Below are 230,686 nucleotides of genomic sequence, written 5' to 3' on the forward strand. Positions count from 1 at the left end.
GTAACTATGGGTGATGGCTATTCATACGAAACAACTAGATGTCCTATTAAAATTGATGGTGAATTATTAATATCGAGTAAAGGCTCGCCGAAACTAGGAGAACATAACGCAAAAATATTAGAAGAATTAATAAATATCTAATGGAAAAGATAAGAATAGCTGTTCGGAAATTTGACCCTTTTGAAACTACACTTCAAAAGTTATGGGATGCTTTTTGTTTAGAAAACAATATATCTGTTGAAGCCGAAATGATTCCTTTAGAACTTCACGATTTATATGAACAAACCTTAACAAACAAGGGCTTAATAAATGGTGATTGGGATATTGCGCATTTAAATACCGATTGGATTTTTGATGCAGTAAATTCAAGAGCAGTTGAAAATTTATCACCATTAATAAGTCAAAATCCACCACAAGATTTCCCTGAAGGTTGGCATCATTCCCTACTCCACCTGCAAGAAATAAATAATCAAGTTTATGGATTACCGTTTCATGATGGTCCAGAATGTTTAATTTATAGAAAAGATTTATTTGAAAATACAACAGAACAAATCAACTTTAAAAACCAATATGGCTACAATTTACATCCACCAAAAACGTGGGAACAATTCACACATATAGCAGAATTTTTTAATCGACCAGAACAGAATTTATACGGTTGCGTTTTTGCAAATTATCCAGATGGACATAACATGGTGTTCGATTTTTGTTTACAATTATGGACGCGTGGTGGTTCGCTATTAAAAGACCATAAACAAATAAACATCAATCAACCTGAGGCTATTGAGGCATTAGATTTCTACAGACAAATAGTAAACAATCAAAAAACAACTCACCCAAAATCAAAAGAATTTGCTTCTGTAGAAGCAGGTATGGCATTTGCTACAGGCGAAGCTGCTATGGCTATTAATTGGTTTGGTTTTGCTTCAATGTGTGAAGTCATAGAAGCTTCAAAAGTAAAAGGTAAAGTTGATATTGCCCAATTACCTTCTAATGAGAATCACAATCCAGCATCCTTAAATGTATATTGGTTATATACCATAGGATCAGGAAGTAAACATAAAAAAATAGCCTATGATTTTTTACGATTTGCAACCACAGCCAAAAGCGATGAACTTCTAACTAACGAAGGTGGTATTGGATGTCGGAAATCGACTTGGAATGATCCAGAAATCAATAAAACGATTCCATATTACCATAAATTAAGTATGCTTCACGAAAATGCATTAACATTACCTCAAACCCCTGTATGGCCTAAAGTAGCAGAATTAATTGATGCTATGGTACTAGAAGCTATTAATGGAGAAATACCTTCTCAAAAACTTCTTGAAACAACTCAAACTAACATCCAAAAAATTATTTAAAATGAATGTTACTTACAAGCCTTTATTACCAGAAACGCAGCAACCAATTATAATTATTGGAGCAAGCGGTATTGTTAAAGACGCCCACTTACCAGCCTATAAAATGGCAGGATTCAAAGTTTATGGTATAACAAACCGAACCATATCTAAAGCGCATGTGCTTGCTGAAAAATATGACATAGAACATGTATTTGATACAGTTGCCGATGCTGTAAAACAGGCTCCAAAAAATGCGGTTTATGACATTACCGTATTGCCAGACCAATACATAGAAATTTTAGAGCAATTACCCGATGGTGCTGCTGTACTTATTCAGAAACCAATGGGTAATGATTATAAACAAGCTAAAGAAATTGTAGAAGTATGCGAACGTAAAAACCTTGTTGCAGCTATTAATTTTCAGTTACGATTTGCGTCCTTTGTGAGTGCTGCAAGAAATATTATTGAACAAGGACTTATTGGCGATTTATACGATTTAGAATTTAAAGTTACCGTAAACACACCATGGGAATTATTTCCGGTAATTAAACAGCATCCGCGTTTAGAAATACTATTTCATAGTGTTCACTATATAGATTGTATTCGCTCATTTCTAGGAAACCCTAAAAGTGTTATGGCAAAAACTTGGAAGCATCCTTTAAAGAATTTATCATCTTGCAGGTCTACCATTATTTTAGATTATGGAGAAAATATGAGTGTTAAAATAAACACCAATCATGACCACCAATTCGGATCTAAACATGAAGAAAGTTATATAAAATGGGAAGGCACTAAAGGCGCTATTAAAGCTAAAATGGGCTTGTTAATGAACTATCCACATGGTTTACCCGACAAATTTGAATACGCCCTACCTATTGATAAAAATAGTAACATTTATGAATGGGAAACAATAGATTTAGAAGGCTCTTGGTTTCCAGAAGCCTTTGTAGGCACCATGTCCAATTTAATGCGTTATAAAGAAGGTTCAGATAAGATTTTACATGCTAGTGTTCAGGATGTTTTAGATACCATGAAAGTGGTGGAAGCATGCTATTTAAGTAATACCAGCGGAGGCATTCAATTAAATGATTTAAATTAATTGGGCGTTACCTTTACAGGTCGGGCTTTACGCTGTATCTTTCTGCGAAGCAGTCCCGAACTAGTTTCGGGATCTCATTATCAAATGGCTTTAAGTTTATAAAGAAGTTGTAAGTGTAAATTTTCGCAAAAAGGATGTCGCTTCAATCCCTAACGCACATTGTAACTATAAAATAGCTTAACAGCTTAACAAATAAAGGCATCAAACAATTAAACAAATAACAAAGACTATGTATTTCAAATCAACATTTTTTGAAGATTATCAACTAGACAATAAACGTGTAACACTAGGAAGAACCATAACCGAAACAGATTTCGTAGTGCATGCAGGACATACAGGCGACTTTTTTCCGCATCATATGGATGAAGCATGGTGTAAAACACAACCTTTCGGACAACGTATTGCGCACGGAACCATGATTTTCAGTATAGGTATTGGTTTAACAGCTTCCGAAATAAATCCAGAAGCTTTTTCTAAAGGCTATGATAGAATGCGATTTGTAAAACCTGTTCATATTGGCGATACCATTCATTCAGAAGTCACCATTTCTAATAAAGGAGAAGCCAAAAGACCAGAAATGGGAACCGTAACCGAACATGTAGAAATCATAAATCAAAACGGTGAAGTTGTTTTGGTTTGCGACCATTTACTACTTGTTAAACGAAAACCTTAAAATGACCTATCAGATTAATATTCTGATACGTTTTAAATAACCAATTAACTAAATATATTAAAAATGAGTGCACCAAATTCTTTATTAGGAACGCTTCTTCATGCAGTAGGAGGTATTTCAGCAGCAAGTTGTTATTTACCTAGCACCAAAACAAAGGGGTGGTCATGGAACACCTATTGGCTAGCACAATCTATTTTTGCTTGGTTGGTAATGCCGATGCTATTAGCGTGGTTAACAGTACCTAATTTCTTTTCTATAATAGCAGAAGCACCTTCAAAACCCTTTTGGATGGCATTTTTTCTAGGAGGTATTTATGGCTTTGGTGGTATGTCTTTTGGTAAAGCTATTAACCATATAGGTTATTCTTTAACCTATACCATTGCTATTGGTATTTCAGCAGTTGTTGGAACCATAATGCCGCTCATGGTTTTTGGAGGCTTAGGAAATTTCTTTACAAAACCAGGAGGTGGTATTGTTCTTTTTGGAATGCTATTATCTATTGCGGGAGTTGTTATTTGCGGATGGGCTGGCTTTAAAAAAGAAAAAGATATAAATGCAGAAAAACTTAAGAGCGCAGGATTTAACATGATGTTAGGTTTGGTCTTAAGCATTATTGCAGGTGTACTTTCGGGCGTGTTTAATTTATCCTTAGAATTTGGACAACCAATTGCTGATATGGCAGCCGAAAATGGTGCAGGACATTTTGAAGGAAATGCTAAACTAGTAGTTTCTACATTAGGTTGTTTTGTTGTAAACTTCATTTGGTACATAGTTGTTGGTTTTAAACAAAAAACAATCCAAGAATTTTTACCTAAAAATAAGAATGTAACAACACAAGAACCGAAGAGTAATCTTTTAAGAAACTGGTTATTATCATCTTTAACGGGTATGTTATGGTGTTTACAATTTTTCTTTTATGGTTTAGGGCATGTAAAAATGGGCGAATTTCAGTTTGCAAGTTGGGTATTACACATGTCTATGCTAATCTTCTTCAGCTATATTGTAGGTGTGATTATGAAAGAATGGAAAAATGTAAAAAAAGAAACTTATGCCATTTTACTGGTTGGATTATTTGTTTTAATTGTATCGTTTTGTGTGACTAGTTACGGTAGTTATTAAGAGTTACGAATAGCTTTTTAGTCTGATTTTGAAGCATTTTACACGTATATTATCTATAAATTAACTAAAAATATGATGCACTTAATCCTGTTATAAAACACAATACTAGCGAAATATAATTTAGCTGTATAAAATTTAAATACGAATCTTTTTCTATATATTTGAGTAATCGATTACACACTACCTAGTGTTTGTAAATTCAAACTAAAAAAGATTATGATTAGTAAGTCAAATTGGATCAAAATCTCCTTAAAAATAATTCCAATTGCTTTAAGCATTGGCTTTCTTTATAATTGCAAAACTTCAAAAAAAAATCCAGAACAAAACGATACTACAGAATGGTTAATTGCTGATATATTAAAAACAAAATCTAATTCTATTCATAGCAATGGTCTACCTAAAATAGTTGAATCACCATATGGTGAAGCTGTTCAATTTAATGGTATTGATGATGCACTATTCATTAAAGAAATGCCTCTAAAATCATTAAAAGAATTTACCATAGAAATGATTTTCAATCCGTCATTAAATGCGCCATTTGAGCAACGTGTTGTGCATATAGGAAAGGTTTCAGATGACAGGATGCTACTTGAAATTAGAGCGATAGACAATAACTGGTATTTTGATGGTTTCGTGGCTTCAGGGGAAAACAAATTAGCTCTAATAGACGAGAACTTGCTTCATCCTCTTGGAGCGTGGTACCATGTTGCTCTAGTGGTTTCTAAAAATAGCCTTAGCACCTATGTAAATGGAAAACTCGAACTAACAGAACCTTATACTTTTAACCCTATTGAAACGGGACAGAGCTCTGTTGGAGTGCGGTTAAATAAACGTTCCTGGTTTAAAGGTGATATATATAAAGTTAAAATTTCTCCAAAACAACTTAAGCCAAAAGAATTTATGAGTTTTTAAAATTAATACGAATTGTTTCCCATTTGTTTCCAAATTCGTAGTATTTATTTGTATCAAAGCCAACCAAACTAATAAAACACCCATTAATAAATCTTGAAACCCAAGAAACCAATTTAATGGATGCTAAATAGGATAAATAAAAATAATAATTATGAAAATAGCTAACCACTATCTACTTCTTTTCATCATTTTAATTGTAGGACTAAAACTAGAGGCACAAGAAAAAACATCTAAAGAACAAGTATTAGAAACCATGTTCAAAGCAACCGAATTTATGGTTGAAAAGGCAAGCACTAATGGTGGCTATGTTTGGTATTATCTGCCCGATTTTTCACGTCAGTGGGGAGAAATGGAAGCTTATAAAACAATGATTTGGATGCAAGGGGCTGGAACAATTGGCATGGGACATCTATTTTTAGATGCTTATAGAGCTACCCTAAACGAATACTATTATGAAGCCGCTCAAAAAGCTGCAGCAGCGGTTATATGGGGACAAAGTCATGAAGGTGGTTGGAACTATATGGTAGATTTTGCAGGAGATCGATCGCTTAAACAATGGTATAATACAATAGGTAAAAACGGATGGCGCTTAGAAGAATTTCAACATTATTATGGAAACTCAACTTTTGATGATGATGTTACTACGGACGCTACACGATTTTTATTAAGAATGTATTTAGAAAAAATGGACCCTTCATATAAACCAGCTTTAGATAAAGCTATTAATTTTATTTTGATTAGCCAATATCCTAATGGTGGATGGCCTCAAAGGTACCCTTTAATGTATAATTATAGTAAAAATGGGTTTCCTGACTACTCATCATTCTATACATTTAATGACGATGTTATTTGGGAAAATATTAATTTACTTATTCAATGTTATTTAGTTTTAGGCGAACAACGATTTCTTGACCCAATTCATAGAGGTATGAATTTTTATAAAATATCTCAAGATAGCTGTGGCGCTTGGGGACAACAGTTAAATATGAAAATGGAAACAGCAAGTGCCAGAACCTATGAACCTGCTGCCTATTTACCAGGAGCAACTAGCGAAAATGCATTCCTTTTAATGAAATTTTATGAATTAACTGGTGATAAAACATTTTTAGAAGGTGTTCCCAAAGCTATTAGTTGGTTAGAAAAAGTAGCACTTCCTGCTGATAAAGTTGAAGGACATCGTACACATCCAACCTTTGTAGATGTTAAAACCAATAAAGCTATTTATGTACACAGAAAAGGATCTAACGTAAAGTATGGTAAATATTATATAGATGAAGATGATAAAAATTTATTATCGCATTACTACGGTAAAGGAGGCGTTCCTCTTGAAAAACTAAAAGAGGAGTACAATAAAATGTCACAGCTATCAGCTGAGGAAGTTTCTAAAGATTCACCTCTTAAACCAGCACAATTTAAATATGAAGGGACTCCTCAAAAATATTATAATTTAAATAGGTTTAGTTTTCAATTTAATGTTGATGAGGCTAAAGTAAAAGAAATTGTTAGCGCATTAGATGATCAAAATCGTTGGTTAACAACTAGAGCTTTTATTAGCAACCCATATATTGGAGATGGAAAAAAAACAGAACTCACTGATGCTTATAGCACTACAAGAGTTGGTGATGAAACAGACACCTCCCCTTTTCAAAACACAACAGATCAAAAATACATTTCAACAGGAAACTACATCAGAAACATGAAGCTTCTTATTAATTATTTAAAACCAGAGGTTCAATGATATAAATGAGTTTGTTGACATAATTAAAATAAAAACGGGAATAATCTTCACAATAATTTAACATCTAAAATTGTAACTTTGCGCTTTTGCCAATTTATGAGCCAATTTGATGATTTTATTGAAGTAAAAGGAGCCCGAGTACATAATCTTAAAAATATTGATGTATCAATTCCTCGTGAAAAACTGGTAGTTATTACTGGATTATCGGGTAGTGGAAAATCTTCATTGGCTTTTGATACTATTTATGCAGAAGGACAGCGCCGTTACATTGAAACATTTTCGGCGTACGCCAGACAATTTTTAGGTGGCTTAGAACGTCCTGATGTTGATAAAATTGATGGCCTCTCACCTGTTATTGCTATTGAACAAAAAACAACGAGTAAATCGCCTAGATCTACAGTTGGTACCATTACCGAGATATATGATTTTTTAAGGTTACTGTTTGCTCGTGCCAGTGACGCTTATAGCTATAACACAGGCGATAAAATGGTAAGTTATAGTGATGAGCAAATTAAAGAACTTATCATTAAAGATTTTAACGGAAAACGTATAAATATATTAGCACCTGTTGTCCGTTCCCGTAAAGGGCACTATCGTGAACTATTTGAGCAAATAGCAAAACAAGGTTTTGTTAAAGTTAGAACAGATGGAGAAATTAAAGACATTGTAAAGGGTCTAAAATTAGATCGCTATAAAACTCACGATATTGAAATTGTTATTGATCGTTTAAAGATTGATGATACTGCCGACAATGATAAGCGTTTAACCGAAACCATAAACACCGCCATGTATCACGGTGAAGATGTCCTAATGGTTTTAGATCAAGACACTAAAGAAACACGTTATTTTAGTCGAAATTTAATGTGTCCTACAAGTGGTATTTCATATCCAAATCCAGAACCTAATAACTTTTCATTTAATTCTCCAAAAGGAGCTTGTTATAATTGTAATGGTATTGGTGAATTATATCAGGTAAATGAAGACAAAATTATTCCAGATGATTCGCTTTCAATCAAATCAGGTGCTTTAGCTCCACATGGCACAGAAAAAAATAGTTGGATATTTAAGCAGTTTGAAATTATTGCACAACGTTTCAACTTTAAATTAACCGATGCTTATAAAGATATTCCTGAAGAAGCCAAACAAATGATTTTGTATGGTGGTAACGATAAATTTTCGGTTGAGAGTAAAATATTAGGCGTTACCCGAGATTATAAAATTGATTTTGAAGGTGTTGCTAATTTTATTGAAAACCAATACAATACAGCTGAATCAACATCTTTAAAACGATGGGCAAAAGATTATATGGACAAAATTAAATGTCCGGTTTGTGAAGGCTCTCGCTTAAAAAAGGAATCACTTTATTTCAAAATAAATAATAAGAATATAGCAGAACTTGCTAATACAGACATTGTTGAATTAGCCAATTGGTTTGAAGATTTACATAATCATTTATCAGAAAAGCAACTTAAAATAGCCGAAGAAGTAGTCAAAGAAATAAAATCAAGATTACAGTTTTTATTAGATGTTGGCTTAAATTATTTATCCTTAAATAGAAGTTCTAAATCGTTATCAGGAGGAGAAGCACAGCGTATTCGGCTTGCTACACAAATTGGTTCGCAATTAGTAGGCGTACTATATATTTTAGATGAACCTAGTATTGGCTTACATCAACGTGACAATGAAAAACTAATAAATTCGCTTGTGTCACTTCGTGATATTGGTAATTCGGTTATTGTGGTTGAACATGATAAAGATATGATTGAACGTGCCGATTATGTGATTGACATTGGTCCAAAAGCAGGGAAATATGGCGGAGAAATTATAAGCATTGGTACACCAGAAGAACTTTTAACCCACGACACTTTAACGGCCCACTATTTAAACGGCAAAAAAGAAATTGAAGTTCCTAAAAAACGTCGAAAAGGCAATGGGAAATTTCTAGAACTTAAAGGTTGTACGGGTAATAATTTAAAAAATGTATCGGTTAAATTTCCGCTAGGAAAAATGATTGGCGTTACAGGTGTTTCTGGTAGTGGAAAATCTACTTTAATAAACGAAACCTTATATCCTATTTTAAATGCTCATTATTTTAATGGTGTAAAAAAGCCAATGCCTTACAAAAGCATTAAAGGTTTAGAGCATATTGATAAAGTCATTGATATTAATCAATCTCCAATTGGTAGAACGCCTCGTAGTAACCCAGTAACGTACACTGGAACATTTAGTGAGATTAGAGCTTTATTTGCTAAAATCCCAGAAGCCATGATTCGTGGTTACAAAGCAGGTCGTTTTAGCTTTAATGTAAAAGGCGGACGATGTGAAACCTGTCAAGGTGGTGGCTTACGTGTTATTGAAATGAATTTTCTTCCAGATGTATATGTGGAATGTGAAACCTGCCAAGGTAAACGTTTTAACCGTGAAACTTTAGAAATTCGATATAAAGGAAAAAGCATCAGTGATGTTTTAAATATGACAATTAATGAAGCTGTAAGTTTCTTTGAACATATACCAAAAATTTACAATAAACTAAAAACCATCAAAGATGTTGGCTTAGGATATATTACATTAGGACAACAAAGCACAACCCTATCAGGTGGTGAAGCACAACGTATAAAACTAGCAACCGAATTAAGTAAACGAGATACAGGAAACACTTTTTATATTTTAGATGAACCTACAACAGGCTTGCATTTTGAAGATATTCGCGTATTAATGGTTGTTCTTAATAAACTAGCAAATAAAGGAAACACAGTATTAATAATTGAACACAATTTAGATGTTATTAAAACCGTTGATTATATTATTGATATTGGGTATGAAGGCGGTAAAGGTGGCGGACAAATTATTGTTGAAGGTACTCCTGAAGACGTTGTGAAACATAAAAAAAGTTATACAGCAAAATTTCTTAAAAAGGAATTGGAAGTATCTAAATTAAAAATAAACACATAAACTAATACATATGGTAACAGAACATCACCCTAAAGGCTGGAACGAAATAAAAACAAACGATTCTTGGGCTATTTTTAAAATTATGGGCGAGTTTGTCAATGGTTTTGAAAGAATGAGCAAAATTGGACCTTGTATTTCCATATTTGGTTCAGCAAGAACAAAACCAGAAAATAAATACTATAAACTAGCAGAAAGTATTGCCAAAAATATTGTAGAATCTGGTTACGGTGTGATAACTGGTGGAGGACCTGGTATTATGGAAGCTGGTAATAAAGGTGCACATTTAGGAGGAGGAACATCGGTTGGGTTGAATATTGATTTACCTTTTGAGCAACATGATAATCCTTATATCGATTCTGACAAAAGCTTAGATTTTGATTATTTCTTTGTTAGAAAAGTTATGTTTGTTAAATATTCACAAGGTTTTGTAGTAATGCCTGGAGGTTTTGGAACTTTAGACGAACTGTTTGAAGCTATAACACTTATACAAACTCATAAAATTGAAAAATTCCCTATAATTCTAGTAGGCACCGATTTTTGGACGGGACTTATGGATTGGGTTAAATCTACACTTTTAGAGAAATTTAGTAACATAAGCGCTAAAGATTTAGATTTAATTCATCTGGTAGATACTGAAGATGAAGTAATAAATATATTAGATGCTTTCTATAAAGATTCAAGTTTAAGTCCGAATTTTTAATACATCTTTTTTATGTTTTAATACACTTCATTTGAATTAAAAAACTAAACCGTCTTATTTTGCTATATTGCAGAGCCTTGAATAAATTATTAACCTTTTAATGTTATTTTAAATTGAAATTACGCCTTTTTATTTGCACCATATTTATCCTAATTTTCTTTGCAGGCTTTGGGCAAAATAAAATTGATTTAAAGGCTGTTTTTGATATGGAGTCTAAACAGATAAAAATATCACAAACTATTCAATACCAGAATACTTCAAATAATGTATTAGATACCATTTATTTAAACGATTGGAACAATAGTTATTCAACAAAAAAAACACCACTAGCCCTTAGAATTGCAGATGAATACAATAATGATTTTCATTTAGCAAAAAATGAGGATCGAGGTTTTTCTGTAATTACTTCAATCAAACAGGATAATGAATATTTAGAGTTTAATCAAATAAAAGGTCAAACAGATGTTATTAAAGTTATATTAAAAAAATCACTTAAACCCAATGACTCTTATACTTTAAAATTAGAATATTTAGTACAAATACCTAACGATAAATTCACAAGCTATGGCTATACAGACTTAGGGGATTTAAATTTAAGATATTGGTATATTACACCTGCTATTTATAATGGCGAATGGCAATATTATAGTAATAAGGATTTAGATGATTTATACATTCCAAAAGCTGATATTACATTAGAAATTGAATACCCACTTGGATATACTTTAACTTCAGAATTAAACACAAGTAGCAAGTCGGAAACTACTGAAAAACAAATAATTAAGCTAGAAGGAAAAAATAGAATTAACAACAAGCTATTTTTAAACAAAGCACCTAATTACAATACCATTCAAACAGAAGAATTCACCATAGTTTCTAATATTAATGATGAAGGTTTAGAGGTTATCGATAAAGTTTTAATTACTGAAAAAATAACAAAATTTATATTAAAAAACTTTGGAAAATACCCTCATAATAAACTTCTTTTAACAGATATTGATTATAATAAAGATCCCATTTATGGTTTAAATTTTTTACCTAAATTCATTCAACCCTACCCTAATCATTTTCAATACGAACTAAAATTATTAAAAATAGCATTACACAATTACTTTGAAAACACACTTTTAATTAATCCTAGAAAAGAACATTGGTTATTAGATGGTCTTCAAATTTTCTATCTAATGAATTATGTAGACGAGCACTACCCTAACATGAAATTTCTAGGATCATTCGCCGATTTTTGGGGAATGCGTTCTTTTCATGCGGCCGATATGCGTTTTAACGATAAGTATGTTCTTGTTTTTATGCTTATGGCTAGAACTAATAAAGATCAACTTTTAACCATGCAAAAGGATTCTTTATTAAAATTCAATAAAAACATTGCTAGTAAGTATAAAGCTGGGATTGGTTTTAAATACTTAGACGATTTTATTAATAGTCATGTATTAGAAAACACTATAACATCCTTTTTAACTCAAAATAAACTTAAAGAAACAACAACAAAAGACTTTGAAACCTTTTTAAAATCTAAAACAAATAAAAATATAGACTGGTTTTTTACAGATTACCTTACCACTCGAAAAAAAATAGATTTCAAAATAAAAAAAGTTATAAAAACGGATGACTCTATAACATTGACGATTAAAAACAAACGAGATAATAGTATGCCCATTTCGTTATACACTTTGAATAACGATAGTATTATTTCAAAAAGATGGATTGAAAACATAACAGAAAGCAAAACCATCACAATTCCTAGAGAAAATGCTAATAAGCTCGTTTTAAATTACAATGAAATTATACCAGAAGTAAATTTAAGAGATAACTGGAAATCATTAAAAGGCTTCTTCTTTAATAATAAACCATTACAATTTAGACTTTTTAAAGATATTGAAGATCCGCACTATAATCAAGTGTTTTTTATGCCTATAGCAGAGTTTAATAATATTTATGATGGATTCACACTAGGTATGAGAACCTATAATACCACCATTTTAAGAAAACTTTTTAATTATAAATTTGAACCTGTATACGCTTTTAAATCTAAATCCTTAACTGGTTCGGCAGCAATTTCTAAAATTCATTATTTACAAAATAGTGGTCTATATTATATTAATTATGGTGTTGTGGCAAGTTATTCCTCATATGCTCCAGATTTGTTTGTTAAACAAATAACACCATCCCTGACCTTTTTATTTAGAGAAAAAAATGATTTCAGATCTAATAAACGAAAATCATTAATTTTTAGATATGTAAACATTCAACGAGATAAAGATGCTAATAATATTTTGGCTAGTGACGAGCCAAATTATAGCATATTTAATGCACGGTATATACATTCAAACGACAACTTAATAAATTTTAAAAAATGGCGTACAGACCTTCAAATTGCTAAAACATTCAGCAAGGTATCTTTTAATTACGAATACAGAAGGTTGTTTCAAAGTAATAGACAATTAAACTTACGTATGTATGCTGGGGCATTTTTAAGTAATAAAAATGATGCTAGTTCAAATTATTTTAGTTTTGCTTTAGACAGACCAACTGATTACTTATTTGACTATCCCTATCTGGGACGATCTGAAGCTTCTGGTATTTTTAGTCAACAGTATATAACTGCAGAAGGTGGTTTTAAATCTAAACTAGATACACCCTTCGCAAACCAATGGATTACTGCTGTAAATAGTAGTACAACATTATGGAAATATATATTATTTTATGGTGATATTGGTCTAGTAAAAAACAAACATAAATCACCTCATTTCGTTTACGACTCTGGTATAAGAATTAATTTAGTTACCGATTATTTCGAAATTTACCTACCACTATACTCAAACTTAGGCTGGGAAATAGGGCAGCCTAATTATGATGAAAAAATCAGATTTAAGTTTACCGTAGACCCTCAAGCACTTTTAGGATTATTTAGAAGGCGTTGGTTTTAAACGAAACCAAATTACATAATTCACATAAAAAAAACAGTTTTATTAGTTTATTTATAGTTTAAGTTATTTTTATTAAATTATTTTAAGAATAATTCAATAATTTTGATGTTTATATAATTGCAAAAAAGAGAAACTTTGTCTACTTTTGCAAAAGTGAAACTATACTAAATATGCAAACAATTCCAGACTTGAAAAACAATATTTCATTTGAAGACTTTAAAACAGAGGTATTAAATGATTATAAAATTGCAATAACAAGCAGAGAATGTAGTTTACTTGGTCGTCGTGAAGTATTAACGGGAAAAGCCAAATTTGGTATTTTTGGAGATGGTAAAGAAGTTCCTCAATTAGCCATGGCAAAAGCCTTTTTAAAAGGCGATTGGAGATCAGGATATTATCGCGATCAAACTTTTATGATGGCAATTGGTGCATTAACTATCGAACAATTTTTTGCAGGTTTATATGCTAACACCAATTTAGAGTTAGAACCTATGTCTGCTGGTCGTCAAATGGGGGGACATTTTGTAACGCATAGTTTAAATGACAACGGTAGCTGGAAAGATTTAACTAAGCAATACAATTCTAGTGCTGATATCTCTCCTACTGCAGGTCAAATGCCTCGCTTGCTAGGTTTAGCACAAGCTTCAAAAATTTACAGACAAGTAGATGGGATTAATACTAATAATTTCTCAAACAAAGGAAATGAAGTTGCTTGGGGAACCATTGGTAACGCTAGTACAAGCGAAGGTCTTTTTTTTGAAACCATAAATGCTGCAGGTGTATTACAAGTACCTATGGTTATTAGCATTTGGGATGACGAATATGGTATTTCTGTGCATGCCAAACATCAAACAACAAAAGAAAATATTTCAGAAGTATTAAAAGGGTTTCAACGAAATAACGAACAAAAAGGTTTAGAAATTTTACGCGTAAAAGGTTGGGATTACCCTAACCTTATAGAAACATATCAAGAAGCTTCTACTATTGCTAGAGAAGAGCATGTACCTGTTTTAATTCATGTTTTAGAATTAACACAACCTCAAGGTCATTCGACCTCTGGTTCTCACGAACGCTATAAAAATGCTGAGCGATTAGATTGGGAAAGCAAAAATGATTGCAACGCTAAAATGAGACAATGGATTATTGAAAGCGGCATAGTTACCAATGAAGCTCTTATTGAAATTGAAAGAGCTATAAAACGAGATGTTAGAGAAGCCAAAAAAAATGCTTGGACAACGTTTTTAAAACCCATTCAAAAAGAACAACAAGAACTTCTTTCCATATTAACTCAAGTAGCATCATCTAGTGTTAATGGTGTATTTATTAAAAAACTTAAAAATTCGCTTGCTACCATTGATGAGCCAACAAGAAAAGATATATTATCTACTGCAAGAAAAGTATTAAGATATACTATTGGCGACATTTCATCTGAAAAAAAATTACTCAGTAATTGGGTTGATGCGCTTTTTGAAAAAGCACAGCCTAAATTTAGTTCACATTTATACTCTGAAACGAACCGATCTAATATTCTTATTAAAGAAGTAAAACCTAGTTATGATGATGATGCACAAGTAGTAGATGGTCGTATCATTCTTCGTGATAATTTTGATGCCATTTTCCAAAATCATCCCGAAAGCCTTGTTTTTGGAGAAGACACAGGTAATATTGGTGATGTAAATCAAGGATTAGAAGGCTTACAAGAAAAATATGGTGAATTACGTGTAGCCGATGTTGGTATACGTGAAGCAACTATTATAGGTCAAGGTATTGGTATGGCGCTTCGTGGATTAAGACCCATTGCAGAAATACAATATTTAGATTATATATTATACGCTATTCAAATTATAAGCGACGATTTAGCAACAACACATTATAGAACCAAAGGTAAACAAAAAGCACCGCTAATAATTAGAACAAGAGGACACAGACTAGAAGGTATTTGGCATTCAGGATCTCAAATGGGCGGTATTTTAAACTTAGTAAGAGGCATACACGTTTTAGTTCCTAGAAATATGACAAAAGCGGCAGGTTTTTATAACACACTTTTACAAGGAGACGATCCTGCAATTGTAGTTGAATGTCTTAATGGTTATAGGCTAAAGGAAAAATTACCTAATAATTTAACAGATATTAAAACACCAATAGGCGTTGTAGAAACAGTAAAAGAAGGTACAGACATTACTTTAGTATCTTATGGCTCTACACTTCGCATAGTAGAAGAAACAGCAAAAGATCTACTTTCTATTGGTATTGATGTTGAGATTATTGATGTACAATCACTATTACCTTTTGATTTAAAGCATGATATTGTTAAAAGTATTGCCAAAACCAATCGTGTAATGATTATTGATGAAGATGTACCAGGAGGTGCTTCGGCTTATATTTTAAATGAAATTTTAAATACTCAAAAAGCATTTAAATATCTAGATAGCGAACCAAAAACACTAACAGCTAAAGCGCATAGACCTGCTTATGGTAACGATGGCGATTATTTCTCAAAACCATCTGCCGAAGATATATTTGAAGCTGTTTATGAGGTAATGCACGAATTAAATCCAGCCGATTTTCCAAAATTAAGATAAAATCAAATCTTAATAAAATACATATAAACCATTACACTTGTGATGGTTTTTTTATATTTATAAACAAATGAAAATAATGGATAAAAACCCACCATTAATAACTAGAGATTGGTTAGCCATAGAACGAACAAAACTAGCTAACGAAAGAACTTTTTTAGCCTATTTTAGAACGTTTATTGTGTTTTTAGGAACAGGAATAACACTCCTAAAATTAGAGTTTTTTTCTGAAATTAAATCGTTTGGTATCATTTTATTAGCAATTTCTCCTGTAATATTAATTATTGGATTATTACGATTATTTTCAGTAAAGCGAACTATTAAAAAACATTATAAACTATAAATGAAAGCAGTCTCAGTAGTTACAATAAAGAAAGAATTACAACACCTTTCTTCAAATGAATTAATGGAGCTATGCTTACGTTTATCTCGATTTAAAAAAGAAAATAAAGAACTTCTTACCTATTTATTGTTTGAATCTGCTGATGAAGATGGGTATATACAAACTGTTAAAGCCTACATGGATGATGAATTTGAATTAATTAACAGAGATAGTTATTTTTACATTAGAAAAAGTGTTCGTAAAATTCTTAGAAATGTAAAAAAGTATATTAGGTATTCACTCAAAAAAGAAACAGAAGTAGAACTACTACTCTACTTTTGCCAAAAACTAAAATATTTCGAACCCAGTATTAAAAGAAGCACACAACTTCAAAACATGTATCATAGACAACTAGTGCTTTCTAAAAAAATTATAGCGTCTTTACATGAAGATTTGCAATATGATTATAATGTAATGCTTGAAGATTTGTAAGGTGTTAAAAACTTTTTATGTAGATATAAGATTACATATTGATTTTCTAAATTAAAAAAGCTAATTTCGTTTAACATATTAAAACGCTTACATATCAAGTCGTTACATAACATTATCAATATGAGAGGAATAATCGTTCTATTTTCGTTTATCATATCTATCACAGATGTAAACGCCCAGAAAAAGGTTAGTTATTTGCTTACCCCGCAAGCAGACTTAAATAAAGTAACAATTCAAATCACTTTTGATGAGCTTTCGGTCAGTGATGCTAATTTAGTAATTCCAAGAAGTGCACCGGGAACCTATATTCTGACAAACTACATAGCTTTTATTGATGATGTTGTTGGTTATACAACTAGTGGTAAGCAGTTGCCAGGGATGATAGGGGACGGAAGCTTCTTTACATTTGAAGAAAGTAATGATCTTCTGAATAAGGTGAGTTATACGGTCGACATACAAAAAATGGAAATTGATTTATTAGATGCCTCCACGAGTTCCAAAGCCAGAAAAGACTATATGGGACTGTTTGGGTATTCAGTATTTGGATTTATTGAAGGACTGGAAACAGAGGCCGTCAATCTAACGATCAATACCGACCCTTCATGGCCTATTTTTAGTACCTTAAGACCTGATACCAACCGAAAATACGGAACGGATAGTTATGAGGCTGAAAACTATGCCACACTGGTTGATGCTCAGTATCTCTTAGGTAAAGGCGTTCAGGTGATTCGAGTTGAAGAAGCACAAATTCCTTTATTTGTAGCGGCCTATGCTGCGACAACCTATGATTTGGAAGGTATCGGGAATACAGGTTTATTATCGCTGCAGAAACTTGCTGATTATTTTGGATACATTCCCATGCCTCATTACACCTTAGTTTATGAGTTTCTTAAACCAATTTCAGAAAGACATGACTATGGTTTTAATATGGAACATCTAAATAGCATGACAGCACACAGGGATATTTCCCAGGAATATAATCCCAATAGAGATTTAGGAACTATCATACACCATATTGGCCATTCATGGGTTCCATTAAGATCCTGGGGAGAAGGGTACCGACCATTTGCATGGCAAGTGGCCCCGCTAATCGAAACAATCTGGCTGAATGAGGGATTTATATGGTATGTTTCTTTCCAGCAAATCTTCAGCGACGAGGGAATATTAAATTGGTGGAAATCCAACATGGACAATGCTCCGGATTTTATAAAAAACAAAACCTTAAAGGAATTATCTCTTCTGGGTTCAACCCAATATGCCTCTGATTTTAGAATAGGGAAAAATCTTTTTTCAAGAGGAGCTTTAATGGCTTATGATTTAGATGAATATATTCAAAAACAAACCAACGGGGAAAAATCCTTTAAGGATGCTATGCTTGGATTGCTTAACTGGTCAAATGAAAATCAAAGAGCATTTAAATTCAATGAGATTGAGTCAATAATATCTCAGGCAACTGGTGTAGATTTAAGTCCGATATGGAATAAATGGCAAAATGTACCGAAATAAGTAAAACGTTATGTAACATTTTGTATAAGTAATGACAGGCAATGTATTTAATATCAGGGTTTGTAGCCGATCAAACTGCTTAGCAGTTTGACAGATAAGTATCACCCAATCTGCCACTACTCATAAAATTTACCGTTAAACGAACACATCATAATTTTTCAGTTAACAACTAAATTTAACATACAATAAAGCTTTTTAATATTTATTTTTTTTAACCTCACAAATTGCAACGCTTTGTTTGAATGCTAGCAGCAATATTTTATCTTTGCGTGCTTAATACGATAATGATTTATGAAGATTTCATACAATTGGATAAAACAATTCTTAAAAACAGATTGGACTCCAGAACAAACTAGCGAATTACTTACTGATTTAGGACTAGAAGTTGAAGGTATTGAAGCCTATCAATCTGTAAAAGGCGGATTAGAAGGTGTAGTTGTTGGCGAAGTTCTAACCTGTGTAAAACATCCAAACGCAGATAAACTTAAAGTAACGACTGTAAATATTGGTTTAGAAACTCCTATACAAATTGTTTGTGGTGCGCCAAATGTTGCGGCAGGACAAAAAGTACCTGTTGCTACTATAGGAACTACATTATATACTGAAGAAGGGGAAGCGTGGACTATTAAAAAAGGTAAAATTAGAGGCGAAGAAAGCCATGGTATGATTTGCGCCGAAGATGAATTAGGCTTAGGAAAATCTCATGATGGTATTTTAGTTTTAGATGATGCGCTAAAAGTAGGCACACTAGCTGCCGATATTTTTGATATTGAAAACGACCAGGTTTTTGAAATTGGATTAACACCAAATAGAGCCGATGCTATGAGCCACTTTGGAACAGCACGCGATTTAAAAGCTGGTTTGGTACAAAAAGATATTAATTTAGAATTAATTACGCCATCGGTAAGTGCGTTTCATGTAGATAGCCGCATTCTAAAAATTGACGTTGATGTAAAAGATAAAGATTTAGCTCCACGTTATTGTGGGGTTACTATTTCTGGTTTAAAAGTAAAAGAATCTCCAGCTTGGTTACAACACCGATTAAAAGCAATTGGTTTAAGTCCTATAAACAATATAGTTGATGCTACAAATTATGTATTACACGATTTAGGTCAGCCATTACATGCATTTGATGCTGTTAAAATTTCTGGAAATAAAATTGAAGTTAAAACGCTAGAGGCTGGTACTAAATTTGTGACTTTAGATGGTGTTGAACGCGAATTACATGAAGATGATTTAATGATTTGTGATGAGGATAAGCCCATGTGTATTGCCGGTGTTTTTGGAGGCATTAATTCTGGAGTTACAGAAACTACAACAAGTATCTTTTTAGAAAGTGCTTATTTTAATCCTGTTAGCATTCGTAAAACAGCTAAACGTCACGCGTTAAACACCGATGCATCTTTTAGATTTGAACGTGGTATTGACCCTAATATTACTGGATATGCATTAAAACGAGCTGCTTTATTAATTCAAGAACTTGCAGGAGGAGAAATTACAAGTGATATTATTGATTTTTATCCTAATAAAATTAAAGACTTTGAAGTTCGTTTAAGTTTTGAAAATGCAGAAAAACTAATAGGGGAAGAAATTCCTAAAGAAACTATTAAACAAATTTTATCTTCATTAGATATAAAAGTAAACAATGTTACAGAAACAGGATTAGGCTTAACGGTTCCTGCTTTTCGTAATGATGTAAATAGAGAAGCCGATGTTATTGAAGAGATTTTACGTGTTTATGGATATAATAATATAAAAACCACCGAAAAATTAAATGCATCTATTTCTTCAACCTCTCGCTTTGAAGATTATAAAATTCAGAATGTTATTGGTAATCAATTAGCTTCACAAGGCTTTTTTGAAATTCTTTCAAATTCATTAACAACGCCTAATTACGCTGCATTAAGTGAGCAATTAAAAGAAGAACATAATATTTCAATGCTTAACCCTTTAAGTAATGATTTATCTGTTTTAAGACAGTCCGTACTATTTTCAGGATTGGAAGCGTTGTCTTTTAACATTAACCGAAAACGAGCAGATTTAAAGTTATTTGAATTCGGAAAAACCTATCATGGGTATAATGATAAGCGTGAAGAATACAAACATTTAGGACTATTTGTTACAGGAAATCAATCGCAAGAAAATTGGTTATCACCATCTAAAAAAAGTGATTTCTTTTATCTAAAAGGAACTATTACTACTATTTTAGAACGTTTGGGTGTGTCTCGATTTAATGAAGCCCCAACAGGAAATGATTTGTTTAGCGAAGGTTTAAGTTTTAACCAAGGAAAAACAAAGTTGGTTGACTTTGGTATAATTAAGAACTCTATTTTAAAACATTTTGATATTTCACAAGAAGTATTATTTGCAGATTTTAATTGGGATGCCATTTTAGAAATTATTAAAAGAAATAAAATCACATTCAAAACCATTGCAAAATATCCAGCTGTTAAAAGAGATTTTGCTTTATTATTAGATGATAATGTTTCCTTTGAATCTATATATAAATTAGCAAAACAAAGCGAAAAACAATTACTTAAAAGTGTTAATTTATTTGATGTTTATCAAGGTAAAAACTTACCTCAAGGTAAAAAGAGTTATGCCGTTAGTTTTACGCTTCAAGATGAAAACAAAACGCTTAACGACAAGCAGATAGACAAAATAATGTCTAAATTACAATCTAGTTTTGAAACTCAATTGGGAGCAGAGTTAAGATAATTTTGAGGCTTAAAAACTATATTGTCTTTTTTATTGTTTTTGGTACTATTTTTAAAATAAGTGCACAACAAAATGTGCATAAAAAAGTCAAAATTATAGATACCACATCTATAGGTAAATTGGCTCTTTATGATTTAACGAAAAGTATTAAAAGTGTTGGCTATTCATTTTCTAGACCATTTCATTGGCAAAAAAAAGATTTAACAACACTAGGAGTTATTGCTTTTTCTGCTGTATCTATATCAACTATTGATGATGAAGTAAGTGCTCTTTTTATTAAAAACGAGCCCCATGTACCTAATTTATTTCAAGAAGTTGGTACGCGATTTGGAAGTCCTCAAGTCTATTTTATTTCAAACGCAGCATTATATGGCATAGGATTATTTACAAAAAACGAAAAATTAAGAAGAACGAGTGTTTTAATCATCTCTTCCTCTTTTACAACTGGATTAATACAAAGTTTCTCCAAAACTGCTATTGGTAGAGCTAGACCTGGAGGGGAATATAAAAGTAATAATTTTAAATTTTGGTCAAATGAACCCAAATTTCACTCATTACCATCGGGGCATACGGTATTATCAATAACGATGGCTCATGCCATCGCTAAGCAATTTAATAATACATGGTCTAAAGTTGGGGTTTATACTTTAGGGTCTATTGCTCCTATCTCTAGGTTATTTGCTGGAGCACACTGGTTAACAGATATTGGTGTCGCAACAGCACTAAGTATTGCTGTTGTAGATGGCGTTGATAAATTTTTGTTTAAAACAAAAGCTTATGATTTAACTAAAAAGCAAAAAACTATTTCTTGGAATTTAACTTATAGCGGAAACAAAATAGGCTTTATAGGTACTTTTTAAATCATAATGATGCGTTAAGTAATTACTTCTTAAATTACTATTTTATTCAAAAATGTTGTATCTTTAAAATAAGACTTTAATAAACGTTATCATGAACGATTCAAATTATATTAAAATTTATACTGGAGACTTAATCATTGTACAGCGTATAGTTTCTGAACTAGAAAAATTGAATATTATTCCTGTGCTTAAAGATCAAACTGACTCTGGTTTGCTAGCTATATTTGGAACATCAAATTCAATTCTTAAACAGGTTTACGTTCATAAAGATGAATTAGATAAATCTACTCCAATTATTGAAAGTATTACTTCGCAATTAAAAGATTAATTTGCTTTTTAATTACAAAAGGTTGCTCTGAATACATTCAAAGCAACCTTTTGTTTTATATTAACTCTTTAAAAAAATTAAATAGTATACATTTTGTCACGCAATTCTTTTATTTTTTTGTCTTGCATGTATTCATCAAATGTTGTGTAGCGATCTATTACTCCATTTGGTGTTAATTCTACTACTCTATTACCAACAGTTTGTGCAAACTCATGATCGTGTGTTGTGAATAAAATAGTGCCTTTAAAATTCTTTAATGAATTATTAAATGCAGTAATACTCTCTAAATCTAAGTGGTTTGTTGGCTCATCTAGCTGAAGTACATTCGCTCTAGTCATCATCATTCGAGATAACATACAACGTACTTTTTCTCCTCCAGATAATACGGATGATTTTTTGAAAGCCTCTTCTCCACTAAAAATCATTTTTCCTAAAAAGCCACGAATATTAACTTCTTCTCGCTCCTCTTCGGTTTGCGCCCATTGACGCAACCAATCTATAAGCGTTAAATCGTTATTAAAAAATTCGCTGTTATCTAATGGTAAATAAGATTGTGTTGTTGTTACACCCCAAGCAAACTTACCAGAATCCGCTTTTTCTTTATCATTTAAAATTTGATAAAATGCTGTTGTAGCTCTCGAATCTCTAGAAAAAACAACCACTTTATCTCCTTTAACTAAATTTAAATCAATATCTTTAAATAATAACTCACCATCAATTGAAGCACTTAAGCCTTCAATATTAAGAATTTGATCTCCAGCTTCTCTATCGCGTTCGAAAATAATAGCTGGGTAACGACGACTTGTTCTTCTAATATCTGCGATATTAAGTTTATCAATCATCTTTTTTCTACTTGTAGCTTGCTTGCTTTTGGCAACATTGGCAGAAAAACGACGAATAAACTCTTCTAATTCCTTTTTCTTCTCCTCAGCTTTTTTGTTTTGTTGTGCATGCTGTCTAGCTGCTAATTGAGAAGACTCATACCAAAACGTATAATTACCTGAAAAGTGATTAATTTTCCCAAAATCAATATCTGAAATATGTGTACAAACGGCATCTAAAAAGTGTCTGTCATGCGATACAACAATAACACAGTTATCATAATTTGCTAAAAAGTTTTCTAACCATGAAATCGTTTCATAATCTAAATCATTGGTAGGCTCATCCATAATCAAAACATCTGGATTTCCAAATAAAGCTTGTGCTAATAGCACACGTACTTTTTGTTTCCCGTCTAAATCGGCCATCAATGTATAATGAAACTCTTCTTTTATACCTAAGTTTGATAACATGGCAGCAGCATTACTATCTGCATTCCAACCATCCATCTCCTCAAAGCGCACTTGAAGCTCTCCTATTTTATCAGCATTTTCATCAGAGTAATCAGCATAAAGGGCATCTATTTGAGTCTTAATTTCAAATAAGGGTTTGTTCCCCATTAAAATAGTTTCTAAAACGGTATGTTCATCATATAAGTTATGATTTTGTTCTAATACCGACATACGCTTGCCCGATTCTAAGGATACATGTCCTGAAGTAGGGTCTTGTTTTCCTGAAATAATCTTTAAGAATGTGGATTTACCAGATCCGTTAGCACCAATAATACCGTAGCAATTGCCATTATTAAATGTGGTATTTACTTCATCAAAAAGAATGCGTTTTCCGAATTGAACAGAAAGGTTTGATACTGATAACATATGGGTTGTTTTATATTTAACTCAGATATTTTTATTATAAATATGAAGGACTTCATAAACTTTCAAATTAATAAGACTTACTCCTTGACATATTCCTTTTTTGAAAGTTTGTGCAAAAGTAAAAAAATCAATTGGTAAGACGAAACATAGTTTATCTATTTTTATGTAATACCCCTTTGGTATTAGCCATTTTAGTTATGAAACATTTAACAACGCATTAACAGGACTTTATAAATACAAGCTATATTTTTGTTAGTATTAAGTATGTAATACTTTGCAGAGGGACTTATGAAATTATTTATATCAATTTTTATAACATCAATTATACTTTTTGGATGCAAAAACAATTCTAATAAAGTAGAAGATAATAGTGCTTTTTTTGGTGGTGAAATTATAAATCCTAATAATAATTATATAACACTAATAAAATCTAAAACTGTTATAGACACTATTAAACTAGATGGAAGAAATAGATTTATAAAAAAAATTGATAACCTAAAAGCAGGTATTTACACTTTTAAACATGGTGGTGAATTTCAAATAGTTTTTTTAGAACCAAATGATAGTCTTCTATTAAGGTTAAACACTATAGATTTTGACGAATCTTTGGTGTTTACAGGCGTTGGTGCAAAAAAGAACAATTACTTAATTAATGATTTCTTAGAAAATGAAAAGATTGAAAAAAATATTTATAAGTACTGCCAATTAAATCCAGAATCCTACCAAAGAAAAATAGATTCATTAACTTTTTTAAAAAAAGAGAAACTTCTTGGTTTTGTTAAAAAATATAAACCGTCTGGTTTATTTCAAAAAATAGCAAAAACAAACAATGAATATAACTATTATATGAGCAAAGAAGTCTACCCACTTTGGCACCATGGTGATAGCAAGGAAAATATTTTAAAATCATTACCTAAAGATTTTTACAATTACAGAAAAAATGTAAGTTATAATGATAGCTTACTAAAAGACAATAATTTTATTTATAACAATTTTTTAAAGTCTAGCTTTAACAATCTTGCATTGCAAAAACATTTTGATCATCATCAAAATGACAATAAATTTAGAAGAAGTGATTTATGCTATAACATGGATAGACTTAATCTTATAGATAGCCTAGTAATTAATTCGTATATAAAAGAAGATTTACTATATCATTTCGCCGTAAACTATATAGCAAGAAGTCAGAATTTAAAAAATAATGATGTCATTTTAAATGCTTATTTAAAGAAAAGTAAGGATGAAAAAGGAAAAAAAATGATAACTCGTTTTTCTAATTCATTAAGCAACTTAAAAATAGGATCTGTTATTCCTGATGTAACCATTGTTAATTATAAAAATGATGAATTTAGCATGACTAATCTTGTTAATTCACCTACCGTTATAAGTTTTTGGTCTCACACATATTATGACCACTTTAAAGACAATCACATTAAAATAAATGATTTAAAGAAAAAATATCCTGAAGTAAAATTTATTTCTATTAATATTGATGACTTCAACATAAAAAAGTCAAAACAATTTTTAGAATCTAATCAATTTTCATGTAGTGATGAATATCGCTTTAAAAACCCTGAAGCTTCTATAGAAGCTTTTGCTATTCATCCTATGACAAAAACTATTTTAATAGATAAAAACAAAAAAATCAACAATAGTAATACCAATATATTTTCTAGAAATTTTGAGGAACAACTATTAGGTTTAATTAATAAGTAAACCTAGATTTTATAATGATTCATCAACAGTTTTTCATAAACTGTATCTGGCAAAATTCGTTTTAAAACAATAGAAAATTTCTGCATAAACTCCCCTACCTTGTAATGTACTTTAGGGTTTTTAGTATTTATAATTTTAAACACTTCTTTTGCCATTAAATTTGGATCACTACCATTATCAACATGTGTATTCATAAGATCTAAAGTATCACCATAAGGTTTTTTATAAGGAGAATCATCCAAAAGTGGGGCATGATATCTACCAGCAGCAATATTAGTAGCAAAATCACCAGGAGCTACATTTGTCATTTTAATATTAAAGCCTTTAATTTCCATTCTAAAAGCTTCGGTTAAAAGTTCTAAAGCACCTTTACTAGCACTATAAATACCTCTATAAGGCAAGCCCATATAACCAGCAATAGATGTAATATTTATTATTAAACCCGATTGTTGCTTACGCATTTGTGGCAAAACAGCTTTAATAACTTTTATGGGGCCGAAAAAATTAGTCTCAAAATTGGCTTTAATTTCTTCATCAGGAACTTCTTCAATTGGGCCTGTAATACCCGCTCCTGCATTATTTATTACAACATCTAATTGTCCTTCGGTATTAATGATAGTATTTACGGTTTGTAAAATAGTATCATTATGCTTCACATCTAAAGCTAAAATAGGAAATTTGCTGTCTGGATAATGATCTGGATTTCTACTCGTTCCATAAACTTTAAACCCTTTTTTACATAAAAACTCTCCTATAGATTTACCTATGCCAGAAGAACCTCCTGTTATTAAAACAACTTTAGCCATACTGTAATTATTTATTCTTTAAAAATACGATATTAATCATAAGATTCCCGCCTTTTGGACATGTTCAAAAACTAAAAAATCTTGATTCGCCAAAGCTTTCAAGATTTAAGTTTATTGTACAAAAAAAGGCAAGCTACCTACATCACACCGCTACGACCATTTACCTTTGCTTCGTTCCCGACCTGGAGGATTCAACAGGAGCTGGTTGTGTAGGACTTGCCGAGTGCAAAGATACAACCTTTTAAAATTTTCACAATGATTTTTTAAACTGATTTTAAATAAATATCTTGCTTGAAAATTTACAGTTCTTATGAAAATTATTAAATACTTAACAATCATATTTTTAAGTGGATTACTTATTGCTTGTGGATCAAATACAGGTCAGAAAAAAAATGATTTTTCTATTAAAACAAATGCAATAAAGGGTGATATTTCTAATAACGAAACCTTAAAACTCTCAATTGAAAACAAAAAAAATCATAAAATTGATTCTATAGCTTATACTATTGAAGGGAAACGAATAAGTGAACACATTACTTTAAAAAATCAAAAATTAGGAAAACAAACCATTCAGGCTATCATTTATTTTAATAATGAAAAACAAACCACAAATACCACGGTTACTATTTTAAATAACGAACCTCCAAAAATTTACACCTATAAAATAATTAATGAATACCCTCACGATATAACATCTTATACCCAGGGTATTGAATTTTTAAATGATAATTTATATGAAAGTACTGGTCAATACAAAGAATCTAAACTTAGACATGTTGATTATAAAACTGGAGAAGTATTAAAAAATATAGATTTAGCTGACGAATACTTTGGTGAAGGGTTAACAATATTACATGATAAAATTTATCAATTAACTTGGAAAGAAGGTACTGGATTTGTTTACGATGTTAATTCTTTTGATAAATTAAACAGTTTTAAATATGGTAATAGTAAAGAAGGCTGGGGACTATGTAACAATGACACTACAATATATAAGAGTGATGGTACCGAAAAAATATGGTTATTAAATCCTGACACTTTAGTTGAAGAATCTTATATCCAAGTATATACAAACAAAGGAAAAATTATAGGGATTAATGAAATGGAATGGATAAATGGAACCATTTACGCAAATCGTTATCAAAAAGATGGTGTTGCTATTATCAATCCTAAAAACGGCGCTGTAATAGGAGTTATAGATTTTTCTCCTTTAAAAAAATTAGTAACACAACATGCAGGTTTAGATGTACTTAACGGTATAGCTTATAATTCAACAACAAAAACAGTTTTTGTAACTGGAAAACGCTGGGATAAATTGTTTGAAGTTGAAATTATTGAGAAGTAATATTCACTTTTTTTTACATTCTAAAGTTTACCTTTTTTGCCTAAGGTATTAATGATTCTCTCTATTTATATTTCTATAATAATAAAATCGAAATTTTAGAACTAAACCAAAGCCTTTTTTGGGTAACTCCTAATTATTCTTCGAATGATACTTAAAAAACGAATAAGACACAGGAATAAACATAAAGCCTAGAATTACAAAAACTAAAAATGCTTTTTGTAAATTAAAAGCATGTGCTAAATACCCTATTAATGGTGGTCCTAATAACATTCCGAAAATGGCATACGTAGTTATTATAGATACTGCCATTCCTGGTGAATATTTTTTGGAAGTTCCTGCTAAAGATATTGTTACAGGAAAAATGGCAGCTGTTCCAAATCCAACCAAACAAAACCCTAATAAAGCTGACCAAAAATAAGGAAATAAAATAGCTATTAACATGCCTACCGAAATGAGAACAGAACTTAAAATATATGTTTTTTGTAAACCTATTTGATTTACTATTCGATCTGAAAAAAATCTGGAAAATGCCATGGTTAGCATAAACACAAGATAGCCATAAGTAAAGACCTCTTCGTTTACAACTTCTTTAAAATATACTCCACTCCAATCAAACATACCACCTTCACATATAGCTCCTAAAAATATTAAAATACCCAAATACAAAATAAACGGATCGGGCTTTCCTAGAATTAATTTATTTCCGGATGATGATTTATCATTCCTTAATGTGTATTTATATGCTATTAAGGCTATTAACAATACTAGTATTGAAATAATAAGTAAGTGTATTTGAATAGAAATATTCATTTTTACCATTAATGTAGAAAACCCTACTCCTATTAATCCTCCTGTACTCCAAAGTCCGTGAAAAGCTCCTACAACACGTTTTTCAAACTTTTGCTGTAAGGTTATAGATTGCGTATTTATAGAAATATTTATAATACGCATACAAAATGAAAAAAAACATACTGCAACTACTAGTAAAAAAGGAGTTGTTGCCAACCCTATTAGGGTTAGTGATATAGAAAAAAAGACAAAAGCTACTATTAATGGTACTCTACTGTCAAATTTTGATATTAACCAACCAGAAATAGGCAATCCTATTAGAGAGCTTATTGGCATAGCTAAAAGTATGGTTCCTAATTCAGCTTCATTAAAATTAAAAAAAGATTTTATTGTTGGAATTCGAGACGCCCAAGTAGCAAAACAAATACCTGATAAAAAAAAGTATGTGCTTAGTGCTATGCGCTGTTTAGTTCTTAATTCCATTTTACTTAACCAATTTTTTAAGCTGCAAAAATAATATAACAATATCTTATAGACTCATAAATAGATTCTTAATTATAGTTTGGCTAAATGATAATATTGACTCACAAAAAATAGCATTTAAAATAAGCATTTAATCACTATTAATTTTCTAAACGAGAAAATAACTTAATTATTAAAATGTGACTAAAATCATATTTTATTACATGTAATCTGACAAACTTTGCAGTGTTATTTAAAACCAATATAAGTTATGTTAATGTATAAAAACCCAAAATTAAAGTTACTCCGTCTATTAGTGTTATTCTTTTTTACGGTAAGCTTAAGTCAAGCCCAACAATACGATTTAAATAATAAAGAATCGGTTTTAACTGTACTAGGAACATCTAGTTTACATGATTGGCATATTACAAGTGAAAATCAGAGTGGGAAAATAGTCTTTACTAATCTTAATACCTGTGAAATTGAATCCCTTAATATTTCCATAATTGCTGAAAGCCTGAAAAGTGGAAAAAGTTCTATGGATAAAAACACGTACAAAGCGTTAAAAACAAATAAATATAAAGCAAACACCTTTCAACTAGTTAAAATAAAAGAGGTTAAATACAATGGTAATGGGAAGTTTTCTGTAAAATCTTTAGGAGATTTAACAATTACTGGAGTTAAAAAACAAATCTCATTAGATTTTAATATGAACATTACCAGCGATAAAATAAGTCTAGTAGGAGAGAAAAAAATAAAAATGACCGATTTTAATATCGACCCTCCTAAAGCATTGTTTGGTACTATCACAACTGGCGATGATTTAACAATAGAATTTTCAACCATATTTAGATAAATTTAAATTAATACTTAAATCGAAATTAACACTTAAACTTAAAAATTATGAAATCAACTTTAAAAAATGTAATCCTATTAGGAGTAATACTAACTAGTTTTAGTTTTTATGCTCAAAACAGAAATTTAGACAACTATAGACAACCCGATAAAGATGGTTTGCATGTATTTGAAGCCAAAAAAGATAGCGTATCAACTTTTAATGCTGTAAAAGTTAGATTGGGTGGTGCTTCTACATTGCAATATCAAGCCATAGACAATGATAATTCAAAAACTACACCTATAAAAGAAATTGGTAGTAACTTTAATTTAGCAACTGCTAATTTAGATTTAGATGTAGCACTTTATGATGGTGTAAGAATGCATTTAAGAACGTATTTATCATCAAGACACCACCACGAAACTTATGTTAAAGGAGGCTATTTCCAAATTGATAAATTAGACTTTATTAGTGAAGGCTTTATGAGCGATTTTATGAAGCACGCAACTATAAAAATTGGTCATATGGAAAACAACTACGGTGATGCTCACTTTAGAAGAAGTGATAATGCTCAAACGTTATTTAATCCATTCGTAGGGAATTTAATAATGGATTCTTTTACTACTGAAGTTGGAGCAGAATTGTTCTACCAATGTGATAGTGGATTTTTAGGAATGGTTGGTTTATCTAATGGTAAATTAAACCAAAATGTTAAAATATCTAACGGAACAACTGGTGGTGCTGCATTTTTAGCAAAATTAGGTTATGATAAACAAATCTCTGATGATTTTAGATTTAGATTAACAGGTTCTTTATATAATACAGGATATGCACAAAGTGTATATTTATATACTGCGGATAGAGCTGGCTCTAGATATTATGACATCTTACAAGCAGAATCAGCTAGTAAAGATGATTTTAGATCTGGACGTTTTGACCCTGGTTTCAAAAACAAAATTACTGCAGTTATGATTAATCCTTTCATAAAAACTGGTGGTCTTGAATTATTTGGAACTATAGAGTTAACTTCTGGAAAAGAATTAAGTGAAGATGACAGAAGAAAAACACAACAATATGCTGGTGAACTTATTTATAGATTTGGTAATAATGAAAACCTATACATAGGAACTCGTTATAATACTGTTAGTGCAGAATTATCAAGTGGAGATGATGTAACTATTAATAGATTTCAATTAGGAGCAGGTTGGTTTATGACTAAAAACATCCTAATGAAAGTAGAATATGTTAATCAAAAATATAATGATTACCCAACAGCAAATCTTCTTGAAGATGCTAAGTTTGATGGACTTACATTAGAAGCAGCAATAAGCTTCTAAAAAACAAAAATTAAATTATAATTACAAGTCTCAATTGCTAATGAGTTAGTTTAAATAAGATTATTTAAATTACTATAACTATTGAGACTTGTTTTAGTTTATACTATATTTATATAAAAAATGAGGGTATGAAAAAGAGTATCATTTTTATTTCAGCTATCTTTTTATTATCATTTACAACTAAAAAATTAGTAACAAATACTTCTATTTTAATAGTTCCTGAAAGCACGTTAATTGTAAAAGGAAAAACCAATGTCAATAAATTTGATTGTATTTATAATATTCAAAAAATAAAAAACCCAATCCCTGTTTTTTTTGAAATGAAAGAAAACAAAATGGTTTTTGAAAATACTGAGCTTGTTTTAGAAAATGAATGTTTCGATTGTGGTAATAAAATGATAAATAAAGACTTTCAAGACTTATTAAAATCAAAAACACACCCTGACATATTTTTAAAACTTAAAGAACTAGAAAAACTCAGTGAAAATGATTCTGTTTATCATGCTAATTTAGAATTAGAAATTGCTGGTAAAACAAAAGACTATCAGATAGCCGTAGTATTAGAACAAGAAAAAGATTTAATTGTTAAAGGTATTTTATTATTAAATATTTGCGATTTTAATATTGAGCCTCCTAAAAAGTTTTTAGGAATTATTACTGTGAATGAAATTATTGAAATTAATTTTCAATTACTTATAACAGAATCCTAATTCAATTATTTGTGTACAGCACTTTGTGCACATGGACAATCGCTAATACCTTGTAAAAAGTTTAATCCTATAGTCACAACATGAGTACCAGAATTATAAGCTGACAACTCATTAGTTGTTATTTGGTAGGCATAACCAAAATAGAAAATATTCTTCTGAAACCCTACCATTGGTCCTATATTTAAAGGTTTCAACAATTGATCGTTAAGAAAACGATACGATATTCCAGCCCAAACATAATCTTCATTTCTATTAAATTTACGTACTTTAAAATTTAAATCGGTACTAGAACGCTTATCACTAGCAAACATTTGGTAATATACCGAAGGCTCAAACTCTAAACCACTTTTTTTAGGTCCGTTAATGGTTAAACCTGAATATATTTGATAATTTAAAAGTAAGTTAGGTTCTGAAACTCTAATAGCCTCATCAAAATCTTTTTCTAAAAGATTATTGACATTAAAACTTAAAAAGAATCCTTTATTTCTATACAATACACCCACATCAAAATTGTTATTTGAAGTTCTTCTATCGTCTGTAACAAAAGGATCTAAAATTGGATTTTCATAAGTTGTATTAAAATTATTAATATCTATTCTGAAATTATTAATGTTATAAGAAATACCAAAAGACAAATATTGTTTAGAATAATAATCTAAAACAAGATGATGGGCAAAAGAAAATTTAAAACCTGTTTGAATGGTATTACCATTTCTATCATTATACATTGAAAATCCTACTCCTGAGCGATTTGAAATTCTAAAATCGCCATAAAGTGATTGATTATCTGGAGCTCCTTTAATACCTACCCATTGTGTAAGTCCGTTAGCTCTAATTTTTAAATTATCTCCAATACCTGCATAAGTTGGAGATACTACAAAATTATTATCTGCCAAATACTGAGTAAAAACTGGCAAATTCAACTCTTGTCCATAGCTATTAGCTATAAAAAAGAAAAGTAGATATATAATTGATTTCCGCATTTGTTTATTTTTATCTAATGGTTAACACCATTAATTTTCTTTATCTGTAAAGCGTAAAATGCCCTACAAACTCACGATCATCTTTTGTATCGTTTAGTTTAACAACATACCAATAATCTCCAGAAGGAAGCTCTGCTCCATTATATCTTCCATCCCATGTTTCTCCAACTCGTAAAGTAGCAATTTTACGACCATATCTATCAAAAATACTAAACTTTAAATCTTTGTATTGATTGGTACATCCTGGTCCCCATTCATCTAAATTTCCATCATTATTAGGTGTGAAATAATTTGGAATACATACATCTATATATTCATAATACTTTGTGGCAGTTGCAACACAACCAAAACGATCTGTTACAGTAACTGTATAATCACCAGATTCATAAATAATAAATGTGCTTTCGCTACCATAAGGTTCTCCATTCAATGTGTATTCATAATCACCAGATCCACCTGTAGCTACTGCTATAATCTGATTTAATTCTCCATCTTCTAATACCAACGCTAAAGGATCATATTGTGAAATATCAAAAAACTCTGTACGCTTAATACAACCATTTGTATGACTTACATCGATATAATGATTTAATCCTGGTGGTACATTTGTAAATATATTACTCGCTTGGTAGGCACCTCCATCTAAAGAATAACTAAAAGCTGAAAGATCTGTATTGCTTTCATCAACACTAACCGTTACCGTGTTAGTTGATAAATTATTTGTACAACCATATTCTATATCAAGTATAGGGTTAATTAGCACAGATTCTGGGAACGTAATATTCCATTCAGATTCACAGCCAAGTGCATCACTTACATAAACAACATGATCGCCTCCAGATAAATTTGGAAAATCAAACTGTGTTTGGGTTAATGTTCCTGTTGTATAAACACCACTAATATCATCTAAGGCCACATTATAAGGCAATTCACCACCTGAAATTTCAATACTAAATGATCCATTATTGTCACCATTACACAATTCTGGAATTATTGAATTTGGTACAATAGTAAGCGATACAGGTATAGGATCGTTAACTTCAAAATCAAAAAGAACATAACAACCTAATTCATCTTGTGCTAATGCTTGATAATTTCCTGATGCAAGATTTTCAAAAATTGGAGAGTCAAAAAATTGATTCAACTGTGGTGAAATGGCATATTTTATAATACCTGTTCCTCCTGTTGCGATAATTTCTAACAACCCATTATTTGCTCCCGAACATGTTACATCTGTAACTGTAAAATCAACATTTAATGGTAAATCAGGTTCTGTAATTGAAATCATTGAAGATGTTGTTAAACAATCTCCACTATCCACTTTTACTTGATACGTTCCTATTAGAAGCTCAGTAAAAACTCCAGGACTATCCTGTGTAGCAGTAGGAATATCATTTCCTCCTGCATCTTGAAGTGTATAAATATAATTACCTAAACCACCTTGGGCAGTTGCCACAATAACACCTGTAGCATCTCCAGCACAATTAATTGTCGCGTTGGTGATATCTAAATCTACTATTAATTCAGGTAGCTCTTCGATAACAATATCATTTGAAACTACAGACGTACAACCATTTGCATCTCTTACATAGTATGAGAATGTTCCCGGACTTACAGGGAATGTTACATCTGTTGTAAATGTATCTGGACTGCTAAATGATGCATCGCTACTATACTCATAAATTCCTGTTCCCCCTGTGGCACTTAAGGTCAAAGTCGTTTCTGTTGTTAAACAGGTTTGTGATGTTGCTTTTACTAAACTAGCAATTATTTGCTCTGGTTCTGCAATAGTAACATCGGCAGTTGTAAAGGCACAATTATAACCATCAGTTACTGTTACATTATAAGTCCCTGCTCCTAACCCACTAAATACTGGAGAAGTTTGAGGACCTGATGCGTTTACTGTTGGTGCAGTCATATTAAGGGTATAAGTATAATTACTTTCTTGACCACCTGTTACATTACTAACAGTAATGGTTGCGCTTTTATCTCCAAAACAAGACAATAAAGTAGTATCTGGTATTATCGTTGCATTGATTGGTAATGGATCTGTTAATACCACATTAACAGAAGCCTCACAACCTTGACTATCTCTTACCGTTACTGTATAATTACCAGCAGATAAGCCTGTAAAATTATATGCTGTTCCAAATGGTATTGTTTCAGTTCCGTTTAATTCTAATTGATACTCATAACCACCTGGCCATCCACCAGTAGCACTCGCTGAAATCGTTCCGTCAGCTCCAATACAAGTAATATCAGTGTGTGAGGTTTGAATTTCTAATGGTGCGTTTGGTGCTGTAATGGTCACATTCGTTGTCACTGTACAGAAAGGCGCATTCGTTAACGTCGCATTGATTATATAGGTTCCTGATACTAATCCACTAATGGTTACGGGACCTGAATCTGCTGAAGTTCCTGTGTTTACTGAAGCTCCCGAAGCATCTAACACTTCGTAAGCAAACGGACCAGCTTCATCCGTTGGTGTTGGTAGACGATCAACTAAGGTAAACGTTACACTACCGTTATTATCACTAAAACAGGTCACATCGGTAATGCTTTCAACATCTAATTCAAATGTATTTGGTTCAGAAACATAATGCACAGTTTGCAGACTACAACCTGTATCTGTATTTTCAACAGTAATAATATAGTTACCTACAGTTAAACTTGTAAAGCTTCCCGTATTATTCGTTTGGTTGTAAGACACATCAACACCTTCTATTGTAAATTGAAGTGTTGCAGCACCCGTAGCTGAGGCAGACACCGTAATATCTTCATTATTAACACATGAAATAGCTGTATCAATAGTAATATTAATTTCCTCTAATTCAACATAAGGAGTGATAACCGCTGTATTCGTTCCTAAACATCCATTTTCATCATATACGTTGATGGTATAATTTCCTCCTAGGAAATCTGCTTCATTATACACATTATTAGCACCCGATTGAACAATTGTTCCGCTTCTAATAAATTCGTAAATCACATAATTATTAGAACCACCTGTAACACCTGAAACTGTTATTGAAGCAAAGTTTGCTGCGTTAGTATCTGGTGTACATGTATAATCTACAACTGTTGGAGTTGGTACCACGATAACATTTGGCTCACCAACAGTTACATCTTCCTGAGCAACACAATTTCTACCTGAAGTTACTCGAACAATATATGTATTAGGTGCTAAACCAGTAAATACATTTGATGTTTGTGGAGCAACAGCTATCGGTGCAATAATCTCATAGGTATAAATAGGATTATCGTTAGTCGCTGGTAAATTCACTGTAATGGTTCCATCTGAACTTCCGTTACAACTCACATCGGTAGGTGTTGTTGTAAAAGTTACTGGTGTTGCTTCGTCTAACGTAATAGCTGCCGTATTGTTACAACCAGTATCAATATCTGTGATTGTAACCGTATATGTTCCAGAAGGAATTCCTGAAATTACATTTCCTGATATAGATCCTACATTCGGACTAATAGCATAGCTATAATTTCCAGAACCTCCAGTTCCATTGACTGTAATAACACCATCATCATCTGTACAACTTGGTAAGGTAGTTATTGCTGCATTTAAGTTTAAAGCAGGATAGATAGTTATAGGCGTTGCCATATCGGTGGTACACCCGTTACCATCTTTTACGGTTACTGTATAGGTTCCTGGTGTAGACACCGTAAAGGTTGGACTGGTTTGGAATCCTCCTCCAATAGAATAACTAAATGGCCCTACTCCTGTTGCACCTGAAACCGTAAATGTAAACGGATCTCCATTTAAATTACATTGATTATCTGTAATACCTAGAACCGTTACTGTTGGTAGTGCATCTGTATCAATAGTTATATTAATATCATCTGTACAACCATTCGCATCTCGTACCCAAGCTACCCAAGTTGTACTTATTGCTGGATCTAAAACAGCTGAATTACTATTTGAATAATCAGAATCAACTGCTGCCCCAGATACAATAAATGCATATTGATACGGTGATGTGCCTCCTGTAGCTTCAACCGTTACTTGAGCCCCAAAATTACAATTTGCATTAAAATTGGCAGCTTCAATAAGTGTTAATAGAGTTGGTTCACTAACGGTTACCGTAAATGTATCTGTACATCCTGTGGTTTCGTCGGTTACCTCTATAGTTTGATTCCCAACTGATAGCCCTGTTAAATTAATGGTTGTATCTGTTTGATTGGTAACAGGTCCAACACCATTAATAGTATAGCTATAAGTGGAACCAAAATTTGAAACTGTGAAATCTACTGAGCCATTTGCTTCTGCGTTACAATTAACATCACTAACCAATAAGCCTGACACTGTAATATTGGTAACAGAATCTATGGTATATGATTCTGTATAATAGCAGCCATTCGCATCAGTAACAGTAAACACATAGGTATCTGGTGCTAAACCTGTAAATATACCATTTGAAGCTCCCGTAGTATTTCCTGTCGCACTTACAGGTGAAATTATTTCATACGTTAATGCGCCAACACCATCTATTGCTGTTAATGTTACATCACTTGTTACAGCTAAACATGTTACTGGTGTAGAAACAAAAGTCAAATCTGTTGGAGCACTTAAAGGTTCGATATCGGCAGTTGCTGGAGTATCAACAATACATCCATTCACATCTTTAACCCATGCTGTAACTGTTCCTGGATTATAAGTTACATACGTATTTGTTGACGTATAATTAACACCATCGAAACTATAAGTATATGGTGCTGTCCCTCCGGTTGCTGTAACAGTAACTTCAGCCGGTGCTGTTACATTTCCTGTACCACAGCTTAAGGTTGTAGTCACTTGTGCATCCGCTACAACTAAATCTGGATCATCAACTGGTACTGCAACTGGAAGAGACTCACAATTTTTACTATCCCTTACTTGAATAGTATAAATCCCCTCAGCTAAACCATCAAATACATTTGACGTTTGCCAAGCGTCCCAATTTGTACCGCCATCATCACTTTTTCTATATTCATAAGGCGCAATACCGTCGGTAGCAGTTACAATAATACTACCATCTGCTCCATCGTTACAAGTCACATCGAATACTTGAGTTGTGAATGTTGGTGTGATGTTCGGTGTTACTGTAATGACATTAGATTCTGCTTGACAACCTTGATCGTCCGTTACTCTAAAAATATAGCTTCCTGCTTCATTCAGTCCTGTAAATACACCTGATGTCGCACCAGAAATATTTCCAGTTGCCGAAACCGGAGCTAATATTTCATAACTATATGTTCCAGAACCTCCTGTTACCGATAAGTTTATAATAGCATCGGCATCACAAGTTAAATCTGTATCTAAAAAGGCATCTAATAATAACGGCGGATGAACAATTAAAATTTCTGTATCAATACACCCATTATCATCTTTAATATTGAAAGTATACGTACCTGCTGCTGAAATTGTGAAATCTCCACTCGATTGATAAGCACCACCATTAACGTTATATGTGCGGTTTCCGTTGAAGGTTGTACCTCCTACTGTTGCTGTAAACGCATCCCCATCAAAACAATGTGAACTTGGACCTACTATTATTGGTTCTGCGTCTTTAATAATTTGAACATCTTCTTCGCTAGCAATACAACCGTAGGCATCACGAACATAAACATCATATAATCCTTCTGCTCTTTCAAATATATTAGTAGAAACCCAATTTGCATCATTTAAAGAACCTCCAGCAACCACAACCTGATATTGATATGGCGCAGTACCGAAACTTCCAGTAGCTCTTAAAACACCTAACTCATTACAATTTTCGTTTTTAAGAACTTGGGCGTCCAATTCTAATGCAACCGACGACTCTTTAATTTCAAAAATTTCTGAAGCTGATTCACACCCATCAAAAGAACCTGTACCATTTTCAATAAAAACAATATAATATTGTCCTACAGTTAAAGAACCAGGTATAGGTACTGTAACCGTTTCTGATGTTCCTGGGGTTACGGGTACATTTGCACTTGCTATAACCGAAACATTGCTATATGCCCTAAAAATTTCATAGTCCACAGAAGTTGTTAAACTATCAAAATTATTAATTGTAAATGTTACACTTCCGTCATTTTCTCCTATACAAGAAATATTATTAGGAGTTACTACAGATGTTAATGGTGAAGCTGATAATATAGGTGTATCTGCTGCTTTAACAAAATAACATCCAGTAGTCTTATCGTGAACTACAAAAGTGTATACTACGCCTGGTGTTAAATTGGTAAATGTTCTAATGTTTCCGTCTAAATCATCTGGATCGTACCATGTATTTGTATAAGGAATTGTGTTAAATTCCAAAATACCAAATTCATATTCGGAACCAGTTACCGAAGACAAAGCTTCAACAGTTGCAGTACCTCCATTTGTACAATCTGAAGAAACAGTCGTCACGTCAATCTCTAAATCTTCTGGAGGTGAAGCAATTATTATTTGTTTTTCTAAACTACAGCCATTAACATCAACTACATTAATTGTATAAATACCATAGTTTATAATTTCAAAGGTATAATTTTCTCTTGCTAATGCCGAATAAGGATTTCCTGTAATAACATCTCCAAAATTATTAGTAATATAATATGTTAATGGAAGAGTTCCTCCTGACACATTCTGTACTGTAATTTCCCCTAAACTTGTTCCATTACTGGGATCACAAGTAATATCTAATTTCGCCAAAGCAAAATCAATTACTTCTGGTTCTTCAATTTCAATCTGACCTGGTAAAGAAGTACAACCTTTGCTATCTCTTACCACATAATCATAAGTCCCCCCAACAACTCCAGTAAACATATTAGAATCCTGGAATGTTACACCTCCATCAATACTGTACGTAAACGGCGACTCACCAGCTGTAGCGGTTAACTGAATAAACCCTTGAAGATCGCCATTACAATTCGGGTCTCCATGTGTTTCAGTTGCCGTTACTATTACTGGCTCTGTAACTGTAACTACACCTGTTTGTTTTGTACACCCATTAGCATCGGTAATTTCAAATTGATAGGTATCTGCATCAGACGTATTATAAGTAAATGACGTTCCTGCAAATGCTATTGAAGCGCCATAAGCTCCTGCTCCTATTTTAACTCTATAAGTATAAGGTGCATTTCCTCCAGAAACCGTTACATCGATGGCTGCATCAGTTGGTATGGAACATGTTAAATCCTTTGTTAAAACAGCATTAGCTGTAATGGGTGCAAACACGTCTGTAGTTGTAGCACTCGTTGCAGTACAACCATTTCCATCTCTTATAGTAATCGTATAACTACCTGCTGCATTTACTGTAAAGGTTGGACTTGTTTGATATGATGCCCCACTATTTATACTATATGAAAGTGGTGCAACTCCAGATCCGTCAACAGTAAATGTAAAGCCTGAACTTACATCACATTGATTATTTACTATTACATTGTTTATTGTTGGATCGGCATCTTTAATAATAGTGACGGTAGTTATTGCAGGACAGTCGTTAGCATCTTTCACATATACATCCCAAACTAAATCTGATGCACTATTGGTATCTACAGTTATTACATTACTACTATTATAATCAAGTGCCGTTGGTGCTGATGAACCCGTTACAACAGCTGCATATTTATAATTAGGTGTTCCTCCTGTAGCTGTAACTGTAATTTGAGATTCAAAATTATTACAGTGTACATTTGTTGCTGTAGCTTTTGCGCTCACTGCAGCTGTCGGCTCATTGATAGTTACACTTTCTATAGCTGTACAACCTGTGTCGGTATCTGTAACAGTAACGCTATACGTTCCTGCAGTTAAATCTGATAAATTAATTACAGACCCCGTAACAGTATCCGTACCACCCGTTACTGTATACGTAAAATTCGTAGCATTAAATACTTCAAATTGTGCTGCTCCGTCATTTCCACCAAAACATAACACATCACTTAATTTAGTTGCTGTTAAAGCTATTTCAATAACAGGTTCTATAGTAAATGATTCATCATAATAACAATCGTTTTCATCAGTAACTCTGAATACATAAGTATCTGGAGCTAATCCTGGGAAAACATTTGATGTTTGCGGCCCAACAACAACTGGTGAAATAATTTCATAATTTAAAGTTCCTACTCCATTTGTAGCTGTTACTGTTACAGTAGAAGTTGTATCGATACAAGTTATTGGTGTAGCTGAAAAAGATAAATCTGTTGGTGGATCTAACTGTAATATAGTTAAAGAACCACCATTAGTACAACCATTAGCATCTTGTACAGAATATGTAATAACTTGGTCTGTACCATTATCATTTACTGTTAATGTATTATTTGAGCTATAACCAAATCCGTTGAAACTGTACAAATACGGAGCTGTTCCTGTTGTTGGAACAGCAATTGTTACGACCGCTGATTCTTTTGTATTGGTAGCACTACAACTAAACGCTGTTGCATCTGCCGTAACAACTAAAGCTGTTGGTTCGGTTATTGTTACGGTATCGCTGAAAATACATGCGTTGGCGTCTTGTACTTCATAAGTATAAGTACCTTCTCCTAACCCTGTGTATAATGATGTTGAAGAGAATCCTAATCCGTTGAAGTTATAAGTATATGGACCAACGCCATCGGCTGGAAAAATTTGTACTGAACCATCGCTACTTCCATAACATAAGGCATTTACAACTGTAGTTATAGCTGTTGGATTTTCAATAGGATTTACTGTAATTACATTTGATAAAGCTGTACATCCATTAGCATCAGTCACTTGAAATTGGTAAGATCCATCGACACCTGTAGTCAATGTGAAAGTATTTCCAGACAGATTAACGGTTCCTGAACCTTGAACTAGAGTTACCGAGTATGGCGCATACCCATATGAAATGGTTCCTGAGATTTCTGCATTTGGTGATACTGTACAATCTAATTCTTTCGTTAAAGTTGCAGAAATATTAACCTGATCGGCAATTGTTTCTGCCAGTAAAGTCACATCACAACCGTAAGCGTCTCTTACCGTAAACACGTAACTACCAGGTGTTAAATTACTGAAAACTGGACTTGATTGGAATGCACTTCCATTAACACTATATTCATAAGGTGTTTGTCCTCCTGATGCTGAAACTTCTAAAGTAGCTCCGTTAGCTGCATCGTAACAATAATCGGCATTAACAATAGATGCCGTTGGAGCTGTTGGTGCCGTTAAACTTATTGTCGTTGTAGCGGTACATCCGTTAGCATCAGTTGCTCTAATAGTATAATCTCCCACCGCTACATTGGTTAAAATACCATTAGCAGGGAATGTATTTACTACTGTTAAAGACGCATCTAATAATTCATACGTAAACGCTGGTGTTCCTCCTGTAGCTGTTGCGGTAACCGTAGAACCATCAAGACAGGTTACTGGTGTTGTTGTTGCTGATACACTTAATAGTGATGGCGCTATAATTTCAGCTTGTAATGTCGCATCACAAATTCCATCTGAACTATCATCGTAACGTACTATAATATTATAAGTTCCCTCTCCTAACCCTGTAATGACATAAGGAGACGTTGTTGTCGTGTTCCAGGTTGTACCGCCATCAATAGAATATTGGTATCCGTTAGTAGTATCGAAATTCTGAGCTGCAATGGTAATGCTTCCATCAGCAGCACTCGCACAGGTTACATTACTTGTCGATACAAGATCAGCTGAAAACGCCTGCCCTGGTTCAATAATAAATGGAAAATCAACCTGCTCAATACATGTTCTAGGTAATTGGTAAACCTCAATATCATCTACTGCAAAATCAATTCCATTTACTTGTGCTATTTCTAACCTTAAAACAAAATCCAAAGTCGTATTGTTTCCTGGGTCAATCGTTTTATTGTACTCTATCCAACCATTGGTTTTTGTTATACCTCCAGTAGATTCTGAAGATAAAGCAACCCCATTACTATCCTGTAACTCTACAGTAAGTGAAGCATCAGGTTGTGTATTCCCTACTCTTAGTAAATTAGTAGCAAAAAAGCGTACTTGAATAGGTTGGTTTGGAATAATATCATTAATCTGTTTTCTATAAACTACAGCATTGTTTGGTATGGCATATCCGGCATCAACGGCCAAAAACCTACCAGGAATACTACCAGAGGTGTGGTCTATCGGACTCCACCAACCAACATAAGGATTATTTCTAAGTTCATTGGTAACAGTATATTCTCCATTACCAAAAAGCCTGTTGCCATTACATTTTGTTGCTTCTACCTGTCTTTCAAAACAAAAATTAGAATTTACTCCGGGTGATGTCACATCGTCTCCATAACCAAAATCCTCAAATAACAAATTACTATAAGTTGGTACGGTTTCCAATTTATAAGTAACACTTATGGTATGGTTACCTTCTGGGACATCTAAAAATGTTGTAGGATCAGTTGTGTTTGTGTTTTCTACTCCATCTAATAGATAAGCATAGGTATAAGTTTCAGTTTCTGAATTTGTTACAGTTACCGTTGCATTGGCTGTACCATCACAATTATAATCAGGATCTGAAACATCTATAGTTGGCGCAACTGGTTCAGGCTCTAATACAATGCCAGGCATAGCATAGATACACCCGTTGGCATCTTTTATATATAATGTGTAAGTTCCTGAAACTACGTATGCTTCATTAGTTGTAATCCAAGTGGCTTGATTATCAAAGCTATATTCATATGGTGGCGTACCTCCTTGTGGATTAGTAATTCGCACTTTTCCTTCGCCGTTAGGACCACACCCAGCTAATTCCGATACACCAGCCGAAGCTGTTAAAGCTGTATCAGGTTGTGTTATAGTGATTTCTTCCACAGCACTAAAACACTCTGTACCATCTAATGAATATTTAATACTTACTGAATAAGTTCCTGCACCAAGATTTGAAAATGTTGAATTAGGTCCATAGTTAGCACCATTATCTATACTATATTCAATAGTATACCCATTAGCATTGGTTACATTAAACTGTATCTCTCCTGTATTATCTCCATAACATAATATATCTGTAGAGCTCATTGTATAAACTGGCTCTGGAATGCTTTCTATATATTGGGTTGTTGTTGCACTACAGTTATTGGAGTCGACAACCAAAATGGTATAATCTCCAGTGGTAGGTGCTAGTATTATAGGAGTATCTTGAAAATCTGTGGAACCATTTACATAATATAAATAAGGTGGTGTGCCTCCAACAGGATATACGGTTATTTCACCATCAGTACAGGTTATTGGTTTTGTAACTGCAGAGGTAGCTGTTAATACTGGAGGATTAATGATTTCAATATCATTAGTAAATGTACAACCATCATCTGTTGATACCGTATAAGTATAAATTCCTGAATTAAGATTAGAAAACGTATAATCACTTTCTAAAATTGGCCCAACACTATTGATTAATATTCCTCCCTGAGAAATGCTATAGTAATATTGTGGAAGCCCATCATTTACTGCTAATTTTATGCTTCCCTTATCCCCATTACAATTTGGTTGGGTAACAAATTCTGAAACACTAACGTCTCTTTGTCTAACATAAATACTAGGTGTTTCAAAAATACATGGATTAGAATCTACTTCTATTTGTCTAATATATACAGTATAATAATTAGGTGTGTTTATAGAAAATACATTAGACAATTGATATGGTCCCGTAGGATCTAAACTATACTCATAACCACTAGGAACACCTCCAACAGTTATTTCACCTGGCGTTGTACAATTAATGTCTTTAGCTGTAATAGTAGGAATTAATAAGTTTTTATAAACATTAAAATAGAAAATACTAAAACATCCACCAGGATAATTTATAACAATTCTGAACTGTCCAGAAGTATCGGCTAAGTAATTAGCCCCTGTAGCTACTTGATTCCATGTACATGCTGTATTTTCATTAGCACAATCATCAACAGTCAATTCGTCGCAACTGGTTTCATCCAGCTTTTCCCAAATAATAGATACTGCATCACTAATACCCGTAGTAATAGAACGTGAGGTATTGCCACCACATAAAAATATATATGGTAATACTTTACCATCATTAGGACATATTGGTAATAAATCTGCAAACGGGATAACCGGGTTTGTAATTGTATTACCATAAGGAATAACATTTATCACTTCATCTATGGATATACAGTTAGATGAAGTAACATCATTTACATAATATGTACCTGTACCTGTTGCAGTATATGTTTGACCTGTGCCTATTACCGGTGTTCCTGTTGGGCTTGTAGACCAAGAGTAACTATCATAACCAGCAGCAGCTGTTAATACCACACTAGAGCCACAGAGTACTTCATCTCTTTCGAAACTACAATTTGAAATGTCTACCAAAAAATTAGTGGATCCTGGTATACCTAAACATTCTGTTGTTGCAAAACTCCCTTCATCCTGTATTACAATAGGATTTATGACACCTCTATAAGTTGCAAAAGCTTGATTCTGAATTTCGTTAGAACAAGCTTGACTTAGGTCGTAACAATTAGGAACCACTTGAACCGCTAATCGTATTTTAAACGCAGGATCGTTAACTTCTACCGAACCATCTGGAATATTAAAAATAAGTGTTCTGGTAACAGGATCGTACGATTGTAATGTGGCACCTCCTGCATTCGTTAAATCTATATCGGTATTAGGATCAAAAACAATATTATCGGGAAGTACATCCTTTATGGTAAATTGTGTAACATTATCGTTACCAACACTTTCATAGGTGATTTCATAAAATAGGTTTTGCCCTAAGGTTACATCGGCTCCATCAATATCGTTTCCAGAAGTATCTAATACGACCTTGGTAAGATCAATATCTGGCGAAATAACATCAACAGCAAAAGCACTAAAAAATGCATAAATAGGATCTGCCTGTCCTTGTGCCACTTGTAACCTAAAATCGGCTGATGTAACATCGTTGTTTATATATTCTGGATTGGCATTTAAAACCTCTAAAAACCCTGTATCATAACCTAAAGTATTATTCCCTTCTGGGTTACGAGCAGTGGATACCCCATCAGTATTTTCTATTACAGAATTAAAAAAGTTATTTGCAGGTCCTCTTAAAGTTGTAGTCACCTCTTTACCATTAACTTCTAATTTATTTGCCTTTTGAGTTTTATCGCCATCTAAAGCACCATAAGCAAATTGCAAATCTATTTCACCAGAAAGAGGCGTTCTAAATCCTGTAACCGGAATCGTTTCCTGATGTCCTTTATAAAGGTGACTAAATCCATCAAAAAGTGTAAACGATTTAGTATGTAATTCAGGATCTTCGTAAATAACAATTAAAGACCACCCTGCGCTTAATCCTGTTGAATTATTAGTTCCTTCACTTGAAACTAAATTTGCTAAAGTATAAGTTCCTTCTATATCACCAAGACTAGATATAATATCCGTAACATTGGCGAAACAAGCATAAGGGGTATTTGCTGGCTCATTATTAAACGCTGTAATTGGATTTACAATAGCATCATAAATTACCTCACCAGATATATCTGTATACGTTGTACTACTTGGTAGTTTTAACTTAACATTCGTTATACTGGATCTATCATCACCACTTTTAAGCATTGCACTCCAGTATAAACCAGCAAAAGCCACTCGATAGCAAGTTGTTTCAGTACCATCTAAATGATTGGACAACAATAAATCTGCACTACTCGAACTGAACGTTGAAGTATCACCATCGATATCAATATATTGCATATTAAAATCCTCATTATTAGCTTTATCATCATTAAAATCTTCGTTGTCTTTCCCTAAAATATTGTTCCCTATTACAAGCATACTACCCCTAACTTCTATATTTTCCCTTACAGAAAAAGGCTTATAGGTTTGTGCAAAAGATTGCAAAGACAATAAAAGTAACAAAACAACAAGTCCATTGTTTACATAAGTAGTTTTTTTCATAGTGACTATATTTTAGTACTTCTCTTATACTTTGATAAATAAAAAAGAATATTACGCTTTATTTAATTGCTTAAAACTTTAAAAAATAGGCTTAATACTACAAACTAAGTATTTCGTCGTTTTTTTAAAGTTTTTAAACGGGATAAATATCGGTAATTTTTTTGTAACGATGAAAAAAGTAACTATAATTTATGCGTTTTATCGATAAAATTACTTGTTTAACAAGTAATTACCCAATATTTATAATATTATACTTACAAGTAATTAATTTAAGACATTTATAATGTTATGAGGTAAGTCTTAATTATAAAGAAGAAATTAGAATTTAATTTTCAATTTTAACCAAAGACATTTTACTATTATATGGTTTATTTTCTTTTGAGTCTATTGCTTTTTTAGCGGCATCTATGTAATCAAACTTATCATAATAAATATAATATTTACTTGTATTTACATCATAAAAGAAATTAATATTGCTCTGTCCAGCAGCCACTGCTTTTCTTAAAAATTCATCTCTTTTAGATGTGTCACTATGAACTGCAATTACTAAATAATAACCACTATCTTCATTACTAACAGCTTTTACAATTTTAATATTATTATTCAATTCTTCTCCAAAATCAAAATCTGATTCACCTAAAGGTACAGAACTTAATGGTGTGTATTTCTTTATTTGATTTAAAGTCGCTTTGTCTTTTTTATATCGATCTTCTTCATTGTCATAAGCAGCACGTTTTATTCTTCGTTTTCTTTCTATTTCGGTGGCTACTTTAACAGCATTTAATGTCTCCAGTAAACTTGCTCTTGTTTGAGTTAATTTAGATTGATTTGACTTTAATTCTTGTATCTTATTTTGATAAATCACATTTGTCACTTCTGTTTTATCGTTAACAATTTTTAATCTTTCATTATATAAGCTTTCTAATTCTGATATTTTAAGATCTTGAGATTTAATTAAAATATTAAGATCTTCTTTTAATACTTCTAAAGCTCTATTCTCTGCAGAAACACTTTTAAATGGTTTTGGTTTACTAACAATACCCTGTTCGCTTAAATCATTTTCTTCTTTTAAATCATCTAAATCTTGTTGCTTACTAGCTAACGTCTCTCTTAATTTAATCAATAAATCTTGTTGTTCAATTTTAGATTGCTCTGTTAACTCAATTAAACCTTTTATAGCTAAAGATTCTCTATCTTTTGCAACCTTAACTAGTAGACCCTCTAATTCTAATGTGTCCGCTTTTTGTTCAGCTATTTCTTTACGTCTGCTTTCTTCTTCAAGTCTTAATTTAAGCTGTTCTTCGGCTAATTTCTGTTTCGCCAATTGTTGCTTTTTTTCTTCTTCTAGTCGAGATTGCTCTTCTAGTTTTAATTTCATTTCCGCTTCTTCTTTAGCTAATTTTCTCTGAGCAATTTCTTCTGCTAATTTAATTCTAGCAGCCTCCTCTTCTTTTGCTTTTGCCTCTGCAGCTAATCGTTGTCTGTTCGCTTCTTTAAGTCGAGCTTGTTCTTCTTCTTTTAGTTTTGCTTCTGCTGCGGCTTGCTCTAATTTTCTTTTAGCTATTTCTTTTGCTTTAGCTTGTTCTAATGCTAATTTAATTCTAGCAGCCTCCTCTGCTTTTGCTTTTGCCTCTGCAGCTAATCGTTGTCTGTTTTCTTCTTTAATTCGAGCTTGTTCTTCTTCTTTAAGTTTTGCTTCTGCTACTGCTTGCTCTAATTTTCTTTTAGCTATTTCTTTTGCTTTAGCTTGCTCTGATGCTAATTTAATTCTAGCAGCCTCCTCTGCTTTTGCTTTTGCCTCTTCAGCCAATCGTTGTCTGTTTTCCTCTTTAAGTCGAGCTTGTTCTTCTTCTTTAAGTTTTGTTTCTGCTGCTTCTTGTTCTAATTTTCTTTTAGTTACCTCTTCTGCTTGAGTCTGTTTTTCTAATGCTAATTTAGCTCTAGCTGCTTCTTCGGATTTTAGCTTAGTTTCGGCTTCTAGTTGTTTTTTATTCTCTGCTTCAATTCTTGTTTGTTCCTCTAATTTTAATTTTGTTTGAGTTTCTTCAGAACTTTTAGCTATAGATTTCACATCATTTACTGCCTTAATTTTAGCTTCCCTTTTAGCTTTTGCTTCTGCAACTAATTTAGCTCTAGCTTCTAATTTTGCTTTTAATTTTTCTGCTGCATCAACCTTAGCTTGCTCTTTAGCTTCTGCTATTGCAGCTCTATCCACCCTTTCTTCGGTTGAAGGCTTTGATTTTGCAAATACACGTCTTGATTTTTTAGTTGAATTAAAAACGGCTTGCTCATCATCATCACCACTATAATCATATCTAAATACATTTTTAAATTTATAAGCTAGGGTAACTTCATGAGAATTTCCATAGGCTGATAAATCCCCTATAGCCTTTTCATAGTTATACTCTAATGAAATCTGATTCGTAATATTTAAACCTATTCCTGCAGAAACACCATAAAGTGTGTTATATCCTGCTTGAGCCCATATGCCTTTAGGAACTGTAAGCATCATAATTCCAGAAATAACCGTTTTTTCTTTTTTGAATTCTGACCTTACTAACCCAGAAAATTTACTTTCATCAAAAAAACCACGACTATTTAAATAACCTGTATACATAATATGACCTTGTATACTTTGTTCAGGATTATCTTCAATGATTTTAGAAGTTTGTAGATTATAAGAAACAAGATTGTTAATAGATACTCCAAAATCTATAAAACCAGTACCATAATTTATACCAGGATTTACAGTAAACATAGTATTTGATGGAATATTATTTAATGAAGAATCATCAAAATTAGTTATTACTTTGCCCGTATTTAATCCGCTTTTATAAACCCCTAAGTTCATACCAAACGTTAAATTACTATCTCTACCTAAAACAGCATTATAAGCAAAGTTTAATACACCTCCAAAAGTAGTTAGTACCCCGTAATTTTGCTGAAAAACAGATACTCCAGCTCCGATATTTTCTCTAAACCGACCTGCATAACTAAATAAATAGGTTTGAGGAGCATTATCAAACTGAACCCATTGCCTTTTATTGGTAAAACTTATATATTTATTTTGTTCTCTAACAAAACTAAAAGTAGGATTGATAGCATATCTATTAAACTTTAAAGAATTTCTAACGGGTAACTCAAACGCAACAACTCCCCCTTCTTGAGCATGAAATTGTTGCACAAAACAGAAAAATAAAATGATATGTAATAAATATTTTTTCATTTTATTTAACAACCGTTATAGAGCCTTTTCTTTTTTGATTGTTCTCTGTTGTAATTATATAATAGTAAACAGGGTTTATTGCTTTAAAATCTAACTGATTTATTGGCCAGTTATTTTGATAATCATTTGTTTTAAGAACAACATCTCCTTGGGCACTTATTATTATAACTTCAGTATTTGTGCCGCTAACATACTCTTGAGGTATTACCCAAGTATCGTTAACACCATCACCATTCGGACTTATTAAATTAGGAATGTTTGCAACACTTGGAAACGGTGTACTTACTATAAATAGAAATTCATTAGATGCCGAACAACCAGAAGTTTGACTAATAACAACTTTATAATTTCCTGCTTGTGTGGCTTCATAACTATTATTGGAAGCGCCAGATATAGCAACATCATTTAAATACCATATAAATTCAGGATTAACCGCTGATGTGGTTACTGTAGCAATTAAAGTTTCATTTTCTTCTATTGTATTAATATCTAAAACATCAATACTACTTGTAAACCCTGTATTCTCTAAATTAATAGAAGCACTGGTATTACAATCTCCTAAGTCAATATCTACCGAATATTCGCCAGCTTCATTGGTTTGGTACATTTGATTAGTTGCACCAGATATAGCTTCACCATCTTTATACCACTGATAACTATTCGCATTTATAGTACTTAAAGTTGTTGCGCCTTGACTTAAACAATATGGGTTGCCTAAGCTTGAATTAATTGAAGATGTCCCTCCAGTAGTAGATTCACTTATTGTTACTCGATTAGAATATGAATTTGATGTACAAGTTCCGTAATTTGTTTGTGCGAAATAAGTTCCCGGCTCATTAACCGTTAAAGTAGACCCCGAGGCTACAAAAACTGATGTTGTTTGACTTGTTTCTTTAAACCAATTAAAAGTAAGTGACGGATATTGTAAGGGTGAATTGTTTGAATCACTTCCAGGATTATCTATTGTCAACAAATAACTACCGCCAGAACAATACGCACCTGTAGAAATTAAATTATTAATTGTAAAAGGTTCATCTTGAATTTTATAATAGGCGGCAAACGAAATAGAGCCAGTACTACTAGCTACAGGATCTGTACTCTTTATTCTAAGTTTATAACTTTCACCTGCAATACTGGTTGGTAATGAAAACGTTAAATTAACTGGTGATGTTGTAATACTTCCTTGATTTGAAGTATAAATAGTTGTAGCATTTGAAAAACTACCTGCATCATCTGAAAGTTCAAGAATAAATTGATTTGTTGCTCCTAACGAAGCTTCAGGAGAAAAAGTAAACGATACATTATAGGTGTTAAAAGAAGGACTCGCACAAGCTTGAGTAAAACCTATACTTGGTGTACTAATAACTATTTGTGCTTCAGCAGTTTGAAATAAACATAAAAATACAAAAACCGATAAATTAATAATAGCTGAATTCTTCATTAGATATTAATTTTATTCATAAATAATAATACCTTGAGAGTTTTATTATCTTGGGTAGCAACCCCTTTTAATCATCAATTCCTAAATCTTCAGAAGCATAATGATCTTTAGATGCTATTATTTTATTAATTCGTAATCTAAAATCTGGTCTTTTGCTATTATTTATATCAATAAATGTTTCAGAATTATCACTTTTAGAATAAACATTATAGAAAGCACTATTACCATACCAGTTTTCTAAATCTTCATTATTTGAATTGTTTTCAATAAAAATATTTCCATTACAATTGTTAAAATACATATTAGCAAATTTGATTTTTTCCAAATTATCTTGATTAATCTGAATTTCATCTTCAAATAAAACTGCTGGATTAAACCCAGAAATAACACTTTTATCCATATCAAGAGATGCATTTTCTCCTATAAAAATAGCTTCCTTAACTAAGCCCATGTTAATATCAGACTTTAAATTATCACTATCATTCAATAATGTTAAATTTTTGGCAACAACTTCAGTTCCATTTTTTGTAAAATCTACCTGCTCTTTTTTATCGAAAGACAAAACCTGAATACATCTAGAACCCTCATTACTTGAAATATATGGAGATCTAATTGCTAATGAGTTATTTAATTTACATTTTGCACCAAAATTAAATTTAAAATCGTTACTGTTTGATTTATATGAAACAACTTTATTTAAACAAACATCACCACCCAAAATTTCGAATGAATCTCCAGCTGAATGACTTATCATTATGTTTTCGAAAACAGTTTCGCTACCCACACTAGCTAATAACAATCCATTAAAATACCCAGCTGCTTTTATTCTTTTACCCGCATATTCTATTCTTACATATCGTAATACTCCAGAGTTACTTTGATAATTATCTCCACCATAATTTGTGTTTGCATAAGCATCATGGGCTAATTGCGAATAAAAAGCTGACACAGACCCATTACCAAATTTATTGGTTGGCGCATCACCTAATAAAATTAATCCACCCCAGTCTCCTGCTCTTTTAACACTTCTGCTTGAAGTAAAAACAATCGGATCTGTTTCTAGACCATCAGCTATTATTGTAGCGCCTTTAGAAATAGTTAAAGATGCTTTCGAGTCATAATCACCTATTATAATAGTTCCTGGCTCAATTGTTAATGTCGCATTATTAGTTACAAAAACATCACCTAATAACAAATAGATATCTCTTTTAGATAGTGTTAAATCTTCGGTTATATTGCCTGCTAAAATTTGTGTTGGCTCACCATAATCATTCTGACTTGGTTTAAATTCAGTCCAATTGTATAACCAATTATTGGTACCAATTATTCCTTTTTCTTGTTGAGCAAAGATATTTCCTATTACTAAAAGAAATATTACTAGTGTTTGAATAAAATTTTTCATAAATAAATATTTATCATTAAGCAGATTTGGGCATCTATAATATCAATCAAAAATACAAAAAAACCCATGAAATACCAATTTTTTCGACAAAATACATAAAAACAATTAATTATTTTACAAATAATAGCCGATGAAATACATTGACTTATAAAAAAAGACGATATATTATACATGGTCTCTTTTTAAATAATTTATAAAAACTAATTATTAGTGAAATTCGCTATATTCATGTAAAGACTTCATGGTTTCTTCATAAAAAAGAATTGCTGAAATTAAATTATCGGTATCAGAATATGGCAAAATTCTTCTTTGAAATTCTCCGGTCGATTTTAAGAAATCATCAGTAGCTTCAAATTGATCATCTAATGATTTTCTATTATCACTATCATTGGGAATTCCTAAAGTAGTCATTGTAACACCTGGTTTCGTAGCAAAAGCAATATACGGTAATAACTTTACAAGACTTTCTATACGCTCTACATATAAAACAAGTAACTCCCCTTTTTGCATACGCTCAAGTTCTTCTTTATTATGATATTTTTTTATTGCTACAGCAGTAATTATACTTTTAGCTTCTTTCTTTTTTTGAGCAAAACCTATACCTGCTATCAAAAAAAAGCTAAAACTAAGTAACACAATTTTAATTTTCATATCTTAGATTTAAGGGTTTAAAACACAAATTTATGCAATTAATCGTTAAAAACAATCTTTTTGTCGATTTTTTTGTGTTTTTTTATTTTTAATAGAATATGGTCGAGAATTTCTTTAATTAAGTATATCTAATAAAAAATATTTCCCAACCCTATTCGCTTTGCCTTAGCCTAATACGTTGTAAAATTCCCTTTTAGGCTTTGCCTGAATATTGCAATAAATAATTATTGATTCATAATCATTTCATGATCGTATTGACAACATCCTGGTAAATTTTGATAGGCCTCGTCACTACCAAGAACTTTATCTGTGTCATAACCCGATGTAGCAATTGCTTTATGTATTGCCAGTTCATTAGTTTTAGAATCATCAAAAATGACATCTATTTTCTTTTTCTCAACATCCCAATTAGCACTAGATACGCCAGCTATATTATTTACTGCTTTTTCTATGGTGTTTTTACACATACCACAATTACCTCTAACGCCAAATGAAATATCGGACATAGCCATTTCTTTAGATACGTCTGTTGTTATCTTATTTTCTTGTTTGGTTTCGTTTTTACAACTTGTTAAACTCGTAGCTATTACTATAGCTATACTTAAAACTACTTTTTTCATTATTTAAAATTTAATTATTATTTATTATTATTCTATTACTTGTTTTACTTCTCCACAGGTAAGCATTTCATTACCAAAATAAGGATTGATTACTTTTTCTTCTTTACTTAACCAATATGCACCTTTATTATTATCTGCCATAGGGCAAAACTCTACAAAGACTTTTTCGTTAACTCCAAATAATTGAAGCGTATTTATTAATTGTGACGATAGATTCTTAAAATGAGCTCTTTGTACAGTAATATCTGATGTTTTTGAAATGGAATTTACTGATGTATTTATCCCATTTTCTAATGACATCCAATGATTATGAGCTTCTTTATTTGTTAATAGTTTCATATCAATTTTAGTCAAATCACCTAATAATATTTTTGATGCTTTTACTGCGTTTCTTGAATCATCTTTTACCAAAGCATCTCTTAATTTAATATAATCATTAAAAACTACTTGTAATTGATTTTGAAAATCATTTGACACTTTGATTCTTTTGTTTATTAAGGAATGATTTTTATTCTTTAATAAACCAGTCATCTCCATTCCAAGATGTCCTTCGTGACCAGTCATCACTTTGTCCGCATTTTTATTCATCATCGATTTTTTGCCTTGTAATTGAGCTACAGCATCAACTGTAAACGTTCCATTGGTTACAATTTCATCATCTTTATTTAATAAACCAGATAATACCTCATAACTATCCCCAATTTTATTCCCCAATGTAATTTCACGCATTTCAAAAACGGGTTGACTTGGATTTGCTTTTATATAAACAATTGAACGCTCTCCTGTCCATAAAACTGCAGTTGCTGGAATACTCAAGAGTTCATTTTTATTTACAATAATTCCTTTTACTTTACCTTCAACAAACATACCTGGTTTAAGTTCATCATTTTCATTATTAAGTACAACTCTTAATTTAACAGTTCTTGTTTTAGTATCTAGAACAGGATCTATAAAATCGACTTTTCCTTTAAACTCTTTATTAGCATATGCATGGGTTGTAACAATAATTTCTTCTCCTTTTTTAAACAAATCAATTTGATTTTCATAAACATCAAAATTAGCCCAAACAGTATTTAAGTTAGCAATTTTAAGCAACGGTTGCCCTTGTTTAATATAATTACCTTCTGCTACTAATTTTTCTAAAACTGTACCTGAAACGGTTGCATACATAGGGAGATTTTCTTTTACTTTCCCTGTTTCTTCAATTTGATTTATCTGACTTTCAGTCAATTTCCATAGCTTTAATTTATTACGCACTGATTTATATAATTCAGGTTGTGATGTTTTTAAAGAAAATGCCGTTAAGAGTTCTTGCTGAGCTGTATACAATTCTGGAGAATAAATAGTTGCTATCAATTGCCCTTTACGTACTTCTTCACCTGTAAAACTAACATTCAATCGTTCTATTCGTCCAGAAAAATAACTGACTTGAACCGAATTAGTCTCTTCATTTTCTATAATTTTTCCAGACAATTTGATAAAACTATTTTCTGTTTCAGCATTTCCAATAATAGACGTTTGTATGTTCGCTAATGCCATAGCGTTTTCTGTAAGTTTGAATTGATCTGCCAATAAACCTTCAGAATTACTTGTTGCAGGAATTAAATCCATTCCACAAATAGGACAATCGCCTGGTTCTGGTTGCATAATTTGTGGATGCATTGAACAAGTCCACATTTGATTACTTTCTGCTACTGCATCGTGGTTATGCTCTGATTTCGTATTTGATGAGCCACCAAAAAGTAACCAACCTAAAAGCAAACCAATTGCTAGAATTACTATATATTTTATATATTTTTTCATTTTTAAATATTTTAATTACTCAGTTTTAATATTCTAAATGCACCTTGAATCACTAATACAAAGACTATGATCCCTATTATTAAATCTGGCAACCCAGAGTTTAGCCATTTAACTAATATACCCGCCACAATAACGCCAAGATTAATAACTATATCGTTCGACGTAAAAATCATACTTGCTCGCATATGAGCTTCTTCACTTTTTGATTTTAGTAATAAATAAAAACAGATGCCATTAGCAATTAAAGCAAAAATTGAAACGATTATCATTGTAGAAAAAACAGGTAAAGCTTCAAGACCTAAAAATCTTCTTACAACTTCAATAACACCTATAATTGCAAGTGTTAATTGAAAGTAGCCTGCATATTTTGCAATTCTTTTCTTTTTTAAAATTGTGCCTCCAACCGCCAAAAGACTTAATCCATAAACAAATGAATCGGCTAGCATATCAAGACTATCAGCGATTAAACCCATCGACTTTGAAAAAAAACCAGTACTCATTTCAATTACAAAAAAAGCAAAATTTATAATCAAAACTATCCACAGAAGTTTTGATTCATTTGTTTGAGTTTCATTAAAAACAATGTCTGTTTCTTCTGTACTTAACTTAGATTCATTTAGGTTTAATTCTCTTATTGCCTTTTCAATAGTTTTTTCATTGTTAGTATGAAATACCACCAAAACCCTTTCCTTTAAATCAAATTCAAGCTGCTTAACGCCTTCAATATCATATAGCTTCATCTTAATTAGATTTTCTTCTGAAGGACAATCCATTTTTGATATTTTAAAAACTGTTTTAAACATTTCTCTAAATTTTAATAGTTCTTAATCTTAAGGCATTAGCAATAACAGATACTGAGCTGAAACTCATAGCTAATGCAGCAATCATTGGTGATAATAATATTCCGAAAAACGGAAATAAAACACCCGCTGCAATAGGCACTCCTATGGTATTGTATATAAGTGCAAAAAACAGATTTTGCTTGATGTTTTTCATTACGGCATCACTTAAATGTCTTGCCTTTACAATGCCGTGTAAATCGCCTTTAACCAAAGTTATCATAGCACTTTCAATGGCTACATCTGTTCCTGTACCCATGGCTATACCAACATCACTTTTAGCCAAAGCTGGAGCATCATTAATACCATCGCCTGCCATAGCAACTACTTTTCCTTCTTTTTGAAGTTGCTCTACTTTTTGCAATTTATCTTCAGGCAACATACTTGCTTTAAAATCGGATAAATTAAGTATAGAGGCTACAGCTTTTGCTGTGTTATGATTATCGCCAGTTAACATGATTACCGCAATCCCTTTGTCTTGAAGAGCTTTAATTGCTTTAGCACTAGTTTCCTTAATTTTATCTCCAATAACCACAAAGCCTACCACTGTTTTATCGATGGCTAGATACGATACTGTTTTACCTTGTTTTTGATGGCCAGCAACTTCTTCCTCCATTTGCGAAGTAATTTCAGCTTTTTCATATACCATCATTTTAGGATTACCTAATGCTACTTTTTTACTATTAATAGTAGCTTCTACACCTTTACCAGTAACCGCACTAAAGGCATCAGATTTTAATATTTCAACATTTTTTTCTTTACCATAATTAACAGTAGCTTGGGCTAACGGATGCTCACTATTACTGTTTATAGACACGATATATTTAAGTACTTCGCTTTCACTAAAACTATTATTAAAAGTGCCTACTTTTTCTACAGTTGGTTTTCCTTCGGTAATTGTTCCAGTTTTATCAATAATTAGTGTATCTACTTTATTCAACTTCTCTAGTGCTTCTGCATTTTTAATCAATACACCATTTTGAGCACCTTTACCCACGCCAACCATAACCGACATTGGTGTTGCTAAACCTAAAGCACAGGGACACGCAATGATTAAAACCGCAATAGCATTAACAAACGCATAAACATAAACAGGTTCTGGTCCCCAAATAGCCCAAATGATAAAGGTTATTAAAGAAATAACAACTACAACTGGCACAAAGTAACTTGATATTTTATCGGCTAAATTTTGAATGGGTGCTCGAGTTCTACTGGCATCATTAACCATTTGAATAATTTGAGAGAGTAAGGTGTCGCTTCCTACCTTTTCTGCTTTCATTAAAAAGGATTGATTTCCATTAATCGTTCCACTACTTACTTTATCATTTTTTGATTTATTTACAGGAATGGGTTCACCAGTAATCATAGATTCATCAATAGTTGTCTCGCCTTCAGTAATAATACCATCAACAGGAATTTTATCCCCTGGTTTCACTTTTAATATATCGTTTAATTCTATTTGATCAATACTGACTTCAACCGCTTCACCATCTACAATTTTTATAGCCTTATTAGGTGCCAATTTTAACAACTCTTTTACTGCTGAATTGGTTTTACTATGTGCTCGAGCTTCTAACAATTGACCCATTAAAACCAATGTTAAAATTACAGTTGCAGCTTCAAAATAGACATGTACTGCTCCAGATTCGGTTTTAAATTGTGTTGGAAAAAAATCTGGAAAAAACATTCCAAAAACACTAAATAACCAAGCAACGCCAGAACCAATCCCAATAAGCGTAAACATATTGAGATTCCATGTTTTTATACTTTTATAGGCACGTTCAAAAAACATCCAAGTTGCATAAAATACGACAGGAATAGATAATACAAACTGAATCCAATTCCAGTTTTTTTGTTCCATTACTTTATATAATGGATTATTAGGAAGCATATCACTCATGGCAATTAAGAACGTAGGCAAAGTAAAAGCCGCAGCTATCCAGAATTTTTTTAATAACTTCTTATAGGTTTTCTCTTCGGCTGAAAGATCTGGTTTAAGAGGCACTAGGTCCATGCCACAAATAGGACACGAACCAAACTCGTCTTTAACAATTTCTGGGTGCATAGGACATGTCCATTGCTCTAATGAGTGACTTGATAGATTTTGCTCTTCTACTAAATCCATCCCGCAAACAGGACAATCTCCTGGCTTGTCATAAGTTTTATCGCCTTCACAATGCATTGGACAATAAAATGTACCTGTTCCCTTTCCTTTAGGCTTTTCTTCTTTCTTTTCTTCTGAATGATGATGTGTTCCTAGTTTATGGATACTGTACCTGCCTCCATCTTTTTTTAAGGCTTCTTGAAAAGTATCCATTGGAATATGAGATTCCATTTCAATAATTGCTTCTGCTTTTTCTAAATCAACAGAAGCTTTCGAAACCCCTTTCACTTTAGAAAGCGTTTGTTCTACATGACTGCGACATCCATTGCAGGTCATTCCGTGAATATGATAAGTATGTTTCATTTTTATTTAACTTTATATATCAAAATTAAACAGATGCTGTTTGTTTAATTTTCACAATTCTGATTCTTATTTATACAATTTGGTCTAAAGATATTCTCTTCCAATTTTGCAAACTCTTATAATCGGACATTGACATTCCAGTAACAGCTTTAAACTGTCTTGCTAAATGACTACTTGTTTTATAATTTAAAGTATATGATATTTCTGAGAAATTTAATTGCCCCAGTTGTATAAACTCTTTTACTTTTTCAATTTTTAGATTGATGGTGTATTTCTCTAATGTAACACCTTCATGCTTACTAAATAACTTACTTATTGCAGTTTCTGTTTTACCAAATTCTTCAGCTAAAATTTTAAATAAATCCTCAGTTTCTCCTAATTCTATTTTATGAATAAGCTTTACTTTTATTTGCTCAATCAAAGTATCTCTCTCATTTTCAATAATTTGAAAACCTGTTTTTATTAGTGCTCTGTTTAAATTTTCACAATTACTATTTAGTCCTTTAATGGCTACAACTTTTCCTAATTCCACGGACTCTACCATATAATTTTCAGTATTAAAAATTGTTAAAACCGAAGCGATACAACGGTTACAAACCATATTTTTTATATAAATAGTTTCTTTCATTTTAATTACTTAAATAATTAATAATTGTGGTTTGTACATAATACGATTTCACCGATTCAATTTGATTCATTTCAAATTTCAATTGCAATTCTTGAATATCTAAAACATCATTAAAATCAATAGTACCTGTTTCATAGCTTTTTATTAATATTTTTTCGGCTTCTTTTGCCTGTTTTAAATTTTTAGTTTGCGTAGCATAAGTAATTCTTGCTGAAATCCTATCGTTTAAGGCTTTATCTAAAATAGTTTCTAATGTATTGAATCTCTCTTCTTTCTGTGCATTTATTTCCAGTTTTTTCAACGTATTCTGCTTGGTTTGTGACTTATACTTTTTATTGAATATTGGAATAGATAGTGATACCATTGGCATTACAATATCTTTTCCATTATCGCTAAAATTCATATCTGGACGCTTCTCTACATTGATATAATCTAACCCAAAACCAATCATCGGGTTACTATCTTTTTGATTAAGTAATTCCGATTGTTCTATTGATTGGTAAAGTTTATCGTATTTTAACAATTCAGGATGCACCTCCAAATTTTGAGAAGTCAGTTCAATATCTTCTGAAGGCATAATCAATTCATCTATAGTGTTTACCGCAATATTTTTATCCCGATTTAAGAGTTTATTGAAGTTGGTTTGTTCTGCTAAATACTGCTGCTCTAAAACTTGTTTTAATTGATCTAATTCATTTTGACGCATTTGTAATCGCAACACGTCAACCACAGATGCTTTTCCTACTTCAACAGATGTTAATGCTAATGTTTCATAAGTATCCAGTAATTTGATATTTTCGATTAAAACATTTTGTTTTGCTGTATTCGCGTATAAATTATAATAAGATTGCGATATAGAAGCCATTAATTTTCTTTTAGCAATTACAATGTCTTCATATTTGGCATCTGCTAAAGAAGACACATAATTTTCTCTAGCCGTAATATTACCAAACCAAGGTAACATTTGTTTTACCGATACTTTAAAACGTTGCGCGCCTGTTCGTGTTTCTGGTTCGCTCGCAAAATAACCAACACCAAATTCAGTATTTGGTAATGTATTTACTTCATTAACTTTTTCTGAAGCTATATTATATTGCAATTCAAACTTTTGAATTTCTGGATTACTTTTTAACGCTTCTTGAATAAAACCTTCTAACTGCTGCGCATTTGTAAAGTGAAACACTAAAAGTCCAATTATTATAAAAACCTTTCTCATTTTTTTATTCTTTTTAGTTGTAACTCTTCTCTCCAGCTATATAAAACTGGAACAATAAAATAGGATGTGATATCGATAATCATACCTCCAAAAATGGGGATTGCCATAGGAATCATAATATCGCTTCCTCTACCTGTTGAAGTTAACACGGGTAATAATGCTAAAACAGTCGTAACGGTTGTCATTAAACATGGTCTGATACGCTTACCTGCTGCCTCTAAAGTAGCACGATGAATTTGTTTTTTATCGGAAGGTTTTTCTTTATCAAAAGTTTGCGTTAAATAGGTTGCCATCACCACACCATCATCTGTTGCAATACCAAATAGAGCAATAAAACCTACCCAAACTGCCACACTTAAATTGATGGTTTTCATATTAAAAAGTTCTCGTAAATTCTCTCCGAACATACTAAAATTTAAAAACCAATCTTGACCATACAACCACATCATTATAAAACCACCAGCAAAGGCAACCGTAATTCCTGTAAAAATCATTAAGGATGTTGTTACGGAACGGAATTGAAAATACAGAATTAAAAAGATAATGAGTAATGCTAATGGCACGACAACCGATAAAGTTTTTTCAGCACGCAATTGATTTTCATAGGTTCCTGTAAATTGATAATTAATCCCTTTTGGAACTACTAATTCACCTAAATCTATTTTTTCCTGAATTAATGCTTGTGCATTTTCAACCACATTTACTTCAGCAAAACCATCTAATTTATCAAACAAAACATAACCTACTAAAAACGTATCTTCACTTTTAATGACTTGTGGACCCCGTTCGTAGCGAATAGTTGCCAATTCACTTAATGGAATAGGATTACCTTTTTCTACAGGAATATAAATACGTTTTAAATCCTCTGGATCACTACGCAACTCTCTTGGATACCGCACACGAATACCGTAACGTTCTCTACCTTCTACGGTTTGGGTTAAAACCATACCTCCAACAGCTACTTTTATGACATCTTGAACATCCTGTATAGAAATACCATATCTAACAATTTTTTCTCTGTCTATATCTATTAATAAATAAGGTTTTCCTACAATTCTATCTGCAAAAACAGCTTCCTGTTTCACGCCTTCAACTTCTTTTAAAACCGCTTCTAATTGCACTCCAAACGCTTCAATTTGTTTTAAATCTTGCCCTCTTACTTTGATCCCCATTGGAGCACGCATACCAGTTTGTAGCATAACCAATCTCGTTTCTATGGGTTGTAATTTTGGTGCTGAAGTAACGCCTGGTAATTTGGTAACGCTTACAATTTCCTTCCAAATATCGTCTGGTGAGTTTATTTCTGGACGCCAATTACGATAAAACTCACCATCACTATCTTCAATTAACTGAGACCTTTTAATAGAACCCATACTTAGCCAAGTCGAAGTACTCAAGTTATCATCATTTAAATGATTTGGATTTACAATTAAACGCCCATCTTTTAACTCAAATAAACCATCATCATTAACTTTATAACGTTGGCGCTTACCATTATTATTCAACATATATTCAGATTTATACTGAATAATATTTTCATACATTGATAAAGGCGCAGGATCTAAAGCCGATTCTGTTCTACCTGCTTTACCAACAACAGTTTCTACCTCAGGAATAGTAGCTACAGCCATATCTAATTGTTGTAATATACGTTTGTTTTCTTCTACACCAGAATGTGGCATAGATGTAGGCATTAGAAGAAAAGATCCTTCATTTAAAGAAGGCATAAACTCTTTTCCTGTATTTTTTAAAATATAAAAACCAAAAACAACGAGTGTTGTAGGAATGGTAAAAAACAATAACCTGTTGTGCAATGCCCAATTTAAAATTTGCTTGTAATAATTTTGAAATAACAAAAAAGCACCTAACAAACCAAAGCAAATAATTCCAACAAATAATAAACTTAACAGTATGCTTTTATCAACCCCCAAAGGTCTCCAGTATTCCGCTAAAAGACATACAATAGCCAATACAGAAATAACAATATTGATAAGATTTGCATTCTTATCTGTAAGTGTATTGTTTCGTTTTAAAAATGCTACAACTCCAAAACCAATCAATAAAATTCCAATCCAATACCCATAAAACATTGTGATAATTCCTAGAAATACTAACAGACCATTTATAACATAACTTGTAGTTTTTCTAAGATTTACTTTTTTAAATATAGAAGCAGCAAATGGCGGAATTAAAAATAGTGCAATAATAAGGGCTGCAATTAGTGCAAATGTTTTTGTAAAGGCTAATGGTCTAAATAATTTCCCTTCAGCACCAATCATGGTAAACACAGGAATAAAACTGATAATAGTAGTCATTACTGCGGTTACGATTGCTCCTGAAACTTCGGCTGTAGCATTATAAACAACAGTATTTATTGGAAGACTTTTGGTGTCTTCATCCATATGTCTTATTATATTTTCTGAAAGAATCACACCAACATCTACCATGGTGCCAATAGCAATAGCAATACCTGATAAGGCTACAATATTTGCATCTACATCAAACAATTTCATGGCTATAAAAACCATTAACACAGCAACAGGTAATAATCCAGAAATTAGCACCGAAGCTCTAAGATTAAACACCATAACTATAATCACTAAAATGGTAATTAATATTTCTAAAGTTAAAGCTTCATTAAGTGTTCCTAAAGTTTCTTTTATAAGTTCTGTTCTGTCGTAAAAAGGAACAATAGTGACTTGCGAGGTTCTTCCATCACTTAATACTTTTGATGGTAATCCTGCACTTAATTCATTTATTTTTTCCTTTACATTATTGATAACCGCCATGGGATTTGCACCATAACGAGCAACAACAACACCTCCAACAACTTCTGCCCCTTCTTTATCTAAAATACCTCTTCGTGTTGCTGGTCCTAAAGACACTTTAGCTATATCTTTGATTTTAATTGCTGTATAATCTTCAGATGCAACTACGGCATTTTCAATATCGGCAATGGACTTTACATAGCCCAAGCCACGAACTAAGTATTCGACTTTATTTATTTCTAATGTCTGAGCTCCAATATCTTTATTGCTTTCTTTTACAGCTTTTACAACTTGATTCAATCCAATATGGTATTGACGCATCAATTCCGGATTAACATCTACTTGATACTCTTGAACATAACCACCAATTGAGGCGACTTCTGATACGCCACTTGCAGACGACAACGCATATTTTACATAGTAATCTTCTATACTTCGTAACTCTTGCAAATCCCAGCCACCAGTAACATTACCACTACTATCACGCCCTTCTAATGTGTACCAAAAGATTTGACCTAAGCCTGTAGCATCTGGACCCAGAGCAGGATTAACTCCTTCAGGTAATAATCCGCTTGGTAATGAGTTAAGTTTTTCTAGAATGCGACTTCTACTCCAATAAAACTCTATATCTTCTTCAAAAATGATATAGATACTTGAAAATCCAAACATAGATGAGCTACGGATGGTTTTTACTCCTGGAATACCGAGTAATGATGTTGTTAATGGATACGTAATTTGGTCTTCTATATCTTGTGGTGAACGACCATCCCATTTGGTAAAAACAATTTGTTGGTTTTCACCAATATCTGGTATGGCATCAACAGCTACAGGGTTACTTGGTAAAAACCCTGTATCCCAATTAAAAGGTGCATTAACAGTTCCCCAACCAACAAAAAGGATGAGCATTAAAACTGCTACAAGTTTGTTCTCTATTAAAAATTTGATGCTTTTATTTAGCATTAGTTCTGATTATTAAACAGTTAGAAATAGTGTTGAGAAAACACCGAATACAGGAAATAATCCTAATGGAATACACCACAGGATAACAAAGTTTATTGTTTAAAAATCAAATTAAATAAGTCTCGTCAATCTTGTAGAGTTGCCTTATGACGAGTGGAGACGCATAATCTTTATATGAACTAACGTTTTCTTCTAAACCTTCAAAAAGATTGATATATGTGTAGAAAAATGAAGTAATAAAAACTTGTTGTTCAAAAGAAATGGTGTCAACTTGTAATTGTAATTCATCTTGACCACAAACAACTAGTTGTTCATCGTTACAGCAATTCTTTTTAGTAATAGCACATCCTTCGGCTGAAGGGGATTCCATTTCCATGCCACACCCTGCTGCTTTATGAAACATAGCAGTTTCAACTAGAGTATTGCCACAATAATGCATACTTAATGTAAAGGACATTGTAGAAAATAACACTACAAAAGCCATTGTAAAAGACATTATTTTATGGAATATTCGTTTCATAACTATATACAAATATATGAAATTAAAAAAACATGCCGTTTTGTTTAACAGAAGTTTAATGCTGTGCTACTTTCTATAGTATTTTTAAAGTTGATCTGTATTTACTACAAAAAAATTAGAGCGTTAATATTAAATGCTATTCTTAAGAAATTATTATATCTTTTATATCGAAAAAACCTCCTTTTTGCCTTCTCCCAAAATCTTGTTCCTCATTTTTAAAAGTTTACTGTTCTTTTTGAAATTATAATATTTCATCTATTCAGAATGAATTTTTAATTGACTAGTCAAACATGGCAATCTAGGCACTCATCCCACCATCAATAACCTGCAGTGTTCCCGTAATATATTTACTTTCGTTTGAAGCTAGAAAAACAACCAATTTAGCTATTTCATTTGCTTCAGCATATCTCCCAAAGGGTATTCCAGCTTCAAAGGCTTTTTTTGCCTCTTTTGGATTATCAGGCGAAATTTCTCTTTCAATTTCTCGCATCATCCTAGTATCTACAGGTCCTGGATGTATTGTATTAACCCTAATATTTCTATCTGCATTCTCCAAAGCAGCAGTACGCATTATACCTACCACAGCATGTTTACTGGCTACATATGCTCCCATTCCCTTAAAGCCTTTTATCCCGGCAACTGAAGAGGTAATAATTACACTTCCTCCGTCAGACATTTTAGGAATTACATATTGACATCCTAACCAGACGCCTTTTAAGTTTACAGCAATAACCTGATCAAAAGTATTTTCAGGATATTCTACAATGGATTTTGAAGTACCTTCAATTCCCGCATTATTAAAGAAAATATCAATTTCGCCAAATTTCGAAACTGTTTCATTTACATAATTTTTAGTGTCTTCTGATTTTGAAACATCTCCAACACAATAGGCGATATTTGGACTATCAAATTCATCTATTACCTTCTTTAAGGTCTGCTCTGTTCTTCCCACGAGCATAACCTTTGCTCCTTCAGATAAGAATAGTTTAGCCGTAGCTTTTCCTATCCCTCCTGCTCCTCCAGTAATTATTGCAACTTTATTTTTAAGCCTATTCATTTTTAACCAGGATATTGTTATAAATATTAAATTTACAATAGGTATGATTTTTAAGAAATGATATATATCAGGTGTACGAGGTCAATTATTCAGCTAATGATTAATATATTAATTATAGAAACAAATTAAAATCACAACTTTCTGGAGATCGAGAATAGCAAATCACAGTGAAAAATCTTTAAACAAAGAATGGGGTAATATTTTTTGTTTAAGAAAAAGAATTTGAGATGATTCGCATCTCTCTCTTAAATTTATCTTTTTAAAATAATACTTTCAAATAACTAGCACCCAAGTAATTAAATTAAAAACCTACTAATATAAGTTGAGCGACTTCTCTAACACTTAAAAAATATTTATTATTTACGGTGGATGAGGCCATGTATAAAATTTATGATGCATTAGAGTCATCTTTCAAATTAAATTCTGATACTTGGTTGTTCCTCATACAAGAAGAAGATCATCCCATATTGTTACAGCAAGTTGAAAAATTATTGAATGATGGTGGTAGCCTTGATTTGGAATTCAGAATTATCCGATCAGATTCAAGTATTCGACACATTCGATTATAAGCACAAATTTACCGTGATGACAATGGTAAACCTATTCCAATCATTGGTCCTAATTTAGATCTAACCAATAACAAAGAATATGGACTAACACTCGAATAGATTATCTTTGATATTTCACACAATATACGCAGACCTGTTTTTAATATTTAGGGCTTTCTAATCTAATTGAAATAGAAAATACAAATAAAACAGACCTTAAACAATTGACTACCCATATGAAGGAATCTGCTAAAGAACTTGATGACTTCACCACCAGCCTAAGTGATACCTACACAAAAAATAAATTATCCATGAAGGGTTCTTATGAGATGGACAATTAGGCTTTATTAAGAGAAATTAAGTCTCAATTAAAAACCTTTTCACATAAGAGTAACGAGCTGCCCTGTCAATATCCATGTTATCAATCGAAGAATTATTTACAAAATTGTCGCACTTATTTTTAATTTTATCAGGTAGAAAAATGCGTTCATCTAAAATTTCAGATTCACACATTTCAATCGTTTCAATAAAGAGAATAACGTCATTAGGAATCTGTTGGGATCTATTTTGTTTTCCTTCTAGAAATCTCAAAGCTTCAACAGCCAACGATAGGTTAATAATACTTTCTGAAATTGTGTTTTTTAAAAACAAATACTTTGTTATGTAGCTATCAATCATATTGTCATCCTTAAGTAATTATTTTTTATTACTGTATTTTTTTTGCGAAAATTGCTAATTAATAAAATCTATGAAGCCATTAATTCATTTTTTACTAAAGTCATGTGTTGATTTGAAATTGGTTTTGAAAAAGTATTTAAAACAGTATTAAAAAGACACACTTTTTCAAGCTCAAATGTGTCTATTGAAGATGAAGTCACATATACTTTAATTTTTTTAGACAGGTTTATTTTTTCTATCCTTTCCAAAAATTCCCAACCATTCATTATTGGCATGTATAAATCTAAAAAAACTATGATATCTCCATCAAAAGAAGAATTTGTTAAATAATTTAATGCCTCCAATCCATTTTCAAAACATAATGGATTATCATGAATCTGAGATAACATTAGCTTTTTTTTTAAGATAAATCTATTTACAGAATCATCATCTACAATTAATATATTTAAACTCATAATAGGATTTTTAAAAAAAGGATTTAATTAATTAACTAAAACTGTTATTGCTTAAATATATCAACATCTATTTATATACAAGTATGGTAATTAACAACTGGAAACTATCTGGAATAACTGTTTTCTTATATTATAAATAAATTACAGTTATTAATATTATCTCTAATAGAGTGATTAAGGAAGCTAAATTGTTTATACATAATCAATCTCAAAATAAGTAGTGCAGATGTTTATAGTTATTTAATTTAGTACATTTGATTTATACTCTAAAAAAATGAAAGAAAATGAAGATTTGTTAAGAACTAAGGCATTACAAGAATTAGACATCATGTATACACCTCCCGAAAAGATGTTTGATGATATTACAAGTCTTGCTGCTTTTATTTGCAATACCCCAATCGCATTAATTAGTTTAGTTGATAATAAAAATCAGTTCTTTAAATCCCATTATGGTTTAGATGTTGATCAAACACCAATCGATCAGTCTTTTTGTGCGCATGCAATAAAAAATGACGAAGATATTTTTATAGTTGATGATGCCACAATCGATAACAGGTTTAAAGAAAACCCATTAGTACTTTCAAACCCAAATATTGTATATTATGCTGGAGTTACTTTAAGTAATGATGAGGGTATTAAAATAGGAACATTATGTGTTATTGATAAATCTAAAAGGGCATTAAATAAAGATCAAATAAAGGCCCTTGAGCATCTTTCAAACCAGGTAATGCATCTTCTTAAATTAAGAGAGAGTAACATCGCTCTAAATTCCTATAAAGAAAAGCTTGACTATTCATATAAACGTAGCTCGGAGTTCTCAGCAATGGCTGCACATGATTTAAAATCACCCATAAATGGAATTAAATCATTTATAGACATGCTTAATGATAAGTACAACAATTTATGGGATGATAACGATGAACAGTATTTGAAATTTATTTTTGAGAATATTAAACGAATGAATAAATTGATAATTGGTTTATTAGATTATTCTAAAAGTGATATTGATACTATTAATAAGGAGCACATTGATTTAGAAAAATTAGTCAAAAAAGTTTTTGAATTATTAACGCAAGATCTATGCATAACAAATGCAAAACTAATTACTTCTAGCCTGCCAACTATTATATCCTCAAAAATAGCTATATCTACACTGTTTGAAAATTTGATTGGGAACGCTTTAAAGTTTCAAAAAGAAGGATGTAGCCCAGAAGTTAAAGTAACATGTCAAGAATCAGATTTTAAATGGACGCTTTCAGTTGAAGATAATGGAATAGGGATTGATGCCGAATATTTTGATATTATATTTAACCCTTTTAAACGTTTGCACAACCAAAGTGAATTTTCTGGCAGTGGTTTAGGATTGTCTACTTGTAGAAAAATTGTTGAGGGTCTTAAGGGTGAATTGAAGGTGAGTTCTGTAAAAAATGGAGGTACCATATTTGTTATTGAGCTACCAAAAAGTTAGCAAAAAATAAAATGTCTATATAACTCAGTTATTAACTGATATACGTCAATTAAAGCCATAATTGGGTCTTTTGTTAACTTACAACAAATTTTAACGAATAAATTATGTATATTTAAAATTATATCAACACTAAAAATCCAAATTTTATTTTTTGAAAAAAAGATCAAATAAAGACAAATATAAATGAGGTTAACAACGGCTATAATTATTGATGATGATGCTAATTCAGTTGCTTCGTTAAAGCAATTTGCGCTAGAAAATCATATAATTATTTCTATAGTTGGTTCTTCAGAAAATATTTCAAGTGGAATAGAATTAATAAAAACACATGAACCTGATTTAATTTTTTTAAATCCTACCGACAAAAATTTATTAGATATAAACTACATTAATGATTTGACATTCAACAGGCCAAAGTTTGTTTTTATTTCTACTGAAAAGCAAAAGGCATTTGAAGCCTATAAACAAAAAGCGATAGATTTTTTATTAAAACCATTAGCTACTAATGATATTATTTTATCTATATATAAGGTGAGCACTTATATTAAAATGGAAATGGCATTTCAAAATCAAAAAATCAAAGATTTAAATTCAATAAACTCTCTGTATTTAAATAATGATTACATATCTGTCGCCTTTATAGACAAAATAGAGTTAATTAAAAAAGAGGATATTATTTTTTGTAAAGCAGATGGTAAGTATACAGAGTTCAATCTGGTTGATGGCACTAAAATTTTATCAAGTAAAAATTTAGGCGAATATCAAGATGTTTTAGGTGATGTGTTTTTTTATAGAATACATCATTCCTATATCATAAATATTAAACATATCATAAAAATAACAAAAAAAGATGGCTACTATTGTGAATTTTCAAACAACGCAAAACTTCCAATAGCAAAAAGAAGGCAGGAAGGCTTCTCTAAATTTATAAATTTATAATAGTGTAGAATTTAAAAAAGATGAATTTAAAAAATAATATTATAATGATTATTGATGATAATGAGTTTGACTTGTATATCACGTCTCGCTTGATTCTAAGTAATCATTTAGCAGATGAAGTTTTAGAATTCGACTCAGGGCAGTTAGCAATAAATTATTTAGAATTAAATAAAGATAATTTACTAAAATTGCCAAGATTAATTTTTTTAGATATTTACATGCCTTTAATGAATGGTTTTCAGTTTATTGAACAATTTAAACTTTTACCTACTAAAGTTAAAGATTATTGTAAAATTTGTATAGTATCATCTACTGTTGATGACAAATATATATATAAAGCTAAAGTTGAAGAAAATATTAATCTTTTTACAAGCAAACCTATAACTGTAGATTATATTAAAAGTGTTTTGTAGCGTATTTTACTTTATATAAATATAGCTTTTAATTTTATAGATAATTCTTTAATCACCATTACTCGATTCTATTAAAAAAGGAGGCTAAATATTGTTTTTTTAGCGCTTTTAAATCACTTAAATTTATCGGTTTTACTAATAAATCTATGACATGGTTATAGGTTAATGATTTATCTTTATCCTTTGGATTAATCGATGACGTTATTAAGAATATAAAATATTTTGATTTAATATGTTTAGCTTCCAACTCATCTAAAAATTTCCAGCCATTCATTAAAGGCATATTAATATCTAAAAATATAGCATACGTAACTTCCGTATTTTGTTCATTATTTAAATAGTCTAGAGCATCCATAGCTTTTAAATAAATTTTTGGCTCGGAAAACCCTGCATGTATTAAAAACTTGTTTAATAAAAAACATGCTACGTCATCATCATCCACCACAATTACTTGTAAATCCATTTTATTCGGGTTTTGCTTTTGCTGAAGCATTAAACATTAATGTTTTGTTAGATATATCGTTTATTATTTTATCAAGCTCTACAGAAGATTTAATGATTTCTTTTAAACAATAAGAAACCTCATCTGAAACTTCGTCTTCACTTAAACTTAATAAATCTATTAAACCCATCATTCTAGCTAATGGTGCTCTTACTACATGAGATTGTATCCATGCTATTTCCTTTAATTTATTATTTTGTTCTTCAATGGCACTTGTGTGCTTAATTTTATCTGAAACATCATAAATTACAGATATATTTTGTTTATTAATCCCTAAATCATTTGTAAACACCTCTACATGAATAATCTCTCCATTCTTTTTTAAATGCCTAAAAACACCTCTAAAACCAGTCCTTTTAAATTGCATTAAGTTAATTTCATTTTCAGTAACCTCAAATAAAACGTTGCGATCTTCTTCATGATAAAGTTCATTTTTACTGAGTTCTAAAAATTCCTTTCTACTATATCCATAGGTGGTTATGGCTGCATCATTAACTTCTTCTATTTTGTAAGTTTTTTTATTGAAAACTAATATAGGTTGGGGGCTTAACTGAAAAAGGTTTAAATTTCTTTTAGATGAGTTCTCTAATTGTTCAACATGATGATGTCTATCAATATTATGAAGAATACTTTTATATAGTGTAAAACTATTAAGCTGATCTTTTAATATATAATCATAGGCCCCTTTTTTTACAACTGATAATATATAGGGCATATCAGAATAACCAGTTAATACAATTATTGGCGTTTTTTTGGAAAGTTTTAAAACAACTTTAATAAGACTATCTCCTTTCGAGTCTGGTAGATCTAAGTCTAATAATATAACATCATATTTTTTTTCAGGACTTAACAATAGGGCTTTGCCCTCTTTTAATGTAGTTGCAATATCTATAAAAGAATTTCTTAAATATTCATCTAAGTATTCTTGAATTAGTAAAAGATCTCCTGGATTATCTTCTATAAGTAAAATATTATATGTTTTTTTATCGAGAGACATTTACTGTTATTTACTTGGAAGTTTAACAATGCTTATCCAAAAATTTTCTATTTGTCCTATTGCTTTTATAAAGTCATCTATTTCTACTGGTTTCACAATATAACAATTAGCATAACTCCTGTAAGAACTCGTTACATCTTCATAAGAAGATGATGTGGTAAGTACTATAACTGGAATATGTTTTAAATGTTCACTCGATTTAATATGTTTTAAAACTTCTTGCCCATTTACTTTTGGAAGATTAATATCTAGCAAAATTAAATCAGGTTCTTCTTCATTTTGATAAGGAGCTTCTTTGTTTAAAAATTTAATAGCGGCCTCACCATCTCGAGCTATACTAACAGTATTTGCAAGCTTCACTTCTTCTAAAGCTTCTGTTGTTAACAAAATATCCCCTTCATTATCTTCAACCAAAAGGATGTGTACGTTTTTCATAATTATTGTTTTTTTATTGTAAATTTAAATATACTGCCTTGTTTTTTTGCTTTTTCAATCCAAATCTCCCCACCTAAGGTATTAATAATCTTTTTTGAAATAGCTAAGCCAATACCTGTTCCAGAGTATTCTTCTTTAGAGTGAAGTCTTTTAAAAATAACAAACACTTGGTCTGTATATTTTTCATCGATCCCAATACCATTGTCTTCAATTGAAAATTCCCAATGGGTTTTAATATCACTACAAGATATTATTATTTCTGGTTTTATATTTGGAACTTGATACTTTAAGGCATTACCCAATATGTTAGAAAACACATGTGTAAGTTCAGAATTATAAGAATTTATGATTGGTAATTCTTCTACTTTAATAGTTGCATTTAACTTGCTTATTGTGCGGTGATTAAAATTGATAACATCGTTTACCAATTCATTAACATCAACATTTGTTAACTTACTTTCTGTTTTACCAACTCTAGAATAATCTAGTAAATCAAGAATAATAGTTCGCATTCTTTTAGCACCATCAACAGCAAAATGAATGTATGTTTTGGCTTTATCATCTAATTTGTCTTCATATCTTTTTTCAAGAAGTGTTAAAAAACTAGTAATCATACGTAAAGGTTCTTGAAGATCATGAGAGGCTACATAAGCAAACTGTTCTAGGTCATCATTAGATCGAATTAAATCTAAAGATTTAATTTTTAAAATTTTATTTAATTGTCTTAATTTTTTAGTCTGTTCTTTTTGCTCAGTAATTTCATTCATGGCTCCTACCATACGTAATGCCTTGCCTTTCTTATCTCTTATTATTAAAGCATTGTCTTGTATGTATAAATAATCACCCTGATTTGATTTTACTCTGTATTTACATTTCCAATAGTCCTCTTCATTATTAAGAGCATTCATTAAACTTTTTCTAACCCGACTTCTATCATTAGCATGAATACATTTTCTTATAAAATAGTCGCTTTTAATTTGGTCATCTTCAAAATCATTTTTAATAAATTTACTAAAATTCTCTCCAAATAGGATACGGTTTTCTTTAATATCCCAGTCCCAAATTATATCAGCAGTAGCTTGGGTAGCAAGTCTAAATCTATTATTACTTTCTTCTACAGATATTGACAATAATTTTTGTTCTGTAATATCCTGTACCACCCATTCTCTAATCTTTTCGTTTTTTAAATTAAAGTCCTCAATTCCTGTAGTTAACTCAAACCACTTAATTCTGTCATCTGGAAGTAATATTCTATGCTCTATAAGAGCAACTTTATTTTCTACTTGTGCCTTAGTACTTTCTTCATAGAATTGTTGTTTATCTTCTGGATGTAACATGTTATAAAACAATTCAAATGACGGAGTCGTTTTATTTTCATCTAATTCTAATAAATTATAAATTTCGGTAGACCATGTTAAGGAATCTTGATCTAAATTATGTTTCCAATAGCCTAGTTTACCAATTTTTTGAGCTTTTTTTAATTGATTGTTTATTTCTTCCAATTTAATTGAAGCGAGTTTTTCTTCAGTAACATCAAATACGGCTGTATCCCAAACTGTTTCTTCATCATTACTAAAAAATATAGACCCACTTGCTGATAACCATTTTGTCTTGCCATTATCATTAATAATTCTATAGTCTGCTTTATATTCTGATAATTCTCTTTTAGATTTTTCAACAGCTGCTTGAACTTTCGTTAAATCATCAGGATGTATTTTATTCCAAACAAGCTTTATATTGTCGCCATCAAGAGAAAGGTCTTCTGGCAAGTCATATAGTTGGTTTAATTTTTTGGTGTAATACAATAGTTTACTTGTACCATTACTGTAAGCCACATACCTGAATACAGCAGCAGGAATGTTTTCATTTATTCTTTTTAATTGCTTTTCAGCTAATTTTTTGTCATTAATATCTATATGAATTCCAAAAGCAATAATAGGCTTACCATTAGTATCTTTTTTTATTGTTTTACCCTTGGATTGAATCCATAGATATTTCCCATCTTTTTTACGCATTCTAAATTCAACATCTAGAATGTTATCATGCTTTATAAGAGCATTATAGTAGTTATCTGAAGCTATGGAGATATCGTCTGGGTGTACCAAATCTACCCAGGTTTGAAAATTAGTTGGTTCTAATTCAGATAATTTATATCCTAATAATTCCGCCCATCCATTACTAAACTGGCATACATTGGTTGTAATATTCCATTCCCAAGTAGCCAAACCAATAGCATCAATACCTTTTTTAAGATTTACATTATCTAATAGTCGTTTATTTTTTGCTTCATCAATAAATAGTTGGCTTTTTCTTAGTTCCAGCAATTCAATGATTTGCTGTGCTATAATTTTTAAAGCATCTTTTTGGGTGTTACTAAGTTTTTTTACCTGAAAGCCATATAAACAAATACTTCCTAATAGATAACCATCTGCATTTATTAAAGGATAGCCAGCATAAAAGGATAATTTAGGGTTATTAACAATAAACGGATTTTGAGACACGCTGTTATCTTTGCGAAGATTTGAGATTTCTGTAACCTTATTAGGGGTTTTTAAAATATGATTACAAAAAGAATTTTCAATAGGATTTTCTGTAAAATCGATTCCGTAACGAGATTTAAAGTATTGATTTTTATCATCCATAAAGGTGATTAGGGCTATAGGAACATCGCAAGTCATTGCCATTAATTTAGCAAGGTCATCAAATTTCTTTTCTGGAGGTGTATTAAGAATACGGTATTTTATTAGTTCCCCTAATCTGTTTCTGTTTTCAAAAAATTCGTTTCCATCTCTCATTTAAACTTCCATTAATTATTTTAGGTTATTTTTTTTCGATAAACAAAAAAGTGATTATTTTTTATAAAAGAATCTAAAAAAAATTCATTTAATGAACTTGATTTTTTCTTTTACTTGAGTTAATTACAAGTCGATTGAGAGAAGGATCTATGTTAAAACAATAAAAATTAATTTAATTTACTATTCCAACAATATGAAATATAATAAAAAAAGTCTAAAGAAACTACATAACTGTAATTTTTCAGTTTAAATATAAAATGATCTCTTATTTTTAATTACTATTTTTTTAATTAAGTCTATGAATTATATCTTTTAATTTGTCTTTAGTAATAGGTTTAATAATATAATCAGAAACCTCATTAATTGTTTTCGCACGCAAAATATCTCGAGGCGAAATAGATGAGGAACAAATATAAATTGTAACCTTTTTTGCCAGTTTTGGATGGAGTTTAGAGAATTCTTCAAGAAATTGCCAACCATCCATTATAGGCATACTTAGGTCTAAAAAAATGATTTCGGGTAATGCGTCTTCATTATTTTTCATTTCTTTTAAAAATATTAAAGCATCTAAACCATTGCTAAAAACCATAATTTGGTCAACAAGATTGGTTTTCTTAATCGCTATTTTTGTTAATAAAACAAAAACATCATCATCATCAACAAGTGTTAAGTTTTTTATCTTGTTCATGCTTTTTGGTTTTTAAACTCTATAAAAAAAGTACTTCCTTTATCTGGTTGGCTCTCAGCCCAAATTTTTCCATTCATAGCTTCCATATGGGTTTTTGTAATAAATAAACCAAATCCTTTCGCATCTGGATGTTTGTGAAATGTTTTACGGATTTTAAAAATTTTATCCTTGTGTAACACTAAATCAATACCTAAACCATTATCAGTTACAGATAATATGACCTTATTATTTTCTGCTTTTATAGTTTTTATTATAATTACAGGCTTCCTAATAGGAGATTTATACTTTAGTGCGTTACTTATTAAATTGGTTAGAATACTTTCTATATATTTTTCAGGAAAATAAATTGTTGAGGCTTGGTTTAAGTCAAATTGAATATCTGCATCATACTCTTGAATTTGAGTTTCAAATCCTCTCAATATTTTATGTAAACAAGTTTTTAAATCTATCTTGTCCACCTGTATTTCTGTATCGTATGTCACTTGTATAGATTCTACCAATTCATTAAAAACATCCATTAAATGATTCACAACCGGCTTTATTTTCGAAAGCATTTCTTTCCGTTCTTCATCATCTTGACTTATTTCAATATAATCTACTAGCATTGATATATTTATCAAAGGCGCTCTTAAATTATGCGAAACAATATTACAGAAATCGATAAGTTGTTCATTTTTAAATTCCAATATTTTGGTGTGTTCTATAGCCTTTGCATGATTTCTCTTTATTTCTTCTTCTCCTTTTTTTCTATCCGTTATATCAGACCGAATAGCAACATATTGGTATGGCTTGTTATCCGCATTTAAAAAGGGAACAATCGTTGTATCGACCCAATAGGCACTACCGTCTTTCGCTCTGTTTTTAAGTTCACCTTTCCATACCTTACCATTGGCAATAGTTACCCAAAGTTCCTTGATAAATTCCTTTGAATGATACCCCGAATTTATAATGCGATGGTCTTGACCTATGAGTTCATTAAGCGAATATTTTGATATTTTACAAAAGTTTTCATTTACATGAGTAATAATTCCTTTTTGGTCAGTAATTGCCAAGATAGAAGATTGGTCTAAAGCATACTTATAATCGGAAATTTCTTTTAAGGTCTTTTTAATTTCTTCTTCTCCATTTTTTCTGTCCGTAATGTCAGACCGAATGGCAACATATTGGTATGGCTTGTTATCCGCATTTAAAAAGGGAACAATAGTAGTGTCAACCCAATAAGTTGTGCCGTCCTTCGCTTTGTTTTTAAGTTCTCCTTTCCACACCTCACCATTGGCGATGGTAGTCCATAGTTCCTTGATAAACGCCTTTGAATGATATCCTGAATTTATAATGCGATGGTCTTGACCTATTAGCTCTTTAACCGAATACTTTGATATTTTACAAAAGTTTTCATTTACATGAGTAATGACTCCTTTTTGGTCGGTAATTGCTAAAATAGAAGATTGGTCTAAGGCATATTTATAATCGGAAATTTCTTTTAAGGTCTTTTTAATTTCTTCCTCTCCATTTTTTCTATCCGTAATGTCAGACCGAATGGCAACATATTGGTAAGGCTTGTTATCTGCATTTAAAAAAGGAACAATGGTAGTGTCAACCCAATAAGTAGTACCGTCCTTCGCTTTGTTTTTAAGTTCCCCTTTCCACACCTCACCATTGGCGATAGTAGACCAAAGATTCTTAATAAACGCCTTTGTATGATATCCTGAATTTATAATACGATGGTCTTGACCTATCAGCTCTTTAACCGAATATTTTGATATTTTACAAAAGTTATCATTTACATGAATAATAATTCCTTTTTGGTCAGTAATTGCCAAAATAGAAGATTGATCTAAAGCATACTTATAATCTGCTATATTATTCATGATAATTGGTCAATTATAATTGGTATCTATTAATAGTTTACTGAGGTATTAATCAAATTTTTACTTGTTTTTCTAATTGATGCTAAAGGCTTATATAGAGTATGTTATTGATTGAAAATCAACTATATTTTTATGTATCTACAAATATTAGACTTTATTTTATTTACGTAAAATAGTATAAAAAAGATTTTTCTTTCAAATAAATATAAGAAAAAAATTATATGAGAATTATGTTTATATGAAATTTAACAGGTTTAATTAGATATTATTTTTAATAATTAAGGTTTTCGTTTGCTTGTCGCTTCAAACTTTTGTAAAAATATAGTCATTTATTTTTGTCCAAGAAATAAGTGGTCTCTAAACTATCTGTATTCGACGTCTAATTTATTTGAAATTACTAATTAATTATGGTGAAGTTTTCTATGAATAGAATTGCTTGCCCTATGTTTATAAACAAGATTTTATACTTTTATATACTTTATAAAATAAACCAAGGAAGCTTATTAGGCTTCCTTGGTTCTGTAAATTGCTATTATTAACTTTTCGTCTCTCACATGAAAAATTAAACTTTTGTGAGTATAATATTAGTTCAATTTTTTCTCATTCAAAACAACAAAGTAATAAGTGGTAAAGTTTCAGAATAAATGGTAAAATTAGTTATTTAAAATTATCAATTGGTTAGTGTCTATTCTTTTTGCTCTTTATAAAAAGTCAAATTCTAACTAAAGCTTACCACTATTAATAAGGGAATGCTATTTAAGCAGCTAACTTTTTCTTTAGCTCTTCAATTTTATCCAAAGTAAGTGGCTTTTCATAGTAAGCAATTATAGAGGAGTAATTTTTCGCTTTTTTTCTATCTTCAGGTCGTAAAGATGATGTTAGCATGGCAATCTTCACATGTTGGCAAAGTGACCTTTCATACTTTTCTTTTAAGAATTCCCACCCGTCCATTACTGGCATATTGATATCTAAAAAAATAATGTCTGGGCAAATGTTTTCTAGATAATTGCAGGCATCCATTCCGTTAAGTGCCTCATCTACAAATTCAATACCTGCACTTTTCAAAACTAATTTATGTATAAAATTAGTTGATTCATCATCTTCTATCAATAATACTTTGCAATTCATATCGTTTCATTATTTAGGTAAACATTAAACATAGCTCCTTTTTTTGGCTTACTTGTAACTTCAATTTTCCCTCCGTGCGTATCTATAATAGATTTAACAATATACATTCCAACGCCTGCTCCCTCCACATGATTGTGCAACCGTTTGAATAATCCAAATACCTTTTCTTTATATTTCTCGGAATCAAAACCAAGTCCGTTGTCTTTTACTTTTAAACATACCCTTTTATTATGCATAGTGGTTTTTACTTCTATTTTCAGTGCCTTATCTGGGTCTTTGTACTTCACCGCATTGGTAAGAAGGTTTTGCATGATGCTTTTTAAATGTAGAGACGGGTAATCAATTTCTGGGCATTCTGAAAAATCCACATTGATTATAGCTTCTGCTTTATTAAGTTTCTCATTAATACCCTCTTTTATTTCACTAAATATTTCATCGAATTGTAGCCTTATTTTCTTATCTTTTAATGTTGTTTTAAAATTAATAACATCATTTAATGAAAATACCGTTTTTTGAAGTTGTACAATACTTTTTTCTAATTGACCGAACAACTCTATTCTGAGTTGATCTGTAATAGTATCCGTATTTATCATATCCATGATAAGGGAAAGATTAGTAATCGGGGCTTTCAAATCGTGTGCAGCTACATAAGAAAAATCTTCTAGTTCCTTGTTTTTTAATATAATCTCTTTGGAGTACCTTTTTACTTTAGCAATCTCATTTTCCAATGCACTATTGATTTCCTGTAATTGCTTTTGCTCTTGCTTGCGCTGTGTAATATCTTGAATGAATACATGTACCAATGGAATATCCCTTAACATAAAACGACATGGTGTAGCCTCAGCTATAAAAATAGACCCATCTTTTCTTTGAAAACTTGTCTCCACACTTAACTTCATCTCATGTTCCATCTTTTTTAAAACCTCATTTGAATGTCCAAGTTCTTCCACAACATGAAGGTCTAATATACTCATATTAAGTAGTTCATTTCTAGAAAAACCAAACTGCTCGACGGCACTATCATTGGCATTCATAATATTCATCTCCATATCATGCACTAAGATTGGAATAACCGTTAATTTAAATATCTGTTTGAAGATATCACCACCTGTATCAATCTGCTGAAAATCTTTCATTGGCTTTGATATTTATATTAAGATATTATATACCGTTTGATTTAAACGGTTGTTTAAAGTGTTATTAACGATAAAAAAATGAAAGTATTTTCTACTAAAATAACTAAATAAACTAAACAAACAAACATTTATGAAAGTATCAATATGTTTTAGGAGATTAATTTTTTAAAGAATAAATTATATAAGCCCCATAAATATTAAGTAAAATATCAAAAAAAGTCAATTGTTATGAATTTCTAAACAGTATAAAAACTTCCAATTGTTGAAACTAAGGTAATAACAATTTTGAAGAAAAAAAAGAATAGTGAATCAGAGAAAAAATTGTAACCATATTATATAGTTACCTTTTTTAAACATTTTTTGAGAAAATTTTAATAATTTAGAATCTTACGTTAGGTAGTAGCGTATTGAACTTGAGCGCGATTTTAACAAAAAATGAGGTAGTGAAAGAATATGAGAATGATATTAATACTTGATTAGACACCAAACTATAAAGGTATTTTGTTAAATACTATTATTTTTAAATGATACAAAAATTGAATTAGGAAAGCAAGCTACTATACTGAACACTAATTTTAAGGCATAAAAATGGTTAATACCAATGATGAATTAGAAAAATATAAAAACCAACTAGAACAACTCAAGCGTGTTCAGGAAGCAGGAAAAGTAGGTTATTGGGCCGTATATGCTGGAAATGAGTTTTTGGAATGGTCTGCGGAAACCTACAAACTATTCGATATACCATTTGGCAAATCTATTACTTATGAAGACATGCTCATTTATGTCCATCCAGATGATAAAGATTATGTCAATGAAAAGTGGCAAATGGCTACTAAACATGGTGAATATGCTGTAGTTTATCGCATTATATCTGCTAAGCATAATATAAAGTGGATAGAAACTTTTGGAGATGTGGTGTTTGATACTGATGGAAATTTTATGCAAGCTTTGGGGATTGTGAGAGACATCACAGCACAGAAAGAAGGAGAAATAAAAAAGGTAGCTTTGACAAAGTTTCTAAAACGATCCCAAAAAATTGGTAAGCTGGGTAGTTGGATAATAAAGGCATCATCAACACCATTTTTCGAGTTGAACGAAGAGGCACAGATTATGTTTGGTTGGCCCTTAGGAAAGCTTATCAGTATTGATGATTGGATGTCTGCTATACATGCTGATGACCGTAAACATGTGATGCAATCTTGGGATAAAGCCATTAAAGAAGGTGAAGAATATGATATAGAATACAGAATCATTGCTAACAATTCTACTAAATGGATTAAAGCCGTGGGTGAAGCGGAGTTTGATTCAAATGGAGAATTCGTTCAGGCAATAGGTATCGTTAAAGACATTACTGAACATATTGCGCAACAAGAGAATTTAAGCATTGCCAAAGATCAAGCGGAGGCGGCTAACAAATTAAAATCAGAGTTTCTGGCGAATATGAGTCATGAAATAAGAACACCTCTTAATGGTGTTATTGGTTTTTCTGAATTACTCATGAAGACTTCCTTAGACGAGACACAAAAACATTACATGACTACCCTCAACGAATCCGCTCACAATTTAATTTACATCATTAATGATATTCTTGACTTGTCAAAAATTGAAGCAGGTAAAATGGAACTGGCGGAAGAGAAAGTGAATTTATTTGAGCTTATCAAGCAGGTTAAAAACATGTTTAGTTATCAAAATCAAGAGAAAAAAATTAATTTTCATATAAAAACTGGAACCAATTTACCTCGCTATGTATTAACTGATGGCTTGCGACTACAACAAGTGCTAATAAATTTGGTGAGCAATGCTATTAAGTTTACCAAAGAGGGTGAAATTGAGCTCAGTTTACAGTTGATGCATACAAACTCCCAAGCTGCGCATATGTTTCGTTTTTCCGTTCGTGACACCGGCATTGGTATTAGTACACAAAATAAGAACAAAATATTTGAGGCATTTACTCAAGAAGATTTGTCAACTACTAAGCAATATGGTGGGGCTGGGCTTGGTTTGAGTATTTGTAATGGAATATTAGCTATGATGGATTCCAATCTTCAATTAGAAAGTGAAATTGGAAAAGGAAGTCAATTTTATTTTGATGTTTCTTTTAAGCCTATTATGGAAGAATCAAGTAATTCAAAAGTTTCTAATAATATTAATCAGCGGCATGGAGATATACTTATTGATAAAGATTTGAAATCACTTGCCATTAAAATTCTGGTTGTTGACGACAATGATACAAACATTTTTCTAGCAGAAGTACTCATTCAAAATATTTTGCCTAATTCGACAATTCTCAAGGCCTATGATGGAAAAATGGCTATTGAACTATTTAAGAAAAACAAGCCTGATTTTATATTAATGGATGTTCAGATGCCAATTATGAATGGCTATGAAGCCACCGCTAAAATTAGAGAAATTGAAAACACACTCTTTTTAAATCAAAAAAGCTATAAAAGTATTCCAATAATAGGAATTACTGCAGGTATAATGAGAGATGAAAAGACAAAATGTTTAGAAGCTGGAATGAACGATTTTATGGCGAAACCTATTATTAATAATATCTTTATATCCTTAATTAGGGAATGGGTTTTACGCTGATTTTATAAAAAACTAATTTTAAAAAATAATGGTGAATTTTAATAATAAGTTTGCTGTAATTACTTCCCGATACAGAACATAATCTTATAATGTTTATAACACTTTATTGCTTTATGGTACAAATTTGGTACAATTTATTTCAAAGCTTTTCAAAATAAATTAATAAAAAACTGAAGACATATTAATGAGATTTGTAAAATAAAACTGATTCAATCAGGATTCTAACTATTTGCTCAATCCCCTCCTATTGTGGATTTCATATTCCAAAATAAGCAAAAAACGAACATTTGTTGAAATACCAATCTATATTTTCTATTCTAAAATTAATGCTATTGTATGTGAAATTCAATTTAATTTTTGAATTTATATAAGTAAAAAGCCGAACCTTTTAACTTTAAAATTAGAAAGTCTTCGAGCTTTTTTTATTTTGAAGAATATTTAATCTACTGTAGACTATCTACTTCTTGAAATTGAAGGATTAATTTTAAACATTTTTATTTCAGTTCTCTTAAAGTGTATTTACATTTAAGGGTTTTGTTAAAAACCTCTTCACATGAGAATAGCGCGCTGCCTTATCAATATCCTGCTGGTCGTTCGAGGAGCTAAGCATAAAAATATTACATTTATTTTTAATAGTATCTGGTAAACGGTCATATTCATTCAAAAATTCAAACCCATCCATTTCGGGCATTCTAATGTCAAGAAATATATAATCAGGAATTCGCTCAGGCTCATTTTGTACCTCTTCTAGGAATTTTAATGCATCAATGGCCGATGACAGAACAATAATGTTTTCAGCAATTTTATTTTTCAAAAGTAAATGTCTTGTTATATAACTGTCAATATTATTGTCATCAATCAGTAATATAGTTGTTGTTTTCATGATTATTTAAATTAAGAATGGTGATTGTAAATTTTGAACCAACCGATTTTTCTGATTCAATTATAATGTTTCCTTTCAGCTTATCAATGGTTTCTTTTACAATGTATAAGCCAAGGCCTGAACCTGTGGACTGTGTCGATGCCCGATAAAACATTTCGAATATCTTTGCAGTATCTTTTACTGCAATACCTATGCCGTTATCTTCTATAATGATTGTTGCACTATTTTTATCTGACAGAATTGATACATTAACAAATGATTTTTCTTTTGCTGCATCTTTGTATTTTATGGCATTGGATATCAAATTATTCAGTATAACGCTTATTCTTCTCTTGTCTGAAATGAATTCTGTGGCTTGCTTAACGTCAACATTTAGCTTAAACTCGTTATTTTCATCCATGAATTCATGTTTTACAAATGCTTCCTGAACCATCTCTTCAAATACAATGTTATCCTTTTCTAATTCTGTCCGTGCATTACGCGAATAGTTCAGAATATCCTCTATGAAATTATCCAGTTTTAAAACACTTTGTCTCATCATGCCCATATATTCCATTTGCAAACTATTGCTAGAATCAATATCATCGGTCGTCATGTCTATCAAACCAAGTAAAGAAGCTAACGGGGCTCTTAAATCGTGTGATGCACTGTATACAAAGCGATCTAATTCAGTGTTGGTTTTTTGGAGTTCTCTATGTTGCCTTTCAAGATTTTGTTCTACAATTTTCCGTTCTGAAATGTCTCGAACAAAAGCACAACTAAATTCTTTATCTCCAAATTTTATATAGTTGGATCTTATCTCAACTGGAAAAGAGGAACCATCTTTTCTTAGCTGTGTAGTTTCTATGGAGATAGAATGCTTTTCACGTAGCTCAGGAAAAAAAGTAGACCATAATTCAATGTTGAAGTCTGGATCAATATCAGGAACTGACAGACTTAACAATTCTTTACGGGTATAGCCAAGTGAATTGGATGCTGCCTCATTAACGTTAACTATTTTGGCATCAGATGACATCCAAAAAATGGCATCACTGGCATGATCAAATACAAATTGGGTTAATTCTAACTCCTGCTTAATTCTTTTACTTTCTGTAATATCTTGGCATGTACCTATTGCTCGTGTAGGATTACCATTATTGTCTTTCAAAATTTTCCAACGCTGCTCTATTACCTTTACCTTAAGCGATGTTGTTACAATACGATGTTCAAATACATTTATAGAAGAATTTTCAAATGAACTTTTGAACACTAAATCCACTTCAGTACGATCCTTATGGTGCACATATTCTAAAAAGTTTGAGTGAGACGGTTTATGGTTATCCATATCTATTTCAAATATTCTGAAAATCTCATCAGACCATATTACGCTATGGGTATTCAAATCCATTTCCCAATTACCCATTTTTGAAATGGTTTGAGCTTCATTTAATCGAGCTTCACTTTCTTCTATCCTTTTGCGTGATAGTACCTGTTCTGATACGTCCACCGCAAAGAAAAGAATCTTATCTGTTTTTCCCCCATTTCCAATATGTGGCTGGTATAGAAAATTTAAATATCTGTCAACAGGTTCACCGCTACTATTAATATCTAATTTAACAAGCATTTCATTAGCAGAAAATGCTTTGCCTGTTTTGTAAACTTTATCTAACATTTCAATAAACCCTTGCTCCTCAACTTCAGGCAAAACGTCTTTTACTAATTGACCAATAATATTCTTTTTGCCAATTAATTTTAAATAAGGCGGGTTAGCCATTTCAAACCTGTGATTGGGCCCTATTAATACGCCCATACCTGAAGGCGCTTCAGTGAACAAATCAAAGAATTGCTGCCTCTCAATTTCAAAAGCCTTTTCCAATCTTTTTTTCTCAGTAACATCTCTTGCAATCCCATATCTTACTTGGTGTTTTTCATCCCAGCGGGCAGACCATTCAATTGGTACTAATGTACCATCTTTACGAACATACCTGTTTTCAAAATGCATAAGGTCGTTACCTGTCATGACATTATCTGCGGTTAACTGTGTATTCTCACTATCTTCATGATAAACAAAATTGATGAGGGGTTTGCCAATAAGTTCTTCAGGCTTATATCCCCACACAGCTTCGCTAGCAGCACTTACCTTCAAGAAATTTCCTTTTGCATCTACTGCGCAAATAACATCCAATGACGAATCCATTATTTTAGTAATATCATTTAGGGCAAGTTGAAGTTTATTAGAGGTGCCCATAAGTTCGTCTACCGCAAGTTTACGCTCAGTAATGTTAACATGTGTAACCACTAGCATGGCGTTATCACTTTCAAATCTTTTTACGCGCATTCCAAACCATCGCTGCTCGTTAGGAGCATGGCAAGGGTATTCAAGATAGAAATCATTTTTTTTCCCTTGCAATACATCCATCATCCCTTTCAAAGTATCAGATGCAACCTCATCACCGCTTTCAGCAGATTTCCTACAGACCTCAAAATAATTACTACCCACCCCAGTGCGCAGTAAAGTAGCTTCTCCGTTATTAAATGCAAATTGCTCCCAAACATCATTAGTAGCAATAATACTTCCAAAAGTATCAATAACAGCAATGTGAGCGCTTAAAGAATTAAGGACGCCTAAATTAAATGTCTCACTTTTACGAAGTAATGTTTCTGTTTTTTTTCTCTCTGTTATATCCTGCGAATGGCATGCCGTTCCAATAACTTCCTTCCCTTTAAAAATAGGGTAAAAAGAAATTTCAGACCAAATCTCAATCGGACTATTCGTATATTCAACCTCTGTAAATGTATCTCCCGTAAATGCACGCTTATAAAATATTTTGTACCTCTTCCGCTGTTCTGGGTTTAATAATGTGCTAAGTATATTAGTCCTCTTTGTAATTATCTTGCCCAAATTAAGCTTCATGGCCTCATCAAAACGCTCATTGGAAGTAATCAAATGGAAATCTTTATCTACACTCCACATTAAATCTTTCGTGTTATTAATTAGAGCATGCAAATTGTTTTTATCAAACTCCTTTTCAATATCATTCAATTTCTTTTCAGAAATATCTCGGAAATTAGAAACCAACCCATTTAACTGAGGTACATTAAAATGGTTGGTAACCGTTCCATCACACCAGATCCAACTTCCATTTTTATGAAGTCTTCGATGCTCAAAATGAAATGATCCACCAAGTTTTTGTGATGTTTTATTACGTTTTTTTAGATACTCTTTTAAATCTTCTGGATGAATAAGATTCTGTGGATATTTATTTAAATATTCCTCTTTAGTATACCCTAATATCTTTTTAATAGATGGACTTCCATACACAATCTTACCCTCCTTGCATGAAATGGTATTTATCTCAGTACTTTTCTCAATCAAGAAGCGAAAACGGTTTTCATGTTGTAAGATCAACTGTTCTTTTTGCTTTTTTGCTTTTTCAAATAAATCAAGAGCAAAGGAAATATCTTTGGTCATTGTTACTAATAAAGCAATTTCTTCCTTTTTGAAATAATTTAATTCAGAAGCAAACAAATTAAAAGTTCCGATAATTTTATCTTTCTTTTTAATTGGCACAATCATACATGAAAGTAACCCCCGATCTGCCATAAATGGCTTCATGTTTTCTAATGGAAAATCATGCTCTATATTATTGCAGACATAATATGTGCTTTTACCCAATATAATTTCTTGAAAGCCAATATCTGGTTGGGATATATCAAAAAACATACGGACATCTTCAGCAGACATACCTCGTTGCTCAACAAGTTTGATTTTCTTGTATGCTCCATCCGGTATTCCTATCCATGCCATTTTGAATTCACCATGTTTAATAGCAATTTGACATACATTTTTGAAAAGTGATTCTTTATCTTTTAAGCGTGCAATTTTTTGATTAATCTTGCTAATAAAGGCAAAAAGGCGGCTAATCCTTATTATTTTTTCTTTTGCATGTTTTAGTGATTGATCAATAAAAACCCGCTCATTGACCCAACTTTTTTTTCTTTATTGAGATTAGCGAGTTTTCTATTTGCAATGGATAGATCTGTAGCTCGTTTAGCTATCCGTTTATTTTGTAATACAAGTTCTTTATTGGCAATGATTAGCTTCTCATATTCTAATATATTGGTCATTATTTATTTTTTAAAAATTATTTTGAATCCGTTACCGAGGAAACTGGCATAAAGTGAAAAAAACAAATAATCTATCGAGAGTATTAAATAGTTAGCTTATCATTTTATGGAATAAAATATGTGTAAAGTGGCATAGGCCAAACAAATATAAATCAAAGATAATCTATATGAAATCAATAATTTTACATGATTTCATCAGAAAGTTATATATTTAAAGTTATTGTTGCGTTTCATGCTTAAATCACGTTCGCTTTCGTTTTCATAAGGTAAAGAAATGAAGGTATAAAAACAGATAAAGGGTCTTTGTATCATATATACCAACTTTTTTAAAGTTTAAAAAATTTTCTTCTATATATGGTTCCTGATTGTATGGCCTTGTTTAATTCGAACGGAAGAACATAGGATTTAGTGACATTCATCCTACCAAGTTTAATAATTCTTTAAACGCCCTCCAATGGTTTTTAATGAAGCCATTAATTTTTCAAGCGCATCATTCACCGCTTTTTCTAAAGTATTAGCATGGCTAGTAACAGCAATGGGTTGTCTGTTTTCAATCCGGGCTTCGAGCATGCAACGTTTATCATTCTCTCCTTTTTTCTGACTATTTTCGTCTGAAAGATGAACTTCAATTCTAGTTATATTATTGCTAAAATTCGAAAGTTCGGCTTTTAATATTGAGTTCAAATAACTTTCAAGTCTTTCATTTCCAGCTATATTTTTATCGGTATTTAATTGAATTATCAAGATTTTTTTGTTTTAAAGATTATTTATAAAAAATATGTGTTTTAATTAATTCATCAATATTATTTTCAATGCTTTTTTTTGACCGCATTACCAAAAACTTTATAGACCTTGATGATTTTGTTTAACTTAAACAAAAAATGGTACAACTTTAAATATTAATATTGCTAATTATAACAAAAAATAACAAAATAAGGGTTATAATAGTTAAACCTATTAGAACAAGCCTCATTATTCTATATTTTAAAAAGATTAACTCCATTGAGGGATTTGTTTTTAATTTTTTTTAAATCATTTTTTTTGCCAAAAATTTCTTAATTGGAGATGATTGGATGGCATGAATATATTACACCGTTGTTAATTAGTACTCTTCCAATATTAATGGCATTGCAAAGATCTATCATTAGTCCTGTAAGGCTGTTACATAAAATTTTAAAATGATTACATAACTCGCAGATATCTTCAGCTTGTAGTACTTTTTTGGTATTTTTATTTTTTGATTTCTGTTAGCGCTAAGCTTCTATCTATGATTCTTCCTTTTTTTAATCTATTTATATTAGTGTTCCAGATGAATTTTTGAGATACTCATAAAAGGTCAGTTAACTTTTTATCCTTAGTATTTAATATTACTGAAAAAAAAAGCAGACATCTAAGTCTGCTTTCTAATGCCGGATTAGATTACTCGCTTTGATTCTCTAACCAACGATCAAATTAACACATAACAAAGATGCTTTAAAAATTACAAATTAGGTTATACCTTTTTCGGGGAGATTTACATAATTCGCAGATGTTAAATAAAAAAAAAGCAGACCGTTAGGCCTGCTTTTTAATTTCAGATTAAGCTATTCACTTGGGGACTTTTAACTGACAAACTGATTAATAGCTTTAACAAATATAATGTAAGACATATAAAATTAATTACATTCTTTTGGATAAGGTTTACATAAAACACAGATTTTGATTATCACAAAAAAGTTTTCTAAACAGTCCTTTTAATTTTTGATAAGTTTAGTCAATGATGGATGACTTAGCAACAAAATGCTTGATTAGTTTTATAGTGTAACTAATTTCAAAAGCGTTTTATTTTTTTTGTTACTATAAGATTTGAAAAGAAGCCTATCTCAAATCTTTTCTCTAAACTCTTAATGGCTTCAAGATACTCCACTAAGTTTCTTTTATAATATTTTCGTATTTCCTCATCTTTGCTATTCTGATAATTATCACTAAAAGCTGCTTCTCCTCTTTTAATTGTTTTAGCCTCTGCTTTATCAATATTTTTTTAAAGCACTGTTTACCATTTTATTATATCAATATAGTTTGATGTAGTTTATATAATTACTTTCCGACACAATATGTAACGCCCCTTGATACACCCTACTTTGGAGGTTACGAGGTGTAAAAATGATGTAAACTTTTGATTACTTTTGATATTATTATAACATCTATCTTACAAATTCGCTTTTTTTCTAATATTAGCTACTATACTTTTTAAATCGAATTTGATTTGTCTTATACTCAAAAATTAATGTAATACGATGTACTAGATTCATTACCTTAAACTTTAAAATTTTACTGCACTAACTTTTTAAATCCTTTGTAGTCGTTGGTTTTGATGTTTATTGCAATCATATCTCATTCAAATCCTTGCGGTCTTTTTTTTAAATTTTTACATCTCTAAGCTCTATAAATTATTTTTATGACGGCTCCATATTCAATAACTAAAGCATTAAAGGATTTTTTTAAAGCTATGTTTTTAAAATACGCCCATAAACTTCTTATAACGCCAGCGTGTGTTACAATAGCTATTCGATTATAATCATTTGGTATATCTTCTAAAAATGATATTCCTCGATTTTGAAGTTCTTGGTAAGACTCTCCGTTATGCGTTGGTTTATTCACCCAATCATCATACCAAGGCTGTATCTCATTATGCGGTATATCGGTCCATTTTTTAAGTTCCCACGAACCAAAATTAAGTTCCTTTAAGCGATTATCTAGTGTAATATCTTCTGAAATAACATATGCTAATTGCGTACAACGCTGCAAAGGGCTAGAATACACTTTATCAAAACTTTTTGGAATTGCGCTCAAAATCTTTTCAGCTTCTAAAGAAAAGGTGACTCTTAGAGGGATATCACTATCCCCATAACAAACCCCTTTTCCAATCTCTGGCGTGGTGTGCCTTATCAAATATATTTCCATAGTATAAGCATACTTAAGTAAAATATAATTTCACTAATTTGTTGAATAGCTCCCAAGCAATCTCCCGTGTAACCGCCAATCCATTTATTAAAAAACCTAGCAAGTAACACTTTTACCATATAAATAGGAAAAAGTAATAAAAAGACATAAGGTGTTTGAAATAAAAATAATGGAAATAAAGCAAAAGCAAGTGCTAAAATAAATGCTGGACTTATCCATTTTAAACTTTCTGGAGTAATTGATTTTAATTTTGAAGTGCCATCATTTACGCGAGCATATTGATGCGTAATCATGACACTAACTGCTAATACCCTAGTAAGGCTATGACCAGCAAGCAAAACAAATAAAACAAAATAATGAGTAGGAATTCCATTTGCGACCGGTAAATCTACCAAAGCCACTAATAATTGAAACTTCAACAAAAGTGCCATTATTAAAGCTATAACACCATAAGCACCTATCGTACTATCCTTCATTATTAGAAGAATTTTTTCTTTGTTCCATCCTCCGCCAAAACCATCAACAGTATCCGCCAAACCATCTTCATGAAATGCGCCTGTTATTAATAAACTACAAACCATGGAAATAGTTACGGCAATTGAAACAGGTAAAATAGTAAGTGATAAAATCAATATAAAAGCAGAAAGTCCACCAACCAACAAACCTATAAGAGGTAAATATTTAATTGACTCTATAGAATACTCTTTTTTAAATTGAATGACTTTTGGAGTAGAAATTCTGGTATAAAACATTAATGCCGTAAAGAATATTTGGATTTCCTTTTTCATTCATTTCCTTTATTAGAAACGCTTGCACTGTCAAAACTGGCTAATTCATTTATTAAATTCACAGCCGACTGTACTAAAGGAAAAGCGATGGCTGCACCTGTACCTTCACCTAGCCTTAAACCTAAGTTTAATAAAGGTTTGGCTTTAAAATAATCTAATAATTTTTGATGTCCTGGCTCTCCAGAAGTATGTGCGAAAACACAATAATCAATCACTTGTGGATTTAATTTTGAAGCAACCAATAAAGCAGATGTTATGATAAATCCATCTATTAATAAACCCATTTTTAATTCAGCAGCTTGTAACATAGCCCCTGCTATCATCGCTATTTCAAAACCACCAAACGTTTGTAAAATGTCTTCTGTTGATGATACCGAACTGTGTTTTTCTATAACCGCCCTAAGCACTTGTTTTTTCTTTACAACACCTTCGCTATTTAACCCTGCTCCCATTCCAACACAATCCTCTATTGGCATTCCTAACAACTTACTCATTAGCAAAGATGCAGAACTTGTATTACCAATCCCCATTTCACCAAAACCAATAATATTAGAACCTTCCGAATAAATACTGGTTGCTATGGCTGCTCCTTTTTCAATACACGTTTCACATTGCGCTTTAGTCATTGCTGGTTGATGCAGGTAATTTTTTGTGCCTAAATCAATTTTTTCATCAATTAACCCTAACAAATTTTTAAAATCATATTTCACACCCGAATCAATCACTTTTAAAGCAATGTTGTGCTGCTTGGTAAACACATTAATACCTGCACCACCACTTAAAAAATTATACACCATTTGCCAAGTAACTTCTTGTGGATTAGGATTTACAACACCCTCTTCAGCAATACCATGGTCTGCAGCAAATACAGCAATCGTTGGTTTGCTTAATTTAGGGCTTAAAGTTTGCTGAATAACACCTATTTTTATGGCAATGTCTTCCAATATTCCTAGAGATCCTTTAGGTTTTGTTTTGTTATTTACTTTGTGAACTAATTGTTCTAAAATGGCTTGATCTGGTGATTGAATATTAAATGTCTTCATTATTTATTCTGTTATATTATCTGATTTTTTATAAATTTCTTTTAATGCTTCTATAGTTTCTTCTGAAGGGGTATTCCACATACCTCGTTGAATGGCTTCTAGCATCCGTTCCGACATATCTTTTAATGCCCATGGATTGTGTGCTTCTAGGAAGTCTTTATTTTCATCATCAAACAAATAAGTATCTGTAATTTGTTCATACATAAAATCCTCAATTAAATTGGTTGTGGCATCGTAGGCAAAAAGATAATCCATGGTCGCAGCCATTTCAAAAGCACCTTTATAACCATGTTCTTGCATTCCTTCCATCCATTTTGGATTGACGACTCTAGATCGAAATACTTTTAATAATTCTTCTTTTAATGATTTCACCTTCGGATGATCTGGTCGAGAATGATCTCCAAAATAAGTTTCGGGCTGTGTCCCTTTTATGGTATTTACGGCAGCCGTCATACCGCCTTGAAATTGATAATAATCATCAGAATCTAAAATATCATGCTCTCTGTTATCTTGATTCTGCATCACCACTTCAATAGACGATAATCGCTTTTTAAAGGTTTCGTGGGCAGAGGTGCCACTATTGTTTTTTCCGTAATAAGCATAGCCACTCCAATTAATATAGGCTTGTGCTAAATCATCAGATGTAGTCCAGTTTTTACCATCTATTAATCCTTGAAGCCCTGCGCCATAGGCACCAGGTTTAGATCCAAAAACACGATATAATGCCTTTTCTGTTGCTTGTTTTTCATCAATACCTTTCTCCTGCCATTGCATTCTTTCTTCTTCTACACGCTTTTTTATGGGATTTTGTTCCACTGTTTCGTCTAATGAGGCTACTTTTTCAACAACCGCATTGAAAAGTGAAATTAAATCGGGAAAAGCATCTCTAAAAAACCCAGAAATACGCAACATAACATCTACTCTAGGTCTTTTAAGTTCTAATATAGAAAGTACTTTAAAATCTTTAACCCGCCTATTAGAACCTTCCCAAACAGGTTTCACACCAATTAAAGCTAAAGCTTGTGCTATATCATCACCACTAGTACGCATGGTAGAAGTTCCCCAAACCGATAATCCTATAGACGTAGGATATTCTCCATGTTCTTGTAAATAGCGGTCAATAATATTTTTGGCACTTTTTTCACCCAATTGATAAGCGGTTTCCGAAGGAACGGTACGCACATCAACAGAATAAAAATTTCTGCCCGTTGGTAAAATATCGAGTCGTCCTCTTGTGGGAGCACCAGATCCCCCTGCTGGAATATATTTTCCGTTTAAACCTTTAATTAAATGCGCTATTTCATTACTCGTCTTATGTAAAACCGGTCGTGTATATTGTTTAATATATGTTAATATTTGATCGGTTGAAGCACCTATTTTTTCGTTTTTATGTCCGTTTAATAATTGATTGACACTGTTTTTTGCTTTGTTTTCTAAAAGCTCTACTGCCTGTCCATAACTTCGACACGAAATATCAAAAATATCTTTTTCAAAGCTATCTGAATAAACAACATTTAACGGATCGAAATTTAGTTTTAGATCTTCTGCTAAACACTGCGTAATTCCTTTTAAATTTGCTTGAGGCAAACGGTGTAAAGCAACAATTAAATCGACTAATTTGTCTTGCCTAGGCAATTGTCCTAAAATATGTAAACCACCTCTAATTTGAGATTCCTTTAATTCGCACAAATACCCATCAATAACTTCTAATAAAGCATCAATATCTTTTCCGTCTTGGTTTAAATCAGATTTAAGATGGGTTTCATTTACGAGATTTTCAATTTTAGTTTTAATGAGTTTTGCTCTTTTTTTATCAACTAAAGCAGCTTCATAAAACTCATCGATTAAAAGCTCTAACTTTAATAAATCACCATAATTTTCTGCCCTTGTCATTGGCGGAATTAAATGATCTAATATAATGGCTTGATTTCTTCGTTTTGCCTGAGTTCCTTCCCCCGGATCATTAATTATAAAAGGATAAAAATGAGGTATTGCGCCTAAAATAGCAGCAGGAAAACAAGTTTCTTTACTCAGAGCTACACTTTTACCAGGCAGCCATTCTAAGTTTCCATGTTTACCAATATGCACCAAAGCATCTGCTTTAAAAACGTGTTGTAACCAAATATAATAGGCCAAATAGGCTGGTGGTGGTGGTAAATCTGGTGAATGATAACTGGCTTGTAAATCTAAATTATAACCTCTACTAGGCTGAGTGCTTACCAATACATTTTTAGAAACAAAGCCCGGTATTAAAAAATAGCCTTTTTGATAATTGGGAGATTGTTTAGGATGCCCCCACTGCGCCTCCATAGTATCACGAAGCCCTTGTGATAATTGGTTATAATACTTATAAAACAAAACCTCATCTAACTTAATGGCATGCCGCTCATTTAAAGAATTTATAGATTCCAAACTATTGGTTACCGAGTTTGTTAATTTATTTATAAGCTCGTTCGTTGTTTTCGGATAATCTGGAGCTAATACATAGCTTTCTTGTGCTAATTGTGCTAATATCTGTAAGGTACTTTGTGGCGTATCTAAACCCACGCCATTAGCCAATCGGCTGTTTTTATTTGGATAATTAGGCAGAACTAAGGCAATTTTTTTATCAGAATTAGTCTTATTCTGAAGATTTAACCAAGCCTTAGCCATTTGAGCTACAAATTCGCAGCCTTCTCTATTTGAGACATAAGAAACTACTTCAGAATCGGTTAAAGTATCTTTTTCTACAGCTTCTTTAAATGAAATTACTTTTGAAATGATTTTACCATCCACTTCGGGTAAAGCAATGTTCATAGCTATATCTGTAGGTGGCAAGCCAAAATCACCTTCCCGCCAACTTTCTCGGTTACAACTTCCCATGATAGCCTGAATAACAGGCACATTAAACACATCAAACAAACTTTGTGACGTTTCATGAAACCCTTGTACACTAAAACCGGTTGTGTTAATTATAACTTGAGGGTTTTCAATGTGATGCATTTTTAGCAAGTCGAAAATTTGTTGCTGAATATCGTAATCGCGATACCCCGCTGCCATAAGCACCACAGAAGATATACCTTCTTCCTCTAAAGAGCTAATAAGGCTATGAATAGGCTCTAAATTATTGGATAAATAATAACTTCTATAACCAAAAATAACAACCTGTTTTTTTTCTGCTTTTGGTGTTGTTGCATCCCAAATACCCTGATTTGGATGATACAAAAATAAGTCGGGAATGGTTTTAATTGGACTGGGAGCTACATTTAAATTAGTAATTCTATTACTGATCAATTGCAACGCAGATTGGCAATTTTCGATACCGCCAGACTGGATATATTTCCAAATTAAATCAACATCTTTTAATGGAATATTAGAAGACTGCATCAGTTCTAAATCTGGTTTATTATCACCGGGCAAAAACACCAATTGAATATTATTTTCTTCACAACAATCTAAAACTGCTTCGCACAAGTAATTGTAATATGCCTTACCTCCTAAAAGTTTAAGCACAACAATTTTAGCCGAAGCAATCACATCTTCAACATACGTATCAATCGTGAGTTCTTGCTTAAAATAGCTAAGATTGGCAAACCTAAATGAAGGAACACTGCCTACAGAATTATATATTAATTTGTAGGCATTGTTCATCATAAACAAATCTGAATCTGCTGAAGATAAAAACACAATATCTCCCGGGGTTTGATCGATGTAAAATACACCTTCATCATTAGGGTTCCAGCCGCCTGGTATGGTAGAAATTAAATGCAAGTTTGTTTATTATTTTAATTATAAATTATTAAACAAGACTCTTATCTAAGCTTTTTAACTCTTCGATTCCCTTTCCTATTACTACCAAACATGTTTTGCGTTCTTCATTTTCGCGCCATGGTCTATCATAATAATAATCGAAACGCGCCCCTACACCTTGTAAAACCATACGCATTGGTTTATTAGGAATGTTTACAAACCCTTTTATTCTATAAATTTCATGAGCTTCTACCAGACGTTTTAAATATTCAACCAAAGCTTTAACATTCGTAGTTTCAGGATATTCTAAAAGCGCATTTTTAATATCATCATTATGGTGATGATGATGCCCATGTTTATGGTGCTCTTCATGAATTGAATGGCGATTATCTACATCATTTTCAGCAAATGCTTCAACACCTAATAGCAAGGTATTATCTAATTCACCATTTATAACAGGAATAATTTTAGTATTTGGTCTTGCCTTAGCTGTAATTATTTTGGTTATCTCTTCAAACTTCGTATCATCAACTAAATCTCTTTTACTTACTAAGACTAAGTCGGCACAAACTAATTGATCTAAAAACAATTCCTCTATCGGGGTTTCATGGTCTAAAGAATCATCGGCTAACCGTTGTGCTTGTACACGTTCTCTATCACAAATTTCTCCAGTTGCTATCCCTACTGCATCAACTACAGTAATAACGGAATCGATGGTAATGTGAGGTTTTAAATCTGGCCAGTTTACCGCTTTTACTAACGGCTTAGGCATAGATAAACCCGATGTTTCTATAACAATATGGTCAATTTCATCTTTACGTTCTAGTAACCGCAACATGGAAGGCAAAAACTCTTCTTGTACCGTACAGCAGATACAACCGTTTGGTAGTTTAATTAAATTACAATCATCATCTCCACATTCCGAGGCGGCAATAAGTTGCCCATCAACATCTACTTCACCAAATTCGTTTACTAGAACAGCAATACGCTTTCCATTGGCCTTTTTTAGCATATTATGTACTAAAGTTGTTTTTCCAACGCCTAAAAATCCGGTAACGATGGTAATTGGTATTTTATTCATGTTTTATAAATTGAAAATTATTCGCTTTTTTAAATAACCACTTATGCTTGAACAGCATTATAAAGTCGTTTTTCAAAAAAGTTGTTTTTATTAAATCTACCAGTTAAAAATTTTGCCATAGCTAATAAGCCTAAATCTACTAATGGTTCAATTAAAACAACTAGCATGTAAGCGCCACCAAAACTAAGTATGCTTAATACATTTTCTACTCCAAAACCCTGACCATAAATTGCCCAAAATGTAACCCAAGAAACAATGCCTGCTTGATACACCAAAGACAGTTTAAATACTTGTGCATACTTTAATTTAGTATATGGTGTATCGGTTGCTATAATTTTATTGGCAACATAAGAAAGCGCCATTAAAGGAACTAGTAAGGTGGTAATGTTCATACCGTATTGAGGTAAATCAATTTGAGAGAATAAGGCGCCCTGAATGAATAAACCTAGGGCTAGACCAATACTGGCAGGTGCTAATCCAAACAATAAAAATAATGTGGAGCCCATAATAAAATGAACCTCTGAAACACCCACTGAATAATGTGGTAATATTTGAAAAAATGTAAACACTAACATGGTAGTGATTGCTGATTTGACTAAAAAAGTCAATGGATTATTCATTTTAATATTGTTAACTGAAGCTTTCGCTACTGCTATAATTGCGACTGAGGCTGTTACATAAGAAAGACCTATTTTCGCTGAATCTACTAGTCCTGGTTCGATGTGCATAATTTTGTTTTTAAAGTTAAAATGTTATGTATTAAATTGTTTTTGTTTATTCTGATTTAGTGAACTCATTTAAACTTTTTCAATTGGCTAAAAAATGGCCCTTTTCTGCCCATTTTTTGTCTTTTTTTCATTCCGTAGCGATGCTATGCAACTCAAAAAAGGCTTCAACTGATTCCAAAATGACTAATTTTCGCTTCAACTCAAAAAGTTTAAATGAATTCAGTATTTGTTATTCTGCTTTCTTCTTTCGTTTATATAAAAATAAATTCCATTTTTCTTCAGCAACACCATGCTTATCCATTTCTGCTCTTGCCATGGTAAAAAACAAATCGGATAGCCTGTTTATATAGCTCATGATGTAATCTTCCACACAGTCTGGATCTTCTTGCATTAAAGTAACCAACTGCCTTTCTCCTCGCCTCATTTGTGTTCTGCAAACATGGCAAAGCGCCGATAATTCGTTACCACCTGGTAATAAAAAATAATCCGAAGGTGCGCTTATATTCGCTTCCATGGCATCCAACCAATTTTCACAAAATTCTGGACCGTCTTCTGGTTTTGGATTGGGGTTTTCTTTTTTAGAATCTGATGGTCGTGCCAAGTGAGACATCATATTCATCATATCTTTTTGAATACGATGAAGGTTTGGTTGCCATTCGTGATCGTTTTCTAGTTTAGAACGCAATAACCCTATGGTTGAATTAACCTCATCGAGGGTTCCTATACATTCAATTCTTGCCGAATTTTTAAAGGTTCGTTTACCTCCAAAAACCCCGGTGGTACCTTTATCGCCTTTTCTTGTATAAATTTTCATCTGTTATTTTTTTTCGTTAATCAATTGCAATAGCGTTTCTGGCGAACCAAAATAGTGGTGCACGTACGACGCCATGACATTCTGTTTTTTGTAAATTTTAGTTGCTGTATGAACCCCTACAGCATTGGTAATTGTTGCGTTAATTGTTGCTTCATTATCATTTATCAAGCTAGAATAATGAAACTCGTGTCCTTTAAAATCATGCTGATTAATTCTAGAAGTGCGATACCCTAAATGCAGTTTTTTATTGGCTATAGTAGATTGAAAATCAAAATAATTAACCATTTTAAAAGCCTCATTATTTTCAGATATAATAGCGTTTCCTAAATACATCATCCCACCACATTCTGCATATATTTGTCCCTTATTTTCTGCAAATTGCCTAATACTAGCAAGCATACTTTTGTTAGCAGAAAGTGCTTCTAAATAATACTCTGGATAACCTCCTGCGACATACAAAAAATCACAATCTGGAATTTCTTTATCATGTATAGGACTAAAAAAATGTACATCTCCTAATTGTTCCATAGCAGTTATATTTTGAGGGTAAATAAAATTGAAAGCCTCATCTTTAGCTACACCGAAGGTGATGGTATGTTCTTTTACTCTTTTTTTATCTGAAACTGGTGTCTCTATTTCTTTTGAAGCTTCTAAAATATCATTCCTGTTTACTGTTTCCTCTAGGACATCTGCTATCTGATCAATTACAGTATCAAATTTTTCTATCTCTTGTATATTTAAACCTAAATGCCTTGAGGGAATCTCAATGTTTTTTAAATTAGGTAAGTAACCAAAACATATTATACCAATATCTTTACAAGCATCTTTCAACATAGCATAATGCCGCTCCGACCCTACTCTGTTAAAAATAACGCCCATGATTTTAACATCTTTATCAAAATTCACAAAACCCTGAATAAGCGGCGCAACAGAATACGCTACAGCTTTGGCATCAATCACCATTAATACAGGAGTTTTTAGTTTTTTTGCTAAATCGGCTGTACTCCCAAGGTCTTTATTCGCACCATCAAACAACCCCATAACACCTTCTATGCAATTAACTTCGACATCCTTTCCATATAATTTTAAACTGTTATCTATTTCATTTTGAGTCATCATAAATAAATCTAGATTAATACCAACCTTACCTGAAGCCAATTCATGAAATTTTGGATCGATATAATCTGGACCTACTTTAAAAGGCTGAATAGCATAATTATTGCGCTTAAACAAACGTAATAACCCTAAAGTAAGTGTTGTTTTACCTGCATTACTACTTGGAGCCGATATGATAAATTGTTTTATCATCCTTTTGTATGTATTGGGATTCCTGAAACCATAAAGTCTACTTTAGTTGCTTTTTGTGCGATGTATTGATTCACCTTTCCTTGTAAGTCTACAAATTGCCGTGTTACTTTTTCCATAGGTATTACCCCTAAACCAATTTCATTAGTAATGGCAATAATGATATTGTTTTTTGCACATAGCAAATCCCATTGTTTAATTACAAAATCGAAACTTAAAGTCGCATCGTATTTAAAATAATCCATAACATTAGTAATCCAAAGTGTAATACAGTCTAGAAACAACACCTTATTAACTGCCGTTATATTACTAATATTGAGTTCCTCTTCAATAGTTATCCAATTATCTGTACGTCTACTTTGATGAATCTCAATACGTTTACGGTATTCATCATCCCCATATTTAGAAGTCGCTAAATACGTGGGAGAATCGTCTAGATTTAAAGCAATCGCCTCACCATATTCACTTTTTCCAGATCGCTGCCCACCTGTAATAATATGTACTATTTTAGTGCTCATTTTCTGTTATTAAAAGTTCATAATTGGCTTTAATTCGATTGGCCAAATCAGAAGCAACTCCAATTTTAACCATGCCTTTTTCTGCATCAATAATTTGAGTAGTATACACACCTTTACAATAGGTTTGAAAAGCCAGCACCACATCCTCTAAACTATCATCTGTATTTAGTTTTCCATCGGTTATAATGTGAAGATGGTGGTTAAATTCTATGTCTGTACAAATACTTTTTACGTATTTAAACCCAGCAATTAAATTAGTTTTACCTCCTGTTTTAAGGTCTGTTAATGCAATTTCAATAGCTTTTAAAACACCTGTTCTATTTAAAATGTGTTGCGCTTCTCCGTCAAACAAAGAAATGATAGAAAACTGTGTGTTTTGATTTTTAGAGGCTTTTGCAATTTTATTTACCATGCCTTTAGCATAAGCTATAATTTGATCTTTTAGCATGGAACCACTGGAATCTATCAAGAATATATGATGATGCTTTAAAAGCCTGCTTTTGCGCTTGTTTTTTAGTTCAAATTTATCGGTTGCTAAATATTGACTTACGGTTTTTTTAGTATCAATTAAGGTGATATTCCCTTCTGAATTTTGAATTAAATTCGTTCCGTTTTGGATGGTATTTGTACGCATGTGTTTTGGCTTCTGAAACTTATTTTGTGGAAGCAACATATTTACTTTTTCTTCTTTCGAAAGGCTAGTTTCTGAAGATTTTTCTTCTGGTTGATTGTTTTGATCTGGAGATGGATTTTGCTTATTAGGCTCATTATTTAAGCTTCTATGGTTTAACACCAAATCTGCAATACAATCAACATCTTTTGTGGTGATTTCTGAAGTGTTTTGATAGGCAACAAAAGCTCTCGCTGTTTTTAGTAGTAAAATATCTGCTCGTAACCCTTCCACTTGATGCTGTATTGCTAATTGGCTGCAATATTCTATAATCTCATCATTAATTTTTATCGATTTAAGCCTATTTTTAGCAGCTTCAATTCGTGATTTAATACAATCATCTTCAACGCTGTAATCAGCAACAAATTGTAAAGGATCATTATCAAATGCTAACCGTTGTTTGATGATTTTCTGACGTACTTTTGGATCTACAGACGTTGTAATATTTACACTTAAACCAAAACGATCTTTTAGTTGGGGTCTTAAATTTCCTTCTTCAGGATTCATAGAACCTACTAAACAAAACTGACTTTTAAAATAGCGAGAAACACCTTCCCGTTCTAAATAATAATTACCAGAAGCAGCAGCGTCTAACAAGATATCTGTAAGGTAATCTTGCAATAAATTAACCTCATCTACATACAAAACACCTTGGTGTGCTTGTGCCATTAAGCCTAGATTAACAACTTCTTTTTTAGCATTTATTAATTGTTCTAAATCTATACTACCTATTAATCTATCTTCTGAAACACCAATGGGTAAATTAACAAAAGGATAATTTTTCTGGTTCCTCATTAGGCTTGCTAAAGACCTAATTAATGTGGTTTTTCCCGTTCCTTTATCGCCTATTGCTAAAACGCCTCCAATTAATGGGTCTACCATATTTAAAATAAGTGCTAACTTAAAATAGTCTTGCCCCACAATGGCAGAAAACGGAAAATTTATATGTTCTTCACCTTGTCTCATAATGCATAAACACCGTTATAAATCCAAACAATTCCTATAAATACAGAAGCAATGCCTACAATACCATTCATCCACTTAAAAATGGATAAATTACGCTCTAAAAAACGACTCATAACAGATAATAAAACATAACTATAAACACCCATAGCTATAATAATTCCTAGGCATTCTACTGCTAAAACAAGAATAGCATCCCCTACTGTAGCACTACTTAAAACTAAGGCCGATGTTAATGCTCCACCAGTACCCGCCAATCCATGTAACATACCTATCCAAAATGATTTATTCATTGGGTTCACAGCTATTTCTTCTCCTCTGGTACCATGTAAATGTATGGGGTTGCTAATATCATGCTCGTGAGCATCAATTTTTTTATGGTCTTTTACCATGTTATTAATGGCATGGTTTCTTTTTATGGCCACAATTCCTAACCAAATCATAATAGGGCCAACGGCTAATTCAGCATAAAAAGAAATATTATGTACAACTAAATTTGCCATACTCTTAAAAAGGAGAGCTACTCCACCAAAAAGTAATAAAGTTACCGAGTGTCCAAATGCCCATTGAGAAGCTTTAAAAACAGATTTAAAGTTTACTTTTTTATTATTGATAGTGTTTTCGGAAGCTAATACTGAAACTGCTGTTACGTGATCAGGCTCAAAAGAGTGAAGTATTCCAGCCGTTAAAGGTCTAATTAAAGAAATTACTGTCATTATTTAATATATTTAATAAGTGTTCCATCTTTATCTATAAGATAAAGATCCAATTCTACCTGTTTCATTTTTATATGCGTATGTTGGTAACAATGTTTAAGTAATAGTTGAAAAAAAGGTGCGTTTTGTTCAAAATCAAACAATTCGGTTAACCGTCCCGCCATATTTAAGGCTTTAATTTTTTCTGCTTCATAAAAACCGACTTGTTCAGCCAATTCAACTATAAAATCTTTATTCCAACTAGATACACAACTATGCGTATCTGTAATACCTGCTGCTAATTTTGCTGCTTTGCCTAACATGATACCAATACTTACTTTTTCAATTGGGCATTGATTTATTTTAGTCAGCGTTTCTCCTATCCAATTCCCATAATGGATAAAACCATATTCGGGTAAATAATCGAATTTTTTCGATAAATATTTTTCACTTCTTGCTCCTGAGTTTATAACCAATTCTGTAACATTATTAGCAACCGCAACATCAATACCTTGCTCGATGCTTGCTATATAAGATGATGATGAATACGGTTTTACAATACCGCTTGTTCCTAAAATAGAAATACCTTTCATGATGCCTACGCGCTCATTAAGGGTGCGTTTAGCAATCTTTCGCCCATTAGTTACATAAACAGTCACAGATACTCCACATTCTAAATCGTAATCTCGCAATAGTTTTTGAATAGCACTTGTAATCATTTTTCTAGGCACCGGGTTTATAGCCGGTTCCCCTATTGCAAGTTCTAAGCCTTTAAGTGTCACGGTTCCGACACCTTCACCTGCTATAAATTGAATGTCTTTTTGTTGTGTTAATTTTAAAATACAACCTATTTCTGCACCATTGGTAACATCTGGATCATCACCTGCGTCTTTAATAACTGAACAATTGGACGTATCTTCAGTAAACTCGCAGTGGTGAATAGGAATCTCGACAACTTTATCTATAGGCAAGTGTACGTTTACAGCAACATTTTTTTTCTGATGAATGATTGCCATCAATCCAGATTTCGCTGCGGCTGTGGCACAGGTTCCTGTTGTAAACCCTTCTCTTAACGGACCTTTTGGAATGTCTCTTAAACTCATATTTTCAATGTTTTAAGAATGAGTAATTCCAGTGTATTAACATCAAACACAACCTTAAAATATGTCGGTGTTTTTGGCTGTTCGATAATAATAATTTGTGAATTTGTTTGTAAAGCAGCCTCAATTTTTGTGCTTAAAAATCCACTATCACCTGTTTCTTTTGTTAAAACAACGTTGATGTTTTTGGACTTAATCAAGTCAATTTCTTTTTCCAGATTAACAGATGGCAAACCTAAAATCAATTGTTTTTCGGGGAAATTATTTTCGGCAGCAATAGCTAGTGATTCAGGTCTATTTAGTATTCTAAAATAGGTTGTATGCTTTTGCCACCAAGGTTCTAGTCTTTTAATCGATTGAACACCTGTTAACGCTAATACCCTTTTATCTTCTTTTAATAATTCTAAAGCAGCATCATAAGAATCTACATAAAATACAGATGGGTTAATTGTTTTAGAAAGTAACTTTCTTCCAAACCGTATTACAGGTATTTGCAAACGTTCTGCAACTTTTGCTATCGTACTATGTAATATTTCAGCGAAAGGATGGGACGCGTTAATAATCGTATGAATTTTATTTTTTAATAGATACTCCTCTAGTTGTTGTTCATCTAAAGCACCATGTCTATAACTAGCTATTTCATTTTCTTCAAAAGGAATATTTGTTTTAGTTGAATACACAAAAGGCATAGCCAAACTTTCTAATAAAGCGGCTACTTTTTTTCCTTCTGTTGTTCCTCCAAAAACTAAAATCATTTTTATTATAATTGATTATTCTGTTAATACAAATTTCTTATTCGTTCTAAAAATGTGTTTCCACTCCGGGCTGTATAATTGTGATCTGTTTTTGCGAGCTCCAATGGCTTGCCCCACAATAATTAATACCGTTCTTGTTTTTTTGCTCTTCTTTACAATTGTTGCTAGTTCTGATAATTTTCCTTGAAAAATTTCTTCATCCTTCCAAGAGACTCTATACATAACAGCTACAGGCGTATCAGCATCAAAATGTTCTAATAATTGGGCTTCTACTTTTTTAGCAATACCTACACTTAAAAAGATACACATGGTAGCATTAGTGGCTGCAAATGCCGCAATGCTTTCTTTTGGCGGCATAGGTGTTTTTCCTTCCCCACGAGTTAAAACAATAGACTGTACAACTTCTGGAATGGTAAATTCAGACCTTAAAGCCGCTGCTGCTGCACTAAAAGATGAGATACCAGGCACAATGAAGTAATCCATTTCTAAGTCGTCAAAAATGGTCATTTGTTCTTGAATGGCACCGTATAAAGACGGATCGCCACATTGTAAGCGCACAACGAAATTTCCTTTTTTATAATGCTCTTGCATTAAAGAAATTTGCTCTTCCAAAGTCATCATAGCAGAATTTCGAACCACTGCTCCTGCTTTACACCAATTAGTCATTTCTTCAGGAATTAAACTCCCTGCGTACAAAACACAATCAGCTCGCTCTAAATATTGCTTTCCCTTTACGGTTATTAATTCTTCATCGCCAGGTCCTGCTCCAATAATAGCAATAGCTGTTCTGCGTTCTACATTAACATGTAAAGCCACAGAAAAAGTAAATTTCTCGCTATTATCTAAATGTATTTTTTGTTTTTCGATGAGTACGTTTTTATTTCTGGAAAGTAACAGTGCACAAGACTCTGACACCCCATCAACACCAATTTTAGATTGTACCATTTCACTTGGGTTAGGAACAAAAACAGTATCTATCTCCGCTGAGGTAAATGTGCTAAAAGGAATATTATACTGCTTACTAAAATCTAAATAAGCTTCCTGTTCTGCTTTAATATCTATGGAACCAAAGTTTTTAATTGCATAAAAATTAATTTTCATGGCTTCCAGTTCTCGTTTTAAAGTCGTTTCAAAAAGTGTTGAATCTAAACTTTTAGAGCAGCCAGACCCTACTGAAAGTACTTTCGGAATAAAAAACAAATTCGGGATTGTTACTTCATACATTTTATACGTAACAGCAATAAACAATTCAAAATGTGTGTAATCAATATCTTTTTCATCATAAAAAACAGTCACAAAATTGGGAATCGTTTTTTCAAGGTACTGCGTTCCTTTATCTTTAATATCTAAAAGTAAAGCCGTAGGTTTATTATTTACAAACAAGGCCATTATTTTATTCATTTCTAAGGAACGCTCTGTTTGCCACTCAAACTGTTTCCCAAGTGTATCTAATGCCCAGATATTTTGAACATCACTAGATGTCGATATGATCGCGTTTGAACCTAAAATCGAAGCTATTTTTGATGCAAAATCATTAGCGCCACCTTTATGCCCACTCAATACAGATTGTACATTTAAACACAAATCATCTACCGAAACTACAGCAGGATCTGTATTTTTATCTTGAATATATGGTGCTATTAAGCGTACACAAATACCTAAGGCAGAAACAAAACAAATACCATCTAATTTCGAAAAATTCCCTTTTAAATAGTCTGAAACAGATACTATAGATGATATATTTTTATTGCCTGATTTCAAAGTAGTTATTACCAATGATTTTGGAAATTCTTTCTGAATAACAAGCGCTTTTTCTATGCCTTTTTCTGTAACTGCTATAATGACTATTTTTTTCATTTATTTATTTTTTTTGCAGAGTGTATGCTAATTTTATTATGTGTATCCACCTGAATTACAAGTGTACTAATGGTGTAATTTAATTGGGTAAGTTCTTCAACAAACACCTGAGAACTGCTTTCTTTTACAGCATTTATTACAAATCGTACTAATGGATTTAATTGATTAATAATATGAATCAACTCTTTTAAACGACCGCCATGACCACCAATAAAAACAACATCTGGGATAGGATAATCATTTATATTGAGGCTAAAAAAATCGTCAATAACCATAGCAATTCCTGGTGTAGAAAATTGCTCTGTATTTTTTTGAATGATGCTTGCACATTCTGTGCGCTTTTCAAAAGCAATAATTTTTAAATGTGGGAAATGTTGTTTGGCTTCAATAGCTACAGAACCAGTACAAGAGCCTATATCCCAAAAAACGGCTTTATTTTGCAATTCCAAAACTCCAATGGTACTTAAACGAATAGGCATTTTAGTAATCATATTCGTCCGATTAGCTAATGGTATAAATGCACTATCAGGAATACCAAACGGTTTCTGTTTTAAAGCTATTTGCTTCAATAAAACACAGTTTAAACTATGATGAACCTTATCTGTACACGCCAATAAATCGAGTTGTTCAATATGTTCATTATTACCTTCTAATGCTTCTCCAATAGTTATCGAGTAATTATCGAAACCATATTGTAGCATGCGTTTTGCAATTTTGGAAGGTGTATTTTTAGTATCTGTTAGTACGCCAATTAATTCAACTCTATTAATTAAAGCTTCATCTAAAGCACTCCAATCTCTACCGTGTACAGATACCGTTTTTAAGGTATTGTAGTTTGTTTGTGTTTTATGACATAGTAATTGAATGCTATTAAAATAAGGAAATGTTTTTAGTTTAGCGTTTGGTGATAAACGTTGTAAAGTGTTACCAAAGCCATAGAAAAAAGGATCTCCAGAAGCAAAAACGACAATAGAACTATCAATGACGTTATATTGTTTGATAAGAACATCCATTTTACCCGAAATTTCAATCCAAGTATGGTTTTTAGGTAAGAACGATTTCACCAATTGATAATGACGTTTTCCGCCAGAAAAAATAGTAGATTTATTAATTAGTTTAAACACCTCATCATTCCATGTTGGAGTTGAATGATTACTAATTCCAATTAAATAAAAGTCAATATTTTTTTTAGTTTGCTTCACTTACTTAATAGGTTTCTTTAATAACAACATCTGTAATATTTTTACGTTTTTCCCATTGCAAGCGCTCTAATTCAGGGTTTTCATAAAATTCATCAACATGCCCTAAACATAAATAGCCTATCAATTGTCTGTCTTTAGGTACCTTTAAAATGGTTTTAATAGTATCGGGATTTAAAATACTAACCCAACCTAAACCAATATTTAACGCTCTGGCCATTAACCACATATTTTGAATAGCACAAACAACCGAGTACACTCCGGTTTCCTTCATAGCAGTTTGTCCTAAAACAGGATGTTCACTTGGTTTATAGAAAACAGCAATATTTAAGGCAGATTCTACAATACCTTCTAATTTCAACTGCGTATAGACATCTATTCTGTTTCCTTCAAAAAATGTTTTGGCTTTTTCGTTTTCTTCGAAAAAACTGTCTTTAACTTTATTTCTAATTTCTAAATCTTTAATAATAACGAATTCCCAAGGTTGTGAAAAGCCAACCGAAGGTGCGTTTACTCCTGCAAATAGAATTTTATCTAAATCGGCTTTACTAATCGATTTATTTATAAAACGATTCCCTCTAACATCCCTACGTGCTAGTATTATTTGCTCTAAGGTTTCAATATTTTCTGAAGTAAACTTGTTCATTTTTAAGGTTTAAAATAGTTTGAAGCTTCAGGAAGTGTAAAAGCAGCATTAACAATAGCTGCTGCAACATTACTTCCACCTCTATTGCCTTCAATAATAACCCAGTCTATATTTTTGGTTTGCGATAATTGTTCTTTAGCTTCCAAAACATTTACAAAACCAACAGGTACTCCAACAATTCCTATTGGTTTAAAACTATCGTTATCTCTTAATTGGTCAACAATTTCAAATAAAGCTGTTGGGGCATTTCCAACAACATATAATGCATTAGGATATTGCTCAATAGCCTTTCTTATTCCTGCTTGAGATCGGGTAATATCATCCAATTTTGCTAGTAATTCTGTGGCTTCTTCATTTAACAAACAATGAATTTGGTTATTAAATTCTTTCGTAAAGGCTTTTGTTATACCTGACTTTACCATCGTAACATCTGTTACTATATCGCCACCATTTTTAAGATGATTATACCAATTCTCAATGGCATTTGGTGTTGCTGAATAATGATTAGAATCTTCTAAAATTCCTGTGGTATGAATAACTCTTGTTATAGCCCATTTATTTGAGATAGAAAAAGGCAACTCTTTAATATGCTCGGTAACAATTTTAAAGCTTTCTTGTTGAATTTCTTTACCAGTGTGTGGTTTTCTATTAAGATAACCTCTTGGCGTAATTAAATAATCTTTAAAACGATACGTTTGCGAATTCCCAATCATGACTAAGCAGAACATATCGACATCTTCAGGATTAAACGCTTCTAATGTGGTCAATATAACATTTTCTTCTGGTCGCGTTACATGCCTTACAATAGCAACAGGTGTTGCAGGAGCACGTTCTTCTAAAAATAGCTTTTTCAGCCTACCCAACTGCCAATGTCTTTTTTTACTTTTTGGGTTGTACAAACTCGTCACAAAATCCCCCATGGCAGCGGCTCTAATTCTTTTTTCAATGCTGTTCCATGGTGTCATTAAATCGGATAATGAAATACAACAAAAATCATGACCTAATGGTGCTCCTAATTTACTTCCTACGGCTAAAAATGCTGAAATACCCGGGAGTGTTTCTAACTCAATAGTTTCATGGTTTTCTTTGGATACTATTTCGTAAACAATGGCTGCCATAGAATAAATACTAGCATCTCCCGAACCTATAACTACCACATACTTGCCTTCCTTCGCTTTTTCAATAGCTTTATGTGCTCTAGCTTCTTCTTTGCCTAATGGCATCGAAATTAGCTCTGTACCTTCTTTAAAAAAGGTTTCTCCAAATTGAAAGTAATAATCATAACCAATAATGACGTCTGCTCTTTGTAAAACATTCTTAACTATAGGCAATATATAATTGATATCTCCTGGCCCTAAGCCTGCGATAGTTATCTTCATTTTTTAATTTTTTTAATAATGATAAGAGAAAAATAAGGTGTCTCTCTTTTGTTCGCAGTTGCCCAATTAGTTGTTATGAATTGTTGGTCTGTTCCCAAGCGTTCAGCATAAGTGATGTTGTGTTTTTCTGTATCAATTACTGATGTGATAATATCTATAACTGACATTATTTTCATTAATACTACCGTATCGAAATGCTGAATAGCTTCTTCTAATTCCTCTTTACTTTTTATACGAGGAATAACCGCTACTTTTTCGTTTTGTAAGCACAAAGGCTTTTTACTTTCTGAAGCTAAATGCAAGTATGAACTAATACCTGGAATTAAATTAATAGATAATTTATGAGCCTCTATTTTTTCTAATAAATAAGAAAAAGAACTGTACGTACTAATGTCGCCTTCGCTAACAATGGCTATGGATAATCCTTTTTTGTAATCGCTTAAAATTTGTTGAAACGCTGTTTCGTAAATAAGTTTGGCTTGCTCGCGTTCCAAATCCATTTTTAAATAGAAGCCTACTAATTTTTCCGCATCTAAATCATAATGATTTAAAATAGATAGCGAATAACTTTCTTTTCTGCCGTCTTTAAATAACGACCCTGGATAGTATATTTTATCTGCTTGCTGTAACGTTTTTAATCCTTTTAAGGTAATTAAGTCAGCATCACCTGGACCTAAAGAAATACCATAAACCGTTCCTTCTATCATATTCCTAAACTTTTTTTAATTTTAGTAAACACACTGTTTTTTTGCCCTACTTTTTCATCTTCTTCAAACAAAAGACCTTTTACCCCTAAATGATGTCCAATTTGCTCTTTTCCTAATTCGGACTCTACGCCTACTATTTGCTTTCTGTATTTACACATTTGGCAGTTCATATTTGCTGTACCATTAATGACTTCTCCAAGACGCTCATCAAACGCTTTTAAAATCAATTCATCAATCCCAAAGGCCTCCGTATAGATATACTCCAAAGGAGATGTTTCATCAAAAACACGAATTTCATTGTAAATACGTTCTAAAAGGATACCGGTAAAAAAGAAAAACGGAATAGCAATGGTGCGTTTAAATTGCATTTTACTAGTAAGTTCTAAACTTTTAGTAACACTTGGATATGCAGTACCACTATACGAAACTGTTGTAAAACCAAAGCCCATACCTTCGCCTAACATACAGGCTAACTTGTGCACATCGGAATTCGCATCGGTATCAGTCGTTCCTCTACCAACAACCATTAAACAAGTTTGCTTTCTGTCTACTGATGGGTACTTACTTTCTGTTTCCAAAATTCGTTTTTGAGCTAATTCCAGTACAAATGAATTTACGCCAATATGTTTCCCCATTTTTATGGTTAAATCACTGTAATAGCTTTGTATGGTATTCATCTCGTAAGGAATATCATTCTTTGCATGTGAACCCGCAAAAAGGATGATAGGTAATGCGTAAATTTCACGAATACCCTTTTGATACATACGCTCTACTGAAGCCTCATAAACCGGATGGTTAAATTCTAAGAAACCATAATCTACTTCGTACTCTGTATACCTAACTTGTAAAGCTGCAACCAATTCTTTAAATGCATCGGTTCCTGATTTGGTTCTACTACCATGTCCACAAAGTAAAATTCCTTTTTTCATCGTTTTATCTAATTGGTTCTGCTCCTATTAAAAATACTACGGGCATTTGCAGTTCTTGTTTTTTTATGTCGTCTTCAATGTTTACTAATGTTGATGACAGTATAACCTCATTCGGTCTTGAAACATTAGAAATAGCACTGATAGGGATATTTGGGTCTTTACAAACCTCCAGTAGTTTCGGAATAATTTGATCTAAACTTTTTAAACCCATATTTAACGCTAACGTATTGCCTGCATTAAGCATTTCGGCAATACCCTTAAGTTGTGCCGTAGAATAATCTGACGTATGAGCCGTACAAATTAAAACGGCATTGGATTGTCTTCGTTCTGTAATAGGAATATTCGCTGAACTCGCTGCTGCTAAAGCCGCAGAAATACCTGGAACGACTGTAAATGGCAACTTATGTTTAGTTAAAAAACGAGCTTCTTCTGCCGCTCTACCATAAATATAGGGATCACCAGATTTTAGTCGAACTACTTTTTCTCCTTGCTCACAACGTGCCTTCATTAATATATTAATATTGTTTTGACGTGTTTGTTGGTCTTCAATATCACCAAATTTTCGTCCTACGTAAATTAGTTCTGCTTGTATATTGATATTTAATATCTCTTCTGAAATTAAATTATCGTATAATATAATTTCGGCATTTTCAATCGCTTCAAAAGCTTTTAACGTTAATAAGTTTTTATTCCCAGGTCCAGCACCAATAATACTTATTTCTGGTAAATACGCTTTTGTAAAAATCCATTCAGGATTCGAAAATTGGTACTTATAATTAAGAAGTGAATTCGATTTAGAATTGTCTATAACCTTATAACGTTCTTTTATTTCTGTTTCGAAAATTGGTGCAGGTAAGTTTAATAGAATCGCAGCTTTTTCATAATAAGCTTTTCTTTTGGGATGCTCATCTGCACAGCCATTAATAATTTCCCCAAAACAGTTTTGCTCTAAAACAGCTTCAATTAAACCAATAGCATCTTTTTGGTGAATAAGATTTACAGGTACGTTGGGGTTTTTTAATTGTTTTTTGTTTGCAAGAAAGCCACCTGGGTGACGCTTAACACCTATTAAGCCGGCTAAACGTAAAATGGTTAAGTTTTTACCAAAATGCTTCTGCAATAAGTATTCTGCTTTTATTAAAGCATTACCAGAAGCTTTTTCTGGAACACAATCTATTGTTTCATTTATAAGACCATTGGTGTTTTGATACACAGATGTAGAACTGACAAAAACGACTTTTATTGACTTAGGTGTCTGTTTAATAATTTGTTCAATTTGAAGCGGGTGTATTGTTTCTATATTATCAAGGCGCTTTGGTGGAAAATTGATAATAAGTGTGTATGTTTTATTTATAAAAGCATCCCAATCTCCAATAATCTTATCAGATTCGATTTTTATTCTACATACCTGAAACGAATACTTACTTAGCGATTTTAAGTTATCAAGCTCAGACGTGCTACCGCTAATAGAGTACCCTTTTTTTGAAGCTGTAATGCCAGAGGCAAACCCAACCAGCCTAATCCTAAAATAGAGATATGTTTATTCATAACTGTGTTAAATCTAGATTTAAGTTTTGCAACTGGATTTTTGTACAGTATTTCCAAGCTTCGGTATTTATAGAATCAAATTCGATTTTCCCTAAGGTTTCTCCGAATTTGTTTTTAAAACGAATGCCAGTTTGCGTGGTTTCTTTTTGATAAAAATATTCTGTAATAGAAATTTTTAATTGTTGCAATTCCTTGTCATCTTTTGGAACAGCTGCAATAGTAAATTCTAAACAATCTGTTTTAGTTAGGAGTTCAAGTGTGTATTCTTTTGAATAGTTCACCTCTTTTATTTCTTTGAATGCTAAGTGGGTTTTATTAGGCACATGAAGTGTTACGCCTTCCTGCTTTTCTAACATAAATAAGAATAATGGATATAAATATTGATCTGAACTAAAACCTCTAGTAATAAGGCAATCGCCTAATTCTTCATCCGCTTTAAATTCAAAAGGTTTTGGTTTTATAGGAGCTATTTCTTTATTAGAAATCTGTTGCTTCCATCCTTCTTTATACAACAGTTCGGTTTCTAAAGGACAGTCATTATTTATATGCCCTTTAACAATATGGGTGATTTTTTTTGGTGTAAGTTCTTTGTACCAAAATTCTCCTGGATGTACAATACAGGTAGGAGCATCTTCACACCTGCCATTACATCTTGTTTTAATGGTGTGTGTATTGTTCCAATAATCATTGTTACGTAAATATGCTCTTGCAGCTCTTATAACTTGTTCGCCTCCTGCTTTTTGACAAGAACCGCCGTCGCAAAAGAAAAATGTATGTGTTGTTTTGGCAATGTTTTTACCCATCTTTTTTTATCAATGGGAAAGTAGGGTAAGAAACCCCTATAATAAGGGTATCGAACACGTTAACTTTTATTCCCGAAAGTTTATATATGTTTAGCTTTAGGCAGGTCTTCTGACTCACTCTACTTTTAACGCCTTCCCATTCCTAAGAACAGTGACTTATAGATGTTAAAAGCTTTTTAGAGCTTACAGCTGCGGGAACAGTTTTGGATTTTCACCAAATTCCCTTTTAATTCTATATCCTTTTCACAAAGAATTTGAAACCAAAAAGCACTACAAATGTATGTATTATTTTTGGATTAGATGAGGATGGTTTCTAAAATTAATTTAGTTCTTTTCTTACGAGAAGATTTAGGTAAAATGATAATATCAAACCCTTTATTTTGGTACTTTTCTAAAAGTTGTTGTTCTAATTTCAAACAATACTCAAAGTCTTGTAACCGCTGTGCATCTTGGCAATAAATATCAAACCAAGTTGGAGCAAAAAAAACAGTTTTATGGTATGCCTCTTGATATGGGAAATCGCGTAGGTACTTGGGAATCATTTTGTTTTCTAATGCTAAATAAGCTTCTAAATCCAATAACGATCTGTCACAGACTTGCGCATTGCTAGTTAATAATTCTTGACTTGTTAAATTGAATACAAGATCGGAAAAACGATTAATATCACCCCATGGCACACCGTTTCTGTTATTTTGTTGTTCATCAATAATAACTTTTCTAGAAATTTCATCCATGCAAGGAATCTTACTTTTTAGAAGATTTATTATGGTTGTTTTTCCCGTACCAGGAGCTCCAGTAACTATATGTTTTTTTTGAAGGCTACACATATTCAAAAAAGTAATAATAATCCAATAATTAAGAAACAAAACAACATGCTAACTTTATAATTAATATGTGTAACTGTTTTAATTTCTTCATGTTTAATGTCACGATTATTGCCTCCTATAAAAGGTTTATCCATCAATTTTCCATGATAATAATTAGGCCCTCCAAACTGACAATTTAAAATATATGCTAAGGCTGCTTCTGGGTATCCTGCATTCGGACTGCTATGCTTCCTTCCTTCTTTAAAAACAAACGACACCCCACTTAACTTAAACTGAACTATTAGCATTAACACTGCTGTAATTCTAGCTGGAATATAATTAGCAACATCATCTAACTTTGCTGCAAACTTTCCAAACCATATATAACGATCATTTTTATATCCAATCATGGAATCGAAGGTATTTATCATTTTATAAGCCATGGCTCCTGGAACACCCAAAATTAAAAAATAAAAAAGCGGAGCTATAACACCATCGCTCAAATTTTCAGACATAGTTTCAAAAGTTGCGACTCTAGTTTGCTGCGTAGTTAAATTATTGGTCTCTCGTCCTACAATCCAAGATAAACGCTTACGTCCAGCTTCTAAACCTTGATTTTTTAAAGTATAAAAAACAGCTAAACCCTCTTTTATTAATGTTTTATTTGCTAAACAGTAAAACAACATAAGTACTGAAAATACTATAGCTAAAATTTGAAAACTAGCACCATTCAACCATTTAATAATTAGATAAGGAACTACAAAAGAAACACTAACCAAAACAATGACTAATAAAGCTCCTTTTACAAATCTATAACGACCTTTATTAAGCATTTTTACTCCAAAAGAAATACCATTTCCATATCCTACAATAAGATGCGGCATTTTTATAGGATCTCCTAAAATTAAATCTAAAACAAAAGCAAAAATTAAAATTAAAATATGGTTTAATTCCATTCTTTTAAAACTTGAATTAATTCATTATTAGCTTCCTCACTTTGTGTTGAGAGTCTAATATATTGCCCTTCTAGTTTGTTAAAGTTAGTAGCATCACGAACAAGAATTTGATGTTCTTCAATTAAATATTGCTTTAATTCCTTAGCTGATTTATTTAATAATTGAACTAAAAAATAAGACGTATTACTTTCATTAACCTTAAAGCCATTTAATCGCGTCAATTGCTGTTTAAAAACAGCGGTTTCTTCTAATAATTCTGAAACATTAAACTGAAGCGTGTCATAGTTTTTTAAAATGAATTCACCAGCTTTTATTGCCAATAAGTTAACACTCCATGGCATTTTTAAACTTAATAATTTTGCTATGTTTGAAGCGTCGGAAACCAAATATCCCAAACGTAATCCAGGAATCGTAAAGGTTTTGGTTAAGGAACGAACAATTATTAAATTGTTATACTTACCTGTTAATGAAACAATCGATTCAATACTATTAGTAAATTCTATATATGCTTCATCAATAACAAATGTGGTATTTGGTTTTTGCTGAAAAAGAAATTCTAATTCACTCTTAGCAAAAACATATCCATTGGGATTATTAGGATTACAGATAAATACTAGTTTGGCACTGGTGTTTTTTACGTCTTTAAAAGCAATTAACTCGTAATTTAAATGAAATATTTTACATGCATCTTCATATTCTGAAAACGTAGGTGCTACAATGGCTGCTGTCTTATTACAAAACAATTGAGCTATAAGATAAAATGCTTCCGTTGCTCCATTGGTAAACAAAAATTGTGCACTATTAAGTTGAAATTTTTTAGCTGCTAATGCATTCAATTCACTTGCGGAAGGAGACGGGTAACTTTGTATTTGATGAATGTACCTTGAAACCTCATCAAGCAACGCTTTAGGGCATCCTTTATAGTACACATTTGAACTAAAATTGTGTTTAATGTCTCCTTTAATTAAATGAAGATCATCTCCATGTCCGTTTAACATTGTTGTGAGCTATTTTTTAAAATAGTTTGCATGTCTAAATTCTTATCTATCCAATCTGCTAATTTATCAAATTGTTCAGCTTTAAAAAGTCTGTAGTTTTTTGCTTGTGAATTGGGGAATCTTAATTGCAATAATTCTGTTACGACCTCTTGGTTATCAAAAATACCATGAAGGTAAGTTCCCCAACTTTTATCGCCATCAAAATAACCTTCCTCCTTCTCATCTATAAGATTTAAATGTTTATTTTTAGGTACTCTAGTTTCACCCATATGAATTTCGTAGCCTACACAAGGTTCCTTAAATTTTTTAAACTGAAAATTACGCTGTATCGTTTGCTTCGTTTGAGAAAGTTCTGTTTCAATATCAAACAGCCCCAAACCTGCTTCTTGTTGAACATGGCTCTCTATAGAAAATGGATCTGTAATAGATTTTCCCAACATTTGATATCCGCCACAAATTCCTATAATTGGAATGTGTGAATACTTATTTTTAATCACCGAATCTAAACCTTCCTTTTTTAAAGCAACTAAATCTTCAATGGTATTTTTGGTTCCCGGAATAATAATAATATCGGCTTTATTTAGTTCTTCGGAATCTCTTGTAAAATAAAGGTTAATAAGTGGTTCCTGTTCTAAAGCTTGAAAATCTGTATAATTAGACATGTAATGAAGTTTCACTACAGCAATGTTTAACTTATTTACTCTAGCTGTTGTTGCCCTAAGGTTCAATGCTACCGAGTCTTCTTCTTCAATAATAATATTTTTTGCATAAGGTAAAACACCCAAAACAGGAAGACCGGTAAGTTCTTCTAATGTTTTTTTGCCTTCAATAAATAAATTTGCATCACCTCTAAACTTATTAATAATAATGCCTTTAACAAGTTTGCGTTCCCAATCTTCTAGCAAAGCAATAGTACCATAAACGCTGCCAAATATGCCTCCTTTATCAATATCGCCCACTAAATATACGCACGCATTAGCAGCTTCTGCCATACGCATGTTTACAATATCTCTATGCTTTAAATTAAGTTCGCTAATACTACCAGCACCTTCCATAACAACAGGATTGTGCTTTAATGCTAATTTCTTAAAAGATGTTTTAGCCTCTTCAAAAAGATGTTTTTTATTGTCTCCTAAAAAATACTCTTTAGCTGTTTGGTCTCCAATTGGTTTTCCATGTAAGACAATTTGTGATTTATTTACTGATGACGGTTTTAATAAAATAGGGTTCATTTCTACCGTTGGCGGAATACCACAAGCTTCTGCTTGTACAGCTTGCGCCCTACCAATCTCAAGATTATCGGGTGTGGAAAAACTATTTAATGACATATTTTGCGCTTTAAACGGAGCTGGTTGAAATTTTCTCTGTTTAAGCCATCTGCAAATTCCAGTTGTTATCCAGCTTTTTCCAACATCGGATCCTGTACCAACTAACATTATAGGTTGTAGGTTTTGCATTTAAATTTGTTTATTTTAAACACAAAAATATTGAATAATATAGACTTTAATATCGGGTTAACGATAAAGTTTATTGAAATATCCGCCTATGCTTTTTAAAGTATGTCCTCTCTAGTTTTAAAAAATTAATTTCAATAATAAACAGCTGTAAAAGGATTGAATGGGTAACAAATTATAAAGCTTTAAAAACTGTTCTCCTATTTTTCCTTTGTTCCATTTTCTGATAAACCCCTTCCTCTAGAGCAAAATCCTTATACTCAATATGAATTCTACTATTTAATAAATCGTAAACAGGACTTAATTTATAATCTCCCAGAGGTGTTGCATTTATGAGTGCAATATTTAGTTACCTTTGTTTTAGCCATAAACTCATTGCGGCAATATTCACAAATTGGGATTATTTCAATATTTGGAATCGTTCAAACAAATAACAATACGCATCTTAATTGGATGATATTAGTTAATTAAAGGACATTAAATGGACAGAATATCTAAATATTATATAAATATTAACTTACAAATGGAAGGTGGAGAAAATATAAAATTACATATGTATTTAATAAACAATTATTTACCATTAAAAACCATAAAACACCACCAAAAAATTGAAGATTTATTTGCCGATACAAAAATTAGCGAAAATATTACCTAATAAATCATCATTAGTAATCTCGCCAGTTATTTCTCCAAAGTAGTATAACGCCTGACGAATATCTATAGCCAACAAATCTCCAGACAAACCAGATTCTAAACCATGACGCACTTTATCTACTTCATCTAAAGCTTTCAATAAAGAATCATAATGTCTTGAATTAGTAACAATTGTATCACTGTTTCTTAACAACCCTGTATTAACAAAACTTAGAAGTTTATCTTTCAATTCATCTACTCCTAACCCATTTTTAGCAGATAATAAATGAACATTTTGTATGTCATTTTGCAGAAGTTCTATCTGACTTGCATTCAATTTATCAACCTTATTCGCTACAATTAGTAAAGGTTTTAAAGGGTATTTGTTTTTAATCTTCTCTACCTCTATTTTGAAAGTATGCACAAAAGATTCGTCTTTAAAATTATTACTATCAGCAAGAAAAATAACGACTTGAGCTTGATCTATTTTTTCAAAGGTTTTCTTAATACCTATACTTTCAACCACATCTTTTGTTTCACGAATACCAGCAGTATCAATAAATCTAAATCCGATTCCTCCTATCGATATTTCATCTTCTATAGTATCTCTGGTAGTTCCGGCTATTTCAGACACAATAGCACGCTCTTCTTTTAACAAGGCATTCAAAAGTGTTGATTTACCAACGTTAGGTTCGCCAACAATGGCGACAGGAATACCATTTTTAATTACATTACCAACAGCAAACGAATCGATTAATCGTTTTAAAACAAAGCTTATACGTTCTACCAATTCTTTAAACTGTGTTCTATCAGCAAACTCTACATCTTCTTCTGCAAAATCTAATTCCAATTCTATTAGCGAAGCAAAATTCATAAGTTCTTCACGCAGTTTGGCTATTTCAGATGAAAAACCACCACGCATTTGTTGCATAGCTATTTGGTGTGATGCTTCATTATCACTCGAAATTAAATCGGCAACAGCTTCTGCTTGACTCAAATCTAACTTACCATTTAAAAAGGCTCGTAATGTAAACTCACCAGCAGTTGCCATACGGCATCCATTCCTAAGAAATAATTGAATAATTTCTTGTTGAATATAATTAGAACCATGACAAGAAATCTCTACCACATTTTCACCTGTATATGAATTTGGGTTTTTAAAAACAGACACCAATACTTCATCAATAATTTTATTACCATCAATAATATGTCCTAAATGAATGGTATGTGTTTTTTGATTAGTAAGTGATTTTTCGCTTTTTACAGATTGAAAACAGCTATCTGCTATAGAAATAGCATCTTTTCCAGATAATCGTATAACAGCAATAGCCCCAGCTCCTGAAGGTGTTGCTAATGCTACTATGGTGTCTTGATGAATCATGAAATATTGATAAAATTTTAAACCAAATAAATTCCATCTGATTTAATTTCTATTTCCTTTTGCTTATATAGTGATCCTATTGCTTTTTTGAAGTTTTTCTTACTCATTTGAAGCGTCTCTTTAATAGCTTCAGGACTCGATTTATCGGTAAGGTTTAAATATCCACTATTATCATGCAATTCATGCATAATACGCTCAGCATTGGGCTCTATATTTCTGTAACCTATTTGACCTAATCCAATATCTAACTTATTACCTGGTCGTATTTTTTTAACAATACCTTTTAGTTTATCTCCAACACTAATATCAGAGAAAATTTGATCTTTATAAATCAATCCTAAATGTTTTTTGTTTACAATCACATTCATCCCAATGTCAGATGGATGAGAGACTATTAAGTCTACCTCGTCAAATTGAGCAACTGTTAACTCTTTATTATCTAAAAAGTGATTGGTTTTACTTGAAGCGACTAACCTTTCCGTTTTTTCATCTAAATAACAATGTACCAAATACCAACCGCCAGGTTTCATTTTAAAAGCCTGTTCTTTAAACGGGCAAAACAATTCTTTAACTAATCCCCAATCTAAAAACGCACCATGTTCTGTGACTTCGTTACAACGTAATAAAGCAAACTCACCACGCTTAATATATGGCATATCTGTTGTTGCAACAGGGCGTTGTTCATTATCTAAATACACAAAAACTTCAAGCTTCTCCCAAATTTTAAATTCCTTAGGAACATATCTATTTGGTAATAACACTTGATTATCTTCATCATCAATTAAATAAGCTCCGTGTTCAGTTTCACGAAGTATTTCTAATGTATTTATCTCTCCTAAATGTATCATTTGGCAAAGGTAATGATATTAGTTTTTTGAAAAACAAAAAGCGCTACAATAATTGTAACGCTTTTTTTAATATTTAATGCTTTTATAAATTAATATACAGACTCTTTTTTGAAATGTTTAGTCAATAAATAATAAACGACAGCTCTATATTTACTACGATTTGATTTTCCGTAAGTTTCCATAACAGCGTCAATACCGTTATCTAAATCGTCGCTATCTGCAAGACCTAATTTTTTAATTAAGAAATTATTTTTAACTGTTGCTAATTCAGATTCATCAGACCCAGAAACCGTCGAAGAATCAGCATTATAAATTGATGGACCGCAACCAATAGTGACTTTAGTCAATAAATCTACGTCTGCAGTAATACCACATTTATCTTTTAAATCTGCTACATACTTAGCAATAAGTTCGTCTCGTTTACTCATAATAATGTTTTGTTTTAATGTGTTTATAAATACTTTAATTGATAACTGTTTTAAAGATAATTATTTTTTAGACACACCAAATAACTAAAAGTCACATTTTAACTTATAAACTTAAAATAATCTATGAGCGCCTCATCATTGAAGTTTTTTGGTGTAAAAATTTCTAATAATTTAGGCGCAGTACTTTTTGCAAAAAAGGATTGTAACGTTGTTTCTAAATCTACTTCGTTAGATATTGTAGCATATTCAAAACCATGCATTTCACTTAAATGCCTCGCAGATAAATTATGATTGGTTTCAAAATAGGTGCTAAAATTCTCGGTGTTTTTATGCCCAGGCAAAATTCTAAAAATTCCACCGCCTTGGTTATTAATGACAATAATTCTAAAATTTACAGGAATATAATTATTCCAAAGGGCATTACTATCGTATAAAAAACTTAAATCGCCTGTAACAAAAATAGTTGGTTTAGTATTGGCAACCGCACAACCTATAGCTGTAGAGGTACTTCCATCTATACCACTGGTACCTCTATTACAAAACACGTCTAAAGTTTTATTAATACTAAACAACTGCGAATATCGAATAGCAGAACTATTCCCTATTTGTAAAATATACTGGTTAGGTATGGCTTTAAATATTTTATCAAAAACTTTAAAATCGCTAAACGGCACTTGTTTTGAGTACTCTTTATGTTTAAGCAAACGCTTTTGTTTTACAGCAGTCCAATTGGCTTTAAAATCACTCTTAACATAATGTGTTATTTTAGGCAAAAAGGCTTCAAAAAATGTATTGGGAGTTGTCTCTATATGATTACTTAAACAGAAAAAAGTGTCGTTTGCTTCTTTTTCATCGATATGCCAATGTTGTTTAGGCTGATATTTTCTTAGTAACTGTTTTATCTTTTTTGATACTATTAAGCCTCCAAAGGTTAAAAGTATATCGGGTTGTAATTGCTTTTTTTCTTCTTCTGATAAAGGTGCAATAATTTGATCGATACTCGGAAAAAAACTTTTATCATGAAGATTTGAAGTTGTTTCGGTAAACACTATAACACTATCATCTTCAATCAATTCATCTAACCATTTTTCATCTATAGTATGAGGTTGATTAGTACCAACTAGAATCATTTTTTTAGACGCAGCATTCCAATCCTCTAAACACTCTAAAATAACATGATTCTCTATAGTTTTTTCTTTTATTACAGGTGTTGTTGCTTTAGGAGACACAATTAACTTATCTACCATGTCATAAAGTGGCTCATCAAACGGAATATTAATATGAACAGGACCTTTTTTTAAGTTTGAAAAATTAATAGCAGTATTTATTGCTTCTTCATTAAAAGTTTGAATGTCTTTTTGCAAACCTAATAAACGCTCTAGCTTATCCTCTAAATTTTTCATCATTGGCAACGCCTCATTACCAGGAATATTTTTTTCGTCTTTTAAATCGAGTTTTAAATTCGCTGAATATAAAATGTGATTTTCAAAAACATTTTTCTGATTAATGGTTTGCCCATCTCCAATGCCAATTAAATGTTTTGGTCTGTCTGCCGATAAAACTACTAACGGAATATTACTATAAAAAGCCTCTGCTACTGCAGGGTAATAATTTAAAAGCGCACTCCCCGATGTACAAACAACCGCCGTTGATTTATTAATTTGCTGTGCGATGCCTAGAGCAAAAAACGCGGCACAACGTTCGTCAACAATACTATAGCATGTAAAATAAGAATCGTTAGTAAACCCTATAGTTAAAGGGGCATTTCTACTACCTGGAGAAATAACTATATGCTGTATTCCTTTTGCTTTACAAAGCTGGATAACGGTTTGAGCAAGTGGAATTTTTGGATAAATCATATACTTTTAATCAAAGCGTAAAAGTAATAATAGCCTATTAAATACCCTAATTACAAAATGCTTTTAATTACCTGAGATTTCGAAACGGTTTCCTCCCATTCACTATCGGCATGAGAGTTTATAGTAACACCACCGCCAATGTAAATAATGGCTTTATTGTCCTGTATTTGCATGCAACGCAAATTAACATAAAGCTGCGTACTTTTTTTGGTTATTGCATACGCTCTATTTTCAATATTACGTTTACCAGATCGTGGTGCCTTTACGATATCTAAATTTAATTCGCCTAAAAAACCCGTATAAAACTCACGTTTATAATCTTCATTTTTTACAATGAATACTTTAGCTTCCTGTTTAGGCAAGCCACAAACTGCTGGTGTAGGGTGTATATTAGTAATAACTTCTTTTAATGTAGAATTAGGCTTTAAACGTGCTGAAATCATCGTTTTTAAATGCAATAAATTTCCTGCCTTTACGGTTTCGGTTTTCGATATTTGTAGGTGTTCTACCGTATCTTGTAAACTATCCACAATAAAATCTGTAACAAATTTCTGTTCCTGCTTTTCTTTGTCTTGCCAAACCACATTTAAAGACCCTTTATAGTCTTGCGTGCCTGCCAATGCCATAATAGAAAACCGAGTCCCTTCAATTTTTACAAGTGTTTCGGGCGTAGCACCTAACCACAACCCTACTTTAGGATGATACCAACAATACACAAATGCCGATGCATATTTATTTAATAAACGTTTAAAAATAGAAATTGGATTATTGTCTTCTAGTTCAACTGTTTCTTTTCGAGATAACACTACTTTTTTAAATACCCCTTTATTAATGGCCTCAACACCTTTATTAACGAGTTTGATATGAATACTTTTTGAATCTGCTAAAGTATTGTCCTGTATGGATTGAACTTTAGCTCCATCAGGAATTACAGGCTGTTCAGTTGTTGTAATAACCTCTGACGCTTCTATAGGCATTAAAACTGTTTTTTCGGCATCATCAAACGGAGAAAACACGAAGCCTTTTTCTGTGAAATCTTTAGTAAAAATTAAATCGTCTGTACTTTGAAGCATACCACTAACCTTAATTTCATTAGGTTTTCTGTAAACTACAAAAGGTAAGTTATGGTTGTATTGAATGTCAATACGTTTAAAAAAATCGTCCTGAATCATTAACTACTGCTTTTTAGGTAACGAAATAGTAGATAGCCTACAAACCGATATTAAATTATTAGCTTCATCGGTAACTCTTATATCAAGCAATTGTGTAGTTCTACCTTTATGAATAAAAGTAGCTTTAGCATACACAAAACCCTCTTTTATACTTTTTAAATGATTTGCAGTAATCTCTATTCCACGCACAAAAAACTTCTCAGTATCTATAAAAATATGTGAAGCAAAACTACCAACACTTTCAGCCAAAGCTGCTATAGCACCACCATGTAAAACACCATCTGGTTGATGCACTCTAGGTGTTACAGGCATTCTAGCAACTAAAAAATTTTCGCCATAGTCTATAACCTCAATATTTAAGGTTTCCATTAACGTGTTTTTACAAGCCTTATTAGCTTGCTCTAAAAGTTCTTTCTTAGATAATGGCATAAAATAATTTGTTTTAACTTTTGATGGTAAATGTACAAAACCGAAGTCAAAAATGAATTCAACAAAAAAAGAAATATCTGGAAATCTTCAACGCTAAACATGTTAATTAAAATCTCCAATAAGGTTTTATATTGGTATACAGTTTTTACTTTATACTTACCTCACAAGTCTTTATTACAATATTAAATAAGAAAAGCAGTCATTTTCATGACTGCTTTTCGTTAAAATAAATTGGCTATTAATCTAAAAGACTATTGTCTATCTACGGAAATTATTTTCTTAACTAAATCTCCACGATTGGTAGTCAACCTCACAAATAATACTCGATTTGTATTTCTTGTCATATCAAACTGCACATTACCTTGTGAACCTTTTTTGTAATTAGTAATATCCTTACTCATAACACGTGCTCCACGAATATCATAGATATCAATTGCTATATTGGTATCAAAACTGTAGTTATATCGTATATTAAGTACATTGGTATAAGGTACTGGATAGGCTGTAAAGTTTATGCTTTTAGCAGTCATTGAAGATTTACTAGTACTCTGCGCTGAAAATTCTTGTTGAGACGGCAAACCACAGGTATTATTACATTCATTAAAAGCTGTTAAAGGCTCTATATAAGTCGATAAATCGGCTGCTGAATCAAAATCATTCAGACAGAAATTTATTGAAGCTACCTCATTCATAGTCGCATCTGGTGTACCATTAAAAATATTAGGTATATTAACCCCATTAACCACATCAATACACACTAAGTTACTTACAAGATTGTCTCCAAAAGTTCCTCCATTGTATAATAAATTCAATCTTGCAGCTAATAAATGATGTAATAATGTTTCACCATTAGGGTAAGGAGCAAAATGCTCTGCTATAGCAACAACCGCAGGAGTACAAGAAGGTGGTATTTTATTATTTCCACGAGTACTACCGCTATATTCGAACAAGCATGTAATATCATCAGCAGTTAAAGTATATTCTTGATCACAAAGAACAAATCCTATTGTATCTGTTTCGCCAGAACACGAACTTTTACCTTTTACCTTGGTAACTGTACCACCTAGTACACCACAGATTTCTGCTGGGTGATTTTTCCAAAATCCTGGTGTCCATGTACATTCATCAACACACTTCTGGGTAGTAATATCAATTTCACAAGTGGTAATACACAAATTCGCATCTGTTATTTTGAGCGTAATTTTTGTAGCACCTAATGCAAAACTAGAAACACTTACAGTTTCACTGGCGTTATTGGGTGAAAATGAAGCACCATTATCACTTGTCCATTCATAGCTGTAATTTGTAGTTCCACCTGTTGGGTTTGCCGTTAAACTAATAGACTCCCCTAAACAAATAGTAGTAACACCACTATTGTTTGTAATTGAGCATTGTAGTAAGGGTGGCTCAGTAATATTCTCTTCTTGTGTAAACTCACACACTCCTGTATTACCTTCTCCATCTGGATAGGCGACTTTGATAACATATTTACCTGGCCCATAACTTCCGCCCTCGATCGTAGCCTCATCTGATACAACAAATGGTCCATCATCTGTAGATAATGAGAAGATTGGTGTACCCGTACCTGAAGTACTTACTATGGTTAAGGTTCCATCGGCATCATCATAGCATGTTACATTCGTGCTTGAGGTTACTAGGGTAACATTATCTGGCTGTGTAATATTCTCTTCTTGTGTAAACTCACACACTCCTGCATTACCTTCTCCATCTGGATAGGCGACTTTGATAACATATTTACCCGGTCCATAACTTCCGCCCTCGATGGTAGCCTCGTCTGATACAACAAATGGTCCATCATCTGTAGATAATGAGAAGATTGGTGTACCTGTACCTGAAGTACTTACTATGGTTAAGGTTCCATCGGCATCATCATAGCATGTTACATTCGTGCTTGAGGTTACTAGGGTAACATTATCTGGCTGTGTAATATTCTCTTCTTGTGTAAACTCACACACTCCTGCATTACCTTCTCCATCTGGATAGGCGACTTTGATAACATATTTACCCGGTCCATAACTTCCGCCCTCAATGGTAGCCTCGTCTGATACAACGAATGGTCCATCATCTGTAGATAATGAGAAGATTGGTGTACCTGTACCTGAAGTACTTACTATGGTTAAGGTTCCATCGGCATCATCATAACATGTTACATTCGTGCTTGAGGTTACTAGGGTAACATTATCTGGCTGTGTAATGTTCTCTTCTTGTGTAAACTCACACACTCCTGCATTACCTTCTCCATCTGGATAGGCGACTTTGATAACATATTTACCCGGTCCATAACTTCCGCCCTCAATGGTAGCCTCGTCTGATACAACGAATGGTCCATCATCTGTAGATAATGAGAAGATTGGTGTACCTGTACCTGAAGTACTTACTATGGTTAAGGTTCCATCGGCATCACCATAACATGTCACATTCGTGCTTGAGGTTACTAGGGAAACATTATCTGGCTGTGTAATATTCTCTTCTTGTGTAAACTCACACACTCCTGCATTACCTTCTCCATCTGGATAGGCGACTTTGATAACATATTTACCTGGTCCATAACTTCCGCCCTCGATGGTAGCCTCATCTGATACAACAAATGGTCCATCATCTGTAGATAATGAGAAGATTGGTGTACCTGTACCTGAAGTACTTACTATGGTTAAGGTTCCATCGGCATCACCATAACATGTCACATTCGTGCTTGAGGTTACTAGGGAAACATTATCTGGCTGTGTAATATTCTCTTCTTGTGTAAACTCACACACTCCTGCATTACCTTCTCCATCTGGATAGGCGACTTTGATAACATATTTACCTGGTCCATAACTTCCGCCCTCGATGGTAGCCTCATCTGATACAACAAATGGTCCATCATCTGTAGATAATGAGAAGATTGGTGTACCTGTACCTGAAGTACTTACTATGGTTAAGGTTCCACCAGCATCATCATAACATGTCACATTCGTGCTTGAGGTTACTAGGGTAACATTATCTGGCTGTGTAATATTCTCTTCTTGTGTAAACTCACACACTCCTGCATTACCTTCTCCATCTGGATAGGCGACTTTGATAACATATTTACCTGGTCCATAACTTCCGCCCTCGATCGTAGCCTCATCTGATACAACAAATGGTCCATCATCTGTAGATAATGAGAAGATTGGTGTACCTGTACCTGAAGTACTTACTATGGTTAAGGTTCCATCGGCATCATCATAGCATGTTACATTCGTGCTTGAGGTTACTAGGGTAACATTATCTGGCTGTGTTATATTCTCTTCTTGTGTAAACTCACACACTCCTGCATTACCTTCTCCATCTGGATAGGCGACTTTGATAACATATTTACCCGGTTCATAACTTCCGCCCTCGATGGTAGCCTCGTCTGATACAACAAATGGTCCATCATCTGTAGATAATGAGAAGATTGGTGTACCTGTACCTGAAGTACTTACTATGGTTAATGTTCCATCGGCATCATCATAACATGTTACATTCGTGCTTGAGGTTACTAGGGTAACATTATCTGGCTGTGTAATGTTCTCTTCTTGTGTAAACTCACACACTCCTGCATTACCTTCTCCATCTGGATAGGCGACTTTGATAACATATTTACCTGGTCCATAACTTCCGCCCTCGATCGTAGCCTCGTCTGATACAACAAATGGTCCATCATCTGTAGATAATGAGAAGATTGGTGTACCTGTACCTGAAGTACTTACTATGGTTAATGTTCCATCGGCATCATCATAACATGTCACATTCGTGCTTGAGGTTACTAGGGTAACATTATCTGGCTCATTCACATTGGCAGTACAACTGCTAGAACAATCTGTATCATTAGCATCCCTAACTAAAATAGTATAATCGGTATCTGAAGCAGATAACCCATTAAATGTATGCGTATCATCACCGCCATCGGAAAACCAATCTGTACCATTATTAATACTAAATTCATAATCGCCACTACCTTCATAACCTGTTACTGTAATTGAACCATCTGAAGCTCCATTACAACTTACATGACTAGCATCGGCATCACAAGTAACTTGAGATACAGTAATTGTTTCTTCACAAGTTACTATTATACCAGATTCATTTCCTAATTCTACTTGAACAGTATACGATCCTCCTTGTGTTGTTGTAACAGATACATTTGCGGTATCAGTTATCCCACCAACAAAAGATGCTCCTGCGGTGTTACTAACAAATGTCCATGAATATGTATCGGCTCCTGAAGCTTCTGGAACACCAAAATATTGAGTATCTCCAGCACATAAACTAGTTGGACAATCTATAGGTTCCCCTTGTGAATTAGTACATAACCCTGTTGGGTTTTCTGGAAAATCACTAGGACAAAGAGGCGCAGCCAATGCAATTTGCAAAGACCGATCTTGGTTTCCTAAATTCCCTAAATTCCAATCTATAACTCTCATGTGATATGGTGATCCATTAATACCACCAGCCGATAAAATTGGGCTAAGTCCCCAATCTTGTCTAAGCGCAATATGGCCTCCCCAAGACATTATTACAGTTTCTTGAGATGGCGTAAATTTAACCGTAAATTCTACTTTTGTTTCTCCTCTAGTCAAGTCTAAAACTTCCACAGCATTTAGTGGAGTGCCACTATCAAAATATTCGTAAGTAACTCCGTAGCCATTATTAAAATCGGCGCCCCATATAGATATAAATCCATCTCCAAGGGCTCCATAACCATCATCATCTCCATTAGTTACTAATGCATTAAACTCATTTCTAGCATTTTGAACACCTGTAATACCATCATTTGGAGCTGCTAAATAAGAAGGAAGCGTTATATCAAGTCTATCATCTGGAGCAGACAAAGCAGATGGGAGTAAAGGATTGACTACTTCTTCATTGGTATGGGGTTCCCCAAAATTATGTGGTTGAAGTTGCTGATAATGTGTTATAAAATCTATAGCATATTTTGAACCATTAACCAAATCGTATCCTAAAGTTAGAATAACTTCTTGATTTATTGGCATACCAGTCATAGTTGCCCTATACGCTACTGAGTGTCCTTCAATATAATGAGCCTGATTTGGATTTAAATTACCATTTTGCCACATCATTGGATCTTCAGGTGCTGCACTTTCTTCATTCCCTGCTTGAGCCAAACTAATACCTTGTCCATAAATTGTCGTGGACAACAGAAACATCCCTATTGTTAAACAACAATAGATTAAATTTTTAAAGACGGTACTTTGAATAGCCCATCCATTTGGTTTTGTAAAATTTTGCATAATAGTAGAAATTAATTAATAGTCTTGTTTACCTAACAGGAAGTAAATATTATAGGTAGATAATAGGGGATTATTAAGTATAAAAAAGCATACTTAAAAAAACTATTTTGCTATTAATCAATAAAATTAACCTTTAAAGGTTATTCTAATATTCTTAAGGGAAGAATATAACAATATAAATATTTAAATGAATTTATCAATATTAATTCGTTTAAAACCAATATTTTACGATAAATCGCTTAGATTTTTTATATTAATTATATATTTTTGATAATGCATTCTCCTACCTTAGAAAATAACCGCACTAAACTTTCGCTTTTAGATTTAAGCAATTATAAACACTTATTAGAAATTGCCAAACAACCTAATTTAGTACAATACTCGCCTAGTAAAATTGATACACCAGACGATTTAAAAAACTATGTTCAAAATGCAGTAGATTCTTATTATCAAAAAACCGCAATACCTTTTATTGTGTTTGATAAATTAACAAATGCCTATGCTGGTTGTACGCGTTTTGGCTTAATTAATTGGAATAATAAAGTATTGCATATTGGTTGGACTTGGATTGGGATACAGTTTCAAGGTAGCGGACTTAACAAAAACATGAAGTTTTTAATGCTACAATATGCATTTGAATCCTTAAATTTTAATAAAGTTGAATTTAGAGTTGACGAACGTAATTTAAAATCAAGAAAAGCTATTGAAAAACTTGGGGCCACTCTTGAAGGTATTTTACGAAAAGATACCGTCATGCTTCATGGTTTTACACGCAGTACTTGTTGTTATGGTATTTTGAAAGAAGAATGAGACAGCATTAAAAATGATATTTTGCAATAACTTAAACTTTCATTTTTGTTTCAGATAGTTTTAAATGCACTTTCTTTCCTTCTCTTACAACTATATCTATAATGTCTTTTATATCTTTTTCAGAAGTTCTGAAATTTACAATACAAGCTCTCAAACAATAGTGTTTGTTAACAATAGCATTGGATAAAAACACGTCGCCTCCAGCTTGTAATTCATTTAATAAAGCTTCATTTAATGGATTGAGATACCCACTGTCTTTATTTATTTCCATAGGAATATACCTAAACGTAGCAATGCTTAAATTTTGAGAGACTGCTTCTAACTCAGGATGTTTATCAGCAAGGTCGAATAACATTTCAGAAAGGGCAATGTCCTCACTAATTAGTTTTTCATAACCGCTTCTGCCAACTTGTTGCAATGCCAACCAAACCTTTAAAGCTCTAAAACCACGTGAGTTTTGAAGTCCGTACTCATAAAAGTTTTGAGCAACATCATCTTCATTCTTACTAAAGTTATAATATTCTGGATGCGAACTATAGGTATCTATTAAATGTTGTGGATTTTTAACCAAAGTACAACCCGCTTCTAACGGACTGTACAACCATTTATGAGGATCTAAAGCAATAGAGTCTGCCTCTTTAATACCTTCAAACATGTTTTTAAGTTCAGGAATAATGGCAGCAGGCGCACCATACGCACCATCAATATGAAACCATAAATCGTATGTTTTACAAATAGTGGATATGTTGCTTAAATTATCAACAACACCTGTACTTACATCACCAGCAGTACCTACCACCATTAATGGCATACAATTGTTTTCTAAATCTTTTTTTATGGTAGATTCTAATACATTAATATCCATTTTATTGGAAGCATCTGTTTGAATCCATCGTACTGCGTTTGTGCCTAAACCAAATAAAATGGCTGCTTTTTCAATCCAAGTATGTGTTGATTTAGAACAGTAAACTGTTAATTTATTTTGAGCGTTTTGAATACCATCTTCCTTAACACTTTTTGGTGCTTTCGCTGTTCTTGCGGCTAAAAATGCCGTAAAGTTTGCCATATTACCGCCACTTACTAATATGCCACCATAGTTTGATGACACACCAATAAATTCACATAACCACTTAACCGTTTGTTTTTCAATTTCGGTCGCCATCGGACTTAAAATATGTGCGCCAACATTTGGGTTAACCGAAGCTGCTAACAAATCGGCTAAGGCGCCTATAGGGGCAGCTGAAGATGTTATATAACCAAAAAACTTAGGATGCCCGTTTAATAAAGAATGATTAAAAAGTAAATCGGTTGTTTTAGAAATTAACTCGGTTGCATCTGTTCCTTTTTCGGGTAAAGAAAGGTTTCCTAAAATGGTTTGTAATTGACTCGGACTCTCATTTGGAGTTACTGGCTTTTTATCTATAGAACCAATAAAATTAGAAATATCATCAATTAATTGATACCCGATTTTTCGAAATTCTTCCGAATCCATCTCAATGGATGATGTTCTGGTTTTTGACATGGTAATTACAGTGTGTTTAAGTATCTACTAATTTAGGAAATATAAACGGAATAGGAAATTTGGGAGGATTTTCGTAAACAAGCTTGTACTAGCAATTAATTATACACCATGTTGTGCAACGTTATTTAAATATTATAAGAAACTCCTGCTGACATGCTAATATCTTTTTTTAATTCATGTCTTAATTCTGTTGAGTCAATATTTAAGAACATAAGATTTTTACTTCTCATAAGTGCTTGAATATCATCTTTACCTCTTATATTCAAGAGATTTATCAATAGTTTTGACTTAGAGGACTTATTATGATGTATAATAAGAATTGTTTTAATTTTTGATTTTAAGCCATTCACAAAATCAAATACTTCGTTGATATAATCTTCATCAGAAGTATCTAAAGAATGACCAAAAAAGAAAAACTGAAAATTTGAATTCTTTTTTTTCTCGAAATCAGATATAAATTCAAAATCAGTATTGTTGTTTAATTTTTGATAGTATTTAGTAAATGGTAAAAAATATCTCTTATCTAGCTCGTCATTTGGAATTTCATTAATGCCTAAAACAATTTCATTTGAATCAGAGTCAATTTTTCCATGTAAAAAACTTGTTTTGTTGACTCTTTTATAGATTTTCTCAAAAGTTGGTGTATAATTAAATGTATAATGTTTTGTTATTGATAAAAACAAGTTTCTATCAACTCTAGTTTTTTGATTGTCATAAAATGGATATACAAAAACTTCAAAATATAAATTGAATATTTTTTTAAAGTCTTTTAATTCCTCTATTAATTTTTGAGTTATTTTATTTAAGTCTACATCAATAAAAAAATCATATTTTTTAATAAGATAATTCACATTTAAAGTAATGTCATAATTTTCCTTCAAAGTAATGATATTAAATCTATTTAGTACCTGTAATATCTCAACATCATTATTAAAGAGCAATGGTTTATAATTAATTTTCTCTTCAGAAAGTGAACCTTTTGAAAATATATTGTCTTTGATGTATTTTACAGATGTGAATAGATTATTTAAGACATATTCAATTTTATTTTCAAAGTCAATCCAAGTTTCTATTTCCAATTCGTTTTGGAAAAACTGGAACCATAAATTACTTTGAATTTCAACTTTTAAAATTTCGATTTTTTCACAATCAATACTAAACACGTTGTATTTTTTAGTTATTTGTTCATAATTAGAACAATTACTATAAACAGAGTCAAAATTAATTTCCCCATAATTATCAAGTGAGTTTAATATATTAATAAAATCACTATATGATGTTGGTAAACCTAAGCTTAAATCAAATCCGTTTCCTGTAATTAATATCTTTGGCATAGGTTTTTGTCAAATATTGCACAACGTTTAAGATATGAATCCGTTTCAATGATTTATATCCTCCGATAAGCGAAGTTATAATTTTTCTTACTTAATTGAAAGTGAAGTTATAAACAGTTGTAAACAAAAACACCTTCCAAAATATTGAAAAGTGTTTGTTTGATATTTATTAGGTTAAATAAAAACTAAGTAATACGCTTTATGTGATTTCTCCTTGTGTCGAAATGACTTAGAAATACAATTAAGACTCGTTTGTCATGTCGACATGAGGTACGATTAAGACATCGCATAACACGCTAAGAGCAAACCATGTGATGTTCTTTATGTGATTTCTCCTAGCGAAAATGACTTGTAAATGCAAAAATAATAGCTTGTCATGTCGAAAAGAGGCACGATTGAGACATCGCATAACACGCTACTTCTATAATAGCATTTAAACCAAATCAAAAGAAATTTTCAATCCTTGAATTATCATGTTGGTACCTATAATAGCAATAATAAGTCCCATTATTTTACCAATAACAGATATGACATTTCTACCAAGTCTTTTAACCAAATAATCGCTTAAATTAAACGCTACATAATTTAAGAAACACATAATAGCATAGATGAAAATAACAATAGCTATTTTAACGTAACCACCATTAGACACAAAATTCATAGCGGTTACAATAGTACCAGGACCAGCAATAATAGGAATAGCTAAAGGAGAAATAGCTAAGTCTTCATCTACATTGGTTTTGTTTAAATGTTTAACATTCGATTTTTTAGATTGCAGCATTTCAAAACCTACAAAGAATATTAAAATGCCTCCTGTTATTTTAAACGCAGGAATGGTTATACCAAATAATTGAAAAAGAAACTTACCTAATATTACAAAAATAAGGACAATTATAAAAGCTACAATAACCGCTTTCTTACTAATTTGTCGCTTTGTTTTCTCATCTTCATCATCAACTAACGACATAAATATCGTCATATTAGAAATTGGATTTGTAATAGCAAAAAAACCTGTAAATACTGTTATTGAAAATGCTAAAAGATGATCCATTTAATTTCTTCTGTTTATTTTAATTCTCACCGTTATAAAATATTATTAACTGGTGGTAAATGAGATGCGAAATTAAAATTTCCAATGCAGAACGGCAATTTTTTATGACAATAGTTATTAACCAATTAACATCTTTTTAATTAAAATTGACCATGTGTTTTTAACTATACAGTAATGAATTATAACTGATCTATAAAAAACTGGTCAAAAACGTTATGTAATTTTTCCTTAAGTCGAAGTTACTTAGAAATATTAATAATGATTTAAAATTTAGTTATTAGGTTTCCAATTAGTAACCTTTAATATTTTATGAAAAATTTCATTATTCTGATAGACACCCATAAACTCTTCTGCTCCTGGTCCATAAGCAAATACAGGGATTAAAGTAGCTGAATGTCCACTTGTTGAAAATATCCCTTCAACTTCGCTATAATCGCTATACTCTTTTCCATTTTCTCTTGTTTTGGTTTTAGCCGCTAAGGTAAATCCTCCTGTTTCATGGTCTGCTGTTACTATGACTAAGGTGTTACCATCACGTTTTGCAAAATCAAGTGCTTTTCCTATAGCATTGTCAAAATCTATTAATTCTGAAATAAGATAATCACTATCATTAGCATGTCCGCCCCAATCTATTTGAGAGCCTTCAACCATTAGAAAGAAATTAGATTTATTCTTATTCAAAAATTGAATTCCAAGTTCTGTGGCATTAGGTAAAAAATCACCTCTTCCTTTTGCTATTGCTGGCATATGTTTTTCTTCCAAAATATATGCAACCTTTGAAGATGATTTAATACTTTCAAAATCTCCTAAAGCTGTTGTGTCAATTTTAAAAGATTTAGAAGCTAAAGTATCAAATAGATTTCTTCCATCTTTTCTTTTATTAAAAAACTTTATCCCGCCACCAGCAAGAAAATCGATATTAGTCTCGACCATATCTGCGGCAATTTCTTCATCAAAATTTCTACTTAAAGCATGTGCCAAAAAGCTAGCAGGTGTTGCATGTGTTAGAGAAGATGTAGAAATAACTCCTGTTTTAATCTGCAATGGTGACACAATTTCTACTAATGAAACTACAGCAGTAGAATCATCGGCGACACCAATGGCACCATTATACGTTTTTACACCACAAGCAAATGCCGTAGCTCCAGCTGCAGAATCTGTAACATCTTCACGAGAAGAGGACGTATTAATTAATCCGATATGTTTAAAACGCCCATAATTAGGAGCTGTTTCTTTAAAATAAAAAGCTGAGGAAACCTGAGATAAACCAGTACCATCACCTATTAAAAGAATAACGTTTTTAGGAGTGTTGTTTTTAACTTCCAATATTTCACCTACTGAATGACAAGAACATAAAGCAATGATACTAATAGAAAAAATATACTTTGTGAGTTTCATTAGTTTTATAAATTAATTAAATTGATAACATTAAACTTCCCAAATTATTAATGACTACTCTTTCTTAACAATCAAAACCCAATCGGTTAAAGTATCTGGTGCTGTAAATGTAATAGGATTGTTATTAGATACCGAAATTGCTTCTAAAGCTATTTTATTACCCGTTTTAGCATCTAACCAAGTGGCACTATTATAATCTCCTGATTCTAATTGTAAATCAAACGGATTACCATTTGTTGAAAACACCAAATATTGGTTTCCTTTTTCAGATAAACACCACACTTTTTTATTATCATGATTAGATAATAATACATCCGTTGGATGCATCTTGTGAAATGTAATCTCATTCATCATCACATCACTTAAAATATCTAATTCTAAAGTAGAGGCTAGATACGGGTTATCGTCTTTAAAAAACGGTAACCCTTCAAACCCAAAAGCGACTAATTCGTCTTCACCTGCTTGCCCGCACCAATTAAATGAAGCTCCAGCAGTTACACACGCCCAAGCTGCTTGACGCAAATCGTCTAAAGTTGCCTTTGTGCGTTTTTGCCAAAAACGTCTCCAGAGCGCATTACCTTCAATCATATATACAGGTTTACCTGGAACATAACCTGCTAAACATGCCTCGTGATGGGTCCATGGTGCTTTCCAAAAAGGTCTGTCTAAATCGCGTTCTTCAGAAAAAATATAATGATTTTCTATAGCTGCAAAATTATATGCATCTCGATGGTATTCGTTATTAATTGGGTATTCATCTTCATAGGTACGTAAATGGTTAAACACATCGTATTTTTTAACTAATTGTGCCCAACCAAGTTCTTCTTCTTGTCTGTCTCCTGGAACTTCCCAAACATACCCCCATCCAGCAATATTTGCATAAGGTGCTAGTCTAGCAACAACATAGCGTACATAAAAATCTTTTTCATCCTCGCTTAAACTTGTCCATTCTGGACCATCATTTTTACTGCCATCAAAACCAAGAAACATGTGTAAGCCAATGTTTTTATTATTTAACCATTCTACATGATTTTCCATAAGCTTCCATACATCTAAGCGCATGGTACTTGATGCTTTGCCTTCTTCGTACAATGTTAAATCTTGTGTAGTTGGCTCTGGACCATCATGATAATATTGCTCAAAACAACATAAAGATAACAACCAGTTAACCTGTAAATGGTTATAACCACGATCAATTATAGGCTGATAAACATTTTTGGTAATCCAATCTAAAGGTTGTGCTATAGAACCATGACCACTTTCGTAATACGATTTTAACCAAACAGGATCTTTGCCGTTATAAGCAAACCATCGTGGATTTTCTTTGTAAGCTTGCAAAATACCTTTTCCTGCACCTACCGAAGTACATTCAAATTGAGCTTCTCCACCTTTAGTTGTATCACTCCAATGCCATTTGTAAGTCCACACGCCTATTTCATTTGGGATAAAACGCATTTTCCATATATGACCTCTAGTAACATCGCCTCCACCATTTCCATCGCCATCAAAAAAACCGAAAAACTCAGTTGTTTTTCCTGAAGGTGAAATGAATGTTGTATTAAGTTGAACATCTTTAAACTTATTAGTATACGTATTGGTATTCTCTATAGTCTTCTCAAACGTACGATATAAACCAACTTGCTGCAAAGGTTCTAGTTTAGCACAACTAAATATTGTAGAAGCAATGGTTAACAAAAGTAAAAAAATACTTCTCATTTTTTTAACTATTTTGTTGGTATAACAGGTTGTATCGTACCATCTTCATTATAAAATAATTTATCGAAACAAATAGATCTTCGGTAAGGATGTGGACTTGTTTTATGTCCCCAACCAAACTTACGCTCAACATCTGGATTATTTTTATAATACAAATCGGAATTATGGTAAAACATATACCATTGCCCTTTATATTCTACTATGGAATGATGGCTAGTGCCACTGTTCATTTTAGGTAAAATAACACCTTTATATTCAAATGGTCCTAACGGATTATCGCTCATAGCATATTTAATTTCACCACTTTCGCCTACATAAGATAAATAATATTTACCCTTGTATTTATGCATCCAAACGGCTTCAAAAAAATCATCTGTACCTTCTAATAAATGAACTTCACCATCATAAGAAATCATATCTTGATTTAGTTTTATGGCATTTACAACCAACTGTCCCATATATAAATAAGCTTGTCCGTCATCATCTATAAAAGCAGCTGGATCTATAAAATCACGATTACAAACAACACCTTCTGTATTGGTATGAATTAAAGGTTTACTTAATGGGTCTACAAATGGTCCTGTTGGGCTATTACCTACCGCAACCCCTATTTTACTATGCTCTACAGGATAATAAAAATAATATTTACCATTTCTGTTAATACAATCTGGTGCCCATGCTTGAGAACTTGCCCAATTAAGATTATCTAGAGAAAAAGCCACACCGTGGTCTGTCCAATTTTCCATATCCGTTGTAGAAAAAACATGCCAGTCTTCCATAGTAAACTTTACAGCATCATCTTTATCATGAGATGGATAAATATATAAGGTATCATTAAAAACCCGCGCCGATGGATCGGCAGTATACATATGTTTTATAAATGGATTTTGAGAAAAAACTATGTTACCTGTTATAAAACAAATAGTTGCAAATAAAATTCGAATCTTCATTTTTAGTCTATGGTTTGATTTTAATTGGTTATAACGAATATATTAAATGAACATAACTTTTAGCAAACTTGAAAGTTATTAATAACCGCCACGAATTTCATTATGAATAACTGTTTTATATAAATGAATTAAGGCTTCATGTATTTCTGAAGATAACGTATCTATGTTAGAAACTTGAGCGTTTGAGATTACTTGATTTGTTGAGCTTGCACCAGGAATGATGACACTTACAGCATCATGATCTAATATCCAACGTAGAGCTAATTGCACCATAGATAATTCACTTGGCAAAATGTCTTTTTTAATCGTTTCAACAAACTCTAAACCTTTTTCAAAAGGTAAGCCCGCAAAAGTTTCACCTACATTAAAAGCGTCTCCGTTTCTATTATAATTTCTATGGTCATTTTCTAGAAAGGTTGTATCAGCATTAAATTTACCAGAAAGTAAACCACTTGCTAATGGCAAACGTACAATAATACCAACACCTTTTTCTTTGGCCTTCGGAAATAACTCGGTTACTAATTTTTGTCTAAATACATTAAAAATAACTTGTAGTGATAATAGCCCTTCTTGTTCCATGCAAATTAAACCTTCCTCGACCGTTTCTACACTAGCTCCAAAATGTTTAATTAAACCTTCTTGTTGCAATTCGCGTAACCAATCAAAAATATCGCCATCTCTTAAATACTGAGTTGGAATGCAATGCAATTGTAATAAATCTAACGCTTCTACTCCTAATCGCTTTAAAGAAGCTTCAACCGATGCTCTTAATACCGCTTTTGTATACTTATCTGGATACGCATCTCCTGCCCTACCAAATTTTGTTGCTACGCGGATGGGAGTATTACATGTTTTTAAAAATTCTCCTATAAGAGTTTCACTTTTTCCATTGCCATAAACATCAGCCGTATCAAAAAAAGTTATATCATTTTTAACAGCTTCGTTTAAAATATTAAAAGCGTTTTCTTTTGACATGTCCTGACCCCAATCGGCTCCTAATTGCCAACAACCTAAACCAACTTCGCTTACATTAAATCCTTTATTACCTAGTTTTCTTATTTTCATTATCTATTATCTAAAGTTTAAAAACAAATTTACAGTTTTTTAACACTTTATCGTAATTATAGTTATACAAACGATTATTATATCTCGTTACGTGTAAATTGAATATTTTTCATTTCTTAAAATAAAAATACGATGAAAACAATTGTTACAATTTTAGCATTATCATTTACAGGCTTATGTAGTGGTCAATTTATATCAAATGATGGTGAATTACATGTAGCAGCAGGTGCATTAATATCTGCAACAACTTATACGGTTGTATATTCTACAACAAAAAATAAAAAGAAAGCTTTTTGGTATAGTTTAAGCGCTTCAGTTTTAGCAGGTATTGCTAAAGAAGTATATGATAGTACCAAACCACATAATAATTTTGATGCAGCCGATGTAGCCGCTACCGCCGTTGGAGGCTTAGTTGCAAGTACAACTTTAAGTTTATTTGTTGGAAACAAGAAAAAGAACAAAGGCGTAGCTCTTGTTAACTAATTAAATGCCTAATAATATCTTTTGTAGGTAGAATTTTATGAGTATGCTCAATACTCGGACCTGCCACCCAAACCGTTTTATAAGTAGCTTTGGTTGCTGCATTCTTTGTCGCATTCATGCCAATTGAAAAACGTATCATTTTCACCCATTTTTTAAGGCGCTTATTTTTGTTTAAAACGGATTCTAGCCAAGTTTGTTTAGTACCTATTTTTTGCACATATGGTGTATTTATAACTGTGCAAGGTGTGCCCGATATGCGTTCTGTCATAACAATATCATCTGCTCCATAATCAACACAAGCTTGTTTATATTCATTTGTAACTCCTGCTTCTACTGAAGCTATAAATGGGCTTCCTACTGAAACGCCGTCTGCTCCATATTTTAGCATAGTATCAACATCTGCCTTACAACCTACACCTCCAGCAGAAATTACTGGAATACTGCAATTTGTACTAAGTTCTTTATTAAGTGCTTTAGGTGATTTATTACCTCTATGCCCACCTGCTTTATTATTTACAGCTATAACAGCATCGGCTCCCAAACGTTCTACTTTTTTTGCATATTTTAAATCTACTACATCACAAAAAACCTTGATACCTACTTTATGTGCTTGCTTTATAGTTTCTTCGGGACTTCCCAAAGAAGTTATTATAAAATCACACCCTTCTTCACAAATAACACGTAATTGTTCTTTATATTTTAAATTTGATTTATTAACAATTAAATTAAAACCAAATGAACCTCCATCTGGTTTTGCAGCCTTAAGTTCTCTTAATGCTATTTTTAACTCATCAAGAGTTCTAAAATTTAATGCAGGAATACACCCTGCAATACCACAATTCATAGCCTCTTTTACCATCGCTACGTTAGATACTAAAAACATAGGTGCCTGAATAATAGGATGTTTTATATTTAAAAGTTGTGTGAGTTTTGTAGCCATAATTAGTTTTATTCAAATATAACAAAATATTATGCACGCATAACAACTAAGAATCAGTTAGTTATAAAAAACTAAAAATTAAATCACAAAACTCTGATTTCATGATATTTATCATTTTTTTATTATGCACGCATAGTTATTTTTAAAAATCTTAAACTTAAATATATTCTATCATGAAAACCATTGTATTCATTATGTTTTTATTTGGATTAACAGTCCTTTCAAACGCACAAACCATTGCTTTACAAGAAACAGTAATTGAATTAAACAATACATATTTAAATGCTGTTAATGCAGATAATGCAGCTGAATGTGTTAAAATTCTAGAAGAAAAAGTTGTAAATTATAATAGAGAGTTAACTCCATTATATAATGAGGTGTATGATACTTACAAAGTATCATTTTACATTCCCGAAGGGAAAATTATAGCGGTATACAATACAGACGGAAAAATTATAAGAACTATAGAAAAATATAATAATGTAAGATTGCCTTTAATTGTCATGCAAGCTATTGCAAAACGCTTTCCAAATTGGGGTATCATAAGTGATGCTTATCATATTAACTACCATTGTGAAAAAGACACCGTAAAACAAGAATATAAAATCAAGATTAAAAATGAAAATGAAATAATTACAGTAAAAACTAATGAAACTGGTATGTTTCTGTAAAATTTCACAAACTAATTAATCTAAAAAACGATAATAGACACATTTTAAATAAGCACCTTCTGGAAAACCTATGGGATGATCTTCATCATGTTGGGTTTTAAGTAATACTTTATATGTTCTATTTGTTGATGCTAATGTTTGACCGTTAATGTCGAAAAAAGCTTGACTAAGTACTCTTGACGAACAAGAAGCTAGAACCAATAATCCATTTTTAGCAGTTAACTGTTCTCCTAAATCAGCTAATTGGGCATACTTCTTTTTTGCTAAATCTATTTCTGAAGCTTGTTTTGCAAAACTTGGAGGGTCAATAACAACAACATCAAAAGTAACTTTGTTTTTTATTAACTTTTTAAGTTCTTCAAAAGCATCTCCTGCAATGGTTTTATGCGTGCCTTTATAGGTATTTAATTTACCATTTTCAATAGCTATTTCTAGCGCTTGTTTACTAATATCTAAACTAGTAACTTCTTTAGCTCCATTATATAATGCATGCACCGAAAATCCACCAGCATAAGAGAACACATCTAATACCGTTTTCCCCTTACTCCACTCGCCTACTTGTTTCCTATTAGCACGATGATCTAAAAAATAACCTGTTTTATGCCCTTTAATAACATTTGCTGAAAAGTTAACACCATGTTCAATAAACTGAACCACTTCATTTTCTAAAATTCCATAAACAACATCTCCGTTTTTTAATTGATGTGCATTAGATTGTTCTAAACTTCTACTTAATCTGATAACAACGGTTTTTGCATTTGAAACCTCTTGTAAACCTGATATAATAGTATCTAAATAAGGCAACCAGATTTCAGAATAAATTTTCACAACTAAAACAGATGCATACATATCAGCTATTAAACCTGGAAAACCATCGTTTTCACCAAATAGTAAACGGTAACTATTCGTATTTGTTTTTAATAAATTACGACGTTTGCTATAAGCGTCTTTTATTTTTTTTTGAAAAAAACTAGCGTTAATATTTACCTTTTCTGTGCTACTATGAAGCATTTTAATCCGAATTGGTGAATTAGCATCATACAACCCTAAACCAACAACACGGTTTTTATTTTTACCAAAAATGATTGCTAAATCACCAGATTTAGCATCTTCATTTATTTTAATAATATTATTTGAAAATACCCAAGGATGTCCTTGCACAACAAATTGTTCGCCTTTTGAATTTAGCTTTACCGCTAAGCGTTTGGGGTTATAATTTGATTTTATTTTTGTAGAGAAAGGCATAATTTATTTTAAAAAGTGAGTCAAAAGTATGGGTTTTTAAGTAATAAAAAAACAATCAAAATTAAACTATCAAAACTCCCTTATTATTACTGATGAAGATCATTGTAGAAAATTAATCAATAACATAACTTTTGTCTATTAATTAAAAATATCTATATCATGAAAAAATTAATTTTTAGTCTGATTATTATCAGTATGACATTTGAGATGTATTCTCAAATAAACCAACTACCAGAGGTAGTAATTACAGCAGTAAACTATAAGTACTTAAATTCTGTAGATGCTGTAGACACCGATTTGTCAGTACAAATGTTACAAGAACAAGTAGCCATGTACGATTTAAAAAACTCTGATCTTTATTATGATGATTATGATACCTATAATGTATCATTCTACATTCCTAACGGTAAAATATTAGCTGCATATGATAAAGACGGTAAAGTTATAAGAACTATTGAAAGATTTAAAAATATAAAATTACCAAAAAATGTACGAAATGCAATTTTCAAAAGATTCCCAAACTGGACTTTAGCAAAAGATGTGTATTCTGTTAGCTATAATACTGATGCAGCTTCAGTAAAAAAAACATACAAGGTAAAACTTGAAAATAATGGCGAAGTTATTAGAGTTAAATTGGATGAAAAAGGTAATTTTATGTAAACCAACAAAATCCTAAAAACAAAAAAACGCAACCAAAAATGATTGCGTTTTTTTTTATTTCAAACTAATGCTTTCACATGAATGACATATTACTTAACTTCTTCAAAGTCTACATCTTCCACATCACTACTTTCTCCTTGTCCGTTTTGACTTGCATCAGGACCTGGTTGTGCATCACCACCAGCTTGTTGTGCTTCAGCTTGTGCTTTGTACATTTCTTCAGAAGCTACTTTCCAAGCTTCGTTTATTTTATCTAAAGCTGGTGTAATAACCTCTAAATCTTTAGTTTCGTAAGCTTTTTTCAATTCTTCTAAAGCATCTACAATTGGCTGTTTTTTATCATCAGACAATTTATCTCCAAACTCTTCTAGTTGTTTTTCTGTTTGGAAAATCATAGAATCTGCTTCATTTAATTTTTGAGCACTTTCTACTGCTTTTTTATCTGCTTCTGCATTTGCTTCTGCATCTGCTTTCATCTTTTGAATTTCCTCTTCAGTTAAACCAGAAGATGCTTCAATACGAATATCTTGTGTTTTATTTGTTGCTTTATCTGTTGCTGATACTTTAATAATACCATTGGCATCAATATCAAACGTTACTTCAATTTGTGGCGTTCCACGTCTTGCTGGTGGAAGACCATCTAAATGGAAACGTCCAATGGTCTTATTATCTGCAGCCATGGCTCTTTCTCCTTGCAACACATGAATTTCAACCGATGGTTGATTATCAGCAGCTGTAGAGAATACTTGTGATTTTTTTGTCGGAATTGTTGTATTTGCTTCAATAAGCTTTGTAAATACATTACCCATAGTTTCAATACCAAGTGATAAAGGTGTTACATCTAAAAGTAATACATCTTTAACATCTCCAGTTAAAACACCACCTTGAATTCCAGCTCCTAATGATACTACTTCATCTGGATTTACACCTTTACTTGGTGCTTTTCCAAAGAATGCTTCTACTGCTTTTTGTACAGCAGGAATACGTGTAGAACCACCTACTAAAATAACTTCATCAATATCAGATTTTGATAATCCAGCAGCTTTTAAAGCCGATTGACAAGGTTCTATAGTACGTTTTACTAAATCGTCAATTAATTGCTCAAATTTAGAACGAGTTAATGTGCGTACTAAGTGTTTTGGACCACTAGCAGTAGCTGTAATGTATGGTAAATTAATTTCTGTTTGTTCAGAAGAAGATAATTCAATCTTAGCTTTTTCAGCAGCTTCTTTTAAACGTTGTAAAGACATTGGATCTTTACGTAAATCCATAGACTCTTCAGCATTAAACTCATCTGCTAACCAGTTAATAATTTTATCATCAACATCATCACCTCCTAAGTGTGTATCACCATCTGTAGATAATACTTCAAATACCCCATCACCTAATTCTAAAATAGATACATCATGTGTTCCGCCACCAAAATCAAAAACAACGATTTTTTGGTCAGTACCTTTTTTATCCATTCCATAAGCTAAGGCAGCGGCAGTTGGTTCGTTAATAATTCTACGAACTTTTAAACCTGCAATTTCACCAGCTTCTTTAGTCGCTTGACGTTGACTATCATTAAAATAAGCTGGTACAGTAATAACTGCTTCAGTTACATCTTGACCTAAGTAATCTTCAGCTGTTTTCTTCATTTTTTGAAGAATCATAGCCGATAATTCTTGAGGCGTGTATAAACGACCATCAATATCTACACGTGGTGTATCGTTATCGCCTTTTACAACTTTATATGGTACGCGTTCTGCTTCTGCTTTAGATTCAGAATACTTATTCCCCATAAAACGTTTAATAGAATAAACGGTTTTTGTTGGGTTTGTAACTGCTTGACGTTTTGCTGGGTCACCAACTTTAATTTCGCCTCCTTCTACAAAAGCAATAACCGATGGTGTAGTACGCTTACCTTCTGCGTTTGGGATTACAACAGCTTCGTTTCCTTCCATAACAGAAACGCAAGAGTTGGTTGTTCCTAAATCGATTCCAATAATTTTACTCATAATATTTTTATTTATTGTGTTGAATGTTCCTTTTTAAATTCATGGTACTAAAGTCAATGATTATGCCAACTAAAAAATGCTGACACAGTGTCAGTGCTTTTTAGTTAAAACTTTTGAATTTTTATTATTTACTTTATTTAGAAGGCTTTTTAATGTCAACTTAATTGTTTTCCAAAGCCTACCATCTTTCAAGAAAACTTTTAGCACTCTACACATAATTTACTATTTTTACATACTTTCATGAAAAAATCATGATCATTCAATTCATCATAATAAAAAAAATGAAAAACATCTGTTTATTAGTTATCACTTTGATATTAGTATCATGCTCTCAACAAACGAAACAAAAAGCAACCAATGAAAACATTTTTCCTGACGGAACAGTAATACCTGATTGGTTTTTAGATAATTCAAAAGTAAATCCTTCTGAACTAGGTAAATTTTATACAATTACAGATTATGGTGTAACTAATGATAGTACCATTGTACAAACTGCTGCCATTCAAAATACCATAGATGAAGCCTACAGAAATGGTGGCGGCGTTGTTGTTATTCCTGAAGGAACTTTTTTAAGTGGTGCCTTATTTTTTAAACCTAACACTCATTTACATGTGGTTAAAAATGGCGTTTTAAAAGGATCGGATAATATAGAAGATTATCCTTTTAAACCATCTAGAATTGAAGGTCAAAGTATTGAATACTTCTCTGCTCTCGTTAATGCATTTGGTGTAAATGGTTTTACTATTACTGGCAATGGTATTATTGATGGAAATGGTTTAAATTATTGGAAAGCTTTTTGGCAACGTAGAAAAGAAAACCCTAAATGTACAAACCTAGAGGTCTCTAGACCGCGTTTGGTTTTTATTTGGAAATGTGACAATGTACAAATACAAGATGTTCATCTTAGGAATTCTGGATTTTGGTCTAGTCATTATTATCAATGTAATAATGTGAAAATTTTAGATTTGCGTATTACCTCTCCTCATGAACCTATTAAAGCACCAAGTACAGATGCCATAGATATTGATGTTTGCTCTAATGTATTAGTAAAAGGATGCTATATGGCAGTAAACGATGATGCTATTGCATTAAAAGGCGGTAAAGGTCCTTGGGCTGATAAAGATGCAAGTAATGGTGAAAATACTAATATAATTATTGAAGATTGTGAATTTGGGTTTTGTCATGCAGCATTAACAAACGGCAGTGAATCTATTCATAACAAAAATATAATAATGCGTAATTGTAAAGTTACTGATGCGAAACGTTTATTATGGCTAAAAATGCGTCCAGATACCGCTCAAAACTATGAATATATTACTGTTGAAAACATTACAGGACAAGCACATAGTTTTATTTATATAAAGCCTTGGACTCAATTTTTTGATTTAAAAGGAAGAGAAGATGTGCCTCTATCCTATTCAGACAATATTACCATGAGAAATATTGATTTAAAGTGTGATATTTTTTATGACATGAAAATCACTGAATATGATAAGCTTACAAATTTCACGTTTGAAAACATAAATGTTGAAGCAAAAAATGGCGAATACGACAAAACAATTATTGAAGGCCTTACATTTAATAATGTAAAAGTAAATGGTGAATTAATTGAGTAAATTTATTATTGAAATGAAAAAATTAAACATCTTTTTAGTTGCTTTAATACTACTTATTAATAAACAGATTTACGCTCAAAACTCTCCTGCACCAATAAAATTGGTGCAGTTTGTTTTAACACCAAACCATGATAATTGGAACTATAAACTTAATGAAAAAGCTTCAATAAAAATTTTGGTTCACAAATTTGGTGTACCAATAAAAAACGCAAAAATAACCTATCAATATGGACAAGATTTTTTGCAAGAAGAGAAAAAAGGAGAATTAAAATTAAAAAATGGTACCGGACAAATAAGCATTGGTACCATGAAAACTCCTGGTTTTAAACAATTAATTGTAAAAACAATTATTGACGGACAACTTTATAGAGACCAAATAAAAGTAGGATTTGCTCCTTTTAAAATAAAACCAACTACTAAGAATCCTAAAGATTTTGATAGCTTCTGGCAAAAGGCTATAAACGATAATAAACAAATACCTATAGACCCCGTTTTAACCTATAAACCTGAATATTCTACAACAAAAGTTGATGTTTTCTTGGTGCAAATACAAAACTATAAAAAAGGACAACATGTATATGGGTATTTAAGTAAACCAAAAGATAATAAAAAACACCCGGTCTTATTTCACCCACCAGGAGCTGGAGTAAAAAAAATCAACCCTATCCTGGCTTTTGCCGAACAAGGTTTTATAAGTTTTACTACAGAAATACATGGTATTTCTCCTGAAGTTTCTAAAGAAGACTATAAAGATATTAGTCGTGCATTAGGGAATTATTGGGCTATTAATTTAGATGACAAAGACAATTACTATTACAAAAGTGTTTACTTAGGTTGCACTCGTGCCATTGATTTTTTAACAAGTTTACCCGAATTTGATGGTAAAAATGTAGTAGTAACTGGTGGCAGCCAAGGCGGTGCTTTATCTATTGTAACTGCAGGCTTAGACAAAAGAGTTACAGCACTTGCTTCTTTTTACCCTGCTTTAAGCGACAATAGCGCTTATATAAATAATAGAGCTGGTGGGTGGCCTTTTATGTTTAGTAACAAGTACAATCATGCAACAACAAATAAATTAAATACAGCATCATATTATGATGTTGTTAATTTTGCTAAAAGAATTTCTGTTCCTGGTTTTTATTCAACAGGTTATAACGATAATACCTGTACACCTACATCTACACTATCTGCATTTAACTCTGTAAAGGCAGAAAAAACAATTGTTATCACTCCAATTTCTGGACATTGGCGTTTTGAAGAGACCAATGAGAAATCTATAAAATGGCTTAAACAAAAATGTGGAATAAAATAACTATTCACTATTTTTACATTCTACTAAAATTAATACAAAACACATGTCTGTAGCAAAAAAAGAATACAAACGCATTACCGTAAAAACATTGGTTGATATGAAAACCAATGGTGAAAAAATATCAATGTTAACAGCGTATGATTATACGATGGCAAAAATTGTTGATAGTGCTGGTGTAGATGTTATTCTTGTTGGAGATTCTGCTAGTAATGTAATGGCAGGACATGAAACCACATTACCTATTACTTTAGACCAAATGATTTATCATGCTTCTTCAGTAATTCGTGCTATTGATCGTTCGTTAGTGGTAGTTGATTTACCTTTTGGAAGTTACCAAAGTGACCCAAAAGAAGCTTTGCGTTCTGCTATTAGAATTATGAAAGAAAGTGGAGCTCATTCTGTAAAATTAGAAGGAGGTAGAGAAATAAAAGATTCTATAAAACGCATATTGAATGCAGGAATTCCAGTAATGGGTCATTTAGGTTTAACACCACAATCTATTTATAAGTTTGGAACTTATACTGTTCGTGCAAAAGAAGAAAAAGAAGCAGCCGATTTAATAAAAGATGCTAAAGCATTAGAACGTATTGGTTGCTTTGCTATCGTTCTTGAAAAAATACCTGCAGCCTTGGCTAAACAGGTAGCAGAAAGCGTTAGTATTCCTATTATAGGCATTGGTGCAGGAAATGGTGTCGACGGACAAGTATTGGTGTTGCATGATATGCTTGGAATGACACATGAATTTCATCCACGATTTTTACGTCGCTATATGAACTTATACGAAGACATGACTAGTGCTATTTCTCAATATGTTGAAGATGTGAAAACTATTGATTTCCCTAATGATAGTGAGCAGTATTAGTTTACAGTCGTAGTATTCAGGTTTATTCAAATAAAAAAGCTTTTTTTTACGACATCGCATAAATAAACATCGCAAAAATTCTAGCATTAGTGGCAGATAAGATTCTTTCAAACAAATCCAACCTTCAAGTGCTTTTTGAAGATAATCACATTATTGTGATTAATAAAAGAGCAGGTGATATTGTACAAGGTGATAAAACGGGGGACAAACCTTTAAGTGACGTTGTTAAAGAATACATTAAAGATAAATACAATAAACCAGGAAATGTTTATTTAGGAACTGTACACAGACTCGATAGACCAACAACTGGACTTGTTATATTTGCTAAAACCAGCAAAGTATTGCCAAGATTAAATGCGCTTTTTGTTTCAAAAGATATAAACAAAACTTATTGGGCTATTGTTAAAAATGAACCAAATAAGAAAAGTGATACACTAATTAACTGGCTTAAAAAAAATACGAAAAACAACAAATCAACTGCATATAATAAAGAAATAAAGGATAGTAAAAAGGCCATTCTTCATTATAAATTATTAAAGACGTTAGATAACTATTTTTTACTTGAAATTAATTTAGAAACGGGAAGACATCATCAAATTCGCTCACAACTTTCAAACATTGGAAGCCCTATAAAAGGCGATTTAAAGTACGGATTTGATAGAAGTAATAAAGATGCTAGTATTCATTTACATGCCAGGTACATTTCATTTATACATCCCGTAAAAAAAGAACCTATAACCATTACTGCACCTTTACCGAAAGACCCCATTTGGGATGCTTGCACAAGCTAAACATTAACAGAATTAAACAACGGATAGTTTAATGTTAAAACAACGCCATTATTAGGTTTTGAAACAATATCTAATTCTGCATTAATTAAATCAGCTCTACTTTTCATATTAATTAAACCTGAACCATTCTCTATATCTCCAATATTGAAACCTACGCCATCATCTTGAGCAGTAATTAATAGGGTATCAGACTTATAATCTAAAATAATACTCAAATTTTTAGCTTCAGAATATTTTACTGAATTTGATAAGAACTCCTGTAAAATTCTAAAAATAATAATTTCATGTTTTCTATTTGTAAAACCTACTTTGTCGCCTATTATTTTAAGTTTGGCTGAAGTAAATTTCATTTTTTTAAGTCGGTTTAATTCATTGGTAATCGACTTTTCAAAACCAATATTTAAAACAACCTCATTATTTAAAGTTTTTGAAAGTGCTCTAACTTCAGACAAACTCTCCCTTAAGGCATCAGTAGTATCTTGAAACTTATCTTTAAGATCATCAGTAACCTGCATTTTTAATATACTTAACTGCATATTAGCAAACGATAATAATTGCCCCACATTGTCATGTAATTCCCAACCAATGTTTTTTAAAGTCTGCTCTTGAGTTTCTGTTTGAGCTAGTGTAATTTCTTCTTCAAAAGCCTGTTGTTGTTTAATTTTATCTAATAGTAATTTGTTCTTTCTTTTTAAAAAAACCACAAAAAATATTATTACCAAAGTTGTGACAATTGCTAAAACAGCAATCATATATATTAATAAATACCGTTCTGAAGCTGTACTAGCTATTCGTTCTGAGGTCTGCACCATATTAATGCAAATGTAAAAGTTAAATACATAAATATATTAGCAAATAAATAAATTTCTCGTCTTAAAAAGATATAATTCCAATCTCCCTTTGAATTATACACATCATAAAACACTAATGGTGTGATTATAAGCCACCAAATAAAAATACCAGTACTAATATAAAAGTTTAGTGATTTATAAAATGTTAATATTTTTTCACTACTTAATATTTCATAAAAATAAAATGCCGTACATAAAAAAATAATGACCGCTCCTAGAATACTTATTATTGGGAAAAACTGAACAAAATAATCATCCCAATTAACCAATATGTAAATAATTGAAAAAACTAAAAAGAAATAACCACTGTATTTTACAATTATTCTAAATCTTCTGTTAATTAAAATGCCAAAATAATAGAAAGAAAAAAATAGAATAGCGCCTATTTTCCAATACAAGGTTGTCCACCAGAAATTTCTTATAAAAACAGTCCCCTCTAAAAAGCTCAAAAAGCCACCGTTCTTTATATAATGTACATAGCTCCCTAGAAAATCGCAAACAGATAAATACACTAAAAACCATATAAAATATTTAGATTTTGTTTGTTTATACTTGTTATAAAGTACTAAACCTGTAACAGCTGCTAAAATTTCAATACAAAACGTAATAGTGTTATTGTATTCAAATAAAAATTTATTCATTAATATTATTTTGGATAGCCCCTTCTCCTCCATTCCCGTCATTTAAAAACGGTACAGGTATATTCTCTTCATCAACTCCCATAAAGAACGAAGTAAACATGGATGCCTGAGAAGCAGATTTATATCCCGTCGGTGGAAAAAACAGCATGTTTTGACCTCATTATTTTTTTTTAGCAGCAAAGTAAATCCTCACCCCCGTCATGTTATACCCTTCTTCTTTAGCTCCGTTTTCAGCATAATCTAGATAGTTATGCAAATGCTCCAAAGACCATCTTAATGATTTTACTTCGTCATCAAATTTAGCTTTGCCTGCTTTACTAAATAACGTTGAAGATTTTGCTTCTCAAGTTTTACTTAACTCAACAGCTCTTTCTTGAGAAATGACACCAGAAGGTTTCTGAAAATTTGCTTAGTTCGAAATTTTAGCATCTTCCTCAGAACAGCTAAAACTAATAAAATCAACACATACTAGTATACATTTAATCAAATTTTTCATGTTTTTGATTTAAAAATTCATCAAATGTAATATAATTCTCCAAAATCACAAAGAGGTAAATCTTAATTTGGATAACCTGCTTGCCCTCCAGTACCCTCATTTAAAGGACTTACTGGAATAATTTCTTGGTTTACTTTAAGAGTTCCTTGGTTATTAGAATCCTTTATTTTTTCTCCAATTGGAGCAATAAACATAGTTGTATAATCTTTTTTATTAGGATTTATATCTTCAGGATAAACTCCTAGATAAATACGGATAGCAGTCATATTATACCCTAAACTATCCGATTGACTTTTGGCATAATTTAAATAATTCTGGATATCATCTATAGACCATAAAACGGAACGATCATCAACTTTTCCCGCTGCAGAATCAACAGCTTTTTTTCTTGTTTTAGTCCAATTAGCACTTAATGCCCTAGCTTCAGAAGGTGTGATAAGTCCGTTAGGTTTTACTATTTTTACTGGATCCTCACCTATTTGTTTCGGACAAAAATAATAGGTAGATAATGCTCCAATAATAATGCCCAAAACGATGTAACTTAATTTTCTCATATTTACATTTTAATTAGATAATAAAAGTAATAAAAAGTTTCAATTTTATAATAAATATTTTACATAGGAAACCCTAGCATACTTCCCATACCAACTGTAAATAACCAACTCCCATAAATAGCATGTTCTATTGATACTAAAAGTGTTGACTTAGTTTTATTAAAAGTCAATGCAAATAATAAACCTCCTAGAAAAGTTAAAATTATTACCAAAGAATTCTTAAAAAATAAATGAGCTAAAGAAAACACAATGGCATTAATGAAAATAAAAAGTAATTCACTTTTAAACAGCATTTTATAACGTTTAAAAAAGAAGGTTCTATAAAGTAACTCTTGTGGATATACTGAGAAAAAGCTATATATCAGAAGAAATTTAACCCACATTATTGGTTTATTTAGTACCACTTCAAAAAGTGCCTTTGTGTTAGTTAACCAAACAAAAAGCGTTGTTAAAAAAGCTATTAGTAAAAATTTAATTAATGTTTCTATCCAAAAAAGTTTCCAATTTAAATAAGGTGTTATTCTAAATTTTTCGTTTTCAACTTTTAATAAAATATAAATAATATAACATAAACCTAAAACCCCAAATGCCAGTTTTATATACGCCGAATAGGAAAGTGAATAACTTACAGGTATTAAAATAAAAATGATAAAAAACTCAATGCCTTTATAGAATACTGAATTCATATTAAAAATTAATTGCTGTGGTATGTTTTACTTCATTTATAACAAACATACTGTGTGTACTTCCAATATGATTGATAGATGTCAACTTTTTTACCATAAATTCTCTAAAAGCAACCATATCTTTTACCAATACTTTTAATAAATAATCGTAATCCCCACTAATATGATAACATTCTAATACCTCATTTAAATTCGTTACTTCTTTTTCAAATTTTACAACATAATCTTGAGTGTGTTGTATTAACTTAATATGACAAAATGCAACAAAAGATTTATCAACCTGATCTTTATTAACTAAAGCCACATATTTATTTACAAACCCCTCCTTTTCAAGTTTTTTTATACGCTCATAAACCGCTGTAACAGATAAATTCAGTTTATTAGAAAGCTCTTTATTTGTCTGCTTACTATCCTGTTGTAAATATTCTAAAAGCTTTTTATCAATGGCATCAAAAATCATAATTGAATATTTTTCATTAAAACATATTTTAAACTTAAAATTACAACAAAATAATCTACAAAAACCACATATACTAGTTTTATATATCAAATAAAACCACATACATTGTTTTTAAATCTATAAATACTGAAATTTGTTTAAATACAAAATTTAATATTATGGCATTTAAACCCGCAAACAATATACAAGACTTACAATATTTTGGAGAATTTGGAGGTGTAAATCCTTCTATATCTGATTCTTCAACATACACGTTCCTATCTGCAAAAACCATGTTTGACACTTTCGAAGGGAATGCCGATGGTTGCTATTTATATTCACGTCACTCCTCTCCTTCTAACTTATATTTAGGAGAGGCTTTAGCTGCTATGGAAGGAACTGAAACGGCTAATGTGTCCGCTTCAGGTATGGGAGCCATTACTCCTGTTATTTTACAATTATGTGGTAGTGATGACCACATTGTTTCGAGCAGAACTATTTACGGGGGCACCTATGCTTTTTTAAAAAACTTTGTGCCTCGTTTTAATATTGAAACCTCATTTGTTGATATTACCAATTTAAAAATGGTTGAAGCAGCCATTACACAAAACACAAAAGTGCTGTATTGCGAGTCGGTTAGTAATCCCCTTTTAGAAGTTGCAGATATTAAAGGTTTATCTGAAATAGCAAAAAAACACCATTTAAAATTAGTAGTAGACAATACCTTTTCTCCGTTGTCTATTTCTCCTGCAATTTTAGGAGCCGATGTTGTTATTCACAGTTTAACAAAATTTATAAATGGCTCAAGTGATACCGTTGGTGGCGTAGTTTGTGGCACCCAAGAATTTATTAACGATTTACGTAATATAAACTGCGGCGCTTCTATGTTATTGGGATCAACAATGGATAGCCTAAGAGCATCTTCAGTTTTAAAAAACTTAAGAACACTTCATATAAGAATGCAACAGCATAGTAAAAACGGTCTATATTTAGCTAAAAGATTTGAAACTGATGGTTTAAAGACGGTCTATCCAGGATTAAAATCACATCCTTCTCATAACTTATTTAAAAGTATGATGAATGAAAAATATGGTTATGGCGGTATGCTCACAATTGATGTAGGAACTTTAGAAAAAGCAAATGAGCTTATGGAACTCATGCAAAACAAAAACTTAGGCTATTTAGCTGTTAGCTTAGGGTTTTATAAAACTTTATTTAGTGCTCCAGGAAGTTCTACTTCATCAGAAATCCCTGAAGACGAACAACACGCCATGGGTTTAAGCGATGGGTTAATTCGTTTCTCTATTGGTTTAGATGACGATATTGAGCGTACATACCTAATTATGAAGCAATGTATGATTACTGTTGGTGTTTTAGAACCAACTCATTTAATTACAGATTAAAAAAATAGATTTTTCATAGTTTATTTTCTTGTTTTAGAAGTAGATAAAAATTAATTATAAATGAAAAAACGTTAACTATTAAAATGTTTTCTAAGTCTTGTAATCGCTATACAAGAATATCTTTGACTAAGATTAAACTACAATCTGGCAGATAACTATTATGTAAAAAGCATATTTTATAATTTTAGTAATTAATACTTAATGAATTCTGAAATCATCAAGCCTTTTTGTTTTAAATAGTCTCCCATTTGCATACATTCTGCTAAAATCGTAACATTACTACTTATAAAGAATATTTTTTTAGTTTATATGGAAAGTCAGGATGATAAATCAAAAGTACCTCAAGATAAACACATTGTTAAAAATAAAAAATTAAGCATTTGGGAAGCTCTAATACCAATTATAGTTTTAGTTCTCATTCTCGCCTATAATGTTTTTATCTATGGTGATAATGCAACGAGTGGTGCCAATCAATTTGCTTTAATTTTTTCTGGAGTTATAGCTGCTCTTATTGGGTTTTCAAAAAACATAAGCTATGAGGATATGCTAGAAGCCGTTGTTGATAATGTTAAAACAACAGGTTCTGCCATTTTTATATTACTCTTAGTTGGAGCCTTAGCGGGAACATGGCTTATAAGTGGCATCATTCCTACCATGATATATTATGGTTTAGAAGTTTTAAATCCTACTTTTTTTCTAGCAGCTACTTTAATTATATGTTGTATTATTTCATTAGCTACAGGAAGTTCCTGGACAACAACTGCAACCATAGGTATTGCATTAATGGGTATTGGCAAAGCCCTTGGTTTACCAGCAGGAATGGTAGCAGGAGCCATATTATCGGGTTCTTATTTTGGAGATAAAATGTCTCCTTTAAGTGATACTACTAATCTCGCTCCAGCTATGGCTGGAACAGATGTGTTCACCCATATTAAATATATGTCATACACCACTATTCCTACAATAGTAATTACTTTAATCATTTTTATTTTATTAGGATTTCAATTTAATTCAACAGAAATTAATGATAATTCCGCTTTAATAAATAGTATAGAAAGCACATTCAATGTTAATCCATTACTTTTTATTGTTCCAATTGTTGTTATAATCATGATTATAAAAAAAGCAAAACCTCTGAGTGCTCTTTTTGTAGGAACTATTTTGGCTGGTGTTTTTGCTGTTATTTTTCAACCAGACATTGTTTTAAAAGTGGCAAATGCTGATACATTTAATTTTCATTCAGCCTATAAAGGTATCATGAACGCAATGATTGGTGATATTTACATTCCTTCTGGAAATGCTATTTTAGATGAAAACAAATTGTTCTCATCTGGAGGTATGAGTGGTATGTTATCTACGATTTGGCTTATACTTTGCGCCATGTTCTTTGGAGGTATTATGCAAGAAATAAATGCTTTACAAAAAATAAGTGATTCATTATTAAAAGTTGCTAAATCAACATTTGGATTATTTGCCAGTACAACAGCAACATGTATTTTCTTTAACGGTACTGCTAGTGATCAATATTTAGCTATTGTAGTACCTGGGAAAATGTACCAAAAAGCATTTAAAGATAAAGGTCTTGCGCCTGAAAATTTAAGTAGAACACTAGAAGATTCTGGCACAGTTACTTCCATACTTTTTCCTTGGAATACAGGTGGTGCCTATCAATCTAAAACTTTAGGCATTGGCACAACTGAATATATTTGCTATGCTTTTTTTAACCTTATTAGCCCCATAATGACTTTAATATTTGCTTATTTCAATATTAAAATCAGACAACTTTCTGAAAAATAAATTATAATTATTACTTATTAATTTTAGTATAGTTTAAATCTATCGTTTAATAAAAAATTAAAATTTCTAATTCCAATTAAAAAGCCATTGTATTTTATATTTGCAACTTAAAATTAATAACAAATAAAAATAAAAACATGGCATTAGTAGGAAAAAAATTTCCAGATTTAAACGTTGACGCAATGAATGAAATGGGCGATACTTTTAAAGTAAACGTTCTAGAAGCAGCAATAGATAACAAGAAAAAAGTAGTTTTATTTTGGTATCCTAAAGATTTCACTTTTGTTTGTCCGACAGAATTACATGCGTTTCAAGCAGCTTTACCTGAATTTGAAAAACGTAACACTATTGTAATAGGTGCTTCTTGCGATACTCCTGAAGTTCATTTTGCATGGTTAAACACTGCTAAAGATAATGGAGGAATTGAAGGTGTAACTTATCCAATTCTTGCAGATAGTAACAGAAACCTTTCAAACATCTTAGGTATTTTAGACATCACTAATGAGACTTATGACGAAGCTACAGGAACAGTACAAGTTGAAGGCGATAATGTGACTTATAGAGCAACATATATTATTGATGAAAATGGTATAGTACAGCACGAAAGCATTAACAATATGCCTTTAGGAAGAAACGTAAATGAATACATTCGTTTAATTGATGCTTTAACTCACGTACAAGAAAAAGGAGAAGTTTGTCCTGCAAACTGGGAAGAAGGTAAAGAGGCTATGAATGCCAATGCTAAAGATACTGCAGCATATTTAGCTACACATTAAAACAAAAAGCTTGAATACCAATTAGAATAACATTCAATTTAGCAATCAAGTTTTAAAAAATTTAATAAATATGGTTCAAGAATTAGAACAAGACAGTTTAAACGAAATCGTTGCCAATAACGATACGGTAATTGTACAATATTCTGCCACATGGTGCGGAAATTGTAGAATTATGAAACCTAAATTCAAGAAATTGGCTTCAGAGAATGAAAATATTTCATTTGTAATGGCTGATGCCGAAAAATTTCCTGAATCAAGAAAATTAGCAACCGTAGATAATTTACCAACTTTTGCCACTTTTAAGGATGGTAAATTTGTTAACCAAGTTCAAACCAACAAGTTTGAAGTTTTAAAAGATTTAGTAAATGAAGTTACCAGTAATTAAGCATTTAACTCAATTTATTGAAGAAAATGATGAGGATTTTGTGGTTGAAACTATTGAAACCTTAGAAGCGTTAACAGAAGTTCCTTCATTAAAAGATGAAGAATTAGATGTTATTGGAGAGCTTATTTCTAATATGTATGGTGCTTTAGAAGTTAATAAAATGACTAAAGAAGGTACTCCAAAAAAAGAGGCTTTAAATAATTTTATGTCTCGAGTATTAGGCTCAATCGACAAATAAAAAGTTACGTACCAATATACAGGTTAAAAAGAAAAATTATCACAAAAAAACCACTTCAAAATGAAGTGGTTTTTTTATTACCTATGCTTCTGCAAGTTTAAAACTTATAAGAATAAATTTTAAATATCAAAACGATCAGCATTCATTACTTTAACCCAAGCATTTACAAAGTCATTTACAAACTTCTCTTTACTATCATCTTGAGCATAAACTTCAGCATAAGCTCGTAAAATGGCATTAGAACCAAACACAAGATCTATTCTAGTAGCTGTCCATTTTACTTCTCCAGTTTTTCTATCACAAATTTCATAAATACCATGACTAGCTGGTTTCCACTTATTAGTCATATCTGTTAAATTCACAAAGAAATCATTTGTTAAAGCGCCTTCATTATTTGTAAATACACCATGTTTTGTTTCTCCATAATTGGTTCCCATAACACGCATACCTCCAACTAAAACGGTCATTTCGGGTGCTGTTAACCCCATTAATTGGGTGCGATCTAACATTAATTCCTCTGAACTAACGACATAATCCTTTTTCAAAAAGTTACGATACCCATCAGCTACAGGTTCTAAATATTCAAAAGATTCGGCATCAGTCATTTCATCTGTAGCATCTCCTCTACCTGGAGCAAATGGTAATGTAATATTCAAACCTGCTTTTTGTATGGCTTTTTCAACACCTACATTTCCAGCTAATACAATGCAATCTGCAACGCTAATACCAAATTCAGTGGCAATAGGTTCAAGAACCGATAATACTTTTGATAAGCGTTTTGGTTCGTTTGCTTCCCAATCTTTTTGAGGAGCAAGACGAATTCGTGCACCATTAGCCCCACCTCTAAAATCGGAACCTCTAAATGTCTTTGCACTATCCCAAGCTGTAGATACCAGTTCTGAAATACTTAAACCAGAATTGGCTATTTTTTCTTTAACAGCGTCTACATTATAATCTTTTTTACCTTTTGGAACTGGATCTTGCCAAATTAAATCTTCTTGAGGTACATCTGGTCCAAACCAACGATCTTTTGGTCCCATATCTCGATGGGTTAATTTAAACCATGCACGAGCAAAAGCATCTGAAAATGCATTAAAGTCATCTTTGAATTTTAATGAAATTTCTTTATAAATAGGATCTACTTTCATAGCCATATCTGCATCAGTCATTATCGGATTATGTTTCGTTTTCATATCCTCAACATCAACGGGCATATCCTGCTCTTTAATACTAATTGGTTCCCATTGCCATGCACCCGCTGGACTCTTACGAGATTCCCATTCATGGTTAAATAGCATTTCAAAAAAACCATTATCCCATTTCGTTGGATGCGTTGTCCAAGCACCTTCTAATCCGCTTGTTACTGTATCTTTACCTTTACCAGTTCTTGTTGGATTAAACCAACCAAAACCTTGTTCTTCAACAGGAGCCGATTCAGGAACGGGACCTAAAATACTGGCATCACCATTACCATGAGTTTTTCCAACAGTATGCCCGCCAGCTGTTAAGGCAACGGTTTCTTCATCATTCATAGCCATACGCTTGAAGGTTTCGCGAACTTGAGCTCCTGTTTTCAATGGGTCTGGATTACCATTTACACCTTCTGGGTTAACATATATTAATCCCATTTGTACTGCAGCCAATGGGTTTTCCATGGTTTCAGGGTGATCTACATTTTCATATCGATTATCACTTGGTGCCAACCATTCTTTTTCTGCACCCCAATATGTATCTTTTTCAGGATGCCAAATATCTTCTCTACCAAAAGCGAATCCGTAACTTTTTAAACCCATACTTTCATAAGCCATGGTTCCTGCTAGAATAATTAAATCTGCCCAACTTACCTTATTACCATATTTTTTCTTAATTGGCCAAAGTAAACGTCTTGCCTTATCTAAATTTACATTATCAGGCCATGAGTTAAGTGGTGCAAAACGTTGGTTACCTGTTCCTCCACCACCACGTCCATCAGTTATTCGGTAAGAACCTGCTGCATGCCAAGCCATTCTAATCATTAAACCTCCATAGTGTCCCCAATCTGCAGGCCACCAATCTTGACTGTCAGTCATTAAATCTTTCATGTCCTTTTTAAGGGATTCAACATCAAGTTTTTTTAATTCCTCCTGATAGTTAAAATCTTTTCCTAAAGGATTAGTTTTTGTGTCGTGTTGATGCAAAATATCCAAGTTTAATGAATTTGGCCACCAATCAACTACCGACTTATCGGCAACAGTGTTTCCGCCATGCATTACTGGACATTTTCCTGTTTTTGAATTATTCATACGCTTAATATTTTAATTTTAATTAATTTTATCCTTAACCCTATAAATTTAACAATAACTTACCATAAAAATGGTTTAACCATATTTTTATATATTATATAATGATTGACAAAACTTATTAGATTTAAATTTTTAATAATTTTAACCAATATAAGCATGTAATTTACAACAGATTTATCTTAATCAATATGATAAATATCAATTAAGACAGCTCTAAGGTTATGATTTAAAAAAACACAGAATCAAACTCAGTATAAAGTTTAATTATTAGTATTTTTATCTGAAATTTAAAAACTAATAAAATGGCAAAAATAACTTTGGGTGGAAACCCTGTTGAAACATCGGGAAACTTACCAGAAATAGGATCAACTATATCTGATTTTAAACTTGTAGCGACAGATTTATCAACAAAAACATTAGAAGATTTTAAAGGTAATAATTTAATTTTAAATATTTTTCCAAGTGTAAATACTGGTATTTGTTCAGCTGCTGTTAGGCAATTTAATACCGAAGCTAGTGAACTAGAGAACACCAAAGTATTATGCATTTCTAGAGATTTACCTTTTGCTCAAGATCAATTTTGTGCTGCTGAAGGTTTAGAAAATGTAGTTATGCTTTCCGACTTTAGAACTGGAGCATTTGGAAAAGATTATGGGTTAATAATGATAAATGGTGGTTTTGAAGGACTCCTTTCTAGAAGTGTTATTGTTACAGATTCAAACGGAAAAGTTCTGTATACCGAACAGGTTCCTGAAATTGCTCAAGAACCAAACTACAAAGCTGCATTAGACGCTTTACAATCATAATATCATTTAAAATGTCTGAAAAAGAATCCTTTTTAGCTAACCGAATAAAAAGCATTGGTTATGCTTATAAAGGAGCTCTACTACTTTTAAAAACAGAATCCAGTATAAAAATTCAGTTTGTAATTGCTATTTTGGTTACACTAGCAGGGTTCTTTTTCAACATTACTTTAAACGAATGGCTTATTCAACTTTTAGCTATAGGATTAGTTATGAGTATTGAAGGTATTAATACCGCTATTGAAGAAATGGCTAACTTTATTCACCCAGAGCATCATAGTAAAATTGGCTTAATAAAAGATGTCGCTGCCGGCGCGGTTTTTATAGCATCCATTTTTGCCTCTGCAATTGGTTTAATAATATATCTTCCAAAGATATTTTAAATAATATTACCTCTAGGATAAACGTTAGTAATTTGTATTTTTGTTGTTTTGTAAAAACAATTCAAACCAAACTATTTTGGGATACAATTTTGAAACAATAATGCATTAATGGCGAAAAGCAAAACCAAGACTAAAAAAGCACCACGAAAAAAAATTAAAATGCCTAGTTTTAAATTATCTAGCCAACAAAAATTGGTTTTAGGTAGTTTTTTGGTCATTTTTGGTCTTTTGTTATGCATCGCTTTTGTTTCTTTCTTTTTTACAGGAGATGCAGACCAGAGTACAATTTCAGATTTTGCTTCAAGAGATGTAAAATCTAAAAATTGGCTTAGTAAATTAGGAGCTTGGTTAAGCGATTTTTTTATTCAACGAGGCTTTGGAGTTGCTTCATTTATTTTCTCTGGACTTATATTTATTTCGGGTATTTATACCTTAATGAATATAAATAAAGGCAAATTAAGAAAACATTGGTTTTGGGGTACTTTAATAGTCATTTGGGCATCTGTTCTTTTAGGATTCTTTGGTGATAAAAACGATGTTTTAGGAGGTGCTATTGGTTTTGAAACAAATAGCTTTCTTCAAGATTACATTGGAAAAATAGGGGTTTCGCTTTTACTTTTATTCGGACTAATAACCTATTTAGCTATACGTTTTAAACTTACTTTTGAAAGTTTTACAAACCTATTCAAATCAGCTAAAAGGAATATAAAAGGTGAATTTTCAGAGATGAAAGATGATATTATCGTTCCTTTTGATAATAATTTATCTGAAGAAGCAGAAGCTTTTAAATCGGCATTCGAAATTCCATTAGATAATGATAAACCTGAAAAACAAAAACAAGAAAAACCTGAAAAAGTATCAGCTCCTTTAGAAGTAAAAGTATATACTCCTGAAGAAATTGAAGAACCCGAATTAGAAATAAAAGTTGAAGACGTTAAAGAAGAACTTTCTGAAACTGATAATCTCTCTAATAAATTAGTTGAAGATTTTGGTCTATTCGATCCAACATTAGAACTTGGTAATTACAAATTCCCGCCTTTAGACCTTCTTAAAAAATATAATACAGAAGGCATTAAAATCAACCAAGAAGAACTTGAAGAAAATAAAAACAAAATTGTTGAAACTTTAAGTAATTATAAAATAGGTATTGCAAGTATTAAAGCAACTATTGGACCAACTGTTACTCTATACGAGATCGTGCCAGATGCAGGGGTACGTATTTCAAAAATTAAAAACTTAGAAGACGATATTGCTTTATCGCTTTCAGCACTTGGTATTCGTATTATAGCACCTATTCCTGGAAAAGGAACTATTGGTATCGAGGTGCCAAATAAAAACTCCACTATTGTATCAATGCGGTCGGTAATTGCATCTAAGAAGTTTCAAAGTTCAGAGATGCAACTTCCTATTGCATTAGGAAAAACAATTAGTAATGAAACATTAGTAGTCGATTTAGCAAAAATGCCTCACCTTCTTATGGCAGGAGCTACTGGACAAGGGAAATCGGTAGGACTAAATGCGGTTTTAACTTCGCTACTTTATAAAAAACACCCTGCTGAAGTTAAGTTTATATTAGTCGATCCTAAAAAAGTAGAGCTCACACTATTTAACAAAATTGAACGTCATTATTTAGCAAAGCTACCTGATAGTGAAGATGCTATAATTACCGATAATACAAAGGTTATCAATACTCTAAATTCATTATGTATTGAAATGGATAACCGCTACGAGCTCCTTAAAAATGCATTATGTAGAAATATTGCTGAATACAATGCAAAGTTTAAGGCTCGTAAATTAAATCCGAATGACGGACATCAGTTTTTACCTTATATCGTTTTGGTGGTTGATGAGTTTGCCGATTTAATAATGACTGCCGGTAAAGAAGTTGAAACCCCAATTGCGCGTTTGGCACAGTTAGCTCGTGCTATTGGTATTCATTTAATTATAGCAACACAGCGTCCTTCAGTAAATGTTATAACAGGTATTATAAAAGCAAATTTCCCTGCCCGTATTGCATTTAGAGTAACTTCTAAAATAGATTCAAGAACCATTTTAGATGGCTCGGGTGCCGATCAACTTATAGGACGAGGAGATATGCTTTACACACAAGGAAACGATTTAATTAGGGTGCAATGTGCTTTTGTTGATACGCCTGAAGTTGAAAAAATAACAGATTATATTGGTTCTCAAAAAGCATATCCAGAAGCTTATCAATTACCAGAATATGTTGGTGAAGAAAGTGGCACAAGTCTTGATATAGACATATCAGACAGAGATAAACTGTTTAAAGATGCAGCCATTGTAATTGTAACAGCACAACAAGGTTCTGCCTCGTTATTACAACGTAAATTAAAATTAGGTTACAATCGCGCAGGACGGATAATAGATCAATTAGAAGCTGCTGGTATTGTTGGCCCTTTTGAAGGTAGTAAGGCAAGACAAGTGTTAATTACAGATTTAATAGCTCTTGACCAACATTTAGAAAACGAAATATAATTTAAAATGAAAATGATGAATAAAATTATAACATTAGTCTTGATAACAATATCAATTAATGTTTTTTCTCAAAATAAAGCTAAAAGTTTATTAAACGAAGTTTCTCAAAAAGTAAAAGGTTACGATAATATTTCAATAGAATTTAAATATGTTTTAGAAAACACTTCAGAAAATATAAAACAAGAAACTAGAGGAGATGTTATCTTACAAGGTGACAAATATAAACTTAACATCCTTGGTGTTACACGCCTATATGATGGTAAAACATTATATAGTATTAGTCCTGAGGATGAAGAAGTAACTATTTCGTCTGAAAGCGACAATGAAGAAGATACTATTACTCCTAGCAAAATGCTTTCATTTTATGAAGATGGATATATGTATGCCTTAGACGTTGAACAAAACATAAAAGGCAGAAAAATCCAGTATGTAAAATTAACACCTATTGATTCAGATTCTGAAATTAAATACATCCTTTTAGGTATAGACGCAAACACAAAACACATTTACAATTTAATACAAGTTGGAAAAAACGGTTCAAAAACAACGCTTACTGTTAATTCTTTTAAAACAAACGAGCCTTTATCAAAAAGCTTATTTACATTTGATGCCAATAAATATAAAGATTATTACATCAACAATTTAGATTAGGTAAATACCTTGAAAATACTAGACCGCTACATACTAACTACATATCTTAAAACTTTTTTCAGTGTGTTTATTATACTCATACTGATTTTTGTATTGCAATCTATCTGGCTATATATTAAAGAACTAGCTGGCAAAGATATTGGCTTGGATGTCATGTTTAAATTCTTAATTTATGTTACTCCTAAACTAATACCATTAGTATTACCACTCACCATATTACTGTCTTCTATTATGGTATTCGGTAGTTTTGCCGAAAACTATGAGTTTGCTGCCATGAAATCTACAGGTATTTCGTTACAACGTGCTATGTCTGGCTTAAGTATTTTTATTGTTGGTATAGGTATTGTTACATTCTTTTTTGCTAATAATGCTATTCCATGGTCTGAGATGAAGTTTTATAATTTACGAAAGAACATCGCAAAAACAAAACCTTCAATGGCCATTGTTAAAGGTCAATTTAACCAAATTGGAGATACTCCTTATAATATAAAAGTAGAAAATAAAACAGGAGACAACGATCAGTTTTTAGAAGATGTTACCATTCATTTAAAAGGAGCAGACGGAAGAACAAATGCTAAAACAATAAAAGCCAAAACAGGCGAATTCTTTTTTGAGGAAAGTTCAGGTAATCTACAATTAATTTTGTTCGACGGTAATTATTATCAAGATTTTTCTCCAAAAGATATAAAAAGTAGGAATAAAAAACCATTTGCTAAAGGTTCTTTTAAAAAGGATATTATAAACATAGACTTATCGCAACTTAACAAAGTTGATTTTAATGAAGAATCACAAACAGACAAGTATAATATGCTTGATATAGTAGGCTTAAATACAACTTTAGACTCTTTAGCCGATAAACATTATAAAGAACAAAAAGGAATTGCTACAAACTTATATACGAGATCAAGTATTATTAGATTTAACAAAGAAATACATCCAGATTCTAAAAACGATTCCATAAATACAGGTTCTATTTTAAATGTTTTTGATACTAAAAATAAACACCAAATAGTTGATGTCACTTTAAAATCTATAATTAGTTCAAAACAAATAATTGATCAAAAAATAAAATCATTTAAAATCTCTAAAATTTGGTTTAACAAACACGTCATTTCTTTTCATGAAAAATTCGCCTTAGGATTTGCGTGTATTATACTGTTTTTTGTTGGTGCTCCACTTGGTGCTTTAATTAGAAAAGGAGGTATAGGTTTACCAATGGTAATTGCTATTTTATTATTTTTATCATACCACTTTATTGGTATTTTTGCTACTAATAGTGGTAAAAGTGGTGATTTCAATCCTATTTTAGCCAGTTGGTTCTCTACATTAATTATGCTCCCTCTAGGCATCTATTTAACAAAAAGGGCTACTGCCGACAGAGGTTTATTTGAAACAGGTAATATTATTGAACCTCTTAAAAAAATATTCAACATTAAAGAAAAAGAAAGTGTCGATTATAAATTTCTTAATAATTATACAGATGAAGAATTACTTAATGTAATTTCTAATTTTGAAGAATTAGGACATGATGAAAGTAGTCGTTATGAAGCGTTAATGCTTTTAAATAAAAGAGGGACATCGACTAAAGAACTTCGGAATTCTGGTTTAACTATAAATATAGACTATGATCTTTCAGAAAGAAAATATAAAGACTATAATGACCATTCTACATACGCTCTAACACTATACGCCATTGGTGTTATTTTGTTAATTCTACATTTTGTTTTTAAAAACAACAAATTACCATCACTTGAATCAGCTTCAATTCAGCTTAGTTTCGTGTCATTATTTTTGTTTTTAATTTATTATACTAAGTCATTATTAAACTCATATTCGTTTTATAATCATATAAAGAAAAAAGATAAATCTCCGAAGATATTTTTGTTATTAATAGGAATACCACTTTATTTCATAGCATATTTATTTATAAATACACAAATGAAAGAAGACTTAAAACTTAATTGTTTAGATTCTTTAAAATAAGCAATATCTTTGCAAAAATGACACTTGAATCCATGATAAAAAATACGACTTCAGAATTAAAACTGAACACCATAAATGATGCCATAGAAGACATTAGAAATGGTAAAGTTATTATAGTTGTAGATGATGCAAACCGTGAAAATGAAGGCGATTTTGTAGCTGCCGCAGATAAAGTTACACCAGAAATGATAAACTTTATGGCTACCGAAGGAAGAGGCCTTATATGTGCACCTCTAACGGAAAAACGTTGCCAAGAATTAGAACTAGATATGATGGTTCGAAATAATACAGATCACATGGAAACGGCCTTTACCGTATCAGTCGATTTAAAAGGCAAAGGCGTTACAACTGGCATATCAGCTAGTGATAGAGCAAAAACGGTAAAAGCACTTGTTGATGACGATACAAAACCATATGAATTAGCTAGACCAGGTCACATTTTTCCTTTAGTTGCTAAAAATGGTGGGGTTTTAAGACGTACAGGTCACACTGAAGCTGCCATAGATTTTGCAAGATTAGCAGGTTTAAATCCTGCTGGTGTTATTGTAGAAATAATGAATGAAGATGGTACCATGGCGCGTTTACCACAGCTTATAGAAATAGCAAAAAAATTAGATATAAAAATAGTTTCTATTGAAGATTTAGTTGCATATCGAATGCTACATGATTCATTGATTGAGAAAAAAGAAGATTTTCAAATCGAAACTCGCTTTGGAAGTTTTAGATTAAGAGCCTACAAGCAAAACACTAATAATCAAATACATATAACCCTAACAAAAGGACAATGGAATGATAATGATGAAGTTTTAACTAGAATAAATTCTACACTAGTTAATAATGACATTTTAGGAACACTTACCAATAATGCCGATAAGCAATTAGATGATATGTTTAAGGTTATTAATGACGCAGGAAAAGGCGCTATTATTTTTATAAATCAAGAATCTCAGTCTATGAATATTTTAAATAGATTGGCATTTTTAAAAGAAAATCAAGACTCTAACACCATTACAAAAGCGCCAAAAATTGATATGGACGATAGAGATTTTGGTATTGGTGCTCAAATATTACACGATTTAAACATACATAAACTGCGTTTAATTTCTAATACCGTACAAACAAAACGTGTTGGTTTAATTGGTTATGGTTTAGAAATTGTTGATTATGTAAATTACTAATCGATTATCTCAAATGTTTTAAAAAGCCCTTTTTGTTTAGTATTTGGCACTTCAGAAATAAAAGCATATTTCCCAGGTTTTAAATCAACATAAAAATAACCTGTTTTTCCAGCAGGCATATCATTTACACCACCCAAAAAGGTGACGCCGTTTGGAACCGGAGTTATCAATCCTTTTGGGTCTGACCAATCCATCCATGCTTCTAATGCATCTTCACTAGCATATTCATCAAGTTTTACAAGATTTAAGTCATGCCATATAAAATTTTCATGTGGTTTTTGATCTTTTACAAAAACAGAGAAAATTTGCTTTCCTTTGGTTATGGTTTTATCATAACTAATGCCCTCTGCTCCAGAAAGGGTAATATTTACAGTTGCTTCTGGTGGTGAATTACCACTATCTTCTTCAAGTACAATTAAAGGTTTAGCCATCCCCATAAGTGTATGGAATTTTCCATTTGGCATTTTTACATAACATTCCATGATGTAATAACCAGAATCTAACTTTAAAGTTGTTGTGGCGGTATATTTTGGTGCAATTAATCCAGTTCCTCCAGAAAACACAATATCACCATACCATTCCGGTAATTTACCAAAGGCTGCAAAACCCTCTTCGGCTTTGCCTGCGTTTATTAAATCCATACCTTCTTCAAATACGGGAGCAATGTCTGATATCGCATTATCTACTGTTTTCCCCTCAGGGTATTTATCTAATAAAAAGAAATGGGTTTCGTTGGATAAATTTTGATATTTAAAAGTATTCCATCCTGAAAAAATAGTATCAACAGACTGAAATTCCATACTTCGTGTTACTACATTTATAACATTTGAAGGTTCCTTAATTACCTCTTCTACTTCTGCTATTGTACTTTCAATTGAATCCGTTTTTTTATTGTTTTTACAATTAAAAAAAACACATAACGGTATTACTATTAAAAAAAATGGTTTTCTAAAAGTTTTCATAACTATTATAATTTTAGTGATTTAATTTAAAGTTAGTAAGTTATTATATTAAGTAAACAAAGCCTTTTTTGAAAGTACTCAAATCAATTTGTTTATGATACTTTCTAAAAGTTTTCCTCCAACTTTGTTAGTAAACAAAAAAATAATAATAGTTCTAGTTTACCAATTAACAAACAATTTACATAGTTAAATATAAGAAAAATAATTAATTACGTTTCCAAAACCGTTTTTACTGCAGTAACCATTTTATTAGCTCTTTCATACACTTCTGCTTCTGTCCAAGATAATTTTATTAAACAAGAAATGTTTCTTCCTATATAATGGTCTGATTCAGGATATTCTTTTGTTTTAAGATATTCCAACCCTTCTTTTACTTCTGTAGAAATTGGAAATAAAGATTTTAAATCTTTTAAGTGATCCCATTTATTTAGATAATGCCAATTGTTGCTATAATAATTCCAACACGCATCTACTCCATTAGTTTTAAATGCTTCAGCAACTTTTAGAGCTGTATCTAAATCTGGTAAAAATAAATTTAAAAAAGCATAACTCTCTTCGCCTCCATCTGGTACTTTTCTAAAAGTTACTTCAGGTATTTGTGATAATGCTTCTCTTAGAATAGTGTAATTTTTTTTCTGAATATCAATAAATTCAGGCAAACGTTTTACTTGAGCTAAACCAACTGCTGCATGTAATTCTGAAATTCTGAAATTATAACCTAAAAACGGATGAGTTTCTGCTCCCCTATCGCTACCAACATGATCGTGCCCATGATCGCTGTAATGATCGGCATTTGTATAATACTCTTTATTATTAGTTATCACGGCACCGCCTTCACCACAAGTTATGGTTTTTACAAAATCGAATGAAAAACATCCTAAATCGCCGATACTTCCAAGTGGTCTCCCGTTATAAGTTCCTCCAATAGCTTGACATGCATCTTCTACTAACAATATATTATGCTTATTACAAATTGTTTGTAAAGCATCCATATTGCCCATACTCCCGCACATTTGTACGACCATAACAGCTTTTGTTTTCGGTGTTATAGCATTTTCCACTGCTTTTGGACTTAATGTTAGTGTATCATCAATATCAACTAAAATTGGTATGGCTCCAAGCATCATAATGGCTTCAAAACTGGCTACAAATGTAAATGTCGGCATAATAACCTCGTCGCCAGCTCCAACCCCCGCAGCAGCTAAAGCGACAGATACTGCTGCAGTTCCACTAGAAACTAATTGTACGTGCTTTGATTGCAAGGTATTTTCTAGTTCAATCTCTAGCTCCTTGGCTTTCCAATGTCCGTTTCGCATACCATCAAAACCATAGCGCATCAACACTCCGTTATCTAATACATCGTTTACTTGTTGGCGTTCTAAATCTCCAAATAATTCAAATCCTGGCATATATAATTTTTCTTTAAGTGTTTTTGTACTTGCTTTTGCGTTAGGGGTTGGAGCTCTTCTCAGAGAGAGACTTCCGAAATATTTATATCCATGAGTTCAAATCTTAAAATTTTAAACAGTGAATAAATTCGGACCTTTATGCTGAACTTAATTCAAGATAAAAGTAACATCCCAAACAATTAATTTTATTACATGTCTATAATAGTATCTTCTAAAGATTTTCTGACTTTTTTAAATTCTGAAAACATATCATCTTCGGCTCGATATCCTACTGGTAAAAGCAATATCGATTTTAGTCCTATTTTATCTAATTGAAGTATTTCATCATATTTAGAATTAACAAACCCCTCCATTGGACAGGCGTCTATACCTTCTATAGCACAAACAGTCATTAAATTACCTAAGGCTATATAAGCTTGGTTTTTAGACCATTGTAAGCGCTCTTCAACCGACATTTTTTCTATGGTTTTAACAAGGCTTTCTCGGTATGGCTTCAAAATAGTTTCTGAAGTACTTCTAAGGGATTTTATATTATTATAATAAGCAATAATATCATGCTCTAAAATATTATCTTGTATACAAATTATAAGTACATGTGAGGCTTCTAAAACTTGCTTTTGATGATATGAATGCGCTACCAATGATGCTCTTAAATCTTTGTTTTCAAGAACTATCATTTTTATAGTTTGCAAACCAAATGAAGTAGCTGTTAAATTAAATGCTTGTTTTAATATATCTAATTTTTCTACTGAAAGCTTTTTTGTTACATCAAATTTTTTAGTAGCATAGCGCCAGTGCAACTGTTTTATAATACTCATGTATAAATTTATTTTTCACAAAAATAAGCTTTGAAATCATCTTTTTACATAAATTAAACTATAAAATACCTACTATTAAATGAGTTATAAATTATTTTTTAAAAAAACATATTTTTATTTGAATAGAAAGAAAAAGGATACTATATTTGCACCCGCATTCAGGGAATACCTGATGAGACACTCAAGGAGAAATGGCAGAGTGGTCGAATGCGGCAGTCTTGAAAACTGTTGAGGGTCACACCTCCGGGGGTTCGAATCCCTCTTTCTCCGCTTTAAAAATCCGTAATACTGTTGATTATCAGCATTTTACGGATTTTTTGTTTTAATATCTGTACGATTACTGTACGGCACTATCATTCTTTGGATCAATCCTAATTGTTATGTTTAAGCAAATATTTATAATTATGGAAAACCCTTTTGAAATTATTAAGCAAAGATTAGATCGAATAGAAAAACTGCTAGAAGCCAATCTTGGGAATTTATGCAATAATAAAATCACACACAGTATACCGACTTTAATGACGATCAAAGATGTTGCTAACTATTTGAATCTATCAATTCCAACGATTTATGGATATACGGCAAAAAAAAATATGCCCCATTCTAAACGCGGTAATAAATTATACTTTGATAAAAATAATATAAATGAATGGATCCTAGAAGGTAGGCAAAAAACTATAAGGGACATTGAAAGATTAGCTGATAATTATATTTTAAAAAATTCTAGGCATATTCGTAATATCTAATAATTAGTTCTTATTAGAGGGCTTTAGGAAAAACAGGTTCTACACTATCTGCAATTTAGTTTAAAACAATTCTTACTATTTCTTTTGTGTTTGAAAGAATAAACTTATTTTTATTCTCTTTATAGTAGATATATAGTTACCAGTAACTATATACATACGTTAGGCACAATTATGAAACCGAAACTACCAGAGATTGTTTATAAGTACAGAAATTGGACAAATGACTTCCATAAAGATGTTTTGTTAAAGAGACAAGTATTTCTTTCGCCACCATCTGACTTTAACGACCCTTTTGATTGTCGCGTAACAAAAAACCATCATCTTCTCGATACACCTGAAAAAATTGATAAATATATAGATAAGGGAATCAAAGGCAATTTAGAATATTTAAAATCTGAAGGTAGAGATATTGAATACGAAAGAGAACATTTAAGAGATAGACTTAAAAATCTTGACCTATATCAAAAAGAATTTGAAGCTATTGATATTGAGTTTACCGATAAATATCTTGGAGTATTATCATTGAGTGGAAGATGGGACTCAATCCTTATGTGGAGTCACTATGGCGACTTTCACAAAGGGTATTGTGTCGGATTTGACGAAGAAATTATAAGAACAAGTGGTTTTTTTGGCAAAGGCGGAAATGTTACTTACGAAGAGGGTTTACCCAAAATAGACCCACTAACTGCCGAAGATAAAATTATAACTAGTTTTTATCAAACACATTTTAAGGCGAAAGAATGGGAATACGAAAAAGAATATAGGCTAACTAAATTATACTTTGATAAACCTAATGAAGAGCCTAACAGAATAGCTAATTTGCCTGAAAATTGTATTCGTGAAGTTATTCTTGGTTTAAATATGGAAGAGACGCATAAGCAAGAAATTAATGCTTTTTGCAAAAGTAAATCAATACCTATTTATAAAGCCTTAAAAAAACAATACGAATTTAAAATAACTAGAGAACTGATAAATTAACTGTGCCTAACAATGTATAAAAATAATTGCTCAATTTTGGGCTTAACCAATGGTAGTTGCAAGTTTACTACGTCTGATTTTCCTGCGGAAAATCCTCGCACGTAAACCCGCAACTATTCTTATACGAGACCGTTGCCATTAATACGAAAAAACCATTGCGATAGATGAGTATAAACACAAAAGAACAAATACATAAGGCGTTTGAAATTGCCAAAAAAGTCTATCTCAATGAACTTTCCTTAACTGATGGAACAAAAATTTTAGTAGATATCGGACTAAAACAAAGTTCATCACGAGATTATATTTATGCTTATTCAAAATTAATGGAAGGCGAATTATACACAAGAACTATAAACGTTTACGCAACAGATTATTATCTCGAAAATATTTATAATGAGAATGGAAATTTGATACTTAAAACCGCATTAAAAGCTGTTGACAAACATATAGTTTATTATGAAGGAACTTCGGGTGCTTCTGTTATTAAAGGCAGAGCAGTTTATGATAAGTGGAAACGAATAACAGAAAATGATTTTTCGGAAACAGTGTTTCCCAACGAAGTTGAGAAAGAAGTAGAATATTCAGAAGGAAAAACGAGACACGTAATAGTTAATAGCTACGAGCGAAATAGGCAAGCAAGACAGGAATGTATTGAACATTTCGGTTTAAATTGTCAAGTGTGCAATTTCAATTTTCAAGAAAAGTTTGGCGAATTAGGAATGAATTTCATTCACGTTCACCATATCGTTGACATTTCAACAATCGGAAAAGAATATTCTGTAAATCCTAAAACAGACTTAATTCCTGTGTGTCCGAATTGTCACGCTATGTTACATAAACAAAAGCCTGCTTATTCAGTTTCGGAATTGAAAAGAATAATGGAAAATGAATAAAAGTACTAATGGCAACAAAGAGCTGAGGTCAAAAAACTACACTATTTCAAAACAAACAGCCTAAATCCCTGACAATTCTGGGTAATTAACTACTTCTATAATCCGTTCTGAATTACTGTCTACTTTAGGACTGAACAAATCCTTGCTAACGGTGTATGCTTCCAATTTAGATTCGGAATAGTTGGTGTGGATAATTTCTTTTACATCATCCTGACTTATATCGCCATCCAACCAATGCTCCATTTGGTCTTCATCTAAAATAATAGGCTGTCTTTTTTTAACATTATGGATTTTTTCAAAAAAGGGTGATGCTTCTTTGGTTAAAATGGTAAATGTAATGTATGTATCTATAACCGAATAAATACCTGCCAATCCCAATGGTTGATGGTCTTTGCCCTGAATATAAAAAGGGTATTTCTTTTTATTGTGTTCATGGGGTTCAAAAAAACCAGTAACAGGAATAACACACCTTCTACTCATAACAGATTCACGATATAGATAATGTTGAAATAGTTTTTCAGATCGAGCATTTAAGCCACCTCCATACTTAACTGCCTCTTTATAATAGTCTTTAATTTTACTTGATTTTTTATTTGACGGTACAATACCCCAAACACCTGGAGCCAATACATCTGATTTCTCTTGTGGAATGACTAACATATTAGGATGTGCAAACCCATTTAAATGATAATTGGGTTTATCAAAAATGGGGCGAATTGTTTCAGAACTTAAATTAACTTTAAAATGTTCTTCAAGCTTTTTTGTTTTATGGATTGTACTAGTATGAAAGCACATTAGATTTTTGTTTTAATGCTAAAGTTATAAAATAAAAAATGTTCTTTTCAATTTAAACTTCTTGGATCTTGTAATAAAGATAGCTTTTTAGTCCAAATTATATCTAAACTACAAAAATCAAACTCTTCAACTATTCTACCACAACACGCGTAAACACCTAAACCATTTATAGGGTATTTATCGACTACTTTAGAAAAATGAACCGTATCAAAATAATCTCCTTCTCTATCTGTAAAAGTGCAAAAACGCATTAATTTCTCATTAGACCCTTTATGAAATCGTGTGTTTACAAGTACACCATAAAGCACAACAGTTTGATTAATGTACTTTTTCATGTCTATAGCTTTTATATTTTCAATGAGTTCGTCATTTATCAACTCAAAATAATTACACAAAGGAAAACCTAATAATTCCATTTGATCATAAGCATTTTCAACCCAAGTTGTGGTTAAACTTGGCAACTTAAATTGTTTGTGATTAGGCTTAAATAATTTTGATTGTGTTGTTTTAGCTTTACTCGCATTTAATTTAAATATAGCTTGCCATAACAATTCAGTTTTAGATTGTTTTGTAAATCGAAAAGCATCTATTCTAATCAAAATGGTTAATTGTTCGATGCTAATAACAACCCTATCAATAAAATCATCTAAAGACAAAAACGCACCATTAAACTGCCTTTCAGTTAATATTCGCTTTACAGTTAATATTTCCAAACTTTTCAAATATCCAAAGCCTAAATAAATAACCTTACCTCTTATAATGTTTGGATGATCACTTTTATTAATACATGGTGCTTCTATAACACCACCACACATTTTTGCTTCATGTATATAATGTTCTGCACTATAAAAACCTCCCCCGTTATTAAGAACGGCTACCATAAATTCCAATGGAAAATAACATTTTAAATATAAGCTTTGGTAACTCTCAACGGCATATGAAGCCGAATGTCCTTTTGCAAAAGCATAACCTGCAAAACTTTTTATTTGATTCCAGACTTCAAAGGTTAGCTCATCTGGATACCCTTTAGCTTTACAATTATTAATGAATTTTTCTTCCACAGCAGTAAATTCTGCTCGTGATCTAAATTTCCCACTCATACCACGTCGTAACACATCAGCTTCTCCTAAATCCAATCCAGCAAACTTATTGGCTACTTTAAGCACATCTTCTTGGTACACCATAATGCCATAAGTCTCTGGCATTATTTCAAGCAAGATAGGATTAGCCTCTTTGCGTTTTTCAGGATGCCGTTGTCTAATAATAAATTCATTTTTCATTCCCGAACTTGAAACACCTGGTCTAATAATAGAACTAGCAGCCACTAAGCCTAAATAATCTTGGGTTTGTAATTTTCGCATTAAACCACGCATTGCTGGAGATTCTACATAATATGCTCCAATGGCTTTGCCTTGCTTTAATAAATTATTGATGTTTGGGTCTTTTTTAAAATTTTCAACTTGTGTTATATCTATTGGTGGTAATTCAGGTCGATTGTACTTTATAATTTCAATAGCTTCTTTAATTTTAGCTAAACCGCGCTGACCTAGTATATCAAATTTAAAAACACCAACATCTTCTGCTATAATCATATCAAACTGAACTGTTGGAAACCCTTTAGGAGGTAAATCTGTTGCTGAATAATAATGAATAGGTTTTTCTAAAATTAATATGCCACAAGAATGGACACTTAAATGATTTGGAAAACCTTTTATAAGCTCACCATATTTCAAAACTAACAACGCTATTTCATCTAATGTTTTAACATCGTAATTTCCTTTACTTAATTTATCTATTTCTTCCTTAGGCAGTCCAAATACTTTTCCCAATTCCCTTACTACTCCTTTATATTTAAAGGTATTATAAGTCGCTAATAAGGCGACATTTTTAAAACGGTTAAAAATATACTGGGTAATATCTTCTCTATCTTTCCATGAAAAATCAATATCAAAGTCTGGTGGTGATGCTCGAAACGGATTAATAAAACGCTCAAAATACAAATCCAACTCAATAGGATCTACATCTGTAATACCAATTATATATGCTACAATACTATTCGCACCACTACCCCGACCCACATGGATGTATCCCATTTGTTTTGAATAGGATATAATATCATAATTAATTAAAAAGTATGATACAAAATTCATCTGACGAATCGTTTTTAATTCAGTCTCTAATCGTGTTCTCACCTTTTTATCTGGTTGACTATAGCGTTTATGCAAATGGTCTTCACAAAGCTTAACTAGTAGCTGGTAATCTTCTTTTTCTGAATTTAGATAAAGTGTTTGATTTTGAGAAATTCTATGTTCGCCAAATTTAAAATCAATTCTACAACTATTAAGAAGTTTTATTGTGTTACTAATAACAAAAGGATAGTCTGAAAATTTATGTTTCAAATCTTCAAAAGGTATCATTTTATCATGCTCACTACACTCTTCTGTTTTTTGTAGTTTACTTAAAAGTGTATTATTATCAATAGCCCTTAATAAGCGATGTGCATTAAAATCTCGTTTACTCCTAATAGTAACTTGTTGTTGAATGACTAATTTATCTGTATAAGATTTATAACTTGAAAACGGTATTTTTTTAAGTTCTTCTATTGAAATACCTATAAACTCATTATCATGAAATACTTTTTTCTCTAATTCCATAACACGCTCTAAAGGATAAATAAAATAAGTGTTTTTTAATATAGGTGCTAAATCTGGAAGTGGTGTTTTGTTGTGTGAATGATGTGATAAAAAAGTATTTAATTCTTGAAAACCTTGGTTGTTTTTTGCCAAACCTACATATAACTGTTTAGCGCCATTTCTAAAATCAATACCAATAACTGGTTTAATATTAAACGCTATAGATTTACGAATAAAATTAAGGCATGCCGATGTATTATTAATATCGGTTAAAGCCAAAATACGCACGCCATTTTCTTTAGCAAGCTCTAATAAATCTACTTCTGAAAATGTACCATAGCGTAAGGAATAATATGTATGACAATTTAAATACATTATTGTTTTCTGTGTGCTAAAACAATAGGAGGTTCACCATTAAAAGGATTGTGAGAACCTCCTATAGATTTCGCTCCAATAGATGCTGCTTTTTGTACACTTAAATCTCCATAACGACTTCGAATAGTATCTAGAGCATTATATAAACTTAGCATTTCTTCTGTATCATCAAACAAATTAATTTGATAATTACCACTTACCAAATTACTGATTTTCACTCCTACAAGTCTGATCAGTAAACGTCTTTGGTATAAATTATCAAACAATTCAAGTACTCTAGGAATAATAAGATGATCGGCACTGGTATATGGTATTTTTACCTGTTTGGAATAGGTATTAAAATCTGAATATCTAATTTTCACACTGATACAGGAAGCTAATTTTTCACCTCTACGTAATTGATAGGCTAAATTTTCAGCCATAGCAAAAATGGTTGTTCGTAGCTTTACAACATCAATTGTATCTTTATTAAAGGTACGTTCGATAGAAATAGATTTTCGTTCATGAAATGGTATTAATGGAGGGTTATCTATACCATTGGCACGTTTCCAAATGGTGACCCCATTAACACCTAAAACACTACGCATCATTTCAACTGGCATTTGCTGAACAACTCTTACTTTATCAATACCTAAATTTCTAAGAATTTGATAAGTCTTTTCTCCTACTGATGGTATTTTCTTTATAGATAAAGGCGCCATAAATGATTTTTCAAAACCATAATCCACTCTAAGTTGGTTATTGGGTTTAGCTTCACCTGTTGCGACCTTAGAAACAATTTTGTTAGAAGACAAACCAAATGAAATTGGCAACCCTGTTTCTTTAATTATTTTAGTTCGTAATTCGGAAGCATATTTATAACTACCAAAAAACTTATCCATACCACTCAAATCTGCATAAAATTCATCAATACTAGCCTTTTCAAATACGGGTACACTTTCCTTTATAATATTAGTAACTAAATGTGATTGCTTTGTGTAAATCGATGAATTTCCTCGAATTACAACTGCTTCTGGACACAAGCATTTTGCCAACCGCATAGGCATACCAGAATGCACTCCAAAGCGTCTTGTTTCATAACTACATGCCGCTACCACACCCCTATCTCCAGTACCTCCTACTAATAAAGGTCGTTTTTGTAAACGACTATCAATTAAACGTTCACATGACACAAAAAAGGTGTCTAAATCGAGATGCAAAATATTTTTATTCATACCACAAAATTAGCTACATATTTAAGTAGTTATTGCTTATATTTGTAGTATTATGAAAATTATAGCTAAAAACATAAAACATTTAAGAACTCTTAAAAAGCTATCGCAAGAAGCCCTTGCTGAAGAACTAAATATAACACGCTCTAGAATTGGTTCTTATGAAGAAAATCGCTCTGCGCCTACTATTGAGGTGTTAATTATGCTTTCTGATTATTTTAAGATTCCTATTGATATTCTTTTAAGAAATGATTTAACAAAATCTAAGGATTCCTCTTTTATTGAAATTGGAAATCAACGTGTTTTATTTCCTATTATAGTCGATTCAGAAAACGAGAATTTAATTGAAGTGGTTCCTATTAAAGCTTCAGCTGGTTATTTATCTGGTTATGATGATCCTGAATACATAGAGCAATTACAAAAAATTAAATTGCCTTTTTTACCTACAGGAAAACATCGTGCGTTTCCAATTAAAGGAGATTCGATGCTCCCTATGAAAGATGGCTCATTTGTTATTGCTCGTTTTATTGAAGATAGAAGTGAAATAAAAACAGGCAGAACATACATTTTAGTAACCTTAAATGATGGCATGGTTTATAAGCGTATTATGAATAATATTGATTTTAATAATTCATTATTACTGATGTCTGATAACAAAAAGTACAACGACTACAGTGTCCCAATAAATGAAGTCTTAGAAATTTGGGAATTTACATGTAGTATCAATACTCAAGAATACAGCGAGGAAGAACTTAAATTAAGCAGTATTATCAGTATGTTCAACGACTTGGGTGTTGAATTGAAAGCTTTAGAAAAACTGCAACACTGATGTATACCATTATTGATGTTGAGACCACGGGTCAAGGGAATAAAATCACTGAAATTTCCATTTTCAAATATAATGGTACCCAAATTATTGATGAATTTACGTCATTGGTCAATCCAGATGCCTATATACCTGATTACATAACAGCATTAACAGGTATTGATAATGCCTTGGTTGCCAATGCCCCAACATTTTCAGAGCTGGCCAAAGATATTTTAGCCATTACAGAAGATACCATTTTTGTTGCCCATAGTGTAAATTTTGATTACAACGTAATACGCAATGAATTTATAGATATTGGGATTGATTTTAGAAGAAAAAAATTGTGTACTGTACGATTATCAAGAAAATTAATTCCCGGACACAAATCCTATAGCTTAGGGAAAATATGCCATGCACTGGATATTAATATCAATGGCAGGCATAGGGCACGAGGTGATGCCGAAGCTACCGTTATCTTATTTGAAAAATTATTACATGCCAAGGGTTCTGAAACCGTGTTCAACGATTTTCTTAAAAAATCTTCTAAGGAAGCCACCTTACCACCACATTTGCCAAGCTCCGTTTTTAATGCCATACCCAATGAAGCGGGTATTTATTATTTTAAGAATAAAAAAGGAAAGGTCATTTATGTAGGTAAAGCAAAAGATTTAAAAAAACGGGTATTGGGTCATTTTTATAACAAGACCGAAAAAGAACTTAATCTTTGCAGGGAAACAGTGGATATAGACTTTGAGCTATCTGGTAGTGAACTTATCGCACTTCTCATGGAAGATGCTGCCATAAAACATTACTTCCCAGAATATAACCAAGCTTCAAAAAGAAACCCGAATGCTTTTGCCGTTTTTAGTTATGAAGACAGAAAAGGAATCATTCACTTGGCATATAATACCATAAAAGCCATACCAAACCCATTATTCACTTTTTATAACATTACAGATTGCCGACAATTTTTGGAACGTCTTTGTGCCCAATTTGAACTGTGCCCAAAATACTGCCACTTACAGGAAGGTGTTAACCATTGCTCACATTACAAAATAAAAACCTGCCATGGCATCTGTAATGAAAATGAACCCATAGATAAATACAATGCACGTGTTAAAAATGCCGTAAAACTTACACTTGAAAAATCTAAAGATATCGTGATCAAGGAAAAAGGAAGGCATTCTGAAGAAGAAGCCTTTGTACTCATCAAAAACAATGTGTATTTGGGTTATGGCTTTATTGATAGATCGGAACAAATAACCACTAATGAGGCATTGGAAAATTATTTGATTCCTCAGAAGGACAATGTGGATGTGCAGAAGATTATTAGAAGTAAATTAGTTTCTCTATGATTTCTTAATTTTTTTCATAACCACCTTTTCAATTAAATAGCGCATTGCATCAGCTTTAGTAAAATCAAGTTTTTTTCCTTTTTTAGATCTTTTAAAATCATATTTGGAATTAAAATGGGCCTTAACCATATCATAAAGTCTATCCTGTTCACTATGTTCTAATGCTTTATAAACTTCAAATACAGTTTCTGCTTTCATGTTTTAAATTTCATCTAATTAAAAATATGAAACCTCTTTCAAATAACTTTGCAAGATTTAACCTATTTAATTTTTTATTTTATTGTTCTTTTTTGGCATATATCAAGTATAGCAAGTAAATTTCTTGCTATTATTTTGACGGTATCCTCATAATAATCTAATTTAGAAACCTTATTCAAATCGTCTTTTATTAGTTCATTTAACCTATTCTGTTCAAAATGGTTTAATGCTTTATAAACTTCAAAAACTGTTTCTGCTTTCATCAGTAATATCTTATTTATAATAATAAATTAATCAAAGGAATATCTGCTTCTGCTAAATCATAATTTTTAAGATTATATGGTAAGACCCACTCAAATTTATCGTGGTCTGTAAGATCAAATTTGGCTGAAATAAAACTACATCTGTAAGCCACCAAATTTATAGTAAAAGCATCATAAGCATGAATATTAGTACCTAATTTTTCATGAACATTTACAGCCATTCCAAGTTCTTCCCTCAATTCTCTTATTAAAGCGCTTTTTTTAGATTCATTTTCTTCAACCTTTCCTCCGGGAAACTCCCATTTTCCAGCCATAGATTTACCTTCTTTACGACGCCCTATAAAGATTTCATCTCCCTTGTAAATTATTCCGCATGCTACTTTTAACATTATTAGAAGCTCTAAAAATATACTCTTGACCCTTATTAGAATTTTAATTTTTTCCTATACCAGGCTTCAAAAAATGGTCTATCATTATTATTTGGTTGCTCATACCATTCTGAACAGATAAAATAACGACTACCTTTAATTAAAACCGGTCCACTCCAATATCTTAGAATATTGTTGCCATCAGATGGTAACGCTTTCTTTAACATAGGGTATTGAATATCAAATATGTTTTTAGAATAACTTTCTTGTTGAAGTAAATAAATATCATTTTTATCTAGTAAGTCATTCTCAATAAGATAGTGCATAAAGGTTTTTACTAACTTACCCACCCTCATTCTTTCCTCTTGATGGCTTCATTTAATTTTAAATGCAACTGTTTGTTTTGTGTTCTATTTACTTCTGTTTTAGGTTGATTATTTGCCTTCACTTGCTTATAAGAGCTTGTATTAAATTCAGGCTTTCTTTCTTTAAACACTTTAGTTAATAATTCTGGAATACCAAGTTTTTTAAAATAATCGTAGGTTCCGTCATAAAGAAATATAGGCCTTGTATGGTCAATCTCTGAACCTTCTGGAATAAATATCACCATGCCTTGCCGAGCTCTCGTTAAAAGCACTCTGTAAGCATTCTTCAAATACTGCCGTATAATATCCTGATTTATATTTTGCCATTTTGAGCCTTTAAATTTTTGATAACCCCATTGGTCATTATCCATAAAAAAGTCTGCTCCCCATGTGAGACAAACCCAGTCGATTTCTAATCCCTGTATATCAAATTCTGTAGCAACTATTTCTAAAAAATAAGAGGACCTTACATCTTCTTTTCCGTCTAAAAACCAATTTGATGGTGCTATTTCATTTTTAACATCAATACCGAATGGACGAAGTCTTCTTGCTCCAGAAGATCCCACAACTCCTGTTCGTTCTGTCCCCTTAGCCATACCTCGAAGCCAATTTTTAGCAATATCCAGATCTCTTGTAATAACAATTGGAAAATCTTTTTTTATTTGATTGAACAGACTTTGAGCATTGTTAAAATTTAATTCTAATAATTCATGGATGAAGTTTGATAATTGTTCTGATCTAAATGACCTAATGGAAATAGCTAAATGCAAATCTTGCTCCTTTATACCATTATTGGTTACCCATCTTTTAATATCCTTATTCCTTATATAATTGTCATTTTCAATAATTAAATCTGAATAGTGGATATCCCATTCTGAATAATGATCTTTTAATGCGCTTATCCACGCCTCTAAACCAGCCTCACCCGTATTTATTTCTTGACCGCCTCCAATTAAGCAAATAATAGTGCACCAATCTTCATGTCTATTCATGACATCAATCAAAAATTCGGGTTCAGACATATTAAAATCTGCTATTCCCTTTTTGACTTTCATAAAGGACGTGGCCTTTTCATTAGTCCAGGCACGTTGCGCTTCATCAAAAACAACCACTTTTTCTACAGGTTCTTTTGTTGATATTAAATTGTCGTCTCTAAAATGATGAATATTTTGAATAAATGCATTCGCCCTAATCGCCGCTTGTTTCTTGGTTAGTAATTCTCCTTTGGTCTTGGCTGTTAAAACTTCATCCCTTGTTAAAGCTTCTCTTAATACCGCAACCAAAGGACCATTTCCAGATAAGAAGACTGCATGCTCATCTTCATCTGATTTCATGCGTTCATTGGCAATATTTAAACCAGCCAAGGTCTTACCTGCGCCAGGAACACCTGTGACAAAACAAATTGATTTTTTAGAATGGGTTTTTGAGTATTCAATAACCTCATTTAGGCAATCGGCTGTTCTTGATAAATTTATAGCCCCAGAATCAGATCTTGAAATTTCTTTTACATTATGACCTTTATATAAGGCTTGTGCCGCTTCAACAATTGTTGGTGTTGGCTTGTATATTGAATTTTCCCATGCAAAAGTATCTATTTCATTTCCATTTGAATTTTCTAAAACCTTTTTAAGGTATGTGCCTAAATTATATCTATTCGTTTTTGCTGCGGTAACATAAGCATCTATATCCACTTGTTCGTTTTCAAAATCCTGAGCATGAGTAGATACGAGTACTGGAATTAAAGTTGTATTATGACTACCTTGATGAAAATTCTTTAAATCTAGGGTATAATCTATCACCTGTTCTATAGCATGATTGCCATAAGTATTATCACCAACTTTAAATTCAATAACAAAAATTATATGCTTAATAATAATGATAATATCCACACGTTTTCCCATTCTTGGGATAGCAAATTCAAAGTAAATTTTACCTGCTTGAAACTGAATTAACTGTTCTTTTAAAACCTCTATCTGGCCAATCCAAGCATTTCGTTGCAATTCTTCTAAAGCATAAGTGTGATATAGACTTAATTCACCTAAAATTCTTGAATCATTATCCTCAATGAAGTTTTGGATTGTGTTTGAATAATAGGCTCGTTTCATGATGTTTTTCAATTAAAACTTTATATAATGTAATTCAAAATCTCAAAATTAATCATCTTTTTCCATCGCTCTTTTATATAAATTATAAAGAATGATTTCATTCCAATTTGACCTTTCAAATGGACCAAAATTTGGTACATATTTAAAACCAAAATCATTAAACTTATCTGATAAAAATTTTATTTCTAGTAGTTTATCCTCTACTTCCTTTTCGTCTAATGCATAATCCACTAACCATTGGGCTTCCTGCGAAATATAATCCTCAAATAGTTCGTCAAAATGATAGTTTATTTCCTGAGTATCAATTGTATTAAAATCAATTTCAAAACTGCTAGTTAATGAGTTAAATAATTTAATAGCATCAGTAATATCATATTCACCCGTAACTAATTCTGTTGTAATTTCAATTATTTTTTCTTGCAATAGAGAATTAATTTTTATATTTTTCTTAACAGATTTCATGAATAATCGGAATTGAGAATTCAATATGTAGTTATAATGTAATGATTCCCATTCTTCAATTTCTTCGATAATATCACAAATAATCACATCTGTATTTTCACAAATAACATATTTATGAATTAATATGGCCATTTGAATCAACTGAGCATCTCGAGTTCCTTTATCATTTATAAAAAGGTTGTAGTCCTCAATGAGCCTTCTTTGAAGATATTTTGACATACCCTTTTCATCAAATAGAGCAAGTGAATGTAATCGCTCCGAAAATTGAGGTGCATATCGAATTGATTCAATTATACTAAGTACCTCGTTAAAATCTTTTTTAAGAAAATCTAATAGAAAATCAACCAATGATGGATTAATAAAATCTATCTTATCTTTTTTAATAATTATAAATCCCCCATCTAATCGCTTTAAAGTCTTTTTGAAGGAATATATTTTCTTTGACTTATTGTTAAATTCCACTTCATATCTTTCTCTTTGCAAAAAAGAATTTTCTAATAATTCGATATTAACAGGTTTGCCGAAAGTTAAAAGTGTATTCAATAATAATCTATCATCTTCATTAATTTGATTTAAATAGGCATGTTTCCATATTTCTTCTGGATATTCAAAACTATTCTTTACAAATATTTCATAATCAGCAACATTTACAACTTCTATATTATTTTCACTTGTGATATATTCGACAGAACGAGGAGTAAAGCTATTATGATTTATTACAAAATTCACAATACGCTCTTCATATAATAAATCTTTAAATTCCGAGGAAATTGAACTTTCCTCTATATGATTAATAAACAACTTTTTCTTCAGGGATAAATCATATTCTTTTAATTCAAAAGTACTTGTTTGAGCTTTTAAATTAAATCTACGCAAATTTTCAGAATCTTCTAGGGCTGACTCTAAAAGATGAGTTCTAGTTGTAAAAACGACTAGCTTGTTTGTCATTTTAGTTATGCGCCTAAGAATCTTTCGTAATCTAGTTTCATTCCCTTTAGATTTTTCAATCTCAACTGCATTACTACCTAAAAAATCATCATAATAAATAATTTGTTTAGAATCATCCATCGTTAAAACTTTTTCAGCATCTCTTATATCATCTAAAACATAAGTTAACCTATACCCTTTTGCTATGTATTCATAGATCAACATTTCTGCTAAAGTTGTCTTACCTACTCCTGGCTCACCAGTAATTATTATAAAATTATTATTTACTAAAGCATTTTGAGCTTTTCTAAACATAGGTGTTTGAACATATAATCTTATCCTCTTCTTTAATTCATTTTCGATAAAATTTGTAGATCTAAATTCTAAATCTGAGTTAAGAATTATTTTTAAAACTGAAATGTCAGAAAGCCATAATTTATAATGAATATGTAAAACATTCTCGTGTTTTTCAATTAGTCTGTTTAAATTTTTTTTACCATATATATCATTTATGTTTTTTATATAAGGTGTAAAAACTTCTTTTATTTCTTTAGTATTTGAAACCAACAAATCAACTGAAGTTGCAAAAATATACCTGTTGGGAGAGAGCTTTTTCACTTTATCTACTTCCTTTTCTTTTAAGTCTTTGATTAAACCAGTGTAACCAGTAACACGATAATGCTTTACCTGTCCAACATGGTCATATTCTTTGGAATCTGACGAATAAAGTATATCAATACCCAAATCTCGCCCCTCTTTAAAGGTTTTGTATTTTATAACAGAGTCTTGAGGTTGATCTTCATTTAACAAGTCACAAACTAAATCTTCTAAATCAGAACTGTTTAATGTTGAAAAATCGTATGCCGCCATCTACCTTTAATAAATTAATTATTAATGTTTATAAGTAATATTGCTTTCTTTAATCCAAATTAGCTTTTATTTAAATCTATAACACTTTTCTTAAAAGCTTCATCATTTAGAATTTTCTCAATTAACTCTATTTCTACGTTGTCTTTAGTAAGTCCCTTAATTTTGAGTTTTTTATTCTCTTTTGGCTTAATATTCGCAAGAATAGCAAGCTCATCTTTGTGAGACATAAATGGATCATAAAGTTTATGAAATGCCCTTCCCACGGCTCCTTGGAACATTACTAAATTTGGCCTAGCATTTACCTTTCTACTATTTGTTAGAATATGAGTAGTTGCTATTCCTGGATATGGATCTATATAATAAATATTTTTAACACCTAATTGGAATGCTTTTTTAGAGCATAATTCACAAGGACTAGCAGTCGTAAAAAGATTACCATTCTTCAGTCCTTGACCTCCATACTTAGTTATTTGCAGCATAGCATTTTCTTCAGCATGCAATGATCGTGTATGGACTTGATTTTTCTCGCCTTCAAAAGCATTATGAAAAGTTTTAAAACAAAAGGAACAATGCCTTCCTTCTAATTTAGACGTGTCAAAACGTTTAAATTCTTCCTCTATTTTTTTATTAAACTTTTCTCCATCTTTATACTCACCAGCTAAACCTTTCTCAAAATCACTAAAATGTTCCTTATTGTTACCTTTAATTAGATCTTCGGCGCTTCGCAAATTACATGGTATTTGCATCCTTGGAATATCATTCCAGCCTATAGCTTTAACAGAATAACTTTCGTCAGTTACTACAGCACCTACTTGACGTGAAATACAACCAGAGTTTACCTTAGCATTGAAAGCCACTTGCATTGATCTTTCGAAGGCATTTGGTGTAATTATACCTGGTCTATTTATTAATGCTACGAATTTAGCAAGCTGTATATCTATATTTAAATTAGTATAAGCCGATAGCTCTTTTTTCAGTTTTTCTTCAATACCCTTTGGACATTGGTTTAACACTTCAACCTCATAATCTTGATAACCATTTTTCTTTATTGAAGCATAATTTGAAAAGAAAATATGAAAATCACTTTTCTGAATACAATTCTCTATATCAGGACATAGAAATTCTCCGTCATTGACTTGTTTCCCATCATATTCTATATTACTCAAGAATAAAACTTGTTTGACATGTTCGGCTATTTGTTCAGAACTATAATTCTTGAAATGGTTATTAATAAAGTCTTCGACATACTTCTCCCTTTCACTTTCAGATTTATTCACTGCAATAGAATAAAAGGCAGCATACTTTTCTTTAAAATACATTAACTCTAAAGAATTTTTTAAGGAGTCGATTATGATTTTTGTAGTTTCCTTTTTTGCTTTCCAGTTTTTAATTATTCTATTAATAGTTTCGGCTACCGTATATACATTGTCAATATCTGAATTGCAAAAATCATCAGATTTGACCGTACCAAATGCCCTTAAATTATTTGCTAAATCATGTGTTAATCTTGTGCTTTTAGTAAAATCAATAGAATTAATTAGTTGAAAAAACCGATTTGAAAAATCTTCAAAATAATCAAAATAATAACTAAAAAATTCTGGGCTTTCTTTCCTATCTGCTAAACATTCTTTAAGTAAATCACAGGTTAAATTTTGATGCGGATAATCAAACCAACTCTTATCTTCTTGTTTAAAAAAATCTTTAATCTTGTCAATATTTTCAGCTACATTATCAAATCTATTGGAAAAAGTTGAATCTTTTGAATGACCATTTTGGATAATGTTTTCAATAATGTTATCAATGGCTTCATTGCTATCTTTGGTATAAAGAACAGATTCATAAATTAAATGCAAAAACAGCACATCTTTATAGTTTATGATCTTGTATTCATTCCAATTATTATCATTTTGCAGATACTTTATACAAACATTAAGTTTTAATTGTTCAGTATCAGAAGTTTCTTTTACAATTAGTTTCTTTAAAGAATTGGCAAATCCAGGATTAGATAGTGAATTAGCAATTTGAGTACAACCAGCTCCAGATTTACCTGTAAGTCCAATAATTGTGAAATTTTTCCTTAATGAATAAAGTTGATCCATATTGTTTTAAATATATTAATTTGGAATTATTGTGAGTACACCTTCGTTAATTCTACTTATTGTAACATCAATCTGCTTTAAATATTTTTGAATATCACAACTACCTAATTGTTTTTCAATTTTTAATAATTTTTCTTTCATCACTATTAGTATTAATTAAAAACCTCCCGCAAACAACTCTGCATTAATTCCTCGCTTTGTTGTTGGCTTTGTTGAACTTCTTGCTCTAAAGCATCACATAAACCCATTAAAGTATTTACTTTTTGGACGATGGCTTTTTGTTCTTCAAGCGGTGGAAGCGGAATTAACATCTGACGAAGAAATGTTAAAGATACAAATGGTTGTGCACCTCCACTTGCCTTTTCTTGCACAGCATAAGCAATATGTTCACTAAATGTTTTTAAAAAATCTGGAACACTTAATGACTTATTGTAATACTTAAAAAGAGCTACATTTTTTATTGCAAAATCAGTATTACCTTTAACCATTACTTGGTTTCCCAAATTACCTCCAATCATTGAAAATAGAATATCATCTTCTTCTACTAATGACCGTTGAATTATTTTATAATAATCTTCTTTTGAAATTCTTTTAGCGCTTTCAAAATCTATTTCACCATTTTTAAAATCTTTACTTGTAACTAGTGGATAAGAATTAGCTCCAGATACGTTTTTTGGTGAATCGTGTGTGCCATCACGAATGTCAAAAACCTCTTGAAATCTACACCAAACCCAACCTTCAGGTAATTCATAAGGCATTTCATCTTTGGTAATTGGAGGTAATGGTTTTTCCTTTTTTATTTTTTTGTCTTTAATGAGTTTTGATTTCTCTTTTTGGATTCGTTTTAGGAGTTCGCTGGCGTGATGAGACCCTGAAACAAGTTCAGGGTGACATGAACGCCAATCTTGAGTTAGTTTACCTTGAACGGCTAATTGTAAAACTGTTTCTCGTAATTTTTTAATGTTAGAGGTTTCATTAAAGAAATCATGAATATGTTCTTGTAAAAATGCCCATTCTTTTTTGGTATTGTTGGTTGTCAGTTGGTTTAAAGCAGAAGTAACGAACTTTTCTTTTAAAGTAATACGCTCAGCGGTTAATTGCTCTAATTGCTCTACTTCTTTAAATAAGGTTTCTACAATTTCAACGATTGCTTTTTGTTCTTCGAGTGTGTAAACAGGAACCGCGACTTTTTTTAAGTTTGTACCATTTATGCTGAAGTTACCTGCCGTTGTGGAGCAAAATTTATCTAATTGATATCTAGCAGTTTTAGAATTGATAAAAATACACAAGTAACTTGAATCAACAATATCCAAACTTGGCCTAACTTGTATCAAGGAATCTGAAAAAATAAGTTGATTATCTTCGCCATAATACACACCTGCCTTACCAACAAAATTTAAATTTCCATTTTGTCTACATATTAGAACATCATTATTCTTAACAAAATACTTATCTTTCTTATCTTCAGCTATTTCAATATACTTCGCCATGTCTTCATTAACCTCAATGAAGTCAGTTTGTGTAACGGTTTCAATTCCTAATCTTTTTGCTCCAATACCTTCATCATTTGGTCTTCCTGAAAAACCATTTTTGGTAAACTCAATTATTTCACCAATACAAGTATGCTTTACTTTACTTGTTTTCGTTAATTTACCATCAATGGCAAGCTGCACAATTAAAGACTTCACCTCTTGAGCATTATTCGGATGAATGGTTAATTCTTTAAAATGTTTTAGTAATTGCATATTATTTTAAAGCTTCAGTTAAAACATTTACAATTTCCGCTTGTATTGAAGAAATCTTCTTTTCAGTGGCTCTAAATTTTTCTAATAACACTTCTGGACTTGCCAGAGAATCTGCTTCTTGGTGTGGATTTTTAATATCTAGATTATAGCCTCTTTTTTTAATCTCTTCAATGGATACTTTCCAGGCTTGTGTATTTTCTTCACGATTGTTCCACCATTCTTTTTCTACATCAAATTCTTTAATATTAATAGGTTTCGTTTTATTGTAGCTTACCACGCCTTCTGGGTACTGATGTTCAAAATACCAGACCTCTTTAGTGGGTGTTCCCTTTTCAAAAAACAATAGGTTGGTTTTAATACCTGTATAAGGGTTAAATACACCATTAGGCAAACGCACTATGGTATGTAGGTTACAGCGTTCTAACAACTCTTCTTTTAAGCGTGTTTTCATGCCTTCGCCAAACAAAGTACCATCTGGTAATACAATAGCGCAACGCCCGTTGGTTTTAAGTAACTTAATGATTAAGGCTAAGAATAAATCGGCTGTTTCTTTGGTTCTAAATTTTTGTGGAAAGTTGGTTTCGGTACCATCTTCTTCCACACCACCAAAAGGCGGATTGGTTAATATAATATCTAGTTTATCTTTGGCTCCCCAATCGGCATACGGTTTGCTTAATAAATTATCTCTTCGTACCGCAGGCAAATCGAAACCATGCAACATTAAATTGGTTGTACACAGTAAATGTGGTAATGGTTTTTTCTCAATACCTCTAATAGAAGTTTGCAAAACATCCCGGTCCTTTGGTGTTTTTACTTGCTCGCGCATATGGTCAATCGTACAGGTTAAAAACCCACCTGTACCGCAAGCAGGATCGAGTATGCTTTCTCCTAATTGTGGATTAATCATATCTACCATAAACTGTGTCACTGCTCTTGGAGTGTAATACTCACCCGACGATCCTGCCGATTGGAGTTCTTTTAAAATAGTTTCGTAAATATCATTGAATAAGTGACGTTCAGTAGTACTATTAAAATCTATTTGATTAATGACATTGATTACTTGACGGAATAGTGTTCCATTTTTCATGTAGTTATACGTGTCATCAAACACCGATCGTATAATATGTGCTTGCGGACTAATTGTAATGTCTAAATCTTTAAGTGTTGGGAATAACTCAATTTCGATAAACTCCATTAATTTATCGCCTGTTAATCCCTCATCGTTAGCTGCCCAATTTTGCCATTTAAGTTTTTCAGGGATTGGAGACTCGTAATTATCGATGGTTATTTCCCATTCTTCTTCTTTATCGGCAAATATTTTCATAAAAAGCATCCATACCATTTGCGAAATGCGCTGTGCATCGCCATCTACTCCTGTATCCTTACGCATGATATCGCGTATGCCTTTTATGTTTGTTGTTATGTTACTCATTAAATATGATTTCTTTTAATTCTTTAACTGTTAGGTATTTGTTTTGTTTATTTTTTCTGTGTAGCATTCTATGACAATTTGCACAAACTAATGCTAAATCATCTAATTTTGTTATTCTTTCTCCTTTATTAATCGGGATTTTATGATGACATTCAATAAAGCCGTCACCTAAATTTGGATAGGCACTTGAGAAATCGAAATTACAACATTCACATAATAAATTGACTGCAGATGCTTTCCTTTTTTGGACTAAACTTCTATCTCTTTCCCTATATCTGTGTAATGCGTAATTCCATTTTCCTTCTTCACTCTCCGTATCGTCTAAGCCATCGTCTAAAAGACTTTCTGATAATTCAGATATATATTTTCTGTACACATCTTCTCTAAAAAAAGGAGTAAAAGCATTCCAAATAATTTTTTGTATGTCTTCTTTTGGTAAATTTTTATCAAATAGTTCTATTAGGTAGGTATGGCCTTGATTAACAGCTGTGAGATTAAAATTTGAAGGTTTAGTTAACTCTTTAGTTTTAGCTAATATTTTCATTTTCCTACCCCATCGATAATTTGGATCAGTTTTAAAACAGTCTATTTCAATATTATCAACTGGAGTTAGTAAATGTGTGAAATATATTTTATTCCTATTGTTTACTTTTTGAAATAAAACCACAATATCTCCAATTTTTGGAATCATTGCATGTGTTGGCTGATGCACATAAGAAGATGACCAATGTAAGGTCATTTCATTTTTATCATCATCAAAATATGCCCAATCCTTTCCGCCTTGATTTTTTACATTGCGCCCCCATTGTATGTCCTTATAGCTAAACATTACGCAATATTATAAATTTCATTTTCTAATTCTTGTATGGCTTTATCAAAATCTTTCTTTTTACCAAAAGCCCTTACTAACTCCACAGGAGACCCCATTTGATTCAGAGGTTTTACTTTAAGCACAGAACCTTGTTCTATAGATATTATGCCTTCTTGTTCGTACTTGTCTAATAAACTATTTAACACCCTTTGAGCTGTTTCGCTATACTTACCAAAGTAATTACGTTTTCGTACGTTATTGGCACGTTCTTGTCTTGTTAATGCTGGTTGGTCAAAAGCTATATGACAAATCAAATCAAAATCATCTAAATCTTGTCCTACTTCTTCACGGAGTGCTTCCAATAAAACACCATGTTCCGCTAATTCTTTAATTAACTCCTCTTTCTTTTTCTGAAGCATGCCACTTTTGAATGAAATCATCTAAAGAAGCAAATTCTTTTTCTATATTCTTTTTAGAATAGTCTTTTAAAGATTCGGTAATTAGTTTTCCGTCTTTACCATAGTATTGTACACGTTCATTAATAACAGAGACGGGAATATTATTTACATAAAACTTTGTAATTTCTTGTTCTTCTTCATCTATGTCAATATTCGGGCGAGGAGCTATTAACTCTGGATGCTCGCCTAGAATGTCATCCTCAATAATAGTTGGGTCAATTTCATCTGGTGGCACTACAGGGTCATCAAGAGTTGGTTCGTAAATTTGAACAGGATCACCATCGAAATCTGGTCTTGCAAAAATATTAGTAGCCTTACGAAAGTCCATGATAGTAAAATACACTTTGCCTTCAGCTTCTCTTATTCTTGTTCCTCTACCTATTATTTGTTTAAATTCTGTAACGGATTGTATGTTGGATTCTAAAACAATGAACTTTACCATTTTGGTATCAATACCAGTGGTAAGCATTTTTGAAGTGGTTGCAATAACAGGAAAGCGTTCTTCTACATCTGTAAAATTATCTAATTCTTGTTTACCTACTTCATCATCGCCTGTGATTTTCACACAATAATTCCAATGATTAGCTACTAAGTCTGCATTTTCATTTATTAAAGCTTGGCGCATTCTGTTGGCATGATCTATATCTACGCAAAATACAATGGTTTTTGCAAAACGGTCGGTCGCCTTTAAATATTCCGTTATTTTTTGTGCAACAACTTGTGTACGTTCATCAATCGCTAAAGATTTATCATAATCTTTCAAATTATAAATACGATCTGTTACTTCATTACCGTATTTATCAAGTAAACCCGCAGTTGGCCTCCAACCCTCATCAACATTAGTAGTTATTCTGACAACCTTATAGGGAGCCAAAAAACCATCATCAATGCCTTGTTTTAATGAATATGTGTAAACAGGTTTACCAAAATAATCCATGTTTGAAACATCTTTAGTCTCTTTAGGAGTTGCCGTTAATCCAATATGCGTAGCCGAATTGAAATAAGTTAAAACATCACGCCAAGCTGAAGCTTCTGAAGCACTTCCTCTATGGCACTCATCAATAACCACTAAATCAAAAAAATCTGGACTAAATTCTTTGTACGCATTTTTATCTTCATCAGTACTGGTTAATCCTTGATAAAGTGCAAAATATATTTGATAGGATTTATCAATTTTTCTGTTTTTAATGATATGCATGATGTCATTACCAAAAGGAGAGAAATCACCATTTTTAGTTTGTGTCAATAAAGCGTTTCTATCTGCAAGAAATAAAATGCGTTTTTTTATTCCCGTTTTCCATAACCTCCAAATAATATTAAATGCTGTATACGTTTTACCAGTACCTGTAGCCATTACCAAAATAATACGATCTTGTCCTTTGGCAACAGCTTCTATTGTTCTATTAACAGCATTTTGCTGATAATAGCGGGGATTCATACCGCTGTCATCTAAGTAATAATCTTGTTCAACTATTTCTTGCGCTTCTGGAGTTTCAATATTTGCGTGACTTAAATACTTCTGCCACAAGAATTCTGGTGAAGGAAAGTTATCTAATGTTAACTCTTCTTCTAAAGTTCCGTCTGTTCTTGTTTTATCGTGAAACACAAAAGAATCTCCATTTGAGGTAAATACAAATGGAATTTGTAGAATCTCAGAATATTCTAATGCTTGTTGCATTCCATGTCCAACTGCCTTTTTATTGTCTTTAGCTTCAATAATAGCAATAGGTATATTGGATTTATAATATAGTATATAATCAGCTCGTTTATTTTTCCCTCTGGTATACAAATTTCCTTGTACAATGATTCGACCATCTGTAAAAGAAACTTCTTCTCTTACTTGGCTTCTCATATTCCAACCTGCTTTTAATATAGCAGGGTTAATAAACTTGCTACAAATATCCCTTTCGGAAAGATCTTTTTTATTCATATTTGTATTAAACTTAAATTGAATTTTCAGCTAAACCAAAATGGTATTAGTTGCTAAGAACCAATATTAAAAAGAGATTTTAAATATAACAAAAGAACATAAGAAACTACTTATACTTTTGCCCTTTTTAAAAATATATTATATAATACAATTCACTTCCTATATTTCAAGGACTTAACTTCGTTTAATATTATACCCATGTCCACCTTTTTAATAATTTATTGTCCTTCCTGTTTTTTATATGCCAGAAGAAATCCTTTTTAATGTAATTATAGATTGTATAATTTGAACATTGCATAAGTACTGATGCTTCTTTTTACTTTGTAACTTTTTTGTTCACATGATTTTGCAAAATCTTCCTTTAGCTCTATTTTTAAAACTTAACTATTAGCACCTTTCAATTCTTAAACTTTTACCCTATATAATAATATTGTTTTCATAACAAATAAATTCAATACTTCAATTACAAAAGGAATAAATATGAAACACCTAAAAACTACCATAAAGAGTTGTGAAGTATAGTGTTAATTTGCATTTTTTAGTGTGGTGCTAAGTGTGGTGCTAAGTGTGGTGCTAAGTGTGGTGCTAAGTGTGGTGCTAAGTGTGGTGCTAAGTGTGGTGCTAAGTGTGGTGCTAAGTGTGGTGCTAAGTGTGGTGCTAAGTGTGGTGCTAAGTGTGGTGCTAAGTGTGGTGCTAAGTGTGGTGCTAAGTGTGGTGCTAAGTGTGGTGCTAAGTGTGGTGCTAAGTGTGGTGCTAAGTGTGGTGCTAAGTGTGGTGCTAAGTGTGGTGCTAAGTGTGGTGCTAAGTGTGGTGCTAAGTGTGGTGCTAAGTGTGGTGCTAAGTGTGGTGCTAAGTGTGGTGCTAAGTGTGGTGCTAAGTGTGGTGCTAAGTGTGGTGCTAAGTGTGGTGCTAAGTGTGGTGCTAAGTGTGGTGCTAAGTGTGGTGCTAAGTGTGGTAAGTTTTTAAAAAATAATTAAATACCAAAAAAAATGTTGAACTGTTGAAAAATAATTTTAACCTTTCATTACCAGTAAGTTATGCTTCAACAAAATAATCAACTAGTTGCGCAACTAGATTTATATGTTAATCAACAATGCCATTAGCATTATGTTGAAACCTAACAACCTATATTTCAAATCATAAATAAAAAATTCAACAAATCAACAGTTTTAAATATTTTCTATTAACGCTTTTTCGAAATTATAAAAGCGTCCTTTAAACATTACTTTCTCTAACATAAAACCATCTCCATGTACACATTTCGATAAATGGTATTTATTATAAGAAGAGTTAATACTGTCAATTTTCAAATATTGTTTTATTACTTTAGAAATAAGATTAGGCGTAGCCCTTACATTATTCGCTTTAAGCTTTTCTACTAAATCAGAAGATGTATAAAATAATTGATCTACATCAAACTTTATGAAATCATCCATAAGACATTCCTTAATCTCTCGCAAAATAAAATTTTGATTGCATTTCAATAACTTTTCTAATGCAGTAGTTCTAATTTGCTCTGGTGTAAACCACATTCTTGTTTTCTTGGGTGTCAATATTTTTCTTTGATTTAGATAATGCATGAACGCTGGTAATTCTCCTTTTAATTTAATAAGTAATTCAGTATTTTCAAACTCAAAAGGGTTAACTTTAATTACCCAATAACGTATTTCTCCTTGATCGATATTAATAAAAGAGTCTTCATTATTAGAACATAAAATAAATTTACCATAGAACGCTTCCTCAGTCTTATCAACCCCCTTGGATTCTGATTTATAAGACGTAGCTGTAGACAAGTGCTTTAATCGCTCACTATCTTCCCGCTTTTCTAAAAGCACTTCATCAATGCATATTAAAAGCTTACTTGTCCAATCACTATTAAACCTTCCACGAAACTCTTCGTTTGTATTAATGGTTAAGTTATTTTGAAAAATCAGCTTCAGGAAGCTTAAAAAAGTTGTTTTACCTGTATTTCGTTCAGTACTTACCAAGCAAAGGATTGGTAATACCTGAGTAGGATTTCTCCATAAAATGGATAGATAATCTAACCCTAACTCATATTGATTTCCAAAAATATGCTTTAAATAATTTATAGTTTCTGTAAAATCCCCTTGTATAAATTCATGTTCAACTTTTTCATATTTATTATAAAAATGCTTATATACAGGTTGATAATCCGTATGAGATGGTCTTAAAATAAATCCATCATATTTCTTAATTTGGCATAAATACTCTTTACCATGGTCTGTAACAATTTCTGCTTTTTTCCATTTTACAATAGTAGCAACTGTTTCTCCATTTATTAACGGCTTATTTACCACTTTATAGTAATCTGAGCTTATTCTTAAATATTTCATAGCGTAGCAGGTTTGGTTAATAGATTTATTCTAAAACTGCCAACTTTATTATAATTGGGATCTCTAACGAGGCATAACTGAATATTAACCACTTCAATACTTGGATCATCTTTCATTACATTTCTTAACTCTTGCAAAAAGTATAATGATAACTGTTTTCTTATTTCTTGCTTAGTCATAATTACTTTTTTAAAGGTTTAAGAGCCTCCAAAAGCTCACATCTTTTGTAATAACGTCTTGAAGAAATGGCATAAGCTGTAACCTTTCCTTTTTGTGTCCAATGCCAAAGCGTAGACAAATCAATTTTAAGAAATTTACAAGCCTCTTCCCTACTAAATAGTTCATCATTAGAATGAAGATTTCCTAATGATTTTTTAAAGTCATTAAGCTGACTTTTCACACTTGAACCAACTAATTCTTTTAGTTGTTCTGGTGTTAACTCGGATAATAGAATTGAATTTTTAATCATAATTTATATAATTTATATTATGATGTAAAATTCAATCAAATTACCAGTTTAGATTGAATCGATATTGCAGTGTTTCTGATGCAGCATTGCATTTTTTTCAATTCAGTACTGCATTACCCATAATTAAAACATTAATTATTAGGTAGTTCAGTATTAAAAAACAATTTATATGATATTTTAAACAAATTAATTTTTTTGTTAGAAAAAGTAAATGCTTGTCTGCTATCTATAGCATCCATTGAAATATCATACTTAGCTAATTCAGTAATAAATTTAGCGCCGTTACATATTACCAGCTCAAACTTATGCATGGCATAAAAAAGAAAACTAAACTCAGCCTTATAATGAATATCTTGTTTATATAAGTCTATATATTTTCGGAACAATGCTTCCGAGTTAACGCAATTAAAAACTTTATTATTATAATCTTTTTGAATATTAGAACCAATAGACTCTGTTTCTATTTCAGAATTATCTTCGAATACTTTTAAAAGTTCAGATCTTATTGAACTTAAATCATCAATAGAAAATATATCAGAAGCAAAGCCGTTGAATGAAGGTCTTAGGTTATGAGTAAAATAAGGAGCAGATAATGCTTCTTCTTGCAATCTTTTTTTATAATAAGCATGATTTTCTTCATTAACAGCATTTTTCAAATTATTTTGCAATTCTTCAATTAACTCTTTATAATTTAAACGAGCTTGTACAATTAATTGATCAACAATTTTTAAAGAAGTTTTAATAAATTCATGATTTGTAATACCAAATTCCTCAAAAACCTTCTTTTTACTAAAAAGTAAATGGTTATGATAAAACTCTTTACGGTTTAAATAGCCATCTAATAATACATTAATATAATCTTCTTTCTTCATTCTTAAAAATAGTTAGTTAATTCCATTGCAATATCTTTATTACTCTTACCTATATACTGCAAAAACATAGCTTCTGAACTATGTCCTGTGATATAAATTAAATAAGAAGTAGGTATTTTACCGTAAAAGTTAGAAGCAAAAGAGCGCCTTCCGATATGGCTAGTTACAAGCTCCCATTTTTCATAGATCCCTTCCTTATTTCTAATGATTTTTTCATCTGAATCTTTTGGTGCTATATTTTCTTGCTTCTTACCTAAAACTTTTTCATTTAATTTAGCTTTCGAACAAATAACCTTTATATAATCATTATAGCGTTGGTCTGATATTTGTCTAGGAAATTCACCATCATGCTTTTTTAAAATACTTAAAACTTTAGGATGCAATGGTACAGTCATTAATTTACCAGTTTTTTGCTGAGTAAATTCGATTAAATGTTTTCCTTTTTCAATTCTTATCATTGACTTTCTAAACTTCATAAAGTCTGAAATTCGTTGTCCAAGAAAACAACTTATAACTAACCAATCCCTAGCATTTTCTAAATGATCAAATTCTAAAACTGTTTTCTGAATTTCTTCTAATTCAAAAAAACTCAAGTAAATATGTGAAACTTTTTCTTTTTTTAATTTCAATTTATCAAGCTGAATACTTACTTCTAAACCATTTCCTCTTGCATGCTTACAAAAGGTTTTTATTAAACCTAAATCTCTTTGAATAGTATTATTAGCATATTTTTCTTTTACACAAAAATTGACAAAGAGCATTTTAAAGTTTTCATCAACCTCTTTTACTAATATCTTTTTACCAATATCTTTTTCTAATCTAATTATTTTATTTTTAATAACATTGAATTTAGTTACTGATGCAGGCTTAATCTCTTGAGATCGAACTATTACATAATGATCAATATAATCAGTAAGTAATTTAGGAAGTTGTTTAATTGCTTGATTCGGGTTATAATAGAGGTCTAATTGGTGTTCTAACCATTTTTTATCAACTAAAGAAGGATTAGCTGAATGAAAAGCATTTAAAATATATGATTCAATTTTATTTAATTCTTTTCTTACTTCAAATTGTTTATTAATAACATCAACATCCTTTGCTCGTTTTAATTTATGAATCCGCTCCCAATACTCCTTGGTAACCTTTAAGTTTGTATTGGCTGCACGAACAAAATCTTTTTCATTAAATCTAAATAATAATCTTAGACTTAGGAATGCTTCCGACTTAACTGATCTGTATAAAAAATTTACTGCTGCCATAAATAAAATCTGTACGATTTCTGTACGGCTAATTTAAATTAAATACAATTTCATACAACTACATACAATGGAAACTTATTAACACACCCTTCAAAAGCATTGTAAACAAAGAGATAATTAGTATTTTACTAATATTACAAGAAAGAGTAAAATTAAATAAATGCGTTCCCTCTTTCTCCGCTTAGAGATTAGCAAATCTCACCAAAAGCCGATAAACATAGTGTTTATCGGCTTTTTTAATTTTATTTAATACCAAATAAATTCATATAATATCAAATAAAAAGTCGGACATTTTTTCTAAGACCTATGCTACATTTTTAAATTGATAAAATTCTTGTTCTACTTCGTAAGGCGTTTTATACCCCAAAAAAGAGTGTAAACGTTTTCTATTATACCATATTTCGATATATTCAAAAATACTTGTTTTAGCCACTCTACTCCTAGATATACAATGACCTTTACGTTTTAGTTGTTCCGCTATTTTTGTGGAGCCATAACGCTGTTTACTCAGGTCAAATTCATTTTTTATCAAATCTGTAAATAAGCTGTGTTCCAGTGCCCGTTTTGATGGACCAGCTCTATACCACCTATAAAAACTGCTCCTACTTACTTTAAAAACTTTGCACATCCTCTCGATGGGGTATAAATGTTTATAACTGGCTATAAATCCATAGATTTCCCATCGCTCTTGGAAATGCGAAGCATTCATGAATACCTTAATTTAAAATAGAAAACAATGAACTAAAAGATGTACACGGCCTTTTTTAATATTTCAAGTTCAAGTTCCTTTTTTTAAGGGCTTTGCGAAGTCTTTTAAGCTCTAAAGTATCTTCGGGTATTGGTTTTTCTGCCTTGGGTAATGTAGTTATTTTGGCTGCATTGCGCCATTTGTAGATTCTCTGAACTTCTACGCCCAGCTCATCTGCTAATTCTTTTATGTTAACTCGCTGGTAACTTAACCTAACTGCTTGCTCCTTTAATTCAGTACTGTAATATCGTTTTTTCATGTTTCTAAGATATTTGTTTTGCAGCAAACGGTCTTAAATTTTCTGTCCGATTAAAGGTAGCAACTCCACTCCAATCCGTGCTAGTCTTTAACACAAACACTGGGATTCCATCTGTTATTTTAAAAATTGAGTTTTAAAACGTACTTCGTTTTATGTTCACTTACTTTTTATCTCCTTTATACAATACAGTAATAAAATCAAAACCTATAGTTCAAAATTGCAGGTTTAATTCTACAAAACCATTTATTTCAATTGAATTATTTTTATATCTCCAATTAACCCCGAAGGCCTTAAAGGCGAATCTTTTTGATAGAAAGGCATCGTTGTAAATGTTTTCTTTTCTATAACATCTGGTTGTGCATCTCCAACTAAACGATTCGCCCATAAATTAGTTACTTTAATTTCTAACTGATTATCACCTTTCACAATAGCATTTGTAACGTCTATTTGATAAGGTTTTTTCCAAATAACGCCAACTTTTTTACCATTAAGAGTTACTTCTGCTATATGTTTTAGGTCATCAAATTGAAGAATGTACGTGCTCTTTTCATCTATGTTTAAAAACTCAAAACCATTTTTATAAGTTGCTGTACCGCTAAAATATTTTGTCTCATCTGAAGTTGTCCATGATGTAAGTGCCTGGCTTTCTTTTAAAAGTCCATTAAAATCAACCACCCAGGTTCCACCTATAATTTGTTGAGATTTTTCTTGAGGTAAAGCCACATTAAAACTAGTTACCTCTGAAACTTCATCAAAAACTATAAATACCGCATCCCAAGATTTTAAAGCTAATGATACGTTTGTTCTATCCCCAATTATTTCATAAGAAACCGTCGTAATTGCACCTGTTTCGGCATTTAAAAGTTTAGGTTTTTTTCCAGACACCTTAAAACTGACTTTTGTATTCGTAGGATTTTCATTTCTGTTATTTAACCAGTAAATATCGGTATCGTTATCGACCCTATGTTTAAATCGAATATCATGATCGGTATCTGTGATTAAAACGTCTTCTGGTATTTCTATGTTTAAATTGATCCCAACATTATCCATACTCCAAACCTCCTCTGCTAGCTTTTCAAATTCAATTTGATTATCTGACAAACTAGGGGAACCCTTAGGTTTTTCTCCTATAATTCTAGCACCAGATTTAGCCAGTTCAGCTAGTTTTTTCAATACAGGAAATGTCATCCATTTTGCACTGGCATCTAACATTAACACCTCATAAGTGTTGCCGCTTTGCGCTACCAGTTTTCCATCCTTTGTTTCAATCGCATCAATTAAAGCCGTTGCATTACAAAAGTCAAATTCGTAACCTTTAGGAATATTAGGTAGTTGGTCTTTAAATAGCCAAGTAATATTTTCATTTTCTCCATAGTAATATAGAATATCAGCAACATTTTTACCTTTCTGCATCATATAACTACTACGTGATAAATAATCTATCCATGCTTTAGCTCCTGCTCCAGACCAAGTTTCATGTCTTGTAAAATATTGACCGAAAGGTCCTAATGTAAAACCAGGTTTTTTATCATCTAAAGGCTGATGTACCGAAGTATGTATTACAAAACGATTTAAACCAGATGCTAATTCCATATCGGCAGTCCGTTTTAAACTTTCAGGATATTCTTGAAAAGGTTTCCCTACTGATGTCATAGACTCAGCTGCTACAAATGGTTTTCCGTATATGTTTGCTACCGATGCTGATTCGCGAATATCGGCTTCACTCCTAACCTCTTCGTCTGCTCCTTCCGCTAAACTTCCTGGTGTCCACATGGCGGCCATAGGAATATCTGCATGACGTTTTACATCCATGCCATCGACCAGATAAACCCGTTTATTTTCATGGGATTCTGTATAACGCTTCATCCCTCTTTTATGAAGCTCTTCTCCAATAACATCATAATGGTTTTCTGCTACAAGGTCACCTATCGTTTTACGAAAATCCCATAAAAACTTCTCGCTGGCTTCGTTGCTAACAACAGTTCTTCCAAGAAGTACTGGTAGCCATTTTACTATACTGTACCCACATTTTTTTTCAAATTCTTGAGGAAAGTTTGAAGTCCAATTCATTAAACCTGCTTCATAACTATCCAAAATCATATATTCCAACCCATTTGCCCCCAGCTTATTTCCTGTAGCATCTTTATACATGTCTAAATAGGTATTGATATACTTTCTAACGGCTTCTTTATTCAATTTATCGACCTCTAAACCTGTTGCTTCAGGCGAAGCGGGATGGTTTTGACGTCCTGTAAGCGCGTAACCAAACCTTACAATTTTCCATTGTCCTTTTGGAACCTCCCATTTTAAAGTGCCATCTGGCTGCATTTTACTGGATAGGTCTATAATATTTTCTTCTGAAATAATATCACTTTCGTTATTCGAAGAATCCACCCTATTTTCTGTCCATGGACTAAAACCTGCTTTGTCTTCTATTTGATCGATTCTTGATGTATTATACAATACAAATTCAGCAACCTCAACACCATTAGGATGAAGCTCTCCCATTGGCGCACCTGCCATTAATGCAAAAATATCTGGTTTAGGAGGTAGTGTTTCAAAGCACATACGCCAGTATTTAGCAGTAGTTGGTTTTATCGAAACTGTATTAAATGGTACATGTGAACCAGAAACTGTGGCTATTGTTCTAAAATTAATGCCATCATCACTAACTTTTAAACTTCGGTTTTTAACACCTCCATTGAATTCAGCCAATTTATCATGACTAGCTCCTGAAACTGAAAAAGCTTTAAATGTTTGTGGTGAATTAAAAGCATATTGCACCCACATATCTTCGCCAACTTTTGTTGGTGGCAGGAAATACGACTTAGACAAATCATTATCCATTACATATTTAGTATCAAAATCACCTCCGCTTTTGCTCAAAATAGGACTTAATTCTGCTAACTGTTTTTCATTATCAGGAAGCTTATAAGCAATAACAAAGGCATCTTTATAAAACTTTGGTTTCTCACCAACAAAAGCACCATCCATACCTTCTTCATCCATTGGCACATCTTGAAAATTACCAATATTACTAGGAGGCTCTGGTAACTTTCCACTATAATTTTGTCCGCCCTTAACAACAACCTCAGACCAAACATATTTTTTCATGCCATCTTTAGGTTCTACCCAAGGACCTCCTGTAACGCTCCATCCCGGCGAACCTGCTATAGCCATCTCAAAACCTTTTTTAGCAGCTAAATCTGTTGTGAAACTAAAGGCATCTTTCCATTGTGGCGTCATATAGACCAACCTGTTAGGCACCACAACTGGAGTTAAAAATTTAGCATCGAAATTATGAAAACCTCCAATACCAATGCTTTCCATCCAATCTAAATCTTTTTGAATCCCTTCTTTGGTAATATTACCATTCATCCAATGCCACCAAACCCTGGGTTTAGCAGTATTTGGAGGTGTTTTAAAATCTTGATAAAAAGACTCATTACTTTGCTTGTTTTCATTAGTATTACAGCTAATCGCAACTAAAAAAAGCAAAAAAGAACAGCTTATAGATATTACTTTTTTCATTTATAATAAATTTTAAATTTAAAAAAGTCCAAATAATTAAATTTAGACTTTTAACCAATTAACACAGAAATTATAACTAACTCAAATAACTGTATTTTTTAATACACCAATACCTTCTATTTCAAGCTCTACAACATCTCCGGGCTCCAATGGTCGGTGCACCGAAAAATTGTTTTCTATCAAACTGCCCCAGCCAACGGTTCCGCTTCCTAAAATATCACCAGGCATCAGGGAAACATTGTTTTCAGATGCACGTTGCATCATTTCCGGAAAGCTCCAATGCACCGTTTTGTAATTGCCTTCGCAAATGGTTTCTCCATTAATTTTTGCAGTCATTTTTAAATCGAACCTACTGCCTGTGTGTTTGGGCATGGCCAAATGTTCTGGGTGACTTTCCCTATTTATAGAACAACGGTATTGTTCAAATTCGTCTTTGGTGACGATGCAAGGCCCAATGGCATTGGCAAAATCCTTACCTTTATGTGGCCCCAAAGGCACGGTCATTTCACGCTTTTGGATGGCACGTGCCGTCCAATCGTTAAAAACCGTATAACCGAAAATATAATCGTCGGCATCTTCAATTTTAATGTCTTTTCCTTTTTTGCCAATAATCACGGCCATCTCCAATTCAATATCCAACTTGGTTTCTTTTTCCGGACGTTTTATCTCATCATTGGGTCCATAAACACCGTGGTGGTTGGTGAAGTAAAAAATAGGCATTTCGTACCAAGCTTCCCCTACTGTATGTCCGAATGATTTTGAGGCATTGAGCATATGCTGCTCAAAGCCAATATAATCTCTAAAACTTCTTGGATTTGGTAATGGCGCTATTAACGTCACTTCACCTAATGAATAATGCGGTGCTATGTCTCCAAGAGCTTTTATTGTTTTAAAATATTCCTCATGGTTATCAATAAATGAAAGCATATCAGTTGGAAGCGATGCTTCTGCCAAATTCATATCAACAACTTGAGTACCTTCAATCCATCCTATACGGGTATTTCCTTCTCTATTTATAAATGTAACTAATTTCATATTCTTTATTAATTTTTAAATTGGTTGGGTAAGTGCCATACATGTTTTTCCCATTTCAGCACCTATATTTACACCTTCAGGTAATTGTTTTCCTTTAAAAGTCATTAACTCCCATTCCCCTATGCGCTCTGAGCTTTCAACAACCATTTTACATCGTTCATATCTGCGTGCCATAAATCTTGAAAATATGGCAGAAGTGCCATCTTGCTTTTCAATTTCTTCTGCCAATACCACAGCATCTTCAATAGCTAATGCTGCCCCAGACCCCAACTGAGGTAAAGTTGCATGTGCCCCATCGCCAATAATTATAGCATTTCCTTTATACCAAGGTGCTGGTAAACTTAAAGTTTCTAAAGGGCGATAATTAACCAATTTAGGATCAACTACTTGATCTATTAAATCTTGAACCATAGCAACTGGATATTCTTGCATGTACGATTTTAGCATAGGTATCATCTGTTCTTCTTTTATAAAAGGATTATCAGCACCTTCTGCTGATACCACAAACATGTATATAGTATCTTCGGTCATTGGGATTAAACCTAACTTGCTTTTCTTTCCAAAATACATGTAGCCCGTGTCCAAATCTTTTGGTCTTTTAAAAGCATAACGCCATACCGAAAGTCCTACATAATTTGGTTTATAATCTCCAAAAATCAAACTACGTACTTTTGAGTTTACACCATCGGCACCAATCAGTATATCATAACTCCCAATGTTTCCATCTGAAAACACCACATCAACACCATCTTCCTTTTCTTTTATTTCATTAACAGTCAATCCCATTTGGTATTTTGTACCCAAAGCTTTGCTTCTTTCAAACAATACTTCATGTAAAATTCGTCTTGAAATCCCATTATGACTTGGAAAACGACCTATTGGAGGTGTTCCTACTTCGGCAACTTGATGACCCGTTGGCGTACACATTTTTACTTGGGCGTACGGGCATCCTCGATTCATAGCTTCATCTGCGACACCGAGTTCATCTAGTGCTCTTAAAGCATTTGCTTGTTGAATGATACCTACGCCATATACATCAAACTTGGGTTCGATTTCAACTATATCTACATTTATCCCTATTTGTCTAAGCGCGATAGCTACAGATTGTCCACCTATACCGCCTCCTACAATTAGTACATTATTTATTGATTCCATAATTAGTTTAGTGGTTTTTTTAGTTGGTTTTAAATTACAAAAAAAGAGTTGATTTTACTATAATCTTTCCGCAATCCAATCGTACATATTAAACGTTTTTGTAAAATCGTCTATTTGACAATGTTGAGAACCACTTTCACCTTTCGGAATTACTTCCAATTGATGTTCACAAGTTAAGTGTTTTTCTAGGTTATAGGCATGCTCAACAAAATTTTGCTTATCATCTTCTCCATGAAGAATATAGGTTGGCATCGAAATTTTCTCTGCTACACCATTTTCAAGAGTAAAACCTTTAAGTTTCTCAAGAACTTGGTCATAACTATCGGCATCCATAATATGCTCAACTATCTCTGCTAAAGGATGCGTTGCTGGTCTGCCCGCCCAAACTTGGTAATAAGACCAAACGGCTCCAAAAATCATACAAACCTTAAATCTAGGTTCGAAAGCAGCACATCGGGCAGCCATATAACCTCCCATAGATACAGCTCCAATACCAATACGGCCGGTATCAATTTCATCTTTTAAATTATCAATACAATACTCTAAAACTGCTGTTCCTGCCACATTATAATCATGACGAGAATGAATGTTATTTAATCTTAAAGCAGCGCCTTGCCCTGGCCCATCCATAGCCAGTAAAGCTATGCCACGTTCGTTTAAATGCTGACCAATACCGAAATAAAGCTCTTCTGCCAAACTATCCAAACCGCCAAACATAACCATTACCGGAGGGTTTTTAACACCTGTAGGCTTAAACAAATATCCTGGTAAAAAAGAGCCTTCAAATGGTACTTCTACCTGTAACGGTTTTTCATCAAAATATTTAATGGCTTTTAAAAATGCTTCTCTAGCTTTTAAATAGGTTGGTATTTTTTTCTCGTGTCCCAGCTTCATAAAAAACTCGGCTGAACGCAAGTAATTAAACGCTCTTAAATAAGTACGTCTTGCCGAAATATAATGTCCGTTTTTTTTAAATTCTTCTGCCAGTTCATAAACGGGATTCCCTTTTTTGAGCCAAGCTTCATTATAAGATTCTCTATTATTTGGGTCGATATCTGCTGCAACCTCAAGTATTTCTGCAAATTCACCTCCACCATAATGTGCCTGTGTAAGAGCTCTATTTACTTGATAGGACGGCATGTACTGTCCTGGAAAATAATGCCACATAATTTTTTTATTTTTTAGTTATTATTTAGAATAAATAGACTTTATACATCCATAGGTTTTACGGTACCATCTTCAGAAAGACCTGCTTTTTTACCTTTACCCATTTCTTTAAAAGGGTTAGCAAATCCCCAAGCATCATTTGGGTTATCTTTTAAATAGTGTACGTCTAAATGATCTGGTGCAAAAACCAATCTTGCACAAGCGTAATATTCAAACAAGACACCACTTCCTGGATCGATAATATAAATAAAGAATCCTTCATCTGCTTTATGTCTTGTTGGTGCGCCCATAACACTCTTATACCCTTTTTCTGTGAAATAATCTAAAGCTAATAAAACTTCCTCTCTACTATCCACATTCCAACAAATATGATTTAGAACACCTGCCTTTGGCTCAATATTAGGATCTGTAAAAACAGCAATATCATGGGATAAGTTTGCTAATGTATGTAGCCCACCTATTGGTGGCATATCATCTGAAATCCTAATTTCATCGGGATTCTTAAAGCCCAATTCTTTCCAAAATGCTTTTTCTAATTCATAAGCCCCCTTAGACACCATATAAGTTACATGATCAAACCGTCTTGGGTTCGCTCCTTTACCTCTATTACTAGCATATCTATCTGCATAAATACTTCCGCGTTCACCTTCTTCTCGTAACCATTCTACATCCCAAAACACTTCATGCATATGTCCTTCTGGTGATTGAAATTTAAATGCTTTTCCGTGACCTTGATCACCATCGTACCATCCTCTACCAGCACCAATGCTTTCTAGATATTGTACTGCATCTTCTAAAGCTTCAGGACTATCAGCTCTCCAACCTATATGACCAAGACCAGATTCATTGCTTTGTGTTAACTTTAAGGTATGATGGAAATAATCTCCCCATGCTCGTAAATAAACTGAATTTTCCTCTCTTCCAGTTATATCCATACCAACTATATCACCAAAGAAGTGTACTGATTTTTCTAAATCTTTAGTAAGCACTTCTACATGTGCCATTTGTGAAAAATAATGTGGATTTCTTGCCATATCTATTAAAATTTATATGTTTTATTAATAATAATCTATTACAAAAGTAAAGTTGTTATAACCTTCTAGTGAATCAATTACATTCTAATTATATTCAAAATCAATCTATTTAACAATTTAAACAACTAAATTGTTATATTTTTTATTCATTTTACGCAAAAGCACCTCCATCAACAGCCATAGCATGACCTGTAATAAAAGTTGATTGGTTAGAACATAACCAAAGAGCTACATCGGCTACTTCTTGTGGTTGTCCCATACGTTTCATCCGTTGATGATTAATTGCTTCTTCTTTTGCCTCTGGATTATAGGCCAACTTGCGTCGCCCCTCCATAAGCATTGGTGTTTCTATAGCTGTTGGACATATGGCATTTATGCGAATGTTTTTGGTTGCATACTCAATAGCGGCACTTTTTACAATTCCAACCACCCCGTGCTTAGAAGCAGCATAAGGCACATTTTCTGGTTGACCAACCAAACCCGCTGCCGAGGACACACAAACTATGTTACCACCACCCGTTTTTAACATTTCTTGCAATTGATATTTAACACAGTACCAAGTTCCTGTAAGATTAATGTTTATTTGTTGCAACCAAGCATCTTCAGGATATTCATGGGTTGGCAGAGACAAATTACCAGCTATTCCTGCGGAATTAACGGCACAATCCAATCTTCCAAATTCATCAACCGTTTTCTTAACCAAATGTTCAACGTCTTCTCGTTTTGAAATATCACATTTTACAAATATGGCTTTCCCGCCGATTGAACCTATTTCATTTACAACGCGTTCGCCCTGCTCTACATTCACATCGGAAACCACTACCCGACCTCCTTCCTTAGCAAAAGCCATAGCTGTTGCTTTCCCTATACCCGAGGAAGCTCCTGTAACTAAACATACTTTATCTTTAAATCTCATATTCATAATTCTTATAATGACTCACTTCTATTCCGCTACCAATAGGCATGAGGATAGATGTAAATGTTTTCTTGTTAGTTATACTTTTTCTATATGCATTTGTTTCCTTTGTTGAATGTGGTGGCAAAAGCATATTATCACCTAAAACCCAAGCTCCTTTATTTAATTTAGAATAGAACAAATCAAAGCATTCTACATACAGTTCTTTCCAAATATCCAACAACACAAAATCAAAAGTTTCAGTAGCATTTTCTATACTTTCTAGAGCATCTCCTACCCTAAAATCGACAAATTGTATTAAACCAGCTTCCTCTATTTTTTCTTTAGCATATACCACTTTTTCAGGATTATTCTCTAGGGTTATTACTTTCCCTTTATTTGCTCTTGCTGCTTCTGCCAACCAAAGTGTTGAATACCCATAGGAAGTTCCTATCTCCAATATTGTTTTGGCCTTACTGCCTTTTATTAAGGCATTTAAAAACTGGCCAACTTCCCTACCTACGGGAAGTAAAAATTCATCACGCATTTTCATGCCTTCCTCTAGGGGCAATGTTTGCATTAATTTATTTTCAGTTGCTATGCGTTTATGATATGTAGTTAATACGGACTGTACTTTTATGTCAAAATCTATCATCATCTATTCGTATTGCGTAAATTACTTGGTTGATTCGATTAAACTTTCAAAAAAGTCCACTACGATTAATGGAGCATTGATGTCTAAATTTTTGTTTCCAACAATTTTTTTAAAGCGTTCGGGAATGGGCGGGGTATCCTTTAACGGTACAGTATGCCCACCGTTAATAACTTTTATGAGTTCCACTTTTTTGTCGGTGTTATAGCAGGCATATTTGACATGGACAACCGTGGAGTTGTCATCACTGCTATAATCTTCATATTCAATTGTTTCTGACTCAACAGTACATGGCAATAAACTTTTCCAGTATGCTACGGTTTTTTCGGTAGATTGTACCGAACCACGTGTACTATCTTGTCCTATCACTACCCATCCTCCTTCATAAGGATTTATAGGGTCGTTCGTACCATTAATGATAAGCACAGAAGTGGACACGTTTTTTGGTGTACAGTCATTATTAAAATCCTTTGGTATGTTGGCCACAAATGGAGCTATGCCTTTAATTTTCTCAGGCAATTCATAGGCCAATTTGTAGCACATATGTCCACCATTTGAAATTCCGGTAGCAAATACCTTGTTTTTATTTATATGGAATTTCTTGTGGAAATGTGTTATCATTTCTTCAAAAAATTTGATATCATTTACATCTTCTTGATTGGCTTTATAACTGGCATTCATTCTGCAATCATTCCAATGATTTTCATAGCCTAAAGGATAAACTATTATCTGTTTTTTTCTTTCACTTGCAATCCTTTCAAACTCATAATTGGTAAATCTTCGAGTATCCTTTACATTTCCATTTGACCCATGTAAAGCAAATACGAGTGAAGACGAACTTTTCAAATCTTTAGGAACAAAATATTCGAAGGTTCTAGATTTACCATCTATTATTATTGCTTCTTTCCGTAATTCAGTTGGAATGTATGCGGGAATTTCTTCTTGTGCAATTCCATTTAATGAAAAGAATAAAAGGATGAATAGTGCCTGAAAATAGTTAATTTTTACCATGTGATATTCTTTTTTTATTTGATTACTTCAGGAAGTGAATTCCCGATTTTGCTTTATTATATAAATCAATTATGCCTAACGGGTTCAAAATAAAATTCAGAAATATGATTTTCATGTAATTTGGTTCTAGGTTTATCTAAAGTGCCTTGAGTTATGTATTGCGATGTTGGCAAAACAATTCCATTTTGCTCTTTGTAATTTTCAAACTTACTTACCCCTGTAGCCATTGGGTGCGCTTCCCTTAACGTAAACTCTAAGCAACTTATTAAATGAGTGTCTTTATTTAAATAAATCATGTATTGATCATATTCTGGGTTGGGTTCAACACTTTTCCATGTTATAAACAATACATCATAATTAACATTATTAATTGTTTTTTCACCAGCCGAGGCTATTATTGATGCTTCTCTTAAGCGAAACGGCAATTGAAACCAATAACTTTTATATCTGTTTTTATGAAGAATCATCTCATTCATATCTAAAGATTGATTTCCTTCTTTATTAATAGCATAAGATTTATCATTCTTTATTTTCCAAGTATTGTCCTTTTGAGGACCATTTAGTAAAGTAAGCTCACTATTATAAGTTCCCAATTCGCAAACCATACTGAATTTTTGTGGGTTGGTAGTCCAATTGGTTTCATTTCCATACCAATCCGCAGTCATTATAAATTCTCCCGTTTTATAATGATTCCACTTATCAAAACCACCACTTGCATTTTCTAATTGATGTAATAATTCTTGTCCTTTTTCCAATTCCAAGGAATCTAAGCCATCTTTTAAAGCAGCCGTTCGCAAATCTGCTAAAGGCACATTTTTCATTTCAGTCTTTTGCTTTACAGAATTCTCAATTTGTACTTCTTTTTGTTTGCATGAAACCAAAAAGAAAACAATAAGCAGAATACAGCAATTCCATGTTGTGTTTAGAATTTTCATTTATATTATTTTTGTTCAAACTAATTATTAATGTTCCATAACTTCAGGAAATGGTTTGCCATTTAACTCAAAAGGCTTTGCTTCAATTAAAACAAACAAAATCCTGCACACTTCGGTCTCACTGGGGTTGCGCCATTTATGGATGGTACCATTTTGAATGATGATGCCTTCCGGCCCAATGGTTTTGAACACTTTATCATCCAATTCCAATTCTATTTCACCACTCAACACAATGCCATAGTCGATACTGTTGCTGCGGTGCATTGGCGAAGAAGTCCCAGGCAGCATGTCAACCATCCTGATAACGGAACCGCCTTGTAGGGTGGTACCTGCATCGCGCAAACGCCCATCGGTTTCATCGTTGCAATCTGCGGGGACCGTTGCGGTGGTCCAAATTGTGGCCATCGCAGCGTCGCCAGTAGGAATGATTTCTAGCTGAAAGGCATTGTCGTCCACAAAAACAGCCTTACCGTTTTTATCGTGCCCCGTTACTATTCTTCTTGTTTTATTGGCCATCCTGATAAGATTATTTTGTCCCCTTAAGCTTTTTCATAAACTCACTAAAAGCAGGCCTGAAATCAGAAAACAATTCTATCTTTCTATTCTTCAGCATCACTTCGCTAAACATTTTTAAACCAATAGCAAACTCAACAGCTTGCTGTTTGGTTTCAAATAAATCTCGGTTTTTCATCCTTTCGATAATCACAAAAATATTATCGTGATTGTCAAATTCTAATTCTATTGGCTCGTAAACCGTTTCATCTGCCTTTGCTGTTTCTAGCAACTCAAGTTTTATTCTATATTTATTCGTTCTTTTATTCATCATATTTTAATTATCTAAATAATGCGGAAACTCTTTATGCTGCCCTAAAGTTTCCTTCAATTTAAAAGTAAAAAGCACACCTAATAAGGCCATTGTAGCCGACACCCATAAAAATGCAGAAGAGTCTATCTTATCGGATAACACACCTGCAATTGATGGCACTATAACCCCTCCAACTATTTCGCCAACGCCCATAATCAAACCCATAGCCTTTGCCCGTAGTGGTGGCGGAACAGCTTCTGAAGGAATAACAGCGGCAATCATTGCTAAACACCCCATCATAAAATAAGTGATAAACATGGCTGGTAAATGAAACATCGTGCCATTTAAAAAATAGACCGCAAAAGGATAAAGAATACCCAAAAACATGAATATAAACATGATGTTTTTACGACCAAATTTATCGGAGAGCGCAGGCACAATAATAGATGCCAACAACCCTGAAACCCCTAAAAGCCCCATGGTTTTTCCCATTTGGTCTGGACTCATACCTTGCACTTCAACAAAATATTTTGATATAAAAGGTAATGTAGCAAACCACCAACCAAAAACACAGCAAGCCACAGGTATACCCCATTTAACATTGTTGTATTTTAATAATTCTTTAAAATGAATGGATGTATCTTCTTTTTTCCCTAAACTTTCAGCAGTAGATTTTTTTACATAAATCCAAGATAACACACCTAATAACAATCCTGGTATTCCAGCTATATAAAAGGCATTTCGCCAACCTAAATTTTCGGCAATGGCTACTAAAATAACAGGTGCTAAAATAGAACCAAATAAAGCCGAACCTACACCTTGCAATATGCCTGCATTTAATCCCAATCGATTAGCAGACGATTCTTTTTCTACAAAGTTTTGCGCTAGTGGAATTACTGCACCTTCTGAAACACCCATTACAAGTCTTGCTACTAGTAAGCCGGCAAACGACATGGCGATACCCGTACCGAAAGAACATAACGAAAAAACAACTACAGCAGCAACAAAAACCAGTTTCTTTTTGTTATTGGTCTCAGCCCAAGCCGTTGAAAAATAGCTTGAGAATGCCCAAGCCAAAGATAAGACTCCTGCCAAAAGTCCAATTTGGGTATCGCTCAATGGAATATCTTTGACTACGAATGGAATTAAAAAATTAAGAGCTAACCTATCAAAAAACAGGCAACCAAAGACAAGAGACATTAGAGCCACCAGCCCGTTTTCGTATGAGAATATTTTTTTCATCTATTATTATTTATTTGTTTTCAATGGTCAGAAGGTATTCCTAACTATCATTCTCGTTTGGTTTGCTATTTTATTATTAATGGGTATTTACTTTATTATTTTTATTTAGAACTATAGTTACAATAACCCTTTTGTATCTTGATAAAGCAGGTTTTCCTTTGTCGGTGACTTTTAGAATAAAATGAGCCGTTTCTGGTTTTCAACTGTTGGAGCAACAATCGTGTGAATATTATATAGGTTCTCACTAAGCATACAAAAAGATATTGGTTTATTATATGAGCCCACTTCTAGGTATTGAAACCACCAGTATGTCAAACTATCTCCATCAGGATCGGTTGTTCCGCTAGCATCCAAACTAAAAGTTTCGCCAGATTTTACCGTAAAATTTTCAGGGTGCCCCAAAGCAGGTACAGGTGGATGATTAACTTCTTCGAATAATCCTGTACACCAGCTCATTCGAGCTGCAAAATCATTTTGAAAATCATCACGCCAACGCCATAAGGTTACATGATTATTGGTTACCGTCAAAGTATCCTTTTGCATGACAACTCCATAAGCGTTTGGAATTCTAGGTGTAAAGGTGTCATTAACATTGGTCCATATCGATCTACTTTCAGGCTCATATTCTGCACCTCCTCGAAAAATATAAAACAATGGTTCTTTAAATGGTTCGGGGTTGTAAAACTCATATCTTGCTCCCCAGCTTCCCCAATTAGGTATGGCTTCATTGTTTAACCCATTTTGTACTAACATTAGCCATGAAGGTGTATCGCCTTCCATACCATAGGCTACATCTGGATATTCTACTCCCAATGCCCCGTTGCCTTGTTGTATGTTTTCGGCAAGCCATTCGTTACTTATCACATCATTATTTATGCCTTCAACTACTGAATTAATAGCTTTCCAAGTGGCGTCCTCGTAATGTCCGATACTAACAATATAAAACAATTCTGGGAAATTTTTACGTATCCAAATGCCAGTATCATCCTGATCTGAAATGGTATAAATTCGTAATTTACTAATCAGTTTTTTGGCTTCTATCTTGCTTTTGGTTTCCTTTATTTTCCAAAGTGCATGGGCAAGGGTATTGGTTCCACCCCAAACCGATACCCAAACTGGACGTTCGTCATCTTTTTCTAGAATCTTAATTATCCATTGTGAGCCTTCGGAGTCTTTACCTTCTCCCACGCCTTCCATTCCAAATACAGGTAAACCTTGTTTTACCATTCCGGTTAACTTTTCTGCACTAGGAAATCCCAATTCATGTTTTAATAAATTCGGTTGCACATTTCCATAGGCATCAATAATTTTATGAATTGATTCAGGAGCAACCCTTGTTTTTTGGTGAATAGACGTTGTGGCTATTAGTCCTTCTATTTCAATTTGATTAGAATACAACAAAAGACGCACCAAGGTCTGCGAATCATCTGGATCTCCCTCTATATCCGTTAGCACAACTAAACGATGTTTACTTTGATAATTTTGTGCGACTGTTTCGATAGTGAAGATTGCAATAAACAACAACACAGCATGTTTTATATAGATTCTTATGTTTCTTAAAGTATTCATATAAATAGCTCTTGTTTTTTAGTCAATAAGAAATCTTTAAATTAATTCTTAAAACCATTAGATAAACATGTAGGTTGAAAATAAGACGTCAAGTCCGAGCTTCTTTATTTCTTATCAAAACATATTGTTTTAAGAACAACAATCTTTACACGACTTCTTGCCGTTCTAGCAATTATCCCCCTTTTTTTTAAAGAAGGGGGATTTGCTAATTTTTAGTATTAAAATTTATAAGTAGCAGTCAAGAATAAAGATCTTGGCATACTTCCTTGAGAAGAAAATGGTGAGGTAGGATTAGCTGCCACAAATTCGGGTGAAACCCCTTCTCTGTCCAAAGCTGCTGGAAACCCTCCAGTACCAAACCATCCTAATATACCATAAGTATTTAATACATTATTTACGTTAGCTTGTAAGCTTAATTTTTCACTAAAATCATAACCCACCGTTAAATCTACCGTAGTAAACGCTGGCATTTGCCATGCATTTTGATTATTAGCTTGTCTATCACCCATATAGCTTATATTAACCGCTCCAAACAATTTTTCTCCATTATACATGGGGTTAATATTAAACATTAAATAAGGTGTGTTTTCAACTTCATTGCCTGACAAATCAAGAAGCGTATCATCTGATGGTCCGTCATTACCACCAATCCAAGTTGTGAATTGTTTTAATTTAGAGTTTTGAAACGTTGCACCTCCTTTTAAAATGATTTTATCAGTGAATGCATATGACCCATCAATTTCTAAACCTCTTGTTGTATATGTGTTAAACTGAATAGGTGAGTTGTAATTAGTGCCATCAACATTAAGAAAAGCGGTAGTTTCTGAAATATTACTTAATACACTATAAAATGGTGTAATAAATACTTTTACTTTTTCAGAATTAAATTTGTATCCGCCCTCAACTTGTTCTACTTGTTGGGCATAAGGTATTGTATTGTCAATTAAAAATTGTGAGGTTTGATTTAAATAAAAGTTAATATCTGGTGCCTTTTCACCATTCGAATATCTTACATAAAATGCATGATTATCAGCAAACTTATAATTTAACCCTGTTGAAAAAGATGCCGTACTAACCGTTTTGTCTATGCTCAATTCTGGGCCTTCTGTACCTCCAAAATTATCGTATAAAGTCAACGGATTATTATCCCTTCCTGCAGATTCTGCATTTGGAATGCTTTGGCTGTTATATCCCGCAGTTTTAATGCTTTCATGTCTAAAGCCAACATCAAAGTTAAGTTTCTCGCTAATTTCCCATTCCCAGGCTAAAAACCAAGAAAATTGCTCTTTTGTAAACGACGAAATATTGGTTCCTGAACGACCTACATCCATAACGCCATTAGGGTCTGTTACCTCATAGGTGTTACCATCAATGCCAGCTAAAGTAATATCAACTAAGTGGGGTTGATCTTGCATAGTACCAACCGCAATACCGTGATCTTGAGACAAACCTGTTTTTTTCGTCTCGGACTTCGCATAAAAGGCACCAGCAACAAAATTCATGTTATCCAGCTTTTTTGAAAACGTAAAGTTGTCCATAAACTCAGTTGTTTCATCAGCAGCACTACCAAACAATGGTAAAAAGAACAATGAATTATCTTGAACGTTAGCTCCAGGAAAATTATTGTTTGATCCTGGCGTAAAACTTAATGGCGGGCCAAAAGGTACTGTTGGATCAAAGGCTTGTGTCGTGGTACCTAAAACCTGACCACTTACCCTATCGGTAAAAGTATAGGTTCCTTGTTTAAATAATAAATGAGGTATAGCATAAAACAAAAAACTATCAGTAGCAAAAGGAGTTACTACGGCAGGAATATTTGAAGCAAAGTCCATATTTTGATAACGCGCATCATTGGTGATTTTAAATCCGTTGCCCAAATCTTGTTCCCAATTTACACCAAATGCCTGTTGTTGATAGTGCAGTTTATCTTCAGAATTGAAATTAAAACTATCATTCCCATTTATAGGTATATCTAATGACAAACTTGGAAGATAATAAGAATCGGAAGAATTAAATCCATCAACTATGTTCGGGTTAGACCAATTTGAAGTTGGTGTAAATTCTCCCAAAGCATTTTTGTCATTTAATACCTTAGCATATACCTTAACTTTTCCCGAATTATATTTTTTCACCAAATTAGCTCTAAATTGCCCACCATTATTCATAGGGTATCCAGGGTGTCTAGCACCATCGGAGCGTCTGTAAAAACCACTTAAATTATAGGTTAAAGAACCATCCTTAGACAAAGGACCGCCTACATTTACATCTGTTCTGTAATACGGATTTTTAAGATTTCCTTCCATACCTATTTTTGCACGAACTTCTCCTGCAAATTCGCTTCCACCTTCTCTTGTAATATAGTTAAAAATACCACCTGGTGCATTGGCTCCTAAAATAGAAGCCGTACCACCTCTAATAGCTTCAACCCTAGCGGTTCCAATATCAGCTCTTAAAAAACCATCTACACTTGAATTTAAATTTGTAACAGGCAAACCATCTTCTTGTATAGATACATAATAATACCCATTGGCATTATCAGATGATCCTGCCGAAATACCTCTTGAATACACAGTATTCCAAACTTCACCTCTTGCCTGATTTACATAAATACCTGGCATGTTTTTCAATAAATCAGCTGAACTTGTAGGTGCAGTTCTTGCAATTTCTTTTGCTCCCAATGATGACATGGCTACTGAAGATTCCATACGTGTTCGCTTATCAAAAAAACCTGTAATAAGAACCTCGTCTAATTGAGACAAATCTTCTTTTAAAGTAATTAAAAGGTTTTTTGTTTGAGGCAGAGTAATATTTAATTTTTGTTTTGTATAACCAATATAAGATGCAATTAACGAATAGGTTCCTGCCTCTACATTATTAACAGAAAAATTTCCATCAAAATCTGAAACCGCCCCTTTAGATGTGCCTTCTAATAATATAGAAACTCCTGGCAAAGGCATGCCATTCTCATCGACCACTTTACCTGTAATATTACTTTCTTGCGCACTTACTTGACTATTCACAAAGAAGCAAAATATCGCAAAAGTTAATTTAAAAATTGTTTTCATAATTTAATAGAATTAATTAATGTTAGTTATTATTTTATGACTTTTATCATATTTTATTTACATAAATATCATTATGATAAAATTGGTTAAGACAAAATTATAATATAACAATATGTATTGTGAATCAAAAAAAGATAAAAACTATTCAAAATCAATCCATTTAACATATAACCCTTTAGAGTGATTCTTATTTTATTATTTAAAAAATTGAATTAAGCTTCTTAGCTTTGTCAGGCATAGCTTAACAACTAGTTAAAACACATATAAATTAAAATACATTATTTAAGACTTGCTTGCATTGTAATCAATTTAAATATTCATAATCAATTTCTAAAAAGCCATCAACTATTTTTAACCAATATCAAAAAAAAAAAAAAATAATTGTGATCAGAACGATTAATGTAATTTTCGTAAGCCTTGAAATTATCAAAACGTACTTAAACTTATTTTTAGAATTAATCTGCTTTAATACTTCAAAATTTCTTACACTAAAATGATTGCTTCATTTTGAATTTCATCATTTTTGATATAAAAGAATTTAAAACAACAACATATTATCCTTAAAAATTAAAAAACAACAACGGGAGCTACGAATCAATTAATTACTAATACACTCAAAATCAATCCATTTGAGCGTATTCCTTTGGAGTGATTCCTGTTTGCTTTTTAAAAAACCGGGCGAAGTTACTCGGAGTTTGGTCACAAAGTTTCACAGCTATTTCTGAAACATGTAAATCAGAATACTTTATTAGAGATTTAGCTTCTAAAACCATCATTTCCTTTAATAAATCTTGTGCAGTTTTATTAATACTGGCCTTTACACATTTGTTTAAATAATTTGGAGTAATATGAAGTTTATCTGCATAATCCGATATTTGTTTATACTCATAAATATGCTCAGTTAACAATTGCTTATAAGCTTCGGTGATCCTAAAATATGAGTTTTTGCTTTTTTTAGATTCTAAAAATACTTCTTTTTTCACCTCTTCAAATAAGGTTAACAGATAGGAAGCAATTAGGTTTTTTTTTGTTTTTTCTCCAGTTTCATAAAGCACCATTAACCGTTTCAAAATCAATTCTACACTTTGTTGTGTTTCTTTAGATAACTGAACAACTGGATTAGATTGAAATTGAAAAAAAGAAAATCTATCACTTAGGTATTTTTTTGGTAAAAAATCGAAAAGGCTTTCATCAAAATGACAAAAAAAACCTTCAGCATCAATACTCATGGATTTGTGCTGCGTGATTTGAAATGCTGGAAGAAAGAATATAGACCCATCTCCAAATTCATACTTATTCAACCCTTTACTTCTAACGGAAATTCCTTTTTTTAAATATATAAAATCGTGAAATTCCTTACGGTGTGGCAACACCTTAAAATTAGCCTTATCAGTAATATCATCTAATTTATTTACATGGTAGTCTTTTTGTTTGGATTGAGAAACCTTTGGCATCCATTCCGTAGTTTCTCCATGAAAAGATGTTAATTCTGAAAGGTTTAGAGTTGGTATTTTATGTTGATTTGCCATGTCTTATTTAGTTAGCCTTTATCAATATATGAAATTTCAAAACATAAAATATAAAAAAAAGCAATCATATGCCAACCTTAAGCAAAATTTAGTGTTTAGGACCAAAACCTGTTCTCCTTGCAAACTCATCACTCCATGGCTCAACATCGTTGTCTTTTGCCCATTTATTATAAGCATGTTCTAATTCCTTAACAACCTCAGGGTATTCATTGGCAAGGTTTTTTGTTTCTACCCGATCATTTTTTAGGTTATACAATTCCCATTCATTTTTAGGATAGGTTGAAAGTAATTTCCATTCTCCAGACCACACCGCCCTATTGCCAGACCATTCGTGAAATAATTCTCGTTCCTGATTCCATTTATTATTTTGAATTGATGTTATAAAACTCTTTCCTAAAAGTGGATTTGTTGTTATTCCATTATATTCTTTTGGATAAGACACTCCTGCTATGTCCAAAAATGTAGGCAGAAAGTCTATAACATGAACACCGCCTTTCTGAATGGTGTTTTGAGGAATCTTTTCAGGCCATCTTGCTACAAAAGGACTACTTACACCACCCTCATACGGGTTTGATTTATAACTTCTTAAAGGCATATTAGAAACCTGTGCCCAATATTTGGTATACGACTCATTTGAACCACTTGTACCTACAGAACCAGAATTTCGCTTTACGGAAAAAGGATGTTTTGAAAAATCCCAATCGTCTGCACCATTGTCTGATATAAACACAATTAATGTATTATCTAGTTCACCTGCTTCTTCAAGATGCTTAATCAAACGTCCAATATTCTGGTCTAAATTATCAACCATCGCTGAATATACTTCCATTTTCTTAACCCAATACTGTTTTTCATCATAAGTTAAGCTCTCCCATTCAGGAATTGAAGCATCTCTATCCGCATTTTGGTTCTCTGGAAACAGCCCAATTTTTTTAAGGTTTTTCAACCTATTCTCTCTTAACACATCCCAGCCTTTATCATATAAACCTCTATGTCTCTCTATATCTTTTTCCTTAGCGTGAAGTGGCCAATGCGGTGCGTTGTATGCCATGTAAAGAAAGAATGGTTTGCTTTTAGGCTGTTCATCTAAATAGGCTATGGCTTTTGTGGTCAATTCATCTGTTAAGTAAAAATCATCTTTTTCAATTGTATATGGTTTATTACCTTCAAAAAGCCAAGCAGATTTTGGAGGTCCTTTCATAATAGGTTTTGTATCAAAATAACTTAAAGCTCCATCTATAAATCCAAAAAACTTATCGAAACCTCTTTGTAAAGGCCATTGTGATTCTTTATTTCCAACATGCCATTTTCCGCACATATAGGTCGAATAACCCCCTAACTTCATTCCTTCTGCCAAAGTAAGAGACTCTTTATTTAAATAGCCTTGATAGGCAGGCAAACCTAAATCCTTATTAAAAAAACCAATGCCTGCCTTATGTGGGTATTGCCCAGTTAACAAACTGGCGCGCGAAGGCGCACAAATAGCATTGTTGTAGCATCTCTCCAATCGGGTTCCCTCATTGGCCAAACGGTCAATATTTGGAGTTTTTATTTCAGAGCCATAACTCCCTATATCAGAAAAACCCATGTCATCAGCCATGATCAGCACGATATTGGGTTTGCTATTTTTTTTAAGTTCCGGCGTTTCTTTTTTAGACTTAAAAGCATATAAAAATGCTATGGAAACAAAAACTAGACTAGTAATTACTATTTTTTTCATCTTACACTATTATATATGTATCACAATTTAATCGTTTTATACTCAAACCAATCAAAATTGGCTTCAGACTCACCTTTCTTTCCTTTTCCTGTAGCATACAATCCAACATAAACACCTGTAAATCCACCAACCACTTAAGAACTTAGAAATTTTGTATCGACAGATTCCACATTTACATATGCTTTATGGTCTTGCGTATATGAAAAGGCAAACGTAGACTTACTTCCCTCAATTCTTAAAATAACTGCTCCAGGTTGCAATTCAAATGCTTTTGATTGATAATGGGTTGAACCAAATTGGAGCAACACAAACAAAACTCTTTTTTTCCATTATTCTGAACTATAAAATCAAAATGAGAACCATTATTCACTAAGGTCATACCAGCCTCTTCATTGGTATTAATGGGATTAAATACTATACTGGTTTCTGTAAATTATAATTATCCACTTCTGGCACCTGAATATAATTCCAATCCAACCCATTTGTTTTCAATTGGTGTTATTGGCAATGTTGAGTGTGTCATCGCGATACTAACGGTACCATTGCCGTTAACTACTGGCCAACTATTATCCTGCCAAACTACTGGAGCTAAACAGGTTTCCCTGCCCAAAATATGATGGAAACCATTGGTTACAGTTCGGTATCCATGAAAAACCATCCACCATGAATTATCGTGCGCCTGAACCATATCGGCGTGCCCAACCCCTTGAATGGGATACCCTTGACCCGTCCTGTTATCGTGAGTTAAAATAGGATTAGAAGGATTATCGATATATGGTCCCCAAATGCTTTGACTTCTGGCTATGGTTTCAGAATGCCCTTGTTCGGTGCCGCCTTCAGCTGCCATCAAATAATAGAGTCCGTCTTTTTTATAAATATGTGGTCCTTCCAAATATTTGCCGCCAGTGCCATTCCAAATTTTTCTTCCTTCTGAAAGCAATGTTCCTGTTTTTAAATCAATCTGAAACAATTCAAACGTTGATGTTATAACATAAGATTTACCATCATCATCAAAAAACAAATCTGGATCAATACCTTTTGCTTTGAAATATATGGTATTAGACCATGGTCCTGAAGGATTTGTTGCGGTTACATAAAAATTACCTTGACCCATTAAATTTGTAGATAACATGTAAAATATGCCATTATCATACCTAATGGTTGGCGCAAAAATCAAGAGTCCATTAGGAAACTGTTCCTTTCTATCTAAACAATGCCCAATCTGCTCCCAATTAACCAAATCTTTACTATGAAAAACTGGAACCCCAGGAAAATATTCGAATGTACTTGATATTAAATAATAATCATCGTTTACTCGACACACACTTGGGTCTGAATAAAACCCTGGAATTACAGGGTTATTATATGTTGTTTCTTTATTTAAATTTAGATTAGCAGAAAACGAGTTACTATTATCTATACCAGGGAATCCTCCCGAAAGATCTTGTGCTCCGATGGCATTAAAAACCATGAATACACATAAACTGGCAATCGTGCGTTTTCCTAATAAATATCTAATCATCATTTTTTAATTAACTTTCAGCCCTTTTTTCTCTTTCAATATTTTTTGATATTCATAATAGCTTTCCTTTGGAATACGTTCTTGAGTTTCAAAATCTACATAAATAAGACCAAAACGCGCCGTATAACCAAACACCCATTCAAAATTATCCCATCCAGACCAAGCCATATAACCAATTAAATTAGCACCATCTTCTTTTGCTTTAAGGGCAGAATTGATGTGTCTTTTAATAAAATCTGCACGCAACGGGTCTTTAACTACCGGAGTTTCTTTTACATCTTCACCTTCAAAGCCAGCGCCATTCTCGGTTATCATCATTACAGGGTTGTTATATTCCTTTTTTAATCGCATTAATAAATTATATAATTCATCTGGACGAACAGGACCATTATGAGACTTAACTTCATCAGTATTCAATCCCATCCAAGTTGTTGAAAATGGCACTAACGCGTCATATTTCACAAGTGCTGGCGCATAAAAATTTATTCCTAAAAAATCTGGTTTATTATCACCTAAAAACTTTAATTCTTTTTCTGTTGGATTAAATTCCGGTACATATTTTTGAACGGAGTCTTTAACCTGACTTGGAAAGCTTCCTTTTAAAATAGGATCCAGTAAAAACGTATTTAAAAGTTTATCTTGCAACGCAGCAGCCTTAACATCTAAATCATTGCTAGGATCAAATGGCAATGTTGGCGATAAATTTAAAGTAATACCAATAGAACCTTTCAAGCCCTTTTCTTTGTATAATTTCACAGTTTCTGCACTTGCTAAAATTTGACGATATGCTTTGGCATATCCTCGAGAAAACCTTAAAACATCTGCGTCTTTACTTTGCTCTAAATTCATTAAATACTCTGCGACAAGAAACTCTATATAAGGTTCGTTAAACGTAATAAAATAGTTTACTTTTTCACCAAATCTATCAAAAACAACAGAAGCATAGTTTTTAAACCAATTTCCCATTTCGGGGTTTGCCCAACCGCCTTTTTTAACTAACACCATAGGATAATCGAAATGATACAATGTTACTACAGGCTCTAACCCAAAAGATTTACAATCATCTATTAATTGATCATAATGAGCAATAGCCAACTCATTAACTTCACCTGTTCCATCTGGTATAATCCGACTCCAATCCAATGAAAACCTGTAAGCGTTAGCCCCCATATCTTGAAGCAATTTTAAATCTTTTAAATATTGCTCCCTATCATACATATTAGCAGCAACGTTCCCTGTGTGCTTTTCGCCGATAATAAATTTTGTTACTCCAACCGTATTCGTTGCAAAATCCCATTTCGATTCCCCTTTCCCATCTTCTTGGTAACTCCCTTCAATTTGATAAGCTGCACTTGCTACACCAAACAAAAAATCGTTTTTCTCAACAGCATTAGGTTTTACAATGGATTCGCTTTTTTCTTTTTTATTGCCACAAGATGTACTAATAAAGAGTATTGCCGCCAAAACTGGTAAGATATAATTTTTCATTTTTTTAGTTTAATTGATAATTTAAAGTTACTATTTTTTGCACTATTCTATAATTGCCACAGCGCGTGTCCACCCCGCACTTCCTCCTTTTATTTTTGCAGGAAAGCAAGATACCTTAAATCCGAAAGGTGGTAATTGATCTAGATTAGCTAGTTTTTCAATTTGGCAGTATTCCTTTTCAATCCCAACGTAATGCGCCTCCCAAATAATTCCTGGCCTTGGATTTTTTCTATACTCCTCGGCTTGAATGTGCAACGGGATATCCCAACCCCATCCATCGGTACCCATTACTTTTACACCTTGATCTATTAACCAATGGGTTGCTTTTGCAGAAGCACCAACGTGAATCTTAACAAAATCATCATCGTGTATTCTTTTGTCGGCGTCACATCGAATCAATACAATATCAAAAGGTTTCAAGGTATAATTTATATCCTTTAATTTTTCAATTAAATCTTCTGGTTCAAACATATAACCATCAGGTTTATCTGTAAAATCTAAAACCACACCATCGTGAAAAAACCAATCTAAAGGCATTTCATCTATGGTTCGAGATGGCTTTCCTTCACAGGTTGGAAAATAATGATAAGGTGCATCAACATGGGTTCCACAATGACTCGTTACACTTAAAAACTCACCTGCAGGCCCATTACCATCAATAAACACATCGGTAAGACCTTGAAAAAGTTTTCCACCCATTTTTTTTGCACCTGCTTTATGGTCTTCATATACAATTGAAGTTGGAAGCGGTTCTTTAATTTCCTCTGAAATAGTTACTGAAAGATCTATAATTTTCATTTATTTTCTATTTATATTTTATAACAATCTACCACCATCGACGGTGATAATATTTCCTGTTGAAAAGGTTAGCTGTGTTGCTGCCGAAAAAACAGCTTGCGCTACATCTTTACCTAATGCAAACCGACCTAGCGGTGTGTTATCCTTTTGATTTTTTAAAAACACAGGATCCATATTTGTAGTATAATCACCCTCTACAAAACCTGGAGACACAGACACTACTCTTATTTTAGGCGCCAAAGCCCGAGCTAAAGAACGCGTCATGGAATCTAAAGCGGCTTTTGAAGCACAATACGCCACATTACTACCTATACCAAATATCCCTGCTATTGAAGAAATATTTATAACAACTCCTGCTGAATGAGATGACTTTTGAAGTAAATCTTTAAAAGTCCGCACCATAGCAAAAGAACCTCTAAAATTGGTTTGCATAATTTTATCTATCCAATCATCGGTTAACCCCTCTAAATCACTATGTGGTACCGGCGTTGTAATGCCCGCGTTGTTCACCAAAACATCTAGAGCCTTATAATTTTTATCAAAAAAGGTTTTAAACTCCTTTAATTTATCAGTATCAGTTGTTGGCGCTTTAAAAGCTGCATGATTGCCTTTAGGTAAAGATTTAATAAAATTTTCAGCACGTTCGGTATTGGAGTTGTATGTAATAATTACATCAAAACCATATTCAGCAAATTGCCTACTAATTGCCGATCCAATCTCTCCCGAGCCTCCTGTTATTATTACCGTTTTACGCATATTTAATTTTTATAACGTCTAACCCTAATATCTGCCTGCTCTTTATGTCCTGCAAATTTTTCAATTTCACATAAACGTGAACAGTATTCTCCAATCATAGCACTAGCTTCAGGTGTTTTAATTTCTTGATAAGTACACGTTTTCATAAATTTGCCTACCCAAAGACCTCCCGTAAATTTAGCACCGTGTTTTGTTGGCAAGGTATGGTTCGTTCCAATAACCTTGTCTCCATAAGCCACATTCGTATATTTTCCCAAGAACAAGGCTCCATAATTAGTCATATTTTCCAAGAAATATCTAGGATCTTCTGTCATAACCTGAACATGCTCACTAGCTATTCTATCGGCTTCTTCAACTAGCTCATCTACGGTGTCCACTAAAATTATTTGTCCGTAATCTTTCCAAGACACACTAGCAATATCTGCCGTTGGCAATGTTTTTAACTGACGCTCTACTTCTTTTAAAGTGTCGTTAGCCAACTCCTCAGAATTAGTCAACAAAATGGCTGGAGAGGTTGGTCCATGTTCGGCTTGTCCCAATAAATCAGTGGCACAAATTTCGGCATCACTGGTATGGTCGGCAATAACTAAAGTTTCTGTTGGACCTGCCAACAAATCGATACCCACTTTTCCGAATAATTGTCTTTTTGCTTCAGCTACGTACGCATTACCAGGACCGACTATCATATCAACAGGCTCAATGGTTTCTGTACCTAATGCCATAGCAGCAATTGCCTGAACACCTCCTAATAAATATATTTCATCGGCTCCAGCCAAATGCATAGCAGTAACGGTTTCGGCAGGAATTTCTCCTTTAATCGGTGGTGTGCATGCAATAACACGTTTTACACCTGCAACTTTTGCAGTTAACACACTCATGTGCGCAGAAGCCACCATTGGATATCTACCTCCAGGAATATAACAACCCACACTATTTACAGGAATGTTTTTATGTCCTAAAAAAACACCTGGCAAAGTTTCTACTTCAATATCTTTCATTGAGTTTTTCTGGTGCGTAGCAAAGTTTCTAATCTGTGCTTGGGCAAACTTAATATCTTCAATGGTTTGTGGCGAAACACTCGACACAATGTCTTTTATTTGCGCTTCTGTAAGACGAAAACTTTCCGGAGACCATTTATCAAATTTTTCAGAATAAGATCGAACAGCTTCATCACCACCTTCTTTAATGTCGTTCAGCAAGTTTTCTACAATATCCCTAACTTTCCTGTCATTTGATTCTGCTTCAAAAAGCGCTATACCTTCTTTAATTATTCGTTTCATATTTAGTTGAAATTTTATTTATTTAATATAGTAATGCATTTAAAATGTTCGGCCACCGGAGGATTATTAAAAAACGGTGATAAAATTGCGCGCCACTGCACAAACAATTCCGATTCCCGAAAACCGATGGTATGGTCTTCTATAGTCTCCCACGAAATCAAAACCACAAACTTGGTTTTTGTTTCTAAGCAGTGCTGAAATTCCAAGCCCTGAAACCCTTTAGCCATAGACACAACAGCCTTGGCTTCTTCGCAAGCCCCCATAAACTGTTCAATAGAATCTGCTTTAATATCAAAAGTTGCTATTTCTAATATCATATTTTTTTAGCTTTTATTATATTGATCTGAAGTTTAATACACCTATAAAATAATTAAATGATAATTTACAGATATATATTTTACAAAATTGATAAAAAGAAAGATTGATTGAGAATCATTTATATGACATAAATATTCAAAATCAATCATTTAATAAAAACAAACCAAATTTTAAGGCTATTTAGTATTCTATTTTAAGCGTTTACGGTATTACAACTTAAAACAAAAACACCAATTACATGACGTTTTACTAGGAATTCCTGAATTCTCTAGGCGGCACTCCTACTAATTTTTTAAATAATCGAGTGAAGTAAGCAGGATCATTAAAATTCAAAAAATATGCAATCTCTGAAACCGAATAAGATGTATTTAATAAGTATTTTTTTGCCTCACTAATCACAAAACCTTGAACAACCTTTAAAGCAGACTCACCAACAACCGCATGACAAACTCTATTAAGATGCATCTGTGTAATATTTAATTTCTCTGAATATTGCTCGATTGACAAAGGGTTTTGAAGCGATTGTTTAATTAACTTTTGAAAATTTCTAAAATGTATTAATGTTTTATTAGGTGTATTTAATTCAACATATTCATTCTCATAACCTTTTCTGTATAATTTTAAAAACAGTAACTGAAAATACGATTGTAAACACAATTGCCTCTCGACATTATCATCTATAATTTCATTTTTTATTTTTTTAACTAAGTATATAAAATCACTAAATACCTTTTTATCATCTTTAAAAACAAATTGACTCAATTTATTTAATTTTAGATACAACTGCGCATGGTTTTTTAAAATGCTTTCAAAATAATTATCAGAAAAAGTTAAAACATCACCATCTATATTAGAATCAAAACTAAACCCATGCATAATAGATGCAGGAACAACAATAACACATGGACTAGAAATAACTATTTTATTTTTACCAGAAACCAATACACCTTTTCCAGAACGTATTATAAACATCTGAAATAATTCTGAATGCACGTGCTGACTTATTTCCCATGCATATATTTTACTTCTCTTTTCTAAGGATTCAAAATGAATAAAATCCGGAATAAAAGAAGTTTGATTATCCCCGTAAGGTCCCTTAAATTGTAATATAGACTTCATAACATGTTAATATATTACACAATATTTAAAAATACACAAAAAACTATTAAATTTTAATTCACTGTAAATTAAATATTTATATTTATAAACAACAAACAAACACAAACATTATTTTATAAAATGTTAATTTTGT

183 protein-coding genes, 1 tRNA gene, 1 other RNA gene and 1 riboswitch (1 of these 186 running past the window's edge) are annotated in these 230,686 nt (G+C 32.1%); of the genes, 53 read left to right on the plus strand and 132 right to left on the minus strand.

Annotated elements, in window-relative coordinates:
- The 17 genes from RHP49_16175 to RHP49_16255 form a co-directional block, all read left to right on the plus strand.
- Positions 1-141, plus strand: partial view of a CaiB/BaiF CoA-transferase family protein gene (locus tag RHP49_16175; protein ID WNH12412.1) — the end only. It extends 999 nt beyond the left edge of the window; the window shows 141 of its 1,140 coding nt (coding positions 1,000-1,140); its start codon lies beyond the left edge, outside the window; the stop codon is at positions 139-141.
- A complete protein-coding gene (locus RHP49_16180) occupies positions 141-1,364 on the plus strand; it encodes a sugar ABC transporter substrate-binding protein (protein ID WNH12413.1) in 1,224 nt (407 codons plus the stop codon). The genes RHP49_16175 and RHP49_16180 overlap by 1 nt, the downstream gene beginning before the upstream one ends.
- A gap of 1 nt (position 1,365) precedes the next feature.
- On the plus strand, positions 1,366-2,442 hold the full coding sequence (locus RHP49_16185; protein WNH12414.1) for a Gfo/Idh/MocA family oxidoreductase: 1,077 nt from the start codon (positions 1,366-1,368) through the stop codon (positions 2,440-2,442).
- A 229-nt stretch (positions 2,443-2,671) separates the two neighbouring features.
- Complete coding sequence (locus RHP49_16190) at positions 2,672-3,115, plus strand: MaoC/PaaZ C-terminal domain-containing protein (protein ID WNH12415.1); 444 nt, start codon at positions 2,672-2,674, stop codon at positions 3,113-3,115.
- 63 nt (positions 3,116-3,178) lie between these two features.
- Positions 3,179-4,234: an L-rhamnose/proton symporter RhaT gene (locus tag RHP49_16195; protein ID WNH12416.1), complete on the plus strand. Its 1,056-nt coding sequence runs from the start codon at positions 3,179-3,181 to the stop codon at positions 4,232-4,234.
- Between the two features lie 216 nt (positions 4,235-4,450).
- Positions 4,451-5,146, plus strand: a complete 696-nt coding sequence (locus tag RHP49_16200) for a LamG-like jellyroll fold domain-containing protein (protein ID WNH12417.1) — start codon at positions 4,451-4,453, stop codon at positions 5,144-5,146.
- A gap of 151 nt (positions 5,147-5,297) precedes the next feature.
- Positions 5,298-6,884 (plus strand): pectate lyase, encoded by a 1,587-nt coding sequence (locus RHP49_16205; protein WNH12418.1) that lies wholly within the window; start codon positions 5,298-5,300, stop codon positions 6,882-6,884.
- Positions 6,885-6,980: 96 nt separating this feature from the next.
- Positions 6,981-9,836 (plus strand): excinuclease ABC subunit UvrA, encoded by a 2,856-nt coding sequence (gene uvrA, locus RHP49_16210; protein WNH12419.1) that lies wholly within the window; start codon positions 6,981-6,983, stop codon positions 9,834-9,836.
- Between the two features lie 10 nt (positions 9,837-9,846).
- Positions 9,847-10,536 (plus strand): TIGR00730 family Rossman fold protein, encoded by a 690-nt coding sequence (locus tag RHP49_16215; protein WNH12420.1) that lies wholly within the window; start codon positions 9,847-9,849, stop codon positions 10,534-10,536.
- Positions 10,537-10,742: 206 nt separating this feature from the next.
- Positions 10,743-13,481, plus strand: coding sequence for a metalloprotease (locus tag RHP49_16220; protein ID WNH12421.1), 2,739 nt, complete (start codon positions 10,743-10,745; stop codon positions 13,479-13,481).
- A 170-nt stretch (positions 13,482-13,651) separates the two neighbouring features.
- Entirely contained in the window at positions 13,652-16,063 is a 2,412-nt protein-coding gene (locus RHP49_16225) for a thiamine pyrophosphate-dependent enzyme (protein ID WNH12422.1), read from the plus strand.
- Positions 16,064-16,139: 76 nt separating this feature from the next.
- Positions 16,140-16,403 carry a DUF202 domain-containing protein gene (locus tag RHP49_16230; protein ID WNH12423.1) on the plus strand — a complete coding sequence of 88 codons (264 nt, stop codon included), beginning with the start codon at positions 16,140-16,142 and terminating at the stop codon, positions 16,401-16,403.
- On the plus strand, positions 16,404-16,874 hold the full coding sequence (locus tag RHP49_16235) for a hypothetical protein (protein ID WNH12424.1): 471 nt from the start codon (positions 16,404-16,406) through the stop codon (positions 16,872-16,874).
- A 120-nt stretch (positions 16,875-16,994) separates the two neighbouring features.
- The gene (locus RHP49_16240; protein WNH12425.1) at positions 16,995-18,380 is read left to right on the plus strand and encodes a hypothetical protein; all 1,386 of its coding nucleotides are present in this window, start codon (positions 16,995-16,997) and stop codon (positions 18,378-18,380) included.
- A 291-nt stretch (positions 18,381-18,671) separates the two neighbouring features.
- Positions 18,672-21,098: a phenylalanine--tRNA ligase subunit beta gene (gene pheT, locus RHP49_16245; protein ID WNH12426.1), complete on the plus strand. Its 2,427-nt coding sequence runs from the start codon at positions 18,672-18,674 to the stop codon at positions 21,096-21,098.
- A gap of 2 nt (positions 21,099-21,100) precedes the next feature.
- The gene (locus tag RHP49_16250) at positions 21,101-21,958 is read left to right on the plus strand and encodes a phosphatase PAP2 family protein (GenBank protein ID WNH12427.1); all 858 of its coding nucleotides are present in this window, start codon (positions 21,101-21,103) and stop codon (positions 21,956-21,958) included.
- A gap of 91 nt (positions 21,959-22,049) precedes the next feature.
- Complete coding sequence (locus RHP49_16255) at positions 22,050-22,286, plus strand: DUF2007 domain-containing protein (GenBank protein ID WNH12428.1); 237 nt, start codon at positions 22,050-22,052, stop codon at positions 22,284-22,286.
- A gap of 77 nt (positions 22,287-22,363) precedes the next feature.
- Here RHP49_16255 and RHP49_16260 read toward each other — a convergent pair whose 3' ends face one another.
- Positions 22,364-23,983 carry an ABC-F family ATP-binding cassette domain-containing protein gene (locus tag RHP49_16260; GenBank protein ID WNH12429.1) on the minus strand — a complete coding sequence of 540 codons (1,620 nt, stop codon included), beginning with the start codon at positions 23,981-23,983 and terminating at the stop codon, positions 22,364-22,366.
- Between the two features lie 288 nt (positions 23,984-24,271).
- Here RHP49_16260 and RHP49_16265 point away from each other — a divergent pair, with 288 nt between their 5' ends.
- Complete coding sequence (locus tag RHP49_16265) at positions 24,272-25,699, plus strand: hypothetical protein (GenBank protein WNH12430.1); 1,428 nt, start codon at positions 24,272-24,274, stop codon at positions 25,697-25,699.
- A 2-nt stretch (positions 25,700-25,701) separates the two neighbouring features.
- On the opposite strand, the gene RHP49_16270 is transcribed toward RHP49_16265, so the two are convergent.
- Together RHP49_16270 and ffs are read right to left on the minus strand one after the other, a co-directional pair.
- Positions 25,702-26,505, minus strand: coding sequence for an SDR family oxidoreductase (locus RHP49_16270; GenBank protein WNH12431.1), 804 nt, complete (start codon positions 26,503-26,505; stop codon positions 25,702-25,704).
- Between the two features lie 123 nt (positions 26,506-26,628).
- Positions 26,629-26,727: signal recognition particle sRNA small type (gene ffs, locus RHP49_16275), an RNA gene on the minus strand.
- An 88-nt stretch (positions 26,728-26,815) separates the two neighbouring features.
- Here ffs and RHP49_16280 point away from each other — a divergent pair.
- Entirely contained in the window at positions 26,816-27,850 is a 1,035-nt protein-coding gene (locus tag RHP49_16280; GenBank protein WNH12432.1) for a glutaminyl-peptide cyclotransferase, read from the plus strand.
- Positions 27,851-27,979: 129 nt separating this feature from the next.
- Here the strand turns inward: RHP49_16280 and RHP49_16285 are convergent, their stop codons facing one another.
- Positions 27,980-29,122 carry an MFS transporter gene (locus tag RHP49_16285; protein WNH12433.1) on the minus strand — a complete coding sequence of 381 codons (1,143 nt, stop codon included), beginning with the start codon at positions 29,120-29,122 and terminating at the stop codon, positions 27,980-27,982.
- A gap of 256 nt (positions 29,123-29,378) precedes the next feature.
- Here RHP49_16285 and RHP49_16290 point away from each other — a divergent pair, with 256 nt between their 5' ends.
- The 3 genes from RHP49_16290 (at position 29,379) to RHP49_16300 (ending at position 31,983) form a co-directional block, all read left to right on the plus strand.
- Positions 29,379-29,957, plus strand: a complete 579-nt coding sequence (locus RHP49_16290) for a YceI family protein (protein WNH12434.1) — start codon at positions 29,379-29,381, stop codon at positions 29,955-29,957.
- 47 nt (positions 29,958-30,004) lie between these two features.
- Positions 30,005-31,273, plus strand: coding sequence for a hypothetical protein (locus RHP49_16295; GenBank protein WNH12435.1), 1,269 nt, complete (start codon positions 30,005-30,007; stop codon positions 31,271-31,273).
- 128 nt (positions 31,274-31,401) lie between these two features.
- Complete coding sequence (locus tag RHP49_16300) at positions 31,402-31,983, plus strand: hypothetical protein (GenBank protein ID WNH12436.1); 582 nt, start codon at positions 31,402-31,404, stop codon at positions 31,981-31,983.
- A 5-nt stretch (positions 31,984-31,988) separates the two neighbouring features.
- Here RHP49_16300 and RHP49_16305 read toward each other — a convergent pair whose 3' ends face one another.
- The 17 genes from RHP49_16305 to RHP49_16385 form a co-directional block, all read right to left on the minus strand.
- Positions 31,989-32,966 carry a type IX secretion system membrane protein PorP/SprF gene (locus RHP49_16305; GenBank protein ID WNH12437.1) on the minus strand — a complete coding sequence of 326 codons (978 nt, stop codon included), beginning with the start codon at positions 32,964-32,966 and terminating at the stop codon, positions 31,989-31,991.
- Between the two features lie 40 nt (positions 32,967-33,006).
- Positions 33,007-46,812, minus strand: a complete 13,806-nt coding sequence (locus RHP49_16310) for a T9SS type B sorting domain-containing protein (protein WNH12438.1) — start codon at positions 46,810-46,812, stop codon at positions 33,007-33,009.
- A 325-nt stretch (positions 46,813-47,137) separates the two neighbouring features.
- On the minus strand, positions 47,138-50,038 hold the full coding sequence (locus RHP49_16315) for a PorP/SprF family type IX secretion system membrane protein (GenBank protein ID WNH12439.1): 2,901 nt from the start codon (positions 50,036-50,038) through the stop codon (positions 47,138-47,140).
- A 1-nt stretch (position 50,039) separates the two neighbouring features.
- Positions 50,040-51,479 (minus strand): gliding motility-associated C-terminal domain-containing protein, encoded by a 1,440-nt coding sequence (locus RHP49_16320; GenBank protein ID WNH12440.1) that lies wholly within the window; start codon positions 51,477-51,479, stop codon positions 50,040-50,042.
- A 67-nt stretch (positions 51,480-51,546) separates the two neighbouring features.
- Positions 51,547-52,881, minus strand: a complete 1,335-nt coding sequence (locus tag RHP49_16325) for a hypothetical protein (GenBank protein WNH12441.1) — start codon at positions 52,879-52,881, stop codon at positions 51,547-51,549.
- Between the two features lie 207 nt (positions 52,882-53,088).
- On the minus strand, positions 53,089-53,532 hold the full coding sequence (locus tag RHP49_16330; protein WNH12442.1) for a hypothetical protein: 444 nt from the start codon (positions 53,530-53,532) through the stop codon (positions 53,089-53,091).
- Between the two features lie 224 nt (positions 53,533-53,756).
- The gene (locus tag RHP49_16335) at positions 53,757-54,152 is read right to left on the minus strand and encodes a cation transporter (GenBank protein ID WNH12443.1); all 396 of its coding nucleotides are present in this window, start codon (positions 54,150-54,152) and stop codon (positions 53,757-53,759) included.
- Between the two features lie 27 nt (positions 54,153-54,179).
- The gene (locus RHP49_16340) at positions 54,180-55,955 is read right to left on the minus strand and encodes an efflux RND transporter periplasmic adaptor subunit (protein WNH12444.1); all 1,776 of its coding nucleotides are present in this window, start codon (positions 55,953-55,955) and stop codon (positions 54,180-54,182) included.
- An 11-nt stretch (positions 55,956-55,966) separates the two neighbouring features.
- Complete coding sequence (locus tag RHP49_16345; GenBank protein WNH12445.1) at positions 55,967-56,758, minus strand: cation transporter; 792 nt, start codon at positions 56,756-56,758, stop codon at positions 55,967-55,969.
- 4 nt (positions 56,759-56,762) lie between these two features.
- Positions 56,763-59,261 (minus strand): heavy metal translocating P-type ATPase, encoded by a 2,499-nt coding sequence (locus tag RHP49_16350; protein ID WNH12446.1) that lies wholly within the window; start codon positions 59,259-59,261, stop codon positions 56,763-56,765.
- Positions 59,262-59,331: 70 nt separating this feature from the next.
- A complete protein-coding gene (locus RHP49_16355) occupies positions 59,332-59,889 on the minus strand; it encodes a helix-turn-helix transcriptional regulator (protein WNH12447.1) in 558 nt (185 codons plus the stop codon).
- 1 nt (position 59,890) lies between these two features.
- On the minus strand, positions 59,891-61,105 hold the full coding sequence (locus tag RHP49_16360; GenBank protein ID WNH12448.1) for a TolC family protein: 1,215 nt from the start codon (positions 61,103-61,105) through the stop codon (positions 59,891-59,893).
- Entirely contained in the window at positions 61,102-64,833 is a 3,732-nt protein-coding gene (locus RHP49_16365; protein WNH12449.1) for an efflux RND transporter permease subunit, read from the minus strand. Before RHP49_16365 ends, RHP49_16360 begins: the two co-directional genes overlap by 4 nt.
- Positions 64,834-64,939: 106 nt before the next feature.
- Entirely contained in the window at positions 64,940-65,353 is a 414-nt protein-coding gene (locus tag RHP49_16370; GenBank protein ID WNH12450.1) for a hypothetical protein, read from the minus strand.
- Between the two features lie 298 nt (positions 65,354-65,651).
- A complete protein-coding gene (locus RHP49_16375) occupies positions 65,652-66,410 on the minus strand; it encodes an SDR family oxidoreductase (GenBank protein WNH12451.1) in 759 nt (252 codons plus the stop codon).
- A 905-nt stretch (positions 66,411-67,315) separates the two neighbouring features.
- Positions 67,316-67,636 (minus strand): hypothetical protein, encoded by a 321-nt coding sequence (locus RHP49_16380; GenBank protein WNH12452.1) that lies wholly within the window; start codon positions 67,634-67,636, stop codon positions 67,316-67,318.
- A 68-nt stretch (positions 67,637-67,704) separates the two neighbouring features.
- Complete coding sequence (locus RHP49_16385) at positions 67,705-68,091, minus strand: response regulator (GenBank protein WNH12453.1); 387 nt, start codon at positions 68,089-68,091, stop codon at positions 67,705-67,707.
- Positions 68,092-68,365: 274 nt separating this feature from the next.
- On the opposite strand from RHP49_16385, the gene RHP49_16390 reads away from it, so the two are divergent.
- The 3 genes from RHP49_16390 (at position 68,366) to RHP49_16400 (ending at position 70,911) form a co-directional block, all read left to right on the plus strand.
- A complete protein-coding gene (locus RHP49_16390) occupies positions 68,366-69,559 on the plus strand; it encodes a GAF domain-containing sensor histidine kinase (GenBank protein ID WNH12454.1) in 1,194 nt (397 codons plus the stop codon).
- Between the two features lie 183 nt (positions 69,560-69,742).
- Complete coding sequence (locus tag RHP49_16395) at positions 69,743-70,498, plus strand: LytTR family DNA-binding domain-containing protein (GenBank protein WNH12455.1); 756 nt, start codon at positions 69,743-69,745, stop codon at positions 70,496-70,498.
- A gap of 20 nt (positions 70,499-70,518) precedes the next feature.
- Positions 70,519-70,911, plus strand: coding sequence for a response regulator (locus RHP49_16400; GenBank protein WNH12456.1), 393 nt, complete (start codon positions 70,519-70,521; stop codon positions 70,909-70,911).
- Positions 70,912-70,969: 58 nt separating this feature from the next.
- Here RHP49_16400 and RHP49_16405 read toward each other — a convergent pair whose 3' ends face one another.
- The 8 genes from RHP49_16405 to RHP49_16440 form a co-directional block, all read right to left on the minus strand.
- Positions 70,970-71,374 (minus strand): response regulator, encoded by a 405-nt coding sequence (locus tag RHP49_16405; GenBank protein ID WNH12457.1) that lies wholly within the window; start codon positions 71,372-71,374, stop codon positions 70,970-70,972.
- 1 nt (position 71,375) lies between these two features.
- Positions 71,376-72,410, minus strand: coding sequence for a response regulator (locus RHP49_16410; protein WNH12458.1), 1,035 nt, complete (start codon positions 72,408-72,410; stop codon positions 71,376-71,378).
- Positions 72,411-72,416: 6 nt separating this feature from the next.
- Positions 72,417-72,845 carry a response regulator gene (locus RHP49_16415; protein WNH12459.1) on the minus strand — a complete coding sequence of 143 codons (429 nt, stop codon included), beginning with the start codon at positions 72,843-72,845 and terminating at the stop codon, positions 72,417-72,419.
- 2 nt (positions 72,846-72,847) lie between these two features.
- Positions 72,848-75,640: a PAS domain-containing protein gene (locus RHP49_16420; GenBank protein WNH12460.1), complete on the minus strand. Its 2,793-nt coding sequence runs from the start codon at positions 75,638-75,640 to the stop codon at positions 72,848-72,850.
- Positions 75,641-75,926: 286 nt separating this feature from the next.
- Positions 75,927-76,328 carry a response regulator gene (locus RHP49_16425; protein WNH12461.1) on the minus strand — a complete coding sequence of 134 codons (402 nt, stop codon included), beginning with the start codon at positions 76,326-76,328 and terminating at the stop codon, positions 75,927-75,929.
- The gene (locus RHP49_16430) at positions 76,325-78,196 is read right to left on the minus strand and encodes a PAS domain-containing sensor histidine kinase (protein ID WNH12462.1); all 1,872 of its coding nucleotides are present in this window, start codon (positions 78,194-78,196) and stop codon (positions 76,325-76,327) included. The genes RHP49_16425 and RHP49_16430 overlap by 4 nt, the downstream gene beginning before the upstream one ends.
- Before the next feature lie 756 nt (positions 78,197-78,952).
- Entirely contained in the window at positions 78,953-79,324 is a 372-nt protein-coding gene (locus RHP49_16435) for a response regulator (GenBank protein ID WNH12463.1), read from the minus strand.
- Complete coding sequence (locus RHP49_16440) at positions 79,321-80,460, minus strand: PAS domain-containing sensor histidine kinase (GenBank protein ID WNH12464.1); 1,140 nt, start codon at positions 80,458-80,460, stop codon at positions 79,321-79,323. Before RHP49_16440 ends, RHP49_16435 begins: the two co-directional genes overlap by 4 nt.
- Positions 80,461-81,048: 588 nt before the next feature.
- On the opposite strand from RHP49_16440, the gene RHP49_16445 reads away from it, so the two are divergent.
- A complete protein-coding gene (locus RHP49_16445) occupies positions 81,049-83,052 on the plus strand; it encodes a PAS domain-containing protein (GenBank protein ID WNH12465.1) in 2,004 nt (667 codons plus the stop codon).
- A 508-nt stretch (positions 83,053-83,560) separates the two neighbouring features.
- Here RHP49_16445 and RHP49_16450 read toward each other — a convergent pair.
- The 29 genes from RHP49_16450 to RHP49_16590 form a co-directional block, all read right to left on the minus strand.
- Positions 83,561-83,935 (minus strand): response regulator, encoded by a 375-nt coding sequence (locus RHP49_16450; GenBank protein WNH12466.1) that lies wholly within the window; start codon positions 83,933-83,935, stop codon positions 83,561-83,563.
- Positions 83,907-87,881 carry a PAS domain S-box protein gene (locus RHP49_16455; protein ID WNH14441.1) on the minus strand — a complete coding sequence of 1,325 codons (3,975 nt, stop codon included), beginning with the start codon at positions 87,879-87,881 and terminating at the stop codon, positions 83,907-83,909. The genes RHP49_16450 and RHP49_16455 overlap by 29 nt, the downstream gene beginning before the upstream one ends.
- Positions 87,866-88,042, minus strand: coding sequence for a hypothetical protein (locus RHP49_16460; protein WNH12467.1), 177 nt, complete (start codon positions 88,040-88,042; stop codon positions 87,866-87,868). The genes RHP49_16455 and RHP49_16460 overlap by 16 nt, the downstream gene beginning before the upstream one ends.
- A 429-nt stretch (positions 88,043-88,471) precedes the next feature.
- On the minus strand, positions 88,472-88,786 hold the full coding sequence (locus tag RHP49_16465) for an HPF/RaiA family ribosome-associated protein (GenBank protein ID WNH12468.1): 315 nt from the start codon (positions 88,784-88,786) through the stop codon (positions 88,472-88,474).
- A 1,671-nt stretch (positions 88,787-90,457) separates the two neighbouring features.
- Positions 90,458-90,985: an alpha-ribazole phosphatase gene (cobC, locus tag RHP49_16470; protein ID WNH12469.1), complete on the minus strand. Its 528-nt coding sequence runs from the start codon at positions 90,983-90,985 to the stop codon at positions 90,458-90,460.
- Positions 90,970-91,773, minus strand: coding sequence for an adenosylcobinamide-GDP ribazoletransferase (locus RHP49_16475; GenBank protein ID WNH12470.1), 804 nt, complete (start codon positions 91,771-91,773; stop codon positions 90,970-90,972). The genes cobC and RHP49_16475 overlap by 16 nt, the downstream gene beginning before the upstream one ends.
- Complete coding sequence (gene cobT, locus RHP49_16480; protein ID WNH12471.1) at positions 91,770-92,816, minus strand: nicotinate-nucleotide--dimethylbenzimidazole phosphoribosyltransferase; 1,047 nt, start codon at positions 92,814-92,816, stop codon at positions 91,770-91,772. Before cobT ends, RHP49_16475 begins: the two co-directional genes overlap by 4 nt.
- Positions 92,817-92,819: 3 nt before the next feature.
- Entirely contained in the window at positions 92,820-96,566 is a 3,747-nt protein-coding gene (gene cobN, locus RHP49_16485) for a cobaltochelatase subunit CobN (protein WNH12472.1), read from the minus strand.
- 28 nt (positions 96,567-96,594) lie between these two features.
- On the minus strand, positions 96,595-97,626 hold the full coding sequence (gene cobW, locus RHP49_16490; GenBank protein ID WNH12473.1) for a cobalamin biosynthesis protein CobW: 1,032 nt from the start codon (positions 97,624-97,626) through the stop codon (positions 96,595-96,597).
- Positions 97,627-97,667: 41 nt separating this feature from the next.
- Positions 97,668-98,354 (minus strand): energy-coupling factor ABC transporter permease, encoded by a 687-nt coding sequence (locus RHP49_16495; protein WNH12474.1) that lies wholly within the window; start codon positions 98,352-98,354, stop codon positions 97,668-97,670.
- Between the two features lie 229 nt (positions 98,355-98,583).
- Positions 98,584-99,168, minus strand: a complete 585-nt coding sequence (locus RHP49_16500) for a cob(I)yrinic acid a,c-diamide adenosyltransferase (protein WNH12475.1) — start codon at positions 99,166-99,168, stop codon at positions 98,584-98,586.
- A 3-nt stretch (positions 99,169-99,171) separates the two neighbouring features.
- Positions 99,172-100,476 (minus strand): cobyrinate a,c-diamide synthase, encoded by a 1,305-nt coding sequence (locus RHP49_16505; GenBank protein WNH12476.1) that lies wholly within the window; start codon positions 100,474-100,476, stop codon positions 99,172-99,174.
- Entirely contained in the window at positions 100,473-100,991 is a 519-nt protein-coding gene (locus tag RHP49_16510) for a bifunctional adenosylcobinamide kinase/adenosylcobinamide-phosphate guanylyltransferase (protein WNH12477.1), read from the minus strand. The genes RHP49_16505 and RHP49_16510 overlap by 4 nt, the downstream gene beginning before the upstream one ends.
- Entirely contained in the window at positions 100,981-102,627 is a 1,647-nt protein-coding gene (locus tag RHP49_16515; GenBank protein WNH12478.1) for an AAA family ATPase, read from the minus strand. Before RHP49_16515 ends, RHP49_16510 begins: the two co-directional genes overlap by 11 nt.
- Positions 102,624-103,340, minus strand: a complete 717-nt coding sequence (locus RHP49_16520; GenBank protein ID WNH12479.1) for a hypothetical protein — start codon at positions 103,338-103,340, stop codon at positions 102,624-102,626. Before RHP49_16520 ends, RHP49_16515 begins: the two co-directional genes overlap by 4 nt.
- Entirely contained in the window at positions 103,340-104,422 is a 1,083-nt protein-coding gene (locus RHP49_16525; protein WNH12480.1) for a cobalt-precorrin-5B (C(1))-methyltransferase, read from the minus strand. The genes RHP49_16520 and RHP49_16525 overlap by 1 nt, the downstream gene beginning before the upstream one ends.
- A complete protein-coding gene (gene cobK, locus RHP49_16530; protein ID WNH12481.1) occupies positions 104,419-105,174 on the minus strand; it encodes a precorrin-6A reductase in 756 nt (251 codons plus the stop codon). The genes RHP49_16525 and cobK overlap by 4 nt, the downstream gene beginning before the upstream one ends.
- A 15-nt stretch (positions 105,175-105,189) precedes the next feature.
- Positions 105,190-107,031, minus strand: coding sequence for a precorrin-4 C(11)-methyltransferase (cobM, locus tag RHP49_16535; GenBank protein ID WNH12482.1), 1,842 nt, complete (start codon positions 107,029-107,031; stop codon positions 105,190-105,192).
- Positions 107,028-108,233: a precorrin-6y C5,15-methyltransferase (decarboxylating) subunit CbiE gene (gene cbiE, locus RHP49_16540; GenBank protein ID WNH12483.1), complete on the minus strand. Its 1,206-nt coding sequence runs from the start codon at positions 108,231-108,233 to the stop codon at positions 107,028-107,030. The genes cobM and cbiE overlap by 4 nt, the downstream gene beginning before the upstream one ends.
- 4 nt (positions 108,234-108,237) lie before the next feature.
- Entirely contained in the window at positions 108,238-108,876 is a 639-nt protein-coding gene (gene bluB, locus RHP49_16545) for a 5,6-dimethylbenzimidazole synthase (protein ID WNH12484.1), read from the minus strand.
- A 2-nt stretch (positions 108,877-108,878) separates the two neighbouring features.
- Positions 108,879-110,255, minus strand: coding sequence for a precorrin-3B C(17)-methyltransferase (gene cobJ, locus RHP49_16550; GenBank protein ID WNH12485.1), 1,377 nt, complete (start codon positions 110,253-110,255; stop codon positions 108,879-108,881).
- The gene (gene cobI / locus RHP49_16555; protein WNH12486.1) at positions 110,252-110,962 is read right to left on the minus strand and encodes a precorrin-2 C(20)-methyltransferase; all 711 of its coding nucleotides are present in this window, start codon (positions 110,960-110,962) and stop codon (positions 110,252-110,254) included. The genes cobJ and cobI overlap by 4 nt, the downstream gene beginning before the upstream one ends.
- Positions 110,959-111,891, minus strand: coding sequence for a sirohydrochlorin chelatase (locus tag RHP49_16560; GenBank protein WNH12487.1), 933 nt, complete (start codon positions 111,889-111,891; stop codon positions 110,959-110,961). The genes cobI and RHP49_16560 overlap by 4 nt, the downstream gene beginning before the upstream one ends.
- Before the next feature lie 4 nt (positions 111,892-111,895).
- Entirely contained in the window at positions 111,896-113,104 is a 1,209-nt protein-coding gene (cobA, locus tag RHP49_16565) for a uroporphyrinogen-III C-methyltransferase (GenBank protein ID WNH12488.1), read from the minus strand.
- Between the two features lie 331 nt (positions 113,105-113,435).
- Entirely contained in the window at positions 113,436-114,242 is an 807-nt protein-coding gene (locus RHP49_16570) for a (2Fe-2S) ferredoxin domain-containing protein (GenBank protein ID WNH12489.1), read from the minus strand.
- A gap of 81 nt (positions 114,243-114,323) precedes the next feature.
- A riboswitch (cobalamin riboswitch) is annotated at positions 114,324-114,522 on the minus strand.
- A gap of 16 nt (positions 114,523-114,538) precedes the next feature.
- Positions 114,539-115,069: an AAA family ATPase gene (locus RHP49_16575; protein WNH12490.1), complete on the minus strand. Its 531-nt coding sequence runs from the start codon at positions 115,067-115,069 to the stop codon at positions 114,539-114,541.
- A gap of 2 nt (positions 115,070-115,071) precedes the next feature.
- Positions 115,072-116,004: an adenosylcobinamide-phosphate synthase CbiB gene (gene cbiB, locus RHP49_16580; GenBank protein ID WNH12491.1), complete on the minus strand. Its 933-nt coding sequence runs from the start codon at positions 116,002-116,004 to the stop codon at positions 115,072-115,074.
- Positions 115,995-117,002 carry a histidinol-phosphate transaminase gene (locus RHP49_16585; GenBank protein ID WNH12492.1) on the minus strand — a complete coding sequence of 336 codons (1,008 nt, stop codon included), beginning with the start codon at positions 117,000-117,002 and terminating at the stop codon, positions 115,995-115,997. The genes cbiB and RHP49_16585 overlap by 10 nt, the downstream gene beginning before the upstream one ends.
- The gene (locus RHP49_16590; GenBank protein ID WNH12493.1) at positions 116,996-118,459 is read right to left on the minus strand and encodes a cobyric acid synthase; all 1,464 of its coding nucleotides are present in this window, start codon (positions 118,457-118,459) and stop codon (positions 116,996-116,998) included. The genes RHP49_16585 and RHP49_16590 overlap by 7 nt, the downstream gene beginning before the upstream one ends.
- Before the next feature lie 478 nt (positions 118,460-118,937).
- On the opposite strand from RHP49_16590, the gene RHP49_16595 reads away from it, so the two are divergent.
- Positions 118,938-119,111, plus strand: a complete 174-nt coding sequence (locus RHP49_16595) for a hypothetical protein (GenBank protein ID WNH12494.1) — start codon at positions 118,938-118,940, stop codon at positions 119,109-119,111.
- Here RHP49_16595 and mnmE read toward each other — a convergent pair.
- The 7 genes from mnmE to RHP49_16630 all read right to left on the minus strand — a co-directional run bounded on the left by mnmE (position 119,073) and on the right by RHP49_16630 (position 130,482).
- Positions 119,073-120,470: a tRNA uridine-5-carboxymethylaminomethyl(34) synthesis GTPase MnmE gene (gene mnmE / locus RHP49_16600; protein ID WNH12495.1), complete on the minus strand. Its 1,398-nt coding sequence runs from the start codon at positions 120,468-120,470 to the stop codon at positions 119,073-119,075. The two genes, RHP49_16595 and mnmE, sit on opposite strands and share 39 nt — an antisense overlap.
- Positions 120,471-120,487: 17 nt before the next feature.
- Positions 120,488-121,318 carry a S1-like domain-containing RNA-binding protein gene (locus tag RHP49_16605; protein WNH12496.1) on the minus strand — a complete coding sequence of 277 codons (831 nt, stop codon included), beginning with the start codon at positions 121,316-121,318 and terminating at the stop codon, positions 120,488-120,490.
- Positions 121,319-121,407: 89 nt separating this feature from the next.
- Complete coding sequence (locus tag RHP49_16610; GenBank protein ID WNH12497.1) at positions 121,408-121,746, minus strand: DUF2853 family protein; 339 nt, start codon at positions 121,744-121,746, stop codon at positions 121,408-121,410.
- A gap of 98 nt (positions 121,747-121,844) precedes the next feature.
- Positions 121,845-123,605: a 2-succinyl-5-enolpyruvyl-6-hydroxy-3-cyclohexene-1-carboxylic-acid synthase gene (gene menD, locus RHP49_16615; protein WNH12498.1), complete on the minus strand. Its 1,761-nt coding sequence runs from the start codon at positions 123,603-123,605 to the stop codon at positions 121,845-121,847.
- A gap of 50 nt (positions 123,606-123,655) precedes the next feature.
- Positions 123,656-124,777: a chorismate-binding protein gene (locus RHP49_16620; protein ID WNH12499.1), complete on the minus strand. Its 1,122-nt coding sequence runs from the start codon at positions 124,775-124,777 to the stop codon at positions 123,656-123,658.
- Positions 124,778-124,780: 3 nt separating this feature from the next.
- Positions 124,781-125,206, minus strand: a complete 426-nt coding sequence (locus RHP49_16625) for a PaaI family thioesterase (protein ID WNH12500.1) — start codon at positions 125,204-125,206, stop codon at positions 124,781-124,783.
- 251 nt (positions 125,207-125,457) lie between these two features.
- Positions 125,458-130,482: a T9SS type A sorting domain-containing protein gene (locus tag RHP49_16630; protein ID WNH12501.1), complete on the minus strand. Its 5,025-nt coding sequence runs from the start codon at positions 130,480-130,482 to the stop codon at positions 125,458-125,460.
- Positions 130,483-130,755: 273 nt separating this feature from the next.
- Here RHP49_16630 and RHP49_16635 point away from each other — a divergent pair, with 273 nt between their 5' ends.
- Positions 130,756-131,292 carry a GNAT family protein gene (locus RHP49_16635; GenBank protein WNH12502.1) on the plus strand — a complete coding sequence of 179 codons (537 nt, stop codon included), beginning with the start codon at positions 130,756-130,758 and terminating at the stop codon, positions 131,290-131,292.
- 31 nt (positions 131,293-131,323) lie between these two features.
- Here the strand turns inward: RHP49_16635 and RHP49_16640 are convergent, their stop codons facing one another.
- The 7 genes from RHP49_16640 to RHP49_16670 all read right to left on the minus strand — a co-directional run bounded on the left by RHP49_16640 (position 131,324) and on the right by RHP49_16670 (position 140,328).
- Positions 131,324-132,814: an aminotransferase class V-fold PLP-dependent enzyme gene (locus RHP49_16640; protein ID WNH12503.1), complete on the minus strand. Its 1,491-nt coding sequence runs from the start codon at positions 132,812-132,814 to the stop codon at positions 131,324-131,326.
- Between the two features lie 125 nt (positions 132,815-132,939).
- Positions 132,940-134,148 (minus strand): AbiH family protein, encoded by a 1,209-nt coding sequence (locus tag RHP49_16645; protein ID WNH12504.1) that lies wholly within the window; start codon positions 134,146-134,148, stop codon positions 132,940-132,942.
- Positions 134,149-134,581: 433 nt separating this feature from the next.
- Complete coding sequence (locus RHP49_16650) at positions 134,582-135,199, minus strand: MarC family protein (protein ID WNH12505.1); 618 nt, start codon at positions 135,197-135,199, stop codon at positions 134,582-134,584.
- Between the two features lie 270 nt (positions 135,200-135,469).
- Positions 135,470-136,597 (minus strand): alkaline phosphatase, encoded by a 1,128-nt coding sequence (locus RHP49_16655; protein WNH12506.1) that lies wholly within the window; start codon positions 136,595-136,597, stop codon positions 135,470-135,472.
- Between the two features lie 54 nt (positions 136,598-136,651).
- Positions 136,652-138,313: a DUF5060 domain-containing protein gene (locus RHP49_16660; GenBank protein WNH12507.1), complete on the minus strand. Its 1,662-nt coding sequence runs from the start codon at positions 138,311-138,313 to the stop codon at positions 136,652-136,654.
- Positions 138,314-138,321: 8 nt separating this feature from the next.
- A complete protein-coding gene (locus tag RHP49_16665; protein WNH12508.1) occupies positions 138,322-139,263 on the minus strand; it encodes a family 43 glycosylhydrolase in 942 nt (313 codons plus the stop codon).
- 78 nt (positions 139,264-139,341) lie between these two features.
- Complete coding sequence (locus RHP49_16670; GenBank protein ID WNH12509.1) at positions 139,342-140,328, minus strand: aldo/keto reductase; 987 nt, start codon at positions 140,326-140,328, stop codon at positions 139,342-139,344.
- A 132-nt stretch (positions 140,329-140,460) separates the two neighbouring features.
- On the opposite strand from RHP49_16670, the gene RHP49_16675 reads away from it, so the two are divergent.
- Positions 140,461-140,811, plus strand: a complete 351-nt coding sequence (locus tag RHP49_16675; GenBank protein ID WNH12510.1) for a hypothetical protein — start codon at positions 140,461-140,463, stop codon at positions 140,809-140,811.
- Here RHP49_16675 and RHP49_16680 read toward each other — a convergent pair.
- Entirely contained in the window at positions 140,804-141,751 is a 948-nt protein-coding gene (locus RHP49_16680) for a nitronate monooxygenase (GenBank protein WNH12511.1), read from the minus strand. The two genes, RHP49_16675 and RHP49_16680, sit on opposite strands and share 8 nt — an antisense overlap.
- A 173-nt stretch (positions 141,752-141,924) precedes the next feature.
- On the opposite strand from RHP49_16680, the gene RHP49_16685 reads away from it, so the two are divergent.
- Entirely contained in the window at positions 141,925-142,422 is a 498-nt protein-coding gene (locus RHP49_16685) for a nicotinate-nucleotide adenylyltransferase (protein WNH12512.1), read from the plus strand.
- 15 nt (positions 142,423-142,437) lie between these two features.
- Here RHP49_16685 and RHP49_16690 read toward each other — a convergent pair whose 3' ends face one another.
- Positions 142,438-143,667, minus strand: a complete 1,230-nt coding sequence (locus RHP49_16690; GenBank protein ID WNH12513.1) for a class I SAM-dependent rRNA methyltransferase — start codon at positions 143,665-143,667, stop codon at positions 142,438-142,440.
- A 159-nt stretch (positions 143,668-143,826) separates the two neighbouring features.
- Between RHP49_16690 and RHP49_16695 the strand changes: the two genes are divergently transcribed.
- On the plus strand, positions 143,827-144,327 hold the full coding sequence (locus RHP49_16695; protein ID WNH12514.1) for a nicotinate-nucleotide adenylyltransferase: 501 nt from the start codon (positions 143,827-143,829) through the stop codon (positions 144,325-144,327).
- Positions 144,328-144,416: 89 nt separating this feature from the next.
- Here RHP49_16695 and dnaK read toward each other — a convergent pair whose 3' ends face one another.
- Positions 144,417-146,327: a molecular chaperone DnaK gene (dnaK, locus tag RHP49_16700; GenBank protein WNH12515.1), complete on the minus strand. Its 1,911-nt coding sequence runs from the start codon at positions 146,325-146,327 to the stop codon at positions 144,417-144,419.
- A gap of 281 nt (positions 146,328-146,608) precedes the next feature.
- Here dnaK and RHP49_16705 point away from each other — a divergent pair, with 281 nt between their 5' ends.
- The 4 genes from RHP49_16705 (at position 146,609) to RHP49_16720 (ending at position 150,908) form a co-directional block, all read left to right on the plus strand.
- Positions 146,609-147,943: a glycosyl hydrolase family 28 protein gene (locus RHP49_16705; protein WNH12516.1), complete on the plus strand. Its 1,335-nt coding sequence runs from the start codon at positions 146,609-146,611 to the stop codon at positions 147,941-147,943.
- A gap of 13 nt (positions 147,944-147,956) precedes the next feature.
- Positions 147,957-149,255 carry an acetylxylan esterase gene (locus tag RHP49_16710; GenBank protein WNH12517.1) on the plus strand — a complete coding sequence of 433 codons (1,299 nt, stop codon included), beginning with the start codon at positions 147,957-147,959 and terminating at the stop codon, positions 149,253-149,255.
- Between the two features lie 43 nt (positions 149,256-149,298).
- Positions 149,299-150,117 carry a 3-methyl-2-oxobutanoate hydroxymethyltransferase gene (gene panB, locus RHP49_16715; protein WNH12518.1) on the plus strand — a complete coding sequence of 273 codons (819 nt, stop codon included), beginning with the start codon at positions 149,299-149,301 and terminating at the stop codon, positions 150,115-150,117.
- 89 nt (positions 150,118-150,206) lie between these two features.
- Positions 150,207-150,908: an RluA family pseudouridine synthase gene (locus tag RHP49_16720; protein WNH12519.1), complete on the plus strand. Its 702-nt coding sequence runs from the start codon at positions 150,207-150,209 to the stop codon at positions 150,906-150,908.
- On the opposite strand, the gene RHP49_16725 is transcribed toward RHP49_16720, so the two are convergent.
- From RHP49_16725 to RHP49_16750, 6 genes are all read right to left on the minus strand, one after another.
- Complete coding sequence (locus RHP49_16725) at positions 150,905-151,720, minus strand: histidine kinase (protein ID WNH12520.1); 816 nt, start codon at positions 151,718-151,720, stop codon at positions 150,905-150,907. The two genes, RHP49_16720 and RHP49_16725, sit on opposite strands and share 4 nt — an antisense overlap.
- Complete coding sequence (locus RHP49_16730) at positions 151,696-152,400, minus strand: hypothetical protein (GenBank protein WNH12521.1); 705 nt, start codon at positions 152,398-152,400, stop codon at positions 151,696-151,698. The genes RHP49_16725 and RHP49_16730 overlap by 25 nt, the downstream gene beginning before the upstream one ends.
- Complete coding sequence (locus tag RHP49_16735; protein ID WNH12522.1) at positions 152,393-152,548, minus strand: hypothetical protein; 156 nt, start codon at positions 152,546-152,548, stop codon at positions 152,393-152,395. The genes RHP49_16730 and RHP49_16735 overlap by 8 nt, the downstream gene beginning before the upstream one ends.
- Before the next feature lie 410 nt (positions 152,549-152,958).
- Entirely contained in the window at positions 152,959-153,450 is a 492-nt protein-coding gene (locus RHP49_16740; protein WNH12523.1) for a hypothetical protein, read from the minus strand.
- 59 nt (positions 153,451-153,509) lie between these two features.
- Positions 153,510-154,136, minus strand: a complete 627-nt coding sequence (locus tag RHP49_16745) for a CPBP family intramembrane glutamic endopeptidase (GenBank protein WNH12524.1) — start codon at positions 154,134-154,136, stop codon at positions 153,510-153,512.
- A gap of 1 nt (position 154,137) precedes the next feature.
- Positions 154,138-154,596, minus strand: coding sequence for an Lrp/AsnC family transcriptional regulator (locus tag RHP49_16750; GenBank protein ID WNH12525.1), 459 nt, complete (start codon positions 154,594-154,596; stop codon positions 154,138-154,140).
- Positions 154,597-154,754: 158 nt separating this feature from the next.
- Here RHP49_16750 and RHP49_16755 point away from each other — a divergent pair, with 158 nt between their 5' ends.
- The 5 genes from RHP49_16755 (at position 154,755) to RHP49_16775 (ending at position 159,174) form a co-directional block, all read left to right on the plus strand.
- Positions 154,755-155,978, plus strand: a complete 1,224-nt coding sequence (locus RHP49_16755; protein ID WNH12526.1) for an aminotransferase class I/II-fold pyridoxal phosphate-dependent enzyme — start codon at positions 154,755-154,757, stop codon at positions 155,976-155,978.
- A gap of 309 nt (positions 155,979-156,287) precedes the next feature.
- Positions 156,288-157,775: a Na+/H+ antiporter NhaC gene (gene nhaC / locus RHP49_16760; GenBank protein WNH12527.1), complete on the plus strand. Its 1,488-nt coding sequence runs from the start codon at positions 156,288-156,290 to the stop codon at positions 157,773-157,775.
- A 137-nt stretch (positions 157,776-157,912) separates the two neighbouring features.
- On the plus strand, positions 157,913-158,551 hold the full coding sequence (locus RHP49_16765) for a peroxiredoxin (GenBank protein ID WNH12528.1): 639 nt from the start codon (positions 157,913-157,915) through the stop codon (positions 158,549-158,551).
- A 70-nt stretch (positions 158,552-158,621) separates the two neighbouring features.
- Entirely contained in the window at positions 158,622-158,936 is a 315-nt protein-coding gene (locus tag RHP49_16770; GenBank protein WNH12529.1) for a thioredoxin family protein, read from the plus strand.
- Positions 158,917-159,174: a hypothetical protein gene (locus RHP49_16775; GenBank protein WNH12530.1), complete on the plus strand. Its 258-nt coding sequence runs from the start codon at positions 158,917-158,919 to the stop codon at positions 159,172-159,174. Before RHP49_16770 ends, RHP49_16775 begins: the two co-directional genes overlap by 20 nt.
- Before the next feature lie 119 nt (positions 159,175-159,293).
- On the opposite strand, the gene katG is transcribed toward RHP49_16775, so the two are convergent.
- Complete coding sequence (katG, locus tag RHP49_16780) at positions 159,294-161,456, minus strand: catalase/peroxidase HPI (GenBank protein WNH12531.1); 2,163 nt, start codon at positions 161,454-161,456, stop codon at positions 159,294-159,296.
- 302 nt (positions 161,457-161,758) lie between these two features.
- Here katG and tpx point away from each other — a divergent pair, with 302 nt between their 5' ends.
- The 6 genes from tpx to ribB all read left to right on the plus strand — a co-directional run bounded on the left by tpx (position 161,759) and on the right by ribB (position 168,950).
- Positions 161,759-162,262: a thiol peroxidase gene (gene tpx / locus RHP49_16785; GenBank protein ID WNH12532.1), complete on the plus strand. Its 504-nt coding sequence runs from the start codon at positions 161,759-161,761 to the stop codon at positions 162,260-162,262.
- An 11-nt stretch (positions 162,263-162,273) separates the two neighbouring features.
- Positions 162,274-162,642: a diacylglycerol kinase family protein gene (locus RHP49_16790; GenBank protein ID WNH12533.1), complete on the plus strand. Its 369-nt coding sequence runs from the start codon at positions 162,274-162,276 to the stop codon at positions 162,640-162,642.
- A 108-nt stretch (positions 162,643-162,750) separates the two neighbouring features.
- Positions 162,751-165,138, plus strand: coding sequence for a DNA translocase FtsK (locus tag RHP49_16795; GenBank protein WNH12534.1), 2,388 nt, complete (start codon positions 162,751-162,753; stop codon positions 165,136-165,138).
- A 15-nt stretch (positions 165,139-165,153) separates the two neighbouring features.
- Complete coding sequence (locus tag RHP49_16800; protein ID WNH12535.1) at positions 165,154-165,789, plus strand: outer membrane lipoprotein carrier protein LolA; 636 nt, start codon at positions 165,154-165,156, stop codon at positions 165,787-165,789.
- Between the two features lie 9 nt (positions 165,790-165,798).
- Positions 165,799-167,772: an LptF/LptG family permease gene (locus RHP49_16805; GenBank protein WNH12536.1), complete on the plus strand. Its 1,974-nt coding sequence runs from the start codon at positions 165,799-165,801 to the stop codon at positions 167,770-167,772.
- 32 nt (positions 167,773-167,804) lie between these two features.
- On the plus strand, positions 167,805-168,950 hold the full coding sequence (gene ribB / locus RHP49_16810) for a 3,4-dihydroxy-2-butanone-4-phosphate synthase (protein ID WNH12537.1): 1,146 nt from the start codon (positions 167,805-167,807) through the stop codon (positions 168,948-168,950).
- Here the strand turns inward: ribB and RHP49_16815 are convergent.
- From RHP49_16815 to RHP49_16825, 3 genes are all read right to left on the minus strand, one after another.
- On the minus strand, positions 168,947-169,912 hold the full coding sequence (locus tag RHP49_16815) for a hypothetical protein (GenBank protein WNH12538.1): 966 nt from the start codon (positions 169,910-169,912) through the stop codon (positions 168,947-168,949). The genes ribB and RHP49_16815 overlap by 4 nt on opposite strands.
- A gap of 209 nt (positions 169,913-170,121) precedes the next feature.
- On the minus strand, positions 170,122-171,321 hold the full coding sequence (locus RHP49_16820) for a DegT/DnrJ/EryC1/StrS family aminotransferase (protein WNH12539.1): 1,200 nt from the start codon (positions 171,319-171,321) through the stop codon (positions 170,122-170,124).
- Between the two features lie 188 nt (positions 171,322-171,509).
- Positions 171,510-172,139 carry an NAD(P)H-dependent oxidoreductase gene (locus RHP49_16825; GenBank protein ID WNH12540.1) on the minus strand — a complete coding sequence of 210 codons (630 nt, stop codon included), beginning with the start codon at positions 172,137-172,139 and terminating at the stop codon, positions 171,510-171,512.
- A gap of 185 nt (positions 172,140-172,324) precedes the next feature.
- Between RHP49_16825 and RHP49_16830 the strand changes: the two genes are divergently transcribed.
- From RHP49_16830 to RHP49_16845, 4 genes are all read left to right on the plus strand, one after another.
- Positions 172,325-172,409 (plus strand) — tRNA-Ser (locus tag RHP49_16830).
- Between the two features lie 134 nt (positions 172,410-172,543).
- Positions 172,544-172,885 (plus strand): helix-turn-helix domain-containing protein, encoded by a 342-nt coding sequence (locus RHP49_16835; protein WNH12541.1) that lies wholly within the window; start codon positions 172,544-172,546, stop codon positions 172,883-172,885.
- A gap of 171 nt (positions 172,886-173,056) precedes the next feature.
- Positions 173,057-173,863, plus strand: a complete 807-nt coding sequence (locus tag RHP49_16840) for a DUF2971 domain-containing protein (protein WNH12542.1) — start codon at positions 173,057-173,059, stop codon at positions 173,861-173,863.
- A gap of 164 nt (positions 173,864-174,027) precedes the next feature.
- A complete protein-coding gene (locus RHP49_16845; protein WNH12543.1) occupies positions 174,028-174,756 on the plus strand; it encodes an HNH endonuclease in 729 nt (242 codons plus the stop codon).
- A gap of 60 nt (positions 174,757-174,816) precedes the next feature.
- Here the strand turns inward: RHP49_16845 and RHP49_16850 are convergent, their stop codons facing one another.
- From RHP49_16850 to RHP49_16860, 3 genes are read right to left on the minus strand one after another with little or no spacing between them, the layout of a single operon-like run.
- Positions 174,817-175,551 (minus strand): SOS response-associated peptidase, encoded by a 735-nt coding sequence (locus tag RHP49_16850; protein ID WNH12544.1) that lies wholly within the window; start codon positions 175,549-175,551, stop codon positions 174,817-174,819.
- A gap of 47 nt (positions 175,552-175,598) precedes the next feature.
- Positions 175,599-178,559: a DNA polymerase III subunit alpha gene (gene dnaE / locus RHP49_16855; protein ID WNH12545.1), complete on the minus strand. Its 2,961-nt coding sequence runs from the start codon at positions 178,557-178,559 to the stop codon at positions 175,599-175,601.
- Positions 178,559-179,773 (minus strand): DNA polymerase IV, encoded by a 1,215-nt coding sequence (locus RHP49_16860; GenBank protein WNH12546.1) that lies wholly within the window; start codon positions 179,771-179,773, stop codon positions 178,559-178,561. The genes dnaE and RHP49_16860 overlap by 1 nt, the downstream gene beginning before the upstream one ends.
- Positions 179,774-179,825: 52 nt before the next feature.
- On the opposite strand from RHP49_16860, the gene RHP49_16865 reads away from it, so the two are divergent.
- Together RHP49_16865 and RHP49_16870 are read left to right on the plus strand one after the other, a co-directional pair.
- The gene (locus RHP49_16865) at positions 179,826-180,599 is read left to right on the plus strand and encodes a LexA family transcriptional regulator (protein ID WNH12547.1); all 774 of its coding nucleotides are present in this window, start codon (positions 179,826-179,828) and stop codon (positions 180,597-180,599) included.
- A complete protein-coding gene (locus RHP49_16870; GenBank protein WNH14442.1) occupies positions 180,596-181,933 on the plus strand; it encodes an exonuclease domain-containing protein in 1,338 nt (445 codons plus the stop codon). Before RHP49_16865 ends, RHP49_16870 begins: the two co-directional genes overlap by 4 nt.
- Here RHP49_16870 and RHP49_16875 read toward each other — a convergent pair.
- The 13 genes from RHP49_16875 to RHP49_16935 all read right to left on the minus strand — a co-directional run bounded on the left by RHP49_16875 (position 181,928) and on the right by RHP49_16935 (position 195,966).
- Positions 181,928-182,131 carry a hypothetical protein gene (locus RHP49_16875; GenBank protein ID WNH12548.1) on the minus strand — a complete coding sequence of 68 codons (204 nt, stop codon included), beginning with the start codon at positions 182,129-182,131 and terminating at the stop codon, positions 181,928-181,930. The two genes, RHP49_16870 and RHP49_16875, sit on opposite strands and share 6 nt — an antisense overlap.
- A gap of 74 nt (positions 182,132-182,205) precedes the next feature.
- Positions 182,206-182,394 carry a hypothetical protein gene (locus RHP49_16880; protein ID WNH12549.1) on the minus strand — a complete coding sequence of 63 codons (189 nt, stop codon included), beginning with the start codon at positions 182,392-182,394 and terminating at the stop codon, positions 182,206-182,208.
- A gap of 14 nt (positions 182,395-182,408) precedes the next feature.
- On the minus strand, positions 182,409-182,783 hold the full coding sequence (locus tag RHP49_16885) for a (deoxy)nucleoside triphosphate pyrophosphohydrolase (GenBank protein ID WNH12550.1): 375 nt from the start codon (positions 182,781-182,783) through the stop codon (positions 182,409-182,411).
- A gap of 35 nt (positions 182,784-182,818) precedes the next feature.
- On the minus strand, positions 182,819-183,088 hold the full coding sequence (locus RHP49_16890) for a hypothetical protein (protein ID WNH12551.1): 270 nt from the start codon (positions 183,086-183,088) through the stop codon (positions 182,819-182,821).
- A 26-nt stretch (positions 183,089-183,114) separates the two neighbouring features.
- On the minus strand, positions 183,115-185,232 hold the full coding sequence (locus RHP49_16895) for a DUF2075 domain-containing protein (protein ID WNH12552.1): 2,118 nt from the start codon (positions 185,230-185,232) through the stop codon (positions 183,115-183,117).
- Between the two features lie 48 nt (positions 185,233-185,280).
- Entirely contained in the window at positions 185,281-187,491 is a 2,211-nt protein-coding gene (locus tag RHP49_16900; protein WNH12553.1) for a hypothetical protein, read from the minus strand.
- A gap of 59 nt (positions 187,492-187,550) precedes the next feature.
- Entirely contained in the window at positions 187,551-189,590 is a 2,040-nt protein-coding gene (locus RHP49_16905) for a hypothetical protein (GenBank protein WNH12554.1), read from the minus strand.
- Positions 189,591-189,605: 15 nt separating this feature from the next.
- Positions 189,606-189,734 (minus strand): hypothetical protein, encoded by a 129-nt coding sequence (locus RHP49_16910; protein ID WNH12555.1) that lies wholly within the window; start codon positions 189,732-189,734, stop codon positions 189,606-189,608.
- A gap of 8 nt (positions 189,735-189,742) precedes the next feature.
- Positions 189,743-191,335: a restriction endonuclease subunit S gene (locus tag RHP49_16915; GenBank protein WNH12556.1), complete on the minus strand. Its 1,593-nt coding sequence runs from the start codon at positions 191,333-191,335 to the stop codon at positions 189,743-189,745.
- A 1-nt stretch (position 191,336) separates the two neighbouring features.
- Positions 191,337-192,767, minus strand: coding sequence for a class I SAM-dependent DNA methyltransferase (locus tag RHP49_16920; GenBank protein WNH12557.1), 1,431 nt, complete (start codon positions 192,765-192,767; stop codon positions 191,337-191,339).
- Positions 192,760-193,596 carry an HNH endonuclease gene (locus tag RHP49_16925; GenBank protein ID WNH12558.1) on the minus strand — a complete coding sequence of 279 codons (837 nt, stop codon included), beginning with the start codon at positions 193,594-193,596 and terminating at the stop codon, positions 192,760-192,762. Before RHP49_16925 ends, RHP49_16920 begins: the two co-directional genes overlap by 8 nt.
- Entirely contained in the window at positions 193,596-194,018 is a 423-nt protein-coding gene (locus RHP49_16930) for a type I restriction-modification enzyme R subunit C-terminal domain-containing protein (protein WNH12559.1), read from the minus strand. Before RHP49_16930 ends, RHP49_16925 begins: the two co-directional genes overlap by 1 nt.
- Positions 193,966-195,966, minus strand: a complete 2,001-nt coding sequence (locus tag RHP49_16935) for a DEAD/DEAH box helicase family protein (protein ID WNH12560.1) — start codon at positions 195,964-195,966, stop codon at positions 193,966-193,968. The genes RHP49_16930 and RHP49_16935 overlap by 53 nt, the downstream gene beginning before the upstream one ends.
- Positions 195,967-196,509: 543 nt before the next feature.
- Here RHP49_16935 and RHP49_16940 point away from each other — a divergent pair.
- Positions 196,510-196,932: a hypothetical protein gene (locus RHP49_16940; protein WNH12561.1), complete on the plus strand. Its 423-nt coding sequence runs from the start codon at positions 196,510-196,512 to the stop codon at positions 196,930-196,932.
- A gap of 203 nt (positions 196,933-197,135) precedes the next feature.
- Here the strand turns inward: RHP49_16940 and RHP49_16945 are convergent, their stop codons facing one another.
- The 31 genes from RHP49_16945 to RHP49_17095 all read right to left on the minus strand — a co-directional run bounded on the left by RHP49_16945 (position 197,136) and on the right by RHP49_17095 (position 230,553).
- Entirely contained in the window at positions 197,136-198,320 is a 1,185-nt protein-coding gene (locus RHP49_16945; GenBank protein WNH12562.1) for a DUF5906 domain-containing protein, read from the minus strand.
- A complete protein-coding gene (locus tag RHP49_16950) occupies positions 198,317-198,499 on the minus strand; it encodes a hypothetical protein (GenBank protein ID WNH12563.1) in 183 nt (60 codons plus the stop codon). The genes RHP49_16945 and RHP49_16950 overlap by 4 nt, the downstream gene beginning before the upstream one ends.
- A gap of 2 nt (positions 198,500-198,501) precedes the next feature.
- Positions 198,502-198,789 (minus strand): helix-turn-helix domain-containing protein, encoded by a 288-nt coding sequence (locus RHP49_16955; protein WNH12564.1) that lies wholly within the window; start codon positions 198,787-198,789, stop codon positions 198,502-198,504.
- Positions 198,790-198,920: 131 nt separating this feature from the next.
- Positions 198,921-199,661 (minus strand): hypothetical protein, encoded by a 741-nt coding sequence (locus tag RHP49_16960; protein WNH12565.1) that lies wholly within the window; start codon positions 199,659-199,661, stop codon positions 198,921-198,923.
- A gap of 2 nt (positions 199,662-199,663) precedes the next feature.
- Positions 199,664-200,920 (minus strand): tyrosine-type recombinase/integrase, encoded by a 1,257-nt coding sequence (locus RHP49_16965; protein ID WNH12566.1) that lies wholly within the window; start codon positions 200,918-200,920, stop codon positions 199,664-199,666.
- A 304-nt stretch (positions 200,921-201,224) separates the two neighbouring features.
- Positions 201,225-201,629 (minus strand): IS3 family transposase, encoded by a 405-nt coding sequence (locus tag RHP49_16970; GenBank protein WNH12567.1) that lies wholly within the window; start codon positions 201,627-201,629, stop codon positions 201,225-201,227.
- A 55-nt stretch (positions 201,630-201,684) separates the two neighbouring features.
- Positions 201,685-201,927 carry a transposase gene (locus tag RHP49_16975; protein WNH12568.1) on the minus strand — a complete coding sequence of 81 codons (243 nt, stop codon included), beginning with the start codon at positions 201,925-201,927 and terminating at the stop codon, positions 201,685-201,687.
- Positions 201,928-202,170: 243 nt separating this feature from the next.
- On the minus strand, positions 202,171-205,458 hold the full coding sequence (locus tag RHP49_16980) for a glycosyl hydrolase (GenBank protein ID WNH12569.1): 3,288 nt from the start codon (positions 205,456-205,458) through the stop codon (positions 202,171-202,173).
- Between the two features lie 81 nt (positions 205,459-205,539).
- Positions 205,540-206,493, minus strand: coding sequence for a fumarylacetoacetate hydrolase family protein (locus RHP49_16985; protein WNH12570.1), 954 nt, complete (start codon positions 206,491-206,493; stop codon positions 205,540-205,542).
- Positions 206,494-206,508: 15 nt separating this feature from the next.
- Positions 206,509-207,648 carry an FAD-dependent monooxygenase gene (locus RHP49_16990; GenBank protein ID WNH12571.1) on the minus strand — a complete coding sequence of 380 codons (1,140 nt, stop codon included), beginning with the start codon at positions 207,646-207,648 and terminating at the stop codon, positions 206,509-206,511.
- Between the two features lie 57 nt (positions 207,649-207,705).
- The gene (locus RHP49_16995; protein ID WNH12572.1) at positions 207,706-208,815 is read right to left on the minus strand and encodes an alpha/beta hydrolase; all 1,110 of its coding nucleotides are present in this window, start codon (positions 208,813-208,815) and stop codon (positions 207,706-207,708) included.
- Positions 208,816-208,856: 41 nt separating this feature from the next.
- Positions 208,857-209,849, minus strand: coding sequence for a VOC family protein (locus RHP49_17000; protein ID WNH12573.1), 993 nt, complete (start codon positions 209,847-209,849; stop codon positions 208,857-208,859).
- Positions 209,850-210,000: 151 nt separating this feature from the next.
- The gene (locus RHP49_17005; GenBank protein WNH12574.1) at positions 210,001-210,765 is read right to left on the minus strand and encodes an SDR family oxidoreductase; all 765 of its coding nucleotides are present in this window, start codon (positions 210,763-210,765) and stop codon (positions 210,001-210,003) included.
- The gene (locus tag RHP49_17010) at positions 210,755-211,402 is read right to left on the minus strand and encodes an O-methyltransferase (GenBank protein WNH12575.1); all 648 of its coding nucleotides are present in this window, start codon (positions 211,400-211,402) and stop codon (positions 210,755-210,757) included. The genes RHP49_17005 and RHP49_17010 overlap by 11 nt, the downstream gene beginning before the upstream one ends.
- 18 nt (positions 211,403-211,420) lie before the next feature.
- Positions 211,421-212,407, minus strand: a complete 987-nt coding sequence (locus tag RHP49_17015; GenBank protein ID WNH12576.1) for a hypothetical protein — start codon at positions 212,405-212,407, stop codon at positions 211,421-211,423.
- 65 nt (positions 212,408-212,472) lie between these two features.
- Positions 212,473-213,342 (minus strand): DUF6503 family protein, encoded by an 870-nt coding sequence (locus RHP49_17020; GenBank protein ID WNH12577.1) that lies wholly within the window; start codon positions 213,340-213,342, stop codon positions 212,473-212,475.
- A gap of 27 nt (positions 213,343-213,369) precedes the next feature.
- Entirely contained in the window at positions 213,370-213,858 is a 489-nt protein-coding gene (locus RHP49_17025) for a cupin domain-containing protein (GenBank protein WNH12578.1), read from the minus strand.
- A 10-nt stretch (positions 213,859-213,868) separates the two neighbouring features.
- Positions 213,869-214,168 carry a DUF3861 domain-containing protein gene (locus RHP49_17030; protein ID WNH12579.1) on the minus strand — a complete coding sequence of 100 codons (300 nt, stop codon included), beginning with the start codon at positions 214,166-214,168 and terminating at the stop codon, positions 213,869-213,871.
- A gap of 3 nt (positions 214,169-214,171) precedes the next feature.
- Positions 214,172-215,389, minus strand: a complete 1,218-nt coding sequence (locus tag RHP49_17035; protein WNH12580.1) for an MFS transporter — start codon at positions 215,387-215,389, stop codon at positions 214,172-214,174.
- A gap of 171 nt (positions 215,390-215,560) precedes the next feature.
- Positions 215,561-216,958, minus strand: coding sequence for a DUF1593 domain-containing protein (locus RHP49_17040; GenBank protein WNH12581.1), 1,398 nt, complete (start codon positions 216,956-216,958; stop codon positions 215,561-215,563).
- Between the two features lie 218 nt (positions 216,959-217,176).
- A complete protein-coding gene (locus tag RHP49_17045) occupies positions 217,177-220,023 on the minus strand; it encodes a TonB-dependent receptor (GenBank protein ID WNH12582.1) in 2,847 nt (948 codons plus the stop codon).
- Positions 220,024-220,643: 620 nt separating this feature from the next.
- Positions 220,644-221,552 (minus strand): helix-turn-helix domain-containing protein, encoded by a 909-nt coding sequence (locus RHP49_17050; protein WNH12583.1) that lies wholly within the window; start codon positions 221,550-221,552, stop codon positions 220,644-220,646.
- Between the two features lie 88 nt (positions 221,553-221,640).
- Positions 221,641-223,272: an arylsulfatase gene (locus tag RHP49_17055; GenBank protein ID WNH12584.1), complete on the minus strand. Its 1,632-nt coding sequence runs from the start codon at positions 223,270-223,272 to the stop codon at positions 221,641-221,643.
- 20 nt (positions 223,273-223,292) lie between these two features.
- On the minus strand, positions 223,293-223,406 hold the full coding sequence (locus RHP49_17060) for a hypothetical protein (protein ID WNH12585.1): 114 nt from the start codon (positions 223,404-223,406) through the stop codon (positions 223,293-223,295).
- 305 nt (positions 223,407-223,711) lie between these two features.
- On the minus strand, positions 223,712-224,797 hold the full coding sequence (locus RHP49_17065; GenBank protein ID WNH12586.1) for a glycoside hydrolase family 43 protein: 1,086 nt from the start codon (positions 224,795-224,797) through the stop codon (positions 223,712-223,714).
- Positions 224,798-224,800: 3 nt separating this feature from the next.
- Positions 224,801-226,282 (minus strand): family 1 glycosylhydrolase, encoded by a 1,482-nt coding sequence (locus RHP49_17070; GenBank protein WNH12587.1) that lies wholly within the window; start codon positions 226,280-226,282, stop codon positions 224,801-224,803.
- Positions 226,283-226,324: 42 nt separating this feature from the next.
- Positions 226,325-227,080, minus strand: coding sequence for a cyclase family protein (locus RHP49_17075; protein ID WNH12588.1), 756 nt, complete (start codon positions 227,078-227,080; stop codon positions 226,325-226,327).
- Between the two features lie 18 nt (positions 227,081-227,098).
- Complete coding sequence (locus RHP49_17080) at positions 227,099-227,836, minus strand: SDR family oxidoreductase (protein WNH12589.1); 738 nt, start codon at positions 227,834-227,836, stop codon at positions 227,099-227,101.
- A 2-nt stretch (positions 227,837-227,838) separates the two neighbouring features.
- Entirely contained in the window at positions 227,839-229,116 is a 1,278-nt protein-coding gene (gene hisD / locus RHP49_17085; GenBank protein WNH12590.1) for a histidinol dehydrogenase, read from the minus strand.
- Between the two features lie 14 nt (positions 229,117-229,130).
- Complete coding sequence (locus RHP49_17090; protein ID WNH12591.1) at positions 229,131-229,433, minus strand: antibiotic biosynthesis monooxygenase; 303 nt, start codon at positions 229,431-229,433, stop codon at positions 229,131-229,133.
- A gap of 250 nt (positions 229,434-229,683) precedes the next feature.
- Complete coding sequence (locus RHP49_17095; protein ID WNH12592.1) at positions 229,684-230,553, minus strand: helix-turn-helix domain-containing protein; 870 nt, start codon at positions 230,551-230,553, stop codon at positions 229,684-229,686.
- Between the last annotated feature and the right edge of the window lie 133 nt (positions 230,554-230,686).

Source organism: Flavobacteriaceae bacterium HL-DH10 (assembly GCA_031826515.1).
Lineage (GTDB): Bacteria > Bacteroidota > Bacteroidia > Flavobacteriales > Flavobacteriaceae > Thalassobellus > Thalassobellus suaedae.

Excerpts from the sequence above, each read along its gene's own strand:
- RHP49_16180 (WNH12413.1), top strand. The coding sequence starts at position 141 with ATGGAAAAGATAAGAATAGCTGTTCGGAAATTTGACCCTTTTGAAACT.
- RHP49_16185 (WNH12414.1), top strand. The coding sequence starts at position 1,366 with ATGAATGTTACTTACAAGCCTTTATTACCAGAAACGCAGCAACCAATT.
- RHP49_16190 (WNH12415.1), top strand. The coding sequence starts at position 2,672 with ATGTATTTCAAATCAACATTTTTTGAAGATTATCAACTAGACAATAAA.
- RHP49_16195 (WNH12416.1), top strand. The coding sequence starts at position 3,179 with ATGAGTGCACCAAATTCTTTATTAGGAACGCTTCTTCATGCAGTAGGA.
- RHP49_16200 (WNH12417.1), top strand. The coding sequence starts at position 4,451 with ATGATTAGTAAGTCAAATTGGATCAAAATCTCCTTAAAAATAATTCCA.
- RHP49_16205 (WNH12418.1), top strand. The coding sequence starts at position 5,298 with ATGAAAATAGCTAACCACTATCTACTTCTTTTCATCATTTTAATTGTA.
- uvrA (WNH12419.1), top strand. The coding sequence starts at position 6,981 with ATGAGCCAATTTGATGATTTTATTGAAGTAAAAGGAGCCCGAGTACAT.
- RHP49_16215 (WNH12420.1), top strand. The coding sequence starts at position 9,847 with ATGGTAACAGAACATCACCCTAAAGGCTGGAACGAAATAAAAACAAAC.
- RHP49_16220 (WNH12421.1), top strand. The coding sequence starts at position 10,743 with ATGGAGTCTAAACAGATAAAAATATCACAAACTATTCAATACCAGAAT.
- RHP49_16225 (WNH12422.1), top strand. The coding sequence starts at position 13,652 with ATGCAAACAATTCCAGACTTGAAAAACAATATTTCATTTGAAGACTTT.
- RHP49_16230 (WNH12423.1), top strand. The coding sequence starts at position 16,140 with ATGGATAAAAACCCACCATTAATAACTAGAGATTGGTTAGCCATAGAA.
- RHP49_16235 (WNH12424.1), top strand. The coding sequence starts at position 16,404 with ATGAAAGCAGTCTCAGTAGTTACAATAAAGAAAGAATTACAACACCTT.
- RHP49_16240 (WNH12425.1), top strand. The coding sequence starts at position 16,995 with ATGAGAGGAATAATCGTTCTATTTTCGTTTATCATATCTATCACAGAT.
- pheT (WNH12426.1), top strand. The coding sequence starts at position 18,672 with ATGAAGATTTCATACAATTGGATAAAACAATTCTTAAAAACAGATTGG.
- RHP49_16255 (WNH12428.1), top strand. The coding sequence starts at position 22,050 with ATGAACGATTCAAATTATATTAAAATTTATACTGGAGACTTAATCATT.
- RHP49_16260 (WNH12429.1), bottom strand. The coding sequence starts at position 23,983 with ATGTTATCAGTATCAAACCTTTCTGTTCAATTCGGAAAACGCATTCTT.
- RHP49_16265 (WNH12430.1), top strand. The coding sequence starts at position 24,272 with ATGAAATTATTTATATCAATTTTTATAACATCAATTATACTTTTTGGA.
- RHP49_16270 (WNH12431.1), bottom strand. The coding sequence starts at position 26,505 with ATGGCTAAAGTTGTTTTAATAACAGGAGGTTCTTCTGGCATAGGTAAA.
- RHP49_16280 (WNH12432.1), top strand. The coding sequence starts at position 26,816 with ATGAAAATTATTAAATACTTAACAATCATATTTTTAAGTGGATTACTT.
- RHP49_16285 (WNH12433.1), bottom strand. The coding sequence starts at position 29,122 with ATGGAATTAAGAACTAAACAGCGCATAGCACTAAGCACATACTTTTTT.
- RHP49_16290 (WNH12434.1), top strand. The coding sequence starts at position 29,379 with ATGTATAAAAACCCAAAATTAAAGTTACTCCGTCTATTAGTGTTATTC.
- RHP49_16295 (WNH12435.1), top strand. The coding sequence starts at position 30,005 with ATGAAATCAACTTTAAAAAATGTAATCCTATTAGGAGTAATACTAACT.
- RHP49_16300 (WNH12436.1), top strand. The coding sequence starts at position 31,402 with ATGAAAAAGAGTATCATTTTTATTTCAGCTATCTTTTTATTATCATTT.
- RHP49_16305 (WNH12437.1), bottom strand. The coding sequence starts at position 32,966 with ATGCGGAAATCAATTATATATCTACTTTTCTTTTTTATAGCTAATAGC.
- RHP49_16310 (WNH12438.1), bottom strand. The coding sequence starts at position 46,812 with ATGAAAAAAACTACTTATGTAAACAATGGACTTGTTGTTTTGTTACTT.
- RHP49_16315 (WNH12439.1), bottom strand. The coding sequence starts at position 50,038 with ATGAAAAAATATTTATTACATATCATTTTATTTTTCTGTTTTGTGCAA.
- RHP49_16320 (WNH12440.1), bottom strand. The coding sequence starts at position 51,479 with ATGAAGAATTCAGCTATTATTAATTTATCGGTTTTTGTATTTTTATGT.
- RHP49_16325 (WNH12441.1), bottom strand. The coding sequence starts at position 52,881 with ATGAAAAATTTTATTCAAACACTAGTAATATTTCTTTTAGTAATAGGA.
- RHP49_16330 (WNH12442.1), bottom strand. The coding sequence starts at position 53,532 with ATGAAAATTAAAATTGTGTTACTTAGTTTTAGCTTTTTTTTGATAGCA.
- RHP49_16335 (WNH12443.1), bottom strand. The coding sequence starts at position 54,152 with ATGAAAAAAGTAGTTTTAAGTATAGCTATAGTAATAGCTACGAGTTTA.
- RHP49_16340 (WNH12444.1), bottom strand. The coding sequence starts at position 55,955 with ATGAAAAAATATATAAAATATATAGTAATTCTAGCAATTGGTTTGCTT.
- RHP49_16345 (WNH12445.1), bottom strand. The coding sequence starts at position 56,758 with ATGTTTAAAACAGTTTTTAAAATATCAAAAATGGATTGTCCTTCAGAA.
- RHP49_16350 (WNH12446.1), bottom strand. The coding sequence starts at position 59,261 with ATGAAACATACTTATCATATTCACGGAATGACCTGCAATGGATGTCGC.
- RHP49_16355 (WNH12447.1), bottom strand. The coding sequence starts at position 59,889 with ATGAAAGAAACTATTTATATAAAAAATATGGTTTGTAACCGTTGTATC.
- RHP49_16360 (WNH12448.1), bottom strand. The coding sequence starts at position 61,105 with ATGAGAAAGGTTTTTATAATAATTGGACTTTTAGTGTTTCACTTTACA.
- RHP49_16365 (WNH12449.1), bottom strand. The coding sequence starts at position 64,833 with ATGCTAAATAAAAGCATCAAATTTTTAATAGAGAACAAACTTGTAGCA.
- RHP49_16370 (WNH12450.1), bottom strand. The coding sequence starts at position 65,353 with ATGAAACGAATATTCCATAAAATAATGTCTTTTACAATGGCTTTTGTA.
- RHP49_16375 (WNH12451.1), bottom strand. The coding sequence starts at position 66,410 with ATGAATAGGCTTAAAAATAAAGTTGCAATAATTACTGGAGGAGCAGGA.
- RHP49_16380 (WNH12452.1), bottom strand. The coding sequence starts at position 67,636 with ATGATTGATAGCTACATAACAAAGTATTTGTTTTTAAAAAACACAATT.
- RHP49_16385 (WNH12453.1), bottom strand. The coding sequence starts at position 68,091 with ATGAGTTTAAATATATTAATTGTAGATGATGATTCTGTAAATAGATTT.
- RHP49_16390 (WNH12454.1), top strand. The coding sequence starts at position 68,366 with ATGAAAGAAAATGAAGATTTGTTAAGAACTAAGGCATTACAAGAATTA.
- RHP49_16395 (WNH12455.1), top strand. The coding sequence starts at position 69,743 with ATGAGGTTAACAACGGCTATAATTATTGATGATGATGCTAATTCAGTT.
- RHP49_16400 (WNH12456.1), top strand. The coding sequence starts at position 70,519 with ATGAATTTAAAAAATAATATTATAATGATTATTGATGATAATGAGTTT.
- RHP49_16405 (WNH12457.1), bottom strand. The coding sequence starts at position 71,374 with ATGGATTTACAAGTAATTGTGGTGGATGATGATGACGTAGCATGTTTT.
- RHP49_16410 (WNH12458.1), bottom strand. The coding sequence starts at position 72,410 with ATGTCTCTCGATAAAAAAACATATAATATTTTACTTATAGAAGATAAT.
- RHP49_16415 (WNH12459.1), bottom strand. The coding sequence starts at position 72,845 with ATGAAAAACGTACACATCCTTTTGGTTGAAGATAATGAAGGGGATATT.
- RHP49_16420 (WNH12460.1), bottom strand. The coding sequence starts at position 75,640 with ATGAGAGATGGAAACGAATTTTTTGAAAACAGAAACAGATTAGGGGAA.
- RHP49_16425 (WNH12461.1), bottom strand. The coding sequence starts at position 76,328 with ATGAACAAGATAAAAAACTTAACACTTGTTGATGATGATGATGTTTTT.
- RHP49_16430 (WNH12462.1), bottom strand. The coding sequence starts at position 78,196 with ATGAATAATATAGCAGATTATAAGTATGCTTTAGATCAATCTTCTATT.
- RHP49_16435 (WNH12463.1), bottom strand. The coding sequence starts at position 79,324 with ATGAATTGCAAAGTATTATTGATAGAAGATGATGAATCAACTAATTTT.
- RHP49_16440 (WNH12464.1), bottom strand. The coding sequence starts at position 80,460 with ATGAAAGATTTTCAGCAGATTGATACAGGTGGTGATATCTTCAAACAG.
- RHP49_16445 (WNH12465.1), top strand. The coding sequence starts at position 81,049 with ATGGTTAATACCAATGATGAATTAGAAAAATATAAAAACCAACTAGAA.
- RHP49_16450 (WNH12466.1), bottom strand. The coding sequence starts at position 83,935 with ATGAAAACAACAACTATATTACTGATTGATGACAATAATATTGACAGT.
- RHP49_16460 (WNH12467.1), bottom strand. The coding sequence starts at position 88,042 with ATGACCAATATATTAGAATATGAGAAGCTAATCATTGCCAATAAAGAA.
- cobC (WNH12469.1), bottom strand. The coding sequence starts at position 90,985 with ATGGAAATATATTTGATAAGGCACACCACGCCAGAGATTGGAAAAGGG.
- RHP49_16475 (WNH12470.1), bottom strand. The coding sequence starts at position 91,773 with ATGAAAAAGGAAATCCAAATATTCTTTACGGCATTAATGTTTTATACC.
- cobT (WNH12471.1), bottom strand. The coding sequence starts at position 92,816 with ATGAAGACATTTAATATTCAATCACCAGATCAAGCCATTTTAGAACAA.
- cobW (WNH12473.1), bottom strand. The coding sequence starts at position 97,626 with ATGAATAAAATACCAATTACCATCGTTACCGGATTTTTAGGCGTTGGA.
- RHP49_16495 (WNH12474.1), bottom strand. The coding sequence starts at position 98,354 with ATGCACATCGAACCAGGACTAGTAGATTCAGCGAAAATAGGTCTTTCT.
- RHP49_16500 (WNH12475.1), bottom strand. The coding sequence starts at position 99,168 with ATGAAAATTTATACAAGAAAAGGCGATAAAGGTACCACCGGGGTTTTT.
- RHP49_16505 (WNH12476.1), bottom strand. The coding sequence starts at position 100,476 with ATGATAAAACAATTTATCATATCGGCTCCAAGTAGTAATGCAGGTAAA.
- RHP49_16510 (WNH12477.1), bottom strand. The coding sequence starts at position 100,991 with ATGAGCACTAAAATAGTACATATTATTACAGGTGGGCAGCGATCTGGA.
- RHP49_16515 (WNH12478.1), bottom strand. The coding sequence starts at position 102,627 with ATGAGACAAGGTGAAGAACATATAAATTTTCCGTTTTCTGCCATTGTG.
- RHP49_16520 (WNH12479.1), bottom strand. The coding sequence starts at position 103,340 with ATGACAGTAATTTCTTTAATTAGACCTTTAACGGCTGGAATACTTCAC.
- RHP49_16525 (WNH12480.1), bottom strand. The coding sequence starts at position 104,422 with ATGAGTTTAAGAGACATTCCAAAAGGTCCGTTAAGAGAAGGGTTTACA.
- cobK (WNH12481.1), bottom strand. The coding sequence starts at position 105,174 with ATGATTTTAGTTTTTGGAGGAACAACAGAAGGAAAAAAAGTAGCCGCT.
- cobM (WNH12482.1), bottom strand. The coding sequence starts at position 107,031 with ATGAAAAAAATAGTCATTATAGCAGTTACAGAAAAAGGCATAGAAAAA.
- bluB (WNH12484.1), bottom strand. The coding sequence starts at position 108,876 with ATGAACAAGTTTACTTCAGAAAATATTGAAACCTTAGAGCAAATAATA.
- cobJ (WNH12485.1), bottom strand. The coding sequence starts at position 110,255 with ATGAAGATAACTATCGCAGGCTTAGGGCCAGGAGATATCAATTATATA.
- cobI (WNH12486.1), bottom strand. The coding sequence starts at position 110,962 with ATGATAGAAGGAACGGTTTATGGTATTTCTTTAGGTCCAGGTGATGCT.
- RHP49_16560 (WNH12487.1), bottom strand. The coding sequence starts at position 111,891 with ATGAAAAAAGGAATTTTACTTTGTGGACATGGTAGTAGAACCAAATCA.
- RHP49_16570 (WNH12489.1), bottom strand. The coding sequence starts at position 114,242 with ATGGGTAAAAACATTGCCAAAACAACACATACATTTTTCTTTTGCGAC.
- RHP49_16575 (WNH12490.1), bottom strand. The coding sequence starts at position 115,069 with ATGTGTAGCCTTCAAAAAAAACATATAGTTACTGGAGCTCCTGGTACG.
- cbiB (WNH12491.1), bottom strand. The coding sequence starts at position 116,004 with ATGGAATTAAACCATATTTTAATTTTAATTTTTGCTTTTGTTTTAGAT.
- RHP49_16585 (WNH12492.1), bottom strand. The coding sequence starts at position 117,002 with ATGTTAAACGGACATGGAGATGATCTTCATTTAATTAAAGGAGACATT.
- RHP49_16590 (WNH12493.1), bottom strand. The coding sequence starts at position 118,459 with ATGCAAAACCTACAACCTATAATGTTAGTTGGTACAGGATCCGATGTT.
- RHP49_16595 (WNH12494.1), top strand. The coding sequence starts at position 118,938 with ATGGACAGAATATCTAAATATTATATAAATATTAACTTACAAATGGAA.
- mnmE (WNH12495.1), bottom strand. The coding sequence starts at position 120,470 with ATGATTCATCAAGACACCATAGTAGCATTAGCAACACCTTCAGGAGCT.
- RHP49_16605 (WNH12496.1), bottom strand. The coding sequence starts at position 121,318 with ATGATACATTTAGGAGAGATAAATACATTAGAAATACTTCGTGAAACT.
- RHP49_16610 (WNH12497.1), bottom strand. The coding sequence starts at position 121,746 with ATGAGTAAACGAGACGAACTTATTGCTAAGTATGTAGCAGATTTAAAA.
- menD (WNH12498.1), bottom strand. The coding sequence starts at position 123,605 with ATGATTTATCCAAAAATTCCACTTGCTCAAACCGTTATCCAGCTTTGT.
- RHP49_16620 (WNH12499.1), bottom strand. The coding sequence starts at position 124,777 with ATGATTCAGGACGATTTTTTTAAACGTATTGACATTCAATACAACCAT.
- RHP49_16625 (WNH12500.1), bottom strand. The coding sequence starts at position 125,206 with ATGCCATTATCTAAGAAAGAACTTTTAGAGCAAGCTAATAAGGCTTGT.
- RHP49_16630 (WNH12501.1), bottom strand. The coding sequence starts at position 130,482 with ATGCAAAATTTTACAAAACCAAATGGATGGGCTATTCAAAGTACCGTC.
- RHP49_16635 (WNH12502.1), top strand. The coding sequence starts at position 130,756 with ATGCATTCTCCTACCTTAGAAAATAACCGCACTAAACTTTCGCTTTTA.
- RHP49_16640 (WNH12503.1), bottom strand. The coding sequence starts at position 132,814 with ATGTCAAAAACCAGAACATCATCCATTGAGATGGATTCGGAAGAATTT.
- RHP49_16645 (WNH12504.1), bottom strand. The coding sequence starts at position 134,148 with ATGCCAAAGATATTAATTACAGGAAACGGATTTGATTTAAGCTTAGGT.
- RHP49_16650 (WNH12505.1), bottom strand. The coding sequence starts at position 135,199 with ATGGATCATCTTTTAGCATTTTCAATAACAGTATTTACAGGTTTTTTT.
- RHP49_16655 (WNH12506.1), bottom strand. The coding sequence starts at position 136,597 with ATGAAACTCACAAAGTATATTTTTTCTATTAGTATCATTGCTTTATGT.
- RHP49_16660 (WNH12507.1), bottom strand. The coding sequence starts at position 138,313 with ATGAGAAGTATTTTTTTACTTTTGTTAACCATTGCTTCTACAATATTT.
- RHP49_16665 (WNH12508.1), bottom strand. The coding sequence starts at position 139,263 with ATGAAGATTCGAATTTTATTTGCAACTATTTGTTTTATAACAGGTAAC.
- RHP49_16670 (WNH12509.1), bottom strand. The coding sequence starts at position 140,328 with ATGAAAATAAGAAAACTAGGTAATAAAGGATTTAATGTAAGCGAAGTT.
- RHP49_16675 (WNH12510.1), top strand. The coding sequence starts at position 140,461 with ATGAAAACAATTGTTACAATTTTAGCATTATCATTTACAGGCTTATGT.
- RHP49_16680 (WNH12511.1), bottom strand. The coding sequence starts at position 141,751 with ATGGCTACAAAACTCACACAACTTTTAAATATAAAACATCCTATTATT.
- RHP49_16685 (WNH12512.1), top strand. The coding sequence starts at position 141,925 with ATGAAAACCATTGTATTCATTATGTTTTTATTTGGATTAACAGTCCTT.
- RHP49_16690 (WNH12513.1), bottom strand. The coding sequence starts at position 143,667 with ATGCCTTTCTCTACAAAAATAAAATCAAATTATAACCCCAAACGCTTA.
- RHP49_16695 (WNH12514.1), top strand. The coding sequence starts at position 143,827 with ATGAAAAAATTAATTTTTAGTCTGATTATTATCAGTATGACATTTGAG.
- dnaK (WNH12515.1), bottom strand. The coding sequence starts at position 146,327 with ATGAGTAAAATTATTGGAATCGATTTAGGAACAACCAACTCTTGCGTT.
- RHP49_16705 (WNH12516.1), top strand. The coding sequence starts at position 146,609 with ATGAAAAACATCTGTTTATTAGTTATCACTTTGATATTAGTATCATGC.
- RHP49_16710 (WNH12517.1), top strand. The coding sequence starts at position 147,957 with ATGAAAAAATTAAACATCTTTTTAGTTGCTTTAATACTACTTATTAAT.
- panB (WNH12518.1), top strand. The coding sequence starts at position 149,299 with ATGTCTGTAGCAAAAAAAGAATACAAACGCATTACCGTAAAAACATTG.
- RHP49_16725 (WNH12520.1), bottom strand. The coding sequence starts at position 151,720 with ATGGTGCAGACCTCAGAACGAATAGCTAGTACAGCTTCAGAACGGTAT.
- RHP49_16730 (WNH12521.1), bottom strand. The coding sequence starts at position 152,400 with ATGAATAAATTTTTATTTGAATACAATAACACTATTACGTTTTGTATT.
- RHP49_16735 (WNH12522.1), bottom strand. The coding sequence starts at position 152,548 with ATGCTGTTTTTTCCACCGACGGGATATAAATCTGCTTCTCAGGCATCC.
- RHP49_16740 (WNH12523.1), bottom strand. The coding sequence starts at position 153,450 with ATGAGAAAATTAAGTTACATCGTTTTGGGCATTATTATTGGAGCATTA.
- RHP49_16745 (WNH12524.1), bottom strand. The coding sequence starts at position 154,136 with ATGAATTCAGTATTCTATAAAGGCATTGAGTTTTTTATCATTTTTATT.
- RHP49_16750 (WNH12525.1), bottom strand. The coding sequence starts at position 154,596 with ATGATTTTTGATGCCATTGATAAAAAGCTTTTAGAATATTTACAACAG.
- RHP49_16755 (WNH12526.1), top strand. The coding sequence starts at position 154,755 with ATGGCATTTAAACCCGCAAACAATATACAAGACTTACAATATTTTGGA.
- nhaC (WNH12527.1), top strand. The coding sequence starts at position 156,288 with ATGGAAAGTCAGGATGATAAATCAAAAGTACCTCAAGATAAACACATT.
- RHP49_16765 (WNH12528.1), top strand. The coding sequence starts at position 157,913 with ATGGCATTAGTAGGAAAAAAATTTCCAGATTTAAACGTTGACGCAATG.
- RHP49_16770 (WNH12529.1), top strand. The coding sequence starts at position 158,622 with ATGGTTCAAGAATTAGAACAAGACAGTTTAAACGAAATCGTTGCCAAT.
- RHP49_16775 (WNH12530.1), top strand. The coding sequence starts at position 158,917 with ATGAAGTTACCAGTAATTAAGCATTTAACTCAATTTATTGAAGAAAAT.
- katG (WNH12531.1), bottom strand. The coding sequence starts at position 161,456 with ATGAATAATTCAAAAACAGGAAAATGTCCAGTAATGCATGGCGGAAAC.
- tpx (WNH12532.1), top strand. The coding sequence starts at position 161,759 with ATGGCAAAAATAACTTTGGGTGGAAACCCTGTTGAAACATCGGGAAAC.
- RHP49_16790 (WNH12533.1), top strand. The coding sequence starts at position 162,274 with ATGTCTGAAAAAGAATCCTTTTTAGCTAACCGAATAAAAAGCATTGGT.
- RHP49_16795 (WNH12534.1), top strand. The coding sequence starts at position 162,751 with ATGGCGAAAAGCAAAACCAAGACTAAAAAAGCACCACGAAAAAAAATT.
- RHP49_16800 (WNH12535.1), top strand. The coding sequence starts at position 165,154 with ATGAATAAAATTATAACATTAGTCTTGATAACAATATCAATTAATGTT.
- ribB (WNH12537.1), top strand. The coding sequence starts at position 167,805 with ATGATAAAAAATACGACTTCAGAATTAAAACTGAACACCATAAATGAT.
- RHP49_16815 (WNH12538.1), bottom strand. The coding sequence starts at position 169,912 with ATGAAAACTTTTAGAAAACCATTTTTTTTAATAGTAATACCGTTATGT.
- RHP49_16820 (WNH12539.1), bottom strand. The coding sequence starts at position 171,321 with ATGCCAGGATTTGAATTATTTGGAGATTTAGAACGCCAACAAGTAAAC.
- RHP49_16825 (WNH12540.1), bottom strand. The coding sequence starts at position 172,139 with ATGAGTATTATAAAACAGTTGCACTGGCGCTATGCTACTAAAAAATTT.
- RHP49_16835 (WNH12541.1), top strand. The coding sequence starts at position 172,544 with ATGGAAAACCCTTTTGAAATTATTAAGCAAAGATTAGATCGAATAGAA.
- RHP49_16840 (WNH12542.1), top strand. The coding sequence starts at position 173,057 with ATGAAACCGAAACTACCAGAGATTGTTTATAAGTACAGAAATTGGACA.
- RHP49_16845 (WNH12543.1), top strand. The coding sequence starts at position 174,028 with ATGAGTATAAACACAAAAGAACAAATACATAAGGCGTTTGAAATTGCC.
- RHP49_16850 (WNH12544.1), bottom strand. The coding sequence starts at position 175,551 with ATGTGCTTTCATACTAGTACAATCCATAAAACAAAAAAGCTTGAAGAA.
- dnaE (WNH12545.1), bottom strand. The coding sequence starts at position 178,559 with ATGTATTTAAATTGTCATACATATTATTCCTTACGCTATGGTACATTT.
- RHP49_16860 (WNH12546.1), bottom strand. The coding sequence starts at position 179,773 with ATGAATAAAAATATTTTGCATCTCGATTTAGACACCTTTTTTGTGTCA.
- RHP49_16865 (WNH12547.1), top strand. The coding sequence starts at position 179,826 with ATGAAAATTATAGCTAAAAACATAAAACATTTAAGAACTCTTAAAAAG.
- RHP49_16875 (WNH12548.1), bottom strand. The coding sequence starts at position 182,131 with ATGAAAGCAGAAACTGTATTTGAAGTTTATAAAGCATTAGAACATAGT.
- RHP49_16880 (WNH12549.1), bottom strand. The coding sequence starts at position 182,394 with ATGAAAGCAGAAACAGTTTTTGAAGTTTATAAAGCATTAAACCATTTT.
- RHP49_16885 (WNH12550.1), bottom strand. The coding sequence starts at position 182,783 with ATGTTAAAAGTAGCATGCGGAATAATTTACAAGGGAGATGAAATCTTT.
- RHP49_16890 (WNH12551.1), bottom strand. The coding sequence starts at position 183,088 with ATGCACTATCTTATTGAGAATGACTTACTAGATAAAAATGATATTTAT.
- RHP49_16895 (WNH12552.1), bottom strand. The coding sequence starts at position 185,232 with ATGAAACGAGCCTATTATTCAAACACAATCCAAAACTTCATTGAGGAT.
- RHP49_16900 (WNH12553.1), bottom strand. The coding sequence starts at position 187,491 with ATGGCGGCATACGATTTTTCAACATTAAACAGTTCTGATTTAGAAGAT.
- RHP49_16905 (WNH12554.1), bottom strand. The coding sequence starts at position 189,590 with ATGGATCAACTTTATTCATTAAGGAAAAATTTCACAATTATTGGACTT.
- RHP49_16915 (WNH12556.1), bottom strand. The coding sequence starts at position 191,335 with ATGCAATTACTAAAACATTTTAAAGAATTAACCATTCATCCGAATAAT.
- RHP49_16920 (WNH12557.1), bottom strand. The coding sequence starts at position 192,767 with ATGAGTAACATAACAACAAACATAAAAGGCATACGCGATATCATGCGT.
- RHP49_16925 (WNH12558.1), bottom strand. The coding sequence starts at position 193,596 with ATGTTTAGCTATAAGGACATACAATGGGGGCGCAATGTAAAAAATCAA.
- RHP49_16930 (WNH12559.1), bottom strand. The coding sequence starts at position 194,018 with ATGATTTCATTCAAAAGTGGCATGCTTCAGAAAAAGAAAGAGGAGTTA.
- RHP49_16935 (WNH12560.1), bottom strand. The coding sequence starts at position 195,966 with ATGAATAAAAAAGATCTTTCCGAAAGGGATATTTGTAGCAAGTTTATT.
- RHP49_16945 (WNH12562.1), bottom strand. The coding sequence starts at position 198,320 with ATGAAATATTTAAGAATAAGCTCAGATTACTATAAAGTGGTAAATAAG.
- RHP49_16950 (WNH12563.1), bottom strand. The coding sequence starts at position 198,499 with ATGACTAAGCAAGAAATAAGAAAACAGTTATCATTATACTTTTTGCAA.
- RHP49_16955 (WNH12564.1), bottom strand. The coding sequence starts at position 198,789 with ATGATTAAAAATTCAATTCTATTATCCGAGTTAACACCAGAACAACTA.
- RHP49_16960 (WNH12565.1), bottom strand. The coding sequence starts at position 199,661 with ATGAAGAAAGAAGATTATATTAATGTATTATTAGATGGCTATTTAAAC.
- RHP49_16965 (WNH12566.1), bottom strand. The coding sequence starts at position 200,920 with ATGGCAGCAGTAAATTTTTTATACAGATCAGTTAAGTCGGAAGCATTC.
- RHP49_16970 (WNH12567.1), bottom strand. The coding sequence starts at position 201,629 with ATGAATGCTTCGCATTTCCAAGAGCGATGGGAAATCTATGGATTTATA.
- RHP49_16975 (WNH12568.1), bottom strand. The coding sequence starts at position 201,927 with ATGAAAAAACGATATTACAGTACTGAATTAAAGGAGCAAGCAGTTAGG.
- RHP49_16980 (WNH12569.1), bottom strand. The coding sequence starts at position 205,458 with ATGAAAAAAGTAATATCTATAAGCTGTTCTTTTTTGCTTTTTTTAGTT.
- RHP49_16985 (WNH12570.1), bottom strand. The coding sequence starts at position 206,493 with ATGAAATTAGTTACATTTATAAATAGAGAAGGAAATACCCGTATAGGA.
- RHP49_16990 (WNH12571.1), bottom strand. The coding sequence starts at position 207,648 with ATGGAATCAATAAATAATGTACTAATTGTAGGAGGCGGTATAGGTGGA.
- RHP49_16995 (WNH12572.1), bottom strand. The coding sequence starts at position 208,815 with ATGTGGCATTATTTTCCAGGACAGTACATGCCGTCCTATCAAGTAAAT.
- RHP49_17000 (WNH12573.1), bottom strand. The coding sequence starts at position 209,849 with ATGGCAAGAAATCCACATTATTTTTCACAAATGGCACATGTAGAAGTG.
- RHP49_17005 (WNH12574.1), bottom strand. The coding sequence starts at position 210,765 with ATGAGATTTAAAGATAAAGTATGTTTAGTTACAGGAGCTTCCTCGGGT.
- RHP49_17010 (WNH12575.1), bottom strand. The coding sequence starts at position 211,402 with ATGATGATAGATTTTGACATAAAAGTACAGTCCGTATTAACTACATAT.
- RHP49_17015 (WNH12576.1), bottom strand. The coding sequence starts at position 212,407 with ATGGTAAAAATTAACTATTTTCAGGCACTATTCATCCTTTTATTCTTT.
- RHP49_17020 (WNH12577.1), bottom strand. The coding sequence starts at position 213,342 with ATGAAAATTCTAAACACAACATGGAATTGCTGTATTCTGCTTATTGTT.
- RHP49_17025 (WNH12578.1), bottom strand. The coding sequence starts at position 213,858 with ATGGCCAATAAAACAAGAAGAATAGTAACGGGGCACGATAAAAACGGT.
- RHP49_17030 (WNH12579.1), bottom strand. The coding sequence starts at position 214,168 with ATGATGAATAAAAGAACGAATAAATATAGAATAAAACTTGAGTTGCTA.
- RHP49_17035 (WNH12580.1), bottom strand. The coding sequence starts at position 215,389 with ATGAAAAAAATATTCTCATACGAAAACGGGCTGGTGGCTCTAATGTCT.
- RHP49_17040 (WNH12581.1), bottom strand. The coding sequence starts at position 216,958 with ATGAATACTTTAAGAAACATAAGAATCTATATAAAACATGCTGTGTTG.
- RHP49_17045 (WNH12582.1), bottom strand. The coding sequence starts at position 220,023 with ATGAAAACAATTTTTAAATTAACTTTTGCGATATTTTGCTTCTTTGTG.
- RHP49_17050 (WNH12583.1), bottom strand. The coding sequence starts at position 221,552 with ATGGCAAATCAACATAAAATACCAACTCTAAACCTTTCAGAATTAACA.
- RHP49_17055 (WNH12584.1), bottom strand. The coding sequence starts at position 223,272 with ATGAAAAAAATAGTAATTACTAGTCTAGTTTTTGTTTCCATAGCATTT.
- RHP49_17065 (WNH12586.1), bottom strand. The coding sequence starts at position 224,797 with ATGATGATTAGATATTTATTAGGAAAACGCACGATTGCCAGTTTATGT.
- RHP49_17070 (WNH12587.1), bottom strand. The coding sequence starts at position 226,282 with ATGAAAAATTATATCTTACCAGTTTTGGCGGCAATACTCTTTATTAGT.
- RHP49_17075 (WNH12588.1), bottom strand. The coding sequence starts at position 227,080 with ATGAAAATTATAGATCTTTCAGTAACTATTTCAGAGGAAATTAAAGAA.
- RHP49_17080 (WNH12589.1), bottom strand. The coding sequence starts at position 227,836 with ATGCGTAAAACGGTAATAATAACAGGAGGCTCGGGAGAGATTGGATCG.
- hisD (WNH12590.1), bottom strand. The coding sequence starts at position 229,116 with ATGAAACGAATAATTAAAGAAGGTATAGCGCTTTTTGAAGCAGAATCA.
- RHP49_17090 (WNH12591.1), bottom strand. The coding sequence starts at position 229,433 with ATGATATTAGAAATAGCAACTTTTGATATTAAAGCAGATTCTATTGAA.
- RHP49_17095 (WNH12592.1), bottom strand. The coding sequence starts at position 230,553 with ATGAAGTCTATATTACAATTTAAGGGACCTTACGGGGATAATCAAACT.